General features: G+C 68.0%; 210 protein-coding genes, 1 tRNA gene and 1 riboswitch (2 of these 212 cut by a window edge). Of the genes, 91 read left to right on the top strand and 120 right to left on the bottom strand.

Translation table 11 applies throughout. From position 1 onward, the window contains the following. A protein-coding gene (locus tag RQG77_RS02370; RefSeq protein WP_311243268.1) for a LuxR C-terminal-related transcriptional regulator crosses the window boundary here: on the top strand, positions 1–90 show its end. Its footprint begins 747 nt before the window's first position; the window shows 90 of its 837 coding nt (coding positions 748–837); its start codon lies off the left edge, out of view; the stop codon is at positions 88–90. Here the strand turns inward: RQG77_RS02370 and RQG77_RS02365 are convergent. Next, entirely contained in the window at positions 76–1707 is a 1632-nt protein-coding gene (locus RQG77_RS02365; RefSeq protein WP_311243267.1) for an MFS transporter, read from the bottom strand. The genes RQG77_RS02370 and RQG77_RS02365 overlap by 15 nt on opposite strands. A 189-nt stretch (positions 1708–1896) precedes the next feature. Between RQG77_RS02365 and RQG77_RS02360 the strand changes: the two genes are divergently transcribed. Further along, a complete protein-coding gene (locus RQG77_RS02360; RefSeq protein WP_311243266.1) occupies positions 1897–3066 on the top strand; it encodes an AI-2E family transporter in 1170 nt (389 codons plus the stop codon). 60 nt (positions 3067–3126) lie between these two features. Here RQG77_RS02360 and RQG77_RS02355 read toward each other — a convergent pair whose 3' ends face one another. Continuing rightward, positions 3127–3753, bottom strand: a complete 627-nt coding sequence (locus RQG77_RS02355; protein WP_311243265.1) for a hypothetical protein — start codon at positions 3751–3753, stop codon at positions 3127–3129. A 147-nt stretch (positions 3754–3900) separates the two neighbouring features. Here RQG77_RS02355 and RQG77_RS02350 point away from each other — a divergent pair, with 147 nt between their 5' ends. The 4 genes from RQG77_RS02350 (at position 3901) to RQG77_RS02335 (ending at position 6329) form a co-directional block, all read left to right on the top strand. After that, positions 3901–4368 (top strand): MarR family transcriptional regulator, encoded by a 468-nt coding sequence (locus RQG77_RS02350; RefSeq protein WP_311243264.1) that lies wholly within the window; start codon positions 3901–3903, stop codon positions 4366–4368. Positions 4369–4394: 26 nt separating this feature from the next. Continuing rightward, positions 4395–4817, top strand: coding sequence for an organic hydroperoxide resistance protein (locus RQG77_RS02345; protein ID WP_311243263.1), 423 nt, complete (start codon positions 4395–4397; stop codon positions 4815–4817). 46 nt (positions 4818–4863) lie between these two features. Beyond that, complete coding sequence (locus tag RQG77_RS02340; protein ID WP_311243262.1) at positions 4864–5841, top strand: zinc-binding dehydrogenase; 978 nt, start codon at positions 4864–4866, stop codon at positions 5839–5841. 86 nt (positions 5842–5927) lie between these two features. After that, positions 5928–6329: a Rid family hydrolase gene (locus RQG77_RS02335; RefSeq protein WP_311243261.1), complete on the top strand. Its 402-nt coding sequence runs from the start codon at positions 5928–5930 to the stop codon at positions 6327–6329. Positions 6330–6346: 17 nt separating this feature from the next. Here the strand turns inward: RQG77_RS02335 and RQG77_RS02330 are convergent, their stop codons facing one another. The 5 genes from RQG77_RS02330 to RQG77_RS02310 all read right to left on the bottom strand — a co-directional run bounded on the left by RQG77_RS02330 (position 6347) and on the right by RQG77_RS02310 (position 10444). Continuing rightward, positions 6347–7429 carry a DNA polymerase IV gene (locus RQG77_RS02330; RefSeq protein WP_311243260.1) on the bottom strand — a complete coding sequence of 361 codons (1083 nt, stop codon included), beginning with the start codon at positions 7427–7429 and terminating at the stop codon, positions 6347–6349. A gap of 96 nt (positions 7430–7525) precedes the next feature. Further along, positions 7526–7918, bottom strand: a complete 393-nt coding sequence (locus RQG77_RS02325) for a DUF1304 domain-containing protein (protein WP_120493153.1) — start codon at positions 7916–7918, stop codon at positions 7526–7528. A gap of 27 nt (positions 7919–7945) precedes the next feature. Then, positions 7946–8839 (bottom strand): CPBP family intramembrane glutamic endopeptidase, encoded by an 894-nt coding sequence (locus RQG77_RS02320; protein WP_056308358.1) that lies wholly within the window; start codon positions 8837–8839, stop codon positions 7946–7948. Next, complete coding sequence (gene trmB, locus RQG77_RS02315; protein WP_311243259.1) at positions 8836–9561, bottom strand: tRNA (guanosine(46)-N7)-methyltransferase TrmB; 726 nt, start codon at positions 9559–9561, stop codon at positions 8836–8838. The genes RQG77_RS02320 and trmB overlap by 4 nt, the downstream gene beginning before the upstream one ends. A gap of 43 nt (positions 9562–9604) precedes the next feature. Beyond that, positions 9605–10444, bottom strand: a complete 840-nt coding sequence (locus RQG77_RS02310) for a DUF3097 domain-containing protein (protein ID WP_311243258.1) — start codon at positions 10442–10444, stop codon at positions 9605–9607. Between the two features lie 122 nt (positions 10445–10566). On the opposite strand from RQG77_RS02310, the gene RQG77_RS02305 reads away from it, so the two are divergent. The 4 genes from RQG77_RS02305 (at position 10567) to RQG77_RS02290 (ending at position 14763) form a co-directional block, all read left to right on the top strand. Next, positions 10567–12615 (top strand): TPM domain-containing protein, encoded by a 2049-nt coding sequence (locus RQG77_RS02305; RefSeq protein WP_311243257.1) that lies wholly within the window; start codon positions 10567–10569, stop codon positions 12613–12615. Positions 12616–12670: 55 nt separating this feature from the next. Beyond that, a complete protein-coding gene (locus tag RQG77_RS02300) occupies positions 12671–13414 on the top strand; it encodes a PspA/IM30 family protein (protein WP_053095704.1) in 744 nt (247 codons plus the stop codon). Between the two features lie 66 nt (positions 13415–13480). Then, positions 13481–14284, top strand: coding sequence for an arginase family protein (locus RQG77_RS02295; protein WP_311243256.1), 804 nt, complete (start codon positions 13481–13483; stop codon positions 14282–14284). Further along, positions 14281–14763: a Fe-S oxidoreductase gene (locus RQG77_RS02290; protein WP_311243255.1), complete on the top strand. Its 483-nt coding sequence runs from the start codon at positions 14281–14283 to the stop codon at positions 14761–14763. Before RQG77_RS02295 ends, RQG77_RS02290 begins: the two co-directional genes overlap by 4 nt. On the opposite strand, the gene RQG77_RS02285 is transcribed toward RQG77_RS02290, so the two are convergent. Genes RQG77_RS02285 through RQG77_RS02275 form a run of 3 tightly spaced genes read right to left on the bottom strand, consistent with a single transcriptional unit; the run spans position 14721 to position 16420 of the window. Beyond that, on the bottom strand, positions 14721–15191 hold the full coding sequence (locus RQG77_RS02285) for an SIP domain-containing protein (RefSeq protein ID WP_311243254.1): 471 nt from the start codon (positions 15189–15191) through the stop codon (positions 14721–14723). The two genes, RQG77_RS02290 and RQG77_RS02285, sit on opposite strands and share 43 nt — an antisense overlap. 33 nt (positions 15192–15224) lie before the next feature. After that, positions 15225–15947 carry a tyrosine-protein phosphatase gene (locus RQG77_RS02280; protein ID WP_311243253.1) on the bottom strand — a complete coding sequence of 241 codons (723 nt, stop codon included), beginning with the start codon at positions 15945–15947 and terminating at the stop codon, positions 15225–15227. Beyond that, complete coding sequence (locus tag RQG77_RS02275) at positions 15944–16420, bottom strand: carboxymuconolactone decarboxylase family protein (RefSeq protein WP_120493161.1); 477 nt, start codon at positions 16418–16420, stop codon at positions 15944–15946. Before RQG77_RS02275 ends, RQG77_RS02280 begins: the two co-directional genes overlap by 4 nt. 171 nt (positions 16421–16591) lie before the next feature. Between RQG77_RS02275 and RQG77_RS02270 the strand changes: the two genes are divergently transcribed. The 6 genes from RQG77_RS02270 to RQG77_RS02245 all read left to right on the top strand — a co-directional run bounded on the left by RQG77_RS02270 (position 16592) and on the right by RQG77_RS02245 (position 22532). Next, on the top strand, positions 16592–17518 hold the full coding sequence (locus RQG77_RS02270) for an alpha/beta hydrolase (protein ID WP_311243252.1): 927 nt from the start codon (positions 16592–16594) through the stop codon (positions 17516–17518). A 93-nt stretch (positions 17519–17611) separates the two neighbouring features. Continuing rightward, complete coding sequence (locus RQG77_RS02265; protein ID WP_311243251.1) at positions 17612–19126, top strand: ABC transporter substrate-binding protein; 1515 nt, start codon at positions 17612–17614, stop codon at positions 19124–19126. Between the two features lie 13 nt (positions 19127–19139). Beyond that, a complete protein-coding gene (locus RQG77_RS02260) occupies positions 19140–20087 on the top strand; it encodes an ABC transporter permease (protein ID WP_311243250.1) in 948 nt (315 codons plus the stop codon). Beyond that, the gene (locus RQG77_RS02255) at positions 20084–20953 is read left to right on the top strand and encodes an ABC transporter permease (RefSeq protein WP_311243249.1); all 870 of its coding nucleotides are present in this window, start codon (positions 20084–20086) and stop codon (positions 20951–20953) included. Before RQG77_RS02260 ends, RQG77_RS02255 begins: the two co-directional genes overlap by 4 nt. Beyond that, entirely contained in the window at positions 20950–21741 is a 792-nt protein-coding gene (locus RQG77_RS02250) for an ABC transporter ATP-binding protein (protein WP_311243248.1), read from the top strand. Before RQG77_RS02255 ends, RQG77_RS02250 begins: the two co-directional genes overlap by 4 nt. Next, entirely contained in the window at positions 21738–22532 is a 795-nt protein-coding gene (locus RQG77_RS02245; protein WP_311243247.1) for an ABC transporter ATP-binding protein, read from the top strand. Before RQG77_RS02250 ends, RQG77_RS02245 begins: the two co-directional genes overlap by 4 nt. 9 nt (positions 22533–22541) lie before the next feature. Here the strand turns inward: RQG77_RS02245 and RQG77_RS02240 are convergent, their stop codons facing one another. Genes RQG77_RS02240 through RQG77_RS02225 form a run of 4 tightly spaced genes read right to left on the bottom strand, consistent with a single transcriptional unit; the run spans position 22542 to position 25628 of the window. Beyond that, positions 22542–23159, bottom strand: a complete 618-nt coding sequence (locus RQG77_RS02240; protein WP_311243246.1) for an N-acetyltransferase family protein — start codon at positions 23157–23159, stop codon at positions 22542–22544. Between the two features lie 4 nt (positions 23160–23163). Continuing rightward, entirely contained in the window at positions 23164–23874 is a 711-nt protein-coding gene (locus RQG77_RS02235; protein ID WP_311243245.1) for a uracil-DNA glycosylase, read from the bottom strand. Between the two features lie 3 nt (positions 23875–23877). Then, the gene (locus RQG77_RS02230) at positions 23878–24660 is read right to left on the bottom strand and encodes an SDR family oxidoreductase (protein WP_311243244.1); all 783 of its coding nucleotides are present in this window, start codon (positions 24658–24660) and stop codon (positions 23878–23880) included. Continuing rightward, the gene (locus tag RQG77_RS02225) at positions 24654–25628 is read right to left on the bottom strand and encodes a DMT family transporter (protein ID WP_311243243.1); all 975 of its coding nucleotides are present in this window, start codon (positions 25626–25628) and stop codon (positions 24654–24656) included. Before RQG77_RS02225 ends, RQG77_RS02230 begins: the two co-directional genes overlap by 7 nt. Before the next feature lie 34 nt (positions 25629–25662). On the opposite strand from RQG77_RS02225, the gene RQG77_RS02220 reads away from it, so the two are divergent. From RQG77_RS02220 to RQG77_RS02205, 4 genes are all read left to right on the top strand, one after another. Continuing rightward, the gene (locus tag RQG77_RS02220) at positions 25663–26253 is read left to right on the top strand and encodes a TetR/AcrR family transcriptional regulator (RefSeq protein WP_311243242.1); all 591 of its coding nucleotides are present in this window, start codon (positions 25663–25665) and stop codon (positions 26251–26253) included. Between the two features lie 142 nt (positions 26254–26395). Further along, complete coding sequence (locus RQG77_RS02215; RefSeq protein ID WP_056308393.1) at positions 26396–27718, top strand: bifunctional o-acetylhomoserine/o-acetylserine sulfhydrylase; 1323 nt, start codon at positions 26396–26398, stop codon at positions 27716–27718. A gap of 149 nt (positions 27719–27867) precedes the next feature. Further along, positions 27868–28806 carry an endonuclease/exonuclease/phosphatase family protein gene (locus tag RQG77_RS02210; protein ID WP_311243241.1) on the top strand — a complete coding sequence of 313 codons (939 nt, stop codon included), beginning with the start codon at positions 27868–27870 and terminating at the stop codon, positions 28804–28806. Between the two features lie 86 nt (positions 28807–28892). Continuing rightward, on the top strand, positions 28893–30101 hold the full coding sequence (locus RQG77_RS02205) for a homoserine O-acetyltransferase (protein WP_311243240.1): 1209 nt from the start codon (positions 28893–28895) through the stop codon (positions 30099–30101). On the opposite strand, the gene RQG77_RS02200 is transcribed toward RQG77_RS02205, so the two are convergent. The 3 genes from RQG77_RS02200 to RQG77_RS02190 are packed head-to-tail and all read right to left on the bottom strand — an operon-like array spanning position 30098 to position 32749. After that, positions 30098–30715, bottom strand: a complete 618-nt coding sequence (locus tag RQG77_RS02200) for an NUDIX domain-containing protein (RefSeq protein WP_311243239.1) — start codon at positions 30713–30715, stop codon at positions 30098–30100. The two genes, RQG77_RS02205 and RQG77_RS02200, sit on opposite strands and share 4 nt — an antisense overlap. A gap of 28 nt (positions 30716–30743) precedes the next feature. Then, positions 30744–31964 (bottom strand): MFS transporter, encoded by a 1221-nt coding sequence (locus RQG77_RS02195; RefSeq protein ID WP_311243238.1) that lies wholly within the window; start codon positions 31962–31964, stop codon positions 30744–30746. After that, positions 31961–32749 carry an AraC family transcriptional regulator gene (locus tag RQG77_RS02190; protein WP_311243237.1) on the bottom strand — a complete coding sequence of 263 codons (789 nt, stop codon included), beginning with the start codon at positions 32747–32749 and terminating at the stop codon, positions 31961–31963. Before RQG77_RS02190 ends, RQG77_RS02195 begins: the two co-directional genes overlap by 4 nt. Before the next feature lie 48 nt (positions 32750–32797). On the opposite strand from RQG77_RS02190, the gene RQG77_RS02185 reads away from it, so the two are divergent. Then, positions 32798–33256 (top strand): DUF2000 domain-containing protein, encoded by a 459-nt coding sequence (locus RQG77_RS02185; RefSeq protein WP_311243236.1) that lies wholly within the window; start codon positions 32798–32800, stop codon positions 33254–33256. Between the two features lie 16 nt (positions 33257–33272). Here RQG77_RS02185 and RQG77_RS02180 read toward each other — a convergent pair whose 3' ends face one another. From RQG77_RS02180 to RQG77_RS02170, 3 genes are read right to left on the bottom strand one after another with little or no spacing between them, the layout of a single operon-like run. Then, positions 33273–33599, bottom strand: a complete 327-nt coding sequence (locus tag RQG77_RS02180; RefSeq protein ID WP_311243466.1) for a thiamine-binding protein — start codon at positions 33597–33599, stop codon at positions 33273–33275. A 5-nt stretch (positions 33600–33604) separates the two neighbouring features. Next, the gene (locus RQG77_RS02175; protein ID WP_311243235.1) at positions 33605–34843 is read right to left on the bottom strand and encodes a hypothetical protein; all 1239 of its coding nucleotides are present in this window, start codon (positions 34841–34843) and stop codon (positions 33605–33607) included. Further along, positions 34840–35676, bottom strand: coding sequence for an NAD(P)H-hydrate dehydratase (locus RQG77_RS02170; protein ID WP_311243234.1), 837 nt, complete (start codon positions 35674–35676; stop codon positions 34840–34842). The genes RQG77_RS02175 and RQG77_RS02170 overlap by 4 nt, the downstream gene beginning before the upstream one ends. A gap of 56 nt (positions 35677–35732) precedes the next feature. Between RQG77_RS02170 and RQG77_RS02165 the strand changes: the two genes are divergently transcribed. Then, positions 35733–36800 carry an NADH:flavin oxidoreductase/NADH oxidase gene (locus RQG77_RS02165; RefSeq protein ID WP_311243233.1) on the top strand — a complete coding sequence of 356 codons (1068 nt, stop codon included), beginning with the start codon at positions 35733–35735 and terminating at the stop codon, positions 36798–36800. 69 nt (positions 36801–36869) lie between these two features. Here the strand turns inward: RQG77_RS02165 and RQG77_RS02160 are convergent, their stop codons facing one another. The 3 genes from RQG77_RS02160 to RQG77_RS02150 all read right to left on the bottom strand — a co-directional run bounded on the left by RQG77_RS02160 (position 36870) and on the right by RQG77_RS02150 (position 40809). Then, positions 36870–37931 carry a hemolysin family protein gene (locus tag RQG77_RS02160; protein ID WP_311243232.1) on the bottom strand — a complete coding sequence of 354 codons (1062 nt, stop codon included), beginning with the start codon at positions 37929–37931 and terminating at the stop codon, positions 36870–36872. Next, entirely contained in the window at positions 37928–39244 is a 1317-nt protein-coding gene (locus tag RQG77_RS02155; protein ID WP_311243231.1) for a hemolysin family protein, read from the bottom strand. Before RQG77_RS02155 ends, RQG77_RS02160 begins: the two co-directional genes overlap by 4 nt. 110 nt (positions 39245–39354) lie before the next feature. Beyond that, positions 39355–40809, bottom strand: coding sequence for a GuaB1 family IMP dehydrogenase-related protein (locus tag RQG77_RS02150; protein WP_311243230.1), 1455 nt, complete (start codon positions 40807–40809; stop codon positions 39355–39357). A 158-nt stretch (positions 40810–40967) separates the two neighbouring features. Between RQG77_RS02150 and RQG77_RS02145 the strand changes: the two genes are divergently transcribed. Beyond that, positions 40968–44651 carry a multifunctional oxoglutarate decarboxylase/oxoglutarate dehydrogenase thiamine pyrophosphate-binding subunit/dihydrolipoyllysine-residue succinyltransferase subunit gene (locus tag RQG77_RS02145; RefSeq protein ID WP_311243229.1) on the top strand — a complete coding sequence of 1228 codons (3684 nt, stop codon included), beginning with the start codon at positions 40968–40970 and terminating at the stop codon, positions 44649–44651. Positions 44652–44754: 103 nt separating this feature from the next. On the opposite strand, the gene RQG77_RS02140 is transcribed toward RQG77_RS02145, so the two are convergent. The 3 genes from RQG77_RS02140 to RQG77_RS02130 are packed head-to-tail and all read right to left on the bottom strand — an operon-like array spanning position 44755 to position 47005. Beyond that, positions 44755–46059, bottom strand: coding sequence for a GNAT family N-acetyltransferase (locus RQG77_RS02140; protein ID WP_311243228.1), 1305 nt, complete (start codon positions 46057–46059; stop codon positions 44755–44757). Between the two features lie 41 nt (positions 46060–46100). Continuing rightward, a complete protein-coding gene (locus RQG77_RS02135) occupies positions 46101–46346 on the bottom strand; it encodes a zf-HC2 domain-containing protein (protein WP_053095677.1) in 246 nt (81 codons plus the stop codon). Continuing rightward, positions 46343–47005 carry a sigma-70 family RNA polymerase sigma factor gene (locus RQG77_RS02130; RefSeq protein WP_311243227.1) on the bottom strand — a complete coding sequence of 221 codons (663 nt, stop codon included), beginning with the start codon at positions 47003–47005 and terminating at the stop codon, positions 46343–46345. Before RQG77_RS02130 ends, RQG77_RS02135 begins: the two co-directional genes overlap by 4 nt. A gap of 70 nt (positions 47006–47075) precedes the next feature. Between RQG77_RS02130 and aroA the strand changes: the two genes are divergently transcribed. From aroA to bcp, 3 genes are read left to right on the top strand one after another with little or no spacing between them, the layout of a single operon-like run. Beyond that, a complete protein-coding gene (aroA, locus tag RQG77_RS02125) occupies positions 47076–48401 on the top strand; it encodes a 3-phosphoshikimate 1-carboxyvinyltransferase (protein WP_311243226.1) in 1326 nt (441 codons plus the stop codon). Further along, the gene (rsgA, locus tag RQG77_RS02120; RefSeq protein ID WP_311243225.1) at positions 48398–49468 is read left to right on the top strand and encodes a ribosome small subunit-dependent GTPase A; all 1071 of its coding nucleotides are present in this window, start codon (positions 48398–48400) and stop codon (positions 49466–49468) included. The genes aroA and rsgA overlap by 4 nt, the downstream gene beginning before the upstream one ends. A gap of 9 nt (positions 49469–49477) precedes the next feature. Next, entirely contained in the window at positions 49478–49951 is a 474-nt protein-coding gene (gene bcp / locus RQG77_RS02115; protein ID WP_056308432.1) for a thioredoxin-dependent thiol peroxidase, read from the top strand. 24 nt (positions 49952–49975) lie between these two features. Here bcp and RQG77_RS02110 read toward each other — a convergent pair whose 3' ends face one another. Next, entirely contained in the window at positions 49976–50359 is a 384-nt protein-coding gene (locus tag RQG77_RS02110) for a hypothetical protein (protein ID WP_311243224.1), read from the bottom strand. 235 nt (positions 50360–50594) lie between these two features. Here RQG77_RS02110 and RQG77_RS02105 point away from each other — a divergent pair, with 235 nt between their 5' ends. Next, the gene (locus RQG77_RS02105; protein ID WP_028503730.1) at positions 50595–50843 is read left to right on the top strand and encodes a WhiB family transcriptional regulator; all 249 of its coding nucleotides are present in this window, start codon (positions 50595–50597) and stop codon (positions 50841–50843) included. Positions 50844–50915: 72 nt separating this feature from the next. Here RQG77_RS02105 and RQG77_RS02100 read toward each other — a convergent pair whose 3' ends face one another. Next, positions 50916–52400: a histidine kinase N-terminal domain-containing protein gene (locus RQG77_RS02100; protein WP_311243223.1), complete on the bottom strand. Its 1485-nt coding sequence runs from the start codon at positions 52398–52400 to the stop codon at positions 50916–50918. 24 nt (positions 52401–52424) lie between these two features. Beyond that, a complete protein-coding gene (locus tag RQG77_RS02095) occupies positions 52425–52811 on the bottom strand; it encodes an Rv3235 family protein (RefSeq protein WP_311243222.1) in 387 nt (128 codons plus the stop codon). Positions 52812–52939: 128 nt separating this feature from the next. Here RQG77_RS02095 and RQG77_RS02090 point away from each other — a divergent pair, with 128 nt between their 5' ends. Beyond that, positions 52940–53551: a hypothetical protein gene (locus RQG77_RS02090; RefSeq protein WP_311243221.1), complete on the top strand. Its 612-nt coding sequence runs from the start codon at positions 52940–52942 to the stop codon at positions 53549–53551. On the opposite strand, the gene RQG77_RS02085 is transcribed toward RQG77_RS02090, so the two are convergent. Further along, positions 53539–53817: a helix-turn-helix domain-containing protein gene (locus RQG77_RS02085; protein WP_311243220.1), complete on the bottom strand. Its 279-nt coding sequence runs from the start codon at positions 53815–53817 to the stop codon at positions 53539–53541. The two genes, RQG77_RS02090 and RQG77_RS02085, sit on opposite strands and share 13 nt — an antisense overlap. A 97-nt stretch (positions 53818–53914) precedes the next feature. On the opposite strand from RQG77_RS02085, the gene RQG77_RS02080 reads away from it, so the two are divergent. Next, positions 53915–54538 (top strand): hypothetical protein, encoded by a 624-nt coding sequence (locus RQG77_RS02080; RefSeq protein ID WP_311243219.1) that lies wholly within the window; start codon positions 53915–53917, stop codon positions 54536–54538. After that, positions 54535–55773: a hypothetical protein gene (locus RQG77_RS02075; protein ID WP_311243218.1), complete on the top strand. Its 1239-nt coding sequence runs from the start codon at positions 54535–54537 to the stop codon at positions 55771–55773. The genes RQG77_RS02080 and RQG77_RS02075 overlap by 4 nt, the downstream gene beginning before the upstream one ends. Here RQG77_RS02075 and RQG77_RS02070 read toward each other — a convergent pair. Both RQG77_RS02070 and secA read right to left on the bottom strand, forming a co-directional pair. Continuing rightward, positions 55697–56923: a pyridoxal phosphate-dependent aminotransferase gene (locus RQG77_RS02070; protein WP_311243217.1), complete on the bottom strand. Its 1227-nt coding sequence runs from the start codon at positions 56921–56923 to the stop codon at positions 55697–55699. The two genes, RQG77_RS02075 and RQG77_RS02070, sit on opposite strands and share 77 nt — an antisense overlap. 70 nt (positions 56924–56993) lie before the next feature. Next, complete coding sequence (secA, locus tag RQG77_RS02065) at positions 56994–59801, bottom strand: preprotein translocase subunit SecA (RefSeq protein WP_311243465.1); 2808 nt, start codon at positions 59799–59801, stop codon at positions 56994–56996. 164 nt (positions 59802–59965) lie between these two features. Here secA and RQG77_RS02060 point away from each other — a divergent pair, with 164 nt between their 5' ends. After that, on the top strand, positions 59966–60568 hold the full coding sequence (locus tag RQG77_RS02060; protein ID WP_311243216.1) for a PadR family transcriptional regulator: 603 nt from the start codon (positions 59966–59968) through the stop codon (positions 60566–60568). A gap of 63 nt (positions 60569–60631) precedes the next feature. Beyond that, complete coding sequence (locus RQG77_RS02055) at positions 60632–61972, top strand: hypothetical protein (protein WP_311243215.1); 1341 nt, start codon at positions 60632–60634, stop codon at positions 61970–61972. A 65-nt stretch (positions 61973–62037) separates the two neighbouring features. Here the strand turns inward: RQG77_RS02055 and hpf are convergent, their stop codons facing one another. From hpf to mtrA, 5 genes are all read right to left on the bottom strand, one after another. Beyond that, a complete protein-coding gene (gene hpf, locus RQG77_RS02050; protein ID WP_311243214.1) occupies positions 62038–62694 on the bottom strand; it encodes a ribosome hibernation-promoting factor, HPF/YfiA family in 657 nt (218 codons plus the stop codon). 94 nt (positions 62695–62788) lie between these two features. Then, positions 62789–63475 (bottom strand): phosphoribosyltransferase family protein, encoded by a 687-nt coding sequence (locus RQG77_RS02045; RefSeq protein WP_311243213.1) that lies wholly within the window; start codon positions 63473–63475, stop codon positions 62789–62791. A 140-nt stretch (positions 63476–63615) separates the two neighbouring features. Further along, positions 63616–65334, bottom strand: a complete 1719-nt coding sequence (locus RQG77_RS02040; protein ID WP_311243212.1) for an LpqB family beta-propeller domain-containing protein — start codon at positions 65332–65334, stop codon at positions 63616–63618. After that, the gene (gene mtrB, locus RQG77_RS02035) at positions 65331–67010 is read right to left on the bottom strand and encodes an MtrAB system histidine kinase MtrB (RefSeq protein WP_311243211.1); all 1680 of its coding nucleotides are present in this window, start codon (positions 67008–67010) and stop codon (positions 65331–65333) included. The genes RQG77_RS02040 and mtrB overlap by 4 nt, the downstream gene beginning before the upstream one ends. 7 nt (positions 67011–67017) lie before the next feature. Further along, positions 67018–67698 carry an MtrAB system response regulator MtrA gene (gene mtrA, locus RQG77_RS02030; RefSeq protein WP_056308458.1) on the bottom strand — a complete coding sequence of 227 codons (681 nt, stop codon included), beginning with the start codon at positions 67696–67698 and terminating at the stop codon, positions 67018–67020. A gap of 96 nt (positions 67699–67794) precedes the next feature. Between mtrA and RQG77_RS02025 the strand changes: the two genes are divergently transcribed. The 6 genes from RQG77_RS02025 (at position 67795) to RQG77_RS02000 (ending at position 74276) form a co-directional block, all read left to right on the top strand. Then, complete coding sequence (locus RQG77_RS02025; RefSeq protein WP_311243210.1) at positions 67795–69294, top strand: hypothetical protein; 1500 nt, start codon at positions 67795–67797, stop codon at positions 69292–69294. After that, on the top strand, positions 69291–69932 hold the full coding sequence (locus RQG77_RS02020; protein ID WP_311243209.1) for a DUF4129 domain-containing protein: 642 nt from the start codon (positions 69291–69293) through the stop codon (positions 69930–69932). The genes RQG77_RS02025 and RQG77_RS02020 overlap by 4 nt, the downstream gene beginning before the upstream one ends. After that, positions 69929–71122, top strand: coding sequence for a DUF4350 domain-containing protein (locus RQG77_RS02015; protein ID WP_311243208.1), 1194 nt, complete (start codon positions 69929–69931; stop codon positions 71120–71122). Before RQG77_RS02020 ends, RQG77_RS02015 begins: the two co-directional genes overlap by 4 nt. A gap of 102 nt (positions 71123–71224) precedes the next feature. Beyond that, positions 71225–72148: a MoxR family ATPase gene (locus RQG77_RS02010; protein WP_311243464.1), complete on the top strand. Its 924-nt coding sequence runs from the start codon at positions 71225–71227 to the stop codon at positions 72146–72148. Next, the gene (locus RQG77_RS02005; RefSeq protein ID WP_311243207.1) at positions 72149–73456 is read left to right on the top strand and encodes a DUF58 domain-containing protein; all 1308 of its coding nucleotides are present in this window, start codon (positions 72149–72151) and stop codon (positions 73454–73456) included. It begins immediately after the preceding gene. A 34-nt stretch (positions 73457–73490) separates the two neighbouring features. Continuing rightward, entirely contained in the window at positions 73491–74276 is a 786-nt protein-coding gene (locus tag RQG77_RS02000; protein WP_311243206.1) for an aquaporin, read from the top strand. Between the two features lie 27 nt (positions 74277–74303). Here the strand turns inward: RQG77_RS02000 and RQG77_RS01995 are convergent, their stop codons facing one another. Further along, on the bottom strand, positions 74304–75296 hold the full coding sequence (locus RQG77_RS01995; protein WP_311243463.1) for a stage II sporulation protein M: 993 nt from the start codon (positions 75294–75296) through the stop codon (positions 74304–74306). Positions 75297–75312: 16 nt separating this feature from the next. On the opposite strand from RQG77_RS01995, the gene RQG77_RS01990 reads away from it, so the two are divergent. Next, positions 75313–76122: an RDD family protein gene (locus RQG77_RS01990; protein ID WP_311243205.1), complete on the top strand. Its 810-nt coding sequence runs from the start codon at positions 75313–75315 to the stop codon at positions 76120–76122. A 29-nt stretch (positions 76123–76151) separates the two neighbouring features. Here the strand turns inward: RQG77_RS01990 and RQG77_RS01985 are convergent, their stop codons facing one another. The 4 genes from RQG77_RS01985 to RQG77_RS01970 form a co-directional block, all read right to left on the bottom strand. Next, positions 76152–77366: an ABC transporter permease gene (locus RQG77_RS01985; RefSeq protein WP_311243204.1), complete on the bottom strand. Its 1215-nt coding sequence runs from the start codon at positions 77364–77366 to the stop codon at positions 76152–76154. Continuing rightward, positions 77363–78151 carry an ABC transporter ATP-binding protein gene (locus tag RQG77_RS01980; RefSeq protein WP_311243203.1) on the bottom strand — a complete coding sequence of 263 codons (789 nt, stop codon included), beginning with the start codon at positions 78149–78151 and terminating at the stop codon, positions 77363–77365. The genes RQG77_RS01985 and RQG77_RS01980 overlap by 4 nt, the downstream gene beginning before the upstream one ends. Beyond that, positions 78148–79107 carry an efflux RND transporter periplasmic adaptor subunit gene (locus RQG77_RS01975; RefSeq protein WP_311243202.1) on the bottom strand — a complete coding sequence of 320 codons (960 nt, stop codon included), beginning with the start codon at positions 79105–79107 and terminating at the stop codon, positions 78148–78150. The genes RQG77_RS01980 and RQG77_RS01975 overlap by 4 nt, the downstream gene beginning before the upstream one ends. Before the next feature lie 82 nt (positions 79108–79189). After that, positions 79190–79396, bottom strand: a complete 207-nt coding sequence (locus RQG77_RS01970) for a DUF3499 family protein (RefSeq protein ID WP_311243201.1) — start codon at positions 79394–79396, stop codon at positions 79190–79192. A 165-nt stretch (positions 79397–79561) separates the two neighbouring features. Here RQG77_RS01970 and RQG77_RS01965 point away from each other — a divergent pair, with 165 nt between their 5' ends. Beyond that, positions 79562–79903, top strand: a complete 342-nt coding sequence (locus RQG77_RS01965) for a metallopeptidase family protein (RefSeq protein WP_056308476.1) — start codon at positions 79562–79564, stop codon at positions 79901–79903. Between the two features lie 32 nt (positions 79904–79935). Here the strand turns inward: RQG77_RS01965 and RQG77_RS01960 are convergent, their stop codons facing one another. The 4 genes from RQG77_RS01960 to manA form a co-directional block, all read right to left on the bottom strand. Continuing rightward, entirely contained in the window at positions 79936–81318 is a 1383-nt protein-coding gene (locus RQG77_RS01960; protein ID WP_311243200.1) for a DUF5719 family protein, read from the bottom strand. Continuing rightward, on the bottom strand, positions 81315–84401 hold the full coding sequence (locus RQG77_RS01955; protein WP_311243199.1) for a glycosyltransferase: 3087 nt from the start codon (positions 84399–84401) through the stop codon (positions 81315–81317). The genes RQG77_RS01960 and RQG77_RS01955 overlap by 4 nt, the downstream gene beginning before the upstream one ends. Before the next feature lie 148 nt (positions 84402–84549). Next, positions 84550–84867 carry a WhiB family transcriptional regulator gene (locus RQG77_RS01950; RefSeq protein ID WP_311243198.1) on the bottom strand — a complete coding sequence of 106 codons (318 nt, stop codon included), beginning with the start codon at positions 84865–84867 and terminating at the stop codon, positions 84550–84552. A 157-nt stretch (positions 84868–85024) separates the two neighbouring features. Beyond that, a complete protein-coding gene (gene manA / locus RQG77_RS01945; protein WP_311243197.1) occupies positions 85025–86167 on the bottom strand; it encodes a mannose-6-phosphate isomerase, class I in 1143 nt (380 codons plus the stop codon). 86 nt (positions 86168–86253) lie between these two features. Here manA and RQG77_RS01940 point away from each other — a divergent pair, with 86 nt between their 5' ends. Both RQG77_RS01940 and RQG77_RS01935 read left to right on the top strand, forming a co-directional pair. Then, positions 86254–87669: an O-antigen ligase family protein gene (locus RQG77_RS01940; protein WP_311243196.1), complete on the top strand. Its 1416-nt coding sequence runs from the start codon at positions 86254–86256 to the stop codon at positions 87667–87669. After that, entirely contained in the window at positions 87666–88964 is a 1299-nt protein-coding gene (locus tag RQG77_RS01935) for an O-antigen ligase family protein (protein ID WP_311243195.1), read from the top strand. Before RQG77_RS01940 ends, RQG77_RS01935 begins: the two co-directional genes overlap by 4 nt. A 9-nt stretch (positions 88965–88973) precedes the next feature. Here RQG77_RS01935 and galE read toward each other — a convergent pair whose 3' ends face one another. Beyond that, positions 88974–89960 carry a UDP-glucose 4-epimerase GalE gene (gene galE / locus RQG77_RS01930; protein WP_311243194.1) on the bottom strand — a complete coding sequence of 329 codons (987 nt, stop codon included), beginning with the start codon at positions 89958–89960 and terminating at the stop codon, positions 88974–88976. A 148-nt stretch (positions 89961–90108) separates the two neighbouring features. Here galE and RQG77_RS01925 point away from each other — a divergent pair, with 148 nt between their 5' ends. From RQG77_RS01925 to RQG77_RS01915, 3 genes are read left to right on the top strand one after another with little or no spacing between them, the layout of a single operon-like run. Continuing rightward, a complete protein-coding gene (locus tag RQG77_RS01925; protein ID WP_311243193.1) occupies positions 90109–92019 on the top strand; it encodes a glycosyltransferase in 1911 nt (636 codons plus the stop codon). Continuing rightward, on the top strand, positions 92016–92978 hold the full coding sequence (locus RQG77_RS01920) for a glycosyltransferase family 2 protein (protein ID WP_311243192.1): 963 nt from the start codon (positions 92016–92018) through the stop codon (positions 92976–92978). The genes RQG77_RS01925 and RQG77_RS01920 overlap by 4 nt, the downstream gene beginning before the upstream one ends. A gap of 59 nt (positions 92979–93037) precedes the next feature. After that, entirely contained in the window at positions 93038–93592 is a 555-nt protein-coding gene (locus RQG77_RS01915) for a hypothetical protein (RefSeq protein ID WP_311243191.1), read from the top strand. A gap of 40 nt (positions 93593–93632) precedes the next feature. Here RQG77_RS01915 and RQG77_RS01910 read toward each other — a convergent pair whose 3' ends face one another. From RQG77_RS01910 to glf, 5 genes are read right to left on the bottom strand one after another with little or no spacing between them, the layout of a single operon-like run. Beyond that, a complete protein-coding gene (locus RQG77_RS01910) occupies positions 93633–94367 on the bottom strand; it encodes an ABC transporter ATP-binding protein (RefSeq protein ID WP_311243190.1) in 735 nt (244 codons plus the stop codon). Then, positions 94367–94903 carry an NUDIX hydrolase gene (locus tag RQG77_RS01905; protein WP_311243189.1) on the bottom strand — a complete coding sequence of 179 codons (537 nt, stop codon included), beginning with the start codon at positions 94901–94903 and terminating at the stop codon, positions 94367–94369. Before RQG77_RS01905 ends, RQG77_RS01910 begins: the two co-directional genes overlap by 1 nt. Next, a complete protein-coding gene (locus RQG77_RS01900; RefSeq protein ID WP_311243188.1) occupies positions 94900–96000 on the bottom strand; it encodes a hypothetical protein in 1101 nt (366 codons plus the stop codon). Before RQG77_RS01900 ends, RQG77_RS01905 begins: the two co-directional genes overlap by 4 nt. Beyond that, the gene (locus RQG77_RS01895) at positions 96000–96791 is read right to left on the bottom strand and encodes an ABC transporter permease (protein WP_311243187.1); all 792 of its coding nucleotides are present in this window, start codon (positions 96789–96791) and stop codon (positions 96000–96002) included. The genes RQG77_RS01900 and RQG77_RS01895 overlap by 1 nt, the downstream gene beginning before the upstream one ends. A gap of 10 nt (positions 96792–96801) precedes the next feature. Further along, positions 96802–97938, bottom strand: coding sequence for a UDP-galactopyranose mutase (gene glf / locus RQG77_RS01890; RefSeq protein ID WP_311243186.1), 1137 nt, complete (start codon positions 97936–97938; stop codon positions 96802–96804). A 61-nt stretch (positions 97939–97999) separates the two neighbouring features. Here glf and RQG77_RS01885 point away from each other — a divergent pair, with 61 nt between their 5' ends. Both RQG77_RS01885 and RQG77_RS01880 read left to right on the top strand, forming a co-directional pair. Beyond that, a complete protein-coding gene (locus RQG77_RS01885) occupies positions 98000–98428 on the top strand; it encodes a GtrA family protein (protein ID WP_311243185.1) in 429 nt (142 codons plus the stop codon). Then, positions 98421–99410 (top strand): glycosyltransferase family 2 protein, encoded by a 990-nt coding sequence (locus tag RQG77_RS01880; RefSeq protein WP_311243184.1) that lies wholly within the window; start codon positions 98421–98423, stop codon positions 99408–99410. Before RQG77_RS01885 ends, RQG77_RS01880 begins: the two co-directional genes overlap by 8 nt. Here RQG77_RS01880 and RQG77_RS01875 read toward each other — a convergent pair. From RQG77_RS01875 to RQG77_RS01860, 4 genes are all read right to left on the bottom strand, one after another. Beyond that, entirely contained in the window at positions 99386–101338 is a 1953-nt protein-coding gene (locus tag RQG77_RS01875) for a DUF6541 family protein (protein WP_311243183.1), read from the bottom strand. The two genes, RQG77_RS01880 and RQG77_RS01875, sit on opposite strands and share 25 nt — an antisense overlap. After that, a complete protein-coding gene (locus RQG77_RS01870) occupies positions 101338–102630 on the bottom strand; it encodes a nucleotide sugar dehydrogenase (RefSeq protein WP_311243182.1) in 1293 nt (430 codons plus the stop codon). Before RQG77_RS01870 ends, RQG77_RS01875 begins: the two co-directional genes overlap by 1 nt. Before the next feature lie 102 nt (positions 102631–102732). Continuing rightward, the gene (wecB, locus tag RQG77_RS01865) at positions 102733–103794 is read right to left on the bottom strand and encodes a non-hydrolyzing UDP-N-acetylglucosamine 2-epimerase (RefSeq protein ID WP_311243181.1); all 1062 of its coding nucleotides are present in this window, start codon (positions 103792–103794) and stop codon (positions 102733–102735) included. 44 nt (positions 103795–103838) lie between these two features. Further along, positions 103839–104291 carry a DapH/DapD/GlmU-related protein gene (locus RQG77_RS01860; RefSeq protein WP_311243180.1) on the bottom strand — a complete coding sequence of 151 codons (453 nt, stop codon included), beginning with the start codon at positions 104289–104291 and terminating at the stop codon, positions 103839–103841. 95 nt (positions 104292–104386) lie between these two features. Here RQG77_RS01860 and RQG77_RS01855 point away from each other — a divergent pair, with 95 nt between their 5' ends. From RQG77_RS01855 to RQG77_RS01830, 6 genes are all read left to right on the top strand, one after another. Next, positions 104387–105346 (top strand): NAD-dependent epimerase/dehydratase family protein, encoded by a 960-nt coding sequence (locus RQG77_RS01855; RefSeq protein WP_311243179.1) that lies wholly within the window; start codon positions 104387–104389, stop codon positions 105344–105346. Continuing rightward, on the top strand, positions 105343–106455 hold the full coding sequence (locus RQG77_RS01850) for a DegT/DnrJ/EryC1/StrS family aminotransferase (protein WP_311243178.1): 1113 nt from the start codon (positions 105343–105345) through the stop codon (positions 106453–106455). The genes RQG77_RS01855 and RQG77_RS01850 overlap by 4 nt, the downstream gene beginning before the upstream one ends. Continuing rightward, positions 106452–107084, top strand: a complete 633-nt coding sequence (hisH, locus tag RQG77_RS01845; protein ID WP_311243177.1) for an imidazole glycerol phosphate synthase subunit HisH — start codon at positions 106452–106454, stop codon at positions 107082–107084. Before RQG77_RS01850 ends, hisH begins: the two co-directional genes overlap by 4 nt. Beyond that, positions 107084–109069: a HisA/HisF-related TIM barrel protein gene (locus tag RQG77_RS01840; protein WP_311243176.1), complete on the top strand. Its 1986-nt coding sequence runs from the start codon at positions 107084–107086 to the stop codon at positions 109067–109069. Before hisH ends, RQG77_RS01840 begins: the two co-directional genes overlap by 1 nt. A 104-nt stretch (positions 109070–109173) precedes the next feature. Then, positions 109174–110247 carry a hypothetical protein gene (locus RQG77_RS01835; protein ID WP_311243175.1) on the top strand — a complete coding sequence of 358 codons (1074 nt, stop codon included), beginning with the start codon at positions 109174–109176 and terminating at the stop codon, positions 110245–110247. 122 nt (positions 110248–110369) lie between these two features. Beyond that, positions 110370–112058, top strand: a complete 1689-nt coding sequence (locus tag RQG77_RS01830; protein ID WP_311243174.1) for an asparagine synthase-related protein — start codon at positions 110370–110372, stop codon at positions 112056–112058. On the opposite strand, the gene RQG77_RS01825 is transcribed toward RQG77_RS01830, so the two are convergent. Then, positions 112055–113212 (bottom strand): glycosyltransferase family 1 protein, encoded by a 1158-nt coding sequence (locus tag RQG77_RS01825; protein ID WP_311243173.1) that lies wholly within the window; start codon positions 113210–113212, stop codon positions 112055–112057. The two genes, RQG77_RS01830 and RQG77_RS01825, sit on opposite strands and share 4 nt — an antisense overlap. 162 nt (positions 113213–113374) lie before the next feature. Here RQG77_RS01825 and RQG77_RS01820 point away from each other — a divergent pair, with 162 nt between their 5' ends. Genes RQG77_RS01820 through RQG77_RS01805 form a run of 4 tightly spaced genes read left to right on the top strand, consistent with a single transcriptional unit; the run spans position 113375 to position 118176 of the window. Beyond that, the gene (locus tag RQG77_RS01820; RefSeq protein WP_311243172.1) at positions 113375–114610 is read left to right on the top strand and encodes a hypothetical protein; all 1236 of its coding nucleotides are present in this window, start codon (positions 113375–113377) and stop codon (positions 114608–114610) included. Then, the gene (locus tag RQG77_RS01815) at positions 114594–115769 is read left to right on the top strand and encodes a hypothetical protein (protein ID WP_311243171.1); all 1176 of its coding nucleotides are present in this window, start codon (positions 114594–114596) and stop codon (positions 115767–115769) included. The genes RQG77_RS01820 and RQG77_RS01815 overlap by 17 nt, the downstream gene beginning before the upstream one ends. A gap of 3 nt (positions 115770–115772) precedes the next feature. Next, the gene (locus tag RQG77_RS01810; RefSeq protein ID WP_311243170.1) at positions 115773–116939 is read left to right on the top strand and encodes a glycosyltransferase family 4 protein; all 1167 of its coding nucleotides are present in this window, start codon (positions 115773–115775) and stop codon (positions 116937–116939) included. 1 nt (position 116940) lies between these two features. After that, positions 116941–118176 (top strand): hypothetical protein, encoded by a 1236-nt coding sequence (locus RQG77_RS01805; protein ID WP_311243169.1) that lies wholly within the window; start codon positions 116941–116943, stop codon positions 118174–118176. On the opposite strand, the gene RQG77_RS01800 is transcribed toward RQG77_RS01805, so the two are convergent. Next, positions 118150–119301 (bottom strand): acyltransferase, encoded by a 1152-nt coding sequence (locus RQG77_RS01800; protein WP_311243168.1) that lies wholly within the window; start codon positions 119299–119301, stop codon positions 118150–118152. The genes RQG77_RS01805 and RQG77_RS01800 overlap by 27 nt on opposite strands. A gap of 92 nt (positions 119302–119393) precedes the next feature. Between RQG77_RS01800 and RQG77_RS01795 the strand changes: the two genes are divergently transcribed. Continuing rightward, a complete protein-coding gene (locus RQG77_RS01795; protein ID WP_311243167.1) occupies positions 119394–120476 on the top strand; it encodes a glycosyltransferase in 1083 nt (360 codons plus the stop codon). Between the two features lie 46 nt (positions 120477–120522). Here the strand turns inward: RQG77_RS01795 and RQG77_RS01790 are convergent, their stop codons facing one another. Genes RQG77_RS01790 through RQG77_RS01775 form a run of 4 tightly spaced genes read right to left on the bottom strand, consistent with a single transcriptional unit; the run spans position 120523 to position 125018 of the window. Then, positions 120523–122316, bottom strand: a complete 1794-nt coding sequence (locus RQG77_RS01790) for an ABC transporter ATP-binding protein (protein ID WP_311243166.1) — start codon at positions 122314–122316, stop codon at positions 120523–120525. Positions 122317–122326: 10 nt separating this feature from the next. Next, the gene (locus tag RQG77_RS01785; protein ID WP_311243165.1) at positions 122327–123313 is read right to left on the bottom strand and encodes a Gfo/Idh/MocA family oxidoreductase; all 987 of its coding nucleotides are present in this window, start codon (positions 123311–123313) and stop codon (positions 122327–122329) included. After that, complete coding sequence (locus RQG77_RS01780) at positions 123313–124410, bottom strand: DegT/DnrJ/EryC1/StrS family aminotransferase (protein ID WP_311243164.1); 1098 nt, start codon at positions 124408–124410, stop codon at positions 123313–123315. The genes RQG77_RS01785 and RQG77_RS01780 overlap by 1 nt, the downstream gene beginning before the upstream one ends. Continuing rightward, on the bottom strand, positions 124407–125018 hold the full coding sequence (locus RQG77_RS01775; RefSeq protein ID WP_311243163.1) for an acyltransferase: 612 nt from the start codon (positions 125016–125018) through the stop codon (positions 124407–124409). The genes RQG77_RS01780 and RQG77_RS01775 overlap by 4 nt, the downstream gene beginning before the upstream one ends. 81 nt (positions 125019–125099) lie before the next feature. On the opposite strand from RQG77_RS01775, the gene RQG77_RS01770 reads away from it, so the two are divergent. Then, entirely contained in the window at positions 125100–125786 is a 687-nt protein-coding gene (locus RQG77_RS01770; RefSeq protein WP_311243162.1) for a glycosyltransferase family 2 protein, read from the top strand. Positions 125787–125791: 5 nt separating this feature from the next. Continuing rightward, positions 125792–126178 carry a DUF2304 domain-containing protein gene (locus tag RQG77_RS01765; protein ID WP_311243161.1) on the top strand — a complete coding sequence of 129 codons (387 nt, stop codon included), beginning with the start codon at positions 125792–125794 and terminating at the stop codon, positions 126176–126178. On the opposite strand, the gene RQG77_RS01760 is transcribed toward RQG77_RS01765, so the two are convergent. The 5 genes from RQG77_RS01760 to RQG77_RS01740 form a co-directional block, all read right to left on the bottom strand. Then, on the bottom strand, positions 126175–128130 hold the full coding sequence (locus RQG77_RS01760; RefSeq protein ID WP_311243160.1) for a DUF6541 family protein: 1956 nt from the start codon (positions 128128–128130) through the stop codon (positions 126175–126177). The two genes, RQG77_RS01765 and RQG77_RS01760, sit on opposite strands and share 4 nt — an antisense overlap. Beyond that, on the bottom strand, positions 128127–128864 hold the full coding sequence (locus RQG77_RS01755; RefSeq protein ID WP_311243159.1) for an ABC transporter ATP-binding protein: 738 nt from the start codon (positions 128862–128864) through the stop codon (positions 128127–128129). The genes RQG77_RS01760 and RQG77_RS01755 overlap by 4 nt, the downstream gene beginning before the upstream one ends. Next, positions 128861–129763: an ABC transporter permease gene (locus tag RQG77_RS01750; RefSeq protein ID WP_311243158.1), complete on the bottom strand. Its 903-nt coding sequence runs from the start codon at positions 129761–129763 to the stop codon at positions 128861–128863. The genes RQG77_RS01755 and RQG77_RS01750 overlap by 4 nt, the downstream gene beginning before the upstream one ends. 94 nt (positions 129764–129857) lie before the next feature. Next, a complete protein-coding gene (locus RQG77_RS01745) occupies positions 129858–132266 on the bottom strand; it encodes a VCBS repeat-containing protein (protein ID WP_311243157.1) in 2409 nt (802 codons plus the stop codon). A 140-nt stretch (positions 132267–132406) separates the two neighbouring features. After that, positions 132407–133480 (bottom strand): glycosyltransferase, encoded by a 1074-nt coding sequence (locus RQG77_RS01740; RefSeq protein ID WP_311243156.1) that lies wholly within the window; start codon positions 133478–133480, stop codon positions 132407–132409. 107 nt (positions 133481–133587) lie between these two features. On the opposite strand from RQG77_RS01740, the gene RQG77_RS01735 reads away from it, so the two are divergent. Next, positions 133588–135348, top strand: a complete 1761-nt coding sequence (locus RQG77_RS01735; protein WP_311243155.1) for a DUF4012 domain-containing protein — start codon at positions 133588–133590, stop codon at positions 135346–135348. A 143-nt stretch (positions 135349–135491) separates the two neighbouring features. Continuing rightward, positions 135492–136073, top strand: a complete 582-nt coding sequence (locus RQG77_RS01730; RefSeq protein ID WP_311243154.1) for a hypothetical protein — start codon at positions 135492–135494, stop codon at positions 136071–136073. A gap of 276 nt (positions 136074–136349) precedes the next feature. Here the strand turns inward: RQG77_RS01730 and RQG77_RS01725 are convergent, their stop codons facing one another. The 6 genes from RQG77_RS01725 to RQG77_RS01700 form a co-directional block, all read right to left on the bottom strand. Beyond that, the gene (locus RQG77_RS01725) at positions 136350–137804 is read right to left on the bottom strand and encodes an LCP family protein (RefSeq protein ID WP_311243153.1); all 1455 of its coding nucleotides are present in this window, start codon (positions 137802–137804) and stop codon (positions 136350–136352) included. Next, complete coding sequence (gene purE, locus RQG77_RS01720) at positions 137801–138268, bottom strand: 5-(carboxyamino)imidazole ribonucleotide mutase (protein ID WP_311243462.1); 468 nt, start codon at positions 138266–138268, stop codon at positions 137801–137803. The genes RQG77_RS01725 and purE overlap by 4 nt, the downstream gene beginning before the upstream one ends. A 108-nt stretch (positions 138269–138376) precedes the next feature. Continuing rightward, positions 138377–139501: a 5-(carboxyamino)imidazole ribonucleotide synthase gene (locus RQG77_RS01715; RefSeq protein ID WP_311243152.1), complete on the bottom strand. Its 1125-nt coding sequence runs from the start codon at positions 139499–139501 to the stop codon at positions 138377–138379. A gap of 119 nt (positions 139502–139620) precedes the next feature. Next, a complete protein-coding gene (locus tag RQG77_RS01710; protein WP_396653374.1) occupies positions 139621–140175 on the bottom strand; it encodes a PH domain-containing protein in 555 nt (184 codons plus the stop codon). A gap of 58 nt (positions 140176–140233) precedes the next feature. Next, complete coding sequence (locus RQG77_RS01705; protein ID WP_311243151.1) at positions 140234–140956, bottom strand: biotin--[acetyl-CoA-carboxylase] ligase; 723 nt, start codon at positions 140954–140956, stop codon at positions 140234–140236. 44 nt (positions 140957–141000) lie between these two features. Next, positions 141001–142284: a CDP-glycerol glycerophosphotransferase family protein gene (locus RQG77_RS01700; RefSeq protein ID WP_311243150.1), complete on the bottom strand. Its 1284-nt coding sequence runs from the start codon at positions 142282–142284 to the stop codon at positions 141001–141003. A 152-nt stretch (positions 142285–142436) separates the two neighbouring features. Here RQG77_RS01700 and RQG77_RS01695 point away from each other — a divergent pair, with 152 nt between their 5' ends. Then, positions 142437–143462, top strand: coding sequence for a glycosyltransferase family 2 protein (locus RQG77_RS01695; RefSeq protein WP_311243460.1), 1026 nt, complete (start codon positions 142437–142439; stop codon positions 143460–143462). 89 nt (positions 143463–143551) lie between these two features. Here the strand turns inward: RQG77_RS01695 and RQG77_RS01690 are convergent, their stop codons facing one another. From RQG77_RS01690 to RQG77_RS01680, 3 genes are read right to left on the bottom strand one after another with little or no spacing between them, the layout of a single operon-like run. Continuing rightward, positions 143552–144988, bottom strand: a complete 1437-nt coding sequence (locus RQG77_RS01690) for a CDP-glycerol glycerophosphotransferase family protein (protein ID WP_311243149.1) — start codon at positions 144986–144988, stop codon at positions 143552–143554. Then, the gene (locus RQG77_RS01685; protein WP_311243148.1) at positions 144985–146238 is read right to left on the bottom strand and encodes a CDP-glycerol glycerophosphotransferase family protein; all 1254 of its coding nucleotides are present in this window, start codon (positions 146236–146238) and stop codon (positions 144985–144987) included. Before RQG77_RS01685 ends, RQG77_RS01690 begins: the two co-directional genes overlap by 4 nt. Positions 146239–146291: 53 nt before the next feature. Further along, positions 146292–147926, bottom strand: a complete 1635-nt coding sequence (locus tag RQG77_RS01680) for a trypsin-like peptidase domain-containing protein (protein WP_311243147.1) — start codon at positions 147924–147926, stop codon at positions 146292–146294. 100 nt (positions 147927–148026) lie between these two features. On the opposite strand from RQG77_RS01680, the gene RQG77_RS01675 reads away from it, so the two are divergent. Then, positions 148027–149226, top strand: coding sequence for an aminotransferase class I/II-fold pyridoxal phosphate-dependent enzyme (locus tag RQG77_RS01675; protein ID WP_311243146.1), 1200 nt, complete (start codon positions 148027–148029; stop codon positions 149224–149226). Between the two features lie 27 nt (positions 149227–149253). Here RQG77_RS01675 and RQG77_RS01670 read toward each other — a convergent pair whose 3' ends face one another. After that, entirely contained in the window at positions 149254–150066 is an 813-nt protein-coding gene (locus RQG77_RS01670) for a carbon-nitrogen hydrolase family protein (protein WP_311243145.1), read from the bottom strand. 92 nt (positions 150067–150158) lie between these two features. Here RQG77_RS01670 and RQG77_RS01665 point away from each other — a divergent pair. Beyond that, positions 150159–150232 (top strand) — tRNA-Met (locus tag RQG77_RS01665). A gap of 66 nt (positions 150233–150298) precedes the next feature. On the opposite strand, the gene RQG77_RS01660 is transcribed toward RQG77_RS01665, so the two are convergent. The 3 genes from RQG77_RS01660 to RQG77_RS01650 form a co-directional block, all read right to left on the bottom strand. After that, complete coding sequence (locus tag RQG77_RS01660; RefSeq protein ID WP_311243144.1) at positions 150299–150556, bottom strand: hypothetical protein; 258 nt, start codon at positions 150554–150556, stop codon at positions 150299–150301. A 176-nt stretch (positions 150557–150732) separates the two neighbouring features. Further along, positions 150733–153627, bottom strand: a complete 2895-nt coding sequence (locus tag RQG77_RS01655; protein ID WP_311243143.1) for a UPF0182 family protein — start codon at positions 153625–153627, stop codon at positions 150733–150735. 46 nt (positions 153628–153673) lie between these two features. Continuing rightward, positions 153674–154768: a PDZ domain-containing protein gene (locus tag RQG77_RS01650; RefSeq protein ID WP_311243142.1), complete on the bottom strand. Its 1095-nt coding sequence runs from the start codon at positions 154766–154768 to the stop codon at positions 153674–153676. 117 nt (positions 154769–154885) lie between these two features. Here RQG77_RS01650 and RQG77_RS01645 point away from each other — a divergent pair, with 117 nt between their 5' ends. Then, the gene (locus RQG77_RS01645; RefSeq protein ID WP_311243141.1) at positions 154886–156334 is read left to right on the top strand and encodes a zinc-dependent metalloprotease; all 1449 of its coding nucleotides are present in this window, start codon (positions 154886–154888) and stop codon (positions 156332–156334) included. A gap of 854 nt (positions 156335–157188) precedes the next feature. Here the strand turns inward: RQG77_RS01645 and RQG77_RS01640 are convergent. Both RQG77_RS01640 and nudC read right to left on the bottom strand, forming a co-directional pair. Continuing rightward, on the bottom strand, positions 157189–158910 hold the full coding sequence (locus RQG77_RS01640) for an ATP-dependent helicase (protein WP_311243140.1): 1722 nt from the start codon (positions 158908–158910) through the stop codon (positions 157189–157191). Next, positions 158907–159803, bottom strand: coding sequence for an NAD(+) diphosphatase (gene nudC / locus RQG77_RS01635; RefSeq protein ID WP_311243139.1), 897 nt, complete (start codon positions 159801–159803; stop codon positions 158907–158909). The genes RQG77_RS01640 and nudC overlap by 4 nt, the downstream gene beginning before the upstream one ends. 64 nt (positions 159804–159867) lie before the next feature. Here nudC and RQG77_RS01630 point away from each other — a divergent pair, with 64 nt between their 5' ends. After that, positions 159868–161232, top strand: a complete 1365-nt coding sequence (locus tag RQG77_RS01630; protein ID WP_311243138.1) for a phosphotransferase — start codon at positions 159868–159870, stop codon at positions 161230–161232. Here RQG77_RS01630 and RQG77_RS01625 read toward each other — a convergent pair. Further along, positions 161178–164624: an ATP-dependent DNA helicase gene (locus RQG77_RS01625; protein WP_311243137.1), complete on the bottom strand. Its 3447-nt coding sequence runs from the start codon at positions 164622–164624 to the stop codon at positions 161178–161180. The two genes, RQG77_RS01630 and RQG77_RS01625, sit on opposite strands and share 55 nt — an antisense overlap. After that, positions 164621–167854 carry an ATP-dependent DNA helicase gene (locus RQG77_RS01620; protein WP_311243135.1) on the bottom strand — a complete coding sequence of 1078 codons (3234 nt, stop codon included), beginning with the start codon at positions 167852–167854 and terminating at the stop codon, positions 164621–164623. The genes RQG77_RS01625 and RQG77_RS01620 overlap by 4 nt, the downstream gene beginning before the upstream one ends. A gap of 185 nt (positions 167855–168039) precedes the next feature. Here RQG77_RS01620 and RQG77_RS01615 point away from each other — a divergent pair, with 185 nt between their 5' ends. The 3 genes from RQG77_RS01615 to RQG77_RS01605 are packed head-to-tail and all read left to right on the top strand — an operon-like array spanning position 168040 to position 169075. Continuing rightward, positions 168040–168264: a DUF3107 domain-containing protein gene (locus tag RQG77_RS01615; protein WP_311243134.1), complete on the top strand. Its 225-nt coding sequence runs from the start codon at positions 168040–168042 to the stop codon at positions 168262–168264. 7 nt (positions 168265–168271) lie between these two features. Next, the gene (locus RQG77_RS01610) at positions 168272–168559 is read left to right on the top strand and encodes a hypothetical protein (RefSeq protein ID WP_311243133.1); all 288 of its coding nucleotides are present in this window, start codon (positions 168272–168274) and stop codon (positions 168557–168559) included. Positions 168560–168565: 6 nt separating this feature from the next. Next, the gene (locus RQG77_RS01605) at positions 168566–169075 is read left to right on the top strand and encodes a hypothetical protein (protein WP_311243132.1); all 510 of its coding nucleotides are present in this window, start codon (positions 168566–168568) and stop codon (positions 169073–169075) included. On the opposite strand, the gene RQG77_RS01600 is transcribed toward RQG77_RS01605, so the two are convergent. After that, the gene (locus RQG77_RS01600) at positions 169072–169785 is read right to left on the bottom strand and encodes a ferritin-like fold-containing protein (protein ID WP_311243131.1); all 714 of its coding nucleotides are present in this window, start codon (positions 169783–169785) and stop codon (positions 169072–169074) included. The two genes, RQG77_RS01605 and RQG77_RS01600, sit on opposite strands and share 4 nt — an antisense overlap. A gap of 168 nt (positions 169786–169953) precedes the next feature. Here RQG77_RS01600 and RQG77_RS01595 point away from each other — a divergent pair, with 168 nt between their 5' ends. Next, positions 169954–171477, top strand: coding sequence for a DEAD/DEAH box helicase (locus tag RQG77_RS01595; RefSeq protein WP_311243130.1), 1524 nt, complete (start codon positions 169954–169956; stop codon positions 171475–171477). Between the two features lie 116 nt (positions 171478–171593). On the opposite strand, the gene RQG77_RS01590 is transcribed toward RQG77_RS01595, so the two are convergent. Further along, positions 171594–172469 (bottom strand): PHP domain-containing protein, encoded by an 876-nt coding sequence (locus RQG77_RS01590; protein ID WP_311243129.1) that lies wholly within the window; start codon positions 172467–172469, stop codon positions 171594–171596. An 87-nt stretch (positions 172470–172556) separates the two neighbouring features. Here RQG77_RS01590 and RQG77_RS01585 point away from each other — a divergent pair, with 87 nt between their 5' ends. Together RQG77_RS01585 and RQG77_RS01580 are read left to right on the top strand one after the other, a co-directional pair. Next, positions 172557–173585, top strand: coding sequence for an endonuclease/exonuclease/phosphatase family protein (locus RQG77_RS01585; protein WP_311243128.1), 1029 nt, complete (start codon positions 172557–172559; stop codon positions 173583–173585). Between the two features lie 37 nt (positions 173586–173622). Continuing rightward, positions 173623–175044, top strand: coding sequence for an aminopeptidase P family protein (locus RQG77_RS01580; protein WP_311243127.1), 1422 nt, complete (start codon positions 173623–173625; stop codon positions 175042–175044). 80 nt (positions 175045–175124) lie between these two features. Here RQG77_RS01580 and RQG77_RS01575 read toward each other — a convergent pair whose 3' ends face one another. The 5 genes from RQG77_RS01575 to RQG77_RS01555 are packed head-to-tail and all read right to left on the bottom strand — an operon-like array spanning position 175125 to position 178445. Beyond that, positions 175125–175553: a VOC family protein gene (locus RQG77_RS01575; protein WP_311243126.1), complete on the bottom strand. Its 429-nt coding sequence runs from the start codon at positions 175551–175553 to the stop codon at positions 175125–175127. Next, a complete protein-coding gene (locus RQG77_RS01570; RefSeq protein ID WP_311243125.1) occupies positions 175550–176287 on the bottom strand; it encodes a metallophosphoesterase family protein in 738 nt (245 codons plus the stop codon). The genes RQG77_RS01575 and RQG77_RS01570 overlap by 4 nt, the downstream gene beginning before the upstream one ends. Positions 176288–176299: 12 nt before the next feature. Then, positions 176300–176950, bottom strand: coding sequence for an alpha/beta family hydrolase (locus tag RQG77_RS01565; RefSeq protein WP_311243124.1), 651 nt, complete (start codon positions 176948–176950; stop codon positions 176300–176302). Further along, a complete protein-coding gene (locus RQG77_RS01560) occupies positions 176950–177693 on the bottom strand; it encodes a DUF4870 domain-containing protein (RefSeq protein WP_311243123.1) in 744 nt (247 codons plus the stop codon). The genes RQG77_RS01565 and RQG77_RS01560 overlap by 1 nt, the downstream gene beginning before the upstream one ends. After that, positions 177693–178445 (bottom strand): general stress protein, encoded by a 753-nt coding sequence (locus RQG77_RS01555; RefSeq protein WP_311243122.1) that lies wholly within the window; start codon positions 178443–178445, stop codon positions 177693–177695. Before RQG77_RS01555 ends, RQG77_RS01560 begins: the two co-directional genes overlap by 1 nt. Before the next feature lie 112 nt (positions 178446–178557). On the opposite strand from RQG77_RS01555, the gene RQG77_RS01550 reads away from it, so the two are divergent. From RQG77_RS01550 to RQG77_RS01535, 4 genes are read left to right on the top strand one after another with little or no spacing between them, the layout of a single operon-like run. Then, a complete protein-coding gene (locus tag RQG77_RS01550; protein ID WP_056308611.1) occupies positions 178558–179823 on the top strand; it encodes a magnesium transporter MgtE N-terminal domain-containing protein in 1266 nt (421 codons plus the stop codon). Then, positions 179823–180362 (top strand): DUF1003 domain-containing protein, encoded by a 540-nt coding sequence (locus RQG77_RS01545; RefSeq protein ID WP_311243121.1) that lies wholly within the window; start codon positions 179823–179825, stop codon positions 180360–180362. Before RQG77_RS01550 ends, RQG77_RS01545 begins: the two co-directional genes overlap by 1 nt. After that, complete coding sequence (locus tag RQG77_RS01540) at positions 180359–181477, top strand: Mrp/NBP35 family ATP-binding protein (RefSeq protein ID WP_311243120.1); 1119 nt, start codon at positions 180359–180361, stop codon at positions 181475–181477. Before RQG77_RS01545 ends, RQG77_RS01540 begins: the two co-directional genes overlap by 4 nt. Before the next feature lie 9 nt (positions 181478–181486). Then, positions 181487–181960, top strand: a complete 474-nt coding sequence (locus RQG77_RS01535) for a YcxB family protein (protein ID WP_311243119.1) — start codon at positions 181487–181489, stop codon at positions 181958–181960. A gap of 26 nt (positions 181961–181986) precedes the next feature. On the opposite strand, the gene RQG77_RS01530 is transcribed toward RQG77_RS01535, so the two are convergent. Continuing rightward, positions 181987–182373: a twin-arginine translocase TatA/TatE family subunit gene (locus RQG77_RS01530; RefSeq protein WP_056308620.1), complete on the bottom strand. Its 387-nt coding sequence runs from the start codon at positions 182371–182373 to the stop codon at positions 181987–181989. Between the two features lie 89 nt (positions 182374–182462). Here RQG77_RS01530 and RQG77_RS01525 point away from each other — a divergent pair, with 89 nt between their 5' ends. After that, positions 182463–183098 (top strand): class I SAM-dependent methyltransferase, encoded by a 636-nt coding sequence (locus RQG77_RS01525; protein WP_311243118.1) that lies wholly within the window; start codon positions 182463–182465, stop codon positions 183096–183098. 88 nt (positions 183099–183186) lie between these two features. On the opposite strand, the gene RQG77_RS01520 is transcribed toward RQG77_RS01525, so the two are convergent. From RQG77_RS01520 to dapE, 3 genes are all read right to left on the bottom strand, one after another. Further along, a complete protein-coding gene (locus RQG77_RS01520; RefSeq protein ID WP_017203323.1) occupies positions 183187–183360 on the bottom strand; it encodes a DUF3117 domain-containing protein in 174 nt (57 codons plus the stop codon). 96 nt (positions 183361–183456) lie between these two features. Further along, positions 183457–184674, bottom strand: a complete 1218-nt coding sequence (locus RQG77_RS01515; RefSeq protein ID WP_311243117.1) for a hypothetical protein — start codon at positions 184672–184674, stop codon at positions 183457–183459. Beyond that, positions 184656–185729 (bottom strand): succinyl-diaminopimelate desuccinylase, encoded by a 1074-nt coding sequence (dapE, locus tag RQG77_RS01510; protein ID WP_056508811.1) that lies wholly within the window; start codon positions 185727–185729, stop codon positions 184656–184658. The genes RQG77_RS01515 and dapE overlap by 19 nt, the downstream gene beginning before the upstream one ends. A gap of 65 nt (positions 185730–185794) precedes the next feature. Between dapE and dapD the strand changes: the two genes are divergently transcribed. Together dapD and RQG77_RS01500 are read left to right on the top strand one after the other, a co-directional pair. Then, positions 185795–186748, top strand: a complete 954-nt coding sequence (dapD, locus tag RQG77_RS01505; RefSeq protein WP_311243116.1) for a 2,3,4,5-tetrahydropyridine-2,6-dicarboxylate N-succinyltransferase — start codon at positions 185795–185797, stop codon at positions 186746–186748. Between the two features lie 225 nt (positions 186749–186973). Continuing rightward, positions 186974–188377 (top strand): DEAD/DEAH box helicase, encoded by a 1404-nt coding sequence (locus RQG77_RS01500; RefSeq protein ID WP_311243115.1) that lies wholly within the window; start codon positions 186974–186976, stop codon positions 188375–188377. Positions 188378–188482: 105 nt separating this feature from the next. Here the strand turns inward: RQG77_RS01500 and RQG77_RS01495 are convergent, their stop codons facing one another. The 7 genes from RQG77_RS01495 to RQG77_RS01465 form a co-directional block, all read right to left on the bottom strand. Beyond that, positions 188483–188953 (bottom strand): SRPBCC family protein, encoded by a 471-nt coding sequence (locus tag RQG77_RS01495; protein ID WP_311243114.1) that lies wholly within the window; start codon positions 188951–188953, stop codon positions 188483–188485. A gap of 11 nt (positions 188954–188964) precedes the next feature. After that, entirely contained in the window at positions 188965–190284 is a 1320-nt protein-coding gene (locus RQG77_RS01490; RefSeq protein WP_157534228.1) for a citrate synthase, read from the bottom strand. A gap of 144 nt (positions 190285–190428) precedes the next feature. After that, a complete protein-coding gene (dapC, locus tag RQG77_RS01485; RefSeq protein WP_311243113.1) occupies positions 190429–191541 on the bottom strand; it encodes a succinyldiaminopimelate transaminase in 1113 nt (370 codons plus the stop codon). 3 nt (positions 191542–191544) lie between these two features. Beyond that, a complete protein-coding gene (gene fdxA, locus RQG77_RS01480) occupies positions 191545–191865 on the bottom strand; it encodes a ferredoxin (RefSeq protein ID WP_042542002.1) in 321 nt (106 codons plus the stop codon). A 9-nt stretch (positions 191866–191874) separates the two neighbouring features. Beyond that, positions 191875–192351, bottom strand: a complete 477-nt coding sequence (locus RQG77_RS01475; protein ID WP_311243112.1) for a histidinol dehydrogenase — start codon at positions 192349–192351, stop codon at positions 191875–191877. A 53-nt stretch (positions 192352–192404) separates the two neighbouring features. Continuing rightward, positions 192405–192719 (bottom strand): AzlD domain-containing protein, encoded by a 315-nt coding sequence (locus RQG77_RS01470; RefSeq protein WP_311243111.1) that lies wholly within the window; start codon positions 192717–192719, stop codon positions 192405–192407. After that, positions 192716–193426, bottom strand: a complete 711-nt coding sequence (locus tag RQG77_RS01465) for an AzlC family ABC transporter permease (protein WP_311243459.1) — start codon at positions 193424–193426, stop codon at positions 192716–192718. The genes RQG77_RS01470 and RQG77_RS01465 overlap by 4 nt, the downstream gene beginning before the upstream one ends. Before the next feature lie 93 nt (positions 193427–193519). Here RQG77_RS01465 and RQG77_RS01460 point away from each other — a divergent pair, with 93 nt between their 5' ends. Next, positions 193520–194068 (top strand): XRE family transcriptional regulator, encoded by a 549-nt coding sequence (locus RQG77_RS01460; protein WP_311243110.1) that lies wholly within the window; start codon positions 193520–193522, stop codon positions 194066–194068. Between the two features lie 2 nt (positions 194069–194070). Here the strand turns inward: RQG77_RS01460 and RQG77_RS01455 are convergent, their stop codons facing one another. From RQG77_RS01455 to typA, 4 genes are all read right to left on the bottom strand, one after another. After that, positions 194071–195696 carry an MFS transporter gene (locus RQG77_RS01455; RefSeq protein WP_311243109.1) on the bottom strand — a complete coding sequence of 542 codons (1626 nt, stop codon included), beginning with the start codon at positions 195694–195696 and terminating at the stop codon, positions 194071–194073. A 31-nt stretch (positions 195697–195727) separates the two neighbouring features. Then, positions 195728–196741 (bottom strand): glutaminase A, encoded by a 1014-nt coding sequence (gene glsA, locus RQG77_RS01450; RefSeq protein WP_311243108.1) that lies wholly within the window; start codon positions 196739–196741, stop codon positions 195728–195730. 177 nt (positions 196742–196918) lie between these two features. Next, on the bottom strand, positions 196919–197812 hold the full coding sequence (locus tag RQG77_RS01445) for a phospholipase (protein WP_311243107.1): 894 nt from the start codon (positions 197810–197812) through the stop codon (positions 196919–196921). A gap of 164 nt (positions 197813–197976) precedes the next feature. Next, positions 197977–199890 (bottom strand): translational GTPase TypA, encoded by a 1914-nt coding sequence (gene typA / locus RQG77_RS01440; RefSeq protein ID WP_056508792.1) that lies wholly within the window; start codon positions 199888–199890, stop codon positions 197977–197979. A gap of 139 nt (positions 199891–200029) precedes the next feature. Between typA and RQG77_RS01435 the strand changes: the two genes are divergently transcribed. Beyond that, entirely contained in the window at positions 200030–201100 is a 1071-nt protein-coding gene (locus tag RQG77_RS01435; RefSeq protein WP_311243106.1) for a hypothetical protein, read from the top strand. A gap of 34 nt (positions 201101–201134) precedes the next feature. Next, positions 201135–201917, top strand: coding sequence for a type II CAAX endopeptidase family protein (locus RQG77_RS01430; protein WP_311243105.1), 783 nt, complete (start codon positions 201135–201137; stop codon positions 201915–201917). Positions 201918–201942: 25 nt separating this feature from the next. On the opposite strand, the gene RQG77_RS01425 is transcribed toward RQG77_RS01430, so the two are convergent. From RQG77_RS01425 to RQG77_RS01365, 13 genes are all read right to left on the bottom strand, one after another. Continuing rightward, positions 201943–202506: a PH domain-containing protein gene (locus RQG77_RS01425; RefSeq protein ID WP_311243104.1), complete on the bottom strand. Its 564-nt coding sequence runs from the start codon at positions 202504–202506 to the stop codon at positions 201943–201945. Positions 202507–202508: 2 nt separating this feature from the next. Then, on the bottom strand, positions 202509–204182 hold the full coding sequence (locus tag RQG77_RS01420) for an ABC transporter ATP-binding protein (RefSeq protein ID WP_311243103.1): 1674 nt from the start codon (positions 204180–204182) through the stop codon (positions 202509–202511). Then, positions 204179–205123 (bottom strand): ABC transporter permease, encoded by a 945-nt coding sequence (locus RQG77_RS01415; protein WP_311243102.1) that lies wholly within the window; start codon positions 205121–205123, stop codon positions 204179–204181. Before RQG77_RS01415 ends, RQG77_RS01420 begins: the two co-directional genes overlap by 4 nt. Further along, positions 205116–206042, bottom strand: coding sequence for an ABC transporter permease (locus tag RQG77_RS01410; protein ID WP_056508779.1), 927 nt, complete (start codon positions 206040–206042; stop codon positions 205116–205118). Before RQG77_RS01410 ends, RQG77_RS01415 begins: the two co-directional genes overlap by 8 nt. A 102-nt stretch (positions 206043–206144) precedes the next feature. Further along, positions 206145–207821: an ABC transporter substrate-binding protein gene (locus tag RQG77_RS01405; protein ID WP_311243101.1), complete on the bottom strand. Its 1677-nt coding sequence runs from the start codon at positions 207819–207821 to the stop codon at positions 206145–206147. A gap of 224 nt (positions 207822–208045) precedes the next feature. Continuing rightward, entirely contained in the window at positions 208046–210877 is a 2832-nt protein-coding gene (gene gcvP / locus RQG77_RS01400) for an aminomethyl-transferring glycine dehydrogenase (protein WP_396653380.1), read from the bottom strand. A gap of 61 nt (positions 210878–210938) precedes the next feature. After that, a complete protein-coding gene (gene gcvH, locus RQG77_RS01395; RefSeq protein WP_056508773.1) occupies positions 210939–211316 on the bottom strand; it encodes a glycine cleavage system protein GcvH in 378 nt (125 codons plus the stop codon). Next, entirely contained in the window at positions 211313–212497 is a 1185-nt protein-coding gene (locus RQG77_RS01390) for a glycine cleavage system aminomethyltransferase GcvT (RefSeq protein WP_311243099.1), read from the bottom strand. The genes gcvH and RQG77_RS01390 overlap by 4 nt, the downstream gene beginning before the upstream one ends. A 234-nt stretch (positions 212498–212731) precedes the next feature. After that, positions 212732–212826: riboswitch (glycine riboswitch) on the bottom strand. A gap of 126 nt (positions 212827–212952) precedes the next feature. Beyond that, complete coding sequence (locus tag RQG77_RS01385; RefSeq protein WP_311243098.1) at positions 212953–213789, bottom strand: ATP-binding cassette domain-containing protein; 837 nt, start codon at positions 213787–213789, stop codon at positions 212953–212955. Continuing rightward, positions 213786–214649: an ABC transporter ATP-binding protein gene (locus RQG77_RS01380; RefSeq protein ID WP_311243097.1), complete on the bottom strand. Its 864-nt coding sequence runs from the start codon at positions 214647–214649 to the stop codon at positions 213786–213788. Before RQG77_RS01380 ends, RQG77_RS01385 begins: the two co-directional genes overlap by 4 nt. Further along, positions 214646–215626, bottom strand: coding sequence for an ABC transporter permease (locus tag RQG77_RS01375; RefSeq protein ID WP_311243096.1), 981 nt, complete (start codon positions 215624–215626; stop codon positions 214646–214648). The genes RQG77_RS01380 and RQG77_RS01375 overlap by 4 nt, the downstream gene beginning before the upstream one ends. Further along, positions 215619–216614: an ABC transporter permease gene (locus RQG77_RS01370; RefSeq protein ID WP_311243095.1), complete on the bottom strand. Its 996-nt coding sequence runs from the start codon at positions 216612–216614 to the stop codon at positions 215619–215621. The genes RQG77_RS01375 and RQG77_RS01370 overlap by 8 nt, the downstream gene beginning before the upstream one ends. A gap of 39 nt (positions 216615–216653) precedes the next feature. Beyond that, positions 216654–218345, bottom strand: a complete 1692-nt coding sequence (locus tag RQG77_RS01365; protein ID WP_311243094.1) for an ABC transporter substrate-binding protein — start codon at positions 218343–218345, stop codon at positions 216654–216656. Between the two features lie 246 nt (positions 218346–218591). On the opposite strand from RQG77_RS01365, the gene RQG77_RS01360 reads away from it, so the two are divergent. From RQG77_RS01360 to RQG77_RS01330, 7 genes are read left to right on the top strand one after another with little or no spacing between them, the layout of a single operon-like run. After that, positions 218592–219308, top strand: a complete 717-nt coding sequence (locus tag RQG77_RS01360) for an NrtR DNA-binding winged helix domain-containing protein (RefSeq protein ID WP_311243093.1) — start codon at positions 218592–218594, stop codon at positions 219306–219308. After that, a complete protein-coding gene (nadA, locus tag RQG77_RS01355; RefSeq protein WP_311243092.1) occupies positions 219305–220642 on the top strand; it encodes a quinolinate synthase NadA in 1338 nt (445 codons plus the stop codon). The genes RQG77_RS01360 and nadA overlap by 4 nt, the downstream gene beginning before the upstream one ends. Next, the gene (nadB, locus tag RQG77_RS01350; RefSeq protein ID WP_311243091.1) at positions 220639–222147 is read left to right on the top strand and encodes an L-aspartate oxidase; all 1509 of its coding nucleotides are present in this window, start codon (positions 220639–220641) and stop codon (positions 222145–222147) included. Before nadA ends, nadB begins: the two co-directional genes overlap by 4 nt. Then, positions 222147–222998, top strand: a complete 852-nt coding sequence (gene nadC, locus RQG77_RS01345) for a carboxylating nicotinate-nucleotide diphosphorylase (RefSeq protein WP_311243090.1) — start codon at positions 222147–222149, stop codon at positions 222996–222998. The genes nadB and nadC overlap by 1 nt, the downstream gene beginning before the upstream one ends. A 5-nt stretch (positions 222999–223003) precedes the next feature. Further along, the gene (locus tag RQG77_RS01340) at positions 223004–224143 is read left to right on the top strand and encodes a cysteine desulfurase family protein (protein WP_311243089.1); all 1140 of its coding nucleotides are present in this window, start codon (positions 223004–223006) and stop codon (positions 224141–224143) included. A 52-nt stretch (positions 224144–224195) separates the two neighbouring features. Then, positions 224196–225143 (top strand): glycosyltransferase family 2 protein, encoded by a 948-nt coding sequence (locus RQG77_RS01335; protein ID WP_311243088.1) that lies wholly within the window; start codon positions 224196–224198, stop codon positions 225141–225143. A 20-nt stretch (positions 225144–225163) separates the two neighbouring features. Then, positions 225164–225937, top strand: coding sequence for an SDR family oxidoreductase (locus tag RQG77_RS01330; protein ID WP_311243087.1), 774 nt, complete (start codon positions 225164–225166; stop codon positions 225935–225937). An 83-nt stretch (positions 225938–226020) separates the two neighbouring features. Here the strand turns inward: RQG77_RS01330 and RQG77_RS01325 are convergent, their stop codons facing one another. Beyond that, complete coding sequence (locus tag RQG77_RS01325) at positions 226021–228066, bottom strand: ABC transporter ATP-binding protein (RefSeq protein ID WP_311243086.1); 2046 nt, start codon at positions 228064–228066, stop codon at positions 226021–226023. 170 nt (positions 228067–228236) lie between these two features. On the opposite strand from RQG77_RS01325, the gene RQG77_RS01320 reads away from it, so the two are divergent. Further along, positions 228237–228889 carry the 5' end (the start) of a DHA2 family efflux MFS transporter permease subunit gene (locus RQG77_RS01320; RefSeq protein WP_311243085.1) on the top strand. 826 nt of this gene lie beyond the right edge of the window, so 653 of the gene's 1479 nt are visible here — the first part of the coding sequence; the start codon lies at positions 228237–228239; its stop codon lies off the right edge, out of view.

The raw sequence follows: 228889 nt of genomic DNA, 5'->3' as shown, positions 1-228889 counted from the left end.
AGCGACAACACGGTCAAATTCCATGTGTCGAATCTGCTGCGCAAGACCGGATGCCGGACTCGCGGGGAGCTGGCGTCACTCGCCCGCTGACGCCTCGGGAACGGCATCGATCGCCGTCTCGTCGTCTTCATCGGAGCGAGAGCGGGTCGTCGATCCGAGAGAGATCGTCGAGAGCAGACCCAGCGTCAGGAAGCCGGCCGCCGTCCACGCGGCGAAGCGCGTGCCGTCGGAGAAGGCGGCCTTGGCATCCTCCGCGATGGCTGCGGTCTCGGGATTCGCCTCGAGTCCGCTGATCGCCGCGCCCGCACTGTCGACGACCGATGACACGACGTGGTCGCGCTGATCGGCCGAGAGCCCTCGGTCATCGAGCGAGGAGGCGAGGATCCCCGCCGTGCTCGTGAAGAGCACGGTGCCGAGCACGGCGACTCCGAGTGCCGCACCGAGCTGCCGGGACGTCGACTGGGTTCCGGATGCCGCACCGCTGTCGGCGACCGGAACGTCGGCGAGCACGACGCCCGTCAGCTGAGCGGTCGCGAGCCCCACGCCGAGTCCGTAGACGAACAGGAACGGGATGAGCGGCACCCACGAGGCATCGGGAGCGATGACGAACCCGACGCCCGCGACGCCGATGATCTCGGCGATGAGCCCCGCGCGCACGACCCACACCGGTGCGACCTTGCCGCTCGCCGCACCGGCTGCGCCACTTGCGACGAACGACCCGCCGGCCAGCGCCAGCAGCAGCAGGCCCGTCTGCAGCGCATCGAAGCCCAGCACGAACTGCAGCCAGAGCGGCAGAGCGAGGATGATGCCGAACTCACCGAGCGAGACCACGGTCGCTGCGATGTTGCCGTTGCGGAACGAGGGGATGGAGAACAGCGTGAGCGCCAGCAGAGTCGACTTCCCCCTGCGTTCACGATGCACACCCCAGGCGATGAAGGCGATCAGCGAGACGAGTGCGAGTGCGAAGGCCAACGGGATCGGAGACAGATCCAGCGGCCACGTCCACTCGCCGATCTGCGGGCGCTGATCCACGAGCCACCACCCGTAGGTTCGCCCCTCGATCAGCCCGAACACGAGGCTGGCCATCGTGACGACCGACAGGATCGCCCCGACGACGTCGATGCGGGAGGCGCGATCGCTGCGCGTCTCGGCCGCGGTCAGGAGCACCCCGACGACGATGATGATCCCGAGCGGGATGTTGATGCCGAAGGCCCAGCGCCACGAGAACGCGGTCGTCAGCCACCCGCCGAGCAACGGACCGACGGCCGCCATGCCACCGATCGTCGAGCCCCACACCGCGAAGGCGATGCCGCGTTCACGACCACGGAACGTGGCGTTGATGATCGACAGGGTCGTGGGCAGGATCATCGCTCCGCCGACGCCCTGGGCGAGGCGGGCGAGGATCAGCATCCCTCCGTCGGGGGCGAGTGCCGCGAGCACCGACGACGCCGCGAAGACCGCCACTCCGATGAGCATCACCCGGCGTCGGCCGAATCGATCGGCGAGGCTGCCGAACACGAGAAGCAGTGCGGCGAAGACCAGCGTGTAGGCCTCCTGCACCCACTGGACCTCGGTCGACGTGATGCCCAGGTCGTCGACGATCGCGGGGATCGCCACGTTGACGATCGTCGAGTCGACGATGATCAGCGAGACCGCGATGCTGATGAAGACCAGGCCCACCCACCGCAGCCGAAAGTATCGTTCCATGACTACTAGCTTAGCTAGCAATCGTGACGCGGCGCTGTCGTTGCCAGGGGACGCGCCTCGGATCGCCCGACAGGCCCTCGGATCGCCCGAAAAGGGTGACGAGGCCGCTCTCGCCGTGTCCGCTCAATGCCAGGATGATGCCGCGCGCGACGTGCACGGCGCATCCGGGGAGAGAGGATCGAGACCGCGATGGAAGAGTCGACAGAGTCGCGATCACGGCCTCACGGGCGAACTCGCGCCACCGGCGCGAGACTGCTCGTGGTGCTGGCCTGTGCCGCGATCACGCTGGTCGGCGTGTTCCTGCTTCGGGATGTGATCGCACCGCTCGCCGTCGCGCTGGTCATCGTCGTGATCTGCAGTCCGGCGAGCAACGCGCTCGTCCGACGAGGCTGGCCACGGAGCGTCGGCGTCGCGGCCATCATCGTGCTCGCGTACTCCGTGCTGCTCTCGATGGGCGTGTTGGTCTGGCTCGCCGGCGTGCAGTTCACCCGGCTTCTCAGAGACCTCTCCCCCGGCGGCGATCTGCCGCATGCCGCCGCGCAGCTCGACGACTGGGTCTCCGCGGCCTTCGGCTCACCGGCCGCTGACACGTCAGGCACTGCCGTGTCAGGGCTGCTCCGCCTTGTCGCGGGCGTGAGTTCGGCAGCGATCGGCATTGCCGTCGCGCTCTTCCTCGTCTGCGCCTACGTGGTCGTGATGGCGGTGGATGCCGGGCGGTACCAGCGCGCCTCGATCGCGTTCGGTGCCCGAAGGGTCGAGACGATCGAGCGGATCGCTCGCCTGAACTCCGACATCCGTCGCTACTACGTGGTCAACACCGTCTTCGGCGCTGTCGTCGCCACGGTCGACGGCCTGGCGCTGTGGTGGCTCGGGGTCCCCGCCCCCATCCTCTGGGCGGTGCTGGCCTTCGTGACGAACTTCATCCCGAACATCGGGTTCGTCATCGGACTCGTACCCCCCGCGATCCTCGCTCTCGCCGTCGGCGGGTGGCCTCTGCTGCTCGGGGTCGTGGCCGTCTACTGCCTCGTGAACGTCGTGCTGCAGGTGTTCGTCCAGCCCAAGTTCGTGAGCGATGCGGTCGGGCTGAGTCTGACTCTGAGCTTCTTCGCGGTCGTGTTCTGGACCGTGATCGTCGGACCGGTCGGCGCCCTGCTGGCGGTCCCCCTGACACTGCTCGCTCGCGCCGTACTGCTCGGCGGCAGCGACGACGACACCCTGTGGCTGCGTTGGGTGTCCGGCGACCACGGCGCCACCCCTGCTTCGCACGAGATCGCACGCCGGTCTCGACGCGAGAACACCCGCCGAGCGGTGCGACGCATCCCCTGGAATCAGCACGGGTTCGGGCGGCGACCGTCATGACCGACGACATGTCCTCGACCGCCCGAGGACTGCCGCGCTGGACCGTCCGCCGACTCGGGTTCAGATCTTGATGGGGAACGTCAGCAGGATCACGAAGCCGACCATGGCGATGGCCCCGCTCAGAGCGAGGAAGGTCCTGCGGCGCCAGGCCGCGCTCTGGTGCTGCGACAGTGCGGCGAAGAAGAGCACAAGGGCGAACAGCACCGTCAGCAGCGAGTAGTCGTCGCCCCGCTGGTTGTTGGCGAGAGCCTCGTCGAACTTGGCGTCGGCTCGGGCATTGAGCTCCTCCGCCTCCATCGACCCCGGTGGCACGTACTCCTCCATCGCGAAGGGGCCCTGGGATGCGCGGTCCTCCGCGTTCCAGGCGTCGAAGGCGAGCGCGAACTCGGGCGTGAACCGATCCTCGATGAACTGCACCAGCTCCTGCCTGCCGTCGACCTCCGCGAGCACCCATTCGGTGTAGATCGTGAGGTCGTACTGACGCGCGGCCTGCGCCGTCGACTCCGCCGACGCCGCTTGCACTCGCGCGCTCGACGCCTGACTGAAGGCGATCGACATCTCGCCGCCCCACTTCGACGCCTCGAAGCCGCACCAGGCGGTGATCACCGCGGTGATCGAGAGCAGGACGACCGTGAGGATGTCCAGGATTCGATCGACTCGGGGGCGATCGTGCGCGTGCTCGGCCATGCGCCCATTGTCGATGTGGAACCGGGAGCACGTGAGCGGTCACTCACCCGACAGGGGTGATCGGGCGATCGTCTTCGCGCGCTGTCTTCACGCTGTCTTGCACGCGATTAGATTGTGCACAATCTAATCGCGTGCAATACTTGATGGATGGCCGTGACCGATGAGATGGTGTGTTTCTCCCTGTATTCCGCCGCACGCGCGACGACGCAGGCCTACCGCTCGCTCCTGGCACCGTGGGGATTGACCTATCCCCAGTACCTGGTGCTCGCGATCCTCTGGATGGAGGGCGAGCAGACGGTCGGCTCACTCGGCGAGGCGATGCAGCTCGACTCGGGCACCCTCTCCCCTCTCGTCCGCCGCCTCGAGCAGGCGGGCTACGTCGCCCGCGCCCGAAGCTCTGCCGACGAACGTGTCGTCATGGTGGGGCTGACCGAAGCCGGCAGGGCGCTGCGCTCGGAGGTCGCCCCGGTCCACACCGCGATCGCCGCCCTCGCCGGCATGCAGGACGACGACCAGCGTCGCCGCCTGATCGCCGAGCTTCACGAACTCACCGCACGACTGCAGAGTTCCGCAGCCGTGCCGGCACTCTCTGCACGCACACCGCGCGCCGACTGACCCCAACCCCGGAAGGAATCCACACGATGGACGCTCTCTACACCGCCGAAGCACTCGCCACCGGAGCAGGACGAAACGGCCGCGTCGCGACCAGCGAAGGCCGCCTCGACCTCGACCTCGCAATCCCGAAGGAGATGGGCGGCAGCGGAGACGGCGCGAACCCCGAGCAGCTGTTCGCCGCCGGCTACGCCGCGTGCTTCCACTCCGCGCTGCAGACCGTCGCCCGCGCCCAGAAGGTGAAGATCACCGATTCCTCCGTCGGCGCTCGCGTGCAGATCGGCTCGAACGGCGAGGGCGGATTCGGCCTCGCCGTGCAGCTCGAGGTCGTCATCCCCGACCTCCCGCACGACCAGGCTCAGGCTCTCGCCGACGCCGCCCACCAGGTCTGCCCCTACTCGAACGCCACGCGGGGCAACATCGACGTCGCGATCACCGTCACCGACGACTGATCCGCTCGACACCATCCACCACGACCGATCCCACAAGGAGAACATCATGCGCGCCCTCACCCACGACACCTTCGGCGATCCCGAGCAGGTCCTGACCGTCACCGACCGCCCCACGCCCGAGCCCGGCCCCGGCCAGGTGCGGCTGCGGATCGTGCTCTCGCCGATCCACAACCACGACCTCTGGACGATCCGCGGCACCTACGGCTTCAAGCCCGAGCTGCCCGCGGCATCCGGCACTGAAGCCCTCGGCGTCGTGGATGCGCTGGGCGAGGGCGTCGAGAACCTGACCGTCGGCCAGCGGGTCGCCACGGGCGGGACGTTCGGCGCCTGGGCAGAGTACGTCGTCGCGAATGCCGCTGGGCTCATCCCCGTCCCCGAGTCGCTCAGCGACGAGGCCGCCGCGCAGCTGGTCTCGATGCCGTTCAGCACGATCAGCCTGCTGCAGTTCCTGCGCGCCGAGAAGGGCGACTGGATCGTCCAGAACGCGGCGAACGGCGCCGTGGGCCGCATGCTCGCGCAGCTGGGCGCCGCACGCGGCGTGAACGTGATCGGCCTCGTGCGCCGTGCGGCCGGCGTCGACGAGCTCCGCGAGCAAGGCATCGAGAACATCGTCTCGACCGATCAGGACGACTGGCGCGAGCAGGTCGCGACGCTGACCGGCGGAGCCCACATCGCGTTCGGTGTCGACTCGGTCGGCGGATCGTCCGCTGGCGACGTGCTGTCGCTCCTCGGCGAGGGCGGAACGCTCGTCGCCTTCGGTGCGATGAACTCCCCCACCATGGAGATCGCCTCCGGCGACGTCATCTTCAAGCAGGCCACGGTCAAAGGCTTCTGGGGCAGCAAGGTCATCCAGACCATGGATGCCGCCACGCGCGGAGCTTTGTTCGGCGAGCTGATCCAGCGCGTCACGGAAGGCACTCTCACGCTTCCTGTGGCCGGCGTCTTCGATGCGGCTGACGCGGCAGACGCCGTGCGTGCGAGCAACACGGCGGGCCGTGTCGGCAAGGTCCTGCTGAAGTTCTGAACGACGCGGGGCGGGCTCCTCGCCCGCCCCGCTCAGTGCTCGCCGAGTCCCTCGCGGATGTCCGCACCCGGGTGCAGAATCGGCGCATGGAGATCACACTCGCACAGCCGGCAGGACTCGTCGTGAGTCCTGCCTTCCGCCACGTCGCCGTCATCCCCCCAGGGGCGACGACGATCCTCGTCGGCGGTCAGAACGGCGTCGACGAGACCGGAGCGCTCGTCTCGGCCGATGCCGCCGAGCAGTCGCTCCGGGCCGTCCAGAACGCTCGCACCGCCCTGGAGTCCGCGGGCGCCGACCTCGATGACGTCGTCAGCTGGACCATCCTCATCCATCAGGATGCCGACCTCCGCGCCGCCTACGGTGCCGTCGCCTCGACGCTCGCGCGAGACGGCGCTCCTCCCCTGGTCACCGCCGCACTGGTCGCAGGGCTCGGTGTGCCGGGGGCTCTGATCGAGGTGAGCGCGATGGCAGCCGTCATCCGCGCCTGACAGCCACGGCGACCTGGTCAGATCCTGCCGCGCACCGGCGTGCGCTCGGTCGAGTCGCCGCCGTCAGGCATCGTCATCTCCGCGCGCACGCCGAGCAGTCTCACCTCTCGCTGCGGATCGAGCGTGGATCCGAGGGCGAGAGCCGCGGCGATCACGTCGTCACGCTCTGTGGTCGGTGCCGCGAGCTTGCGCCCGAAGGTCTTCGTCTCGAACGGCGCGTACCGCACCTTGAGATGCACCCGCACGACCGGTCGTCCCTCGGCGGCGCAGTCGTCGAACGCCTGCCCCGCCAGTTCCGTCAGGGCGGCCTCAACCTCAGCCGGCGTGGTGAGGTTCTGCTGATAGGTCGTCTCACGGCTGTGGCTCCGCGCCACCCACGGAGTCGGATCGACCACGGACGGACCGTGCCCTGATCCGAGTCCGTGATACCAGACGCCCATCCGCGGGCCGAACTCGGAGACGAGCTGATCCTCGTCAGCATCCGCGAGCTCTCGCACCGTCAGGATGCCGTGGGCCGCGAGCCTCTTCTGCACCTTCGGCCCGACTCCCCAGAGATCACGGGTCGGCCTGTCCCCCATCACCTCGAACCAGTTCTCGCGGGTGAGGCGGAACACCCCTCGCGGCTTGCCGAACTCCGTCGCGATCTTCGCGCGCACCTTGTTGTCGCCGACGCCGACGCCGACCGAGCAGTGGAGTCCTGTCGCCTCGAGCACGGCGGCCTGAGCCGAGCGTGCCACGCTCTCAGGGTCGTCGGTCTCGACCCCGAGGAAGCACTCGTCCCAGCCGATGACCTCGAGCACCACTCCGGGTACGGCACGCAGCGCTGACATCACATCAGCCGACGCCGATTCGTACGCCTCATGGTCGACGGGGAGGAACACGGCATCCTCCGGCGCCTTCCGCGCCGCGATCTTGAGCGGCATGCCCGACCCGATGCCGAACGCCCGTGCTTCATACGACGCCGTGGACACGACCGCGCGCTCGGTCGGATCGCCGCGCCCCCCGACGATCACGGGGAGACCGGCGAGCTCGGGCCTGCGCAGCACCTCGACCGCAGCGATGAACTGATCCATGTCCACGTGCAGCACCCAGTCAGCCATGCCTCGAGTGTGGCCCGACTCCGCCGGGTTGTCACCCCTCGAGAGCGCTCAGCTGAGCGCTCACCAGAGCAGTCTGCTGAGCAGCGACCCGAGCGGTCAGCCGACAGCGACCCCGATGGCCGTCGCGATCACGGCGAGCAGCGGCAGTGTGCCCTGCATCGCCGCCGCGCGCAGCTTCGACGGGTCGGAGAGCACGAGCACCAGCGCTGCTGCCAGCATCATGCCGGTACCCGCGAAGACCAGGGTCAGGCCGACGGTCGTGAATCCGATGATCACGAAGCCGACGCCGAGCAGCGCGGTCAGCGCCAGGAAGAGGTTGTAGAACCCCTGGTTGAAGGCGAGCGCCTTCATCGTGATGGCGTCAGCCTCGGTGGCGACACCGAAGATCTTCCTCGTCTCGGGCTCGGTCCACTTCAGCGACTCGAGCGCGAAGATGAAGACATGGAATGCGGCTGCGGCCGCGGCGAGGACGAGTCCGACGATGAGCATGAGTCGATCGTATCGACCCGCGGAACTCTAGAGCAGGAAGATCGGCAGGAGTCCGGGATTGTGCGCGTGCACGAGCACGGCGAACACGACCGCGTCGAAGAGCAGATGCACCGTCACCACGTAGGCGAGCGAGTGCGTGCGCATGAAGATGAACCCCTGCAGCAGCGCGAACGGGATCGTGAGCAGCGGTCCCCACTCGCGGTAGCCGAGCTCCCAGAGGAACGAGACGAACACGATCATCTGCAGCACGTTGGCAAGGGCGTCCGGAAAGTGGCGACGCAACAGGGCGAAGACCGTGCAGATGAAGAAGAGCTCGTCCCAGATGCCGACCGCGCCGACGCCGACGAAGAGCCGGGCGATGAGGTCGGGCGAATCGACGACCGGCCAGTTCTGATACACACCGCTGGTGATGAAGTAGAACGGCAGGATCAGCCAGCCCAGCACCAGCACCGCGACCAGCCATCCCCACTGCAGGCGGCCCCAGCGACGATGCGCACGCCAGGGAAAACTGATCGCGCGGTCGCGGAAGACGAAGCGCGACACCACGTACGGCACCGCGACCGCGCCACCGAGGGCGAGTGTGAAGCGCAGCATGGCGAGGTTGTCGAGCTCGGCGGCGAGCGGGATCACGCTCACGATGAGCATGCCCAGGGCGATCAGGGCGAGGTCGCGGGTGAGCGAGGGCTGACGGGCCACCCCGATGACGCGGGCCGTCTCGCGTCGGGATCCGACGCTCACGGTCTGGTCGGCGACGACGGGGCGTCCGCGTTCAACGAGCCACGCTCCCCCGACACCGAGCGCGAGCAGCGCCCAGCCGAGCCAGGCGGTCTCGAGGACGAAGAACGCCGGTGCCGCCGCGCAGACTAGAAGTGCGGGGATCACAGCGGGCCAGGTCGCAGACCTGCGCTGCACGTCGGTCACGCGCGCGACTTCCGCCGATACACGAGGTCGCGGATGTCGCGCCCCTTGGCGATCCCCTTGCGCTCGAAGGCGGTCATCACCCGTCCGTCGAACCGCTCGGCCCATTCGCCGTCGAAGGCGCGCTCGTACAGCGGATCGGCATCGAGCACCTCGCGCATCTGCAGCGCGTAGTCCTCCCAGTCCGTCGCGAGTCGCAGCAGTCCGCCGTCACGCAGCGCCCGTGCGGCCGTCTCGCCGAATCCCGATCGCACGAGCCGACGCTTGGTGTGCTTCTTCTTATGCCAGGGATCGGGGAAGAAGATCCAGACCTCGGCGGCCGCGGCCTCAGGCAGGTACGACGAGAGCACCTCCGGCGCGTTCGCCTCGACGACGCGCACATTGCGGGCACCCTCGCGATCCGCGTCCAGCATCGTGCGGGCAAGTCCCGCGCGGAAGACCTCGACGGCGAGGAAGTCGTCGTCCGGTCGGGATGATGCGGCAGCCACGATCGCGTGTCCCTGGCCGGATCCGATCTCGACGTACAGATCGGCATCTCGGCCGTACTCTACGCTCGGGTCGAGTCGCGCCTCGGGATGCACCGAGGTCCAGGCGACGTCGCGCGGCACGTCGAGCAGATAGTGCGGACCGAGCTCGTCGAAGGCTCGTTCCTGCGCGTCGGACATCCGCCCACTGCGGCGCACGAAGGACACCGGTTCGTCACGGAAGGTGCGGGGTTCGGGCATGCTTCCAGGGTAGTCGGCGGCGCCCGGCGTCACGGACCGGAGATCAGTCGGCCGGAGCCGTCACGAAGTCGATGAGCTCTTCCACCCGGCCCAACAGCGCGGGTTCGAGATCCCGATACGTGTGCACCTTCGACAGGATGTGTTGCCACGCACGACCCGTGTCGCCCTGTGTCTCGTACGGCCAGCCGAACGCCTTGCAGATCCCGGTCTTCCAGTCGGTGCCCCGCGGGATCTCCGGCCATTTCGCGATCCCCAGCGCACGCGGCGTCACACACTGCCAGACGTCGACGAAGGGGTGACCGACGATGCGCACGTGCCGGCCGTGCGGGCCGCGGGCGACCGCGTCGGCGACGCGTGACTCCTTCGAGCCGGGAACCAGATGATCGACGAGCACTCCGTACCGACGGGACGCGGTCGGCGGCTCCGCGGCGAGCAGATCGTCGAGCAGGTCGACTCCCTGCAGGAACTCGACGACGACGCCCTCGACGCGCAGGTCGGCTCCCCAGACCTTCTCCACCAGCTCGGCGTCGTGCTTTCCCTCGACGAGGATGCGGCTGGGCAGGGCGATCCGTGCACGCTGGTCGGCGACCACGAAGGATCCCGAGGCGGTGCGCCTGGCGCCCTGCTCCTTCGGGGCGGGGACGGTGAGCCGCACCGGCGCTCCGTCGATCAGGAATCCGCCGCCGAGAGGGAAGAGTCGCTTGCGCCCGAGCCGATCCTCGAGCTCGACGTTCCCTCCCTGCACGCGTGTGACCGCACCGCAGTAGCCGTCGTCCGCGACCTCGACGACGAGATCGACCTCGGCGGGCACCTGAGGCACCGGCTTCGCCGCGCGCTCCCGCCAACCAGCCGCGAGCACATCCGATCCGTACCTGTCGTCCATGCCCTCCAGCGTATGTGTCTCCGCTGAGGGCGAACGGCTATCGCCGCTCGGATGCTGTCGCGTGTCGGCCTGTGTGCATAGACTCGTGCCATGGGGCTCGGCTGCCGGTCGGAGGGAACACGATGAAGACACGGTGGCTCGCGCTGGCCGCACTCACTGCGGCTGCAGCGGCCGGAGCCTTCTCCGCATCCGCCGCGTCCGCGACCGATCCGCTCACACTCGATTCCGGGTACGTGACCGATGACGCCGGGGTCCTGTCTCCCAGCGAAGAGGATGCGCTCGAGGCGCGACTCCAGACTCTCAGTGACAACTCCTCCGCGGATCTCTTCGTGGTGCTCGTCGACGACTTCACCTCCCCCGCCGACAACGTCGAGTGGGCCGACACCGTCGCCGAGAACAACAACCTCGGCTCCGAGCAGTACCTGCTCGCCATCGCGGTCGAGGGCCGGAGCTACTACATCTCCGCAGCACCCGACGGTCCGCTCAGCGACAGCAAGCTCGACGATGTCGAGGACAAGATCCAGAGCCTGGCCGCGCAGAACGATTGGGACGGCGCGATCACGCTCGCGGCCGATGAGATCCAGGGCGACGGCGGAGCCGGGGCGATCCGCGCCACGCTCATAGTCGTCGGGATCATCGCTCTCGGTCTGATCCTCTGGCTGATCGTCGCGCTCATCCGCCGTTCTCGCCGCAACGCCGAGGTCCGACGGCGCGGCGCGATGCCCGAGAGGCCGGATCCGAACGATCCGTTCTCCACGCTGACCGACGAGCAGGTGCAGACCCAGGCGGGCGCTGCGCTCGTGCAGGCGGATGACGCCATCACGTCGAGCAGAGAGGAGCTCGGCTTCGCCGTGGCCCAGTTCGGCGAGGCGGCGACTTCGACCTTCAGCGGAGCCGTCGAGACCGCCAAGGCGAAGATGTCCGAGGCCTTCGACCTCAAGCAGAAGCTCGACGACGAGATCGAGGACACCGTCCACGACCGCCGCGCGTGGCACATCCGCATCATCCAGCTGTGCGACGAGATCGACGAGGTCCTCGACGACAACACCGAGGCGTTCGACGCGCTCCGCAAGCTCGAGCAGAACGCTCCGCAGGAGCTCGAGCGGGTCCGCGGTGAGCGGGCAGCACTCGGCACACTGCTCGCGAGCGCTGAGCCTGCTCTCGCGGCGCTCTCGAGCACGTTCGATCAGGCATCCCTCGTGACCGTCGCCGACAACCCGGCACAGGCCCACGAGCGCGCCGCGCTCGCCGACCGCTCCATCGAGGCTGCCGCCCAGGCGATCGGTGCAGGGCGCTCAGGAGAAGCGGCGTTCGCGATCCGCACCGCCGAGCAGTCCGTCGCACAGGCGGCCCAGCTGGTGAACGCGATCACGGCGCTGGGCGCCGAACTCGCCAGCATCGAGGCGCAGGCCCAGGCTCTGGTCGCCGAGCTGCAGGCCGACATCGCCACCGCGCAGCAGCTGCCCGACACGGGCGGCGTTCTGTCTGCGGCGGCCGCGGCCACCTCGCAGCAGCTGCAGCAGGCGCAGGCCGCTCTCGCCGGCAACTCACGCAGCCCTCAGCGGGTGCTCGAGGCGCTCACCGCGGCGAACGCCCAGATCGACGCGGCGATCGCGCAGGGAGCCCAGGCCGTCGAGCGAGCCCGACGAGCGCAGCAGATGCTCGAGCAGACGCTGACGCAGGCGGGGTCCGAGATCCGCGCCGCGCGCGAGTACATCGAGACGCGGCGCGGCTCCGTCGGATCCACCGCGCGCACCCGCCTCTCGCAGGCGGAGGCCACCCTCACGCAGGCACTGAACCTGCGTGCCACCGACCCCGAGGCGGCGCTCACGGAAGCGGGCCGTGCCCTCGACCTCGCCCGCCAGGCGACCTCTTCAGCGCAGGCCGATGTCGCGGCGATGAGCCCGAGCAGCTATCAGAACGGCTGGGGCGGCGGTGGCGGAAGCATCTTCGGCGGTGGTGGCGGTTCGGGAGGTTCCGGCCTCGGCGGCGACATCCTCGGCGGCATCATCGGCGGCCTCCTGTCCGGCGGCGGCGGAGGCGGCGGGTCCTCCCGGAGCAGCAGCTGGCGATCCAGCGGAGGCGGCGGGTTCCGCAGCTCCGGCTTTGGCGGAGGCGGCGGCAGCCGCTCCAGCGGCCGCAGCGGCCGTTCGGGAGGGCGACGCTTCTGAACCGCACACACCACGACCCCAGACATCGAGTCCGACCCTCTGAAAGGAACCACGCATGACCAAGCAGTCCATCTTCGGACGTATCTCGACCCTCGTCCGCGCGAACATCAACTCGCTCCTGGACTCTGCGGAAGACCCGCAGAAGATGATCGACCAGCTCGTCCGTGACTACACGAACAGCATCGCCGACGCCGAATCGGCGATCGCCGAGACCATCGGCAACCTTCGCCTCCTCGAGCGCGACCACGAAGAGGACGTCCAGGCGGCCACGGAGTGGGGCAACAAGGCACTGGCCGCGAGCCGCAAAGCCGACGAGATGCGCTCGACCGGCGATGCCGCAGATGCGGACAAGTTCGACAACCTCGCCAAGATCGCCCTCCAGCGTCAGATCAGCGCCGAGCGCGAGGCCACCGGCGCCGAGCCGCAGATCGCCGCTCAGACCGAGATCGTCGACAAGCTGAAGTCCGGCCTCAACGGCATGAAGGACAAGCTGGGCGAGCTGAAGAACAAGCGCAGCGAGCTCCTCGCCCGCGCCAAGGTCGCTGAGGCGCAGACCAAGGTGCAGGACGCGGTCTCGTCGATCAACGTGCTCGACCCGACCAGCGAGCTGGGCCGTTTCGAAGACAAGGTCCGTCGCCAGGAGGCTCTCGCTCAGGGCAAGATCGAGCTCGCAGCCTCCAGCCTCGACGCGCAGTTCGAGAGCCTCGAGGACCTCGGCGAGCTCACCGAGGTCGAGGCACGTCTCGCCGAGCTGAAGGCGGGCGGCTCCGCCCCCCGTCAGGCCATCGAAGGTTCCTGACACACCTCGCGGATGCCCCGGACCAGCGCGTCCGGGGCATCCGCTCTTTCATAGCTGGAGGCACCCATGGTGCGATTCCTCGTCGTCCCGCAGTGGCAGGGCTCCCCTGCACCGCGCGCGATGCTCCTCGTCGACGGCGCATCCGCGATCGCCGGTGATCTTCCGCGCGCGTCGACCACCGTGCTCGATGTGCCCGTCGAGGCCGGAGAGTCGCTCGGCACGGGCGTCCGCCGCCTCAGCGCCCTGTTGCGCACTCGCGAGCTCGTCGACGCGGCGATGACGACCGACACGGTCGTCGTGGGAGGAGACTGCAGCGTCACCGTCGCGGCCCTCGCCGCCCTTCCCGGCGGCACCGACGATCTCGCGGTGGTCTGGTGCGACGCGCACGCCGACATGAACACACCCGAGACGTCGCCGTCCGGTGCGTTCTCCGGCATGGCTCTCCGGGCGGTGCTCGGCGAGGGAGAGCCGCAGCTCGCGCTCTCCCCCGGCATCCCGCGCGACCGCGTGATCACCGTCGGGATGCGCGATCTCGACGACGCCGAGGTCGCTGCGCTCGACGGCCTCACCCCGCTCTCGGTGGCAGACCTCGACGATGCCGATGCTCTGGCCGCCGCCGTCGTGGCCACCGGCGCGAGCCGGGTCTGGGTGCACATCGACGTCGATGTGCTGGATCCGGCAGAGATAGCCGGCGTCTCCTCCGCGTCGCCGTTCGGACTCGCTCCCGCCACCCTGAGCGCGGCGATTCGCGCTCTCCGCACGCGCGTTCCGCTGGCGGGCGCGACGATCGCAGGATTCGCCCCGCGTTCACCGGCCGACGCGGTCGAGGATCTCGGGGCGTTGCTGCGCCTGGTCGGAGCGGTGGCATGACCGAAGGCTGGCGCCCAGCGGCGGAACGTGCCCTCGAGCGGGGTCGCCGATTCGACCGCCGCATCCCGTCGTTCCTGCTGCGATCGCCGATCAGTCGTATCGGGTACTGGTGGGGAACCGCGGTCGGCTGGGTGTGGGGATCGCTGTGGAGCACCGGTCCCGTCGAGCGCCGGGCGGACCTGTGGGTCTTCCGCGGTATGCCGAACTGGACCTTCAACCGTGGCGGGGTGTGCGTGGGCGGGTGCTTCCTCACCGGCGATGCTCGTCCGACCGATGCCGTGCTTCGCCATGAGGCAGTGCACAAGGCCCAGTGGCTCCGTTACGGCATCCTGCTGCCGGTGCTGTACCTGTTCGCCGGGCGGAATCCACTCCACAACCGCTTCGAGATCGAGGCGGGTCTGGAAGACGGCAATTACGTTCGCCGGGCGACCGCTCCTCAGCGCTCGGAGGGAAGCAGCCCGAAGCGCTCCGGCGCGTAGATCTGCGCGGGCTGGAGGTCGAGTGATCCTGTGAGGTGCTCGACGATGTCGGCGGTACCGAGGTATCCGCCCAGCAGCGTGACGTGGGTCTCGAGTTCGTCGTCGCAGAGCATCTCGTCGGCCCAGGCGCACGTCGCGCGAGCGAGCGCCTGTCCCGGTGCGCACGCACGGCCCGTTCCGGGGGCGCCGGAGCGTTCTGCCCGAGCCAGCCACGTCACGGTCATGCGGCCGGGCGCGTCGATCACGCCGATGTCCGAGGCCTCTGCGACCTCGATGAAGATCCGACCGGATGCACACAGCGGCAGAGTCGCGAGGAAGACCTCGAGTTCGGCGAGCGAGTGCTCGTCAGCCGTCACCAGGTGGTGTGCGCGACGACGCGCGGCGCGGCGCTCTGCGCGCGTGCTGCGGGTCTCGAGAAAGGTCTCCATGATGCTTCCATGGTACACCACGCGAAGGGTTGCCTAACCTTGGTCGGCGACCGATTCCACGAGAGCGGCGTGCAGCGCGTCCAGTTCGGCATCGGACATCCCGTTCGCTCGGAGGTAGCCTGCCGCTGACCCCCAGCGCGCGTCGACGCCGTCGAGCAGCGCCCGCATGACCGGCGCAGGCGACTGCGTGGCCAGCGCCACCGCGTGCACCGCTTCGGGATGCTGAGAGCGAAGGTAGGCGGCGATCCGCTGCGACCTCTCGGGAGGAAGCTGCGACTCCGTGAGTGCGTAGTCCTCGATGATCGCGTCGCGGTCGGCACCGACGGCTGCGAGAGCGAGGGCCACCGTCACCCCGGTGCGGTCCTTGCCCACCGTGCAGTGCACGAGCGTCGGCTCCCCCGCCGCGATGATGCGGATGGCAGCGACGAGCCTCTCACCGCTCTCCTCGAGAAGGTGCAGGTAGAGATCCTCCAGGCTGGTGTCCGTCTCGAAGAACGAACGCACCGACCCGAGGAACAGAGGAAGGTGTGTCGTGTCGGGCCCGTCGATCTCGGTCGGCTCGGCGGCGACCTCCTCGCCATCCCGCAGATCGACGATGTGGGCGATCCGCTCGCGGACCGCATCGGCGCCGGCGCCCGTCGCCCCGGACAGCTGACCGGAGCGAAGCAGGATGCCGGAGCGGATCCGTCCACCCTCGGCGGGCATCCCCCCGACGTCCCTGACGTTGTTGACGCCGTCGAAGTCGAGGACGGTCATGCCTGCGCCTGCGGGGCCCGGGGTGGAACCGGGTAACGGCCGGCGATGACGACGCGGTTGAACGCGTTGATCGACACGCAGGCCCAGCTCAGGGCGGCATACTCCTTCTCGGTGAAGACGGCACCGACGCGGTTGTACAGGTCATCCGAGATCCCGTCCTCCGAGATGAAGGTGAACGCCTCGGCCAGCTCGAGCGCCGCCTCCTCCCGTTCACTGAAGACGCCGCTCTCGCGCCAGGTGGCGATCTGCATGAGCGTGTCCGTGTCGATCCCCGCCTTTACCGCGCGATCGACATGGATTCGCGTGCAGTAGCCGCATCCGTTCAGCTGCGAGCAGTGGATCATCACGATCTCCTTGAGGCGATCGTCGATGCCGTTCGTCGCGCAGATCTCGCCCACCGTCCGAGAGAACGCATCGAGCGCCTGATAGGCGGCGGGCTCGGTCTTGGAGAGGTGCACTCGCGTCTCGCTCATACCTCAATGATATTCCGTTGTGCGGGTATCTCGGCGGGCTCACCGAGTGTGACCAGAATGCAGATTGCCAGGCGGAATGCATCCGCGAGCGATGTAATGCGCGCTCACAGCGTACAAACTCTTGGCATTCTGATCCCGCATTTCCCGCATATGCGTTCCTCAGAGCAGAATATGGAGGTGGCGATCGACATCACCGAGTTCAGCTATCTTCCCGCACAGGCCGAGGCGCTGGGCGTTCCCGTCCCTCCGAGCGAGCGGCTGACATTGCCGCTCCCGGACGGTCGCCGTGTGAGCGGTGTCCGCTACGGAAGCGGATCGCCGCAGATCACGCTCCTGCACGGGGCCGGCCTCAACGCGCACACCTGGGATACGACCGCTCTCTCGGTGCAGCAGTCCGTGCTGGCGATCGATCTCGCGGGGCACGGCGACTCCTCCTGGCGCGACGACGCCGATTACACCCCTCGAACGCTCGCCGTGGATGTCGCCGCGGCACTCGACGCCTGGACCGACCGGCCGCAGATCCTCGTCGGACAGTCCCTCGGCGGCCTCACCGGGGCGGCGGTGGCCGCGGCGCGCCCCGACCTCGTCGCCGCGCTGATCGTCGTGGACATCACCCCTGGCATCGACACCTCGGCCGGCCCGGCCGCTCTGCGTGAGTTCTACGCAGGCCCCACCGATTTCGCGACCCGCGGCGAGCTGGTCGATCGTGCGATCGCCTTCGGCTTCGGCGGCGCGCGCCCCGACACGGAACGTGGCGTCTTCCTCAACACGCGAGTGCGCCCGGACGGACGCGTGGAATGGAAGCACCATTTCGCTCACCTCGCCGCGCAGGCACTCGCCGCGCACGACCCCGGCGACGTCTCCACTCCCTCGGTCCTCAACGCCACGGGGTGGCAGGACCTCGATCAGGTGACGGCCCCGGTGACGCTCGTACGCGCGATCGACGGCTTCGTCAGCGCTGCCGACGCGGAAGATTTCGCCCGCCGTCTTCCCGACGCGAGCGTGGTCGCGATCCCGGCGACGCACAACGTGCAGGAGACCGCTCCCGTGCAACTCGCCGCACTGATCACGGACCGCGTCGCGACCACCGGATTGTGACGTTCCGTTCCACATCCCGCCCCACCTGCCCGACACATCCCTAGGCTCGTTCCACCGGCACACAGCAACTGCCGCACCGAGAGGAAACAACCCATGTTCCGACGTACGCGACGGCTCGCGCTCTTCTCCGCGATCGCGGCGAGCGCCGTCATCCTGAGCGCCTGCACGGGCACTGCGGCCCCCGAGACCACGGCGCCCACCGGCGAACCGGATCCCGATGCCACGCTGCAGGTGGGGCTCGTCCTCGAGCCCACGAACCTCGACATCCGTCATACGAGCGGTGCTGCTCTCGAGCAGATCCTCATCGACAACATCTACGAGGGTCTGATCAGCCGCACGCAGGAGAACGAGATCATCCCTCGGCTCGCTTCCGACTATGAGGTGTCCGACGACGGACTCACCTACACGTTCACACTGAACGACGGCATCACCTTCCACAGCGGCACCGCTCTCACCTCCGCCGACGTCGTGGCCTCGTACGAAGCGGTCCGCACGGACGCCACGCTGCAGGGCAACGCCGAGTTCGCCTCGGTGGCCTCGATCACCGCGCCCGACCCGACGACCGTGCAGATCGTGCTGACCGAGCCGAACCAGAACTTCCTCTTCTCCCTCACCGGGCCGGCGGGGCTCGTGTTCCAGGCGGGCGACACCACCGACCTCAAGACCGCGGAGAACGGCACCGGCCCCTTCACCCTGACCCGCTGGAACAAGGGCAGCACGATCACGTTCGCCCGCAACGACGCCTACTGGGGCGATCCTGCCGGAGTGGCCGAGGTCGAGTTCCAGTACATCCCCGACTTCACCGCCGGTGTGAACACGGCGCTCGACGGCGGCGTCCAGGTGCTCACCGCCGTGGATCCCAACCTCGCATCGCAGCTCGAGGGCGACTTCACCCTCACGACGGGCCGCACGACCGACAAGGCGACCCTCGCGTTCAACAACGCCAAGGCTCCCCTCGACGACGTCCGGGTCCGTGAGGCGCTGCGTCTCGCGATCGACCACGAGGGGCTCGTCGAGGCCGTCGGTGCGGGGTCGACGCTGTATGGCCCCATCCCCGAGCTCGACCCGGGCTATGAGGACCTCTCGGATGTCGTCTCGTACGATCCGGAGAAGGCGAAGGAGCTGCTCGCCGAGGCCGGCCAGGAGGATCTCGAGCTGACCCTCACGATCCCGAGCTTCTATGGCACGACCGTTCCGAAGGTCCTGATCTCCGATTTCCAGAAGGTGGGCGTGACACTCGACGTCGACTCGGTCGAGTTCCCCACCTGGCTGGAGGACGTCTACACGAACCACGACTACGACCTCAGCTTCGTGCTGCACGTCGAGCCGCGTGACTTCGGCAACTTCGCGAACCCCGACTACTACTTCGGCTACGACAACGCCGAGGTGCAGGGCCTCTACGCCGACGCACTCGCCGAGGTCGACCCCGACAAGTCGGCGGAGCTGCTGGCGAAGGCCGCACGTATAGTCTCCGAGGACCATGCGGCCGACTGGCTCTACAACGGGGCGACGATCACAGCGGTGAGCCCGCTCGTCTCCGGATTCCCCCAGGACTCGATCAACTCGCGCATCGACCTGGCAGGCGTCACCGTCGCCACCGAGAAGTGACGACGCTCACTTCGTGATCCGATATGCGCTCGTCCGAGGAGCCCTGCTCGTGGCAGGGCTCCTCGTGTCGAGCGCGTTGATCTTCCTGACCCTCCGTGTGTTCCCCGGCGACGTCGCTCAGCTCATCGCCGGCACGCAGGCCTCCCCCGCCGAGGTCGAGGCGCTCCGCGAATCCCTGGGCCTCAACCGTCCTCTGCCGACGCAGTACGCGGAGTGGATCGGGGGGATCTTCCGCGGCGATCTCGGCACCTCCCTGCTCTCCGGCGCATCCGTCGGGGAGGAGCTGCTGCTCAAGGCGCAGGTGACCGTGCCGCTCGGCATCATGTCACTGCTGATCGCCGTGCTCATCGCTGTGCCCTTCGGAATCCTCGCCGCTGTGCAGCGCGGCCGTCGCGGGGGCACCGCCCTCAGCGTCGGCGCACAGGCCCTCGCCGCCGTGCCCGTGGTCTGGGCGGGGATGATGCTGATCGTCGTCTTCTCGGTGTGGCTCGGGTGGCTCCCTCCGCAGGGATTCCCCCGTACGGGATGGAGCACGCCTCTCCAGGCGATCGAGTCACTGCTGCTCCCCGCTCTCACGATCGGCATCGTCGAGGGCGCCATGCTCATGCGCTTCGTGCGCAGCGCCACACTCCAGGCGGCGGGTCAGGATTTCGTCCGCACCGCTGCGGCCAAAGGACTCACCCGCACCCGAGCACTCATCTCGCACGGCATCCCCGCAGTGGGCCTGTCGATCATCACGGTCCTCGGGCTCCAGATCGCCGGGATCATCGTCGGCCTCGTCGTCATCGAACAGCTCTTCACCCTGCCGGGCATCGGACGGATGCTGGTCGCCGATGTCGGGACGCGTGACCTGATCAAGGTGCAGAGCGAGCTGCTGGTGCTCACCGGCTTCGTCCTCGTCGTCGGCTTCCTCGTCGACCTGATCCATCGGGCGATCGATCCCCGCCAGAGGGAGGCATGATGCCCGGTTGGCTCCCGAGGCTGTGGCGCACCTCCACAGGGCGCTTCGGACTGATCGTGGTCGCCGTCATCGCGGTCACCGCGCTCGTCGCGCTGTTGTGGACGCCGTTCGACCCGCAGGAGTCCGACGTCCGCAACCGCTGGGCGGTTCCCAGCTGGCCGCACCTGCTCGGCACCGACGACACCGGACGCGACATCCTCAGCCTCCTCATGGCGGGCGCGCGGACCACGGTGTTCGTCAGCGTCGGAGCCGGGATCATCGCGACTCTCGTCGGCATCGCCCTCGCCGGCCTCGGCGCGCTCACCGCCCGGTGGCTGCGCGAGACGGTCGCCGTGCTCGTCGACATCCTGATCGCGTTCCCCGTGCTGCTGATCGCCATGATGATCTCCTCCGTCTGGGGCGGTTCGCTCTGGGTCGTCATCTGGTCCGTCGGCATCGGCTTCGGTGTGAACATCGCGCGTGTCACCCGCCCCGAGCTGCGCCGGGTGCAGCAGAGCGACTTCCTGCTCGCCGCCCGGGCATCCGGACTCACGACCTCGCAGAGCCTCGTGCGCCACCTGCTGCCGAACGTCGCACCCGTGTTCATCGTGCAGCTGTCGTGGTCGATGGCGGTCGCCGTGCTGGCCGAGGCCGGACTCTCGTATCTCGGCTTCGGCGCCTCGGTCACCGAACCGAGCTGGGGGCTGCTCCTCGCCGACCTGCAGCGCTACATCGGCGTGCATCCGCTCTCGGTCATCTGGCCGGGGCTCGCCATCACGCTGACGGTGCTCGCGCTCAACCTCCTCGGCGACGGCCTGCGCGAGGCCACAGACCCGACGCTCCGGCACCGCGCGGCGGAGATACATACCCCGGCGGTGGTCGCATGAGTCTCGTCGTCGAAGACCTCGTCGTCCACATCGACGGTCGTCCCGTCGTCGACGGCATCTCGTTCGAGGTGCCGGACGGCGCCAGAGTCGGCCTGATCGGCGAATCGGGCTCCGGCAAGTCGCTCACAGCCCTCGCGGTGCTCGGACTCCTCCCCGACGGAGCGACGGCGAGCGGCAGCATCCGCTGGAACGGCACGGAGCTGATCGGCATGCCCGACCGAGAGCTCGCCGAGCTCCGGGGCGACGAGATCGGGATCGTGTTCCAGGAGCCGCGCACAGCGCTCAATCCCATCCGTACCGTCGGTCGGCAGATCGCCGAGTCGGTCCGCATCCACGAGGGCATCGGCCGGCGCGAGGCGCGAGCGCGCGCCATCCAGGAAGCCGCCCGTGTGCGGCTCCCCGACCCGGAATCGATCGTCGACCGGTACCCGCATCAGCTCTCGGGCGGTCAGCGGCAGCGCGTGGCGATCGCGATGGCTCTGGCCTGCCGCCCTCGACTGCTCATCGCGGATGAGCCGACGACCGCGCTCGACGTCACCATCCAGGCCGAGATCCTGTCGCTGCTGCTGACGCTCGTCGAGGAGCAGGGCATGTCGCTCGTGTTCATCACGCACGACCTCGCCGTGCTCGCACAGGTCGCGACCCGAGGCGTGGTGCTCGAAGACGGTCATGTGGTCGAGCAGGCGCCGGTGAGCACGCTGCTGAGCAGCCCCGCCTCTCCGGTGACTCAGGGTCTCCTCCGCGACGCGACCGCCACGCTCTGGCGCCCGGACGGGGGAATCCGATGAGCCTGATCGAGGCACGCTCCCTCCGTCGCGACTTCGTGGTGCCCAAGCGTTCGGCGTTCGAGCGCACCAGGACGCAGACCGCGCTGGCGCCCACAGACCTCGACATCGCCGAAGGCTCGTCGGTCGGCATCATCGGGGAATCCGGATCGGGCAAGTCCACACTCGTCCGGCTGCTGCTCGGACTGGATCGTCCGACCTCCGGCACGGTCGAGGTCGACGGCAGGGCCGTGGATGCCACGGCATCCGCGCGCTCGCTGCACTGGCTTCGACGTCAGACGGGTCTCGTTTTCCAGGATCCCTATGCCTCACTCGACCCGCGGATGACGGCCGCCCAGATCATCCGCGAGCCGCTGTGGGCCCTCGGCATCGACGGCGACCACCGAGCGCGTGTCCGGGAGGTGCTGCAGCAGGTGGGCCTCGAGCCCGACATGGCCGACCGCTATCCGCACGAGTTCTCCGGTGGGCAACGTCAGCGGATCGCCCTGGCGAGGGCTATCGTGCACGGGCCGCGCATCCTCGTCGGGGACGAGCCGCTGTCCGCCCTCGACGTCACGGTGCGCGCTCAGATCCTCGACCTGCTGCTCGAGCTGCGCCGCTCCTCGGACCTCACCCTGATCCTCGTCTCGCACGACATCGGAGTGGTGCAGAACCTGTGCGACACGGTCGTCGTGATGAAGGACGGGAGCATCGTCGAGCGGGGTTCCACCGAAGAGGTCCTGCTGCACCCGACGCACGACTACACGAAGACGCTGCTGGCCGCGATCCCGGTCATCCCCGCTCCCCCGGAGTGACCGCTGCGCTCACCGACCCGAGCTCGTGCTGAAGAACCTGCGGCGCCGGGTGGGGCGCAGCGCGCGGCGCATGTAGACGGTGCCGAGGTCGCGACCGAACTTGTGTCCGACCCGGCCCATGCGCCCGGCCTCGACGAAACCGAGCTTGGCGTGCAGCCGGATAGACGCATCGGCCTTCGTGTCGCTGATCACGGCGACCATCTCTCGGATGCCGAGCTGCTCGCATGCGTCGATGAGAGCCTGCAACAGAGCGGCTCCGAGTCCCTTGCCGCCGGCTCCCGGGCCCAGATAGATCGAATCCTCGACCGTGTAGCGGTAGGCGTTCTTCCCTGCCCACGGCTGGGCGAGCGCATAGCCGATCACGACGCCCGCCGGAGAGACGGCGACGAGGAAAGGCAGTCCGAGCCTGCTCAGCAGGGCGAACTTCTCCCGCCAGTACGGGATGCTGCTGCGCCTCTCGTCGAGCGTCACGACGGAGTTGCTCACGAAGTGGTTGTAGATCTCGCGCACGTACGGGAGGTCTCCGGCGCGCGCGGCGCGGATCGAGTACGAGAACACGTCGGGCTCGGGCTGCGGGCGCAGATGGCGCGGCAGCACACGGCGGCGATCACCGGGCTCGAACTGCATGCGATCAGCTTAGACGCGGCTCCCCGTCGACGCGCCAGTCGACAGGGGTCGCGCCCTGCCGTTCGAGCAGCTCGTTCGCACGCGAGAACGGCCTGGAACCGAAGAAGCCACGACGGGCCGACAGCGGCGAGGGATGCGCAGAGGCGATCACCGGCGTATCACCCAGCAGCGGCTGCAGGTTCTCGGCGTCCTTGCCCCACAGGATCGCAACGAGTGGCCTGTCGCGCGCGACGAGGCTCCGGATCGCCAGCTCTGTGACCGCCTCCCACCCCCACCGACGGTGCGAGCCCGCCTCACCGGGGCGCACGGTCAGCACCCTGTTCAGCAGCAGCACGCCCTGATCGCTCCACGCCGTGAGGTCACCGTGAGGCGCGGGAGGGATGCCGAGATCGGTTTCGCGCTCCTTGTAGATGTTGCCGAGGCTCCGAGGCAGCGGACGGACGTCGCGGTCGACCGCGAATGACAGCCCGATCGGATGACCGGGAGTCGGATACGGGTCCTGACCGGTGATCAGCACCTTGACCTCCGACATCGGGCGTCGGAACGCGCGCAGCACGTGGTCGCCCGCCGGAAGATAGCCGCGCCCCGAGTCCTGCTCCTCGCGGAGGCGCTCACCCAACGCCGTGATCGCGTCCTGCGCCGGAGCCAGAGCGCCAGCCCACTCGGGGTCGATCAGGTCGTCGGCAGCGAGTTCGGCGAGAGTGCGCGCAGCCATCGATCAGTCGATCGGGCGCACCCGCAGCGGGCCGCGGGCGAGCAGGTGGTTCGCGGACTGCGCGACGGGGCGCATCGTGATGAGGTCGAGGTTCACATGGCCCGGCGCATCCAGCGCGTACGCGATGACATCGGCCACGTCCTCGGCGCGCAGCGGCGCCTCGACACCCGAGTACACCGCCTCAGCGGCCACCGCGTCGCCACCGAGCCGGTTGAGCGTGAACTCCTCGGTGTGCACCATCCCCGGAGCGATCTCCGCGACGCGGATGGGCTCGCCGTTCAATTCGAGGCGCAGCGCGTGCACCAGCATCGACTGCGCGGCCTTCGCCGCGTTGTATCCGCCGCCTCCCGCATAGGCCACCTGCGCGGCGGTCGAGGTCACGAACACCGTGTCCGCGTGTCCGTCCGCCGCTGCCGCGCGGCGCAGGAGGGGCAGCATCCCCGCGACCAGCCGCTGGCTGGACAGGACATTGGCGTCGTACATCCACTGCCAGTCGTCCGTCGACGCGTTCTCGATGCGGTCGGTACCGCGTGCGCCACCGGCGACCTGCACGAGCGCGTGCACGGGACCGGAGGCCTCGAGCTCTCCGATCAGCGCCGCCACGGCATCCGGATCCGTCAGGTCGCAGGCGATCGTCGACGCTCCGGTCTCCTCCGAGAGCGCGGCCAGGCGGGATGCGCGCCTGGCGACCCCGACCACTCCCCAGCCGCGGGCGCGCAGAGCACGCACCGTCGCCTCCCCGATTCCGGAACTCGCACCGGTCACCACTGCACGCCTGTTCACCATGCCTCCACCGTACGATGTCCCGGCCGCGAACGCTGGTGCACGCCGCCGGGTCGCGGTTTCCGGTCATCGTCGTCGGGGCGGGGGTCGCCGATCAGGACGACGGCGACTCCGATTCCGCACAGAACGAATCCGATGACGGTGACGAGGGTGAGCGGCTCCCCGAGCAGCATGCCGCCGGCGAGCGAGGTGGCAGGCGCGATCAGGAACAGCAGCGCCTGAAGCGCGGTGATGCCCACCCGCCGCAGAAGCCACCAGTAGAGGCCGTACGCCGCCAGGGTCGGGAACACGGCGGTCAGGACGACCGCGAGCCAGAACGACGCCGACGACGGCGGGGTCAAGGCGCCTGCCACTGCCGCGATCACCAGCAGCAGCACCGCCGTCACCGTGACGTGGACCGTGAGAGTCAGGAGCACCCCGGTCTCCACCGACGACTTCCGCTGCAGCAGCGTTCCGACGATGAGGCACACCATCGCGACGGCAGGCAGTAGATAGGCGACCAGCGGGGCAGCCGAGGATCCGAACTGCGAGCGGACGACCAGGAGGACTCCGACCGCCCCGACCCCGAGTCCCACCCACTGCGAACCTCGCACGCGCAGACCGAGCACCGGACCGACGAGCACGGCGACCACGAGCGGCTGCACGGCGTCGATCAGAGCGACCGTTCCCGTCGCGATGCCCGCGGCGACGGACCCGTACACCGCGACGCAGTATCCGAACTGCGCGAAGAGTCCGATCGACGCCTGAGCGCGCAGATCACGACCGCTCACTCCCCTGCCCGCGCCGGTGATCAGGACGACGGCGAGGAGGACCACGGCGAGCGGCACGAAGCGCCAGACGAGGAGCGTCAGCGCGGAGACATCGACGGTGGCGAACGCCGGGATGATGAACCCCGAACTCCAGGTCACGACGAAGGCAGCCGAGGCGGCGACCGTCCCCACAGCACGAAGTACACCGATCTGTTTACTCATGGGAACGACTATACAGACGGGTATAGTCATTCCCATGACGCAGCCGGTTCCGGAACTCGTCCCCCTGACCCCGGGAGGACGGCGTGTCCTCGACGCCGCTTCGAAGCTCTTCTACGAGCGAGGCATCCATGCCGTGGGCGTCGACACGATCGCCGAGGCCGCCGGGGTCACGAAGAAGACGCTCTACGACCGGTTCGGGTCGAAGGAGGCCCTGGTCGTCTCCTATCTGCAGCACCGTGACGCCCGATGGCGCGACCACGTCGCGTCAGAGCTCGCCCGAGTGCCGGAACCCGGCCCCGAGCGCGTGCTCGCGATCTTCGATGCCGCGATCTCATGGTCGGACGAGAACAGCCCCAAGGGGTGCAGCGCCATCAACGCTCGCGCCGAGATCGGCGAGGGCAACGACGACCACCCCGTGTTCCCCGAGGTCTCCCGGCAGAAGATCTGGCTGCTCGACGTGTTCGAGGAACTCTGCGCCGAGGCCGGCGTGGGCGATCCCCGCGCGATGGCCCAGGCGATGATGCTGCTCTACGAAGGCGCGATCGTCACGGTGGGGATGGCGACGTTCGCCGAGCCGTTCGCGATCGCGCGCACCTGGGCGGCGGCACTGCTGGCGCAGGACTGAGCGCCCGACCGGCTCTGGCCGCGCGCGGGCCGTGTTCATTACGTCACATGTCCCACTCGCTGTTGACAGCTGCCGATATTCCGTACTGTCTCTTGCAACGACATCAGTCGAATCGACCTTCCAACAGTTCCAGGGGGAACACATGTCCGCACCCGAGACCTGGCGTTTCGAGACCAAGCAGATCCACTCCGGCGCTGCTCCCGACCCGGTGACCAAGGCCCGCGCCACGCCGATCTACCAGACCACGTCGTACGTGTTCGACAGCGCCGACCACGCGGCGAACCTGTTCGCCCTGGCCGAGTTCGGCAACATCTACACCCGCATCCAGAACCCGACCCAGGACGTCCTGGAGCAGCGCCTCGCCGCGCTGGAGGGGGGCACCGGCGCCCTCGTCCTCTCCAGCGGCCAGGCAGCGTCGACGTTCGCGGTCCTGAACATCGCGCAGGCCGGCGACCACATCGTGTCGTCGAGCTCGATCTACGGCGGCACGTACAACCTGTTCAAGTACACGCTCGCGAAGCTCGGCATCGAGGTCACGTTCGTCGAGAACCAGGACGACCCCGAAGAGTGGCGCCGCGCGATCCGCCCGAACACGAAGCTCTTCTTCGCCGAGACCATCGGCAACCCGCAGATCAACATCCTCGACATCCGCACCGTCGCCGACGTGGCGCACGAGGGCGGCGTGCCGCTGATCGTCGACAACACGATCGCGACCCCGTACCTGATCCGTCCGTTCGAGCACGGCGCCGACATCGTCGTGCACTCGGTCACGAAGTTCCTCGGCGGCCACGGAACCACCATCGGCGGCGCGATCATCGACGGCGGCACGTTCGAGTGGTCGAAGAACGTCGAGCGGTTCCCCGGCCTCACCGAGCCCGACCCCTCGTACCACGGCGCCAGCTACACCGCGGCGGTCGGCGACCCGCTCGCCTACATCATCAAGGCGCGCGTGCAGCTGCTCCGCGACCTCGGATCGGCCATCGCACCGCAGAGCGCCTGGAACCTCATCCAGGGCATCGAGACCCTGTCGCTGCGCATCGAGCGCCACGTGCAGAACGCCCAGGAGATCGCCGAGTGGCTCGACAGCCGCGACGACGTCGCCTCGGTCAACTACTCCGGCCTGCCCTCCTCCCCCTGGTACGCCAAGGCGAACCAGTACGCCCCCAAGGGCGTCGGAGCCGTGCTGTCGTTCGAGCTGAAGGGCGGCGTGGAGGCCGGTCGCGAGTTCGTCAACAGCCTCTCGCTGTTCAGCCACCTCGCCAACATCGGTGACGTGCGCTCGCTCGTGATCCACCCCGCGTCGACCACGCACGCGCAGCTCACGCCCGAGCAGCAGCTCACCGCCGGCGTCACGCCCGGCCTCGTGCGACTGTCGGTCGGCATCGAGAACATCGACGACCTCAAGGCAGACCTCGACGAGGCTCTCGCCGCGGCTCGCCGCGTGTCGGAGGCCGCTCGCGCCTGATCAGGCGCTCAGCTGTCAGGAGATGCCCCGGGCTGCGGCTCGGGGCATCTTCGCGTCCAGGGCCAAGCCATTCTGCGCCCGGCGAGCAGAGCGCTCGGCTGGCGCACAGACGTCTGCGTCGAGAATGGAAGGCCTGCCCGGAGGAGTCCATGATCGACGTCACCACGAAGCCGACCGCACGTCGACACGCGTCCCCGCGTGCCGGACGCGTCATCGCCGTCGTCGGGCTGGCGCTTCTCGTCGGGATCATCTGCACCTGGGTCCCCGGCGTCGTCGGCACCGCTGCAGCCGCTGCTCTGCCGTGGTGCGGGCTCGCCCTCGCCGTGCTCGTCGTCCTCGCGCTGGTCCTGGCGCGTCGCGTCACGCTGGTCCTGCTCGCGCCCGTCCTCGTCTGGACCCTCGCGATGCTCCCGTCGGCTCCCGGTCTCGCCGCGGCCGCGCCCCCGCAGAGCACGCCGATCGAGATCGTCAGCCAGAACGTGCGCGCCCACTCGGGAGGAGCGGCGGCATCGGCGGCCGAGCTCGCCGACATGTCCGCCGACGTGATCGCCCTCACCGAGCTCGACGGCGACAGCCTCGAATCCGCACGAGAGACCCTCGCCTCCGCCTATCCGCATTCGTACGCGATCGGCACGGTGGCCGTCTGGAGCCGCTATCCGATCGCGGACGCACAGCCGCTGACCCTCGGACTCGACTGGAAGCGCGCGCTCCGGGTCGTCGTGAACGCGCCGGAGGCCGACGTCGCCGTGTATGTCATGCACGCAGCGTCCGTGCGTCCCGGCGTGCAGCAGGAGCGCGACACGATGCTCTCGGGGATCGCCGACGCCGTCGCCTCCGACCCTGCGGAGTCGATCGTGGTCGTGGGCGACTTCAACGCCGCATCAGCCGACCCCGCTCTCAGCGCCGTCCGCGCGCAGCTGGACTGGGTCAGACCGACCGACGGCACCCTCGGCCTCACCTGGCCCGCAGCGCTTCCCCTCGCCCGCATCGATCATGTCTTCGTGCGAGGACTGACGGTGCTCGAATCGACGACGGCGCGCGTCGGGAACAGCGACCACCTCGCCACGGTCACGACCGTGGCCGGCTGAGAGCCATCCCGCCGCGGCCTCCGCACGACGCACCCGGGAACCGTAACGTTCGTCCGACGCATCGCCTGCCGGGCGAGAATGGAAGCATGGACTGGCAGACGACCTCTGAAGACACGGTGCCCTCGGCGCCCGTGACGGAGGCCGACGTACGTCTGCTCCGCGCGCGACCACCCGCGACCGGCGCCTGGCGCGACGGAGACCCCGCCGGCGGACGCCGATTCGCCTCCTTCGGCGCCTTCCCCACCGAGAGCGGCTCGGAGCTCCCCGGCATCCGCCTCGCCTACGAGACCTGGGGAGAACTGAATGCGGCGCGCGACAACGCGATCCTGATCCTGCACGCTCTCACCGGCGACAGCCACGTGCGCGGCGCCGCCGGCGCAGGGCACCCCACCACCGGCTGGTGGGACGACATCGTCGGCCCAGGTGCCCCGATCGACACGGACCGCTGGTTCGTCATCGCGTCGAACATGCTCGGAGGATGCCAGGGATCCACGGGCCCCGCGAGCATCGCGCCGTCCGGATACGAGTGGGCATCGCGCTTCCCGTACCTGACGATCCGCGACCAGGTCGCCGCCCAGGTGCGACTCGCCGACGTTCTCGGCATCGACGTCTGGGCAGCCGTCGTCGGCGGCTCGATGGGCGGCATGCATGCGCTCGAATGGGCGGTCTCGCATCCCGAGCGCGTCGAACGCCTCGCCGTGCTGTCGTCTCCCCCGGTGACGACCGCCGACCAGATCGCGCTCAATACGGTGCAGCTCGAGACGATCCGCATGGATCCGCGCTTCCAGGGCGGCGAGTACTACGACCTCGCCGACGGAGACGGTCCGCACCGTGGCCTCGCTCTCGCTCGCCGCATGGCGCTGCTGAGCTATCGCAGCCCCATCGAACTCAATCAGCGGTTCCAGCGCTCGTGGCAGTCAGGCGTGTCGCCTCTCGGGCACGGCGGACGATTCGCGGTCGAGTCGTACCTCGACTTCCACGGCAACAAGTTCACCCGGCGTTTCGACGCGAACAGCTACATCACCGTGGTCGAGGCGATGAACTCGCACGACGTCGGACGTGACCGCGGAGGGGTCGAGGAGGCGCTCCGCGCAGTGACCGCCACCACCCTCGTACTCGGGATCGACAGCGACCGGCTGTTCCCCGTCGATGGACAGCACCGCATCGCGCGGAGCATCCCGAACACCCTCGACGGCGACGAGGCGGTCGTCCTCAGCAGCGACTTCGGTCACGACGGTTTCCTCATCGAGACCGAAGCGGTCGGAAGGCATCTGCGCCGGCTGCTCGACAGCTAGCTCGAAACGATCCGCCACGGCAGCGAGCCGGTCTCGAGCCGCAGCCCCTCCCACTCGAAGGCGGTGCCCAGGTCCGACTCGACGATCCTCGTCGAGAAGTGGCGCGCGACGCCACCCGCAGAGAGCGCCTCCCCGGGGTTCCCGAACCGACTCAGCTGATGCAGCGTCACCCAGGTCGGGGGAAAGAGCATCCACTCCCCGGCGGCGTGCTTCCGCAGCGCGTCGGCGGGCGTGATCCAGGTCGCATCGACGACCTCGTCGGCAGAGACCTGCAGCGCGCCCTGCGGGGCGTCCAGGGCATTCGCCAGGAAGAACCAGGTTCTGATGCGGACCGGCGCCCCGACTGGCGGCTGCCATCGGGATACGACGACAGGGTCGGTGATGACGAGGCCGACCTCCTCGAACGTCTCGCGGACGGCGGCACGGCGGGCGTCGTCCTGCTCATCGTCGCCGTCGCGGCGATCGCGCTGCTCGACCTTGCCTCCCGGGAAGACCCAGGCGCCGGAAAAAGATCCGCGGTCAGGGCGGCGCATCAGCAGCACCTCGAAGCCCTGCGCAGTGGCTCGCAACAGCACAGCCGTGCCTGCGACGGGAAGGTCGTCCGGCTCGGTCACACGCTCACTCTACGACCGCAGCACCGGGTCAGGTCGAAGCGAACGCGGGCCTGCGGGCCTCCACCCGATACGACAGGAGTGCGATCAGCAGCCCTGCCACCGCGAGCGCCGCGCCGGTCCACGAGGGAGCCGTGAAGCCCCAGCCGCCGGCGATCACGACACCGCCGAGGAAAGCGCCGAGGCTGTTGCCGATGTTGAGCGCCGAGTGGTTCATGGCGGCCGCGATCGACTGATTGTCTCCCGCCACGTCCATCAGCCGGGTCTGGATGGTCGGCGACAGCACCGACGATACGAATCCGACGACGAACACGAGCAGCGCGAGCGTGATGATCCAGAACGAGAACACGGCGAGAAGCGCGAACACCACCGCCATGGCGGCGAGTCCGAACAGCAGCGTGCGGCGGAGGTCGATGTCCGCGAGATGCCCGCCCACGAGGTTCCCCACCGTCATCCCCAGCCCCATCAGGACCAGGATGATCGGAACCGCCCACTCAGGTGAGCCGGCGACATCCGTCACGAGCGGGGCGATGTAGCTGTAGACCGCGAAGAATCCGCCGAAGCCGATCGCCCCCACTCCGAGCGTGAACCAGACCTGCGGGATGCGGAAGACACCGAGCTCTTCACGCATCGTCCGCCCGGGTGAACCGGGGTGCTCCGGCACGAAGAAGACGATGCAGACCGTCGCGAGCGCGAACACGAGCGTGACGACGGCGAAGGCCGCCCGCCAGCCCCAGATCTGACCGAGGAAGGTTCCCAGCGGCACCCCGACGACGTTCGCCACGGTGAGACCCGTGAGGATGAAGGCGACGCCCTTGGCGCGATTGCCCGGCCCCATGACCTCGGCGGCGACGAGCGCCCCGATGCCGAAGTATGCTCCGTGCGGCAGACCCGCGAGGAAGCGCGACGCGCCGACGAGCTCGAACGTCGGCAGGAACACCGTGAGCGCGTTGAAGACGGTGAGTGCCACCGCGAGGCCGATCATCACGCGGTGCCGCGGGTAGCGCGCGACGAAGCCGGCGATGGTCGGCGCGCCGACCACGACACCGAGGGCGTAGAGCGAGATCAGCCAGCCGGCCTGGCTCAATGCGTCTTCGGGGCTGCTGGCCCACAGCGTGGGCAGGAGCTCGCTTGCGATGTTGGGCAGGAGGCCCATGACGACGAACTCGGTCATACCGATGCCGAAACTGCCGATGGCGAGGGAGAGGAGCGCCCACTTCGCCGCACCCCTCGATTCAGTCGAGGGATTCACCCGTCGATTCTACGGGTCGCGAACGCCCCCGGCGTCGTGCCGAGCACCCGTCGGAAGTGGCGCGTGAGGTGGGCCTGGTCATAGAACCCTGCGTGCGCCGCGGCCGACGCTGGCGAGACGCCGTCGACGAGCATCCGACGCGCGAGGTCGATCCGTCGGCTGAGCACGTACTGGTGCGGCGCGAGCCCGTATGTCTGGGAGAACACCCTCGAGAGGTGGCTGGGGTGCGCCCCGAACTCCGCCGCGACCTCGGCCAACGTGAACGACTCGGAGAACCGCTCGTCGAGGAGCGCGTGCACCCGGCGGGCGAGTGGTGCGTCATCGAGGCCGTTCCCCGCTGACCCGAGATGGGTGAGGATCGACTGTCGCAGCACGAGAGTCCAATGCTCCGCGGCGAGCAGGTCTCCGGGCTCGGCAAGGGCCGCATGAACCCGTCGGGCAGCCATCAGCGTTGTCGTGCTCGGCACAGTCGGGCGTGAGACCGACAGGCCCGAGGCGTGCGCGGGAAGCCAGGCGCTGTCGAGATACACCACGCGCTTGCGATAGATCCGACCGTCGACCGCGGACCGCCCGTTGTGCGAGATCCCAGGAGGCAGGACGGTCACTGCCCCGGGTGCCGCGATGTGTGCGGATCGCCCCAGATCATACGAGACGGCTCCCTCGTCCACGAGCATCACCGTCCACCCGTCATGCGCGTGCGGAGGATAGGCATGGCCGAACGCCGCGTGATAGACCTCGCGCACCGACGGCACCGCAGGGTGCCACGCTCGCAGAAGTTCCGGCATGCAAGAAACGTACAAGACGATCTTGTGCGTCGGCGCGATCGTGGAACCATGGCCACTGACTCACTGCCGACCGCTCTCCCGTCCGCCACGTCTCACCGATTCGACACGAAAGTCGTCGTGCTCCTGAGCGAAGGGCTCACCGCGTGGCAGGAGCTGAACATCACGTCGTTCCTGATGTCCGGCATCGCCGTCAGCACACCAGGTCTCACCGGCCAGCCGTACCGGGACGCCGACGACAACGTCTACCTCCCGATGCTCCGCCAGCCGGTCCTGGTGATGACGGCGGATGCCGCACTGCTGAGCGCCGCACGCGGCAAGGCCACAGCCCGTCCCGACGTGACGATCGCCGTGTACACGAGGGAGCTGTTCGCGACAGGGCACGATGACGCCAATCGAGCGGCCGTCGCCGCCGTCGCGGCCCACGACCTCGATCTCGTCGGCGTCGCACTGCGCGGTCCCCGCAACGCGATCGATCGGATGACCAAGGGAGCGCGCCTCCACGACTGAGGAGGGTGGTTCAGCCCTACTCGGACTCGTCGATCGCCGCTTCCAGTCGCTCGATCTTCGCCTCGAGCTCGCCGGAGTAGCCGGGGCGGATGTCGGCCTTCAGCACCAGCGACACCCGCGAGCCGAACGGCATCACGGCCTCCGTCGCGCGCTTGACCACGTCCATGACGCTGTCCCAGTCCGGTCCTTCGATCTCGGTGAACATACTGGTCGTGCGGTGCGGAAGGCCCGATTCCCTCACGACGCGGACGGCGGCGGCGACAGCGTCGTGCACGGAGGCGTCCGAGCGCTCCGATCCGTCGGAGGGTGCGCCGCTCGGGGCGACGGAGAAGGCGATCAGCATGGGTTTCACTCCCGGTTCGTTGAGGGTCGGTGTGCGGGCACTCGGACGACGGCGCGGATGCCGACGACCAAGGCCACGACGAGCAGGACGTTGCGCAGGCTGAGAATCGCGACGGGAAGCATCTCGGCGCGCAGCAGCGCGTCGTAGTTCAGCGGGTAGACGAAGCACGTGAGCGCGCAGAGCGCGAGCACGAGGACGGCAGGAACCGCGGCTCGCGCGCGATCGAGCACGAGCCAGAGGATCACCGGCGGGATCAGCCAGGTCTGGAACTGCGGCGAACCGACCTTGTTCAGGACGATCAGCGCGGTGACGAGCGACAGTGCGAGCGGCGGGAAGAGGCGAGGGAAGGATGCTCCCCGCATCGCCTTGACCGCGCCGATGACCGAGATGACGATGACGAGAACCGCCATCAGAGGAGTCAGCGCCGCACCGACGGCATCCGCCCCCTGTGCCTCGATCTGGAACGTGAGGATCTCGAAGCTGTACTCGATACGAGCGGATCCGGCCACCGCGAGCCACAGGAACGGCGTGGCGGCGACCGCCTCGATCTGCAGGCCGCGTCCGGTCTGCTGGGTCAGGAACCCCAGGATCTCGGTATCGGCTCCGAGCAGGAGCAGAAACGCGATGACGCCGGCCGTCACGGCCAGGGCGGTGAGCAGGATCCGCATTCTGCTTCTGGCCGCCACGACCGCCGCGAGCAGCAGTGCTCCGGGCCAGATCTTGATCCAGGCGCCGATCGTGAGCAGCGCGGCCGCCGTGGCCGGTCGACGGGTGAGCCAGAGCCCCGCGATCACCGCGAGGGGCACCGTGATCGCATCGATCCGGTAGAGCGCGATCGGCCCGAGGAGGAGCAGCGCGGCGGTCCAGAACCACGCGGCGGTTCGTCGTGGCTGCGAGGGCGAGCGGCCGAGAAGCACGCCGAATACGACCGCGTCGAGAACGGTGACGAGCACCGCCCAGGCGATCAGGTACGCCTCCGAGACGCCCAGCACCGCGATCAGGGGCACGGAAAGGACCTTCGCCACGAGCATCGGCACGAGCGCGAGCTGGGGGTACACCCACGTCTCGGTGATCCCGACGATCGGACCGCCCGAGAGCGCCGCCGATGACCAGGGCTCGTACACCAGCACGACATCGCCCATCGGCTGGCTCGGGTAGAGCCACCCCGTCACCGCGACGACGACGTGCACGAGCAGGAAGGCGCTCCAGAGCGCGAAGGTGCGCATGGTCGGGTTGCGTCTCACGCGAGGACGTCCGCGACCGCGCGAGGAAGCGCTTCCGCCACATCGAGGGCGACGATCGGATGCCCGTGCCCGCCGCTCTGTGCTCCGACGCCCGCCGCGATCCGCCCCGCATGTCCGTGCAGCCAGGCTCCGGACGCGGCGACCTCTGCGAGCGGCGCATCGGGATTCGCGGCGAGCAGCGCACCGAGCACGCCGCCGAGCACATCGCCGGTTCCCGCCGTCGCCAACCACCCGGTGCCCGCGTCCACGCGGATCACCGAGCCGTCGGGGTCCGCGATGAGCGTCTGCGCGCCCTTGAGAAGCACGACCGCGCCGAGCCGTGTCGCGACATCCGCCGCCGCGCGCGCACGGTCCTCGTGCGGAGCCGATCCGATTCGCTCCTGCAGCCGCGCGAACTCCCGCCCGTGCGGGGTCAGCAGCAGCGGCGCTCGCGATCCTGCGGCAAGGTCCAATGCGCCAGCATCGACCACCACCGACACCTCGCCGTCGAGGATCTCCCGCAGCTCGTGCTCGTCGTCCGCCGTGCGCATCGCCGGGTCCGTCCCCGACCCGATGACCCACGCTCCGACACGCGCGCAGGAAGCCTGGGGGCTGACGACGGTCTCGGGGCGCCGCGCCATCACGGCGTCCGCCGCGCGGCCGTCTCCGATGTACCGCACGAAGCCCGCGCCCGTGCGCCATGCAGCCTCGACGCCCAGCACCGCGGCGCCGGGGTAGGTCGCAGAGCCGGTTCGCAGTCCGACCACCCCGCGCGAGTATTTGTCGTCCTCAGCCCACGGAACCCGCAGGAACCGCGCGGCGTCGTGACGGGACCATTCGCGCACATCGGACATGACTCCACGTTAGTGCGACGACCCTCCCCACCTCACCTCGGCAGTAGCGTCGGAGGGTGAGCATTCTCTTCTCCCCCGTCAGCATCCGATCCGTCACGTTCCGCAACCGCCTCTGGGTATCCCCCATGTGCATGTACAGCGCCGTCGACGGCGTCGTGCAGGAGTGGCATCACACGCATCTCGCCCAGTTCGCCTCGGGCGGTGCCGGCCTCATCGTCGCCGAGGCGACCTCCGTGGTGCCGGAGGGCCGTATCTCGCCGCGCGACGTCGGGCTCTGGAACGACGAGCAGCGCGATGCGTGGACGCCGATCGTCGACGCGATCCACGCTCGCGGTGCGGCCGCCGGGATCCAGCTCGCGCATGCCGGACGCAAGGCGTCGACCTGGTGGCCGTGGGCCGACGAGCGAGGATCCGTGCCCGAGACCGAGGGAGGGTGGACCACGACCGCACCGTCCGCCGTCGCTTTCGAGGGCTTCGCCTCCCCCGTCGCGCTGGATGCCGACGGCATCGAGGCCGTGGTCGACGGCTTCGCCACTGCGTCGCGCAGGGCGTTGGACGCCGGCTTCGACGTCCTCGAGATCCACGGCGCGCACGGATACCTCCTTCACCAGTTCCTCTCCCCCCTGTCGAACCTGCGAGAGGACGAGTACGGCGGTTCTCTCGAGAACAGGGCGCGTCTCCTCCTGCGCGTCGTGGAGACCGTGCGCGGCGTCGCCGGCGACGACGTGCCCCTGTTCGTGCGCATCTCGGCGACCGATCACGCCGAGGGCGGTTTCACCCCCGATGAGGCCGCCATCGTCGGCGGGTGGGCGTCCGAGCGAGGGGCCGACCTGATCGACGTCTCCAGCGGAGGGCTGGTCGCGCATCAGCAGATCAGCGTGTTCCCCGGCTATCAGGTGCCGCTAGCCGAGACCGTGCGCCAGGGTGGACGCATCCCCGTGTCTGCGGTCGGCATGATCACGGCGGCGGAGCAGGCCGAGAAGGTCCTCGCCGACGGCGCGGCCGATGCGATCTTCGCCGGCCGGGAATGGCTGCGTGATCCGCACTTCGCATTGCGCGCGGCCCACGAGCTCGGCACCGACGTGTCGTGGCCTCCGCAGTACGAGCGCGCTCACTGGCGCTGACCCGCTCCGAGAATCCGGCGAAGCCCTCCGATCCGCACAGGACCGGAGGGCTTCGCCGTGATGCGGTGGCTAGTGACCGCGGATGCGACGGGTCGCGTCCTGCACCTCTCCGACGAGTTCCTCGAGGATGTCCTCGAGGAACAGCACGGCGGTCGTGCGGCCCTGGGAATCCCGCACCTTCGCCAGGTGTCGGCCCGCACGACGCATGACCGCCAGAGCATCCTCCAGATCGGTGTCCTCCTGCACGGGCACCATGTGGTGGATGCGCTTGGACGGCAGCGGCTCGACGAGCTTCTCGGCGGCATCGGGCCCGTCCGAGGCCCGCAGGATGTCTTTGAGGTGCACGTACCCGACGGGCACGTCCTCACCGTCGACGATCACATAGCGCGAGAACCCGTAGCGAGCGACGGCCTTCTCGATGTCATCCGGTGTGGTCGACTGCGGCAACGTCACGAGATCGCTCAGCGGGACGGCCACATCGCTGGCCTTCTTGTCGGTGAACTCCACCGCCGCCGCGACCGTGCCCGCCGTGTCGGTGAGCACACCCTCGCGGCGCGACTGATCCACGATCGTCGCCACCTCGTCGAGGGTGAACGTCGACGCAGCCTCGTTCTTGGGCTCGACCCGGAACAGCCGCAGCACGCCGTTGGCCGCCGCATTGAGCACCCAGATCACCGGCATGAAGATCTTCGACACCAGCACGAGCGGCGGCGCGAGGATCAGCACGGCCCGATCCGGGATCGAGAACGCGAGGTTCTTCGGCACCATCTCGCCGAACACCACGTGCAGGAACGACACGATCAGCAGTGCGATCGTGAACGACACGGCGTCGACGACACCGTCCGACCAGCCGATCGCGTGCAGCGGCACGGCGAGCAGGTGGTGGATCGCCGGCTCCGAGACGTTCAGGATCAGGAGCGAGCAGATCGTGATTCCGAGCTGCGAGGTCGCGAGCATCAGGGTCGCGTGCTCCATCGCGTACAGCGCGGTCTTCGCGGCGCGTGATCCTCGATCGGCCTTGGGCTCGATCTGCGAACGGCGCGCGGAGATCACCGCGAACTCGGCGCCGACGAAGAACGCGTTCGCGACGAGCAGCACGACCAGCCAGGCCAGTCCTCCCCAATCGTTCATCGGGAGACCACCTCTCCTGGATCGCCGGGACTCGGAACGTATCGGATGCGGTCGACGCGGCGTCCGTCCATGCGAACGACCTGCAGCTTTCCGGTGTCGAGGGCGACCTCGTCGCCGACCGACGGCACGCGCTCGAGCACGCTCATGACGTACCCGGCAACAGTGTCGTACACGTCGCCTTCCGGCACCTCGACGCCCGCACGATGACGCAGCTCGTCCGGCCGCAGCTCACCGGGGAAGGTGATGCCGTCGCGGCCGCGGATGACGCCGGCCCTGGTGCGGTCATGCTCATCGGACACCTCTCCCACCAGCTCTTCGACCAGGTCCTCGAGAGTCACGAGTCCGGCGGTGCCGCCATACTCGTCGACGACGACCGCCAGCTGGTATCCGCGTGCTCGGAGCTCCGAGATCAGAGCATCCACGTGCACGGTCTCGGGCACCCGCAGCGGATCCGTCGAGATGGCGCCGACCGGCACCTCGGCCCGTCGATCGCGGGGAACCGAGATCGCCGCCTTGAGGTGCACGACGCCCGTGATGTCGTCGAGATCGTCGTCGTAGACCGGGAAGCGGCTGTGCCCCGTTCGGCGGGCGAGCTGGATGACGTCGTCCGCCGAGTCGCCCGCGGCGAGCGCATGCATGCTGGGACGAGCGGTCATCACGTCGGCGGCCGTCAGCCGCGAGAACGTGAGCGTCCGGTCGAGGAGGCTCGCCGTGTCGGCCTCGAGCAATCCGGCGCTCGCGGAACGCCGCACCAGGGAGGACAGCTCCTCGGCGCTGCGGGCACCGGAGAGCTCTTCCTTCGGCTCGATCCCCATGCTCCGGAGCACTCCGTTGGCGCTGCCGTTGAGCACGACCACTGCCGGCTTGAAGATCGTCGTGAAGGCGACCTGGAACGGGATCACGAGCTTGGCCGTCGCGAGCGGAAGCGCGAGCGCGAAGTTCTTGGGCACCAGCTCGCCGAGGATCATCGAGAGCACGGTGGCGACCAGCATCGCGACGATCGTCGCGATCGGGCCGACGGCCGCCTCGGGGATGCTCCACGCGATGAGCGTCGGACCGAGAAGGTTCGAGAGCGCCGGTTCCATCGTGTAACCGGTCAGCAGCGTCGTCAGAGTGATGCCCAGCTGCGCCGACGACAGGTGGGTCGACGTGTGCTTGAGGGCGCTGATCGTCAGGGAGAGACGGGATTCGCCCCGGGCCTGACGGGCCTCGAGATCGGCACGGTCGAGATTGACCAGAGCGAACTCGCTCGCGACGAACAATCCGGTGCCGACAGTGAGCAGAAGCCCCACGCCCAGCAGGATGTAATCCATCAACGATTCCCCTCGCGGGCGAGGGGCGGGCAGTGGGGCGATGTACTACAACTGGGAGGGTCGTCCATGATGAGCACGATTCTACGGGATCGCTCTGCGTGCGCGGGCGGCTACCAGCTGACCGGCAGGGCCTTGCCCTCTTCGTACCCGGCGGCTGATTGCAGACCGACCAGCGCCCGCTCGTGGAACTGCGGAACGGACGACGCTCCGGCGTAGGTGAACGAGGAGCGCACGCCGGACGTGATCATGTCGAGCAGGTCTTCGAGGCCGGGGCGGAGCGGGTCGAGGTAGATCTTCGACGAGGAGATCCCCTCCGCGAAGAGCTCCTTGCGAGCCCGCTCGTACGCGTCCAGGCGTCCGAACCGCGCCTGCACGGCCTTCGTGGATGCCATGCCCCACGATTCCTTGAAGACACGACCCTCGGCATCGCTCTGCAGCTCGCCGGGCGCCTCGATCGTGCCCGCGAACCACGACCCGACCATGACGGATGCGGCACCCGCGGCGAGCGCGAGTGCGACGTCGCGCGGGTAACGCACCCCACCGTCGGCCCAGACATGCGCACCGAGCTCGCGAGCCGCCTCGGCGGTCTCGAGCACTGCGGAGAACTGCGGGCGTCCGACGGCCGTCATCATGCGGGTGGTGCACATCGCACCGGGACCCACGCCGACCTTGAGGATGGAGGCACCCGCCTCGACCAGGTCCTTGACCCCGTCGGCGGTGACGATGTTGCCCGCGACGATCGGGATGCCGAGTCCGAGCTCCGATACGGCGCTCAGAGCGCGGAGCATGCCCTCCTGGTGTCCGTGTGCGGTGTCGACCACGAGTACGTCGACGCCGGCGGCGGCGAGCGCCTTGGCCTTCGATGCCACGTCGCCGTTGATCCCCACCGCTGCGGCGACGGCGAGACGGCCGTCGCGGTCGACCGCCGGACGATACAGAGTCGAGCGCAGCGCACTGCGCGCACTGAGCGCGCCGACGAGGTGCCCGTGGTGCGCGATCGTCACCATCTCGACGCCCGCGTCGGTGATCACGTCGAAGGCGTGGCGCTCGGATCCGATGTCGTCCGCGTCGAGCGAGGGCGTTCCGGTGTGCACGAGGTCGCCCAGCTGCGCATCCGGCAGCGCCGTCGCGAGCCGTGTGGCGGGGAGCACTCCCAGGATCTGATCCACATGGTGCGGAGCCGGCCCCGACGCGACGACGATCCCGTGCCCGGCTGTCGGCGGCATCAGGCGAAGCGCATCCGACACCGACGCCTCAGGGGGCAGCACGAGAGGCGTGTCCCACAGCACCGGCTGCGCCTTGACGTCGCGGATCGCGGCGTCGAGATCCTGCAGCGGCATGTCCTGCGGCAGCACTCCGAGTCCACCCCGTCGTGCGAGGACGGCCGCGAGACGTGGACCGGTGACGGAGTTCATGTTGGACGCCACCAGCGGAAGCGTCGCAGGGGTTCCGTCCTGCGGAGCGAGGTCGACCTGCAGACGGCTGGTGACGGCCGATCGGCGCGGCACGAGGAACACGTCGGAATAGGTCAGATCGACTGTGGGTGACTCGCCGGAGAATTCCATATCCCCACGCTACTCAGATCGGGCGTCGAAGGCGCACGCCTTCGACGATTGCGTGTGGAAACACGTTAGGCTTGGAGATCGAGAGTGTGCGGGCCCGAACGCATCCTGCGTCGTGGCGTGCACATATGGGATTCAGCGATGAAAGAGGGCGATCCAGCGTGTCGAACCAGGTGACCGGCGTCGGGGGCGACGGGGGGTTCGGAGCCAATTCCTGGCTCGTCGAAGAGCTCTATGAGCAGTTCAAGGTGAACCGCGACTCCGTCGACAAGGAGTGGTGGCCGATCCTCGAGAAGTACCAGTCCGATGCCGCGACCGGTACCGCAGCTCCCGCACCCGCTGCCGAGCAGCCCGCGCACCCTGTGACCGCCCCGATCCCCGTCATCGGCGCACAGCCCGTCGCACGCACGACGACGAAGCCCGCCGCTGCGGCGCCGATCCCGGCGCAGGCCCCGAAGCCTGCTCCCAAGGCCGAGGCACCGGAGTCCGCCGAGCCCGTCGAAGAAGACAAGGTCACGCCTCTTCGCGGCCTCCCCAAGACTCTCGCGGCGAACATGGACGAGTCGCTGACCGTCCCGACCGCGACCAGTGTCCGCACCGTGCCCGCGAAGCTGATGATCGACAACCGCATCGTCATCAACAACCACATGGCGCGCACCCGCGGCGGCAAGATCAGCTTCACCCATCTGATCGGGTGGGCGCTGATCCGCACCCTCGACGAGTTCCGCAGCCAGAACGTCTTCTACGCCGAGATCGACGGCAAGCCCTCGGTGGTCGCGCCTGCGCACGTCAACCTCGGCATCGCGATCGATCTGCCCAAGCCCGACGGCACCCGTGCCCTCATGGTCCCGAGCATCAAGCGCGCTGACACCCTCTCGTTCAGCGAGTACCTCGTCGCGTACGAGGACCTGGTCACTCGCGCCCGCAACAACAAGCTCACCGCTGCCGACTTCCAGGGCACCACGGTCTCGCTGACCAACCCGGGCGGCATCGGCACCGTCCACTCCGTGCCGCGTCTCATGAAGGGCCAGGGCTGCATCATCGGCGCCGGCGCCCTCGAGTACCCGGCCGAGTTCCAGGGAGCGAGCGAGCGCACGCTCAACGAGCTCGCGATCGGCAAGACGATCACACTGACCAGCACCTACGACCACCGGGTCATCCAGGGCGCGGGCTCGGGCGAGTTCCTCAAGAAGGTGCACGAGCTGCTCATCGGCCAGCGAGGCTTCTACGACGACATCTTCGCGGCCCTCCGCATCCCGTACGCCCCGATCCGCTGGAACCCCGACATCGCGGTCGACCTCGCCGAGCGCGTCGACAAGCAGTCCCGCGTGCAGGAGCTCATCAACTCGTTCCGCGTCCGCGGCCACCTGATGGCCGACATCGACCCGCTGGAGTACGTGCAGCGCTCGCACCCGGACCTCGAGATCGAGAGCCACGGCCTCACCTTCTGGGACCTCGACCGCGAGTTCGTGACCGGTGGATTCGGCGGACGCCGCATCGCGAAACTCCGTGACATCCTCGGCGTCCTGCGCGACTCGTACTGCCGCACGCTCGGCATCGAGTACATGCACATCCAGGACCCCGAGCAGCGCCGCTGGTTCCAGGAGAAGGTCGAGGTCAAGTACCAGAAGCCCGGCCACGACGAGCAGCTGCGAGTCCTTCGCAAGCTGAACGAGGCCGAGGCCTTCGAGACCTTCCTGCAGACGAAGTTCGTCGGCCAGAAGCGCTTCTCGCTCGAGGGCGGCGAATCGCTCGTCCCCCTGCTCGACGAGATCCTCCAGGGTGCGGCCACCGCCGGCCTCGAGGGCGCGGCGATCGGCATGGCGCACCGGGGTCGTCTGAACGTCCTGACGAACATCGCCGGCAAGACCTACGGTCACGTCTTCCAGGAGTTCGAGGGCACGCAGACCCCGGGCAACCAGCGCGGATCCGGTGACGTGAAGTACCACCTCGGAACCGAGGGCACGTTCGTCGCCGACGACGGGTCCGAGCTGCCGGTGTACCTCGCTGCGAACCCGTCTCACCTCGAGACGGTCGACGGCGTGCTCGAAGGCATCGTCCGCGCGAAGCAGGACCGCAAGCCGATCGGCACCTTCGCCTGGCTGCCGATCCTCGTGCACGGCGACGCCGCCTTCGCAGGCCAGGGTGTGGTCGTCGAGACGCTGCAGATGTCGCAGCTTCGCGGATACCGCACGGGTGGCACGATCCACGTCGTCGTGAACAACCAGGTCGGCTTCACGACCCTCCCGAACGACTCTCGCACCTCGGTGTACTCCACCGATGTCGCCAAGACGATCCAGGCGCCCGTGTTCCATGTGAACGGCGACGACCCCGAAGCCGTCATCCACGTCGCGCAGCTCGCCTTCGAGTACCGCGAGCGCTTCCACCGCGACGTCGTCATCGACCTCGTCTGCTACCGCCGCCGCGGGCACAACGAGGGCGACGACCCCTCGATGACGCAACCGCTGATGACCGACCTCATCCAGGCGAAGCGGTCGGTGCGAAAGCTGTACACCGAGTCGCTCGTCGGTCGTGGTGACATCACCGAAGAGGAGTACGACGAGGCCAAGGCCGACTTCCAGAACCGACTGGAGATCGCCTTCGCCGAGACGCACGCCGCCGAGACCGGCGCGAACCCGGTCGCCAAGGAGCTCCCGCCCGTCGACGAGCAGGTCGGCGCCCCGGAGGTCACCGGGGTCTCGAACGAGGTCATCCAGCTCATCGGCGACGCGTTCGTCAACAAGCCCGAGGGCTTCACGGTGCACCCCAAGCTGCAGCAGCAGCTCGAGAAGCGCCTCGACATGAGCCGCAACGGCAACATCGACTGGGGCTTCGGCGAGCTTCTCGCATTCGGCTCGCTCCTCGTCGAGGGCACCCCCGTGCGTCTCGCCGGCCAGGACTCGCGCCGCGGCACGTTCGTGCAGCGTCACGCGACTCTGCACGACCGCGCGAACGGCCAGGAATGGCTGCCGCTGTCGAACCTCTCCGACTCACAGGGCCGTTTCTTCGTCTACGATTCGCTGCTCAGCGAGTATGCGGCGCTCGGATTCGAGTACGGCTATTCGGTCGAGGCTCCTGAAGCTCTTGTGCTGTGGGAGGCGCAGTTCGGCGACTTCGTCAACGGCGCGCAGTCGGTGATCGACGAGTACATCTCGGCAGCCGAGCAGAAGTGGGGACAGCAGTCCAGCGTCACCCTCCTCCTCCCCCACGGCTACGAGGGCCAGGGACCGGATCACTCGTCGTCGCGCATCGAACGCTTCCTGCAGATGTGCGCGCAGGACAACATGATCGTCTCGCGCCCGTCGACGCCCGCGTCGTACTTCCACCTGCTGCGTCGTCAGGCCTACGCCCGTCCGCGCAAGCCGCTGATCGTCTTCACTCCGAAGGCGATGCTGCGTCTGCGCGGCGCGACGAGCCCGGTCGAGGCCTTCACGCAGGGCCGGTTCGAGCCCGTCCTCGACGATTCCCGCGATCTCGACCGCAACGCCGTCAAGCGCGTGCTCGTGCACTCCGGCAAGGTGCATTGGGATCTCCGCGCCGAGCTCGAGAAGAATCCGAACCCCGAGGTCGCCCTCGTCCGGCTCGAGCAGCTGTACCCGACCCCGATCGAGGGTCTGAAGGCGATCACCGACTCCTACCCGAACGCGGAGCTGGTCTGGGTTCAGGAGGAGCCTGAGAACCAGGGCGCATGGCCGTTCCTCGCGCTCGCCTTCGCCGATGTCCCCGGCGACCGGACCTTCCGTCCGGTGTCGCGTCCGGCATCCGCCTCTCCTGCCACGGGATCGTCCAAGGTGCACGCCGCAGAGCAGGCGAAGCTGCTCCGCGACGCACTCACGCTCGGCTGAGCGACAACACGGTAAGAAGAAGGAGCCTCGACGATCTCGTCGAGGCTCCTTCTTCTTACGCGCGGCTCTCATGTGCGCGGCAGGATGCCGCTTCACATATTCGTCAGTACCAGATGTCGAGCGCCGGAGCGGGGAAGGAGACGAACGCGCGGTCCAGGGCCTCGACGACGTCCCGGTCGGCGACGATGCGCCTTGCGCCGTGCAGCGATGCGGCACGGACGCCTCCGGCGTACAGGATCGAGAGCGCCGAGATGTCGAGCTCGGCATCCACCGCGTCTGCGGCTTCGACCGGTTCGAGCGCCGGTGTACCCTCTGCATCCACGCGCAGGCGCCAGTCGCCGGAGGTGAAGCCGAGCGGGTCGCTGACGCGGAGCACAGCATCGAGCGGCGCGGAATACGTCCTCGCGGTGAGCGCGGTCGAAATGTCGAGGATCCGCAGCCAGCCGTGGTCGTGAACGGTCTGCGTCACACCGCGCGGGTCGCGCACGAGCCAGGGAAGAGCGTCGTCCAGCGGACGGAGATCCGCGGTGACCTCGTCGACGAGGTCGTGCTGCAGAGCGAACTGCCAGAGCGCGGCCGTCGCCTCGGGAGTCTCCGCGACGAGCAGCCGGACGTCGAGGCCGAAGCGGAAGGATCCGCTGCCGTCACGCAGGACGATCGCCATCGCTCCGCGCACCTCGCCGTCCCGATCGATGAAGCGGATGCCGCGCACCTTGGTGCCGTCGGTGTTGCCGGGCGCGAGCCCTGCGATACCCGTCCACCGCGACGGCCAGCCGGGGATCTGTCCGGAGCGCGCGCTCCGTGCACGGTCGTGCACGGCGCCGAGCGCCTCGGCGAGGGCTTCCCGATCGACGTACTCGACACGCCCCTCGACGACGGGCCCTGCCCAACCGGCGCGGCGCGTGTCCACGGTGAACTTCGCCATCGGCAGCGCCGAGCCGAAGCCGTACCTGCCGTAGATCGTCGCTTCTGAGACGGTGAGACCGGCGATCGGCACTCCCGCGGCCACTGCAGACCGCAGTTCGCCCTCGAGAAGAGCCCTGGCGATCCCCCGGCGTCGATGCGTGGCAGAGACGGTGACACCGCTGATCGCCCACATCGGTAGCTCTCCGCCGCCGGGGAGCGTCACCGGAGTCACCCACGAGTCGATGGTCGCGACCGGCATCGTGTCGGCCTCAGCGGTCTCGTAGACGCCCGTGTTGCGACGGGCGTCGAAGGTCTGCTGCCCGAAGGCCAGCTCCTCCGCCGACGGCTCAGCGCCGAGGAAGCCTCGCGTGGTCGCTCGCTGGAAGATGTCGGCCCGGGTCGCGTCTGACCCGTCGACGACGCGGTAAGTCAGCGCCCCGGCGGCGAGACGCTCGGTCGATTCCGGATCGGCAGGGATGTCGCGTGAGTCGATGACCGTCATGCATCCACCCTATGGGCAGCTGCGATCTGCGGAGGGCGCGCTCAGTGCTGAGCCGACTGAACCTCGCGAAGTCGCGCGAACACCTGGTCGCGCAGCTCCTCGGGGGCCGTCTCCTTGCATGCACGCGCCACGACTTCGGTGAGGGTCGTCGCGACGAGCGCCTCGTCCCTGCAGGACGGGCAGTTCTCGAGGTGCTCACGGATCTCGGTGTGCTCGGTGTTGCAGACCTCGTTGCGGAGGTACTCCTCGAGATCCTTGCGGGCTTTGTCGCAGCCGCAATCGGTCATTTCTTGCTCCTCGGGTCGGCCGCGGAGATTCCCCGCTCCGCAGCGTAGTCAGCCAGCAGCTCCCGCAGCATCCGCCTGCCTCGATGCAGGCGACTCATCACGGTGCCGATGGGCGTCTTCATGATGTCCGCGATCTCCTGGTAGGCGAAGCCCTCGACGTCAGCGAGGTACACCGCCAATCGGAAGTCCTCGGGAACGGCCTGCAACGCGTCCTTCACGACGGATGCCGGCATGTGGTCGATCGCCTCAGCCTCGGCCGATCGGCCGTGCGTCGCCGTGGTCGACTCCGCACCGCCCATCTGCCAGTCCTCGAGCTCGTCGATCGTGCCCTGGAACGGCTCGCGCTGCTTCTTGCGATAGATGTTGATGTACGTGTTCGTGAGGATCCGGTAGAGCCACGCCTTCAGGTTCGTGCCCTGCGAGAACGTCGCCCACGAGCCGTACGCCTTCACGAACGTCTCCTGCACGAGATCCGCCGCATCGGCGGGGTTCCTTGTCATGCGCATGGCCGCGGCGTAGAGCTGATCCATGAAAGGGATCGCCTGCTCCTCGAATTCGCGCCGAGGGTCGCTGACCGTTTCTGCGGTTGCCGTGTCATCCATCACCGGCCAGTCTAGGCGGCTGAGGTCCACGGACTCGCGTTCCAGCGTTGCGAGCATGCTCTCTCCTTCTCGTCGAGCGGACGCCATTCTCTCTGACGGACACTCGCGTTTACTAAGGTGGGAACCGATGAGCGCCAACAGGTATTCCCCCTCCCCTGTCCAGGGCGTCTATGTTGCGCCGTTCACCACCGCTGCGGTCCACGCCACCGTGACGATCCCCGGGTCGAAATCGCTCACGAATCGCGAGCTCATCATCGCCGCGATCGCCGACGGCCCCGGCCGCCTGATCGCGCCTCTGCACTCCGACGACTCCCGCCGCATGGTCGACGCGCTGCGTGCTCTCGGCGTGGGGATCGAGGAGGTCGAGGGCGGTGGGCAGTTCGGACCCGATCTCGTCATCACGCCCGCGAAGCTCGTCGGCGGTACGACGGTCGACTGCGGTCAGGCAGGCACGGTGATGCGGTTCATCGCCCCGCTGGCAGGGCTCGCGCAGCACGACGTGCATCTCACGGCTCACGAGACCGCTCTGCACCGACCCATGGGCGGACTGATCAGCGCTCTTCGCGACCTCGGTGTCGACATCGACGACGAGGGCACCTGGGCGCTGCCGTTCACCATCCGCGGCCACGGCCGCATCCGCGGCGGGCGCGTCGAGATCGACGCCTCAGCCTCGAGTCAGTTCGTCTCGGGGCTCCTGCTCGCCGCCCCGCGTTTCGATGTCGGACTCCATCTCGTGCACACGGGGTCGCACCTGCCGAGCCTCCCCCACATCGACATGACGATCGAGGCGCTCAGCCGCCGCGGCATCCGCATCGAACGTCCCGCGACCGGAGAATGGCTCGTCGAGGCCGGTGTCCCCCGCGCCAAGGAGATCGCGATCGAGCCCGATCTCTCGAACGCGGCGCCGTTCCTCGCCGCGGCGCTCATCACCGGGGGTTCGGTGTCGGTGCCGGGGTGGCCCGTGCACTCGACGCAACCCGGAGCGCTTCTTCCCGAGATCCTGCAGGCGATGGGCGCCCACGTCGGCCGCCACAGCGGCACGCTGACGGTCAAGGCCGGTTCCGAGATCCACGGACTCGACATGGACCTCTCTGCGGCGAGCGAACTGACCCCGACGCTGGTCGGACTGGCGGCCTTCGCCTCGAGCCCCACGACGATTCGCGGCATCGGTCACATCCGGATGCATGAGACCGATCGGATCGCCGCGCTCATCGGCAACCTCCGCGCCCTCGGCGGGGAGGCGGAAGAGCTCTCCGACGGCCTCCGCATCATTCCGCGCCCGCTGCACGGCGGCGGATGGGCCGCGCACCACGATCACCGGATGGCGACGACAGGAGCCCTCATCGGCCTCCGCGTGCCCGGTGTCGAGATCGACGACATCGGCACGACGTCGAAGACGCTTCCCGAGTTCACACTTCTCTGGGAGCGGATGCTGCGGGGCGTATCCGCGTGAGCTGGCTCGACGACTCCGACGACCTCGAGGACGGCTTCGAGGAGTACGACGAGAGCAACATCCGCACGCGCCCGAATCCCAAGGCGAACCGCCCTCGCACCAAGCGCCGCCCCGCGCACGACGACGCGCAGATCGGACGCGTTCTGGGCGTCGACCGGGGCCGATACTCCGTGCTGCTCGACGAGGACACCCCCGACGAGCGCATGATCACGGCGGCACGGGCGAGAGAGCTCCGTCGCAACCCGATCGTCACGGGAGATCAGGCGAAGGTCGTCGGAGACACGTCCGGCGAAGACGGGACGCTCGGGCGGATCATCGGCATCGTCGATCGCTCCTCTCTGCTGAGGCGCAGCGCCGACGACACCGACCAGGTCGAGCGGGTGATCGTCGCGAACGCCGATCAGATGCTGGTCGTGGTCGCGGCCGCGGACCCGGAGCCGAGAGCACGACTCGTCGACCGCTATCTCGTCGCTGCGCTGGACGCCGGCATCAGGCCCCTCCTGGTCGTCACCAAGACGGATCTCGCCGATCCCACCGCGTTCCTGTCGCACTTCGACGGACTCGATCTGCGGGTCTTCACCAGCGCGCAGGAGGAGATGCCCGTCGATGAGATCGGCGCGTCCCTGGTCGGTCACTCGACGGTGTTCGTCGGACACTCCGGTGTGGGCAAGTCCACGCTGGTGAACGCCCTCGTGCCGAGCGCGTTGCGCGCCACAGGCCACGTGAACCAGGTGACCGGGCGCGGTCGCCACACGTCGTCATCGACCGTCTCGCTGCGCTACGCGGGGCCGGAGGGCAGGGGATGGGTCATCGACACCCCCGGCGTCCGCTCCTTCGGTCTCGGACACGTCGATCCGGCCAACATCCTCGCCGCCTTCACGGAGCTCGCGGTCATCGCCCAGGACTGTCCTCGCGGCTGCACCCATCTCGCGGATGCTCCTGACTGCGCCCTCATCGAAGCGGCCGAGAGCGGTGAGCTGAACGAGACGGGGCGCGCGCGTCTCGACTCGTTGCAGCGGCTGCTGCAGACCTTCGCCGACAAGGCCGAGCAGGCACCCGGCCGCTAGGCTGGAGTGGTGACTGTGCGCCTCGAACCCGGAACCGCTGCCCCCGACTTCGCCCTCCTCGACCAGGACGGCGAGACCGTCCGACTCGAGGATCTGCGCGGACAGAAGACCGTGCTGTACTTCTACCCGGCCGCGATGACTCCCGGCTGCACGACTCAGGCCTGCGACTTCCGGGACAGCATCTCCTCGCTGCAGGGCGCCGGGTACCGAGTCGTCGGTGTGTCGCGCGACGAGCCGGCGAAGCTCGCGGAGTTCCGCGAGCGCGACGGACTCACCTTCACCCTGCTGAGCGACCCCGACCACGCCGTGCACGTGGCCTACGGCGCATGGGGCGAGAAGATGAACTACGGCAAGGTCGTCGAGGGCGTGCTGCGCTCGACCTTCGTCCTCGACGAAGAGGGAACGATCACTCTGGCCCAGTACAACGTCAAGGCCACCGGGCACGTCGCGCGTCTGCGCAAGCTGCTCGGCATCGACGCCTGAGCCCGGGTGGCAGCGAGCCGTCCGTCAGTCGACCGGAGGCTGGTTCTCGGCGCGCGTGCTCGCGATCAGAAGGATGAAGCACAGCAGCGCGGGGACTCCGACCGCGAAGGTGAAGACCCACGCGATCGGCTCGATGGTGAGCGAGGCGAGCGCCAGCGCCAGCGCCAGCGCCTGGAAGACGATGCCGCCCGAACGCGCCCACGAATGACCGGCTCGGGTGCCGATCGCGAATGCGATGAGAGCGCTGGCTCCGATCAGTGTCAGCACGATCAGCGCGAGCGCCGTCGGCAGGGATGCCGCGTCGCCGGCGCCGAGGCCGAAGAGCTCGATCAGCGCGAAGACGACGAGCGCTGCGCCTTCCGCCGCGAGGACTGCCGCAGCTGCCAGAGCGAGGCCGGGTGAGCGCACGATGTGTCTCCTGAGAATCGAATGAGAACCGGCGAAACCCTTGATTTCGCCGGTTTCATGTAACAGAATAGACAGCGTCATGTGCTCCCACAGCGGCGTGGGGCGGGCTTCGTGCTCGCATCACAGAATGCGGGCATCCGTCCGTATCTCATACAGGGTAGCCGAACCCGATCTGCACCCGAAATCCGAGTCGTCGCGTCGCGATGATCTACGCAATCCACACCGAGGAGCCCCCATGGACTGGCGCGACAAGGCCGCCTGCTTGACTGTCGACCCCGAGCTGTTCTTCCCCGTAGGGAACACCGGCCCGGCTGTCGACCAGATCGAGAAGGCGAAGACCGTCTGCGCCACCTGCACGGTGACCGAGATCTGCCTGCAGTACGCCCTCGAGTCCAGCCAGGATTCGGGCGTGTGGGGCGGCCTCTCCGAAGACGAGCGCCGCGCTCTCAAGCGCCGCGCCGCCCGCGCCCGCCGCGCCTCCTGATCATCGAAGAAGCGGCCCGAGACGATTCGTCTCGGGCCGCTTCTTCGTACCCGGCCGGTGTGGGCAGTTCGTCTACTTGGTCAGCCAGCGGAGCGGGATGTCGATGACGACCTCGGTGCCCCCGCCGTCACTCCCCCGCCACTCGATGGAGCCGCTGAGCTCGCCCTGGATGAGCGTCCGGATGATCTGCGTTCCCAGTCCCTGACCGATCCGTCCCTCGGGCAGACCCTTTCCGGTGTCCCGGACCGTGACCCGCAGGTTCTCCTCGGTGCGATGCGCATCGATCGTGACCATGCCCTCCTGCCCTGCGAGGCCATGCTCGACCGCATTCGTGACGACCTCCGTCAGCGCGAGCGCCAGCGGTGTCGCGTACTCGCTCGGCAGTACCCCGAAGCGACCGGTCGACTGCGTGCGTGCACGGGTGTTCGGCGCCGAGGCGACCTCGGCCACCAGCTTCAGCACGCGGTGGAAGACCTCGTCGAAGTCGACCTTCTGGGTCAGACCCTGCGCCAGGGTGTCGTGTACGACGGCGATCGAGTCGACGCGGCGCATCGCCTGGGTCAGAGCGTCGCGGGCCTCGTCGGAGTGCGTGCGCCGAGCTTGGATGCGCAGCAGCGATGCCACCGTCTGCAGATTGTTCTTGACGCGATGGTGGATCTCACGGATCGTCGCGTCCTTGGTGATGAGCTCCTGCTCCTGGTGGCGGAGCTCGGAGACGTCTCGGCACAGGACGATGGCGCCGATGCGCGTGCCGTGGTCCTTGAGCGGGATCGCCCGCAGCGACACCGTGACGCCTCGCGCCTCGATGTCGGTGCGCCACGGAGCACGTCCCGTCACGACCACCGGCAGCGACTCGTCCACCTGACGAGACGGCGGCACGAGCCGGGTGGTGACCTCGGCGAGGGACTCCCCCTCGAGCTCGTCGTCGAAGCCCATGCGATTGAAGGCAGAGAGGGCGTTGGGGCTCGCGAAGGTCGTGATGCCGTCGACATCGATGCGGATCAGTCCGTCCGATGCGCGTGGGGCGCCGCGTCGTGGCGAGGTCGGCGCCGCGGGGTCGGGGAAGCTGCCGTCGGCGATCATTCGGAAGATGTCGTTCGCGCATTCGTCGAAGGTGATCTGCTGTCGCGACGGCGTTCGGGCCTCGCCGAGGTTCGTGTGGCGCGTGACGACACCGATGACCGCGGCCGGGTGATCACGACCGTGACGCTCATTGACGATCGGCACGGCTCGCACACGCGTCGGCGTCTCCTCGAACCAGTCCGGAGACGAGGAGTCCACGATCTCCGCCGACTCGAACGCGCCCTGGACCTGCGTGCGCCACTGCGGGCGCACCCGCTCACCCACGATGTCGCGGTAGAACAGCGTCGCCGCGCCACTCGGACGAGCGTGCGCGACCGCGATGAAAGAGCCGTCTTCCGTCTGGATCCAGACGACGATGTCCGCCGAGGAGAGGTCAGCGAGGAGCTGACCGTCGCCGGCGAGACGATGCAGCCACTCGACGTCGTTGTCGGTCAGGCGACCCTGGGCATGGGCGAGATCACTGAGGGTTGACACCCCACCAGCCTAGAGTGCGTGTGCTCAGAGAACGGCCAACGACGTCGCCCGCCACCGGCGGTCCAGACCCTCGAGCCGTATCGCCACCGCCCGCGTGCGTCCGGGCCCGGCGACGACCACGACGGCCTCGACCTTGCCGTCCACCGGGTGCGTCACTCGGATGGAGAGTATCTCGAAGGACGGGCGCGCAGGCGAGACCCCCCTCGCGCTGCGCGCCCTTGCCGACAGATTCGCACGCGTCACCAGACTCCGGTATGCGTCCTCGTTGAACCAGCGTGCGAGCTGATCGACTTCTCTGACCCCGGCGAGGACCTCGAGCACACCCTGCGTGAGGCTCCGCAGCAGCGGCTGCGGATCCGGAAGCTCCGCGCTGGACGTGGGCTGGGGTGCGAAGTACTCGTGAAGCGTCATCTGTGGCACTCTCGATCGGGGAAGACTGCGGCAAGTAGAGCACGCACTCCCGGGCCGCTCGGACCGAATCCGACATCTATGTGGATAACTCGTACATGCTCGCGCCGAGATGACCTACGGTGGGGCGCGTGCACTGGGATCGACTGTTCGAAGACCTCGAAGGCCAGCTCGCTGCCGAGTGGGAGAGCGAACGCGCCGCGCTCGACGCAGAGTCGGAGCGATTGCGGGTGTCCCGCCTCGAGCTGCGAAGCCGTCTCAGAGTGCTGTGCGCGGCGACTGCGCCCGCGACCGTCGACCTGCCTGGAGGCACGCGCATCCGGGCACGTCTGCATTCTCTGGGTTCAGACTGGGTCGCCGCCACGATCGTCGAGGCGGACGAGACGAGCGCGGCCCGCTCGACACGCATCCTCCCGCTGCATGCCGTCCGGGGTCTCAGCGTCGATCACGGTCTACTCCTCGCCAGCCTGGATGACTCGGACGCCGCGGCCCCGGTGCTCCGCGAGCGGATGTCGCTGGGCTTCGTCCTGCGCGATCTCGGGCGTCGTCGAGTCCCGGTCCGTATCATCAGCGTCGACGGGTCCGACTTCCACGGCACCGTCGACAGGGCCGGGGCGGATCACCTGGACATCGCGCTGCACGACCCGGGCGAACCGCGCACGGCACAGGCAGTGCGCGGATTCCGCATCATTCCGTTCTCGGCGGTGACGTCAGTGCAGACCGTCGGCGATCACATGCCCTGACTGTGAGACGTGCCCCACACCTCAGGAAAGCTCGCCTCGTTCGCCTGGCGCCACAGCGCCATTCGCCGCGCCTCTTCGGACTGCTCCGCGAGATACTCCGAGAGGCTCGGCTCCTCTATGCGCCACCGCGCCGGCGAACCGAGCTGCGAACCGCGCAATCGCCCCTGATAGACGAGCTCGATCACCTCGTCGACGTCGATGCTCAGGAGCTCGGCCACCTGCGCAGGCGCGAGGTAGCGCTGCGCGGTCGGGGACGAGTCAGGCATCCTCCCATTGTCCCCCCACCGTACGGATCCGCCACCACCGGGTCGACGCTGTGGATAAGTCTCGAGCGGACTGACCGAATTCTGTGACCATGTCGACATGCACAAGTTCGCCCGTCCTCGTCGAGCCGTCTGGGGCGATGCCCGCTTCCTGATCGGCATCGCACTCGTCCTCCTGTCGACCGGCGGAGTGTGGGCCGTCGTCTCCTCAGCGGGCGTGACGACACCAGTTCTTCAGGCGAACCGGACGATAGTCCGGGGCGAGGCGCTCGTCTCCGGGGACTTCCGGATCGTCGAGGTCGGTCTCGGCGCGATCACTGATCGGTACCTCGCCCCGCAGGACCTCCATCCGGGGCAGGTCGCCTCGCGCACAGTCGCCGAAGGCGAGCTCATGCCCGACGATGCCGCGGAGGACGCCGACGCGAACAGGACCACCACGATCGTCGTCGAGAGCAGCACCGGCGTCCCCAGCGAGGTCGCCGCCGGAAGCGTCGTGGAACTGTGGCACGCACCTCCTCTCGACGGCGGGGTCGCGGCCCAGGACGTTCCTCGCATCCTCGTGTCCGAGGCCATAGTCGCATCGGTCACCCGGACCGACGGGATGCTCGCAACCGACGACACCACGGTGGAGATCGTCATCGATCGCACGGAGGTCGCAGAGGCGCTCGCAGCGATCACCGGGGGCTCCGTGCTGTCCGTGGTCCCGATAGGGGCGGGCTCGTGACCTCGGTCGTCGTGGCGATACCCGCGGCGCGGGCGGCAGACCTGGCCAGCGAGCTCGAGATGGAGGGCATCGACGTGGTCGCCGTCGTGCCGCCCAGCGGCATCCTGCCGCTTCCGAAGGGCGTTGATGCCGCGATCGTCGCCGCCACTCGTGCCGTTCTGACGCCGGACCTGGTCGCGGCGTGCGACCGGGCCGGTGTGAGGATCATTCCGGTGGGCGACTCGGACAGCAGAATGCTCGTCCGCTACGGCCTCGCTGCCGCGTTGCCGACAGAGGCGAGTGGCTGGGAGGTGGCCCGCGCCCTGGCTGCGGAGGTTCCGGATGCCGTCAGAGCGCACTCCACACCGAATCGCGTGTCCGTCGTCTGGGGTCCCTCCGGAGCCCCCGGGCGCTCGACCATAGCGATCCAGCTCGCCGTCGAACGCAGGCGGCTCGGCAGACAGACGGCGCTGGTCGATGCCGACACGGTGGCGCCGTCGCTCGCGCTGCTCCTGGGGCTCGGCGACGACGCACCCGGCGTCGCAGCCGCGTGCAGACGGGCGGATCTCGGCGCCCTGGACTCCGTGGAGCTCACCCGCCTGGCGAGCGTGATCTCCACGAGCGCGGGTGAGATCGAGGTTCTTGAAGGGATCAATCGCCCTGGGCGCTGGCAGGAGCTCGGCGCTCACCGCCTGCAAGCAGCACTCCGAGCCTGCCGCGTATGGGCCGAGGAGACCGTCGTCGACGTCTCCAGCGCGTTCGACGCCGATGACGAGGCCACGTACGACCTCTCCGGTCCACGCCGCCACGCCGCGACCGTCGCAGCGCTGCAGGAGGCCGACGAGATCATCGCCGTCGCGGCGGCGGATCCTCTCGGCATCAGTCGCTTCATCCGGGAGCATGCCGAGCTGCGACGGCTCACCGCGCCCGCGCCGGTACGGGTCCTGGTCAACCGGGTGCGCCCCGGCCCTCTCGGCATCGATGCCCGCGGACAGGTCCGACGCACCCTCGAGCGGTTCGCCGGGATCACCGACATCACCTTTCTGCCGTTCGATCAGCGCGCTGCCGATGCCGCCCTGCTCCATGCGCGACCGATGGCGGATCTCACCCCGCGTTCGTCCCTGGTAGCCGGAGTGCGCCGCTTCGCATCGGCGCACGCCCCGGCGACGACGGAGTCCGTTACTGCCGGTAGCTCGAGAGGAAGTTCCCGAGGCGCTCGACGGCTTCTGCGAGCACGCGCGGCTCGGGAAGGGTGACGAGTCTGAGGTGATCAGGGGTCGGCCAGTTGAAGCCCGTCCCCTGCACCAGGAGGATGTGCTCCGACACGAGCAGGTCGTAGACGAGCTTGGCATCGTCTCTGATCTCGTGGACGTTCGGATCGAGGCGTGGGAACGCGTAGAGGGCGCCCTCCGGCTTGACGCAGGACACACCGGGAATCGACTCGAGCCCCTCCCAGGCGATGTCGCGCTGCTCGTGCAGACGACCCGTCGGGGCGATGAGCGAGTCGATCGACTGCACGCCGCCGAGTGCCGCCTGCACCGCGTACTGAGCCGGGACATTGGGGCAGAGCCGTGTCGAGGCGAGCAGGTTGATCCCCTCGAGGAACCCCTTGGCGTGCGCCTGCGGCCCTGTGATGACGACCCAACCCGAGCGGTAGCCGGCGACGCGATAGGTCTTGGAGAGGCCGTTGAAGGTCAGGCACAGAAGGTCGGGGGCCAGGGTCGCCGTCGGGATGTGCACGGCGCCGTCGAACAGGATCCTGTCGTAGATCTCGTCGGAGAGCAGCAGAAGCTGATTCTCACGAGCGATCTGCACCATCCCCTCGAGCACCTCACGGGAGTAGACGACGCCCGTCGGGTTGTTGGGGTTGATGATCACGAGCGCCTTGGTGCGCGGGGTGATCTTGGACCGGATGTCCTCGAGATCGGGCTGCCAGCCGTTGTCCTCATCGCACAGATAGTGCACGGGGGTCCCGTCGGCGAGGCTCGTCATCGCCGTCCACAGCGGGTAGTCGGGTGCCGGAATGAGAACCTCGTCGCCCTCGTCGAGGAGCGCCTGCATCGTCATCGTGATGAGCTCGGACACGCCGTTTCCGAGGAAGACGTCCTCGGGATCGAATCGCGGGAACCCCTCGATCTCCTCGTACCTGCTGACGACAGCGCGACGAGCGGAGATGATGCCCTTGCTGTCGCTGTACCCGTGCGCCGTGGGAAGCGCTGCGAGCATGTCGTGCACGATCTGGTGGGGCGCCTCGAATCCGAAGATCGCGGGGTTCCCCGTGTTGAGCTTGAGGATCCGATGGCCTTCTGCCTCGAGCCGCGCCGCCTCGACGAGCGTGTTTCCACGGATCTCGTACAGGACGTTCTTGAGCTTCGACGACTGGTCGAAGTGGCGCGTTGGTGTCATCGGCCAAGCCTACAGCGACAGAAAGAGGGGTCGGATCCACTCGGATCCGACCCCTCTCGACGTGTCGCGCCTACTTCTTCTTCTTGCCCTGAGCGCGGCGTTGCTCACGGTTTCCCGCTGCCGACGCCGCCCCCTCGGTGCGCTGACCGAAGGCTCCGCGGGCAGCCTGCTCGGGTTCGGCCGCCTCGGCAGGCGCCTGCCGAGCCGCAGCCGCCTGGCGCAGCTTGTCGGTCGCCGCCTGCTGAACCTGGCCGCGATCGTTGCGGACCTCGACCTCGCCTGCATCGTTCGCTGCAGAGTACTCGAGGCGCTGCTCGCCGCCGCCGTCTGCCAGGCCCTTGGCCTCGACCTCGGCTGTCTGCGAGTCGCCTGCACGACGGACCTCGACCTCGAGGTTGTAGAGGTATCCGACGGACTCCTCCTTGATCTGGCCCATCATCGACTGGAACATCGCGTAGCCTTCGCGCTGGTACTCGATGAGCGGGTCGCGCTGCGCCATGGCACGCAGGCCGATGCCGTCCTTGAGGTAGTCCATCTCGTAGAGGTGGTCGCGCCAGCGACGGTCGAGGACCTGCAGCACGACTCGACGCTCGAGCTCGCGGGTGGCCGCGTCACCGAGCGACTCCTCGCGGGCCTCGTAGGCGATCTTCGCATCGGAGAGCAGCTCACGGGTCAGGCCGTCGGCGGTGATCCCGCCCTTGCGGCCCGCGGCTTCGGAGACGACCTCGTCGATCGTCACGCTCACCGGATAGAGGGTCTTGAGCTCGGTCCAGAGCGCGTCGAAGTCCCAGCTCTCGTTGTGGCCCTCACCCGTGTGGTCGCGCACGACGCCACTGATCGCGTCTTCGATGAAGTGCTGCACGCGGTCGGCGATGTCGTCGCCCTGGAGGATGTGACGGCGGTCGGCGTAGATCGCCTCACGCTGGCGGTTCAGGACGTCGTCGTATTTGAGGACGTTCTTGCGCATCTCCGCGTTGCGGGACTCGACCTGCGACTGCGCGCTGCGGATGGCGCGCGAGACGAGACCGGATTCGATCGGGACGTCGTCGGGGAAGTTGGTGCGCGCGAGGATCGCCTCGGCCGCTCCGGACTGGAACAGCCGCATCAGGTCGTCGGTCAGGCTCAGGTAGAAGCGGCTCTCACCGGGATCGCCCTGACGGCCCGAGCGACCGCGCAGCTGATTGTCGATACGACGGGACTCGTGGCGCTCGGTGCCGAGGACGTACAGACCGCCGGCCTCGATGACCTTCTCGGCCTCCTCGGAGACGACGGCCTTCATGGCCTCGTACGTCTCATCCCACGCGATCTCGTACTCTTCGGGCGTCTCGACCGGGTCGAGCCCCTTGCCCTTGAGCTCCTGCACGGCGAGGAACTCGGCGTTTCCGCCGAGCATGATGTCGGTTCCACGACCGGCCATGTTCGTCGCCACGGTCACGGCGCCGAGGCGACCGGCGCGAGCGACGATCTCTGCCTCGCGCGCGTGGTTCTTCGCGTTCAGGACCTCGTGCTTGACGCCCTTTTTGGCGAGGAGTCGCGAGAGGTACTCGCTCTTCTCGACGCTCACCGTGCCCACGAGCACCGGCTGGCCGTTCGAGTGGCGCTCGGCGATGTCCTCGACGACCTGCGCGAACTTGGCGGTCTCGTTCTTGTAGACGAGGTCGGACTGGTCCTTGCGGACCATCGGACGGTTCGTCGGGATCGGGATGACGCCGAGCTTGTAGGTCGACATGAACTCGGCCGCCTCGGTCTCGGCGGTGCCCGTCATGCCGGCGAGCTTGTCGTACAGACGGAAGTAGTTCTGCAGCGTGACGGTCGCGAGGGTCTGGTTCTCGGCCTTGACCGGCACTGCCTCCTTCGCCTCGATCGCCTGGTGGATGCCCTCGTTGTAGCGGCGCCCGACCAGGATGCGACCGGTGTGCTCGTCGACGATCATGACCTCGTCGTTCATGACGACGTAGTCCGTGTCCTTCTTGAACAGCGCGAGGGCCTTGATCGAGTTGTTGAGGAACGAGATCAGCGGGGTGTTCGCGGACTCGTAGAGGTTGTCGATGCCGAGGTAGTCCTCGACCTTCTCGATGCCGGGTTCGAGCACGCCGACGGTGCGCTTCTTCTCGTCGACCTCGTAGTCGACGCCCGCCTCGAGAGTGCGCGCGATCTTCGCGAACTCGGCGAACCAGCGGTTCGCCTCGCCCGACGACGGACCCGAGATGATCAGCGGCGTTCGGGCCTCGTCGATGAGGATCGAGTCGACCTCGTCGACGATGGCGAAGTAGTGCTCGCGCTGGACGAGGTCTTCCTTGCGCCACGCCATGTTGTCGCGGAGATAGTCGAAGCCGAACTCGTTGTTCGTGCCGTAGGTGATGTCGGATGCATACTGCTCGCGACGCACAGCCGGTGTCTGGCCGGAGACGATGATTCCCGTCGACATGCCCAGCGCGCGATACACGCGGCCCATGAGCTCAGCCTGGTAGCTGGCGAGGAAGTCGTTGACGGTGATCACGTGGACGCCCTCACCCGCAATCGCGTTGAGGTAGGCGGGGAAGGTCGCGACGAGCGTCTTTCCCTCACCGGTCTTCATCTCGGCGATGTTGCCGAGGTGGAGTGCTGCGCCACCCATGATCTGCACGTCGTAGGCGCGCATGCCGAGTGTGCGCTTCGCCGCCTCACGGACAGCGGCGAACGCCTCGGGCATCAGCTGATCGAGGGACTCACCCTTGGCGAAGCGCTCGCGCAGCTCGACGGTCTCGTTGCGCAGCTCATCGTCGGTGAGCTTGGAGATGTCCTCTTCCAGCGCGTTGACGGCCTTCACCACCTGGTTCAGGCGACGGATGACCCGCCCTTCACCCGCGCGCAGCAGCTTCTCAAGAGGATTGGCCACAGATGTCATCTCCCTGTCGATGGTTCCGGCGGCGCCGCTGGTCGGGCGCGTGCCAGGCATACCTTGCCATGTTACCGGTCCGTGACCTGCACGTCGTCTGCATGGCGCACCCGCTTCGCGTTTCCGAGTATGTATATATTGATCCACGACACCGGGAGGTACACATGTCGGTACGCCAGAGCCTGCTCGCGATTCTCGCGCAGGGTCCGTGTTACGGCTACCAGCTGCGTCATGAGTTCGACCGGCGCACGGGCTCGGTCTGGCCGCTGAACGTCGGCCAGATCTACAACACTCTCGAGCGCCTCGAACGAGACGGGCTCGTGGACCGCGGCGACGCTGATGCGCAGGGTCACGTCTACTGGGAGATCACCGAGGCCGGGATGACGGAGGTCGACCGCTGGCTCGCAGCGCCCGTGGAGCGGAATCCGGCGACCAGGGACGAGCTCGCGATCAAGCTGGCCGTCGCGGCGACGCTTCCCGGGGCGGACGCCACGGACGTGATCGCAACGCAGCGCGCGGCCTCTCGCCGTCATCTCGGGGCGCTCCGCGATGTCAGAGAATCACGGGAGGACGACACACCTGAAGGCCTCGCCTGGTCACTCGTCGTCGATTCGATGATCTTCGCGGCGGATGCCGAGCTGCGCTGGCTCGAGCATGTGCAGGGCCGCCTCGCCGAGCATCCGGAGCATGCGCTCGCGCTCGAACTGACGGCCGACCGCCCCAAGAGAGGGAGACCCGCTCGACCGCCCGTCGCCGCGCTCGTCTGATCGGCGTTCGCCTGGAGCGGATGCACAGCCAGCACTCTCGTTCGGGAAACTAGGATCAGTCCTATGGCTGGAATATGGGGCAGACGCAAGCGCGAGCAGGAAGAACTGGCCGCACAGGATGCCGATCTGGCACGCCGTGCCGAGCAGGCGCTCGTCGCCGCGGATGAGCGGATCCGAAGCACCTCCGACGAACTCGCGTTCGCTGAGGCCGAGCTCGGAGGGCAGCTCACCGGAGACCTGAAGAAGGCGCTGAGCGCGGTGCGCACGCATCTGCGCGAGGCGTTCCAGATGCACCAGCTCAATCACGACGAGATCCCCGACACCGCGGAAGAGCTGCGTACCCGCAACGCACGCATCGTCCAGCTCTGCGACTGGGCGCAGGATCTGCTCGACGAGAAGACGACCGACCTCGCCGCCTCCGTCGCGAAGGTCCGCCGTGCGCCGGAGGTCATCGCCCAGGTGCGCAAGGATGCCGCCGAGCTGAGCTCGCGCATCCCTCACACGAACGAGACGGTCGCCCGTCTCTCCGCACGCTACGCGGACTCGGCGATGCATCAGATCACCGCCAGCGCCGCCGAGGCAGAGCAGCTCATCGCCTTCGCCACCCACGGCGCCGCGGTCTCCGAGCGACGCCGCGCGGCCAAGCAGAACGAGGAGGCCAACCTCGCCCTCGAGACGGCGACCGAAGCGACGCGGCGCGCATCCGCCCTGCTCGACGCGGTCGAGGATTTCGAGATCGAGGCTCTGCGTGCGGAGTCGACACTCGCCGAGGTCGTCGCCGACTCACGCGGCGATCTGATCGCCGCGCGCACAGCGCCGCAGACTCCCGCCGTCGCGACGGCCGTGACCGCTCTGCAGGACGCTCTCAGCGCCCTCTCCCCCGCGGGCTCCCCCGGCGACCCGTTCGCCGAGCTGTCGCAGCTCCGCGAGGCGAACACCGCACTCGACGACGCGATCGCCACGGCTCGCCACCGCGCAGAGCACCCGCTCCCCAGCATCCAGCAGGTCCAGCACGCGATCGACGATGCTGACCGCCAGCTCGGCGTCGCCCGTGGGCTCATCGCCGGACACCGCGGCTGGATCGGGGCGGACGCCCGCACTCGACTCGCCGAGGCCGAGCGCCTCCGCGTGGATCTGTCCGATCTCCTCCCCGCCGAGGAGACCCGCGACCAAGCGCTCGCGAGCGCACGACGGGTGGCACACCTCGCCGCTGAGGCATTGCAGCTCGCCCAGCGCGACATCGATTCGTCCCGCCCGCAGGATCAGGGCTGGGGCGGCGGCGGCGACGGCTGGGGTGGCGGCGGCTGGAGCGGCGGCGGGCGACGAGGTGGTGGTGGAGACATCGCGTCCGGAATCCTCGGCGGCCTCGTGATCGGCAGCATCCTGGACGGCATCTTCGACTGACGCGCACGGCGCAGACGCGAGAACGGCCCGGCTCCTTCAGGCGCCGGGCCGTTCGCTTGTCAATCTCAGGAGGCGAGGGCCTCAGAGGGCGGCGCCGCCGTCTCGAGAGCGATCACGCCGTAGTCCCAACCCTTGCGTCGGTATACGACGCTCGGGTGATCGGTGCGCACGTCGACGAACAGGAAGAAGTCGTGTCCGACGAGCTCCATCCGGTCGACCGCCTCTTCGACGGTCATCCACTCGGCGCCGAAGTTCTTGGTGCGGATGACGACGGGCGAATAGACCTCGTCCTCGTCGTTCTGAATGGGCACTGCACCCGTCGCGACTGCGCGAAGCACGTCGACAGAGGCCGGCTGGACGTCGATGCCCTCCAGCGCTCCGCTCTCCTTCTCGAAGTGCGCCCCGCGGGGATGCTGTCGGCCGTCGACTCGCTTCTCCTTGGCCCTGCGCAGCTGCTCCGCCATCTTGTCGACCGCGAGGTCGAGGGCGACGAACTTGTCGCCGTCTGTGGCCTCTGCACGGACGACCGGCCCCTTGCTGACGAGCGTCAGCTCGACCGTTTCGTCGGGCACGTGCCCGTTTCGGTACACCCGATGGGTGACCTTGACATCCAGTCGTTGCGCCCGCGACGCGAACGTCTGGATCTTGGCGATCTTCTCCTCGACAACGGTGCGGAATCGGTCGGTGATACCCACCCCGACGCCAACGATGCTCGTTTCCATTGCTGCCTCCTTGTCCCGGTCCTCCCGGCCAAGGGCGGACCGTGGTCGCCTTGTGACCCCCAACGGTAGTCCGCCTGACCGCGGATGTCACGGGTCATTTCCTGCGTGTCCCCGATGCGTTCGCATTCCGTTCGCTGTGACGTGGTGTGGCGGCCAGTGCGAGCGCCGCGAGCACATGGAACCCGGCGGCGCGGAGCGCCCGCTCGGCCTCATCGAAGGTCGCACCCGTGGTGACCACGTCGTCGACGAGCACGACGGCATGCCCCTCACCAGGCCGCCGGGCGCGCATGGTGCCTCGCACGTTCTGCGCCCTGCCCTCAGCGTCGAGCCCTCGCTGGTCGGTGCTCCGGCCACGCGTGCTCAGCAGCCTGGATGGCGCAGCCCCCGCCCTCCGAACGAGGAGATCGGGCACTCGGTAGCCCCGTCGTCGGTATGCGGCCCTCGTCGTCGGAACGGGCACCACGAGGACGGTTTCTCCCGGTGACTCCGCCAGCACCTCGTGGAGCACCTCGCCGAGCGCCTCCCCCAGCGGACGGGCGAGCAAGGTCTCGCCCTCGTCCTTGACGCGGCGGATGCACCGGGCTGCGACCGACTCGAAGGACATCGCGGCGCACACACGCAGGCCGCCGGGCGAGGTCCACTCACGAGGCGCGGATCGAAGGCCCTCACGACACGACGCGCACAGCATCGTCTCGGGCTCACCGCAGCCCGCACACGACGCCGCGAGCAGCAGGGCGAGCATCTCCGTTCCGACAGCGCGGACGGCGGCGAGTGAGAGCATCCGTCGATCCTCGCCGAACGTCGTCGCCGGGGAGCACTCGGCCGGTCCGGCCCCCGGTCGTTGTCAACAGGTCCGCTCTTCGGACGACTCTGCAGAAGAAGACGATTCTGGAGAAGAAGACGATCCTGCGGAAGCGACGGTCAGTGTCCTGCTCTGGTTGCCAGCAGCGTGACTCCGTCGATCGACTCGCTCCACGCGGAACCGCTCCGTGCGAACACTCCGCCTTCAGCACCGAGCACCCGCACACCCGCCGGAGCACGGGACCCCGCGATCGAGACGGCCCCCGTCGGAGCGACCTCGGACGTGCCCGGTCCTCCCACGATCTGCGTGAGGACCATCCGGTCATCGGGGTCGGTCAGCAGCCCGAGGCGGTCGGCACCCAGCCAGACGAGCCCGCTGACCCCGCTGTCGAGCTGCGCCAACGGCTCAGCGGGACCGAGTTCGGTCGGCACGCCGGCCTCGTCGCGGACGATCGCGGAGACGACGACCCAGCGCTCACCGCCGATCACGACGACCGCTGCGATGCGAGCGCCGTCTGCGGAGACGCGCACGGCGGAGACCGACGAGGCATCCGGCCACGCTCCGGTGATCGCATGCGGAGAGACGTCACTGCCGATCGCCTGAAGCGCCGACGGCGCGTTCGAGGGCACGGACCAGGTGTAGTCGAAGGGATCCATCGAGGGTCGGATAAGCGACGCTCTGGCATCGAGCTCGTTGAAGCCGTCATCGCTCGTCACATACACATGCCCGTCCGCGAGCAGGACGGCCGCGTGCGAACCGTCGATCGCGACATCGATCGCGCTGATGGGCTGGGTGGCACTGAGGATCTCGTCCGACACTCCCGGGATCGGTGTGATCTCGCTGCCGACGAGTGCGCCGAACTCACCGTCCTTCAGGATGAGGCTGCCCGCGTCCGCAGGATCTTCGATGACTCTGACGACGCCGGCGTCGAGTGTGCGCCCGTCGACGCTGAACATGACCTGGTCGACCTGCACCCCTGCGGCGTTCAGCGTCGCCTGCAGCTGCGTGCGCATGCGTGCGAGCGTCGTCGCATCGAGGCCGAGGGCCGCGCGATTCAGCGCGACGTCGGCGACCTGGTCAGGACCGATGGGCACGGCGTCACGGGCGAGCTGCACGCCCTGCGGGAAAGCACTCTGGACCGCCGGGTCGAGCCACGGACTCGGCGCTCCACCGATCAGGGACTGCGCGATCGTGGTGGCGATCGTGGCGCGGCGCGGGAACCACCGCACGTCGGGAACCAGTCTCTCCCACGTCTGGTCGTAGTACTGCAGCGCGTAGTCGTCGTAGACCCGCGAGAACCGGGATTCATCGATCACGACGCCGTCGGGGGCCTCCGCGATACGCCACTGCCCATCCTCGAACACGACGACGAAGGCGGAGTTCGACGGCCCGAAGGCCTCGGAGTACGCTCCGGTCGCGTCGACACTCGCGACCTGATCGAACCTGACCCTCACCTCGGCGGAGTCCCCGTCACGGGCATCCACATCATCATCGACACTCGAGGTGAAGGAGCGCGTGGCCCCGCTGATGTCGATCGACACCCCGGTGTTCGGGCGCCAGGTCGATGCGAGATCGGGCGTGAGGAACTTGCGCGCGGTGTCCCAGTTGTCGGCCGGAGTGATCGCGGCCTCCATGAACCCCTCGACGATCGCCGCGGGTCCCGCCCCCTCAGCGGGGCCGGAGGCGAGTGGGAGGAAATCCTGATCTTCGGGCGATGCACCGAGCGCGAGCCCCGGCTGCACGTCCCCCGTCGTGGGAAGACCCGAGCAGGCGGAAAGGAGCAGAGCGGCCGTGACGACCGCCACCCCGCGCAGCACGCGTCGAGTCCGCGAGATCATTCGAGACTCCCTCGGTCGAAGAGCTCGGCCGGAAGATCGGCGAGCTGGATCGGCTGCGTGGCATCACCGATCTCGCCGAGCGAATCCTGGGGCTCGAGAGGGATCGGCGACGGCCCGTCCGGGGCGTCGCCTCGGCGCGGAAGGGTGAGCACGAAGTTGGTGCCGACGCCGAGCTCCGACCACACGCCGAGTGCGCCCCCATGCAGGGTCGCGTCGCCGAGGGCGATGGAGAGCCCGAGGCCCGTGCCTCCGATCGTGCGCTGACGTGACGGGTCGGCTCGCCAGAACCGGTCGAACACGCGCTCGGCATCCGCCGGGTCCATGCCCAATCCGAAGTCACGGACACCCGCAGCCACCGCATGCTGGTTGCTGTCCACCGTCACGATGATGGGACGCCCCTCGCCATGCTCGATCGCATTGCCGATCAGGTTGCGGAGCACTCGCCGCACGCGGCGCGGGTCCATGTCGACCGGAGAGTATCCGCCTGGCGCGACGAGGCGCAGTTCGCTGCCACGTCCGTCGGCGAGCGGCTGCATCTGCTCGATGATGTCCTCGGCGAGGTGCGCGAGGCTCGTCGCCTCGAGTTCGAGCTGCACGGACCCGGCGTCGTAGCGGCTGATCTCGAGCAGGTCGGACAGCAGCGTCTCGAATCTCTGCACCTGGGTGTGCAGGAGTTCTGTGGTCCGTGCCGTCGTCGGGTCGAACTCCGCGCGCTGATCGTTCAGCATGTCGGCCGCGAGCCGGATGGTCGTGAGAGGCGTCCTGAGTTCGTGCGACACGTCGGAGACGAACCTCTGCTGCACGAGGGAGAGCTCGCCGAGCTCCTTGATCTGGGACTCGATACTGTCGGCCATGGCGTTGAAGGAACGCCCGAGCGTCGCGATCTCGTCTTCGCCGTGCACGTCGATGCGCACGGCCAGATCACCCGACGCCAGTCGGGCACTTGTCTCGGCGGCCTCGACGATCGGGGTCGAGACGGTGCGCAGTACGACGAACGAGATCGCGGCAACGATCGCGATGAGCCCGATGCCGGCGATCCACAGTGTGCGCTGCACGAAGGTGAGGGTGTTGTCGGCGTCCGCGAGGTCGTAGGCGAAGTACACCTCGAACGGTCCGGCCTCGGGCACCTGGAGCTGCTGCCCCACGATGACGCCCGGCACGGCCCGACCGTCGACGTCGAGCGACGCGGACTGCCAGGACTGCCAGTCGTCGAACTTGACCACGCGGTTCCGGAGAGCCGGGCTGATGCTGTTGGCGCTCAGGCCGGCGGTGAAGCCGTTCAGAGAGACGGCGCCAGCGTCGCCGTCGACCCGGAATCCGGCGAGACCCTCCGCGGTCGAGTTGCGGCCGAGGTCCTCCTGCACGCTGTCCCACAGCTCCCGCAGCGCTGCGGGGTCATCGCCCAGTGCCGTGGCGTCCAGCGTCGTCTGCGCCTGGTTCACCGAACGAGCCGCATCTTCGAGCGCCTCGTTCTTGCGCGATTCGAACAGGTCGTTCTGGATCACGAGCGCCATGGTCACACAGGTGATCAGGATCGCGGTCGAGGTGAGGAGCAGCGTGATCGTCAGCGTCCGGAACCGCAGGGATCGTCGCCACAGAGCCCGGGTGACGGTGGGCCAACCGCGCCAGTCGCGGATGACAGCGACCGCCGTGGTGGTCGCTGCGGTGGCGGCCATGGTGCGCTTAGCCCGCGCTCCCGGCACGGTAGCCGACGCCACGCACCGTCATGACGATCTTGGGGTTGTCCGGGTCGAGCTCGACCTTCGCGCGGAGGCGCTGGACATGCACGTTCACGAGGCGAGTGTCTGCCTTGTAGTGGTAGCCCCAGACCTGCTCGAGCAGCATCTCTCGCGAGAACACCTGCTGCGGCTTCGAGGCGAGCGCGACGAGCAGCTGGAACTCGAGCGGCGTGAGAGCGATGGGAGCCGTGCCCCTTCGCACCTCATGTGCGTCGACGTCGACGGTGAGGTCGCCGACACGCAGCTGCTCCCCCACGGTCTGAGGCGAGGGGCGCAGACGAGTGCGGATGCGGGCGACGAGCTCCTTCGGGTTGAAGGGCTTGACGATGTAATCGTCCGCGCCGACCTCGAGGCCGCGGACGACATCGGCCGTGTCGCTGCGGGCAGTGAGCATGATGACGGGGACTCCGGACTCGGCGCGGATCCGTGCGCAGATCTCGATTCCGTCCATGCCGGGGAGCATCAGGTCGAGCAGCACGAGATCGGGACGCTGAGTGCGCCACTCCTCGACGGCCCGTGCACCGTCGGCGCAGAACACCGGCTCGAAGCCCTCCGTGCGCAGCACGATGCCGATCATCTCGGCGAGCGCGGTGTCGTCGTCGACCACAAGAATGCGTGAGGTCATAACTGTTACCTTATGGCACTCAGTACCACGACCCCCATGTCTACGCGCCCGAGCGGTGTTGTGACACGATGGGAGCGCACGACGGAGGGAGTGCCGGTGAGCGGCCAGACGTGGACCCCTGCCCCCAAGAAGGGCATCATCCCCCTGCATCCCATGACGTTCGGGATGCTGTTGACCAGGTCGTTCGCGGCGCTGCGTCACAACCCGAAGGTGCTCTTCGGCTTCGGCGTCGTGATCCAGCTCGCCGTGGTGGTGCTCAGCGCCACGGTCATGGGCTTCGTGTTCGTCACGACGTTCACACGACTCGAATCGCTGTCTGTCGCTTCACCCGACTTCGAGGCCGTGTTCGCCGGCACCATCGCGATGAACATCGTCGCCGGCATCGCCGTGGGTCTGGCGTCCATCGCCTTCACCGCGCTGATGCAGGGCGTCGTCGCGGCCGAGATCGGCTTCGCGGCGATCGGTGTGAAGGCGACCCTCGGGACTCTCTGGCGCAAGATGATCCCGTCGTTCTGGCGACTGGCGGGCTTCGCCTCCCTGTCCATCATCTTCGTCTTCGGCATCATCGTGATCGTCTTCCTCGTGATCGCCGGCTTCATCGCCGGCGGGCTCGGAGGCTCCGCCGAGGCCATCGGTGGGATCGTGATCCTCGTGGTGCTGCTCGTGCTGGCGACCATCCCGCTCGTCGTCTGGCTGACGACGAAGCTGCTCCTCGTTCCGTCGATCCTCGTTCTCGAGAGGGCGAAGTTCCGCGACGCGCTCGTGCGGTCATGGCGTCTGACGCGTGGTCGGTTCTGGGTCGCCTGGGGTGTCACGTTCCTGATCGGCGCCATCATGGGCGTCGCGATGCAGGTGGTGAACCTGCCCGTCTCGCTGGTCGGCTCGATGCTCGGTTCGGTGATCGCGCCGACGGGCTCGTCCGACACCGCGGGGATCATGGCGTTCGTCTTCGCCCTCCTCGCGCCACAGATCCTGCTTCTCGTGCTGCAGGCGATCACTCTCGTGGTGCAGAGCAGCGCAGGCACCCTCGTGTACCTCGACAGCCGGATGCGGTACGAGGGGCTCGACCAGGCCCTCATCAGCCACGTCGAGCGCCGCGATCTCGGATGGACGGATGAACAACTCGGTGACCCGTTCATCGTCGACCCCGAGCGGGCCGTGTCGAGCGCTCCGCCGCCGCAGCAGGTCCCGGAGTGGGCGATGATGACGACAGGCCATGAGATGCAGCCGTACCCGGTCCAGCAGTACGGCGGACAGCCGTATCCGGGACAGTACCCCGCGCAGCCGTATCCGGGACAGCACCCCGCGCAGCCGTACCAGGGACAGCCTTACCAGGGACAGCCGTACCAAGGGCAGCCGTACCAAGGGCAGCCGTACCAAGGGCAGCCACCTGCCGCGCCGCAGTACCCCGCTCAGCAGACTCCTTCCCTGCCGCCGTATGCCCAGCAGCCGGCAGCACCCCAGCCACCGGCAGCACCCCAGCCACCGGCGGCATCCACACCTCCGCCTGCATACTCGCCGCCCGCGTCACCTCCGGCCGAGTCCGCTGACTCGATCTGGGCCGCGCCCGGTGCGGGCGACGAAGGGTCGGCATGATCCGTCCTCTCGACGACGTGCTCATCCCCGACGGGGAGGAAGCACGGAAGTGGGCGGAGCAGGAGCTCGCCGACCCGCGTTACGCCGATGCGAAACCGACCTGGTTCGACATGCTCGCGCGCGACATCGGACGATTCCTCGCCGATCTGTTCAACTCCGACAACAGCGCGAACGTCGGTCCCTCCGCGTTGATCATCGTGAGCATCATCGTGTTCGGAGCGCTCCTCGCGGCGCTCATCATCTGGGGGCGCCCGCGTCGAGCCCAGGCCGTCCGGCGCGCACGAGGCGATCTCCTCGGAGCAGACGACGACCGATCCGCGACGCAGCTACGGGCAGATGCTGATCGATGCGCACGGGCAGGCGACTGGGACGAGGCCACGATCCTGCGGTTCCGCGCGCTCGCCAGAGGTCTTCTGGAGCGGGATCTCATCGATCCTTCCCCCGGGGCGACCGCGCAGGCGATCGCCCGAGAGGTGTCTGTCGTATTCCCTCTCGAGACGGCACCCGTCCGCGATGCGGCTGTCTCGTTCGACGACGTGCGCTATCTGCGGCATCCCGCCACAGAATCGAGCTATGCCGAGCTCGCCGCGACCGATGACCGCCTGAGTGCGCTGCGACCGGAGGCGGTGAACGCGTGACGGTCATCGGGCAGCGCGATGCGTCGGCATCCACCGCGGAACGCGCTCCGCGCGGTCGACGTCTGAAGTCTCTTCTCGGGTGGGCCATCGTGGTCGCGCTCGTGCTCGGAGGAGTCTTCGTCGCGACCCAGGTCGCCGTCCGCATGCCCGACCAGCGCGGCTCGCTCGATCCCGAAAGCGTCAGCGACTCCGGTGCGATGGCGCTCGCTCAGATCCTCGACGACCAGGGTGTCGAAGTCTCGGTCTTCCGCTCCCGCGCCGAGGCACGGGCAGCACTCGACGAGAACTCCACACTCGTGATGGCCAACCCGTACACGCTGTCCGACGACGGGATCACCGAGCTGATCGCCCCTGCCGAGAGAGTCGTCTTCCTCTCCAGCAGCACGCATCTGCTGAACCTCCTGCGCATGGGGGACAACGCCGCAGCGGACCCGAGCCCGGTGGATGCCGACTGCAGCATCCCCGAATTCGCCGACGTCGGCGACATCCGTCCCGACCGCATGTTCGCCCCGGGTGACGGCGTCGACGGATGCTTCGGCACTGACGACGCCTCGGCCGTCCTCGTCGACGAGGACGACGGCACGACGCGCATCGTCGTCGAAGGCGCACGTCTGTTCAGCAACGCCTATCTCGCGGACGACGGCAACGCCGCGCTCGGACTCGCTCTGCTCGGCCAGACGGACCGTGTCGTCTGGTACATCCCGAGCTTCAGCGACACGGACATCGAAGGCGAGATGCCCGACAGCCTCGGTTCGCTCACACCGGGCTGGGTGACGCCGGCGATCCTGCTGCTGATGATCGCCGGGCTCGCGGCCGCACTGTGGCGGGGCCAGCGCTTCGGCCCGCTCGTCGCCGAGACGCTGCCCGTGACCGTCCGCGCGTCGGAGACGATGCACGGACGTGCCCGTCTGACGGCGAAGGCGGGTGACGCCGCCCACGCGTCTGAAGCCATCCGCGACGGGAGCAGGCGCAGGCTGGCCCGCAGACTCGGGCTCGCCGTGAACGCGACGGCGGAGCAGATCGCGGATGCCGCCTCAGACCGCCTCCGGATCCCGCGCGGCACTCTGCACGACCTTCTCGCGGGTCCCTCCCCCACCGACGATCCGTCGCTGATCGACCTGGCGCGTCGGCTGCAGGAGCTCGAGAGCGCCGTCGACGACTCCACCACCATCGAGCGGAGACCGGAGTGATCCGCCGACCACCACGCCGAACCGCCGTCCATCCATCCGAACGGAAGCCGAGGACACCACGTGACCGCTGAGAACTTCAACGACGCCGAGCTGCGTCAGGCCATGCACCGCGTGCGCACCGAGGTCGATAAGGCCGTCGTCGGCCAGGCGGGCACGGTGACCGGTCTGCTGGTCTCGCTGCTCGCACGAGGGCATGTGCTGCTCGAGGGCGTACCCGGTGTCGCCAAGACCCTCGTGGTCCGCTCGTTCGCTCGAGCACTGGGCCTCGACACCAAGCGGGTGCAGTTCACTCCCGACCTGATGCCGGGCGATGTGACGGGGTCTCTCGTCTACGATGCGCGTACGGGCGAGTTCGACTTCCGTGCAGGCCCGGTGTTCACCAACATCCTGCTCGCCGACGAGATCAACCGCACACCACCGAAGACTCAGGCAGCTCTGCTGGAGGCCATGGAGGAGCGGCAGGTGTCGGCCGACGGCGTGAGCCGCGCCCTGCCCGATCCCTTCCTCGTCGCGGCCACGCAGAACCCGATCGAGCACGAGGGCACGTACTCGCTGCCCGAGGCGCAGCTCGATCGCTTCCTGATGAAGCTGGTGGTGGGCATGCCCGAGCGTGACGCGGAGGTGTCGGTGCTCCGCAAGCATGCGTCGGGCTTCTCGCCCCGCGAGCTCACGGGTGTCGAAGCCACGGTGACCGCGGACGAGATCCGTGCGGCTCAGGCCGCAGCCGGACGCGTGGACGTGACGGACGACGTGCTGGGCTACGTCGTCGATCTCGCCAGAGCCACGAGGCAATCGCCCTCCGTCGAGCTCGGCGCGAGCCCGCGAGCATCGACCGGCCTGCTCGCCGCGGCGAAGGCCTGGGCCTGGCTCAACGCGTCGTCGGCCGTCACTCCCGACCACGTGCAGACGATGCTCGTGCCGGTATGGCGCCACCGCCTGCAGCTGCGCCCCGATGCCCAGATGGAGGGCGTCTCGGCCGATGCGGTCCTGACCTCGGTCGTGCAGCAGACCAGGGTGCCGATCTAGGTGTTCGTCACCGGCCGTCTCGCGCTCGCCGTCGCCGTCGGCATCGTCCCGCTCGTCCTCGCAGGACTCGCGGGCTATCCGCCGTACGCCGCGCTCGGCGTCTGGGTGGGACTCTGCGTTGTCCTGATCGTGCTCGACGTGCTGCTGGCGCCCAGCCCGCGCTCGGTCGTCGTGACCAGGCGCGTGCCGACGCGCACCCGTCTGGGTGAGCTCGTACCGGTGAGCGTCGCGCTCCAGAACCAGGGCCCTCGCACGCTGCATGCGCTGATCCGCGACGCCTGGCAGCCGACGGCGGGGGCCGTCGAGGGCCGTCAGCATCTCAGCGTTCCGTCGGGTGAGCGCCGCCGCGTGTCCATCCCCCTTCTCCCTCGGCGCCGCGGCGAGCTGTCGAGTGAGTTCGTGATGATCCGCTCCCGGGGACCGCTCGGGATCGCCGGTAGGCAGGCACGTCACCGAGTGCGTGGAACCATCCGCGTGCTTCCCGCCTTCTCATCGCGCAAGCATCTGCCCTCCCGACTCGCACGCCTGCGTGAGCTCGACGGCAACACCAGCATCCAGGTCCGCGGCCAGGGCACGGAGTTCGACTCGCTCCGCGAGTACGTGCGAGGCGACGATGTCCGCTCGATCGACTGGCGCGCCACGGCTCGCGCCGGCACCACCATGCTTCGCACCTGGCGTCCTGAGCGCGACCGCCACGTCGTGATCATCATCGACACCGGCCGCACGGCAGCCGCACGCGTCGGCGACGGTACACGGGTCGACGCCGCACTCGAGGCATCTCTGCTGCTCGCCGCGCTCGCCGCGCGTGCGGGCGATCACGTGCATCTGCTGATGTACGACCGTGTCGTGCGCGCACGCGTCACCGGCGTCGAGGGCAACGCCCTCCTCCCCGCGCTGACCGACGCGATGGCTCCTGTGCATGCCCGTCTCGTCGACACCGACTGGCACGGCGCGTTCGCTGCCGTGCGAACACTCACGACGCGACCCGCGCTGATCGTCGTGCTGACCGCGCAGGATGCGGCGGAGTCCGCCCGGGGATTCCTCGGAGCCTTCCCGGACGCCTCGCGGGCGACATCGATCCTCGTGGGGTCGGTGACCGACGACGGCATCGCCGATCTCGCACGGCAGCGCGGATCACGCGAGGAGATCTATCTCGCGGCTGCTGCGGAACGGACGATGCGAGACGCCGAGAACGTGGCGGATGCCGTCCGACGTGCCGGCGGTGAGGCGATCGCAGCCGACCCCGAGACCCTGCCCCCGCGGATCGCCGACAGGTACCTCGAGTTGAAAGCCGCCGGGCGCCTGTGAGCACCCGGACCGGACGCAGGAAGTGACGAAGACCATGAGCGACGCGCGCAACCGATCCTCCACGATGACGGTCCGTCTGACCGCCGAGGCCTTCGGCTCGTCCGCACTCGTCCTCGCCATCGTCGGCTCCGCGATGTTCACCGCACGGTTCGGCGCGGGCACCGACACGAGCGACCAGGGCATCGGATTCGTCGGCATCGCCCTCGCGGCCGGATTCGCCCTCACCGCCGCGTTCTACGCGTTCGGACCGATCTCCGGTGGTCACTTCAACCCCGCAGTGACCGTCGGCGTCGCCGCTGCCGGTCGGATGCCGTGGCGCGAGGTGCCCGCGTACATCGTCGCCCAGTGCGTCGGGGGCCTGATCGCCTCGACCCTGGTATTCCTGATCGGCCTCTTCGGTCCCGACGGCTGGCTCGAGGCGCAGCGCGTCGAGGGTTTCGCCAGCAACGGTTTCGCCGCCGCCTCGCCCGCGGGGTTCGGGCTCGGCGCCGCGATCATCGTCGAGGCGCTCTTCGCCGCGGTCCTCGTCCTCGTGATCCTCGGGGTGACGCACCCGGTTCGCGGCACCCCCATCGGTGGTGTCGTCGCGGGCCTCACTCTCGCGGTCATCCACCTCGTGATCCTGCCGATCGACTACGCCTCGGTGAACCCCGCCCGATCCATCGCCACCGCCCTGTACGGGAACGCAGAGGCCCTCACCCAGCTGTGGGTGTTTCTCGTCTTCCCCGTCGTCGGCGCCCTGCTCGCAGGGTTCGCGTATCGAGGGCTGTTCGACGTACCGGACCGCGGCAGCGAGAGCGTGGCTGAACGCGCCCGCTGACAGGAGCAGAAGTCGGACGAACTCGGGTCAACCAGCCAGGAGTCGCGGCGTCCCCGCTTCGTACTCGACGAGATCTCCGGTCTCGCCTCGGCGGTATGCACGTCCGCCGATCACGAGCATGTAGATCAGGAAGGCGGCGAGCGCCGCCACTCCGATGCCGATCTTGACTGGCCAGGGCAGCGCCCAGCCGGTGACGAACCCCTCGATCAGTCCGGAGACGAACAGCGCGAAGACGAGTCCGATCGCCACGGTCGCGAGCGATCGGCCCTCGGCTGCGAGGGACTCCCCGCGTGATCTGTTGCCCGGGGCGACCCACGACCAGAACAGGTGCAGCCCGCCTGCGGCGGCGACGAAGATCGAGGTCATCTCGAGAAGACCGTGGGGAAGGATGTAGAGGATCATGACGTCGACCTGGTCGTGCGCCGTCATCACCGCGGCCGACACGCCCAGCCCCATCGCGTTCTGCACCAGCACGTTGATCGGCCACAGCCCCGTGATGCCGAACAGCACGCACTGCAGGGCGATCCAGGCGTTGTTCCACCAGACCATCCCCATGAACACCGCGGCGGGGTTCTCGGTGTAGTAGCCGGTGAAGCTCTCGTCCGCATACTGCTCGAGCGCATCCGGTGGCCCGAGGGTCGCGAGCAACGCGGGATCCGACGAGATCCAGGCGGCGGTCCCGACGACGATCGCGATGAACGAGACGGCGATGACGAGAGTCGTCCAGCGCAGCCGGTAGAGCGCGGCGGGCAGCTGCCGGGAGAAGAATCGCGCCGTCTGGGTGAGGATGCTGTCGGAGGCTCCCGTCAGCCGCAGTCGTGCGCGCACGAGGATCGTGGACAGATACGCACCCTGCGGTGATTCACCGACGGAGGTCTTGAGTTCGGCGAGATCGGCGGATGCCGCACGGTAGCGGACGATCATCTCGTCGACTCCCTCGCCGTCGAGCCGGGCGCGACTCAACTGCTCCAACCGCTCCCACTCGGCGCGGCGTGCATCTGTCAGCGCATCGGCATCCACCTGATTTACTGTACTCATGTCTGCGCCGCTCGATACATCCGACGAGGTGCTCTCCGGTGAAGCCGTGGCGATCGACGTGCAGCCGATCGGTTTCATACTTCGAGCCGCCGGCGCGATCATCGATCTCCTGGTCGGGTTCGCCGTCTTCCTCCTGACACTGTTCCTGCGGTTGTGGCTGCTGGACCTCGGTGTTCTCGACGAGGCCACCGACACGATCGCGACGATCGCGTCTATCGTGGTCAGCTTCGTCGTGCTCCCGATCACGATGGAGGTCGCGCTCAAGGGGCGAAGCCTCGGCAAACTCGCGGTCGGCGGACGCATCGTGCGCATCGACGGTGGCGCGACCGGGTTCCGTCATGCATTCATCCGCGCGCTTCTCGGTGTTCTGGAGATCTATATGACGCTCGGAAGCGTCGCCGTGCTCGCGGGCGCGTTCAGCGCCCGTTCTCAGCGCCTCGGAGACATGGTCGCCGGCACCTACAGTCAGCGTGTGCGGGCTCCGAAGCTGGTCCCCTCCGTCCCGATCCTCCCGCCCATGCTCGCCGGCTGGGCTCAGATCGCGGATGTCGCCCGTCTGCCCGATCGCCTCGCCCGCCGCATCTCCCAGTTCCTGCAGAGCGCACCGCGGATGGTGCCTGCCGCCCGTGCGCGGGTGGCGCAGGACCTGCTCACCGAGGCCTCCCCCTTCGTGTCGCCGCTGCCCGCGGCAGCGCCGGAGGTCGTGCTGGTCGGGATCACGGTCCTCCGCCGCGAGCGCGAGCGCCGGGCGCTGCAGAACGCAGACCGTCGCGCGGAGAAACTCACAGGGCGTCGCGTCGGGGTCTGACCTCCTCCCCCTTCGCCATCCTGTCCCCGTCAGAACCGGATCGCGTCGATGACCTTCACTCGCAGCGCGACGAGCGCGGGGATGAATCCGGAGACCGCGCCCACGATGATCGACGCCGCGAGACCGACGAACGCGGCCCGCATCGGGAAGGGCGGGATGTCTTGGATGCCGTAGAACATCGACGTCACCACCCACTCCGAGCGCAGCACGGCGACGACGATCGCGATGCCGACGAGCCCGGCGACCGTGGTCGCGACGAGGCTCTCGAGGAAGACCGAGAAGAAGACGCGACCGGATGTCGCCCCGAACGCGCGCCGGACCCCTATCTCACGCACCCGCTGACGCATCGCGACCAGCTGGATGTTGATCAGGCTCAGAGCTCCCAGCGCGAGGATGACCGCTGCGATGCCGCCCGTGACCATCTCGAACGTCGCCTGCGCGTCCAGGGCTCCCGGCTGCGCCGCCCAATCGGAGCGGCTGACCGATACTGTCTGTCCCTCAGGCAGCCCTGCCCGCAGGTCCATCGCGAGCACAGGGGCGACCGCATCGACTTCGGTCTGCCCGAGCCACACCTCGTACTGCGGCCAGGCTCCTTCGGGAAGGGCGTCGACCCGAGCGCGATACGCGTCGTAGAGGACGTCGACACGGAGCTCCTCGTCACCGAAACCCTGTCGGGGCACGACGCCTACCACCTGATAGGTGCCGCCAGCCGCTCCTGAGAGGGTGAGAGTCGGATGCTGCACCACCGGTACCCGACCGATCCGGTCCCAGAGCGCTTCGGTGATCACGACCGGGGGCGCGAGGGCATCGGCGTCGGAGTCTCGCAGCCAGCGGCCTTCGAGGAGCTGCTCGCGGTGGATCTGCGAGTACAGCGGATCGATCAGGCGTGCGTTGACGTCGACGATGCCATCCGGCAGCTGCACGGGGACGGTCATGCCCTGCGCGATCCGCGCGGTGTGACTGAATCCGAATCGCTCCGAGACCCGTGCGAACCGCTCGTCGAAGCCATCGACGTCGACGGGCAGACCGTCGGCCGTGCTGACACCGACGACGAGCGTCGCGGCCCGTCCGCCCCACCGGTCCGACTGCTCCGCCTGGAATTGCCGCTGGTACTCCGAGAGCGCGACGACACCCGTGAGCGCTGCCACCGAGACCGCGATGCCGATCAGACTGAGCAGCACCCGCAGCTTGTGCACCCGGATCTCCGCCCATGCGTCGGAGAGGGCGCCGAGTATCCCGGTCATGAGGCCGTCTCCCGGCGCGTGGCCGGCACTGATGCCGACGGTACCGCCGCCAGATTCGACGGCACCGAGGCCGCCAGCGTCGACGCTTCGAAGGCGCGGGTGAGGTCGGCCGTCTCGAGCACGCCGGCGTCGAGACGATAGTGTCTGCGCGCGCGAGCCGCGACATGCAGGTCGTGAGTGATCGTCACGAGCGCCGCATCCGTCTCGGTCGCGACTTCGTCGAGAAGCGACATGACGGTGGCTCCCGTGTCGATGTCCAGAGCGCCGGTGGGCTCGTCGGCGAGGATCAGCACCGGGCGACGCACGAGCGCCCTGGCGATCGCCACCCGCTGCTGCTCGCCGCCGGAGAGCCGGTCGGCGATCTGCTCGATGCGGTGGCCGAGGCCGACCCGCTCGAGCATGTCGGCGGCGATCTGTCGGCGGTTCCAGAAAAGTCTTCCCTTGGCATGACCGAGCGGCATCATGACGTTGTCGAGTGCGGTGCGCCCGGGGAGCAGGTTGAACTGCTGGAACACGAAACCGACGTTGTCGCCGCGCAGACGATCCAGTCGCCCCGACCGCATGCGCCGCACCTCACGCCCTTCGAACGCGACGGTGCCGCTGGTGGGGGCGTCCAGCATCCCGAGGATGTTCAGAAGGGTCGATTTGCCGGAGCCGGAGCGCCCGACGATCGAGACGTGATCGCCGGCGCTCACGTCCAGCGTGATGCCCCGGAGGATCTCCAGCTCCGAGTCATCGGGCAGTCGCACGCTCTTGGTCACATCGGCCAGAGCGACGAGCGTCACCAGCTCGTCCCGCTGTCGCACTGCTCGACGCCCGGTGCGACCTCATAGCAGAACTCCTCCACCGGAGCGACGAAGCCGGGGACGAACTGCCTGATCGACTCGCCCTCTTCGAGACCGGACACGACCTCGACCATGGTGCCGTCGTTGACTCCGAGTGTCACCGGTCGCTCCGCCGGTTCGCTTCCGTCACCCGCATCCACCCAGACGTTTCCCGTGCCCGCACCGCCCTGCACCGCGGTGACCGGCACGACCAGCGCATCGTCGACCTGACCGAGCGCGAGGTCCATCGTCGCAGGGAGCCCTGCGAACACGACCTGATCGGTCGGAACCGCACAGCGCACACTCGCGGTTCCCTCCGTGCTCACCTGCACGCGCACCCCCGTGCATGTGAACGGCGCAGGTCCCCCGGTGATGCTCACGGATGCCTCGGCGGGCGCATTCACCAGTCGATACAGCTGCGCGGGTTCGACCGTCGCGAGCAGGTGGTATCGCGCCGGGGTGAGGGTGTAGCTCTCTGTTCCAGCCGAGGTGACCTGTCCCTTCACGAGGGCGACCTCCGACACGTCGCCCGCTTCGGCGGCGACGACGTCGATGTCCTTCTTCGGTTCGTCTTGCCTGATCGTGAAGAGCTTCTGGCCGGCCGCGACGGATGCCCCCTCTGCGACGTGGACCGCGAGGACCGTTCCATTGATCTCGTTGCGCACAGGGAACGAATCGTCTCGAGCGACGTTGCCGCTCAGGGTGAGCGCGTTCACGACGGAGCCGCGTTCGACCGGGATGACCGGATCGCTGATCGACGACTCCGGGCTGACCATCGCCTCGGTGCGGTCGGGGAAGAACGCGATCTTCACGAGTGCCGCCGCACATGCCCCGAACACGAGCACGAGAAGAAGAGGGAAGATCCAGCGTCGCCAGACGATCACGGCTGCCTTTCCGGCCGCGCCGCCTTGGCGCATCCGCGGTCAGCGTAGCCGGGATGCCCGAGGGACCGGAGCCCGGCAGGCGGCGTGTCTCAGCCGCCGTTCCGGTCTGATCGGGTCAGGCGCGCAGCGCCTCGTGCCGTACCACGAGCCAACCGGCGGGTACCGACAGTCGATCCGCGTGCTGCGCGCAGAGATCGTGCGCGTGCGGATGATTCGCCAGGCCGAGTGGGCCCAGCGCAGCCATCTGATCGCCGTAGTCGTAGGTGAGCGTCGCCACGGCTTCACGCGCGCAGCCGACCTTCGAGCAGAGTCTTGCGTCCATTCACGCCAGGTTACGGGCCCCTTCCCACGAGGGACGGATGCCGCGCCGCCCGGGCCCGCAGACTCGGCCTAGACTTTCGCTATGCCTCGTCGTCCCCGCACCTCCGCCGCTCCGCGCCGCGGTGCTCGACACGGGCGCCATGGCCGTCTGGGACGCAGCGAGGTCGTGCGTCCTCCCCTGGCACCGCTCGACGGTCGTATCGACCGGTTCGACCTCACCGTGGGCACGGCCGTGGAGTTCCTCCGAGGCACCTGGCCGGAACTGCAGGAGGTGCGGTTCGAGATCGGCGCGATGCCGGCGTTCGAGGCGACGGACGAGGTTCCGCGATGGCACCTCGATCACGAGAAGCAGCGAATCGTGCTCTTCCGGCTCCCGATCGAGCGGCTGCTCCCCCCTGGTCACGACGACGGCGCCCACCGACGGATGGCCATCGAGAGCGCCGTGTTCCGGGCCGCTGCTGAGTACGTCGGACGCGAGCCCTGGGACCTCGGCGGCCACGACCACTGAGTTCGAGCCGTCGTCTCAGCGCTGCCCGCGCCTCAGGGATAGACGGTGATGCTCTGCTGGGCTCCCGCCGAGGGCCACACCGGCCAGACGGCGAGCGCCCCAGTGGCCGTCATCGCGACGGACGCGTGCACAGGACCCGAGGTCGACAGGGCGTACACCGTGCGCTCCGTCACCGGCACCGACGCGGACGACCCCGCAGGAACCGTCACCTCGATGGGCTCTCCGCCGTCTACAGGGGTCAGCTGCACGGTGGAATCGGAGTCCTCGTTGTTCACGAGCACGACCTGGGGCGACGGACCGGCCGGGATCGACACATAGACGTCGTCCTCGATCTCCGGCGCAGGCAACGCCCAGGCGAAGTCGGTCTGCGGCCCCGCCCCGTCCTGCTGCCGCACGGCGGCCAGCACAGGAGCATCGGACTCGATCCGCGCCGTGTACTCTCCAGGCGCGAGCGTCGAGAGCGAGAGCTCGGTCGGAACGTCGGCCGTGAGCGGCACTTCGAGTTCCGCAGCGGCAGCTGCGGAACCGAGCTTGCTCAGGGTCACCACCGCCTCGGCATCGACGTCCGGAGAGAGCAGCCGCACGACCGCCATGTCGGAGTTGTCGCCCTCGTTCTCGAACACCTGGATCCCCGGGATGACGGGATTGCGCTGCGGTGCAGCGACAGCATCCTGCAGATCGGCACCCGCAGGGTCGAGCGTCCGCGTGAGCGACGACTGCAGCACTGCGCGCACCGGCGAACCGGTGGCGGTCACCTTGACGATCGGATAATCGGACCCGACCGCGATCGAGGTCAGCGGAAGGGCGATCTGCGACTCGGCCGGAACGATCACGGTGCTCGATGCGCGGACCGACCCGTACAGGCCGAGAGCGACGGTCGAGGGCACGACGCCGGGGTTGGTGAGGACGATGAGGTCCTCCGTGCCGGTGGCGACGGTGCCGCCGACGAGCCAGGACTCGAGGCCGGCGGGTCGACACGGAGCGGCGGCGAGACCGAAGAGGTCGTCCTCGGCGAGCGAGAACGACTCGGTGGCGCCGAGCAGCGGCGCTTCTCGGTCTTCGACTGCTCCGACCAGACGCTGGGCCGAACCTCCGTCGGCGAGGTCCTTCGCCGGCAGAGGGCTCGATTCCGGACGCCCGGACGACCCCTGAGCGGTCAGGCGCGGCTCCGCCGCGGAAACCATCTCGAGCGACTTCGAGGGGTTGCGCCCGATCGCGCGGAAGTCGCCGTTGCAGACGAGCACCGTGTCCCCGGGAAGAGGCGTGACGTCGGCCTGCGCGGGCTCATGCGTGATGGCGGGCCACGGCGCCGTCACCGCGAGCACGGTCCCGATGACGCACGCCGCGGCGACGACCGCGCCGGTCAGGACTCGAGCGCCGGTGGCGGCCACCCGGAATGCGCGGTTGGTGCTCATCGTCGCGGCTCCTCGTCGTGGTGGGGTCCGTCATCGGGGTGAAGTCCTTCATCGGGCGTGCCCTCTGAGCCCTCCGCCGCGGGGTCCGCAGCCGACACCTCTGCAGTGGAGTCTCCGTCGACGGTCTCCGGGGAATCCGCGCCGGCAGGTTCGCCGACGGCCGAGTCGACGGCATCCGCTTCTTCATCCGGTTCGGCTGGAGTCTCCGGCACAGTGTCCGGGACCACCGACGAATCATGCTCGTCGCGGTCTTCCGGGTGCCTGGGCAGCACGAGGGGCTCCTCCGCCGCTCGCCCGACGATGCGCGACTTGGCGCGGGCCGCGCGTCGAGACGCACGCGTCGGCACCGACAGCAGGAGCGCGGCGAACACGAGAACCAGCTGGAGCGTGATCACCAGGCGCGCAGTCGCCTCCTGGGCTGCGGAGAGCGAAGCGCGCGGCGATGCCTCCGCTTCGAGCCGATAGAGGACGCCGCGATCCGTGGTCCCCGCCTGGACGAAGCCCGCGCGCTGATCGAGTGATGTCACAGCCACGGTGCGCAGCGTGCGCGCGCGGTCCGACTCGTCGTCGGACACCTTCGCCAGGAGCACGTACGAGATGCCCTGCTCCCCGAGTTCCGCCGCGGCATCGAAGTCGCGCGCCGAGAGCAGGTCGACCGCGAGGATCGTGAGGTCGGTGCCTCGCAGCTCGGTCGCCGTCGACAGGATCGTCGTCTGCGCGCTCAGTGTCTCGCTCCCACCCCACGCCACCTCGGTCGCGAGCCCACCGTCGTTCTGCGGTGTGAGTACCAACGTGCCGACGGGCCGATCTGCGCCCGCCTGTGCGGCGACGTACGCCGGCAGCGTCGAGGCGGGGCCGTCGCGGAGCGCCGAGGACTCGGAGTGGAACGCGGAGAGCGACGGGACGGCGCACACCGCGATCGCGAGGCCCGCGACGGCGGCACTCAGAACGCGCACGCGCGGGATCGTGAGCGCGGTGTCGAGAGTCACGAGCGCTGCCCCCGTCACGCCGATCCACGCGAGGCTCAAGCCGGTGCCCGGCCAGATCGCGACAGGCACGCCCTGGGCGAAGGAGACGGTCACGCCGACGGCGAGGAATGCGGTGGCGAGGCCGGAGAGGGCGACGACGAGGAGGGTGATGCCTGCCCGCCAGCGAGGCGCGACGGCCGAGACGAGAGCCAGCAGCGCCAGTGGTGCGAGCAGCAGCGCGACCCAGGGTGCCATCTCCAGCCCGAGCCAGGACGTCCAGCCCGCCATACCTTCCGAGGGGAAGCCTGAGGCCAGCGCGAGCCGACCGGCGGCATCCGCCGTCGCCTGAGGACCCGCCCAGATGTATCCGGGATCGGCGAGCACGGCGATGAGGCTGCCGTGACGCAATTGCCAGAGCACGAGAGGTGCGAAGAGAGCGATGGCGGGCACCGGCACCCACAGCAGGCGGATCGCTCCGCGGATGCGTGCACCGGCGAGCGTGATGCCGAGTGCGACGACCCAGAGCAGCAGGAGTGCGGGCGCGAGCGAAGGGGCGCACGCTGTCACGGCGGCGAACAGGAGCGATGCCGCCCCGGCCGCGCCCCATGAGCGATGCGCGACGACCGCAGCGTGGAAGAGCCATGGGAGGAGCAGGTGCACCAGCACGCCCGTGGGACGACCGTCGACCAGTGCGGTGAGGAAGGTGGGGGCGAGTGCCCACACGATTCCGGCGAAGATGCGGAGACCTGCTCGGTCGGTGACCCGAGTGGCGGCGAACCATCCGCCGAGCACGGCGAGCGGCAACGCGAGGACCCAGAGCAGCACGAGAGAGAAAGAGGGGGCTCCCGGCCATAGGGATCCGAGAACGGCGATCACCGCGGCGAAGGGATCGGCAGGACCCACCACCCCGGCGCCGAGTCCGCGCAGCCCCCAGGCCGCGTCGCTCCATAGCGCTTCGACGGTCGCCCGCAACGGCAGGAGCCCCCCGCCGCCCAGGACGGGCCACGCGAGGACGGTGGTGAACGTGGCGATGCTCACGACGAGCGCTGCGAGCACGGCCCAGGCACCCCCACCCGAGAAGAACCGGAGCTCGCTGACGGCTCCACCTTCACTGCCGTGCCCGTCGTCGAGGCGCCGGCGCAGGTCAGAGCTGCTCACGCGGAGCGGTGCGATGCTCGACCAGCTGGACGTGCGGAACGCGCGGATGCTGCCGCGTGAGCGGGCGATCGCCGCGAAGCGGAACATCGCGGTCACCGCGGCGCCCCATTCCGGAGCCACCGCCTCAGGGCGCTTGCCGACGAGGTGCGTCACCGATCGCCAGAGTGCGAGCGGGAGGAGTGTGAGCCAGTGCAGCGGCACGGCGACCGCGGGTGCGTAGGCGAGGCGACGATGCAGTTGGGCGAGCCTCGTCGCGAACGCGCGCTTGCTGCGACCATGCGGCAGAGCGCCGGGGCCGTCCGGTGAGACCGAGATCCGAGCCGAGGGCGCGAGCACCACGCGTCCGCCGCCGAGCCGAGCGCGAACGCCGAGGTCCAGTCCCAGGTCTGCTCCGGGAAGCGCAGGGTCCGGCCTGAGGGCATCGCGCACCTCGCCGCGGACCAGCATCCCTCGGATGTCCGCTCCGAGCGCGTCGTCGGTACCGTCGTGCTGTCCCTGGTCGAGCTCGCCCGCGGCGAGTTCGACCGTGCGGCCGAGGGTGGTCATGCTCACGCCCAAAGAGACGATCTCACGATCGTTGTCGGTCTGCACGAGCTTGGGGGCGACGATCGCGGCCGACGGGGAGCGCTCGAGGGTTCCCACGAGTCTTTCGAGTGCGCGCTCATGGGGCGCCGTGTCCTGCGCGAGCAGCCAGACCGCACTCCCCTCGAGGACGCGCGGGCGGGCGAGTTCGACAGCGTCGGCGAACGACGTGCCGCTGCGCGCCTGGATGATCCCCTCGACCGCTGCCGCCACCGTCTCGCTCTCACGTGCCGATGCGGCATCACCGCACATCACCAGCGTGATCGCCGCCGGCGGAGCGGTCTGGGATCGCAGAGCGTCCAGTGTGCGGAGCAGTTGCGCACGGGCGGAGGAACCGGGGCGCGCGACGATGATTGCATGAACTCGGGCTGGCATGACCTGGTCAGCCTATGCGCGCCGCGGTATTCCGCGGACCAGCGGCCCCGGCGTGGCCGCGAAGCCATGAGCGAAGCATGCATCCCGTCGGAGACGGCAACGGCGCCGCACCTCGACCGTGGTCAGGATGCGGCGCCGATGAAGATCGTCAGCTTGCGCGGCGCTTGAGCTTGCGGCGCTCGCGCTCCGACAGCCCGCCCCAGATTCCGAACCGCTCGTCGTTGTTGAGCGCATATTCGAGGCATTCACCGCGGACATCGCACGAGGTGCAGATGCGCTTGGCGTCGCGAGTCGAACCGCCCTTCTCCGGGAAGAACGCCTCGGGATCGGTCTGCGAGCAAAGCGCGTCGCTCTGCCAGGCAAGAGCGTTCTCGTCGTCGGCCTCGGCCTTCCGAACCCCGGGAACACCGAGGTTGATCGGATCGACGAACCAGTTCTCCGGTACGTCTGAACGGTAACCCGTCATCTCGCTCTCCAACCCCTGTATTCCGCCCCCTCGGCGGGCCGTGCTCAACTAATTACACCCGTGTCATTCCCATCGGTCAAGTCGCGGATCGTAAACCCTCAATCAGGTCTTGAAGGTTCTTGAGCCTCGTACGGCGTGTCGCGCCGGCGTCCGAGGCTCAGCCCACAGCGCCGGAATCAGCCGGAGATGCGATGAACGCCTCCCCCTGACCCGACAGGCTCAACTGCCCCTCGTCGGGCGTCGCGAAAGCCACCGTGCCGATCGGGACGATCAGCATGCCGCCGCCCGCGCCGCGGACCTCGACGCGGCCGGCCGTGGCGAGCACCATGGTCGGCCCGCTGACGTCGACCGACACCGCCTCGCCGTTCAGAGCGACGCGGCTCAGTGCGAAGTCCCTTACCGGCACCGGGTATTCGGTGATCGCACCGACCTCGGTCGGGCGGAGCACCGGCACTTCTCCGGTCGTCGTGTCGAGGATCGAGAGCAGTTCGGGCACATCGATCCGCTTCGGGGTCAGCCCGCCGCGCAGCACGTTGTCGCTCGCCGCCATGATCTCGACCCCGAGGCCCGAGATGTAGGCGTGCAGGAGACCCGCTCGGAGGAAGACCCCCTCACCACGGCGGAGCACCACGTGATTCATGAGCAGAGCGACCACGACGCCGGGGTCGCCCTGGTACGTATCCGCGATCTCGGCCACAGCCCGCAGCGTGGTGTCCCATTCCCCCGCATCCGAGTCGGCCGCGGCGCGTACCGAGGCGATGACGTCGTCGACCACGGCCTGCGCGTCACCGGACAGCAGCCAGCCGATCGTGTCGCGGAGCACGTCTCCGTCGGCGCCGAGTCGAGACGCGAGTTCTGCCACGCCCGCACTGTCACCCAGTGCCGTCAGCAGGCGCCGGGTATCGGCGAGGGGACGGAGTCCGCTCAGGGACTCGAAGCGCTCGCTCAGCGCGACGATCAACTCGGGCTTGTGGTTGTCGTCACGGTAGTTGCGGTTCGGGTCGTCGGCGCCGAGGTGGGCCTCTCGCGCCCATCCGGCCCTGGCCTGCTCGATGGTCGGGTGCACCTGGATCGACAACGGAGAGGCCGCAGCCAGCAGCTTGAGCAGGTAGGGCAGCGACCCGCCCGTGACGGCGTCGAGTGTTCCGCCGCCCTGCACGTCTGCCGGATCCCCCGGGTGGTCTCCGAACCAGACCTCGGCCTCAGGGCCGCCTGCGGGAACGCGACCTTCGAGGTCGGCGAGGAGCGTCGGCGATCCCCAGGCGTAGTCGCGGGGCACGTTGGAGAGACTGAGCAGCATGCCACCAGAGTATTGGCACCGGAACCCGCCGTGCCACGAGCGCACGATCAGGTGCTCTGCGAGCTGTGCGCTGTAGCCTGAACGCGATGGCGCACTACACGAAGCATCCGGTGGCCGCCCCGCCCACCGCGCCCGAGCGCGAGTCGACGGGGCATCTTCTGCTGCGCGGATACATCATCCTCGTCCTGTTCGTGACGTTCGCGCACTCGGCGGTGTACAACCTGCTGGGCGAGATCGGTGCAGCGATCACGCTGGTCGTGTTCCTGCTCTCCACGCTCGGCATCGGCGTCCCGATGATCGCCCGTAAGCGTCCGCACGCCTTCGCCTGGCGGCGCCTGCCCTGGGCAGCGACCGCATACACCGTCGTCGCACTGCTCTCGGTCGCCTGGTCGCAGTGGCCTGGGGCGACGATCATCACGTGGGTGCTGCTGGCGACCGTGACAGTGAACGCGTTGTTCATCGTGCACGTCCTCACCTGGCACGAGATCGTCCGAGCCCTCGCCTCGGCGTTCAAGTGGATCCTCGGCCTGTCGCTCGCGATCGAGCTGTGGGTGGCGCTCGTCGTGCACGGACCGATCCTGCCGAACTTCTTCGTGCGCCCCGAGGGCGAGACGAACGCGCACTGGTACTGGGTGCGCGGCAACCTCCTCGACGGTGGCCGCATCCAGGGCATCGTGGGCAACTCCAACCTGCTCGCGATCATCTGCCTGTTCGCGATCCTCACCTTCGGCGTGCTGTTCGCCGCGCGCACGCGCTGGCGGACGACTCTCGCGCTGTGGGCCCTGCTCGCCGCGTACTTCCTGCTCAGGGCCGGATCCGCGACGGCATACGCGTGCGCCGCGGCAGCGGCGGTGGTTCTCGTGGTCGCGCTGCTGATGCGCCGCACGAAGACCCCCGGAGCACGCACCAGGCTCTATGTGCTCTTCATCGGCGGGGCTGCGGTCATCGGCACAGCCGTCTGGCTGCTGCGCGAGCCGCTGTTCGCGCTGCTCGGCCGAAGTGCGGATCTGACGGGCCGATCCGACAAGATCTGGGACAAGGTCCTCGAGCGCGCGGCCGAGCATCCGCTCTTCGGCAACGGTTTCTCGAGCCCGTGGGTGCCCTTCGATCCCGCCTTCGCCGGATGGATCGAGGACCACGGGATCACGGTGTTCCATGCGCACAACATGTGGCTCGACGTGCTGATGCAGCTCGGCGCGCTCGGGGTGGTGCTGGTCGCACTCGCGTACCTCAGCCTGCTGTGGCGCTCTTGGTTCTTCGCCATCGACCGGCCTCGGTGGGATCTCCAGTCCGATCGCTCCTACTCGGCGATCACCCTGCTGCCGAGCCTGTTCACCATCGTCCTTCTCGTGCAGGGACTCACCGAGTCGACGCCCATCATGCTGTGGGGCTGGATGCTGCTGGTCCTGCTGTCGTTCAAGATCAAGGCCGTACCGCTCGTCGGAGTCGGTGAGCGCGAGCGCGTGATCGAGCGTGGCGAGAGAAGTCGGCGGGTTCCGTGACCTTCGGACGCCGTGTGGCGGATCTTCTCGGATCAGCCGAGTTCGCCCGCGCCTACACGATCGCCGTGCTGACGGCGGTCTTCGCGGCGTTCACGATCGAGCGCGCGGCGTCCCCGGTGACGCTCGCCACGGTCGTCGCGGCGCTCTGCGCGCTCGGCGCCTGCATCCTGTGGGTCAGACGCGAAGAGCTCTCCCTGCTGCGGATCGCCCCGTCGTCGCTGCTGGCATTCCTCGGCTGGGCGGCCGTCAGCGTCTTCTGGTCGACCGACAAGTCCGATACCGCTCTCGGATGGCTGGAGCTTTTCGGCTTCGCGTTCCTCGCCATCACCGTGGGACACATCCGCGACACTCTGCAGACGGTGCGGGCGCTGGGCGACACGCTGCGATTGCTCCTTATCGTCTCCCTCGCCCTCGAGATCCTCTCGGGTGTGCTTCTGGACACTCCGTTCACCTTCCTCGGGATCGAGGGGCAGCTGGCCGTCGGCGGCCCCGTGCAGGGCATCTTCGGCAGCCGCAACATGCTGGGCTTCGTCACCGTGATCGCCCTGATCACGTTCGTCGTCGAGTGGCGTTCGCAGTCCCTGACGGCACGCATCGCCATCCCGTCGATCGCGTTGGCGAGCCTCCTCGCGTTCTTCTCCTCCTCCCCCATGGTCCTGGTCCTCGCCGCGGCCGTCGGCGTCGTGGCCGTGGCCCTCACGATCGTGCGGCACGCGCCCGCCGAGCGACGGACGATCGTGCAAAGGGTGCTCGGAGTGCTCGTCGCGCTGGCGCTGGCCGCGGCATTCGCTCTTCGGCACGTCATCATCGCGCTGCTCGACGCAGGATCCGACTTCTCGGTCAGGGCGACCCTGTGGAACACGATCCTCGACTTCGTCGCCCTCAAGCCGGTCGAGGGGTGGGGCTGGTTCGGCTCCTGGGCGCGCGGCGAGTATCCCTTCACCTACATCAACTTCCTGCTCGACGACCACCATCAGAGCGCGCTCAACGCGTACTTCGACGTGCTTCTGCAGCTCGGCACAGCCGGACTCGTGCTCTTCCTGCTGTTCGGCGGCATCGCCACCATCCGCTCCTGGCTCGTCGCGAGCGTGCGGCGCTCCGTCGTGTACGCATGGACGCCGCTGATGCTGGTCACGCTCGCTGTGGAGTCGATGTTCGAGAGCTTCACCCTCGTGGGCGCCGGTTGGTTCATGCTGGTGCTCTGCGCCTTGCGAGCGGGCCAGACGCGGTCCTGGAGAGAGAGCATCGACGCGGCGCACACCGGGGCGATCCCGACCCTGCGGCCTCAGGCCTGAGGGGTGGGGTCAGAGGGACCGCAACTTGATCGCCCACGCGAGTGCGTCCCTGACACCGTCATCGACCGAACGCTGCGCCCTCCAGTCGAGGATCTGGTCGGCGAGGTCGACCACGGCGAAGGCACCTGCTTGGTCTCCCGGCCTGCGCGGAGACTCCTCGACCGACAGGACGCTCCCGGTGACACGCTCGAAGGACGCGACCAACTCGCGCACAGTCACCCCGTCACCCGTGCCGAGATTGATCACCCGGTACGGTTTGGCCTCCGTGACGACGTCGTCGAATCTCTCGAGCGCCGCGACATGCGCAAGTGCCAGATCCCAGACGTGAATGTAGTCACGCAGTCCCGAGCCGTCACGTGTGGGCCAATCGGTGCCCGTGATCGTAAATGCCGTGCCGTTCGCATGCGCTGTCAGGATCTTTCCCAGCGCATGACTCGGAACAGGGTTCTGAAGTCCGGTTCGCAGCCGGGGATCCGCGCCGATCGGGTTGAAATAACGCAGCGCGATAGCCCGCAGATCGCCGGCTTCCGCGGCGTCGCTGAGAATCTGCTCCACCATCGCTTTGGTCGTCGCATAGGGGCTCCCCGGCGCGACGGCAGCCGTCTCGTCCACTCCGCCACCGCCCTCCCCCGCGTAGACAGCGGCGGATGAGCTGAACACGACGCGGTCGATCCCAGCGTCGCACAGCTGCTGCAGCAATACGATCGTCTTGCCGACGTTCGCGTGATAGTACCCGAGAGGGTCGCTGACCGATTCGGGGACCACCGTGCGCGCAGCGCAATGGACGACCGCGTCGATGTCGGGGTGTCGCTCGAGCAGTCGTCCGAGCACATCCGGATCGGCGATGTCACCCTCGAAGAGGTTTCTGTCCGCTCCGAACGTGCGCAGTCCCGTCGAGAGATCGTCGAGGAGAACGACCTCGTGTCCGGCTTCGATGCAAGCCGTGCCGATCGTGGACCCGATGTATCCGGCTCCGCCGGTGATCAAAACCTTCATCGGCGTCAGTCTACAGATCGGGTCGCGCTTTTCCCGGGGCCCGCTCACGAGGTCCTTCAGGGTGCGGAGGGTAGGCTACTGACTGCTCGTACCGTCACGCGCACCCTCCGCCGGGAGGCTCGTGATACCAACATCGGAGAAACATCCCGTGGCTTTCGTCCTACAGAACGTCGTCTTCCCGCTCGATCGTGACCCCGACCTTCTGCCTCTGTACGCAGATCCCGAAACATGGTCGGTCATCGAGGACGAACCAGTGCGTGTGTCCAATCGCGCGCACCTGGGCAACATCCTCGGCCGACACCGCGCCCGTATCGTGGCAGGCCGTCGCGTGTCGCTCGGAACTTACTTCAACGCCTTCCCTGCCTCATACTGGCAGCACTGGACAAGTGTGCGCGATGTCCGTCTGACCGTGCACACCACAGGCCCCGCGACGATCCTGGTGTACCGCTCGAACGGCAGCGGCATCCGTCAGCGCGTGGCTACCCGAGAGGTGACGGGCGACGCGACCACCTCGTTCGATCTGGAGCTGACGCAGTACAGCGACGGCGGCTGGATCTGGTTCGACGTCGTGGCCGACGAGAAGAGTGCCGTGCTCGAGGGCGCACAATGGACGACCGATCAGGAGCCCGCGCGTGCCGGAAAGGCCTCCCTCGGGATCACGACCTACAACAAGCCCGACTACTGCGTCGAGACGCTCCGGGCCCTGGCCTCCTCTCCCGATGCCCTCGAGTTCGTCGATCGGATCTTCCTCATCGATCAGGGGACGAAGATCGTCGCCGACGAAGAGGGCTTCGATGATGTCGCGGAGCGTCTCGGCGACACTCTGCAAGTGATTCGCCAACCCAACCTCGGTGGTTCCGGAGGGTTCGCCCGTGCCATGCAGGAGACTCTGAAGCGTCCGGAGAGCGACTTCGTGCAGCTCCTCGACGATGACGTACGCCTTGAGCCCGAATCGCTCCGCCGATCGATCGTGTTCGGCCAGTTCGCCACATCACCGGTGCTGGTGGGCGGACACATGTTCGATCTTCTCGACCGTCCGAAGCTGCACGGTTGGGCCGAGGTCGTCGACGAAGCGCCGTTCATGTGGCGCAATCTCTATCAGGAGAAGATGCCGCACGATTTCGGCGTCGCCAACCTGCGGCAGTCGACGCTGCTCCACATGCGCATGGACTCGGACTACAACGGATGGTGGATGTGTCTCATCCCGGTCGATGCGATCCGCGAGGTCGGTCTCGCCCTGCCCGCCTTCATCAAGTGGGACGACGCGGAGTTCTGTCTCCGTGCCGGCGAGGCGGGCTTTCCGACGGTGTCGATGCCCGGCGTAGCGCTCTGGCACGTGTCGTGGGTCAACAAGGATGACACGATCGACTGGCAGGCGTACTTCCATGCGCGCAATCGCATCGTCGCCGGTCTGCTGCACTCCGGAGCTGCCCGCGGCGGACGCTTGCTGAAGCACAGCCGCCGCGTCGATCTCAAGCACCTGATGATGATGCAGTACTACCCTGTCGCGCTCCGCGCGAGGGCTCTGCACGACGTCCTGTCGGGACCTGCCCACATGAGACGAAACCTGGCGACCTCCATGCCGGCGGCGCGAGCGCTGGCGGCCGACTACCCGGAGACCGTGGTGCATCGCGATCCGTCGAGAGTGCTGCACGCACGTCGTGGACGACAGGTCTACAAGCAGCTCTCGAAGAACGACTTCGACAACCCTAAAGGCATGCGTCTGCGTTGGTTCACACTTTCGACGCTCGCCTCGCACTGGCTGCGTCGGCCAGATCACGCCAATGTGACCCAGCCCGAAGTCGAGTTCGGCAAGGAGGACGCACACTGGTGGCGGGTGCCTGCGTTCGACAGCGCGCTCGTTAGCGCCGCGGACGGATCGGGGAAGAACATCTACACTCGCGATCGCGTCAAGTTTCGACGCATGCTCCGCGAGTCGATCCGTCTTCACTCTCAGCTGAGACGACGGTGGCCGGAGTTGCAGCGTGAGTATCGCGAGGCTCTCCCGGAACTCGTCTCTCCCGCTTCCTGGCAGAAGATCTTCGAGGAGAAGGCATGACCGCGGCGCCCACTGCATTCGATCCGGCAACGGCGAGCATCGTGATCGTGACGTTCAACCGATCGCACCTGCTCACGGGACTCCTCGAAAGCATCACGTCCATGACGCCGAAGCCCGGTCGCGTCGTGATCATCGACAATGCGTCGGCGGACGACACGACCGAGGTGGTCGAGTCGTTCAGGTCACGACTCGGGACGGAGCTCGTCTATCGACGTCTGGAGACCAACACCGGAGGCTCCGGAGGCTTCAGCGAGGGCATGCGCACCGCGTACGAGCTCGGGTCCGAGTGGATCTGGATGATGGACGACGACGTCGAAGTGTTGCCGGACGGCCTCGCGAAGATGGGCAAGTGGGCTCCGCGCTTCAAGAGCATCCAGGGACGCCGCTACGACTACGACGGCAGTGAGTTCTACTGGCAGTACCGCATCGCCGAGCGAATGGGGATCCCGATCCCCTTCGCTCCGTCGGGTTTCGACGCCTCCGGCTACAAAGAGATGAACAGCGGGTGCTTCGAGGGCATGTTCATCCACCGTTCGATCGTCACGCAGATCGGTCTCCCCGACCACCGCTTCTTCATCTACTGGGATGACCAGATGTATGGGTGGCTCGCCTCCCGCAAGACCACCGCGGTGATCGTCGACGAGTTCGTTCTGCGACGCACTCGTGAGATCAAGCAGTGGGACATGGGCATCCGGCACATGAACGCGTCGAGCAACGCCTACCGCTTCTACATCATGCGGAACCGGGCGTACATCAAGCACTACTACCGCGTGCACGGCACCTACAACCCCGTGCTTTTCGGACTCGGAACTGGGATGACCTTCGCCAAGGAGATAATCCGCCTGTTCTTCGTCGAGCGGACCGTGCGAGGCACGAGCAACCTGTTCCGCGGGCTGAAGGAGGGTGGCAGGATCAGCCGCGACCGCTCCTGGCAGCCGATGGCACCCCTGGAGGCCTGAGCACTATGTCGGACGATGTACAGCGGTCCGAGTCGGGCTGGGCGCCACTGCCGCCGAACTTGAGTAACCGTGGACGCATCGGGCTCATCGTCGGTCTCATCGTCGCCGCTTTCGTCATCGCCGGTGTGCTGCTTTTCCTGCTCATCCCGCGCGGCGCTGCCCCCGACCCCGCAGCGAGCAGGACCCCCATTCCCACCGAATCGCCGATGGCCACATCGACACCGTCTCCGACAGCATCACCGAGCTCGACAGAAGAGCCGGCAGAACCTCCCGTGCAGACCGAGGCTCCCCCTGCCGTCGACCCGAGCGTGGAGACGTTCCGCGGACAGGTCAGCGGATGGCTCGGTGATGCGGGGCGCGGATTGGAGCTCCTCGCCGGGCTGAGCGGACAGGATGCCGCGTCCGTAGCGCTGACGCTCGAGGAGGACGCGCAGAGACTCTCGGACGTCCAGGCGCCCTCGTCGATCGCGGCACCGTGGCGCGACGGCGTGGGATCGTACGCGCAATCGCTCGCAGACCTCCGTTCGGCCATCGACCGAGGCGCCGACACCGCTGCTGCGCGGTCCACCGCGCAGTCAGCGCTGCAGAACGTGCGGGCGATCGTCGGACTGTGACACGACGCATCGGCCCCTCAGAAGGTCAGACCGCGCCGTTTCACTCGTTGTAGTCCTGATTGTACCGGTCGAGAACGTCGGCGATCGGTGCATCCAGAACGAGCGATCCCTTGTCGAGGTAGAGGCCTCGGGTGCAGAACCGCCGCAGGTCGCGTTCGTTGTGGCTGACGAAGAAAAGCGTCCTTCCCTCGGCGAGGAGTTCGTCGATGCGCTGGTAGCACTTGTTCCGGAACGCCTTGTCGCCGACCGCGAGCACTTCGTCGACCAGGAGGATCGGCTCGTCTAGCTGCGAGACCACCGAGAACGCGAGCCTCACCTTCATCCCGTTCGAGAGGTGCTTGTACGGAGTGTCTTCGAAGCCTGCCAGCTCCGCGAAGCCGATGATGCCGTCGTAGCGCCGCGAGACCTCATCGCGGGACATCCCGTGGAGCCCGGCGGTCAGACGGACGTTCTCGCGCACGGTGAGGTCTCCGACGAAACCTCCCGTGATCTCGATGAGGGGTGCGACGCCTCCGTTCACTGCGACCGTGCCCTCATCGGCGAGCAGCACTCCCGCGACGAGGCGGAGGAGGGTCGACTTCCCCTGGCCGTTGCGACCGACGACGCCGATCGACTCGCCCGCCTGAACCGAGAAGGTGACATCCCGCAGCGCCCAGAACTCGCCGGGACGAGACCGGCGAGAAGAACCCGCGAACAGGTCCTTGAAACTGCGCCGGCCCCTCCGGTTGCGTCGGAATCGGACTCCCAGTCCGGATACGTCGATTGCCGCGGACATCAGGGCTCCTCCCCCGTCGAATGGATGGCGATCGCTGCGAGCGAGAGAGCATCGCTCAGAGTGCCGTCGCGCACGAGTCCGGCGATGTCGACGACACGGACCCATCTCTGATCGCTGATCTCCCCGTCCGGGGCGGAGCGCCGTTCGCGATCGTCGACGGCGCAGGCGACGACGACCACTCGCTGAGGGAATACCGATGAGTCGGTGATGAAGCCACCGAGTTCCCTCGCCGAGGCCGCGTGCAGCCCCGTCTCCTCACGCAGTTCACGGAGGGCTGTCTCGGACGCCGTCTCGCCGGGCTCGCCCATGCCTCTGGGCAGCTCCCACAGCACGCGTTCCGCTGCTGGCCGCTCGCTCTGGACGAGAAGGATCTCATCACTGTGCACGGCGATGACGACAGCGCCCGCGCGCCCCTCGGCGACGACCAGTCGATGGTGACGATACGGGCTGCCGTCGCCGGCGAACCGTTCGACGACCTCAAGGGTGATCGGGACCCCGTGCTCGCTCGAATACACGGGCGTGAACCCCGCCGTCATGATCGTCCCTCACGGTGGAGCACGAGAATCACGCGACGGTCCGGCTTGATGAGCGCGATCAGTGCCTTGAGAGCATCGAACGGTACGGTCGTCGCGATGGCCGCGGCGAAGGCCACCCACGTCCAGGGGTTATCTGCGCCGCCGATCTGGAGCACGGGCAAGGCCAGCGCGACCACGGCTGCGGCGGCGAACAGCTTGAGAGCGGATCCCAAGAGAATTCCCGGGCGACTCGGCGCGGAGGACACCTGCGTGGCCGAGAAGGCAAGATTCCGCATACGCCACCGCGTGGGCTTCGCCTGCAGATCATCGCGCTGACGGGCGGTCGCGTCCCAGGCGACGGCGATCGTGGTGGGGTTGGACTCGCGCGCCCAGGTCATGAGAGCGGCGGAGACCTCCAGGTCGACATCGCCTGTGCGCCTGATCGGCGCATGCTTCGCACGGGATTCGAAGCTGACCCAGTCGGCGGCGGCGCTCTCCGCGATGAGGCGAAGATAGGCGTCGTTCCACCAGCGCCGAACTCCGTCGCGGTCGGCGTCGTTCCAGGGGAGCGCGTCGATCACGGCCAGCGCGGTGCTCCTGCGCCTTATCTCGCCGAGATTCGCGTCGCGCAGCTGTTGAAGATGGTCTGGGGTGGGCACCCGCGCCGCGCCGATCGGCATCGGAGCCAGTGGTCCGTCTTGCCGCTCATAGCGGATGAGCCCCTGGTCGACGTATCGAAGCCAGTCGTCCCACGTCTGTCGCACGTCGGCGGGGATATCATCGCCGGCGGGAGGCCGTCGAAGCGACCAGAGAAAATCGTGGTCGGCGAGCCGGGCATCCAATCCTGCCCTCAGAGAATCGTGGCGACCGGTGACGACCAGTGGATAGCGCGATTGTGACCCACCCAGCTCGCGGAGAACCCCTGCCGGCCCGAGCGTCATGAAGTACTCGCCGTCGAGGAGCATCGCATCCGTGACGAGCACCTCGCCGGAGATCAGCATCGCGATCCGCAGCATCCCCGTGAGCTCTGTGATCGCTTGACGCGCATCACCTGTGAAGCGGTCGCGCTGTGCGGGGGAATCCAGCTCCGAGATGAGCATGCGGGAGGCCGCCGACATCACAGCTCCTTCAGCACGGGGCGTTCGAGCGAACGGAACGTCCAGCTGCCGAGGGCGAGGATGCCGAAGCACATGATCGCACTGATGAGCACAGGGATCGGCTCCCACAGCTCGGGGAAGAACCCCACGCGGTACAGCGTGAAGATGCCGGCGAGCGGGTTGAACGCTCCGATCGTGTCGAACGGCGCCGGAAGGTCGTTGAAGCTGTAGATGATCGGTGATGCATAAAAGAGAGCGCGAAGGATGAGCGCTGTCGTGCGCTCGAGATCTGCGTAGAGGACGCACAGCGGGGCCACGAGCAGTCCGAGCCCGACCAGCAGCACGACCTGAAGCACGACAGCCACCGGGAACCACAGCAGCGACCAGCTCACCGTCGCCCCACTGAAGACCGCGAAGAGCACGAGGACAGGCATCGAGAACAGGAACTCGATCCCCTTGCTCAACACGATCCGGTTGACCCAGATCGAACGCGGGATCGCCGTCGATCGCACCAGCCGTGAGTCCTTGCGGAACGCTCTCGTGAAGTCGGAGACCGAGGTGTTGAACCACACCCACGGAAGCAGAGCGACGATCAGGAAGACGATGTACGGGTCCTCGCCGACGCTCCGGTGGAAGACCTGAGTGAAGACGAACCAGTAGATCGCACTCATCACCAACGGATCGAGCACCGACCAGAGGTACCCGAGGAAGCTCGTGGCGTAGCGGACCTTCAGGTCTCGGGCCGAGAGCAGCCACAGAGAATGCACATAGCGCCGGGGCGTCCCGGGCGCCCCGACAGCAGCGTGACTCACGATGTCGAGTCTACGAGAGCGAGTTGTTCCAGAGCGACAGCGCCGAGCCGATCGCCATGTGCATGTCGAGGTACTGGTATGTGCCCAGACGCCCCCCGAAGTGAACGTCCTTCTCGCCCTTCGCGAGATCGCGGTAGGCCAGCAGTCCCTCGCGGTCGGCGTCGGTGTTCACGGGGTAGTAAGGCTCGTCCTCGCGTGCGGCGAATCGCGAGAACTCGCGCATGATGACGGTCTTGTCAGACTCGTAGACGTCCTTGCGCTCCGGGTGGAAGTGCTTGAACTCGTGGATGCGCGTGTAAGGGGCATCCATGTCGGGGTAGTTCATCACGCTGGTGCCCTGGAAGTCGCGGACGTTCAGCACCTCCTGCTCGAAGTCGAGCGTGCGCCAGCTGAGCGCGCCTTCGTTGTAGTCGAAGTAGCGGTCGACCGGCCCCGTGTAGACGACGGGCACCTGGCCGACGGTCGCCTTCTTGTTGAGGGGCTGCGAGTCGTCGAAGTAGTCGACGTTCAGCTTCACGTCGATGTTGGGATGATCGGCCATGCGCTCGATCCAGGCTGTGTACCCGTCTGTCGGCAGACCTTCCCACGTGTCGTTGAAGTACCGGTTGTCGTAGGTGTAGCGCACAGGTAGACGGCTGATGATATCGCCGGAGAGCTTCTGCGGATCCGTCTGCCACTGCTTGGCCGTGTAGTCACGGAAGAACGCCTCGAAAAGCGGCCGTCCGACGAGCGCGATGCCCTTCTCCTCGAAGTTGGCCGCCGACTTCACGTCGAACTCGCCCGCCTGCTCGCGCACGAGGGCACGAGCCTGATCGGGCGTGTACGCGGACTGGAAGAACTGGTTGATCGTCCCGAGGTTGACCGGCATCGGGAACACGACACCCTTGTGCGTCGTGTAGACGCGGTGCACGTAGTTCGTGAAGGTCGTGAACCGGTTGACGTACTCCCATACGGTCGCGTTCGACGTGTGGAAGAGGTGTGCACCGTAGCGGTGGACTTCGATACCGGTCTCCGGTTCGGCTTCGCTGTACGCGTTGCCGCCGATGTGGTGGCGACGGTCGATGACCGTGACCTTGCGGCCGGCATTCGCGGCCCGTTCTGCGATGGTGAGGCCGAAGAAGCCCGAGCCGACGACGAGGAGATCCATGGCTCCATCGTATCGGCGGCTGCGTGCCGAACCTGCGCAGACGGTCTGAGAGACTTGTCCCATGCCCCAACCCGTCCGCGCCTCCGCGCAGCGCCTGTGGTCGAACAGTGCGGTCCGGTACCTCGTGGTCGGCGGATTCTGCTTCGTCGTCGATGTGGCGCTGCTCTGGCTCGCGCACGAGATCATCGGAATGCCGCTCGCCGTTGCGACGCCACTGTCGTTCCTCGCCTCGTTCGCCGTCACGTACACGCTCCAGCGCATCGTCGCTTTCGACTCCGACGCGAAGGTCGTGGCGAGCGTCGCCCGTTACACCGCACTCGTCATCTTCAACACCATCGCGACGACCGGGATCGTGTGGGTGATCGACGCGCTCGGCGGAGGGTGGCTGATCGGCAAGGTCGTCGCCGTCGTGGCTACCACGGTCTGGAATTTCTTCGCGTATCGTCACTGGGTGTTCGCCACCCGCAGCCCCCGGAGTACCGATGTATAAGAATGCCGTGATCGCTGCGGTCGTCCCCGCCTACAAAGAGGAGCGGATGATCTCGACGGTCGTCACGACGATGCCCGATTTCGTCGACCACATCGTCATCGTCGACGACTGCAGCCCGGATGCCACCAGCGAGGTCGTGGCCGCGCTCGACGACCCTCGCGTCACACTCATCCGGCACGAGGAGAATCAGGGCGTCGGCGGCGCGATCATCACGGCGCACCGTGCAGCCATGGACCTCGGTTCGGACGTCAACGTCGTGATGGCGGGTGACGCTCAGATGGACCCGGCCTACCTTCCCGCGCTGCTGGACCAGGTGACGGACGGCGGCTTCGGATTCGCCAAAGCCAATCGCTTCTACTCTCCGGAGTCGTTCCACGGCATGCCCGGGTATCGCGTGCTCGGCAACATCGTGCTCTCGTTCTTCACGAAGATGTCGTCCGGATACTGGAACCTCTTCGACCCGCAGAACGGCTACACCGCGGTTCGCACCGAAGTGCTCCGCCGGATCGCGCTCGAGCGTGTGGCCCGCAGGTACAGTTTCGAGAACGATCTGCTCATCAGGCTGAACATCGCTCAGGTCTCCGCCACCGACGTCCCGATCCCCGCCGTCTACGGCGAGGAGGTCTCCAGCATCCGTCTGAGGAAGGTCATCCCTGAACTTCTGCACCGGCTCACAGTGGGTTACTGGTCGCGCATCTGGTACCGCTACGTTCTCTGGTCGTTCTCCCCGATCGCACTGCTGCTGTTCGCGGGCCTCTTCTTCACGCTCTTCGGACTGGGGATCACCGTCTGGGTGATGTTCCAGATCGCAGCCTCCGTCGTCGCGACCGCAGCGACCGTGATGCTCGCGGCCGTGCCGTTGATGCTCGGATTCCAGATGCTGCTCACGGCACTGCAGCTCGACATCCAGGCCACCCCCGGCGCGCCCGATCGCACACCGTTCGCACCCGTCGCCGGTCAGGGGCAGGCGACGATCTCGTAGAGCCGCGCCTCTCCCTCGCTGTCGGCGAGCCGGACGACGTCGCCGACATCCGCGAGTCCGGGATACGAGTGATCGCCGTTGTGGATCTCTGCTGTACCGAAGTCGAGGACCCATCGTGTGCCTGTGCGCTCCAGCGCCGCACAGACCTCCGGGTCCTCCCCCGCCCGATCAAGCCGTTCCGTGATCACGATCATGTCGGGTGACAGCTCCTGGAAGATGTGCGGAACGAGTGCGCGGCGATCGGCCAGCGCGTAGCTCAGCGCGGTCCCCGTCCAGGGGTTGCCGACGATCACGTCGTCCTCAGGCACAGTATCGGGCAGCCGCTCGATCAGCGCGCGCTCGTCGTCCGTCAGCAGGGGCGACCACTGCTCCTGCGCGTACATCACCGCAGTGTTCGATGTCTCCTCCGCGAGGGCGGGACCGGTCTGGGTGACGGCGAGGGTCAGCAGACCCGCAGCTGCTCCCGCAGCGGTCGGCACCCAAGCGACGGATGTCCGCGAGTCGGTTCGCAGCACCCGCGATACGACGGCCACCAGTCCGACGACGCCCAGCGCTCCGAGCGGAACGATGAACGTCGGGAGGAGCGCGGCGATGCGGTAGATGTCCTGGTACCACGTGCCCGTGACCCCGTACCGGAACCAGCTCATCGGGAACGAGATGCAGATGAGGTACACCGCGATGATGGTCGCGGTCGACATCACGAGCCACCACTGGCGACGCCATGTCCGAGCGATGAGGACGGTCAGGATGCCGAGGGCGGCGAGTGCCGAGACGATCCACGACGGCGGGCGCCAGACCAGCCCTCCCGACACGATCTGCATCAGCGCGTCCTGCATGGTCGCCGACGGTGGCCAGAAGGCGAGCACCGTGTTCGGACGGGCGACCACGAACACCACCACCGAGATGATGAAAGCCCCGGCGAGAGCGACGAGCGACCACCATCGACTCGCCGACGGGCGTCCTGCTGCCGATTCGCGACGCCACCAGAGCGTGAAGCCGGTGAAGCCGATGAGGAAGGCGGGAAGGAAGAACGCCATGAGCGTGCTCGGATGGGCGAGCGCCACCGACGGCACGAGCGCAATGAGCAGGATCCAGCGCACGATCGCATCGGGACGATCTCCGCGTCCGATCCCCGCCACGAGTACGGTCGCGGCGATCGCCGACGGCAGGATCGCGATCGACAGCACGTTCGGGTAGAGCACCCCGAAGTCCAGCATGAGCAACGGGAACGCGGCCATTCCGATCGAGAGAGCGCCAGCGGTCACGGTGGCCCCGACGTGCCCGCCCGCGATCGTGCGCACGAGCCACACGCACGAGATCGGCCAGACCACCGCGCCGAGCACGACGCTCACGACGCTGACCGACGCGGCGACGCCCGCGCCGCTGAGCTGGGCGACGGTCGAGACCAGGATGTGCCACAAGTCGGGATAGAACCCGGGAAGCATCTGACGGGTCGGGGCGATGAGCCCGCCGTCCAGGATCTGCCGCACGGCGTTCAGATGATAGATGTTGTCGAAGGTCTGGGAGATGTTCGACGGCGAACCGATCGCCGACATCAGGCGCATCGCACTCAGCACCGCGACGACGACGATCACCGCGAACGGGATGATGCCGTGCAGCGTCTCGCGTTGCGGGGGCTCCGGTATCGGGATGCGGCCCGTCGAACGCAACCGCTCGATGAGCACCCGGACGCCGAAGGCCACCCCGACCAGCAGAACCGCGCTCACGGCCCACCCTGCGACTCCCCAGCGGAACGGGAGCAGCACGTTCACGAGTCCGGCCGCAGCGAGCATCGCAAGGGACAGCGGGGCCGCGGCCGCGAGCGCCGTGAACCCGCGCAGGCGTACCGTGATCGCGGCGAGCGCCCCCGGCGCGAGGATGACGATGAGCGCGAGGAGCAGCGTCCCCGACTGATCTGCCCAGGTCATCAGCCGCGACCGACGACCAGTCGGGGCACACCCGTCCAGCGCACCGCGTCGGTGGACGCGCGTCCGTCTACCAGCAGCTTGATACCCGGCAGCTGGTCCGGAGCCAGATCCCGGTACAACTCGTGGTCCGTCTGGAGCACCGCGACATCGACAGCCTCGCCGAGCCGATACGGCTCGAACCCGAGACCGCGCAGCTCGTCGTCGGTGTAGAGCGGGTCGTGGACGACGACGTCGGCACCGCGCGCACGAAGGGCGTCGACGGTCGGGAACACGCCCGAGAACGCTGTCTCCTTGACGCCCCCGCGGTACGCCGCTCCGAGTACCACGGCGCGTTGTCCGGCGAGCGATCCGAGCATGTCTGCCGCTCGCTCCACGAGACGCGACGGCATCGACTCATTCAGCTCGCGCGCAGTGCGCACGATGCGCGCGTCGGGGTCGGTCGACAGGTAGAGCTTCGGATACACGGGAATGCAGTGCCCTCCGACAGCGATGCCCGGACGGTGGATGTGGCTGAACACCTGAGAGTTGCACGCTTCGATGACCTGGTAGACGTCGATGCCGTTATCGGCCGCATACAGAGCGAACTGATTCGCGAGGCCGATGTTCACGTCGCGGTAGGTGGTCTCGGCGAGCTTCGCCATCTCGGCGGCCTCCGCGCTGCCGAGATCCCACACTCCGTTCGGGCGGGTGAGATCGGGACGATCATCGAACTCGAGAACGGCGTCGTAGAAGTCGCGCGCCAGACGGGCTCCCTCGTCGGACAGGGCGCCGATCAGCTTCGGATACTTGCGCAGGTCGGCGAAGATCCGACCCGAGTACACCCGCTCAGGTGAGAAGACGACATGGAAGTCGTGTCCCTCTCGCAGCCCGGAGAGCTTCTCGAGCAGCGGCGCGAAGCGGCCGCGTGTCGTGCCGACAGGCAGCGTGGTCTCGTACGAGATCAGGGTTCCCGGCGTGAGATGCGCGGCCAGCGAGGTCGTCGCCTGATCCATCCATTCGAACTTGGGCTCAGCGGTCTCCTCATCGACGAAGAGCGGGACGACGATGACGACCGCATCCGCTCCCGGGATCGCTTCCGCATAGTCCGTCGTCGCCCGCAGGCGATCGGCGGCGAGCGCCGAGGTCAGCTTGTCCTGCAGGTGGGCTTCTCCGGGGAACGGTTCGATGCCGGCGTTCACTGCGTCCACCAGTCCGGGGTTCACATCGACCCCGATCACGTCGTGCCCGCGATCCGCGAACTGCAGGGCGAGGGGGAGCCCGATCTTTCCGAGGGCCACGACGGCAATACGCATGAGAATCAGTCTATTGCGGACACGCGACTCCGACGTCGCGTCCCGCGCGCTCGACTGACCGAGCGCACGGGTCGGCCCCATGGCTCGTCGCAGATGTGCCCATCAACCTCGCGCATCGGCGAGAACTGCGATGACCCGCTCCGCCGCATGCCCATCACCGTATGGCGCCTCTTCGGACGCCGGCGGGATGGGGCGCATCGCGGCCGCCGCAATCTCCCCTGCAGTGTTCGCGAGGACGTTCCACCCGAGACGAACCGTCTCGACCCATTCCGTCTCGGTTCGAACCGTCGTGCACAGCACGCCGAGAAGGAAGGCCTCCTTCTGAAGTCCGCCGGAATCGGTGATCACCCCGGCGCTCGCGAGAGCCGCGGCGATCAGATCCGGATACGCGAGCGGGGCGTGGGCGATGAGCCCACCCCGCGTGAGGTCGATCCCGTACGCGGCGGCCTTCGCGACCACCCGCGGATGTGCCAGCAGCACGACAGGCCTGTCGAGCCCGGCCAGTCCCTCCACGAGCTCCTCGAGCCGCTGTGGATCGTCGGTGTTCTCGGCTCGATGGATGGTCGCGAGGTAGAACTCCCCTTGGGCGAGTCCGAGTTCGGCGAGCAGCACCGATGTCAACACTTCGGCACGGGTCGCGAGAAGCACGTCTGTCATGACGTCGCCCACCAGGATCGTGCGGTCCGCGAGCCCTTCCCTGGTGAGGTGGTCGACCGCGACCTGCGTGGGCGCGAGCAGCAGATCGGCGGCATGGTCTGTCATGACGCGGTTGTGCTCCTCGGGCATCCGGCGATTGAAGCTGCGCAGCCCCGCCTCGAGGTGGGCGAGAGGGATGTGCATCTTCACGGCGCTCAGTGCCGCGGCCACAGTCGAGTTCGTGTCTCCATAGACGAGCACCCAGTCAGGCCTATGTTCGTCGAATACCGCGTCCAGCGCCGCGAGCATCGCCCCGGTCTGCACGCCATGCGACCCGCTTCCCACACCGAGATGGACGTCCGGAGCACCGATCCCGAGGTCGTCGAAGAACACATCGGAGAGCATCGGGTCGTAGTGCTGGCCCGTGTGGACGATGACGTGATCGACTCCGGCCGCTTTGGCGGCATGGTGGATCGGAGCAAGTTTGACGAACTGGGGACGCGCGCCGACGACGCTGAGGATCTTCACCCCTCCACTCTAAGAGCGTCAGCCTCTTCCGCCGGCTGCGAGCATCAGCCCGCGAACTTGCGCGCGGCATCGGGATACACGCGTGCCGGCACGCCCCGCAGAACGCTGAATGCGGGCGCGACGGTACCCTCCGCGACGACGGCACCGGCGGCGACGACGCTGTGATCGCCGATGTCGACCCCCATCAGGATCACCGCGTTGGCACCGACATGCACGTTCCTGCCAAGGCGGGACGGAGCGCGGCGTATATCTCGAGCGCGATCGCTGACACACCGCTCCACGGTGGAGTGCGTGTAGATCTGCGCGCCCGCCGAAATGTCGCATCCGAATCCGATCGAGAGCCCGCCGCTGCCGTCTATGACGGTGAAGGCTCCGATCCAGACGTCGTCACCGATCTCCGGCTCACCCACGATCCAGGCGTGAGGATTGAACCGGTTGGCCGGAAGGCCATGCCAGTCGGGGTTCTGCGTCAACGCCGACTCGTCGGGTCTTGTCACGGTCGTCTGCACCTCCGTCCCATATGATACTTAGCAGTCTGCCCGCTCCCGTGATGCCACGGGCGCTCGAAACGAGAGAGCTCCAAGAGATGTCCGTGCGATCGAAATCCATCCTCATCACCGGCGGAGCCGGCTTCATCGGAAGCCACCTCGTCGACAGGCTCATCCGTGACGAACCGAGACGCATCACCGTCGTCGACAACTTCTTCCTCGGAAGCGCCGAGAATCTCTCCGATGCACTCAGAGCCCGGCCCGACATCGACGTCATCCGCCTCGACGCCTCGGATCTGGCGGCGATGCAGGATGTGGTGACGACGAACGAGATCGACACGGTCTTCGACATGGCGGTCATTCCGCTGCCGACGTCTCTCACCTACCCCGCGTGGACTGTACAGACCAACGTCGGGATCGCCACGACATTCTGTGAGATCGCGCGTCGCGGACTCATCGAGCGCCTCATCCACGTCTCGAGCTCTGAGGCGTACGGCTCCGCTCGCTACATCCCGATGGACGAGGGCCACCCGCATGACGCGATCACGCCCTATGCCGCGAGCAAGTCGGCGGCGGACCACATCATCGAGTCCTACGTGCAGACCTTCGGGATCGACGCCACCGTGATCCGTCCCTTCAACAACATCGGCCCCCGGCAGAATCCGGGTTCGTACGCGGGCATCGTGCCGATCATCGTGCGTCGCGTCCTCAATGGCGAGCCCATCGAGGTCTTCGGAGACGGCGAGCAGACCCGGGACTTCATCTTCGTGAAGGACAGCGCCGATCTGATCGCCCAGGTGCACGACAGCCCCGCATGCCACGGTCAGGTCCTGAACGTCGCCACCGGGGTCGAGACCTCGGTGAACGAGCTCATCGCACGTATCCTCAGGCTGATGGGTCGCCCCGAGCACCCCGTCTTCCACACGGAGGAGCGTCCCGGCGACGTCCGTCGTCATCTTGCCGACGTCTCGAAGCTCGAGGCGGCGCTCGGCCACCAGTCGCCGCGTCTGACCGATGACGCCCTCGGTCAGACCGTCGACTGGTACGCCTCGGTGCTGTCATGAGATTGAACATCCCGCTCACGGGTGAGCCGGAGGTCGAAGCGGTCCGCGAGGTCATCGAGTCCGGATACCTGACACAGGGCGCCAAGACGGCGGCGTTCGAGTCGACCGTCCGCGCCTACACCGGAGCACGACACGCGGCCGCTGTCAGCTCCGCCACCACGGGTCTGCACCTCGCCCTCGTCGCGCTGGGTGTGCAGCCCGGTGACGAAGTCGTCATACCCGGATTCAGCTTCCCCGCCACGGCCAACGCCGTGATCCAGCAGGGAGCGATACCCGTCTTCGTCGACATCGACGAATCGTCCTTCAATCTCGACCCCGCCCTGCTCGAGTCAGCGATCACCGAGCGGACCACCGCGATCATGCCGGTTCACGCCTTCGGACTCTGCGCCGACATGGATGCCATAAACGGCGTGGCCGCCCGACACGGACTGCCCGTTCTCGAAGACGCCGCGTGTGCCCTCGGCGGCACGTACGACGGCAGACATGCCGGCACGCTCGGCACTGCCGGCGTCTACTCCTTCCACCCACGCAAGATCATCACGACCGCGGAGGGCGGGATGATCACCACCAACGACGATGCACTTGCCGAACGCATCGGAGTACTGCGCGCCCACGGGGCTGTGCGTGGCGAGCTCTTCATGGAGTTCGTCGACGCGGGCTTCAATTACCGGCTCAGTGACGTCCACTCCGCGATCGGCCTCGCGCAGATGGCTCGAATCGATGACATCGTCGCGGGTCGTCGGCGCGCCGCATCCGAGCTCACGAGCCGTATCTCCGGCGTCGACGGCTTACGTGTGCCCTCCGAGCCCGCTGGGACAGCGCACACGTTCCAGTCGTACGTGGTGATGCTCGACGACGGGATCGACCGCGATCAGGTCATCCGTCACATGCGGACCCGGGACGTCGAGACGACTCTCGGAACCTACGGCATGCACCTCCAGCCTTACTTCCGCGAGCGGTTCGCGATCGCGGATGAGGACCTTCCTCGCACGACGCGAGCGCACCACCAGGCGCTGACCCTGCCGTTGTACCCGCAGCTCACGGGAGATGACATGGACGTGATCGCCGACGCCCTTCGGTGGAGCCTCCAGGAGAGCGCAAGACGATGACCGGTGCTGATGTCACGATCGTCGACTACGGCGTGGGAAATCTCGGCTCCTTGCGAAACGCACTGTCCAAGGTCGGCAAGACTGCAGAGGTGACCGGCGACCCCGACGCCATCCGCGAGGCGCGACGGATAATCCTCCCGGGCGTCGGCTCATTCGACCATGCGGTTGAACGTCTCCGCTCCACGGGGCTGTCCGAGGCGATCGAATCGGCGGCGCGCGAGCGGGGAATCCCTGTGGCCGGCGTATGCCTCGGCATGCAGTTGATCATGGACGGCAGTGAGGAGGGTGACCTGCCCGGCCTCGGGCTGATTCCCGGCCGAGCAGTGCGTTTCCCGGACACGATCGATGACTCGCGGCTGCTCGTGCCCCACATGGGCTGGAACTCCGCGACATCCGCGAAGCCCTCGCGCTTCGCCCCGTCGCTCGACCAGGGCGGGCGCTTCTATTTCGTGCACTCATACGCCGTGATGCCCGAAAACGAAGACGACGTCCTGACCTGGAGCGACTACGGCATCCGATATGCGTCCTCGGTCGAGCGCGACAACGTGCTCGGCATCCAGTTCCACCCTGAGAAGAGCCACCGATACGGGCTCACTCTCCTCGGCGAGTTCGCGGCAGCGGAGGTCTGATGCACGTCTATCCCCGGGTGATCCCCGTCCTGTTGCTCGAAGGCGAACGCCTCGTCAAGACGCGCGCGTTCGACGACGCGCGCTACGTCGGCGATCCCGTCAATGTCATCAGCATCTTCAACGACCTCGAAGTCGACGAGCTCGTCGTCCTCGACATCGGTGCCGCCCGCACGCGTAGTCCTGCATCTCTCGAGATCCTCGGCCGCATCGCGACCGAGGCGTTCATCCCGCTCGCATACGGCGGCGGGGTCGAGACCGAAGAGCAGGCGCAGCGGATCATATCGGCCGGATTCGAGAAGATCGTCGTCAACACGGCTCTCGTGACCTCCCCTGACGCCGTCAGAGCGATGGTGAAGGCACTGGGTTCGCAGGCGATCGTCGCTTCGGTCGACGTCCGTCTGACCGAGCGCGGATACGTCGTGCACACTGCCGGTGGCACCGAACCCGCTGAGATCTCGCTCGAGGACTGGGTGCAGTTGGCCACCGATGTAGGCGTCGGAGAGATCCTCGTCACGAACATCGACCATGAGGGCACCAGGAAGGGAATCGACCTGGATGCCGTCCGGCTGGTGTCCGGACTCGCCCACGTACCTGTCATCGCACACGGCGGCGCGGGCGGCCGTACCGACCTCGTTGCTCCGATCGAACATGCCGGAGCGTCCGCGGTCGCAGCCGGCACAGCATTCGTGATGCAATCCGGGCGAGAGAGCGTCCTCATCAACTATCCGACGCGTCCACAGATCGACGCTCTCTTCGGCCACCTGTTCGACGGCCGGGGCGACACCCTCGTGGTCGACGCGAGCGCGAGCGCCCTCGACATCGACGGCGCTCAACGGTTCCTGGCGTCGCCCGATGTCTGTGCCCGCTGCCTCATCACGTCCGACGTACCAGGCGCAGCGTTCGACGTCGACCGCGTCTGCTACTACTGCCACCTGCACGACTCTCTCGACCGGCAGTATCCGATCGGCCCGGAGAGTGAAGCCGCTCTCGATCGTTTCGTCGCCGAGCTCAAGGATGCGGGCCGCGGCAAGAAGTACGACTGCATCATGGGGGTGAGCGGCGGAACCGATTCGTCGTACCTCGCCCACCTGCTGGTGAAGAAGGGCGTGCGCCCGCTCGCCGTGCACTTCGACAACACCTGGAACTCCCCCACGGCGACGTCGAACATCTTCGCCGTGCTCGACAAGCTCGGGGTCGACCTAGAGACCTACGTCGTGGACAACGCGGAGTACGACGACATCTACCGTTCCTTCATGCTCGCGGGAGTGAAGGACATCGAGGCGCCGACCGACATCGGCTTCATGGGCGTGCTGTATCGCGCCGCCGAGAAGCACGGTATCCGACACATCGTCGAGGGCCACTCCTTCCGCACGGAGGGCATCTCCCCCATGGGCTGGCTCTACATGGACGGCGGCTACATCAAAGGCGTGCATAAGCAGTTCGGCCGCCTGCCGATGAAGACCTACCCGAACCTCGACTTCGCCAACTTCGTGAAGTGGTCCGCCTTCAGTCGCATCCAGCGAACCCGGCCGCTTTACTGGATCGACTACAACAAGGAGGATGCCAAGCGCTTCCTCGCGGACGAGTTCGGCTGGAAGTGGTACGGCGGCCACCATCTCGAGAACCGCTTCACGGCCTTCTACCACACGTACTTCCTGCCCACCCGGTTCGGGATCAACTTCCGACAGATCGAGTTGTCCGCTCTCGTCCGCTCGGGACAGATGGATCGCACCGTCGCGGCGGCGCAGTTCATCGAGCCTCGTCATGGCGATCCCGAACTCATCGCTATGGTCAAGAAACGCGTCGGTTTCGACGACGCCGGTTTCGACCACATCATGACCATGGAGAAGAAGGACTACACCGACTACCCCACGTACAAGCGTCGATTCGAGCTGCTTCGCCCGTTCTTCTGGCTGATGTGGAAGCTCAACCGCGTACCGAAGAGCTTCTATGTGAAGTTCTGCACACCGCGCCCGAAACGATGACGAGCGACGCGTCAACGGTGGTCTTCCGCCGTCAGAGGACTCTGCTGCGCACGCTGTACTGGGTCTTCAAACCTTTTGCGGCTCTCACGCGGCGAATCGATTGGGTGATCGGTCCGGAGGACATCGCGCTCATGGCGACCCACATCGCCGAAGCTCTGCCGAACAGCTACACCGCGATCCACGCTCGGAACCCGTTCTACTCGGTGAGCTATGACGCGGTGATCCAGACGACCTCGACGGCACTCGGCGGCCGCATCGCCACCTGGCGGCGTCTGTACGGGGGTCCGATCCTGCTCGCGTGGCTGCTCAACCGGAGCCGCGGCTTCATCTACGTCGGCGGCGGAGCATTCCTCGAGGGGCATCACGACGAGCGGGAGTTCGAGTTCTCGTTCATCCGTTCCCACTCGCGACGTCTCGTCTGCTACTTCACCGGGAACGACATCCGCTCGCCCCGGCTGTCGCAGCAGCGTGCGGAGGAGACCGGACGACCCAACATCGGGTCGATCCTCGCGACGATCGACCCGATCTTCGCCACGCCGGAGTACGACCTCGCCCGTCGCACCCGGGCGCAGGTGGCCGAGCGTCATGCGGAGGCGATCTTCAACGCGCGCAACGATCAGCTGTCGTACCTGGAGGGCCACACGCACCCCTTCCTGTACTTCTACCCCGACGCGCAATTCGTGGACACGACGGAGAAGTTCGACGACACTGAGCGGATCGTCGTCGTGCACGCCCCCTCGAACCCGCTGCTCAAGGGTACGGATGCCGTCCGCGAGGCCATGGCGAGGATCGCCGAGACGCACCCGAACGTCGAGTACCGCGAACTGATCGGCGTGCCGCACGAGCAGGTGCTCGCCGCTCTCGACGAGGCGCACATCGCCCTCAACGAGTTCTACGCTTCGGTACCCGGAGTCTTCGGTGTCGAGGCGCTCGCTCGTCGGTGCGTCCTTGTCACGAGCGCGCGGTCGCAGGACGAGCCCGACCTCGGAGCGGATGCAGACGACGCGTGGGTCATCGCAGACGTGCACACCCTGCACGAGAAACTCCTCGATGCCCTCGCCCATCCCGAGCGGATGCCGGCGCAGGCCGACCGCGGCTGGCGATGGGCCAGAGATCATGCATCGGCCACCGCCAGCGCCCGCGCACTCACTCGCGCACTGAGCGCGGACGGAATCTGACAGGACAGAGAGCGACGATGTTCTTCGCAGTGAGTCTTCACCCGGCCGAGGGATCGGGACGCATCGACCGGGCAGCAGAGATACACGCCCGCCACCTTGCCGAGACGGGACGATTCGGGAAGATGGCCCGAAGATCTTTCCCGGGAGGCTCCGCGTACTGGGACGAAGGGTCGTCGCACGCTGATATCTTCGACTGCCCTGGCGACGGCGGGTTCCTCCTGCGAGGTGGATACATCGCCGGTGAGGACGAATGGACCGCCGGAGTTCACACCACAGAGTCCATCGACACCTGGGGAGAGTTCGCAGCCGCGCGAGTCCGTCCGAGGGCCGATGCCTCTCAGGTCGAGGTCTGGGCGGATCGTGCAGGATCCTGGCCGCTGTACCACGGGTCCAACGGACGACACACCGTCATCTCCAACGACGCTCACTTCGTCGCCATCGCTCTCGGATTCATGACGATCAGCGAGCAGGGTGCGTATGAACTCCTCGCTTATCACCATACGGTCGGTCGTGAAACAACGTTGACAGGCGTCTTCGCACTCGTCTCCGGGGAGGCACTCCGTGCATCGAGCGGGACATCCGGCTCGGCAGGTCCTCGACGGTATAGGCGCTCAGTGGCCCGATACTCTCGACCGACCGCCACCCCGGACGCTGCGTACGAAGCACTCCGCGAGTCGATCGCGCAGATCGGCCCGCTCCATGATGCCGACCGTACGGTGACCCTGCAGATCTCCGGTGGTCTCGACAGCAGGCTGACTCTCGGCGTCCTGGCCGACGCAAGTGCCGAGCGACCGGAAGCCGTCACACTCGATCTGTCGACGCCGGACGAGCTCGAGATCGCCCGTCGTGTGGCGACCACGCTCGGGTTCCCCCACAGGACTGCGCGACTCGATGAGATGTCAGTCCACGCTGCGAAGTCCGGATGGTCTCTCACCGGCGGACAGGTGTCCGTGCATGCCGCTGCCGGCAACATCCTGTCCTACGAAGTTGCAAGACAGGGGGCCGACGGCGACGTGACTCTGGTGGGCGCATGGCCCGGAGACTGCCTCATCGGATCGTACGTTCCGATCATGCCCACGATGCTGTCGTCCGCGCTCCGAGGGTGGGCACTCAGGGATTGGGCGCGCAAGCGTGCGCCCCTGTGGCGCGCACGAGGAGTCCGCATCTCAGGGGCCCGGGCGAACGCCATCGCCAGGCGCGCCCATCGATCGCTGCGTCGGGGCGCTGTCCGCTCACCCGGGCGCTCTGCGGCGCAGTCGATCAGCGCATGGGCCATGTTCGAACGTCAGCCTCGATTCAGTTACATCAGCCCGGCGATCCTCTCGCACAACGTTCTCGCCGTCACACCGGTACTCGCCGGACCGTACGTCGACGCGCTTCTCACCCTGGCACCCGAAGACATCATCGCGAAGAACTTCTATCGCCGCATGATCCACGCGCGTCTCGTCTCGCTGCGCGACATCCCCAATGCGAACACCGGGACGCCCGTGAGTGCCGAAGCGGTGCTACCACCTCGCATTCCGCGCACGCGGCCCGAACTCTTCGACCTGATGCCGGCGTTCGCACAAGAACTCGTGCGGCGATTGCGTCCAGCGAACCACTACATCGGCAGGCCGGCACCGACCGCGGAGACCGAGTTCTGGAGCACCCTCTTCGCCTCCGAGGGTCTCGAGTCGCGAGTGAAGCTGGAGGGCGTGACCGTCGACGCTCGCGAATCCGGTGATCTACACGTGGGCAGTGTCGGGCTGGCGTTGGCGTGGTCGAAGAAGTACCTCGTCGATGCTTTCGCGGAGCTGAACTCCGCAGATTAGGCCGACCTGGCGATCTCGGCCACAGCAGACGCCCAGTTCTCGACCTGCGACTGGGCAGAAAGCGCCTCAGCATGCTCATGCGCCGCTGCCTTGAATCCATCGACCGACGTTGTCGTCAGCCGGTCCACGGCGGCGAGGATACCGGCTTCGGAGAAATCCTCCGTGACGATGCCGAGGCCACGTTCTGAGACGATGCCGGCCATCTCGATCGACGGTCCGACGATGATGCCGAGGCGCGCCTGGACGAAGTCGAAGAACTTGTTGGGCAGGGCGAGAGCGTTGTTCTCGCTCGTCGGCGGCAACACGTGGATGCCCACATCGTAGCCATGCAGCGTGTCGATCAGCTCCGCCTGCGACACCGGTTCGTGCACGGTGATGCGGGACCCCAAGCGCTCGGCGAGAGCAACCAGGTACTCGCGGTCCGTCGGCGGGTTGTACGTCAGGTAGAGGTCCAGGCTCACGTCAGTCGACGAGTCAGCGACGGCCTGCATGATCTCCGCCAGACCTCGCTCGCGGAAGGGGTTGCCGCTGTGAACCAGCCGGATCGGCCCCCCGGTGGCGCGGGGCGAGAAGTCACGGAACGGCGCGGCGTTGGTCACAACGCCGGGTTCGACCCCGTACTCGCGGTAGCGGCGAGCGATCTCCGCGCCGACAGTCGTGGAAGAGCGCACGCGCGACGCGAAGCGCCGGATCAGCCACGTCCAGTAGCGCCTCTGGCGGTATCCGAGCGGCGAGTCCTCGACGGGCAGTCCCGGATAGAACTCGTGGAGGTCGGCGTGCACCCGGTCGGCTCCTGCGACAGAGATCGCCGCACCGATGGTCTCGGCGTCGTTGGCCAGCACGGCGTCGAAGCGGCGACCGCGCAGGCGGGCGCGCGTCTGGACCACGAGGGGCAGATGGTCGTAGGTCCACCCGAACCACTCCCGCTCGCGGGCGATGTCGTCGAGGAGGTTCCCGACGCGCCCGCGGGGCCGCACATCGGCCGGGTCCAGAGCCACGTGCTCGACCCGCGGATCCGGGCTGGCGCCGGGCGAGCACGTCGTGACCTCGTAGTCGTCGGCCAGGCGGCGCATCTGCTTGAGGACGCGGGGATCGATGTCGATCGCGTCGTAGGAGAGGATGAGCACACGGGGGCGCGGCCCCGGCGTCACCACGCGGTCACACGCCCGTCGAACGTGAGGCGGACGTCATCAGCGGCTGTACGGGCACCCATGAGATCCAGTCTAGGACGGGGCAGCCCCCGCTCCGGGTCGGAACCGACGCACTCGATAGACTGGCGGGATGACCGCCATCCGTTCCGAGTCCGCTCCGCGCTCGTGAACCGCAATCGTCTGCCGCGCTGGGTCAACGCGCTGATCGACCGGATCGCCGACGCGCCGATGAGCCCGATCGGCCGCATCGCCGCTCGTCGTCTGGGCGTACCGGCGCCCGCGGGGACAGTCGCGGTCACGACCTTCGAGGACCGTCCGACCCGGGTGCTCATCGCGCCCGTGAACTACTCTGGCCAGGGGCGCGAGTGGGCGCGTGCACTCGAGGCCGCGGATCCGTCGATCTCCGCGCGCAACATGGCCGTCGACGTTCCCGGCGGCTTCTCGTTCGAGTCGGACCTCGTGGTGCCCGTGGGCACGTATCACAACGGCACAGAGTGGCAGCGCCGTCAGTTCGAGGCCGCCAGCCAGGCGACGCACGTGCTCATCGAGGCGGAGGAGCCGCCGTTCGGACGGATCCTTGGACGCTCCGTCGAGGCGCAGGTCGCCGCGCTGGTCGAACGCGGCGTGGACGTGGCATATCTGGCTCACGGCACCGACGTCCGGTTGCCGTCCCGGCACATGGCCGCCCATCCGTGGTCGCACTACGCCGATCCCGCTCTGTACACACCGCGGGCCGAGACGCTCGCCGCGCGAAACATCCGCCTCGTGACTGAAAGCCGGCGACCCGTCTTCGTCTCGACGCCCGACCTCCTCGATGACCTTCCCACGGCGCACTGGTGCCCCGTGGTCGTCGACCCCGCTCGCTGGGCCTCGAAGCGCCGACACGAGCGGAGCGGGCCGTTGCGCGTCGCGCACGCCCCCTCGGTGTCGACCGTGAAGGGCACGCAGCTCATCCTTCCCGCCCTCGAGGCGCTGGCCGCCGATGGCGTCATCGACCTGACTCTCATCCAGGGAGTGCCCAGCGCGGCGATGCCCGAGGCGTTCGCCGCCGCGGACGTCGTGATAGACCAGGTGCGCGTCGGCTCCTACGGCGTCGCCGCATGCGAGGCGATGGCCGCCGGATGCATCGTCGTCGGGCACGTCACCCCGCACGTCCGCGCGGCCGTCTTCGCACGCGCGGGGATGACGCTCCCCGTCGTCGAGAGCGACCCGCAGGCGATCGACGGCGTGCTGCGGGATCTCGCGAGCGTGTCCGACCGCTCCGAGCTCCGTCGCGCCGGTATCGACTTCGTCCACCACGTCCACGACGGCCGGATGGCCGCACAGGTGCTGCGGGATGCGTGGATCTCCCCGGCCGTCGACACGATCGAGGAGGGCATCGAGGATGCATCCCGCAGCTGAGTCTCTCTGGAAGCGGCTCCCCAAGCCCGTGCAGGACGGCATCGCTTCCGGTGTCGACCGGCTTCGCGGCGTCACTCCCCCGCCCCCTCCTCACCCCGATCGCTCGCGGGGCATCCGGCTCCTCATCGGGCCGGTCAATTACGCCGGCCAGGGCTATCGCTGGGCGCGGGCTCTCGAGGAGACCGGGGAGGTCTCAGCGCGCAACTTCGTGCACGCCGAGAACAACGTTCTCCGCTACGCCGCCGACTACACGGTGCCGTGGCGCACGTCCGAACACTCCCGCGCGTGGCAGCGGGCGATGACCGAGACGATCACCTCGGACTACACCCACGTGCTCATCGAGGCGAACGTCCCCGTTCTCGGCGGGCTCTTCGACGGCGACCTCCCGAGGCAGATCGCGCTGATGCAGGCAGGCGGCGCGAAGGTCGGGTTCATCGGGCACGGCACCGAGGTGCGGCTGCCGTCGACGCATCTGACCTCCACGCCCTGGTCTCATTTCACCGACAGCGACGAGTGGGTCGCGGCCGAGAAGGTCGAGGCGGTGGTCGAGAAGAACCTCGAGGTCATCGCCCGGATGGGTCTGCCCACGTTCGTCTCCACGGCCGGGCTCCTCATCGACCTCCCCGACGCGCACTTCCTCGGTGTCGTCATCGACCCGAGCCGCTGGGCCAACGACGCTCCGGTACTCGAGGGTCCGCGTCCGCGCGTCGTGCACGCTCCGACGAATCCGCACGTCAAGGGGACGCCGCTGATCGTCCCGGCCGCTCGCCGGCTCCACGAGCAAGGGGTCATCGAATTCACCCAGCTCGACCGGATCCCCAACGAGGAGATGCCCGCGGTGCTGGTATCCACTGACATCGTGCTCGATCAGTTCCGGGTGGGAGACTACGGCGTCGCCGCCTGTGAGACCATGGCCGGCGGCCGCCTCGTGCTGGCGCACGTCACTGACCAGGTCCGCCGGGAGGTGGAGCGCCACGCGGGCATGCCGCTCCCCGTCATCGAGGCTACGCCGGATACGCTCGAGGATGTGCTCCGAGACATCGCCGCCCGCCCTGATCACTACCGTGCGGTGGCCGCCGACGGACCGAAGTTCGTCCGGCGCCTCCACGACGGCACCTTCTCCCGCCGGGTCCTCATGGACCGCTTCCTCACGGACTGATCCATGCGTGTAGCCATCACCTCCCGGATCTATCGGCCGGAGCCGTCCGCCGCCTCGCTGTTCCTCGGCGCGGTGGCCGACGACCTGACCGCGCGCGGCGACGAGGTCGTGGTGCTCACCGCCCGCCTCCCGCGCGGCGTGAAACCGCTCGATTCCGTCGAGGAGGTCCGCACCTTCCCCGCCGTCCGCGACCGCCAGGGCTACATCCGCGGCTACGTCCCCTACCTGAGCTTCGACATCCCGCTCGCGTTCCGCCTGCTGTTCCTCCGGCGCCCGGACGTCGTCTTCTTGGAGCCGCCGCCCACCACCGGCGTCGTCGTGCGCGTCATCTGCGCCCTCCGGCGCATCCCCTATGTGTACGACGCGGCGGACATCTGGTCCGATGCCGCCGACCAGGCGACCGGATCGCGCCTCGTCATCCGGGTGCTGCGCGCCATGGAGCGATTCGGGATGCGCGGTGCCCGGCGACTCGTCGCGATCTCGCAAGGGGTCGTGTACCGCGCCCGCGCGCTGGGGGTCGAACGCCCGATCGAGGTTACCGGCTTCGGCGCCGACACGAGCGCCTTCACGCCTGACGCCAGTGTCCCTGTGGAACCGGTCTTCGTCTACGCCGGCAGCTATTCGCCGTGGCACGGCGCCGATGCCCTCGCCGAGGCCTTCGCGATCTTCTCCCGCGACCACCCGGGATATCGATTGCGCTTCATCGGCAACGGGAGCGAGCGCGAGGTCATTGAGCAGCGCGCCGCCGAGGCGGGCGTCGCCGATTCGGTGGACTTCGTCGCCGCGGTTCCCGCCGAGGACCTTCTTCCCCACCTCAACGGCGCCGTGGCGACCCTCGCGACGCTCCGCCCGAATACGGCGTACGAATACGCGTTCACGACCAAGGCCTACTCGTCGCTCGCCGCGGGCTGCCCGGTGCTGTTCGCAGGCCCGGGTCCGACCTCGCGGTTCATCGCCGAGGCGAACACGCACGTGCGGGCCGGGATCGCCTGCGACTACGACGTCACCCAGATCGCCGCTGCGATGAGCCGCCTGGCCGAAGAGCGTCTCTCCTCGGAGGAGCGGGACGATCTCGGCAGGTGGACGGCCGCCGAGCATTCACTGGCCGTCGTCGCCTCGCGCGTCTCCGACACCATCGCCGAGGTGGCAGCAGAGGCCGGGGGGCGCTGACATGGCAGGTGTCCACGATCTCGCGGGGTGGCTGGTCCGCCGCCGCTCGTCCATGCCCGCCTGGGTCAACCGCATCATCGAGGCCCCCGCCCGCAATCCCGACGGCCTGATCGGGCGGATGGCGTACGCGGTGCTGGGCAGCGGAACCGCGCCGACGACGTCGGTCCCCGACTCGGAGCTCCGCGTCTACATCGCGCCGACGAACTATTCCGGCCAGGGCCACCTGTGGGCACGAGCGATCGAGCGGGCCGACGAGCGGATCGGCGCGCGCAACATGGCCATCGAGATCCCCGGCGGGTTCGCCTTCCCCGCCGACACCCCAGTGCCGATCGCCGTCAACAGTGCATCCGCGAAGTGGCAGCGCCAAGAGTGGGCGGCGGTGCGCCACTTCACGCACGTGCTCATCGAGGCCGAGCGGCCGATCTTCGGCGGTCTGTTCGACCGCCGGGTCGCCGCCGAGGTGGCGGCGATGGAAGAGGCCGGCCTTTCCGTCGCCTTCATCTCGCACGGCACCGACATCCGGAGCCCCGCCGCGCATCAGGAGCGGACAGTCTGGTCACCGTACCCGGAGGACCCGCGCACACCGGTGCTCCAAGAGGATGCCGACGCCAACATCGCCCTCCTGGACGAGCTGCGGCGACCCGTGTTCGTCTCGACCCCCGATCTCCTGCTCGATGTCCCCTGGGCCCGCTGGTGCCCCGTGGTGGTCGATGGGCCGCGCTTCGCCACCGACCGGCCGGTCCTGTCCTCCGCGCGTGCCCGGATCGTGCACGCGTCCAGCTCGGCCGTGCAGAAAGGCAGCCAGCACATCGAGCCGGCGTTGCGGGCGCTGATCGATGCGGGCGCTGTCGACTACGAGCTGATCTCGGGCATCAGCTCTGAGCGCATGCCCGAGGTCGTCGCCGGGGCGGACATAGTGCTCGACCAGTTCCGCCTGGGTTCATACGGCGTCGCCGCCTGCGAGGCGATGGCCGCGGGCCGCATCGTCGTGGGGCACGTGCTGCCCTCGGTGCGCGAGCGCGTGGAAACGGAGACCGGTCTCGCGCTCCCGATCGTCGAGGCGACGCCCGACACTCTCGGTGCCGTCGTCGAAGGGCTTCTCGCCGACCGCGCGGCTGGGCGACGTGCAGCCGCAGCGGGACCGGACTACGTCGCCGCCGTCCACTCGGGAGCGCGCAGCGCTGCAGTCCTCATCGAGGACTGGATCGACTCAGGAGGCCACGGCCGCCGGGACTGAACGGGCGGTATCCCTGCGGTCCTTCCAACGGCGCATGCGACGCTCGACCGGGCGCTCCACGAAAGCGTGCAGCGCCCAGGCCGCGACGATGCACACGGCCAGCAGAGCGACGTACCACAGGAGGTTCGCCCAGGAGGGCGGCTGCAGGCCGAAGATGCGCAGCGCCGTGTAGATCACGGTGGCGTGAACGAGGTAGAACGCGAACGACCATTCGCCGAGCTTCACCTGCAGTCGGGTGGCGAAGTAAACCCGCTTGCCGTTGAGTGACGCGGAGGCCAGGGCCACGATCGCGATCGCGCAGCCGACGGTGAAGAGCTCGTTGGCGAAGGTGCTGACGTGACCGATCAGCGGGACGATGCCGTTCAGGCGCGTGCTCAACACGATGGCGAGAATCACGACGGCCATGGCGCCCACGCCGACGAACGGGTGGATGCGCGGTCGCCAGCCGTTGCGCATAGCCCAGGCGAGCGCCATCCCGAGGACGAATTCGGGGAGTCGCTGCACGGGAAGCGGCACCAGCGGGAGCCAGGAGTCGGGCGCGATCGCGACACCCGCGCGGTACACGAAGGCGTAGACGACGACGCCGGCGGCGAGCAGTAGCGCACCGCGCTTCGCCATGGGTATCAGTACCCGCGAGATCCACGGGTGCAGCGCATAGAAGAACGCCTCGCACGTGAGGGTCCACGCTGCCGGGTTTCCCGAGAACAGGATGACCGGATTCGACCACCACGCCTGTAGGAGCACTACGGAGAGAGCCAGGATGCCGAGGTCGAAGGGCTTGAGGAAGCTCCCCTCGGGGATGACCGCGAACGTGTAGAAGACCGGGACGGCGAGCACGAGTGCGACCATGTGCGACGGCCAGATCCGCGCGAACCGTCGCCAGTAGAAAGTGGTGGTCGACACCGCAGGTCTGGCGGACCAGGTGAGCACGAAGCCGGACAGCACGAAGAAGAACGTAACCCCGAAGTACCCGTAGGAGAACACCTGAGCGAGGACGCCGGGCACCGGGGCGAACACGAGCATGTGGTAGAAGAAGACCAGGAACGCGGCCCACCACCGGAGTCCGGTGAGGGCGTCGAGCCGCTGCGTCGGTTCGGCGAGGACGTTACGTGGGGGGGACGACATGCATTCTCGGTTCGCGGATCGGTGGACGGAGTGCGACAACTCAGGATACCCGCCGCACCGTCCGAACCCTGCTTCGCCATAGAATCACAGTGATGGATATCCCACTGATCGACGTCATCATCCCCGTGCACTCCGCGACTCGACCGGTGCGGCGTGCTGCGGCATCGGTGCTCGACGGCACCCGCGCGGCGGTACGCGTGAACGTGGTGGCACACAACATCGACCCCGAGGTCATCGAGTCCAACCTGGGTGATCTACTCACCGACGAGCGGCTACGGCTCTTGCCCTTCCACGACGGAATCGCTTCCCCCGCCGGCCCCATGAACCACGGCATCGACAACGCGACCGCGCGTTTCATCTCCGTGATGGGGTCTGATGACGAACTCGCAGCGGGGGCGATCGACTCATGGCTGGCCCTCCAACGCGATACGGGCGCGTCCACGGTTCTGGCTCGCATCCGCATCTCAGGTCGGGGCTCCGACCCGTACCCACCAGTGCGCAATGGCCGCCGCCAGCGCCGGCTCGACGCACGGAAGGATCGCCTTGCGTACCGCAGCGCACCGCTCGGAATCGTCGATCGGGAGAGATTCCAGGATCTGAGATTCACCGAGGGACTGCCTTCCGGTGAAGACCTCGCCTATTCAGCGACCCTTTGGTTCACCGGCGAGCAGATCGCCTACGATCTCCACGGACCGGCGTACCTCGTCAACGACGACGCTGACGACCGTGTGACTTTCTCCGGTCGTTCGGTCGCCGAAGACTTCGCTTTCCTCGACGCCATAGAGGCGATGCAGTGGTATCCCTCGCTCGGTGCTCGGGAGCGCCAGGCGCTTGCCGTCAAAATCCTCCGAGTGCACTTCTTCGACGCCGTACTCGCACGCGTAAATGCCCCAGACGGCTTGTCCGCCCAGCGGGATGATCTGACAGACGTCCTCGGCCGTGTCGAGCGGATGGCCCCCGGCGTACTCTCACTGCTCGCGCGGGTAGACCGCCTCGTCATCGATGAGGTCCGTGCCGCCGCCCCGAACGCTGCTCGAGTTCTGCATCTGCTCGACGCGCGCTGGAACTATCGCACGATCGGCGCTCTCCTCCCCCGCAACCCGTTCCTCGTTCTGCATCGGCAGGCGCCGTTCCGCACGCTCTACGCCGGGCTGCGGGCATCGACCACCGCCTGACACTCCGCCGCTCGGCCCTGACCTCGCCGGACGGGATGCGGGTGGATCAGGCGAGATCCTTCGCGAGCCCCGCGAGTACCACCTGCTCGGCGAAGGCGGGGAGGTTGGACGCGACCTCGAGGAACGTTCCCGACGCGGCGATCACGCCGTCGTCGACGTAGCAGATCCGGTCGTAGTCCTTGATCGTCGAGAGCCGGTGAGCGACGGAGATGAGGGTGACCTCACCCTGCAGCGCTCGGATCGACTTGGTGACCTCATCCTCGGTCTTGGTGTCGAGCGAGCTCGTCGCCTCATCGAGGACCAGCACAAGCGGATCCGTGTACAACGCGCGGGCGATTCCCAGACGCTGCTGCTGACCGCCTGACAGAGAGACACCCCGCTCACCGATTCTCTCGTGCATGCCTCCTGCGCGCGACCGGATGAGCGATCCGAGCTGTGCGCGGTCCAGAGCCTGCATCACCCGCTCTTCGTCGACCTCGTCGGTCCACGTGAGCGCCACGTTCTGCGCGATGCTGCCGTCGAAGAGGGCGACGCGCTGCGGCACGTAGCCGACGCGTCCGCGCCACTGCTTCAGCACGGAGTTGAGAGGTGCACCGTCGATGGTGATCGCACCGCGCGAGGTCTGGCTGAGACCGAGCAGGAGGTCGATCAGCGTCGACTTCCCGGCCCCGGACGGTCCGACGATGCCGAGCGAGCTGCCCAGCGGGATATCGAGAGACATCCCGCGGATGACGTCCTCTTCAGCGCTCGGGTAACGGAATCGCACGTCGGTCAGGCGAAGCTCTCTCGGGGTCTCCGCGAGCTTCGCAGTGTCGTCGGGCGCCTGCGAGGTCTTCATGTCGCGCTCTGCCGACGTGAGATCGCCGATCACGTCGAGTGCCGACGGTGTGCTCGCCACTGCCTGAACGATGCCGCCCTGGATGCCCGTGATCGCGGGGATGAGTCGGAATCCGGTCGCTGCGAAAAGCGCGACCGAGGAGAGAGCCGACGTGAGCCCCCCCTGCCAGAAGGAGAATCCTCCGATGAGGATCACCCCTCCGATCAGGGCCGCCTCGAAGGCGAAGCCGGGGATGATTCCCAGGAACCCACCGTTTGCGCGAGCTCGAACCGAACGGCTTCGGTTGTTCGATACCAGTTCGGCGACCTCAGACAGCCTGTTGCGCAGACTCAGTTCCTTGAGCGCCTCCATCATCTCCGTCATCAGGATGGCGACCCTGTAGCTGTATGTCAGGTTGACCTGAGCAGCTTCCAGAGACCGCTTGGTGACGACCTGATGGACAACCAGTGCCACGACCCCGAGGTAGACGAAAGCGATGATCGCGGTCCAGGGGTCGGCGAAGAGCAGAACCGCGATGATCAGCACGAAAGTGAAGATCATGCTCGGTACGCGCATCAACGGGAGCAGGAAACCTGCCATTGTGTTCGCGATTCCAGCATCGGCAATCCTGGTGATCTCGGCGACGGAGCGCTTGGAGCGTTCCTCCCAGCTGGAGTTGATGTATGCCTTGAACATCCTGTCACCGATCTCGAGTTCGTACTTGGCGAACCGCCGAGTCGCGAACCAGTGCAGTGTGACCGAGAGCACGGACTTCAGGATGATGAGAACGCAGGCACCGAGCGCGAGGAGCGGCATCATCTCCGGCGACACCTCGCCGATGACAGGGAGGGAGAGCGTCCCACCTGACAGTGCCGGACCGATGATCAGCGCGAGCAGCGACATCGCAATGACGTCGAGCGCGGTGATCAGGGTCGTCGCGACCATGTATCCCGCGAAGTAGCGTCGCGCTCCTTCAGGCAGAAGTGGAAGGAGATCCCGCAGTACGGGCCAGATGCGTTTCATGTTCTCGCGATCAGAAGGTGATGGAGGTGCCGGATGCCGCTGAGGCGACAGCACCTTCGACGACCTCAAGCGTGTGCAGACCCTGCTCCATGGTCACGAGATCACTCGGCTCACCGAGGACCGCATCGCGGAACGCCTCGTGCTCGACCTTGAGCGGTTCTCGCTTCGCGTAGGAGTAACGCGTGATGTCGCCCTCGGAGACGCCGCGGAACGACGAGATCGAATCCCACTCGAGCGGGATCGTGCCGTTCGCGTAGAACGTGAGGTCGCCGGTCGCGGTGTCAGCGATGAACGTGCCGCGTTCGCCGGTGACGACGGTGATGCGCTCCTTCATCGGCGAGAGCCAGTTGACGAGATGATTCACGATGACGCCGTTCGCCAGACGACCGGTGACCGTGATCATGTCCTCGAACTCACGACCGCTGCGGTGAGCGGTCTGCGCGAACACCGTCCGATACTCGCTCTGAGCGACCCAGCTCGTCAGATCGATGTCGTGAGACGCGAGATCCTTCGCCACCCCGACATCGGCGATACGCGCGGGGAACGTGCTCTGGCGACGGGTTGCGATCTGGAACACATCGCCCAGTTCTCCGCCTTCGAGACGCCGACGCATCTCCTGCAGCGCAGGGTTGAAACGCTCCACGTGGCCCACCGCGCCGACAAGGCCGCGAGATGCGAAAGCATCGGTCATGCGTCGCCCCGCCTCGACGTTGTGGGCGATCGGCTTCTCGACGAGAGTGTGCACGCCCGCCTCGGCCAGCTTGAGAGCAGCATCTTCATGGAACCTGGTCGGAACTGCGACAACCGCGATGTCGATTCCGGTGGCGATCAGGCTCTCGATGTCCGGAAGGACCTCGAGTCCTCCGGCGACACCATGAGGGTCGCCCCCCGGGTCCGCGATGGCGACGAGATCGATGCCTTCCACGTCGCGCAGGACACGCGCGTGATGGCGCCCCATCATGCCGACGCCGAGCAGTCCTGCCCTCAGATTCGCCATCAGGCACCTGCTCCGGCGACCGTGTTCACGGCCGCGACGATGCGCTCGAGGTCGTCCTGGCTGAGCGACGGGTGCACCGGCAGCGAGACGACCTCACGTGCGGCGCGCTCGGTTTCAGGAAGATCAAGACCCGGCGCGAAGTGGGTCAGCGAAGGCAGCCGGTGGTTCGGGATCGGGTAGTAGACACCCGCACCCACATTGTGCTCGTTCTTGAGGGCGGCGACGAATCCGTCGCGGTCCTCGGGAACGCGGATCGTGTACTGGTGGTACACGTGCACGGCACCGTCGGCGACCGGAGGAACGACGACGCCCTCGAGATTCGCATCCAGGAAGGCGGCGTTCGACTGACGGGTTTTCGTCCACGCGCCGACCTTGGTCAGCTGGACTCGACCGATCGCGGCGTGGATGTCGGTCATCCGGGCGTTGAAGCCGATGACCTCGTTCTCGTACTGCCGCTCCATGCCCTGATTGCGCAGCAGCTTGACCTGCCGGGCGATCTCGTCGGTGGCGGTGGTGACCATTCCGCCCTCACCGCTCGTCATGTTCTTGGTCGGGTAGAGGCTGAACATGGCGAACTCGCCGAAGGAGCCGACGGGTCGCCCATCGAGCGACGCTCCGTGCGCCTGTGCCGCATCCTCGTACAGCGCGACGCCTCGCTCGGCAGCGAGGGCCTCGAGCTCGCGCATGCGGGCAGGGTGACCGTAGAGGTGGACGGGGAGGATGCCCTTGGTCCGCGGGGTGATGGCCGCTGCCACCGCCTCGGGGTCGAGGGTGAAGGTCTCGGGCTCGATGTCGACGAAGACCGGAGTCCCGCCGGTGAGGGCGACGGAGTTGCCGGTCGCCGCGAACGTGAAGGACGGCACGATGACCTCGTCACCGGCGCCGACACCTGCGGCGAGGAGGCCGAGGTGCAGACCGGCGGTGCCGGAGTTGACCGCGACGGAGGGACGTCCGGGCACGAAGTGCGCCGAGAATTCCTGCTCGAATGCGGCGACCTCGGGGCCCTGCGCGACCATGCCGCTGCGCATCACGCGGTCGACCGCTGCGCGCTCCTCGTCGCCGATGATGGGCTTTGCGGGGGGAATGAAGTCGCTCACACGCTCTCCTTGGTCAGAATTCCGTCGTTTTCGGTGTAGCGGGCGCCCGTCGTCGGGCATACCCAGGTCTTGTCGTCGTGCCCGGCCGTCAGCGGCACACCGGACTCCCCCACCCAGCCGATGCGGCGAGCCGGGACCCCGGCGACCAACGCATAAGCGGGAACGTCCTTCACGACCACGGCGCCTGCTGCGACCGTCGCCCAGGCCCCAATGGTCACGGGCGCCACGCAGGTGGCTCGTGCGCCGATCGCGGCCCCGCGCTCGATGGTCACGCCGACGGGTTCCCAGTCGTGCGCGCTCTTGAGCGTGCCGTCTTCGTTGATCGCTCGGGGATAGGTGTCGTTCGTGAGGACGACGGCCGGTCCGATGAAGACGCCGTCGCCGAGCTTGGCCGGCTCGTAGACCAGGGCGTAGTTCTGCACCTTGCAGTTATCACCCATCTCCACGCCCGTCCCGACATAGGCGCCACGGCCGATGATGCAGTTCTCACCGAGTCTGGCCTGTTCGCGCACCTGCGCCAGATGCCAGATCGAGCTACCGGAGCCGATCGTCGCCTCGGGTGATACATCTGCGGAATCGACGATTCGCACACCGGTCGGTGAGCCCATACGGGTATCTCCTCGGAACAGGGAAATGGGGTCGACCTCATCCTATCTGCTCCCTCTCACGATTCCTGAGAGGATAGACACGTGACCTCTCCTCGCATCCCCGACTCGCACACCTGGGTCGTCGTCCCGCTGTACAACGAGGCCTCCGTCATCGGCGGCGTGATCGAAGGACTACTTCCGTCCTTCCCGCACATCGTTTGCGTCGACGACGGGTCGACGGACGGATCCGCAGACGCAGCACGTCGTGCAGGCGCACAGGTGGTCGAGCACCCCATCAACCTCGGTCAAGGGGCTGCCCTGCAGACCGGCATCGACTACGCCCTGTCGCACCCCGGCTGCGAGTTCATCGTCACCTTCGACGCCGACGGACAGCATCGCGTCGAGGATGCACGCGACATGGTCGCCGCCGCGCGCGAGGCTGGCGCGGCGATCGTCTTCGGCTCCCGCTTCCTGGATGACCGGACGAAACCGGGCTGGATGAAGCGCGCCATCCTCAAGACCGCAGTGTGGGTGACGAACCTCACCACCAGCGTCAAGCTCACCGACGCCCACAACGGACTCCGCGTGATCCGCCGGGATGCCGCCTCGCAGATCCAGCTGAGGCAGGATCGAATGGCCCATGCCACGGAGATCGTCCTCCAGCTCGGGCACACCGGTCTCCCGTGGATCGAGCATCCCGTCGAACTGCTCTACACCGACTACTCGAAATCGAAGGGCCAGTCCGTGCTCAACTCCGTCAACATCCTTGTCGACCTGGTCGTGCGGTGAACGACATGTGGATTCAGATCCTCCTCATCGCGGGTGTCGTCGCCATCGGCACGTTCTTCATGCGACGCACCGGCGCAGACAGTCATCTCGCCATCCGCAGGTTGCTCTTCGGCGTGTTCGTGCTGGCGGCGATCCTCTCAATCCTGTTTCCGCAGTGGCTCACCTTCGTCGCGAACCTCATCGGAGTCGGTCGTGGCACCGATCTGCTGCTGTACGCGCTGATCCTGATGTTCCTGGCTTTCGTCTACACGCAGTCGCGGCGAAATGCCGAGCAGCAGCGGCGACTCACGCTGCTCGCGAGGAAGCTCGCGCTCCTGCAGGGCACCGAGCCGAAGACTCCGGAGCCGGTCGACTCGGACATCGACAGCCCGAACGACCGCCCTCGACTCTAGTCGCAGGCGTCGATCCTCCAGAGGCTGACTTCGCCCTCTCGGGCGACCTCCTCGAAGCCGGCCTGACCGTCGAAGTCCGTCATCCCCGGCATCAGGTACTCGCCCGGCCCCGTGCCACCGATCCCGAAGTCGAGCACGTACGACGGACTCCCGTACGCGACGAGTGCATCGCACACGGCCGGGTCTTCTCCGGCGCTACGAAGATGCAGGGCGATGACGTCCCACGCTGTCGACTGCGGCGGCGACCAGGTGCGCGGGATGATCTCGCGCTCCCCGAGCACGTACGCGAACGCTGCACCTGTCGAGGGATTCGCGATGATGAGGGCATCGGAGGGCACCAGGTCGGGGACCCTGCGCAGGAGCTCGTACTCGTCTTCGGAGAGGTAGCTGCGATCGTTGAGCGTGTACCGTGACTGCTCGTCCGTCTCGGCGGCGACGCGGAGGAGCACTACCGGGGCGAGCGCCACAGCGACCGATCCTGCCACCGCGACGGCGGCGATCGCGGCGAGAGCGAGCTCACGAGTCCGGCCCGCCGTGACCCGCCAGGGCCTGTCGGCGGCCCAGCGGATCACTCCATGCAGCCCGATGGCCGCCAGTGGGACCACGATCAGCGGGACGACGGCTGCGAGCCGGAAGGAGTCTCCGTACCAGGGCCCGGTGAGGACGCGTTTGATGACCGGGAGGTCCGTGCCGACGCTCACGACGTAGAGAACGGAGATGGCCACCCAAGCCGCGGCCAACCACAGCATTCGTCGGTCGCGCAAGGCCACGATGAGCCCGAGGATCAGAAGCGCGGACACGACAGGCGCAGCAGGCAGCTGGGAGTGACTGTTCAGAACGACGTCCGCGGCCGCACCCGCGACACTCCGGTAGGGCTTCCACAGCACCGGTCCCGCGAGGTACGCGAGTGCGATCCAGGCGATGGCGAGCACCGACCAGCCCCCGATCAGAGCGATGATCGACCACGCTGCGCGGCGTTCGCGTGGGTGCTCAGGTAAGAGCACGGTCCCCGTCGCCCACAGCATCACCAGGAGCGCCCAGATCAGGATCGAAGACGGCTGCGAGAGTGTGATGGCGACGACGCCGGCTCCGGATGCGAGTATCAGCGCGACGCTCGACCGCGCGCCGTCGCCGAGAACCGACCGCCTCCAGGTGCGGAAGATCAGGATCGTGCACGCGACAGTCGCCGGAAGGACGGCGATCGAGACGGCGTACGGGTACAGGACACCCCATTCGAACATCAGTTGCGGGAATGCCATCAGACCGGCAGACAGTGCTGCGGCGAGAGCGGCGATTCGCACGCCACCGCGCGCCGCGATCCGGGTGAGGAAGGCGATCCCGACCGGCCACACGAGCGCGGCGAACACCAGCGCCACCATATTCGCCGCCGTGGGTATGACGTCTACGTCCACCGCGACGAGCGAGGTCACCGCGTGCCACGCGGCCGGATAGAACGAGTCGGCTCCGATGAGCCCGGAGATGTCGAGCGATGACGCGGATCCGGTCTCGCCGATCCACCGCAACGCGTTGAGATGGAAAACGGCGTCGTTCGTCTGGGAGATGGCGTCGGGCCGACCGACGTACGTCATGAGCCTCGCGGCATTCAGGCCGCCACCGACCACCAGACCCGCCGCGAGGAGCAGCAAGGAGCCCCGCGACAGCTCCCGTGGGGGCGTCGAGGGCGAGTTCGGGCGAAGGGTCCGCGTCACGAGCCAGGCGACTGCCGCGACGACCGACACACCGGCACCGGCACTCAGCAGTCCCCATCTCACCGAGGCGAACGGGAACAGCAGAGCGAACCCTGCGAGCACTCCGACCGAAATCGCCGGAGCCGTTGCCCAGAGCGTCATTCCGCGCAGGCGCAGCGCCGCGCCGATCAGAAGCCCGGGGACGAAGACGACCGCTGCGGCGAGAGCGAAGAGCCCCGACTGCGCTACCCAGTCCAGGATCACTCGTCCACCAAAGCGATCGCGCCCTCGATGGGCCCGTCGTAGATGAGCTCGCCCTTGTTGATCACCACGCCTCGGGTGCAGAGCTCGCGCACCATCTCCATGTCGTGACTGACGACGACGAGAGTCTTCTTCTTCTCGATGAGCTCGGCGAACTTCAGACGGCACTTCTCGCGGAAGGGCGCATCGCCGACGGAGAGGATCTCGTCGACGAGCAGGACGTCGAGCTTCACATGGATCGCGACGGAGAATGCCAGACGCATGAACATGCCCGAGGAGTAGTGCTTGACCTCCTGATCGATGAACTGCTCGATCTCACTGAAAGCGACGATCTCGTCGTAACGCTCCTCGACCTCCTTGCGCTGCATACCGAGGATCGCCGCATTGAGGAAGACGTTCTCGCGCCCCGACAGCTCTGGGTGGAATCCGGCGCCGACCTCGATGAGGCCCGCCACTCGCCCACGGGTGAGGACCTGCCCGGCGTCGGGCTCCATCACACCTGAGATGAGCTTGAGGAGGGTCGACTTTCCCGAGCCGTTGAGGCCCAGGATCGCGACCGACTCGCCCTCATTGATCACGAGATCCAGGCCCTTGAGAGCCTCGAAGGTGCTGCTCGTCTTACGACGCCGTATCCAGGACACCACGGTGTCCTTCAGCGACAGTGCGTGATTGAGGGTGAAGTTCTTGCGCACGCCGTCGACGATGATGCTCGGGCGTTCAGCTGTCACGGTGCTCATAGGTCTTGCGCGAACCTTCCCTCGAGACGTCGGAAGACGAACTGCCCCACGAGCAGCGTGCCGACGGCGATCAGCGACGCCCAGAGCGTGTTCCACCCCAGGTTGGGCGGCAGTTCCATGGTCACCGCGGTGACCGGGCGCCAGAAGGCGTAGTGGAAGAGCTCCACGCCCTGGGTGATCGGGTTGAGCAGGTAAAGCTCGACGACCCAGTCGGGCCACCCCAGCTTCTCCGCCGCGTCCCGAACCATCGTCCACGCGTAGAGCACCGGCGATGCCCAGGTCGCCAGCAGGAGCAGCAGCTCCACGATGTTCTCCGCGTCGCGGAATCGGACATTCACAGCACCGAAGAGCAGCCCGAGCCCGAGCGCGAACAGGGTGACGATGATCATCCCCGCGAGCGCCGCGCCCACGCCGAGCAGGGTGACGCCCGGGATCCACCCCAGGAAGAGGCACACGATCAGCAGCAGCGCGAGTTGCGGCAGGAAGTGGATGAACGCCACGCACACAGCCGACACGGCGAAGAGCTGCCGCGGCAGGAAGACCTTGCGGACGAGGGGGGCGTTGTTCACGATCGAGGTCGTCGCGTTCTTGAACGCCTCCGAGAACAGGTTGATGACGACGATGCCCGAGAAAAGGTAGATCGGGTAGTTCTGGATGTCCCTGTTGAGGCTCAGGAAGAGCCCGAGCACGACCCAGAACACGAGGAACTGGGCACCGGGACGAACGTATGACCAGGTCCATCCCAACACCGAGTTGCGATATCGGGTCGTGACTCCGGTCTGCACCAGAAGGTAGAGCAGATAGCGCCAGCGCACGACGTCGATGAGGCCCCGGCTCTTGCCGGGCACTTCGAAGTCGGAACGCGGGACGACGGCGAAAAGATCTCGGGTATCTGTCACTGGCCCACTCATTCAGATGCGGTGGCGGTCACCACGACGCACCTCAGTATCCTACGCCGACCTGACGGATCGCCGAAGACACGCAACCCCGAGCTCAGCCGAGAGCCACGAAGCCGCCCCACCCCTGACCGATGCCGACGCTGTTGATCCATCCTCCGCGTCCGTCGCCGCGGAAGAGCAGCAGGTCCCCGGCTGCGGAGCGCGTGATGACGTCGGGAGTGCCGTTTCCGTCGAAGTCTCCCGTGCCGACGATCGACGTGAAGCCTGCCCAGCCATAACCGATCTGCCTGCCGTTGCCCCAACTGCCCGTCCCGGTCGTCGGATAGAGCCAGAGGCTCCCGTCGGCCGCGCGCGCGATCATGTCAGCTCGACCGTCACCGTCGAAGTCGCCCGCATGCAGAGCGATGTCGAAACCGTTCCATCCGTTTCCGATGACCGTCGGTCCACTGGCGAATCCGCCCCGGCCGTCTCCCCGGTAGAGCACCAGGCGGCCCGCGGAGTCACGCCCGATGATGTCCGTCGCCCGGTCTCCGTCGAAGTCGATCCCGCCGACGGCGAGGCCGACGGTCTGCCATCCTTGGCCGATCCTCACCGCCGAGCCGTATCCTCCTCCGGCAAGCCCCGGGAAGAGCATGAAGTCGCCTCCGGCGGTGATACGTCCGACATCCTTGACACCGTCCCCGTTGAAGTCGCCCAGTGTGACCAATCGGTCGTCGGACGCCCAGCCGTTCCCGATCTGCTGCGATCCACGCCAGGAACCTGCGGCGTTGCCACGGTAGAGGGTGAGCAGTCCCTGGCCGGACAGCGCCAGAACATCTGGGGCGTTGTCACGATCGACGTCTCCGGCACCGGCGGGCAGCGCTCGGACCGAAGTGACCGGATCGCCGACACCGGCCATCGAACTCATGCCGTGCCAGCCGTTTCCGATGCGACCGGCGGATGTGATCCCCCCCGCGCCGTTCCCGGGGTAGAGATACAGATCACCCGATGCCGTACGAGCTGCGATGTCCTGGACGCCGTCGCCGGTGAAGTCGCCCGGAGCGAAGATCGAGGTCATCCCCGACCATCCTTGTCCGAGCTGCGCCTGACCGACGAATCCGCCCTTGCCGCTTCCGTAGTAGATCCAGAGTCGACCCGCTCCGTCGCGGGCGATCAGGTCTGCGTTCCCGTCGCCGCTCAGGTCGACGTTCCCCACGAGGGCGTCGAATCCACCCCAGCCCCACCCCACACGAACGCCTGGAAGGAGTCCTCCACGGTCGTCACCACGCCAGAGAAGAAGGTCTCCTGACAGATTCGTGGTGAGCACATCGGGGACGCCGTCGCCGTCGAAGTCTCCCGCCGCAGTGGACAGCGCAGTGGCGCTCCAATCGAGGTCGAGGCTCCGGCCGTTTGCGAACGAGGCTCCGTCACCAGGAAGCAGCATCACTTTCGAGCCTTGACGGAACAGCATGTCCTTCGAGCCGTCACCGTTGAGATCGCCGGGCACGATGAGCGTGCTCGTCGCACCGACTCCGATAGCCAGCTGCTTGCGGTCACCCCACAGACCCTTCGCGAACGGGTAGCCCCACAGAGTCCCGGCGGAGTCGATCGTCGCGACGTACGAGGAGGTGCTCACCGAAGACAGAATCGGAACCGAAGGCATCTGGGTGGATCCGAACCAGTCGGTGAAGTAGTTGTAGAAGTTGCGGTTGCCATAGGCCGAGCAGCCGTCGCCCATGCCGTAGCCAGCCGCGAGCGCCGCCGCATTGGGCTGATATGGCGTGTAGTAGTAGAGCGCAGCTGTCGCCTTGTTCGCGACATAGACCGGTCCACTGCCGCACGGGTACGACCAGACGCCGTTCACCAGGCTGGGCGCCTGCCAGTAGATGTTCCAGGTGCGACCCGGTGCGTAGTAGGTGAAGTAGCGGCCTTCCATGTAGATCTGCATCTGCCGCGCGGCACCGTAGATCTGGTGGAAGAAACCCACGTACTTGGGGTCGCAGGCGACTCCGGCATCTGGGCAGCCCTGCCCGAGAGCCGCAGAGTAACGATTCCCGCTGGGCCAGGTGTGGGTGACGAGACTCTGCTCCTTCTGCAGCATGACGATGAGCACCTGCGGGTTGATGCCGCATGACTGCGCGACCCGGTAGATGATCGTCGCGGCGGTCTCGTTGGGCGCCCCCGTATACCCGTTGCAGTACCTGTCGGCGGGGCGATCGACCGAGGTGATGCGGTAGTCCTTCAGGCAGACGATCGGTCCGTACTGGTCGGATCCGCCGAGGCACCGGGAGACCTTGCTGTTGAAGAAGGCCTGGATCTGCCCTTCGGTCATCGAGTTGCTCGCGGTGAACACCGCGTCGCTCATCATGTTGCCGGCGTTGAAGCCGACGAGCGATGTCTTGACATCCCTCGACTGCACGACGGTCGACGACGACACGGATGCGGCCGAAGCCGTCCCGGAGGGAGCGATCACACCGACCACGAGCGCCGTCACGGCGATTAACGTGGCGAGGACTCGGGTCATCCTCATGGTGTTTCGAGAGCGTGGGGCACGTCGAGACATGTGATCAGTGTGACGGAAGTTGACGGATGATGCCACTGTTACTCAAAAACGTATGTCGCTCACCGGCGTGTCGCTCCAAGACACAGCCCGCATTCAGCCGGTCAAAGATCGGCGTGCAGGCCCCACACGCGCTCGGCAGCGCCGAGCCACGAGAACGATCTCGAACGATCCGCACCCAGCACACTGAGGCGTCTGGCCCCGTCGCCGACGGCATCCTCGACTGCCGAAGGGACATCGGAAGGGTCCACGACCACGCCGCCGTCCGCGATCACGTCTCGGTGCACTCCGCTCTCGACGGCGACCACCGGCACACCGAGGGTCATGGCCTCGATCACACGCCATGGCCAGGCCGCGAGCGCGCTCGTCGCCACCAGCGCCGATGCACCCGCGAACACCGCTGCCCGGTCGTCCGCCGAAAGCGGGCCGCGCACGTGCGCACGTGATTCGGGCAGCCCGGCGGCCGCTGCGATCTCTGCGAACCGCGGCTCGGCTCCCTCCGGCGCATCGAGGACGACCGCCTCCTTGCCGGATGCGACAGCGGCGCGGAATCCGGCATCCAGCGACTCCGCAGTACCGGTCAGCACCACATAGCCGGAGGGCAGCGACAGTGAGGCGCGACGCGCGACCGCATCGAGCGGGACGACGAAGCCCGTGGGAGCAGCACCCGAGATGACCCGGATGCGCCCCTTGAGCTTGACGATCTCGGCGAGCCGCTCCCCCACGGCGTGCGATGGCACGACGACCGCATCCGCGTGCTTGACCGCGCGCTTCAACATCGCGCGCTGCCAGGTGACAGCGGCCTTAGGCAGCGCATTGGGCGACTCCCACGCGTGCAGATCCCACAGGGTGACCGTCGTCTGGTCATGATCGTGCACCCGATCATGTCGCACGAGAGGCGCCATCAAGGTCGCGGAGTGGATGAGGCCACCCCCGACTCCCGGAACGATCCCTAGCTGCCAGGACGCGGCGAGCTCGCGTCGCGCGAGAGAGAGCCTGCGCACGTCGGCGAGGCCGGGGATGCGCACCTCGGAGCCTGCCGGGATGATCGCCTCCACAGCGCAACCGGACGGGGCCGTCGACACGAGGGCCGTCGCGAGATCCGATGCCGCCGACGCGTGATCCGGATCGACCACATGCGTCAGTTGATCCAGTACAACACGCAGCCGAGCACCCATGCGACAACAGTAGTCGTCAGAGGCTGAACAACCCGGGAGCGTGACCGTGCATGACCCGGGTAGACCCCGCTCACCCTCGATATGCCGCTTCATGCTTGAATGCAGGAGTGAGTGACGGACGCCTACCTGTACGTCGTCGGTGGTTGCGGTGGACCATCGGCGTGATCGTGACGTTCCTCGTGCTCGCGATCGGGTGGGTGACGATCCGCGGCATCGGCGCGGTGAACGATCTGCAGCAGGTAGCGACGTCATCGTCCACGCTCAAGGAAGCCATAGGCCAGGGAGACCTCGACAAGGCCGCCTCGCTGTCGAAGAGAATCGCGCACCACGCGGGATCGGCGCACGACCTCACATCGGATCCGATCTGGACCGCGTTCGGATACATACCCTGGATCGGCCCGAACTTCACGGCGGTGAGCGACGTCGCCGAGATAGCCGACGATATCGCCGCCGACGCACTGATCCCCGTGCTCGAGGTGGCCGGCGAACTCGATCTGGCCAGCCTGGGGTTCTCAGGGGGTGTCGTCGACCTCGCGCCGTTCACGCTCATCGAGCCGCCTCTGGCCGAGGCGAGCACGACGTTGAGCGGCGCAGAGGACAGAGCACTCGAGATCGACGCGGATGCCACGCTGCCGCCCCTCGCCGAGGCGGTTCGGGAGATGCAGTCCACCGTCACGCAGGCGGCGACCGTCGTGGGCTCACTGCACGGTGCCGCTGCGCTGCTTCCGACGATGCTCGGAGCGGAGGGCCCGCGGAACTACGTCATCGCCATGCAGAACAACGCCGAACTGCGCTCCTCCGGAGGGATCATCGGGGCCATAGCCCTGATCCATGCCGAGAACGGGCGCATCAGCCTCGTCCAGCAGGCGTCCACGCTGGACTTCCCCGCTCTCGAGACCGCCCTGCCTCTCAGCGATTCGACCATCGCGCTCTTCGAGGACAGGCCGGGGCGGTACCTGCAGAACATCACCAACATCCCCGACTTCTCGGAGGCCGGTCCTGCCATCGCCAGCCGCTGGCAGCTGCGCTACGGCACGCCGATCGACGGAGTGATCGCGGTGGACGCCGTGATGACCAAACATCTTCTCGCGGCCACGGGGCCGCTTCCGTTCGGACCGTTCACCGTCGACAAGAACAACGTCGTGCCCCTGCTCCTCTCCGAGATCTACGCCGCCGTCCCCGACCCCGCCGCGCAGGACCAGATCTTCGCTCAGGCGGCCGGAGCGATGTTCGGAGCCGCACTGTCGGGGACGGACCCCCAGAACCTCGTCGCCGCCCTCGCGACGTCGGCGGACGAAGACCGCATCCGCATCTGGAGCGCGCACGAGGACGAGCAGCAGATGCTCGCGTCCACGTCCCTCGGAGGGGCGCTCCCGGCCGACGACACCGAGACCCACGTCGGCGTGCTGTTCAACGACACCACGGGCGGGAAGATGGACTACTACGCAGGCGCGACGATCACGACCGCAGTGGGCACCTGCGACGGCGAGCCGACGACGCAGGTCAGGGTGACGTGGACCAACGACGCTCCCGCGGATGCCGCGACGTCGCTGCCGCCCTACGTCACCGCAGACGGGATGTACGGAGTGCCGGCGGGATCGACGCGCACTCTCGTGACCGTGTACGGGCCCGAAGGCGCGACCCCTTCGCACATCGACCGTGACGGGACCGAGGAGAGCGTGCAGACCGCCCTCCTGGGCGAGCGTTCCGCCGTGCAGCACGAGGTCCTGTTGGCACCGGGAGAGTCATCGACGATCACCGTCGAATATCAAGGGACAGGGGCCGGAGAGCGCCTCACGGTCGTCGACCACACCCCGATGACTAGCACCCCCGACATCTCTCGGGAACAACTGCGTTGCGCATCGTGACTTTCCCGATCCGATGATGTAGGGTCAATTCCACTGGGGAATATCTGAGTTCTGCAATTCTGTCGTGGGGACAGGATGAGCTCACGCAGTCGGATGCAGGGGTGTATCCGAAGGCGATTCCGCGTGTATTTCTGGGGAGAATCATGCTGAAGAAACTGGCTGCAATCAGCCTTACCGCTGGCGCGCTCGTGCTCATGGCACCGGCTGTCGCCTCTGCCGCACCGGCCGTTCCGGCCGAGTCCGACTCATACTCGGGCACACCTCGGGTGGGCGTCGATGACCCGATCATCGACATCTGCGACGTGTCGACCGTCGCCTTCGGCGCAGGATACTTCCTGCCGTCTGAGAACGTCGGCGTGTCCGTCTCGGGATTCAACGCCGGCGACTCCGCGGTATCGGGTAACACGGCGGCTGCCGATGGCAGCCTCCTCGTCACCTTCCGCCCGCCGTCCGACGGCGAGGGCTCGTACTCGCTCGCCTTCACCGGCTCGCGTTCGTACACAGCGACCATCACGGTCACGGACGGACACGATGCCGCGATGAGCTGCGACCACGACCCCGGGGTCGCGGCTGCAGGAACAGAGATGCCGCTCACCGGTGGCGGGCTCGAGCTCGCACTCACCGGTGGCAGCGTATCGCCATGGGTTCTCGGCGGTGGAGCCGCTGCGCTGGTCGCAGGCGGAGCGCTCATCGCCACAGGAGCTGCGCGCCGCAAGCGCGCCTAGGTCAGATCCCCGCTTGCGGGGGTCGACTGGACGACGGTGGTCCCTCCCCCTCCGATCACCGTCGTCTGGCGAATCCGGTATCGCACCGGAGGCCCACGGCAGCCCCCTTCACTCTCAGGTGGCGGCCGTGGGCTTGTTCATGCCACCTGGGCGAGACCGTCACTCCGACCCGGGATGCGGTGCTGATCCGCGCCCACCAGGTCCACCGGCATCAAAGACCGCGCCTACGCAGCGGAGCCTCGCGCTCATCCCCTGCACCCGTCAGCGCCGGCCTGTTCAGGGCGTCGGGGTCGGGGTCTCCGTCGGCGGGTGCAGCGTCTGCTGCATCAGGTCGTGGATATACGCGTAATCAGGTGTGTGCTCGTCCACGCCGTTCTCGGGGGTGAGCTCGATCGACGTGATCGTCTGCTCCTTGGCCTTCGTCATCAGATCGAAGAACTCGGGCAGCTTGTCCTGAGGCAGGTCGGTGCTGATGAGTGCGGTCCCCGCGGCGGCAACCTCGTTGAAGCGAGTGAGCACCGTCTGCGGCGTGAACTGCGCGAGGATCGCCTCCTGCAGCTCGCGCTGGCGCTTCATGCGGTCCCAGTCGCTCGTCGTGTACCGCGAGCGCGCGTACCACTGTGCGGTGTCACCGTTCATGTGCTGCTGGCCCACCTCGATCCACCCGATCGCCCAGGCATCGACATCGTATGGATCCGTGCCCTCCGGCGGGCCGCCCATCGGCAGTCGCTCCGTGACGTTGATGTCCACACCGCCGAGCGCATCCACGAGGGCCGCGAAGCCGTGCATGTCGACGAAGACGTAATACGGGATCTCGATGCCGAGAACACCCTCTGCAGCATCCTTCGTCGCCTCGATACCCGGATCGGAGCCTTGCGCCAGCGCATCGGGATAGAGCCCTTGGCCCTCGTCCTCTCGGCAGATCTCCGCGGCGTTGCGCACGTGGTTCATCCAGCCGTTCCATCCACAGGAACTCGAGCCGTGCCCCTCGAAGCCGTTCGGATACAGCGCCTGCATAGGGCTGCCCTCGCTGAACGGCGCGTTCGGGAGCTCGCGCGGGATGCCCGTGATGGTGACGGCGCCGGTCGTCGCGTTCACCGACACGACCGAGATGCTGTCGAACCGCATGGAGTCGCGGCCGTCTCCGCTGTCGGCGCCGAGCAGGAGGATGTTGTAGTAGCCCTCGCTCGGCGGCAGGCTGGGCCCGCTCTGGCCGAAGATCGTGCTGATCGTGCCGCGCGCGGTACCGACGTACGACGCCGCATAGCCCATGCCCGTGCCGACGAGACCCAGCAGCAGCAGGGCGACGATCGGAATCGCGAACTTCGACGGTGCCGGGATCCTGACGATCCGTACGAGCCGGAGCACGTCGAAGGTGAGGACGAGCCACAGCACGATATAGGCGATGATCAGCACCTGCACCAGCGTGAGGATCACGGCCGAGAACCAGCCGCCGCCTACCGTGAGCCACAGCAGCACCGGGCGTGCGAACAGAGCGAGGCCCGCCCCGACGATCGCCAGGAACCACGCCAGCAGCGTAGCTCCCAGACCGACGCGCCCGAGCCTGCGGTTGCCCGCGAGCACCTGAGCGGACCCCGGCACGAGCACGTTCAGCAGCACCAGCCACCAGCCGCGCTTCGTCATCGTCCCGGCATCGGTCGGATCCGGATTCCGCAGCGGGCGCGTCTCGATCAGCGGCCGCGCCGACCCGCGCGGCGGCGCAAGGGTCACAGTGACCCCTTCAGCCGTTCGTTCTTCTCCTCGACCTGAGCTTCGAGGTCGAGCGCATAGGCTTCGACGCGGTCGGCGAGGTCATCGTCGGACGTACCCAGGATTCGCGCGGCGAGGATGCCGGCGTTGCGCGCTCCCCCGATCGACACGGTGGCGACCGGGATCCCGGCGGGCATCTGGACGATCGACAGGAGAGAGTCCATGCCGTCGAGGTAGGCCAGCGGCACCGGGACGCCGATGACGGGCAACGCCGTCATCGATGCGAGCATGCCCGGAAGATGTGCGGCACCACCGGCACCGGCGATGACCACCCGGATGCCACGGCCACGCGCTTCCCGCGCGTACTTCATCAGCTTGTCGGGCGTGCGGTGCGCCGAGACGACCTCCACCTCGTGCGGGATCCCGAAGTCGGTCAGCGACTGAGAGGCATCGCTCATCACGCGCCAGTCGGAGTCGGAACCCATGACGACACCGACGAGGGGCGCTGCGGAGGAGTGCAATGGCTCAGTCACCCCCTCAGGCTACGGTCTACTGCTGGGAGAAACCCCGAACGGCACACCTCTGGAACAGCCTCAGTCGAAGTGAGCCGCTGCCGCCCTGGCGACGTACACGGCGTCATCGAGATCATCGCCTGCCACGTTCACGTGGCCGACCTTGCGACCGGGACGCGGAGCCTTGCCGTAGGTGTGGATCTTGGCGGTCGGGTGCTCTCTCATCGCACCGGCGAAGCGGTCGCCGAGCGAGCCCTCCTTCGGTCCTCCGAGGATGTTCACCATGACCGACCATGCGGCACGCGGAGCCGTGTCCCCCAGGGGCAGATCTGCCACAGCGCGCAGGTGCTGCTCGAACTGTCCGGTCACGGCACCGTCCTGGCTCCAATGGCCGCTGTTGTGAGGACGCATCGCCAGCTCGTTCACGAGGATCCGCTCGTCATCGGTCTCGAACAGCTCGACAGCGAGCATGCCGGTGACGCCGAGCCCCTCGGCGATCGAGCGGCCGATCTCGCCGGCCACCTGGACCAGACGCTCGGCGGCCTGCGGGGCGGGAGCGATGACCTCGGCGCACACACCGTCACGCTGCACAGTCTCGACGACCGGGTAGGCGACGATCTGACCACTGGGACGCCGGGCGACCTGCTGTGCGAGCTCCCGCACGAAGCCGACGAGCTCCTCGACCAACAGCGCCTCACCGTCGGCGAGACCGTCGAACCAGTCCTGAACCTCTGCGGCGCCACGGACGACGCGGACGCCCTTGCCGTCATATCCGCCGCGCGGAGTCTTGACGACGCCCTGGCCCCCGTGCTCGTCGAGGAAGGCCTGCAGCTCTGCGACATCGCGCACCGGCGCCCAGTCGGGCTGCGGCACTCCGAGTTCGGCGAGGCGAGCACGCATGACGAGCTTGTCCTGAGCGAACTGCAGCGCATCAGGGCCCGGATGCACGGCGACGCCGTCGGCGACAAGGGCTCGCAGGATCTCCTGTGGGACGTGCTCGTGATCGAAGGTGACGACGTCGACGCCCTTCACGAACGCGCGCACGACCTCGAGATCGTGGTAGTCGCCGACCGCGGTCGCGGCGAGCTGCGCCGACATGCCCTCGTCTTCAGCGAGCACCCGCAGATCGAGTCCGAGCTCGACCGCCGGGGCGATCATCATCCTGGCCAGCTGGCCTCCACCGATCACGCCAACACGCAGCGCCATGTGCCGCCTCCATTCGTCCTGACCATTCTCGCGCATCGGCGCGCGCACGGATCACACGTCTCGCGCTGATCCCTGATGGCTGATCCCTGAGCGCCGAGCCCTGAGGTGATCGTCGCCGATCAGGATCCGGGGTATCCGTCCGGCCCCGACTGCGCGTCGCGGTGCGCGAGGATCTGACTCACTTCGATCTGGTCGGCCAGCGCCTCGTGCACGAGCGTGACGTTGGGCACGTTCGCGAGCCGCAGAGGCGCGTCGACCCCGTTCGACAGCGTGATGGTCCCGACACCCCACATTCGCTGGAGCACGCCGCGGCGCACGCCGATCGTGTAGCCACGGGCGTGAGACATCTCCTGCCGGTTGCGCGCGCCGATGCCGTGATTGACGATGACCCGGCGCGTGGTGACCGTCACCGATCGCGAATACCAGACGACATAGGGCACGATCACGAGCAGCAGCACGAGGGCCCCGGCCGCAGCGAGCAGCATCCAGTTCTCGAAGGGCGACGGCAGGTTGTCGTAGAAGTACGCGGTGGCGCCGAACGCCGCGATCAGGACGAGCGCCGACCAGGACAGCCGACGCGCATGGGCCCTGAACCGCGCGATGAGCAGTTCTTCTGTGGGCACGCCTGGCGGTGGCATCGTCGGCCTTCCGCCGAGAGTCACGGGCTGGGTCACCCCTCCATTGTGCCCGCAACTGCAGACATCGGCGTCTGCACGCCCGGGCGTGTCAGAGTCACGCGGGTCGGACGTGCACCACGTCGCCCGCCGACACGGCGGTTTCGATGCCGTCGCGGCGCACGAGAAGCCGCCCATCCGGATCCAGCGCCGTGGCCGTCCCGACGAGGACTCGGCCGCCGGGAAGCGACACCCGCACCTCGAGGCCGATGGTCGCGCATCGATCGGATGCCGCCTGATGCAGTCCGCTCGACACCGCGTCTCCCGCCGCGGCGAGCGCCGCGACCAGGGTGTCGAGTTCACGCAGATACACCGAGAGCAGGCGATCGGCATCGGCCTTTGCGCCCAGGACAGCGAAGGACGTCGCGGTGGGAACCGGCAGGTCGGATGCCGTCATCGCTGTGTTCACACCGGTGCCGACGATCACCGCATCGTGCGTGGCCTCGGCGAGGATGCCGCAGATCTTGCGACCGTCGACCAGCACGTCGTTCGGCCATTTGAGCGCCACCTCGTGCTCGGGAAGCTGCTCGGCGATGGCGTCGCCCATCGCGACCCCGGCGGCGAGAGGGATCCATCCTCGGGCGTCGACAACGGACGGGAGCCGCCGCAGCAGCACCGACACAGCAAGAGAGGCCCCGGCCGGCGCCGTCCACGTTCGATCGAGTCGTCCGCGGCCCGCCGTCTGATTGTCGGTGAGCAGCACGGAGAGGTGCGGCCACGCCTGCACGTCCACAGCCCGCTCGCGCAGAACCGCGTTCGTCGAGCCAGCTTCGGAGAGCACGTCGAGACGCGAGGCGACCGAACGAGAGAGGGGAAGGTCCACCGTCAGACCTCTTCCTCGTCGGCCTCTTCGTCGTCGTCGTCCTCGTCGGTGCGCACAGAGCCGATCTCGTGCGCCTGCCAGTGATCCCACTTCTGCATGAGCTGCTCGATCGCGGCATGGAACTTCTCGGTGGCGACGCCGGGCGTCGTGTCGCCGAAATAGTGCTGCACCCACATGCGGAGCCGGGCGATGGCCGCCTCGTCGGCGCGGACACGCTCGACCTCCGCCACGATGTCCGACGCGGCGTCGGCGCTCAGCCACTCGCAGTCCGAAAGATATCCGTTGGTGTCGATCGACGCGCGCTCATCGGCGGGACGTGTGATCATCAACGGCTTCCCCACGGCCAGACGGTCGTAGACCATGGCCGAGATGTCGACGATCGCGACATCGGCCGCAGCGAGCTGCCACCCGAGGTCCGCACCGTCGTCGTACACGTGCTGCGCCGTCGGATCGGCGGTGTTGGCCGCGGCGATGTCGGCGATGATCCGTCGATGCGCTGCGCCGTACGCGTCGTCGACCACACCGCTGCGCGGATGCGGGCGATAGATCACGCGGTGGCTGCCCGAGGCGAGCAACGCCGTCACCAGCGCCTCGCCGTGCGTCGCGATCGAGCCGTAGTGGGCGCTCGGGCGATCGCCCTCCCAGGTCGGTGCGTACAGCACGACGGTGCGAGAGTCGGGGGTGTAGGGCAATGTGCCGGAGTAATGATCAGCCTGGGGCCGACCGATCTCGATCGTACGGTGGTCGATGTCCCAGTCCCACAGCGTGCGGGACAGACGATCACGCGCGGCCTGGCCTGCGACGAGGGCGTAGTCGTACGCCTTGTACTGGTTCGTGGTCATGTACATCTTGTCGGACTCGCCGTGGTTGATGAACACGTGCCAGCGCCGCCCATAGCGGAACATCTGGAAATTGCGGGTGTTCTGGTTCACGTAGAGCACGATCCGGATGTCCTGCGCGGTGATGAACCGTTCGAGGTCGCGCACGGTCGGGACGAACGCCACAGGCGGACCGTCCTCGTCGAGAAGCTTGTCGGCTCCGGTGGCGGAGCGCGACAGCACCACCACGGGCCAGCGCTTCGCGAGCTCTTTCAGCGGGCGGTACCACTGCCGCATCTGATACATGTTGACCGCGCCGTCCGCGAAGTAGACCGCGACCTTGTAATGCTCGGTCGGGTGCGGCTCCTGGTCGGCCAGGCGACGCCTGACCCGCTGCACCGCCTTACGCGAGGCGAGCGCCCGCTTCAGCAGACGGTAGGCCTTCTTCGCATCGGACACTGCACCCATCCCTCCAGGATACCGAGTGCGGGCACCGCGCCCGACGGATGGCGTCGCAGCGCACGGCGTCGCGAATCAGCGAACGTCCGAGAAGCGCATGCCATGATCGTCATGTGCCTGACATTGACATCGACGTTCCCGAGACCGGGGTGTCGTTCGTCATGCCCGTGCTCAACGAGCGCGCCTATCTGGAGCACGCGATCCGCTCGGTGCTCACACAGGAGCTGACGGTGCCGGCTGAGCTCGTGCTCGCACTCGGCCCCTCCACGGATGGCACGACCGAACTCGCGCAGCGTCTCGCCGCGGCGGACGACAGGATCCGCCTCGTCGACAACCCGGCGGCGCACATCCCGGTCGGGTTGAACGCGGCGATCCGCGCCAGTCGCTACGACACGATCGTCCGCGTCGATGCGCACTCGGAGCTCTCACCGGGATATGCGGCGCGTGCGTTGGACACACTCGAGCGCACCGGAGCCGCCAACGTCGGAGGCGTCATGCACGCCGACGGACGGACACCCTTTCAGAAGGCGGTCGCACGCCTGTACAACTCCCCCGTCGGACTCGGCGGCGGCGCGTATCACGGCGGCACCCAGGAGGGCGAGGCGGAGTCCGCCTATCTCGGCGTGATGCGCCGCACCGTGATCGAGGAGGTCGGGCTCTTCGACGAGTCGATCCGCCGCGGCGAGGATTGGGAGCTCAATCTGCGCATCCGCCAGGCCGGTCACCTCGTCTGGTTCGATCCGAGCCTCTCCGTCACCTACTGGCCCCGCGAGAGCTGGCTGCGCCTGGCGCGGCAGTTCCGGGCCACCGGCGCCTGGCGCGGAGAGCTCGTGCGCCGCTATGGCCGCCGCAACGGCATCCGCTTCTTCGCTCCCCCCGCTCTCGTGGTCCTCGTCGCGCTGACCGTGAGCGTCGGAGTCCTGCAGCTGACCGGCGCGATCACCGGGCTGATCTCCACGATCGTCTCGGCCGTCGTCTACCTGCCGCTCCTCGCTTACGCGCTGCTGGTGATCGCCGTCGCGTCGCTGCCTGGCGGCGGACGGTTCCGTCAGCGGGTGTGGACGCTGGCGGTGCTGCCGACCATGCACCTCTCCTGGGGGCTGGGCTTCCTCGGTGGAGTGCTGCGCGGCGCCGGCGACACTGTCGACGCCTCGAGGCTGGGCACGCGCAACACGCCCCTCCCCTGATCCGGATCCGGATCCGGATCCGGATCCGGATCAGGATCAGGATTCGGCTCCGGCTCCGGCTCCGGCTAGGTCCGCATGACCGGGCGGGCTCAGCGGGTGATGTACCCCTGGTCGAGGATGCGCGCGACGACCCGCTCGGCCGCATGACCGTCGTCCCTGGCGTTGAACTGAGCCTTCCACGCGGCATAGCGCTCCGCGAAGGCACCCTCGTGCCCGTGGTCGGCGAGAGCTGCGACGAGTTCGTCCTGCGTGTGCACGAGCGGTCCCGGTGCCCGTGTCTCGAGATCGAAGTAGAACCCGCGGAGCTTGCCGCGGTAGTGATCCAGGTCGGGCACGAGGAAGTACATCGGCTTGCCCGTGACGCTGAAGTCGAACATCACCGACGAGTAATCGGTGATCAGGGCGTCCGCAGCGAGCAGCAGCTGAGAGGTCTGGGGGTACCCTGTGACGTCGATCACCCGCGCGCCGGCACGGTCGCGGTCGGTTTCGATCGTCCGAGAATGCCCCCGCACGAGCACCACCGAGTCGGTCTTCCTGGCGAGCTCTTCGGGGTCGATGAAGTCGACCATCTCCGTGCGGTCGTCACGCCATGTCGGCGCGTACAGCAGCACGCGCTCGCCCTCGCCGATGCCGAGGGCAGCACGGATCGCGGTGGGATCCCCCGTCACCAGGGCGTCGTTGCGCGGATACCCCTCGACCCAGACGGGCCGCCCGAGGAACGCGTATGCCTTGCGGAGAATACGCTCGGAATACGTGTTCTGCGCGAGCAGCACGTCCCAGCGACGGGACTCCTTGACGACGGCGGCCATGCGACGGAGATCGAATCCGGGCCGATGCAGCGCCAGACGCTTGAGCGGTGTTCCGTGCCAGGTCTGCAGCACTCGCTGCCCGGGCTTGCGCGCGAACCGACGTCGCAGCCAGTCGTTCACGATCAGCAGTCGCGCCGCTGCGCGGGCGCGCCACCATTCGGGGCTCCCCTCGACCACGGCGATCGCGCCGTCCGGGACAGCGACAGACAGGTCGACGACGCTCCAGTAGCGGACGACGTCGGGTGCCTGCGCCGAGAGCGCCCGGTCGATCGCCTGGGGGTTGCAGCCGACGCTGCGCCCGTAGAAGCTCTCGAAGAAGACCGCGTTCTCGGTCGCGCCCTGATGCGCGAGGTAGCGCCCTTCGAGCGTGGCCTGCCCCTCCGGCGACTCGTACGCGGGGTCGACCGGTGCGGCGATACGGGCGGTCGCACCGTCGACGGCCACGCGGACGCCGGTCAGCACCTCGGGACCGATGTGCAGACCGTCGAGGTCGACGTCGGGGATGCGGATCTCGTAGTCGCCCGCCGGCAGAGGAAGCTCAGGACCGCCCCATCGCGCTGCACGCAGCGGGAACGTGGCCTTCCACGTCTTGCCACCACCGGTGATGCGAGCATCGACTCGGGCACGCGGCCCGATCAGCTGCGCGGTGGCGGGACGGTGACCTGCCCCTGCGATGACCAGCGACTCTGCCGTCTCATCGATGCGGGCCGTCGTCATGCTGCTCCCTTCGGCGCGGGGATGCCTCGCGCACGGATCGTCTCGTACACGCGCCGGGTGTTGCGTCCATCACGGAACGCGTGCATCTCCGCGCTGAGCGTAGCGGAACGCTGCGACCTCGCAGCGAACACGCCGTCATCGTCCAGCAATGCCGACAGCTGCACGAGGAGAGAATCCCAGCCGGTCGCGGCGTCATCACCGGCCATATCCTGGAAGCGACCGTAGAAGCCTCGCGTGCGGGCGTACTGCTGGGCGTCTGGTGCCAGGTAGAGCACCGGCATCCCGAGCAGTCCCACGTCGTAGGCGAGCGAGGAGTAGTCCGTGATCAGGACGTCGATCGCCGGGAGCGCGGGCGTGATGTCGGGCAGGACGCCGGCCCCGAGCATCCGCACCCGTCTGCTCGGCAACGACGGCGCGTAGCCGCCCTCGCCGAGGGGGTGGGAGCGCACCAGCAGCACCGCGTCATGCTCTTCCAGCACACGGATGATCTGCACCCACTGCGCGGCATCCGGAACAGCAGGGTCGACCGCGCCGTCACGCCAGGTCGGGGCGTACAGGATCGTGCGCGAACCCGGTGGCAGATCGCCCAGCACGCGGCCGAGCAGCGCGGATGCGGCGGCTCGCCGCTCGTGCGGTTCGCCGGTGGACAAGACGTCGACGCGGGGTTCTCCGGTGACGACGACGCGCGCGTCGCCGAGCGCGAATGCGGACTCCAGGCGCCCCCTCGAGCGGTGCGAGGCCGCAGGCAGCACCCGGATCCGCTGAGCGGCACGGCGATACAGGATGCCGATCAGACGTCGGAGCACCGGCGCGCCCGGAACGTCGGGAACCTGGGTCGTGGCCGGCGAATCGAGTCCGATCCGCTTGAGCGGGATGCCGTGCCACAGCTGCACGACGAAGGCGCCGGAGATCGCATAGCGATTCACGTCGCCGAGACCGTGGGTCACCACGACGACGCCGGCACGCGCCGTGGCCCACCAGCCGCGCAGACCACCCTTGCGAACGGCCCGCAGGCCCAGGTCCGCAGCGTCGCGGTCCTCGCGGTCCGATGAGGTCAGCCACAGCGTCTCGTGACCCTCTGCCGCAGCGTGACGCTGCAGCGCCAATGCACCGTCGCCTACGCCCGCACCGCAGCCGAAGACCCAGCGGCTGCCCCGAGGCACGAGGAGCGTGCCGATGCGCCCGGCGAGGTAGAGAGGGATCCGAAGCAGCTTGGCCGCATTGCCGGAGCCGAAAGAGAAGGACGCCACCCCGCGAGCCTATCGCGGGGTGGCGTCCTTCTCTGTGAGCGGGGTGCCGAGGGTCAGCCTGCGAGCTCTCCGAGCGTCACATCGATTTCGTACTCCTTGCCACCGCGGATGTAGGTGACCTTCGCCTCGCTGCCGGCGGCGGCAGCGCGAACCTGAGCGGTCAGGTCGCTGGCGCTCGTGATCGGCACACCGTTGAAGGCGGTGACGATGTCATCGGCCTTGAGACCGCCGGCTGCGGCGGCGCCACCGTCGGTGACATCGGCGATGTACGCACCCGCGACCTCGGCGTTCTCGACCGAGGCCGCGTCGCGGACCGACGCACCCAGCAGACCATGGGTGGCCACGCCACCGGCGATGATCTCCTCCGAGACGCGCTGGGCGATGTTCGCCGGGATCGCGAATCCGATGCCGATGGATCCGGACTCCTCCGAGCTCCCCGAGCTGGCGATCGCCACGTTGATGCCGATCAGCTCGCCCTTGCTGTTCACGAGGGCACCGCCGGAGTTGCCGTGGTTGATGGCCGCATCGGTCTGGATCACGGCGATCGAGATGGACTCCGAGCTCTGCTGCGAGGTGTTGCCAGGCAGATCGAACTGGAACGGGCCCTCGCTCTGCCCGTCTTCCGGCGTCTGCTCCTCCTGCGGAGCGTCCTCGGACGACGAGTCGGGAAGTGCGGACGACGCGATCTGGATGCTGCGGTTCAGCGCGCTGACGATACCCGTCGTGACCGAGTTCGAGAGTCCGAGCGGAGCACCGAGCGCCACGGCAGTGTCGCCGACGTTGAGCTTCGACGAATCGGCGAAGTCGATGGGGGTCAGATCCGACGCACCCTCGAGCTTGATGACCGCGAGGTCGTAGATCGGGTCCGTACCCACGACGGTGGCTGTGAAGATGCGCCCGTCCGAGGTCGTGACACGGATCGTCGGGTCGGCGACGGCCCCGCCGAGGGTCACCACGTGAGTGTTCGTCAGCACGTAGCCGTCGTCGCTGATGATGACGCCGGAGCCGCTGCCGGCCTGGTCCGAACCCGCCACCTCGATGGTGACGACCGACGGCAGCGCCGCGGTCGCGACCGCGGTGGTCTCGTTGACCGAGCCGGGGTTGTTCACGGTGACCGTGTCTGGGCCCTGGGCGACCCCTGTCGAGCTCTGGTTCGAGATGCCGTTGAGGAGCGCTCCTCCGCCGAAGCCGGCGACGCCGCCGACGAGGGCTGCGGCGACCACGATCGCGGCGAACTTGACGCCGGTCCGAGGCTTCTGGCCCTTGACCTTGGTCACGCCGTCGACGGTCTGCTCCGGCTGAGCGGTGTGGATGCCGAAAGCCGCTCCGGGAGCCGCGGCCGTGGCAGCTCCGGGGTGACTGGGCGCCTGACCGGGTGAATGCTGACCTGGAGCACCGAAGTACGGCTGCGGAACCGTCTGCGCTGCCGGCGACACAGGGGCCGCGGGGGCCTCGAACACCGGCGTGGGAATCTGCGGGGCTGCGGCGGCGGACGCCTGGGGCGCGGGCGTCGACGCGAACGTCTGCGGAACCTCGTGTCCCTGGTTCGGAATCGACGCGGCTGCGATGCCGGGGGTCTCAGCGGCGGCATCCGTCGTCGAACGGTCGACGACCTCTGCTGCCTCGGTGGACGGCACCGCGTCGTTCGACGCGGGTACCGAGTGGTCCTGGGTGTTGTCTTCGTTCATGGTGTGTGCTCCTTCAACGACGCTCCTTCAGAATGGCGCGTGTATCTGTGCGTTTCGTATGGCGAAGATGAGTTTCACCTATGCCCTTAGCCTGTTCTTCATGAGTGTCATCGCAGGCGCATGGCGGCGCACAGCAGCGGGAGCCGGTCTGCTCGCCCCCGACGGAAGCGTCGCGCCCACCATCTTCGCAGAGATGTCCGCTGCCGCGGCCCGAACCGGAGCGATCAATCTCGGCCAGGGCTTTCCCGATGAGGACGGCCCCTCCGAGGTGCTCGACGCCGCCCGTGAGGCCATCGCCCGCGGGGCCAACCAGTATCCGCCGGGGCGAGGAATCCCCGATCTGCTCGAGGCGATCAGCGAGCACCAGCGACGTTTCTACGGACTCGAGGTGGATCCGGCACGCGAGGTGATCGTGACCGCCGGTGCCACCGAGGCGCTGACGGCGACGCTGCTCGCTCTGATCGACGGCCCGGACGACGAGGTCGTCGTGTTCGAGCCCTACTACGACTCATACGCCGCGGCAGTCGCCCTGGCGGGCGCTCGGCTGCGCACCGTGCCCCTGCGCGCCCCCGACTTCCAGCCGGACCTCGATCAGCTCGCCGAGGCCGTCACGGATCGCACCAGGATCATCCTGATCAACGATCCGCACAATCCGACCGGGGCGGTCTTCGACCGTGCGGTGCTCACCGAGGTGGTCCGGCTCGCCGAACTGCACGACGCGATCATCGTCACGGACGAGGTCTACGAGCACCTCGCCTTCCGCGCTCCGCACACGCCGGTGGCGACGCTCCCCGGGGGCGCCGAGCGCACGCTGACGATCTCATCGGCGGGAAAGACATTCTCGGCGACCGGCTGGAAGATCGGCTGGGTGCACGGCCCCGCGGATCTCATAACCGCCGTGCTCACGGTGAAGCAGTATCTGACGTATGTGAACGGCTCGCCGTTCCAGCCGGCGATCGCGGTGGGGCTGCGTCTGCCCGACGAGTACTTCACCGGGGCCGCCGCGACGCTGGAGGCGAAGCACGGGATCCTGGGATCGGGCCTCCGTGCCGCAGGCTTCACGGTGCACCCGCCGCAGGGCGGCTACTTCACCGTGGCCGACGCGTCCACCCTCGGAGGGACGGACGCGGCACAGTTCTGTCGTGAGCTCCCTGAGCGCGCCGGAGTCGTGGCGATCCCGCTCACGGCCTTCGTCTCCGAGGACCGGCGCGGTGACTATGCGGGTCTGGTGCGCTTCGCCGCGTGCAAGCAGGTCGCAGTGCTCGAAGAGGCTGCCTCACGCCTCGCTTCGAGCTTCTGAGCAGCCGTCGAACCGTGCGCTGGCTGATCAGCGCGGAGCGACCGAGTAACGGCGCACACGCAGCGACGGATTGACCGCGCGGACCCGATCGATCGCTTTTCGCTCGACGGCGGCGACCGCGATGCCCTCCGCCGTTCCGACCCCTGCCAGCACGACGCCCTGAGGATCCACGATCTGTGAATGTCCGACGCCGATCGGCGTCGGGTGGTCGGCGGCGATCACGTAGGCGGTGTTCTCGATCGCCCGTGCGGCGAGAAGGGTCGTCCAGTGGTGCTCCTTGAGCGGGCCGCGCACCCATTCGGCAGGCACGACGAGGGCGTCCGCGCCGGCGTCGATGAGCGTGCGCGAGACCTCGGGGAACCGCAGGTCGTAGCAGGTCATCAGACCGAACCGGATGCCGGCGAGCTCGAACGTGGCCGCGACGCCGGTCGCCCCCGCCTCGACCCAGTCGGACTCGGTCTGACCGAACGCGTCGTACAGATGCTGCTTGCGATAGGTCGCGAGGATCCCGTCACCGCGCACCGCCACGACCGTGTTGCGCACATGCGTCGAGTCGGAGGCGCGCTCGGCGAGTCCCGCCACGATCACGACGCCGTAGTCAGCGGCCAGCGCCGTCAGCGTCGACACGAACTCGCCGTCCAACGTCTCGGCATTCTGCGCGAGGGTCACATCCATCGGATCCACGAAGTAGCTCGAGTACTCGGGGAACACGATCAGCGTGGCGCCCCGCGACGCCGCATCCGCCGTCAGCTGCGCGATGCGTTCGCGGTTGTCCGCGCGCGACGCCGTCGGCGCGAACTGGCAGACGGCGACGGGCATGGCGGCAGAGGTCTCTGGCATGCTCCCCATCCTCCCGCATCGCGTCGACCCGGGCACCGTTCCCGGCGTCGATTCGCGCGCTCTCAGAATCCGTGATAAGTTTCTTCTTGTGCCGCGGGGTGGAGCAGTTCGGTAGCTCGCCGGGCTCATAACCCGGAGGTCGCAGGTTCAAATCCTGTCCCCGCAACAAATGAAAGGCCCTCTGACTCGGAGAAATCCAGGTCAGAGGGCCTTTCGCTTTCCTCGGCGAGGGTCAGCAGTCCCACTCGAGTGACGGATCCGCAGGCACGAGGGGCCGATCATCCCGCTCCTGGCGCGGCTCCACGGTGACCTTGACCCGGGTGGCGGCGCAGACCAGAACGCTCATCATGCCGGCGCGGGTGGAGAAGCCGACGAACGTGGGGCGCGTGCGGGCAGCCGTCTCGATCTTCCCCATGAGGTCGACCAGATCCTGCTCAGCGGTGAGCACGAACTCCTCGTCGTCGAACACTATGCGAGTGATGGTGCCCATCTGCTCCCCTTCGATCGGGAGACGCGAGATCGCCTCTTCTCTCGACGCTAGACAGACTCGGCGCTCACGGCGCGGGGGTTGCGTGGAATGCCCGAGCGTGCACCTCTCCGGCGAGAAGCCTCGGAAACGCGAATGGACGCCCTCTCGGGCGCCCATTCGACGATGTCACTGCGGGTTCACTCCCCCGACGAGCTCTCCAGCCCGAGAAGCGTGTTCACCGCGTCGGTGAGCCGCTTGTCCGCCTCGGCGAACTTCGTCAGGTCGCCCTCCTTGAGAGCAGCCTCACGATCGGTGAGCGCCTGCTGCGCCGCGGCGAGAGCCTCGGCCTCGGCGTCGGTCGGCGTGGTCGGCTCGGTGGGAACCTCGCCGGTGTCCGGATCCGGCTCGGTGGGCTCGACCTGATCGTCGCCACCCGTCGCACCGGCGTCACCGCCGAACAGCGTGTCGAGCGCCGCGGTCAGGGTGTCCTCGAACGCGACCTTGTCACCGAAGGCCACGAGGACCTTCTGCAGTCGAGGCAGCTTCGTGCCCTCGGACGACTGCACGTAGACCGGCTGCACGTAGAGCAGACCGCCACCGACGGGCAGAGTGAGCAGGTTTCCGTACAGGACCTCGGACTCTCCCTGCTGCAGCAGGTTGAGCTGCGGCACCACGGCCGTGTCCGAGTTGTAGGTGTTCTGCACCTGTCCGGGGCCGGGCACCGTCGTATCGGTGTCGATCTCGAGCATCCGAAGCTGCCCGTAGCCCTCAGCCTTCACGCCGGCCTCGGATCCGGCGTCCGAGTCGACGGCCAGATAGCCCATCAGGACGTCACGGTTGCTTCCACCCTGTGCGGACGGGATGAACGTCGAGAACATCGAGAACCGCGGCGACTCCTGCCCCGGCATCTGCATCGTCAGGTAGTACGGCGGCTGCAGGACCGAGTCGCTGCGCGGATCGTTCGGCGTCTGCCAGCGGTTGTCCTGCTGAGCGAACGAGCCCGCGGTGTCGATGTGGTACGTGCCGAGGATGTCGCGCTGCACCTTGAACAGGTCGGTCGGGTAGCGGACGTGGCTCATCAGGTCGGCCGACATGTCGCTGACGGACTTCAGCGTCGACGGGTAGATGTTCTGCCACGTCTGCAGCACCGGGTCCTGATCATCCCAGGCGTACAGGGTGACCGAACCGTCGTAGGCGTCGACCGTGGCCTTGACCGAGTTGCGGATGTAGTTGATCTCGTCGATCGCGAGTGTCGGCGACGGGAGGTTCGAGTCGGCGATCGCATCCGACAGGCTCACGTTCGTCGAGTACGGGTACGTGGAACTCGTCGTGTACCCGTCGATGATCCAGACGATCTTGCCGTCCACGACGCTCGGGTACGGGTCGCTGTCGAGTTCGAGGTACGGTGCGACCTTCTGCACGCGCGTCTTGGGATCGCGGTCGTACAGAATCTGCGAGTCGTCGTTCACGAGGTTCGAGAAGAGGATCTGCTCCGACTGGAACTTGAGCGCGTACAGGAGCTTCGTGAAGGTGTTGCCGATCTGCGGCCCGCCATCGCCCTCGAACGTCGTCTTCGTCTCGCTCGCGCCGTCCTTGCCTCGCGGGTAATCGATCTCGACGGGATCGGTTCCGTCGGGAGCGCCGACGATCGAGTACTCGGGAGAGTTCTCACCGAAGTAGACACGGGGCTCGAAGTTCTCCTGGTCGGTGAGGAAGCCCGACGAAGGGATGCCTCGTTCGAGGAACACAGGCTCTCCGTCGCTGGTGCGCTGGTTGCCTGCGGCTGCCACGAGTCCGTAGCCGTGGGTGTAGACCGCGGCACGGTTGTTCCAGTTCGTGACGTCGACGCCGTTCATGTCGAGGTCTCGGACCGACACGACCGTGTCCTGCATCTCGCCGTCGATCTCGTAGCGATCGACGTCGAGCTTCTCCTGGAACTGGTAGTACCCGCGGTACTGCTCGAGCTGACGCACGGCCGGGCTGATCACGTTCGGGTCCACGATGCGGATGGATGCCGTGGTCTCGGCGTCCTCGCGCAGCTGACCGGCTTCGGCATCGGTCTCTGCCTCGAAGGGGGTGGTCTCGAGGTCGGCGACCCCGTACGCCTCCTTCGTTCCGTCGATGTTCCGCTGGTAGAACTCCGCCTGATAGGCGTTCTGGTTCGGGCGCACCTGGAAGGTGGTCACGGCCCACGGGAAGCCGACGCCGACGACGAGCGAGGCGACGATGAGCAGCGCGGTCGCGGCGAGCGGGAAGCGCCAGCGGCCGATCACAGCCGTGACGAAGAAGAGGATGGCCACGATCGCGGCGATGATCGTGAGGATCGCGAGCCCGGGGATGGTCGCATTGACGCCCGTGTACGCGGGGCCGACGATGCGGTCGTCCTGGGCGACGAGCGTCTTGTAACGGTCGAGCCACAGGCTGGCGGCCTGCACCAGCAGGTAGAGGCCGGCGATGATCGCGAGCTGGATGCGGGCGGGCTTCGAGATCCGCAGCTCGCCCTGGCCGATCCGAACCGAACCGTAGAGGTACGACACGAGCGCCGTCACGATGAGCGTGAGCAGCAGGACTGCCGACACGAAGGCCAGCAGGATCGAGTAGAACGGCATCGCGAACATGTAGAAGCCCGTGTCCACGCCGAACTGCGGGTCGGTCGTATCGGTGGCGACGCCGTTGGCCCAGAGCCACACGGTCTTCCACTGGCTCGCGGCCGAGAAGCCGGCGAACAGGCCGAAGAAGATCGGCATGCCCCACATCGCGAGGCGGCGCAGCGGCTCGATGACCTCCTGGTACCGGTCGAGCTGCGAGCTGAGCCGCACGTAGACGGGGCGCAGTCGGTACGCGAGCTGGATGGCGACGAACAGCGGTACGGCCATGCCGAGGAATCCGACGACGAACATCACCGCCGTGGCGAACCATTGGGTGGTGAGCACTCCCGCGAAGCCCACCTGGTCGAACCAGAGGAATTCGGTGTAGAGCGACGCGAAGACGAAGAAGACGGCGATCAGCGCGGCGATGATCGCCAACGAGATACCGAAGATTCTTCGCGAGGTTCGGGGAGTGGCCGGGTTCGGTGCAGAAGTCGAGGTCACCCTCCCATCCTAGGCACGCCTTACTGTGCTGCGGCTGTCATACCTATCACGGGGAGGTCACGACGTCGCACGTCGGGAGCGATCCCACGTCGCCGCCGTTCGCGATCACCTCGAGTGCATCGAGCGATTCCTCCAGAGTCGAGGTGCTGATCACGGTGAGGCCGTCCGGCACGTGGCCGGTGACCTCGTCGCAGTTCGTGCTGGGTGCGAGGAAGTAGTCGGCTCCCGCGTCGCGAGCACCGTAGAGCTTCTGGCGGATGCCGCCGATCGGCCCGACTGTGCCGTCGGCCTCGATCGTGCCGGTGCCCGCGATGTTCTCGCCGCCGTTGAGCTCGCCCTCGGTGAGGGTGTCGATGATCCCGAGCGCGAACATCATCCCCGCGCTCGGGCCGCCGACGTTGTCGAGCTGCAGGGTGACGTCGATCTCGAAGTCGTAGTCGGTGCGCAGGGTGACACCGATCAGCCAGGTGGTCACGCCTGCGTCGACCTGCTTCTCGGGCGTCACCTCGACGACCGCCTCTTCGCCCCCGCGCTGCACGGTGAGCTCGACGGGGTCTCCCCCGGCATCCTGGATCGCCTGTCGCAGCTGCTTCGCCGACGTCACCGCCGTGCCGTCGATCGCGGTGATGACATCCTCGGGCTCGAGGCTCCCCTCGGCGGGTGCGCCGTCGACGACGTCGACCACCGCCACCTCGGCGCCGGTGTCGTAACCGAGTTCGTTCAGTGCCGCCGCGGTCGCCTCGTGCTGAGAATCGACCATCAGGGTCGCGTTGCGCTCGTCCCGCTGCTCGGTGGTGACTCCCTCAGGGAAGACGGAATCGAGCGGCACGACGGCGCGGGATGAGTCCGTCCAGGCGAGTGCCAGCTCGAACCAGCTCGGCGTGCGCTCGCGGTTGCCGACGACCTGGACGGTCGTGAGGTCGAGCGTGCCCGCGGTCTCGAAGGTCTCGGCGCCCTCGATCTGGATGAGAGGCACCTGCTCGCCGTCCGCGCCCGCAGCTGTGCCGAGGGTGTCGTAGACGGGGCCCGGTCGCTGGATGACGTAGGGGGTGGGGAGGAAGGTCAGCACGACGAGCGCGATCAACGCGACGATCAGCGCCCAGACTCCGAGCCCGAGCTTCACAGACCGTGTTCGATCCACAGTGTTCCTCCGTCGTTCGCGGGCGGCGTACAGCGATCTGCCCGCTTCGGGGTCTCGCGGCCGATCCTGTGACTAGCGTAGATGCCACGGCTTTAGGCGTGCTGAGAGGCGAGCGACATGTCAGACAACGACCCGACCCCCGAGGACTTCCAGGAATTCCTCCGACGAATGATGTCCGGCCAGGGCGCCGGCGACATCGACCCCGAAGCGCTGCAGAACGCGTTCGCGGGCATGGAGGGCATCCAGCTGGACCCGGCGATGATGCAGACGATCATGTCGCAGCTCCAGGGCGCCTTCGGCGGCGACGCGTGGGAGAACGCGCTCCGTCAGGCGTTGCACATCGCGAACCGTGACGGGCTCGGGATCACCGAAGGCTCGCGCACATCGCTGGTCGACTCGTTCGCCCTCGCCGACCTCTGGCTCGGCGAGGCCACGACCATCTCCGAGCTCGCCGAGGCTCCTCGTGCGATGACCAGGGGCGAATGGGTCGAAGCGACCCTGCCCGTGTGGAAGGAGATCGCCGATCCCGTGTCCACGAGCATCGCCGACGCACTCACCAGCGCGCTCGACACCCAGGTGCCCGAAGACATGCGCGAGGTCGTGCAGGGAGCCGGAAAGCTCATGCGCGGGCTCGGCGGCTCGGTGTTCGCCGCACAGTTCGGCCAGGTGCTCGGCAACCTCTCGCTCGAGGTCGTGTCGGGTGGAGACGTCGGCATCCCCGTTCTCCCCGCCGGCACCGCTGCCGTGATCCCGCAGAACCTCACCGCCTTCGGCGAGGGGCTCGAGATCCCCGAAGACCAGATCACCCTGTACCTCGCGACCCGCGAGCTGGCGTACGCACGCCTGTATCGCCACGCCAAGTGGCTGCACCTGCACGTCATGGCGCAGATCACCGACTTCGCGCGCGGAGTCACGGTCGACGTCGATGCCCTCGAAGACGTCGCCAGCCGACTCGACCCCTCGAACCCCGAGGAGCTCCGCGCGGCGATCGAAGGCGGAGCCCTGCTCCCCACTCAGACAGACGCCCAGCGCGAGGCGCTGGCACGTCTCGAGAACCTCGTCGCCACGATCGACGGATGGGTCGATGTGGTCACCGCGCAGGCGACCTCCCGGCTTCCCGACGGCGCCCGGATCGCCGAGGCGGCGCGCCGCCGCCGCGCGGTGGGCGGGCCTGCAGAGGATGCGCTCGGTGCGCTCGTCGGCCTGAAGCTGCGTCCGCGACGCCTCCGCGAGGCCTCGGCCATGTGGCAGGCGGTCACCGACGCCGTGGGCATCGCCGGACGCGATGCGCTCTGGGACTACCCCGACCTCATGCCGACATCCGACGACATCGACGACCCCTCGAAGCTCGTCGCGCGACTCCAGGCGACAGCGCGTGGCGAGCAGCCCGTCGCCGACGAGTTCGACGAAGCACTCGCCCGCCTGCTCGACGGCGACGATTTCTCGGGCGAGAAGCGCGAGACGGATGACTCCGCGGATCCGGATGCTCCGGAATCCGACGGCCCGACCCCTGATGGCGAGAAGCCCGACGGCGACGACGGTCCGGGCGGCGACCGCCCTGTGTGATCGACCTGGGTGATGGACCGGTGTGATCGACCGGTGTGATCGACGGTGTTCTGCTCGCCGGTTTCCCTTCGAGGAGCAGAACACCCGACGACTTGTCCACGGATGCCGCTGACGGCCACATCGGGAGCTGCGGAGTCCGCAGAATCGAGGGATGTCTCCGCTGACTCCTCAGATCACCACTCGTCTGGATCCCGCCGTGCCGTTGCTCTGGCGCGACGGAGACACCCTGCAGATCGGGATCGAGGGCACCCTCCGCATCTCGGCGGCGGAGCCGTGGGTCGAGCGCCTTGTCGCGCGGATGGCCGCCGGGTTCCGACGCTCGGCCTTCGACGTCATCGCACACGCGTCGGGTGCGCCCCGTGCCGACGCGCGGATGCTCCTCGCCCGCCTCGAGCCGCTGCTCGTCGAGGACTCCGCCGCACCCCGCGCGGCCTGGGTCGAGAGCATCGACGTCCTCGACGGACGTTGCGAGTATCGGATGCGCGACGCACTGCTCGACGAGGGCGTGGCCTCAGGCGTGCGTGAGGAACCGGGCGACATCGGTGTCGTACTCGTCGAAGGGGCCGCCGCGGCCCTGCATTTCGCGCGCTACCTCCGCGAGGACATCGCCCATCTGCCCGTGTCGCTGGAGCGCGGTCGCACGACGATCGGGCCATTGATCTCTCCCGGCGACTCGCCCTGTCTGACGTGTCGGGATGCGCACGAGCGCGACCGCGACTCGGCGTGGCCGCGGATGCACGCGCAGCTCATCGGCAAGAAAGCAGGTCCGATCAGCGTCGCCCGGATCGCGGAGGCTGCGACCCTGGTCGCGCGTCTGCTCGCGACGACGACCTCACGCGGGTCCTTCGTCGAGGTCAGCGGCGACGGTCGGCGCGCGTGGCGTTCGCTGACGTTTCACGAAGAATGCCGGTGCCGCGAGCAGTCGTTCCTATCTCTGCCAGGAACCGCGACGGTGCCCGCTCTCCTCGTCCCGCCGAGCGAGACCACGACAGCGAGAGCGTACGCGCGGCGCGCGTGACACCCACGTAGGCGAGACGGCGCTCCTCGTCGATCGCCTCGAAACCGGTGGCGTACGAGATCGGCAGCGCACCCTCCGCCCATCCCGCGAGGTACACGTGCGGCCACTCGAGACCCTTCGCCGCATGGAGCGTCGACAGGGTGACGGTGCGCATCGTGGGCTCGTGCTGATCTTTGGCGCGCGCCATGAGCGCGTCGCTGAAGGTGCGAAGGTTCTCGTCAGGACCTGCTTCCTCCGCAAGCCGGAGGATCGCCCGCCTCGCCTCCCACCCGTCGCGCTGGGCTCCGCCGGCTTCCGGCGGCTCCTCGGTGAGTCCGAGTTCTCGTAACACCCGCTGCACACCGGGGAGGAATCCGTGCTCGGTCGGCGCCACGGCGGCCGCCCGGAGCGCGAGGATCGCCTGCCGAACCTCGGGCATGGCGAAGAACCGCGTGCCGCCCAGCACCGATGTCGCGATGCCCTCGGCGGCGAGCGCCTGCTGCAGCACGGCGGACTGGGCATGGGCGCGGTACAGCAGTGCGATGTCTGCGGGCGACGCTCCGGCTTCGATCCGCGCCGATACTGCGGCGGCGATGCCCTCCGCCTCGTCCCGCTCGGTGTCGTAGGCCGTCACGGTCGGCGAATCCGCGTTGAAGGTCTCCCGCGCGGGGACGAGTTCCAGCGCACCCGGCCGCCCCTTCATGAGAGCGTTGGCCGCTTCGAGGATCGGAGCCTGCGAGCGATAGTTGGTCTCGAGTCGCACCACCGTCGCCTCCGGATGACGTCGTTCGAACTCGAGAAGGAAGCGCTGCTCCGCACCGGCGAACGAGTAGATGGTCTGGCTCGCGTCACCGACGACGCAGATGTCCTTGCGATCCCCGAGCCAGAGCTCGAGCAGCCGGTTCTGCAGGGGCGAGACGTCCTGGTACTCGTCGACCGTGAAGTGCCGGTACTGCTCGTGCACGGACGCGGCGACCCGAGGCTCCGCCTCGAGCATGCCTGCACACGCCAGCAGCACGTCTTCGAAGTCGAGCTGACGACGCTCATCTTTCAAGGCCTCATAGCGCTGCTGCAGCTCCATGAGCTGCGCCGTGTCGATGCCGCTCATGGAACGGCCGAGTGACGCGTGCTGCTCGACCGAGAGCATCGAGACCTTGCGCCATTCGATCTCGGAGGCGATGTCGCGAAGCGTGGCGGTGCTCGGCCGCAGACGCATCGCGTCGGCGGCCTGACCGAGCATCCGCACCTTGTTGTCGATGATCGACGGTGCCGGGGAACCGGCGAGAGTCGGCCAGAAGAAGTTCAGTTGTGCCAATGCCGCCGCATGGAAGGTTCGCGCGGCGACGCCTTCGACTCCGAGCGCACGCAGGCGGCCTCGGAGTTCACCCGCGGCCTTGGCCGTGAAGGTCACGGCCATGACCCGCGACGGCGAGTACGCGCCGGTGTCCACGCCGTGCGCGATGCGGTGGGTGATCACCCTCGTCTTGCCGGTGCCGGCGCCGGCGAGAACGGCGACGGGTCCTCGGAGGACGGATGCCGCTTCGCGCTGTCGATCGTCGAGGGCTTCGAGCGCGCTCACGCGCGCTCCTCGAACCACGACATGATGAGGGCACGGGCGATGGATGCAGGTCCCGGCAGGCCGACGGGACCGTCTCCGGCGAGGGCGGACCCGATCTCGTCTCGGGTGAACCAGCGCACGTCGATGATCTCCTCACCGTCCGGGCGCAGCTCGTGGTCGTCGACGGCCACCGCGCGGAAGCCGAGCATCAGCGACCGCGGGAAGGGCCAGGGCTGCGATGACACGTACCGGAGAGACGCCAACCGGACTCCGGACTCCTCCTCGAGTTCACGGTGGACCGTGGACTCGAGAGACTCCCCCGCCTCGGTGAAACCGGCGAAGCAGGAGTACATCCGCCCACCCCAGTTCGCGTTCGCCCCGAGCAGCAGTCGTTCGCCGTCGGAGCTCTCGACCGCCACGATCACCGCGGGGTCGGTGCGCGGGAAGTGCTCGCGCCCGCAGACGAGACAGTGCCTGGACCATCCGGCCTGGCGAAGCTCCGTCGCTCCACCGCAGGTGGGACAGAACGGCGCATCGCGCAGCCAGCCCCCGAGAGCCAGCGCTTCGATGAGGAGCTCGGTGTCTTCGGCCTTCAGACGCGCGCCGAGGTCGCGGAGCCCGAGCCAGGTCTCGTCCGGAGTCGTGTCGACGGTGTCGCCTTCGGGGGGCAGCACGGCGAGCAGGACGGCGACACCGCTGGCGTCGCGTCCGAGAAGCGCCCAGACGGCGTCCGTGATCTCGGACGGCGAGACCCTGAGCAGAGTGGCCCCGTCGAGGTCATCACCGGTGATGCGCACCCGCCCGTCCCGCACCGCGACGACCTGCGTGGCCTCGTCGAAGCGGAGCCGGTCGATGACCCCAGGCTCGGTCCTGAGGTCTGCGGCTCGGTCGAGGGACGTGTTCTTCGCGGTCATCGGCTCCCTCTCTCACGGGCGTGGCGGAAGCGGGACCGCCCCCGCGTCCACCTACCCTGGGGGTATGGGACGCTCTCCATTCACTCTAGCCGCGGCGGTGACTGCCGCACTGCCCGGCGCGGAGGTCACCGGAGCCCGCATCCTCAGCGCCGACGGCGACGGACGCTTCGACTCCGCCGTGGCCTCGCTCGCCGACGGACGCGAACTCGCGATCCGAGTGGCCGACGACGACGAGACCGCACGTGAACTCGCCGGCGAGGCTCTCGCTCTCCGCGCCCTCACGGCCGGAGCACGGGCGATGCTCCCCTTCCGAGCCCCTGAGTACATCGGCGAGACACGGCTGGGCGACGCACGCGCACTGGTGACCGAACTGCTGCCCGGATTCCAGATCGAGGCGGCGATGGTTCCCGGCGGCCGCGGCGCCGCAGAGTCGATGGGCGCGGCGATCGCCGCCGTGCATTCCCTCCCCACGTCGGTCGTCCGCGGCGCCGGTCTGATCACGCGATCGGCGCAGGAGAGCCGCGACGAACTCGCCCGACTCGTGGATTCCGCCGCATCGACCGGACGAGTGCCCGCGAGGCTCACGGTGCGATGGCGTGAGGCCGTCGCCGACGACGATCTCTGGCGTTTCGAATCCACTGTCGTGCTGGGCGGCGTGCAGGCCACGTCGTTCATCTTCCGCGACGACCCCGAACTCGGGCCGGAGGTCACGGGCCTCATCGGATGGCACTCCCTGGCCGTCGGCGACCCCGCGGTCGATCTCTCCTGGCTCTCCGCCGCCCCGGATGCATCTGCTGATGTGCATGCGTCGTACGCGCGTGCCTCGGATCGCGTTCCCGACCCTGCACTCGAGGTGCGTGCCCGGCTGCTCGCGGAGCTCGAGTTCGCGCGCTGGCTGGTGCACGGCGATTCGCTGCGCCGACCCGACATCGTCGATGACGCCGCAGCTCTGCTCGAGGCACTCGCCGATGGACTGCACGACGATGACCTGGGAGTCATCGCCTCGCGCAGCGAAGGAGTCGATTCGGCCCTGGATGCTCTCGACCGCGTGCCCGCGAGCACGCTCTCGGGCGTCGACACGTCGATGCAGACCGACGCATACAACCCCAACGAGCTGTGGCGCGATGAGGATGCCGACGGCGACAGCACGAGCGATCTCAGTGACGCCGCCGTGGATGCCGCGCATCGACTGCAGGTGGGTGGGCTCGAGACGGAGGATCTCACGTCGGTGCGCTCGGCAGTCTCAGCCGACCGCTCGTCAGCCGACCGCTCGTCAGCCGACCGTGCGACGGATGGACGTGACGACGACCGCGACCGGGATCGCGACGCGCAGCGCGCAGGAACGACCGACGGCGGCTCGCCGGAGGACGAGGCTCAGCGCGCAGCGCGGGCGGCGCTCCAGCGCTGGAAGAGCTCCGACTCGGAGTAGACCCGGTCACCTCGGATGACGAGGTCGTCCGCGACGTAGTACAGCGCGACGTCGATGTCGTCGAGCGGCACTCCGAAACGTCGGTGATACGCGAGGCGGTAGAGCGCGAGCTGCAGCATCCGCTCTTCTCGCTCCTGCGCCGTGCGGGGAGCCTTGCCCGTCTTCCAGTCGACGATCTCGATGCGACCGCCTCGGTCTTCTCGCCGGTACACCGCATCGAGCTTGCAGATGACGATGTGCCCCTCGCCCGAACTCGTGCCGCCGCCCAGGGCGAAGTCGATCTCGATCTCGACCGCGATCGGCTTCAGTCCACCCCATTCGCTGCGCTCGAAGATCTGCTGGAGACCGCCGAGATCTTCGGCGTCAGCCGGGGAGACCTCCGCGCCGCTGCCCTCCGCTCCGAACGCGGGGTCGTCCTCATCGATCTCCCAGAGGGCCTCATCGACGCGATGCCCGACACCCACGAGTTCACTGCGCCGCTCCACCCAGGCATGGAACAGTGTGCCCAGTCGGGTCTGGCGATACGGCCGCTCGGGCATCGGTCGCACGATCGATGACAGCGTGCCGCCGAAGTCCGTGACGTAGTCCTTGAAACGGGAGGCGGGCACGCGAGTGGGGGGCGATGCGTCCGTCCCCCGCAACCTCGCCGCCCGTTCTGCCAGCAACCGAGTCAACTCGGGAGAAGCCACCGGGTCACTCTCGGCAGCTGCACGAACCGATTCTGCGGCCTTCTCGACCACCGCTCGTCGCGCACCGAGCGGATCGATGGGCCAGGAGAGGGTCGCGCCGGGGCCGTCGTAGGGATTGAGGTCAGGGTCGACGTCGTCGATCGTCCGCGCGCCGCTCGCCTCGATCGCCTCGAGCAGGTACGGACTCGGCGCCTTCGGCTGCTTCTGCCCCGCCCAGTGAGCGCCGGTCAGGAGCAGATCGCTGCGTGCTCTGGTGACGGCGACGTAGGCGAGCCGCCGCTCCTCTTCTTGCTGGTACTCGCGGTACGAGTCCTTGAACACCGTGAGTGCGCCCGGCGCCGTCTTGCTCTTGCTCGTGAGCGATGCGATCCCGGCCTTCAGCCGCTTGGCCGGGTCGAGCTCCTCATCGGAGGGCGGGATCCAGGTGAAGGTCGGCAGCGCCGCGCTGTCACCGCGCAGAGCGAACGGCAGCACCCCGAAGCCGAACCAGCCCGCCGTGTCGGTCGGACGCGACGGCAGCTCACCCTCGACCAAGCGGACGACAGCGACGGCATCCCATTCGAGGCCCTTGGATCCGTGGATCGTGAGCAGCTGGACCACGCCGGGCTCGGGCGGCTCGGGTCGCGGCACCAGTTCATCGGTGCTCTCGGCCTTGTCGAGCCACGCCAGGAGGCTGGAGATCGTTCCCCGCTCGTCGGCTGCGAGGAAGGTACGCACCTCGTCGGTGAACGCCCGCAGCTGAGTCGCCGCGATCCGCGCGGGGCCCCTCGTCTCGTTCGCGGCGAGCTCGATGTCGAGACGCAGCTCGAGTTCGATGAGTCTCAGGACGTCGGGAAGCGGAAGCGACGAGGCTCGACGGAGGCGTTCGAGCATCTCCCCCGCCGCGCGTATCCGGGCCCGGCCCTCGGGAGTGATCCGTGCCAGAAGGCGGTAGTCATCGCTGAGACCGCGGAGCACGTCGACGGCGTCGACGATCGAGAGCGCCTCGTCGGCACCGCGTGAGGCGCGAATGCGCTGCCGGAGCTCATCGTCCAGAGGCAGCAGCCCGCTGTCCCGCCTCGACAGTTCGGCAGCGAGGTCTTGGAGGGCGGCCATGTCGGCGATCCCGACCGCGAATCGGGGCCCGACGAGGAGTCTGATCAGCGCAGAGCCGGCGGTGGGGTCGTGAAGCACCCGCAGCGTCGAGACGACGTCGACGACCTCGGGGGTCGCGAGAAGTCCGCCGAGCCCGAGAATCCGGTGCGGGATCCCCTGCGCGGCGAGCGCCGCCGCGAACGTCTGCATGTGTCGCTTCGATCGGAACAGGATGGCTCCGGTGTGTGGCTTCGCACCGTCGCCATGCGCCGCGCGACGCGCTGCGAACCACTCGGCGACCTCACGTGCCTCGTCGTCGACCGTGAGCGGGAACCGGATCTCCACCGCACCCTCACCCGCGCCTGGGCGAGCCTCGAGCGGTGGCACGTCCAGTCCAGGCCGGCGCAGCGGACCGAGGATCCGATTCGCGATCCCGAGGATGCTCCGGTCATTGCGCCAGCTCGTCATCAGGCTGTAGTTCCCGACCGACTCCTTCTCAGAGAACGTCCGCGCGAAGGCGTGCAGGTTGTCTGCACTGGCACCTCGCCATCCGTAGATCGACTGGTGTGGGTCGCCCACAGCCATCACGGCGGAGTCGCGGAACAGTCGGGCGAGGAACTGCGTCTGGATCACCGAGGTGTCCTGGTACTCGTCCAGGAGCACCACACGATGCTGCTGTCGCAGTTCGTCGCGCACATCGGGCGATGATTCGACGATGTCGTAGGCGCCGCTGACCTGATCGGCGAAGTCCAGCACGCCGCGGCGCTCCTTCTCGGCGATGTACTCGCGCACCAGGACCGAGAGCGCGGGAAGGGCGCGCAGGTTCGCCGTGACGGTCGAGATGTCGGCGTTGCTCCGGTACGGGTCGAACGCGTCGGCCTGACGCAGCGCGATGCGATCCGCACGATCCAGGTCCGCTCGGTGGTCGAGAGAGTCGCCGGCCAGCCGCTGGACCGCGTCGACGACGCCGGCCACCGATCGGTCGATCTCTTCGAGCTCTGGCAGGTCGGCGCGGAGAACGATGTCCCGTGCCAGCATCCACGACGCGGCTTGGCTGAGCATGGCGACGTCGGAGTCGCGGCCGATCCGTGCCGCATGCTCCCGAACGATGCCGTCCGCGAAAGCGTTGTACGTCGAGACCTTGGGGCGGATCAGCAGATCCTCGACCGCGGGCGGGGTCACGTCTCCCGCGGTCCCGTAGCGTTCTGCGAGCTCGTCGAGCACCTGCGATCTGACGACCTCCCGCTGACGGACGTTCGCCGCTCTGGACACACGATCGAGCGCGCCGCTCGCCACGATCTCCGGCAGATGCGGCAGGAGCCCTCGCCTGCCGTACTCGTCGATGAGGGCGAGCCTGGCACCGATCCGCTCCGCGAGCTCGCCGGCGGCCTTGCGGGTGAAGGTCAGCCCGAGGATCTCATCGCGCCGCACGTGTCCGTTCGCCACGAGCCAGACGACTCGTCCGGACATGGTCTCGGTCTTGCCGCTCCCCGCCCCTGCGACGACGAGCGCGGGCGCGGGCGGTGATTCGATCACCCGCTGCTGCGCCTCGGTCGGCGCCGGGAGCCCGAGTGCTGCGGCGACGTCGAGGGCGGAGATGCCGTTCCCCGCCCCGGTCCACGCGGTCATGCGCTCACCGCGGCGACGGTGTGGATACGGCACGGCTGGACACGCCATTGCGTGTCTGCGCAGTGCGACTCGACGTGTGCGGTGAAGCTCGACGCGGACATGCCTCGAGCAGCCTCCGCGATCCGGCCGAGGAACTGCACCCGTTCCTCTCCGGCGAGAGTGTGCTGGTGCGCGACGCGGAAGTCGCTGCCTGCCAGTGTCTTGGCCACGAGGACGAGGCGCGCTCCGACGAGCGCCGCCGGGTCCGCGCCTGCGATGAGTCCCTCCTGCACGGCCACCTGGTAGGCCGCGAGCTGGGCATGGTCTGCGACCTTCTGCTCGCTCTCAGGCTCGTACTTGCCCGTCTTCAGATCGACGACCACGACGCGCTCTCCGTTCTGAGCGTCCGCCATGCGCGTCCACTTCTGGCCTCGGGCCTTCGCGTGCTCGCCGCCGCCGGGCGGGTATGCCTCGACTCTGTCGATGAAGCCGTGCACGATCGCTTCGTGAGGGTGGGTCTCCGCCTCGGTGCTCGCCGCGCGCGCGGTGGGCACCGCGCCAGATTGCTCGGGGATGTCGACGGCGAAGCGGAACTCGACCTCACCGGCGATCACGCGGCCCCCGTCCGCTGCGACGTCCGAGAGGTAGCTGTGCAGCCGATCGATGTAGAGATCGGCCCGGCGGCGCTCTTTTCGTCCGATCCACGCCGTCTCGAAGTCGAGCTCCGGCCAATGCTCGGCGAGGACGTCGCGCAGGCGCTCCAGTTCACCGTCGGGCACTTGCTCCATCGCCTCGTGGATGATCGTTCCGATACCCGCAGAGGGCGGCATCACCGTGTCGCCCCCGAGTGCGGACACGGCCCAGTTCAGCTCGCACTCCTCGAAGGACTCCATCCGCGAGGGTGACACCCGCGCGGCTTCGACGGCGAGATCATGCAGGGGTGCATCCGTCGACGGCGGTGTCACGCCGTACCACTCGGCAGGATTCGCACCGGGCACGCGCTCGTTCGCGAGCACTGCCAGCTGGGAGGCCGCATGCTCTCGCGCGGTCGCGGAGGTCGACGACGTCAGCACGCGACGGTGGCGGGCGACGAGCCCGCGCAGAGTGAGGGGATGTTCGGCCGATGCGTGCATCTCGGGCGGATCAGGCACCGGGAGGAAGGCGAAGAACGGGCTCGGCGTCATGTCGTCGTCGTCGACGGCGGTGATCAGAAGTCGACGACGAGCCCGCGAGATCGCTCGTACGAAGAGTCGCAGCTCGTCGTGCAGCGCGCCTCGACGACGATCGAGCACATCGGGAGGCTGCTCGGCCGTTCCCGTGCGGGTCGCGAGCAGTGCGTCAGCAAGCCTCCAGGTCTGCAGCATTCCTCCGCGGAGCCGGACGTTGGGCCAGACGCCGTCCTGCATCCCTGCGACCACCACTGCGTCGAACTCGGTGCCGAGAGCCGTCGCCGGAGTGAGCAGAGTTACCCGTCCCGGTCGATCGGGGCTTGAGAGGGAGTCCTCAGGCACCTCGCTGTCGAGGATGTCGCGGACGAACACCTCCGGCTTCTCGTTCGGGGTCCGCTCGACGAACCGCTTCGCGGCGCCGAACAGGGATACCAGCGCGTCGAGCGCCCTCGCGGTCTCGGACCCGCTCGCCTGCAGCGACATCTCCCGCCAGGCGACCTGCAGCTTTCGGCCGTCGACCGCACGGGACTGATCCCACACTCGCCAGAGGAGGTCGTGGATCGTCTCGCCCGCTGTGGCCCCATCGGCCACCTCGGCGACCGTCTGCGCGAAGCGCGCAGCCCTGCGGGACTCCTGCGAGTCGATCAGGTCGAGGTGGGCGGGCGAGGTCAGCGCTTGACGCAGCAGCTCTCGCGCCGGGGTGGAGCCGCCGTGCTCGAGCTCGATGTGGCGCAGGCGTGCCCGGAGCCGGCGCAGTCCGATGGCATCCATCCCGCCGAACGGAGTGCGCAGCGACTCCTCCCAGTCCTGAGAGGAGCGCTCGTCGGGTGTGGTGAGGGCCAGCCGCACGATGCCGACTATGTCGCGAACGATCGACTCGCTGCCGAGCGGGCGCTGCACACCGGCGGCGCGCGTCGGGATCTCGCGGGCCGCCAGCTCGGTCTCGAGCTGGGTCACCTGGCGGGTGTCGTGTGCGATGACCGCCATCCTGTCCCACGGGACATCGTGCGTCAGGTGCCATTCGCGCATCACGCCCGCTATGCGATCGAGCTCCTCATGGGGCGACGGCGCCACGAAGGTGCTCACGGCGGCTGTCGCTCCGCGCTCCTCCGCCTCGGCAGGGACCGGGGCACGCCGATGGTCGACACGACCGGATACGCCGATCGCCTGCGTGACCGTCCGCGTCAGTGCGGTGAGTGCTGCGGCCTGCCTGTGCGGACCGTCGAGGACGTGCACGTCGCCGAGCTCGGTCGCGAGCCGGGCGAACAGTTCTGGGCTCGCCCCTCGGAAGGCACCGGACGAGATGTCGGGATCACCGAAGGCGAGAACGGCGATACCGCGGGCCCGGAGGGATTCGACCACCGCGATGCCGCCCCTGGTGAGCTCCTGGGCATCGTCGATCAGGACGGCTCTGAGGTGCGCGAGAGGGCCGAGGTCCGCAGCATCCGCCGTACGCAGGACCGCACTGGCCTCGGCGAGCAGGTCGGCGGCGTCCCGATGCGATGCGCGCGCCAGATCGAGAACCGCCCGGTACTCGACGAGGAAGTCGGCGACCGCAGCCCACGCGGGATCGCCCGCCGCCCGGAGCTCGGACGGCTGTGCGCCGAGTTCGACGCACTCCGCGAGGAAGGCCCGGAGCTCGGAGCGGAACCCCTTGGAGGCGCGGACCGACGGACTGAGTGCCTCCGGCCAGGCGATGCCCTCGTCTTCGGCATCGCCCGCGAGCAGCTCGGCGATGATGCGGTCCTGATCGGCACCGGTCAGCAGCGCCGGAGGTTCGGCTCCTGCACGGACCATCGCTCCACGCACGACCTGGAAGGCGAACGACCCGAGGGAGCGGGCGAGCGGGCCGGGGGTCGCCTGACCGATCCGTACGCCGATCCGGTCGCGCAGAGCCGTCGCGGCCTGCCTGCTGGGCGTGAGCACGAGGAGCTCTTCGGGACGGACCCCGCGGGAGTCGAGCAGATGCACGACGTGCTCGGTGAGGGTGCGGGTCTTGCCCGTTCCCGGTGCGCCGATGATGACCCCGGATGCCGTGACGTCAGCGCCGATCACGGCGTTCTGCGCGGCATCCTCTGTCATGTCCTCCACGCTACTGGGGCGCACGGACATCATCGGCCGGGCGGTGCCGCGCGTGCTGTGCGCTCACGGCGAAACCGGCCGCTCGGCCGATCCGAGGGCGTCGCCGCCCGGTAGAGTTGGGCGCAGTCGTCGACCTCCGTGGTCGACTCGACCACAGCATCGTCGACTGGAAAACAGGAGTACGCGTGGAAATCCGCATCGGCATCATCAACACCGGCCGCGAGCTCAGCTTCGAGACCGCATCGAGCACGGACGAGGTCCGCACGCAGGTCGCCTCGGCCCTCGAGCAGAGCACCTCGCACCTGAACTTCTCGGATGTCAAGGGGAACTCGTACCTGGTTCCCACCGCGAACCTCGCGTACATCGAGCTGGGCACCGAGGAGTCCCGTCGCGTCGGATTCTTCGCCTGACACCGCGATGTACATCCTTCTCGCACTCATCGGGGCGTGCGCGCTCGGCATCGCCGCCCACTTCATGATCGGTGGCCGAGAACTGCGCGGAGTCGCACTGACGCCCGCGATCGCCACGGCTCTGGCCGCCGTCGTCTACACCGGGCTGCAGTGGCTGGGTGTCGGCGAGGACAGCGTCTGGCTCTGGCTCGCCAGCGTTCTGGGCGCGGCCGTCGTGGCCGCTGCGCTGACCGTCGCGATCGTCGCGTTCCGTCGCCGCTCGGACGCCACGGCCAAGGCCGCACTCGGCATCTGACAGCTCGTGGACGAGCGTCGCACTCTGCGGTGGATCCGCATCAGCATCGTCGTGCTCATGATCGGTCTCCTGGTGAGCGGCGTCACGGCCTTTCCGCTGCGCCTCGAGCTCGGCTTTGCGTCGAACCTCCTGCACGACAGTCCCGTCGCAACCTGGTTCCCTGACGCGGTCGGCTGGGTCGACCGCGTGGCGGATGCTCTGACCGATGTGGACGCCCGATACCCGTTCATCGCCTACGGCACGGACTGGCTCGCCTTCGCGCACCTGGTGATCGCCGTCGTGTTCATCGGCCCGCTGGTCGATCCGGTGCGCAACATCTGGGTGATCCAGTTCGGGGTGATCGCCTGTATCGGGATCGTCCCGCTCGCCCTCATCGCCGGCAGCATCCGCGGCATTCCGCTCGGCTGGCAGCTGATCGACATCTCGTTCGGCGTGATCGGAGCGATCCCGGCTGTAATCGCCTGGCGCCTGACGCGGCGCCTCGAGCGGATGCGTGCGCAGGAGGCCGTGGTCTAAGAGGCCAGGCCCATCGCGTCCATGCGGCGGGCATGGGCGCCCATGAGCTCGGTGTAGACCAGCTCGACGCGGTCTTCGCTCATGGCGGCGAGCTCGGGCTGACGCAGAGCCGACCGACAGACGAGGATCGTGTCGCCGACCAGACGACGAGCCCACATCGAGAGCAGCGAGCGCCACTCTCCGTCACCGTCGATCGTCTCCTGGATGATCGCGACGATCTCGTGTCGAGCATCGTCCTCGCTGAGGATCTCCGCCACCCGTTCGCCCGTGTCGCCATAGCTCGACGCGAGCGCGAAGTAGAAGTCGTCGAGCATCCCCGCCGTGATGTAGACGGCGAGGAGGGTCTCGCGCGGGCGGGCGCCTATCGTCTTTCGGCGGAACGCGTCGAGGTTCTCCCGGAACGGGAGCATCAGCTGCGTGGGATCGTCCCCGCGCTCGGCGATCAGATCGACGATCGCCCTGTGCTTCGTCAGCGCCGCGCCGGCGGCGCGGGACAGCGACTCCTTCTCGGACAGCTCCGGGGTCGCTCTGATCAGACGGGTCAGCGTCTCGAAGTAGCCGAGCTGCAGATACGCCGCCTGTCCGAGGAACCGGGTGAGCTCAGGGGCGAGTTCGGCGAAGTCGACGCGCGTCGATGCGCTCTGCTCGCCGCGACTGCGCAACGTCATCGTGCGCCGGGGCGTCCTACGCTTCCAGAACCAGTTCACCACGGGGTTCACAATACTCGGGCGACGCGGTACTTCCGGGCGCCACCACCCCCTCGGGTAGGCTGGTGCTGTCCCCGCCGTCGGAGCGGGGCCCGCGCCTGTGGCACATGAGACGGCGTGGATCCGTGAAACATGGCGATCCTCGCAGGTCGCCGGACAGGCATCTGAACATTGACAACCTTCGCTGATCTCGGAATCGATCAGGACATCGTCGACGCACTCGCCTCCAAGGGCATCGTCGACGCGTTCCCGATCCAGGAGCAGACCATCCCCCTCGGTCTTCCCGGCCAGGACATCATCGGCCAGGCCAAGACCGGAACCGGAAAGACCTTCGGCTTCGGCATCCCCGTCGTGCAGCGACTGGGCCTCAACCCCGAGCACGGCGTCAAGGCGCTGATCGTGGTTCCCACTCGCGAGCTCGCGGTGCAGGTGTACGAGGACATCGACCTGCTCACCAGCAACCGCTCGACCAGCGTGGTCGCGATCTACGGCGGCAAGGCCTATGAGGGTCAGATCGACCAGCTCAAGGCCGGAGCCCAGATCGTCGTCGGCACGCCCGGTCGTCTCATCGACCTCGCGGGCCAGCGCCTGCTCGACCTCTCGAACGCGACCGAGGTCGTGCTCGACGAGGCAGACAAGATGCTCGACCTCGGCTTCCTGGCCGACATCGAGAAGATCTTCCAGCGCGTGCCCGCCGTGCGGCACACGCAGCTCTTCTCGGCGACCATGCCCGGCCCGATCGTCGCGCTCGCCCGCCGATTCATGTCGAACCCGATCCACATCCGGGCCAACGACCCCGACGAGGGCCTCACGCAGGCCAACATCAAGCACCTCGTCTACCGCGCGCACTCGCTCGACAAGGACGAGATCATCGCCCGCATCCTGCAGGCAGAGGGCCGCGGCAAGACCGTGATCTTCACCCGCACCAAGCGTGCGGCGCAGCGTCTCGTCGACGAGCTCGGCGATCGCGGCTTCAACGTCGGCGGTGTTCACGGCGACATGGGCCAGGACCAGCGCGAGCGCTCGATGGCCGCGTTCAAGGCGGGAAAGCGCGATGTTCTCGTCGCGACCGATGTCGCCGCACGAGGCATCGACGTCGACGACGTCACGCACGTGATCAACCACACCATCCCGGATGAGGACAAGACGTACCTGCACCGCGCCGGTCGTACCGGCCGCGCGGGCAAGACCGGCATCGCCGTGACCTTCGTCGACTGGGAAGATCTGCACAAGTGGGCGCTGATCAACCGCGCCCTCGAGTTCGGACAGCCCGACCCCGTCGAGACCTACTCGTCGAGCCCGCACCTGTTCGAGGACCTCGATATCCCGGCCGGCACCAAGGGCCGCCTCGTCTCGGCCCCGAAGACGCAGTCGGTGAAGACCGAGCGCACGCCTCGTCCCGAGCGCGCGGCGGATGCCGCCGCCGAGGGAACGGAAGAGGGCGGCACCCGTCGTCGCCGCCGCCGCCGCGGAGGCTCGAACCCGGTGGGTTCGACGTTCGCAGAGGGCACCACCGACTCGGCGTCTGGCGACTCGCAGTCCGCTGCGTCGGGTGACCGCAGCGCCGAAGGCGCCGGCACCCACGACGGCGCAGGCAAGGAGCACCACGACGGCAAGCCCGCCCCGGCACGTCGTCGCCGCCGTCGCCGCGGCGGCTCGGGCGGCGCGGGTGCAGCCCCGGTCGTCGGAGCCTGATCGTCTCGACCTGATCGACCTCAGAGGGGGGCGGATGCCGCATCAGCGGCGTCCGCCCCCTCTGTCGTCTCTCTGAGAGTCGTCTCCCCGAGGTCGCGGCACCGCGCCCTTCGTGCTCAGGCGTAGCGCGGCGCAGTACCCGTCGCTCGATCGATGAGCCGGGCCACCATCTCGTCCGATGTCGTGTTCTCCCCCGGCAGGTTGGGTTTGCCTGTGCCGTGGTAGTCGCTCGAACCTGTCACGATCAGATCGTGCTTCTCGACGATCGCGCGCAACGTCTTCTTGCCGGATTCGGTGTTCTCACGGTGGTCGATCTCGAAGCCACCGAGGCCAGCGGCGATCAGCTTCTCGATGAACGGCACCGGCATCATCCGATCGCGTCCGACCGTGACGGGGTGCGCGATGATCGCGACTCCCCCGGCATCCGTGATGAGACGCACCGCCGTGAGCGGGTCGGGAGCGTAGTGAGGCTCGTAGTAGCCCTCGCGCGGGTGCAGGATGCCGTCGAAGGCCTCCGTGCGGTCTCTGACGATGCCGCGCGCGACCAGGGCGTCTGCGATGTGCGGGCGTCCGACGGTCGCGTCGAGGGTGGTCTGCGCGAGGACGTCTTCCCAGCTGAGGTCGTAGTCACGGCCGATGCTGCGGACGATCCGCTCGGCGCGCCCGATCCGGTCGCCGCGGATCCGGTCGGTCTCTGCCCTGAGTGCTTCGTCGAGCGGGTCGAAGAGGTACCCGAGCACGTGGACGCTGCGCCACTCGTGCTTCGCCGACAGCTCCATGCCGGGGATGAACGTCATTCCGAGTTCGGCAGTGGTCGCCGCCGCTTCATCCCACCCGGTCGTCCGATCATGATCGGTCAACGCCATCGTGCGCACCCCGAACCTCTGCGCCTGGCGCACCACCTCAGCCGGCGACTCGGTGCCGTCGGACTGGTTGGAGTGCATGTGCAGGTCGGCGGGACCTGCGAAGCGAGGGGAACGAGCGGTGGCCATCCTCCGAGCGTACCGACGACGGGCTATGCCGGACGCGCAGCCCGTCGCGGCAGGGACTTCACAGAGACGCCTTCTAGGCTGGATGGGATGTTTCGACTACTGGGGATCCTCGTCACCGTGCTGTTCGCGATCGCGACGGCTGTGGTGGTGTGGCCGCAGTTCTTCCATCTCGAGCAGACGTATCCGTTCGCGCAGGTCGTCGCAGCCCGTGGGGTCGTGCTCGCCGCATTCCTCGTCGTCGCCGCTCTCGCACTGCTGCTCCTCCTCGCCAGGCCGCTGCGCGGCTTCGCCGCATCCGTCCTGATCGTCGCCCTGCTCGGCGCCGGGGCGACCGGTGCCATCGGATTCCAGCGCGGGTTCGGTGGAGACACCCTTCCTGCGGCGACGGATTCCAGCATCCGCGTCCTGACATGGAACACGGCCGGCGACGAGGTCTCGGCCGAAGAGATCGCAAAGCAGATCCTCGATCGGGGTGCAGACATCGTCGCGCTCCCGGAGACGACCGAGGAGGTCGGCGAGCAGATCGCGGTGCTGCTGCGCGAGCAGGATCACCCGATGTGGGTGCACCACGTGCAGTTCAAGCCGGATGTCGTCGACGGTCCGAAGTCCTGGCACACGACGGTCCTCGTCTCTCCCGATCTCGGGGAATACTCGGTCATCGAGTCCTCGGAGGACGGCACGAGCAACACGGGATCCGTGCCGAGCGTCGTGCTGATGCCGGTCGGCGGGAACGCCGGCGGCCCGGCGATCGTGGCCGTGCACGCCGTCGCACCCCGCATGGAGGACATGGCGCAATGGCAGAGCGATCTGCGCTGGATCGCCGACCAGTGCCCCCAAGGGAACTTCATCCTCGCCGGCGACTTCAACGCGACGATCGACCACATGGCCGGCCTCGGTGTCGACGGCGGCGACATGGGGTACTGCCGAGATGCCGCGACGCGCACCGGCAACGGCTACAGCGGCACCTGGCCGAGCTCCCTTCCGGCCCTGCTCAGCACTCCGATCGACCACGTCATGGCATCCCCGAGCTGGACCGCCACCGGGTCCGTCGTCATCGACGACGCCACCGGCAGCGATCACCGCGGCCTCGTGGTGCAGCTCGAGCCCGCAGGCTGACATCCCGCGTCCGTCGCGCAGGTGACAGACTGGAGGGATGAGCACCGCAGAGCGCGACACGATCGCAGAGCCCACCACAGAGACCCCCGTCGAGGCGACGACGACGAACCGCAAGCAGCCCTTCCCCCGCGGCTTCCTCGACACGATCTCGACAGGTTGGGCGGAGCGACCCGAATCGATTCCCGCACCTCGCGCACAGGCCTCGTATGCGGCGACCCGTCGGGCGGCCGTCTCGGCCGCGTTCCCCGGCAAGCGCCTCGTCATCCCCGCCGGTTCGCTGAAGCAGCGCAGCAACGACACCGACTACCCGTACCGCGCGCATTCGGCGTTCGCGCACCTCACCGGGTGGGCCTCGGATTCCGAGCCCGATTCGATCCTCGTCTTCGACCCCACCGACGCCGGTCACGACGTCACCCTCTACTTCCGCGAGCGGGCAGACCGCACGACGACCGAGTTCTATGCGGATGCCACGGTCGGCGAGTTCTGGATCGGTCCCCGCCCCTCGCTCGCAGGGGTCGCCACCGACCTCGCGGTCGCGACCCAGCACCTCGACCGGTTCGCAGCCGCCGAGGGCGAGCTGGTGCTCGACGAGGACGACGACCTCACCCGCTTCGTCTCCGAGCTGCGTCTGGTCAAAGACGAGTTCGAGATCACCGAGATGCGCCGTGCGGTCGACATCACCGCTCAGGGCTTCGAGGACGTGATCCGCTCGCTTCCCGAGGCGATCGCGCACGCACGCGGCGAGCGCGTCGTCGAGGGCGTGTTCCACCGCCGCGCCCGCGAAGACGGCAACGGCGAGGGCTACGACACGATCGCCGCCTCCGGACCTCACGCGTGCTACCTGCACTGGACGCGCAACGACGGCACCGTCGTCCCCGGGGATCTGATCCTCGTCGATGCCGGGGTCGAGGCCGACAGCCTCTATACCGCCGACATCACGCGCACTCTGCCGGTCTCCGGCACCTTCACCGAGGTCCAGCGCCGCGTCTACGAGACCGTGCGCGAGGCTGCGGACGCCGCCTTCGCCGCAGCACGGATCGGAGTGCGCTTCCGCGAGGTGCACGAGGCAGCCATGCGGGTGATCGCCGCACGGGTCGCCGAATGGGGCCTGCTCCCTGTGACTGCCCAGGAGGCCCTCGACGGAGACGCCGGAGGACAGCACCGCCGCTACATGGTGCACGGCACATCGCACCACCTCGGCATCGACGTCCACGACTGCGCTCAGGCTCGCCGCGAGATGTACTACGACGGCATCCTGGCCCCGGGCATGGTGTTCACGATCGAGCCCGGCCTGTACTTCCAGATCGACGACCTCACCGTGCCCGCGGAATACCGCGGCATCGGAGTGCGTATCGAAGACGACATCCTGATGACGGAGGATGGCCCGGTCAACCTGTCGGCCGACATCCCCCGTACGGCCGACGAGGTCGAGGCGTGGATCGCTCGGGTCCAGGGCTGAATCCCGAGCCTCCTGTCGCCGTTTACAGGATCTGAGCGCGCCTGCAGGACGAGAACCGTGTTCTCATCCTGCAGGCGTGCTCATCCGGCGGGCGCCCCCTGCTCGGGTGATGCCTGGGCGTGTGGCTCCGCGACGATCTCGACCTTGAATCCCTGCGCGTTCTCCACCCAGCCCGCATAGTGGTCCGGTCCGCCGGCGTGCGGATACCTCTCCTGATACAGCGGATGCCATCCGTGCGCCTCCGCGTCCGCCAGCACGGCATCGACCTCCTCGCGGGTCCCGCCCCAGAAGGCCAGGTGGTTCACGCCCGCGCGACGCCGGTCATGTGCGGCAGACGTGAGGTTCGGTGACGTCGTGAGCGTCACATAGGCGCTCCCGGAATCCCACGTGCGGCCGTCCGCCCACTCACCCGTGAGCTCGAGGCCCAGTCGCGCGAGCAGCCACCCCCAGCTGCTCGCTGCCTCATCGATGTCGGGCACCCAGATCTCGACGTGATGCAGCCCCTTCACGACTGCCGCCCACGGTATACGGCGGTGCGGAGCTCGACCGACCAGACATCGGCGGTGGGCATGTCGAGCGCCTCGGCCACCGCGATCTCGGCCTCGACGTCGTACGGCACCCGCACGAACTGCACGCCGAAGGGATCATCGGACGAGGCCCCGCCTTCGAGGATCACGTACGACGGAACCGGAGTGTCGAGCGGGTTCCCTACGCTGCCAACGTTGAACAGCGTGCGTCCGTCATTCGATTCGATGTACGCGTCGTGGATGTCGGCATAGCCCACGACGTCGGGGAGAGGGCCGTCGCCGGTCATCTCGGTCGCCTCGAACATCGCGGAGAACTGCTCAGGTGTGTGGTGGAAGTGCACCCGGACATGCGGGCTCTGCGCCGATGCGTGGAACAGCCGGATCCGACGACCGCTGAGCATGAGATCCGCGCTCAGCGGAAGCGCCGCCAGCCAGTCCCTGCTCGACGACGACAGCTCGTCGCGCCACCACACCATCTCGTGCGGTCCGTCGTCGGGGATCGTGGGAAGGAAGTCGTCCCAGTTGCCGCGGATGTTCAGCTCGCACACGGCGCGGCAGCGCTGCACGGCATCCTCACCTCGCGGGCCTTTGCCCGCCGTGTCGCCGAGATTGACGATGCGGGTGATCCCGCGACGCCCGATGTCGGCGAGCACCGCCTCGAGAGCGGTCAGGTTGCCGTGCACATCCGAGATCAGGGCGATACGTTCGAGGCTCACCCTGCCATGCTGTCAGGGCCGGGCGAACTCCGCGACGAAAGGTGCGAGCGACGCGCCGATGTCGGATGCCGGGCGCTTGCGGCCCTTCACCTCGAAGGTGTGGCCGCCGCCCTCGATCCAGACGACGCGCGCGTTCTGGCAGGTGGCGACGACGTCGTCGAACTGCGCCACCGGCTGGATGAACGGATCGTTCGTGCCTTCGATGAAGAGCTGCGGAACGGCGATCGGCGGCAGGTGCTCCGCGCGCGGCTTCTCTGGCTTGCCCGGGGCGTGCAGGGGATAGCCGAGGTAGGCGAGGCCGTCGACGGTGAGCCCCTCGGACACCGCCATGGAGGCCATGCGCCCGCCGTAGGACTTGCCGGTCGCCCAGATCGTCGCTGCCGGATCCTGTTCGCGGGCGAATGCCACGACCGCGTTCCACGTCGCGATCGCGTGCGCCGCCGGCCCCGGCATCCTGCGACCCTGCTCGACGTAGGGGAAGTTGAACCGCAACGTCGAAAATCCGAGCGCCCCGAGCGCGTCGGCGAAGCCCGTGAGGAACGGGTGGTCCTTGCCCGTGCCCGCGCCGTGCGCGATGACGACGGTCGCACCGTTGGTTCCGGGCTCCCAGTCCGTCGAGACGGTCGTAGCCCCTGCGGGCAGCTCGACGGAGATGTCCGTCATCAGCCGCGAAGGTACGGGATCGCGAACGGCACCCGCATGACCTTGCCGCCCGCTGCACGGACCATGCCCACGATCACGAGAACCAGGTGCAGCACCGAGAGCGCGAAGTAGATCGTGATCGGGATGCCGATCGGGTAGAAGCCCGAAGTCGGAGAGTCAGCCGTCAACGAGAACAGCAGAACGAAGTGCGAGACCAGGAGCACAGTCGAGACGAGCAGGTACGTCAGTCCCCAGTTCAGCGCAGCGCGTGCGTTCTCGCGTGCCACTCCGCCGAATCGCCGAGAGGCTCCACCGCTGACCGCCATCGCGATCCCGGACGCGAGTCCGCCCAGGAACGGGAAGGGGATGAGGATCAGAAGACCCAGCGCCCACGGCAGCAGACCACGCGGCGGGACGGCGGCAGGATAGGAGCCGACCGGGTAGCCGCCCGCGGGATACCCGGAAGCGGGGTGACCGGGGTGCTGCTGCGGGTACCCGTACGCGGGCGCCTGGGGCTGGGGCTGGGCGTAGGCGGACGCCTGCGGCTGGGCGTATCCGGACGCCTGCGGCGGTGCGTATCCGGGCGCCAGCGGTGGGGTATCGCCGTAGACCGGCGTCTGCGGAGGAACGGGAGTCTGCGGGCCTGCTGTCGGCGCAGCAGGCGGAACAGGAGGCATAGGCGGTACGGACTCGTACGGCGACGGCGACTGCTCCGGTGCCATGCCGTCCATGGGAGTGCGACTGTCGCGGTTCGTGTCCGACATCAGGCGGGCTCCGCCGACTTCGGCGGGATGCCGGCCGCGCCGGGGTCCGGAGTCTCGGTGGGCGGTGAGGCCGGATCGGCCGGGCGCGGCGGGATCGCCGGTTCCGCCGGCGGCGTCTGTCCGCCGCCGAGGGGCGGTGTCGGCTCCGAGCCCGGGACCTGATCGGGGCCGGGAGTCAGCTCGACCGGAGTGGCGGGAGGAGTCGGTGCCGTGTGGCCTCCGGGGGTGATGCGCTCGCCGTAGCGGGGCGGCTCGTCGAGGTCCACAGGTGCGCGCACCGGGGCGGGCTTGGCTGCGCCGAGGGCCAGACGTGCCTTCGCCAGCGACGCTGCCTGCACGCGGACCTCGTAGTGGTCGGCGGCGAACTGCGTCACGCTCGCGAAATCGCGGCGGCGCCGAACGATGGCATAGGTGACCAGGCTCAGCAGCATGCCGAGGGCGACACCGATGAACACGAACCCGACGAACAGCTGGATCGGCACCTCCGGGTTGCCGATCACGAGGATCGCCGAGAGGAAGAGACCGATGAGCACGCCGTTGATGGCACCCGACCGAGCCGCGGCCGCGTAGCCGAGGCGACCGGTGATGCGCTCGACCGTGCGGACGCTCTGCCCGATGATCGCGATGTCTCTGGCTGGCACCTCCTGGGCGATCAGTTTCGACACCGTCTTCTGGGCGCCTTCGTAATCGCGGGTGGAGGCGACGATCTCGCCTTCATCGCGGCTGTCAGCTGGACGGTTCAGCATGCTCATCCCGCCATTGTTCCATGCCTGCCGATGCCCGGGCCGGGCGCATGTCGGGCAGAGGCGTCGGTGCGGCGTTCCGGGCAGGACCCGGACAGGCCCCGCGCACTACGCTGGATGAGTGAGCACACAACGGGTATTCGCCGCGCGCCTTGCAGGCTGCGCCGTCTTCGACCCCGTGGGCGACCGGCTCGGCAAAGTCCGTGATGTCGTCATCGTGTACCGAAGTACGGCGGCCCCGCGCGTGATCGGCCTCGTGGTCGAGATCCCCGGGCGCCGACACGTCTTCCTCTCGATCGGCCGTGTGACATCGATCCGCGCCGGCCAGGTCATCAGCACAGGTCTCATCAACGTGCGGCGGTTCTCGCCGCGCGCCGGCGAGGTGCGCGTCCTGGCCGAGCTGCTCGGCCGGCGGGTGAGCCTCGTCGACGGCAGCGGCACCGCCGTGATCGAAGACGTGGCGATCGAACCCAACCGCCTCGGCGAGTGGGCCGTCAGCCAGCTCTTCCTCCGCCGTCCGAAGACCAGCGCGTCGCCGTTCGCGAAGGGCCCGACCACGTTCGCCGCCTGGAGCGAGGTCGCGGAGCAGCACTCGCCCGGCGAGGCGCAGTCGGCAGAGCAGCTCGTGGCGTCCTACTCCGAGCTGCACGCCGCCGACCTCGCGAACACCCTGCTCGATCTGCCGCAGCAGCGCATGATCGAGGTCGCCGAGGAGCTCTCCGACGACCGCCTCGCCGACGCCCTCGAGGAGATGCCCGAGGACGAGCAGGTGCACATCCTCGATCGCCTGGGCGACGAACGCGCCGCCGACATCCTCGACCAGATGGAGCCCGACGACGCGGCCGACCTCCTCGCCCAGCTCCCACCCAACCGACTCGAGCAGCTGCTCGAGCTGATGGAGCCGGAAGAGGCCGAGGACGTCAGGATGCTGCTGCGTTACGGCCCTGACACGGCCGGTGGCCTCATGACACCCGAGCCGATCATCCTCTCCGCCGATGCCACGGTGGCCGAGGCGCTGGCACTCATCCGCAGGCACGAGCTGCACCCCGCCCTCGCGGCGGCGGTCTTCGTGACGCTGCCGCCCTTCGAGACCCCGACGGGCCGTCTTCTCGGCATGGTGCACTTCCAGCGGATGCTGCGCTACCCCCCTCATGAGCGACTCGGCGCGATCATGGACGACAGCCTCGAGCCGGTGCACGTCACGGCCTCGGCGGCTGAGGTCGCCCGCATGCTCGCGAGCTACGACCTGGTCTCGCTGCCGGTGATCGATACCGCGCACCGCCTGGTCGGCGCGATCAGCATCGACGACGTCCTCGACTATCTGCTCCCCGACGACTGGCGCACGCACGACAGCGACGAGCCGACTGTCCCGAAGGAGGTGCGCTGATGGCACGCTCCCGCTCGCCCCAGCTCGACGCTCCTCTGGGCCGTGGCACGTCTCGCCAGCGGTCGACGTCGCGCGACCGATTCGGGCGCTTCACCGAATGGGTCGCCCGCGCCATGGGCACCCCTGCGTTCCTGCTGATCCTCACGCTGTTCTGCGTGCTCTGGATCTGCTGGAACACGCTGCTGCCCGATCACCTGCGATTCGATGACGCGGCGCTCGGATTCACGGCCCTCACCCTGATGCTCTCACTGCAGGCGTCGTACGCCGCTCCCCTGATCCTGCTCGCGCAGAACCGCCAGGACGACCGCGACCGGGTGCAGATCGAGCAGGATCGCCAGCGCGCCGAGCGCAACCTCGCCGACACCGAGTATCTCGCCCGTGAGATCGTCGCTCTGCGCATGGCGCTCGAGGAGCGCACCAACCAGGTCGTGACGCGCGATGTCCTCCGCCAGGAGCTCAAGGCACTGCTGGCCGACCTCGGCGAGAGCGACGACGCGCCGGCCGCCGAACGCCGGTCCGGCGGGCGATCCGCATCATGAGTTCCGCCGAGTCCGTCCGCGCGGCGGTCGCAGCCGTCAGCGACCCTGAGCTCCGGAGGCCGATCGGCGACCTCGACATGGTGCGGGAGATCGCGGTCGACGACGGCCGCGCGCGCGTCTCCATCGTGCTCACGATCGTCGGATGCCCCGCGGCGGCACGCATCGAGTCCGACGTGCGCGCGGCCGCGGCATCCGTGCCCGGTGTCACCGAGGTCGACGTCGAGGTCGGCGTGATGACCCCGGCCGAGCGCAAGGCCCTGACCGAGAAGCTCCGCGACGGACGCCCCGCTCGCCAGATGCCGTTCGGCCCGGATTCGCTCACGCGCGTGATCCTCGTCTCCAGCGGCAAGGGCGGAGTGGGAAAGTCCACTGTGACCGCGAACCTCGCGGCCGCCCTCGCCGATCAGGGGCTGGCCGTCGGCCTGGTGGACGCCGACGTGCACGGGTTCTCGATCCCTGGCCTGCTCGGCATCCCGGCCGGGACTCAGCCGACCCGCATCGACGACCTCATGCTTCCGCCCGTGGCACACGGGGTGAAGACCATCTCGATCGGTATGTTCCTCCGCGACGGCGAGGCCGTCGTCGCGTGGCGCGGACCGATGCTGCACCGCACGGTGCAGCAGTTCCTGACGGATGTCTTCTTCGGCGACCTCGACATCCTGCTGATCGACATGCCCCCAGGCACCGGCGACATCGCGATCTCGATCGGCCAGCTGCTTCCGCACGCCGAGGTCCTGGTCGTCACGACGCCGCAGGCCGCCGCATCCGATGTGGCGATCCGCAGCGGACTCGTCGCCCGCCAGACCGGTCAGCGGGTCATCGGCGTTGTCGAGAACATGGGCGCCTTCGCCCTGCCGGACGGCACGGTGCTCGACCTGTTCGGCTCTGGTGGAGGTGCGGCCGTGGCCGAGGCCCTGTCGGAGACTGAACCCATTCCGCTGCTCGCCTCGATCCCGCTCAGCCCCACCCTGCGCACGGGAGGAGACATCGGCGTCCCGATCGTCCTCAGCGACAGCACGGATGCCGCGGCGACGGCGATCCGCGACCTCGCCCGCACCCTCGCCGCCCAGGGACGCGGACTCGCAGGCCGCTCGCTCCCGATGACTCTCGGATAGGAGCGGCAGATGGCACTCACCGTCGATGAGCGGCTGCTTCGAGGGATGGCCCGCGACGCCGCGGTCTACGCTCTCACCCGCCCTGCGGCGATCGTCATGTGGATAGCCCTCGCCGCGGCGCTCGCTCTGAGCATCCTGAACCTGAGCGCGGCCGGAGGCAGCGCCGGGCTCTCGGGGCTGCTTCCCGTCGCGAGCATCGCCCTCATGGTCTACGCCGTCGTGATGACGATCGTCGGAGCTCGACGCGCTGTGCGAGCCGCCACTCCGCCGGGCACCGTGGTCTGGGTGCGGCTCGGCGAGAGCGCTCTGCACATCGGCTCAGGCAGCCGCTCGTCCGACATCGAGTACCGCACCTTCCAGAGCATGCGCGCAGGCACGGATGCCGTGCTGCTCAAGCTGCGTGGCGCATCGGCGATCACCGCGATCCCGCGGGCGCTGCTGAGTGATGCCGACATCGCGCAGCTGCGCGCGCGGATCGGCTGACCGCAGCTCGCAGGTCAGGGCACGGTTCAGGTGGATTCCGGGTCGTACGGCGGAGGGCTCGAGTGCGAGAACTCCGGTCGCACCCTGGGCGTGTGCACGGGCTTCACTGCGGGCTCCGCGACGACGGTCTCCGCGCGAGCCTGTCCCGGTGCGGGGTCGTCCTCGAAGAGTGCATCCCGGATGATCCGCCGCGGGTCGTACTGCCGTGGGTCGAGCTTGCGCCAGTCGACGTCGTCGATCTCGGGGCCCATCTCGTCACGGACGCGCGATTTGGTGTCCCGCAGGAACTCGCCGGCACGCCGAGCGAGCTTGGCGACGCTCTCGGCGTAGCGCGGCAGCCGCTCCGGTCCGATGAGCAGCACAGCGATCAGACCGATAAGCAGCAGCTTTTCGAAGGTGATCCCGAACTGCATCTGTCCAGGCTACCGCCGCGCCTGCCCGTGCGCCGCGCACCGAGCGCATACCCTGGGAGAACACACATCTCAGTCGGGAGAATCAGGCAATGAGCGAGAACGATGCGAACGCACGTTTCATCCGCGAATCCATCGTGGAGCCGTCGCCGATCGCCCGCGCCCGCGCGCACGCCGTCGAGCTCGGCGCATCGCCGATCAGCGCGGCCGTCGGCTCGCAGATCTCCGTGCTGGCCGCCGCGACAGGCGCTCGGTCGATCGTCGAGATCGGCACCGGAGCGGGCGTCTCAGGGCTCTGGCTGCTGCGCGGTGCGCCGCAGGCCGTCCTGACCTCGATCGACAACGAGCCTGAGCACCTGGCCGCCGCTCGTCAGGCGTTCGCGGATGCGCGCATCCCGGCGACGAAGGCGCGATTCATCACCGGACGCGCCGCCGACGTGCTGCCGCGCATGAACGAGGCGTCGTATGACATCGTGCTCGTCGACGCAGACCCCGAGAACGTCATCGACTACGTCGAGCACGGGCTGCGGCTCGTGCGCACCGGCGGTATGGTCCTGGTCCCCCGCGTTCTCGGTGGAGGCCGCGTCGCCGACCCCGTGCAGCGGGACGAGGTCACCTCGGCCTATCGCTCGCTCATCCAGGAGACGCAGGAGTCGTCTGCGGTGCTCGCCACCGTCTCGACGACCGGCGAGGGACTGCTGCAGCTGATCAGCGTCGGAGAGTCCTGAGCGATCGGACCACCACGACAGAAAGAGGGCGACGGATCATCGATCCGTCGCCCTCTTCGTGAATCCGCGTGCGCGAATTCGAGTTCGATCAGGCGGGCGCCACGACGGCTGCCAGCACGTCGTGAAGTTCCTTCGCCTCTGCGTCGTTCACGGAGACGACCAGACGGCCGCCTCCTTCGAGCGGGACGCGCACGATGATGAGTCGCCCTTCTTTCACGGCCTCCATGGGTCCGTCTCCGGTCCTCGGCTTCATCGCTGCCATCGTGGGCTCCTTTTCCTCCGGTGGTATGCGACCAGTTTATCGGGTGTTACCCGAACCTGGATGTCCCCTATGAAGAAATGCATCAAGCCTTAACATTCACGGCACCTGCCAGAAGGTGTTCCCGAGGGCGAAGACGTGATAGATCCAGAGCCACTGGCCCACCAGACAGGCGGCCAGGACGCCCACTCGCCAGAGGCGCGATCGCGGCACCGCGAACGCTCCCCAGGCAGGGCTCAGAGGAAGCAGCAGCCGGAACGTGCTGGACTGCGGGAAGAAGACCGCGAGCAGGTAGAGCAGGTAGCTCGCGCTCCACAGACGCAGATCCGGGCCGAGTGCGCGCACCTGCGGCAGGTAGATCAGGGCGGCGCCGGCCGCCACCACGAGGAGTGCGAGCACGACCGGCCCCCACGATGTCGGCAGTCCCCACTGACCGAACCAGAACTGGGATGCCTGTATCCATCCCTCGAAGGGGATGAAGCCCTCCACCCCGCCGACGAGCCAGTTCCGGCGCCAGGACAGCTCGGTGGCGAGGTACGCTCCCGGGTCTCCGGTGACGACGCCGGCGATCACCTGCCACGAGAATCCGGCGACCGTGGCCAGAGCGCCGAGGGCGACGATGTGCACCACCTCTCGGGTCGCAAGCGGGTCCTCGCGCCGGTGCCACCAGCGGAGGATGCCGTGCAGGCCCAGATAGAGCGCGAAAGCCAGGATGCCCGGACGGGTGAACGCCATGATCGGGATCAGGAGGTACAGCCACGTGTATCGACGGCGGATCGTGGCGTCGAGAGCGAGGAAGAGCAGGAGGAGGAAGAGCGTCTCGGCGTAGCCGACCTGGAACATCGCAGCGATCGGCCCCGACGCGAAGAACACGACCGACCACATCGCGGCATGCTGCCCGAGGCGATCGCGCAGCAGGCGGTGCAGTGCGACGCACGCGAAGTATCCGGCGACGAAGGACAGCAGGAAGGCCCCCATCCCCCACGACCCCAACAGGAAGCCGATGCCCTTGGCCGCGAACGCGAACACGGGCATGAACGCCCAGGCGTTCTCGGCGACGTCGCCGGACTCGGTGAGCGGCAGCTCGGACGGATATCCCTCCTCCGCCACGAGCCAGTACCACTGCGCGTCCCAGGCGACGACGAAGTCGGCGAGGCCGGGATCTGCGCCGAATCGCGACAGCGACGTCGACTGCAGCGCCGCGGCGATCAGGAGAGCGGTGGTCACCGCACGAGCGGTCAGGTAGACGAGTGCGATCCGCAGCGGGAGCGGAGCACTCGCCCAACGACGAGTGGCGGTCAGCGCGAGCTGAGCCACGTGCGCAGTCCTCGCTCGACCGCGTCGATCTGCGCGAGCGGCACCCGCTCCTCGTCGTGGTGCGCGAGATGGGGGTCGCCCGGGCCGTAGTTGACGGCGGGGATGCCGAGGGCCGAGAAGCGCGCCACGTCGGTCCAGCCGTACTTCGGTCGGGGTTCGGCGCCGACGGCGGTCACGAACTCCTGCGCGATGGGGGCGTCGAGCCCCGGGCGGGCGCCCTCTGCGGCATCCGTGATCTCGACGTCGAACCCGGCGAGGAGGTTGCGGATGTGGGCCTCGGCGTCGGCGGCGGATTTGCTCGGCGCGAACCGGTAGTTGACTTCGACCTCGCACGCGTCGGGGATCACGTTGCCCGCGACTCCCCCCGCGATGCGCACGGCACTCATGCTCTCTCGGTAGAGCAGCCCGTCGACCGGGATCTCCCTGGAGCGGTACTCGGCGAGACGAGCGAGGATCGGGGCGGCGCGATGGATCGCGTTCTCGCCGATCCAGGCGCGCGCCGCGTGGGCGCGGACTCCGGTGGTGCGCACGATTGCGCGCATCGTGCCGTTGCAGCCGCCCTCGACCTCGCCGTTCGACGGCTCGCCGAGGATCGCGAAGTCGGCCTGGAAGAGATCCGGGCGCACTGCAGCGAGAAGCGCCAGGCCGTTCTTCGACGCCTCGACCTCCTCGTTGTCGTACCACATCCAGGTGATGTCGACCGAGGGCTCGGTGAGCTCGGCGGCGAGCTTGAGCTGCACGGCGGTGCCGCTCTTCATGTCGACGGTTCCGCGCCCCCAGAGGTAGGCGACACCGTCGATCTCGATGTCCTTCGTCGGCACGTTGTCGTTGATCGGCACGGTGTCGATGTGGCCGGCGATCGCGACCCGCTGGGCGCGTCCCAGGTTCGTGCGGGCGACGATCGTGTTGCCGTGGCGGAGCACCTCGAGATGCGCATACGCGGAGATCGCCTGCTCGATGGCATCCGCGAGCGTCTTCTCGTCGCCCGACACGCTCGGGATGTCGCAGATCGCACGGGTCAGGTCGACGGAGGACGCGGTCAGATCGAGCATCATTCCCCCAGCCTACTTACCTCGACATCTGGACGATCGCCCGGCTCGGGTCGCGATACCGTGGAGGCATGACTGAAGCGCGCACCGTGTGGGGTATCGGACTTTCGACGATCGCCGGCGACGGCACCGTGCTGGACGCATGGTTCCCCGAGGTGCGCACCGAAGCGCCGTCGGCAGAGGACGCGGCGGCCGCGCTCGTCACCCTCGAGGCCCTGGCAGGAACCGACGAGCGCCGCAACGTCACGATGGAGACCGTCCAACTGCAGATCGACCTGGATGCCGCACCGGCATCGACCGTCGACGCCTACCTGCGTCTGCACGCGCTGTCGCACCTGGTCGTGCGCCCGAACCACCTGAATCTCGACGGCATCTTCAGCCACCTGCCGAACGTTGCCTGGACGAACGCCGGCCCCGTGCACCCCGATGACGCGGCACGGCTGCGTCCGCTGCTGCAGCGTGCAGGCATCCAGGTGCAGGGGCTAGACAAGTTCCCTCGACTCACCGACTACGTGCAGCCCTCCGGCGTGCGGATCGCCGACGCCTCGCGCGTCCGTCTCGGTGCCCATCTCTCCCCTGGCACGACTGTCATGCACGAGGGCTTCGTGAACTTCAACGCCGGCACGCTCGGACCGGTCATGGTGGAAGGAAGAATCTCGCAGGGTGTCGTCGTCGGTGCGAACAGCGACATCGGCGCGGGCGCCTCCATCATGGGCACCCTGTCAGGCGGCGGCAGCGTGCGTGTGTCCATCGGCGAGCGTTCACTTCTCGGTGCGAATGCGGGCATCGGAATCGCGCTCGGTGATGACTGCGTCGTAGAAGCCGGTCTCTACGTGACCGCCGGTTCGAAGGTCGTGGTCGCAGACGGGCCCGACACGTCTCAGGGCGGAAAGCGAACGGTCAAGGCGTCGGAGCTCAGCGGGCAGAACGGCCTGCTGTTCTGGCGCAACTCGGTGAGCGGCGCCATCGAGGTCAAACACCGCGCCGGAGTCGGCGTGACCCTCAACGAGGCGCTGCACGCCTGACCCCGACTCGCTGGGGCGGCATCGTCCCAGGCTTCTTCTCCTGACGCGTGATAGTGTCGAGGCGACGCTCCTCGCAATGCGAGACGTCTGCGTCGTCGACACGCTCCCGCGCCACTTGCCTGGTTCTGGCCATTTCGAACGGCGAAACGATGCGCGATCCCGCGCCGTCGCCCACCTTCCCGCACCCGGCCCGATGGTTCGTGCGTGCATTCTCGGAGATACTTCATGACTTCCTTCCTCGATCTCGGCGTGCCCGCCGACCTCGCCGCCGTCCTCTCGAAGGACGGCAAGACCGAGGCGTTCGCGATTCAGCGCGACACGCTTCCCGACTCTCTCGCGGGCCGCGACCTCCTCGGCCGTGGGCGCACCGGCAGCGGAAAGACGATCGCATTCGCGCTTCCCCTCGTCTCCCGCCTCACGGCCTCTTCACGCAAGAGCCGCCCCGGACACCCCCGAGGACTCGTCCTCGCTCCGACCCGTGAGCTCGCGACCCAGATCGCCGCGACCATCGCGCCGCTCGCCGAGGCCAAGGGCCTGCGCGTCACCACCGTCTTCGGCGGCGTGAGCCAGCGCCCGCAGGAGCAGGCGATGCGCAGCGGCGTCGACATCGTGGTCGCCTGCCCCGGCCGCCTGGAAGACCTTATGAAGCAGCGGGTCGTGCAGCTCGACGCCGTCGAGGTCACTGTCCTCGACGAGGCCGATCACATGGCGGACCTCGGTTTCCTGCCCGGCGTCACCCGCATCCTCACCGCGACCCCCGCGGGTGGCCAGCGCCTGCTGTTCAGCGCGACCCTCGACCGCGGCATCGACACGCTCGCGCGTCGCTTCCTCTCGAACGCCGTGAGCCACGAGGTCGACGAAGAGAGCGTTCCGGTCGGCGAGATGACCCACCGGGTGCTCGTGGTCGACTCGACCGACAACAAGACCACCCTCGTGCGCGACCTCGCCTCGGGCACCGGCCGCCGAATCCTCTTCACCCGCACCAAGCACCAGGCCAAGAAGCTCGCGAAGCAGCTCACCGCCGCCGGCATCCCGGCCGTCGACCTGCACGGCAACCTGTCGCAGAACGCTCGTGAGCGCAACCTCGGCGCGTTCTCCTCCGACCCCGCAGACGGCGGAGTGCGCGTTCTCGTCGCGACCGACGTCGCCGCCCGTGGCGTGCACGTCGACAACGTCGACCTGGTCGTCCACGTCGACCCGCCCATGGAGCACAAGGCGTACCTGCACCGCTCCGGTCGCACCGCTCGTGCGGGAGCCGCCGGAACGGTCGTCACGGTCGTGCTGCCCGAGCAGCGTCGCGATGTGAAGGACCTCCTGCGCAAGGCAGCCATCACAGCTGCCCTCGAGCCTGTCACCTCTGACGCCGTCACCGAGCTCGTGCCCGAGCGCGCGCCGCACGTGCGTCCGGCGCCCGTGCAGCCGCAGCAGCAGCAGCGTCCGTCGTCGAAGCAGCGTCCGGCCGGTGGCGAGCGCAACTCCGCCGCCAACCCGCCGTCGCGCCGCAGCCGTCGTCCCCGCTCGGGCGGTCAGGGCGCGCAGGGCGCAACGGCCGGATCCCGTCAGGGCGGCCAGGGCGGATCCCGCTCAGGTAGTCAGGGCGGCCGCGGTCGCGGTTCACAGGGTCGCTGACCCTCAGACATGTCAAGGCGGGTGCGCCGATGTTCAGGCATCGGGGGCACCCGCCTTTTCGTGCCCTGTTCCCGAGGCTCGGACGAGGCGTGACCTCGTCGCTCGTCAGCGACGAACGGCGTCCAGCACCTGCGGGTCGGAGCACCCTCGAACGAAGCCTGCCAGACGGCGCCTGATCTCGAAGCCGAGCACGCGCATGCCGATCCATTCGGCGATCGGAGCGATCCACGCCGGGCGGCACGAGAAGTTGTACTTCCAGACGGCGAGCGTGCCCTCGGGCACCTCGGTGAATCGCCAGCCGCCGCCGAGCTTGGTGAAGAACCACGGTCCGGTCTCCATGACCATGCCGACGTTCCGCGGCGGGGCGTAGGACACGTACCGGCTCACCATCGAGAAGCCGAAGCGCTGGCGTGTGTAGGTGCGCACGTCTCTGGCCGCGACATCCGCACCATCGAGAAAGTGCTGCTCGCTGATGAACGGGTCCCAGCGCCTGCGCACGGCTCCGGTCGTCTGGGACACCGCGAAGGCCGTCGCCGGATCGACCGGAACGACGGCCTCAGCGGTGACGACGGGCATCGCGCCTCGGATCAGCGGGTCTGGAACGTGCGCTCGGGGGACCCCGTGTAGAGCTGCTGCGGACGGCCGATCTTGGTCTGCGGGTCGAGCTGCAGCTCACGCCACTGCGCGAGCCAGCCCGGCAGGCGGCCGATCGCGAACAGCACGGTGAACATGCGCGTCGGGAAGCCCATCGCCTTGTAGATCACGCCGGTGTAGAAGTCGACGTTCGGGTACAGACGACGCTCCTTGAAGTAGTCGTCGGCGAGGGCGAGCTCCTCGAGCTCCTGCGCGAGGTCGAGAAGCGGGTCGGTGACACCGAGCTCTGCGAGGACCTCGCCGGCCGCTTCCTTGACGAGCTTGGCGCGGGGGTCGTAGTTCTTGTAGACCCGGTGCCCGAAGCCCATCAGCTTCACGCCCTCTTCCTTGTTCTTCACCCGCTCGACGAAACGCGACACGCTCTGACCGGAGTCGCGGATCTGACCGAGCATGGTGAGGACGGCCTCGTTCGCCCCGCCGTGCAGGGGGCCGGAGAGCGCCTGGATGCCCGCGGAGATCGAGGCGAACTGGTTCGCACCGGTCGATCCGACGAGGCGCACGGTCGACGTCGAGGCGTTCTGCTCGTGGTCCTCGTGCAGGATCAGCAGGAGCTCGAGAGCCTTCGACATGACCGGGTTGACCTGGTACTCCTCGGAGTGGACACCGAAGTTGAGCTTGAGGAAGTTCTCGACGAACCCGAGAGAGTTGTCCGGGTAGAGGAACGCCTGACCGACGCTCTTCTTGTGCGCGTACGCCGCGATGACCGGGAGCTTCGCCAGCATGCGGATCATGTTGAGCTCGACGTGCTCGGGGTTGTGCGGGTCGGTCTGACCCTCGTAGTAGGTCGACAGCGCCGCGACCGCGGAGGAGAGCACCGACATCGGGTGCGCCGTGTGCGGCAGAGCCGAGAAGAAGCGCTTGAGGTCTTCGTGCAGCAGCGTGTGCCGACGGATCTTCTCGTCGAACTCCGCGAGCTCGGCAGCGGAGGGCAGCTCACCGTAGATCAGGAGCCAGGCGACCTCGAGGTAGCTCGTCGAGCCCGCGAGCTGCTCGATCGGGTACCCGCGGTAGCGCAGGATCCCCTTGTCACCGTCGATGAACGTGATCGCGGACTTCGTCGACGCCGTGTTGACGAAGCCGTAGTCGAGTCCCGTGTACCCGGTCTGGCGGGTCAGCGTCGAGAAGTCGATGCTGTCGGTTCCTGCCGTACCGCGCACGAGCGGGAACTCCGCGGTGGTCTCGCCGATCGTCAGCTTCGCCGTCGCCTGCTGCTCTGCCGCTGCGCTCACGCGGGCCTCCTCATGGATCTTCATCAAGTCGGATGTGGCGATGTCACGGCGCTGTGCACCAGGTCGGATCGAGATCATCGATACATGACCGAATCGCCTTTACAGCCTAGTAGGCACACCGGCCTACTGTGACATCGGACAAAAGAAAGGCGATGGTAGGGAGGGAAGCTACAGAGCCTGCGCGTGCAGGCGCCGCGCACCCTCGGCGATCCGCTCGGACGGAGCCGTCAGAGCGAGACGCACGTGCTGCGTGGAGTGCGGGCCGTAGAAGGGGCCGGGGCCTGCGAGGATGCCGAGGTCGGCGAGTCTCGCGATGCTGACCCAGGCGTCCTGCCCCTCGGTCGCCCAGAGGTACAGCCCCGCCTCCGAGCCGTCGATGCGGAACCCCGCAGCCTCGAGCGCGGGGCGCAAGGTGTCGCGCCGGTGCCGGTACAGCTCCTTCTGCGCCGCGACATGCTCGTCGTCGCCGAGTGCGACGACCATCGCATGCTGCACGGGCTCGGGCGGCATCAGACCGAGATGCTTGCGTGCTGTGAGCAGCTCGCCGACGATGCGCGCGCATCCGGCCACGAACGCCGCTCGGTAGCCGGCGAGGTTGGACTGCTTGCTCAGCGAGTACACGCTGAGCAGGTTCGCCCTGCTGCCGTCCGTCACGCGGGGATCGAGGATCGATGGAATGGACTCGCTCGCCCAGCGACCGTCCCAGCCGAGCTCCGCGTAGCACTCGTCGCTGGCGAGTACGGCGCCGATCTCACGCGCGCGGCGCACCGCCGCCGAGAGCTCGTCGACGGTCCACGTGCGTCCGTCGGGGTTTCCCGGGGTGTTGATCCAGATCAACTTCGCACCCTCGGGCCATTCGGCGGGGTCATCGGCGGCCAGAGGCGTGGCACCGACGACGCGGGCGCCGACCTCGTAGGTCGGGTAGGCGATGCGCGGGTGCACAACGATGTCACCCTCACCGAGACCCAGGAGGGTCGGCAGCAGCGCGACGAGCTCCTTCGAGCCGATCGTCGGAAGGACGTTGGCCACGGTGAGGTCGGGCACTCCCCTGCGCCGCGCGTACCAGTCGACGATCGCCTCGCGGAGCGCCGGAGTGCCGACCGTCTGCGGGTAGGCGTGCGCGTCGGTTGCGTCGGACAGAGCCCGGCGGACCAGCTCGGGCGTCGGATCGACGGGCGATCCGACGGAGAGATCGACGATGCCCTGGGGATGCAGGGCTGCGCGCTCACGGTACGGGACGACGGCATCCCAGGGGTAGTCTGCGAGGTCGCGGACGCTCACTGACTACTCGCCCTGGGGAGGGAGGGCTGCGATGATCGGGTGGTCGTGCGCGATGACGCCGACCTTCGCCGCGCCGCCAGGCGAGCCGACCTCGTCGAAGAATTCGACGTTGGCCTTGTAGTAGTCCTGCCACTCGTCGGGCAGGTCATCCTCGTAGTAGATCGCCTCGACGGGGCAGACAGGTTCGCACGCGCCGCAGTCGACGCATTCGTCGGGGTGGATGTACAGCGAGCGTTCGCCCTCGTAGATACAGTCAACGGGGCATTCGTCGATGCAGGCGCGATCCTTGACATCGACGCACGGAAGGGCGATCACATACGTCACCCCCTCAGTCTACGACTCGCGACCTGTCCGATCGCCCAGCGCGGGGCCTCGAGTGGACGAGGACGCATCGTCGCCGTGCGGTCCGGCCTGCGGTGCCGCGGGTTCCGCCACGGCATCCGTGCGGACAGGCAGCCGAGAGAACGACGGCCACGCGACAGCGAGCAGTACGAGACCGGCGACCAGATACGTCCAGATCCGACCACTGAGCGTGTCCTCGACCACGACGGATCCGCCGGGGCCGACGCCGGAGATGAGGACGAGCATCCCCACCATCCCGAGACCGGCGGCGAGGGTCGCACCCCGATCGTGCGTGAGCGCCCGGATCGCCACGAGGATCGCGCCGCAGGCGATGGCGCCGACGATGAGCCCCACGGGGATCGGCCCCCACATCAGACTGTGGCCGATCGTTCCGGCGACGCCGAACACGCCGCCGACGAGGGCAGCCGCGATCCAGGAGAGCACCCGGGAGATCCATCCGATACGCACGAGACGATCCTACGCGCGGTCGCCGTGCGCCCGGATCATGCCGCGTTCTGGCGTCACGTCGCGAGACCGAGCAGACGCAGCAGAGCGGCCACCGCGGCCGCAGCGAAGACCACGACCAGGAACGACTGCCGCAGCCACAGCAACCCCGCCGCGACGAGCAGCGCGGGCACCCGCGCATCCACCACGACGGCGTGCCCCGCCCCCAGGGTCTGCACCGCCACGAGCGCGGCGAGCAGGGCGACGGTGAGCAGATCCGAGATGCGCGCTGGGCGAGGAGCTTCCAGCGCCTTCGGCGGCACCAGGTATCCGACGGCCTTGAGCGCGAGGCAGACCACCGCGGCCAGCAGGATCGCACTCCAGACGCTCATCTCTGCGCCTCCGGATCATCGGGGGCGACCAGGGCGTCCCGACCGAGCCAGTTGACCCATCCGACGATGATCGCCACGACCGCAGCGACCAGCACGGGGAGCCCCGGCATGAGGAACGGCGTGAGGGCCGCCGCCACGACCGCTGCCGCGACGCCGACGGCGATCGCCTGACGCCGCTTGAGCCGTGGCCAGAGCAGAGCGAGGAAGGCCGCAGCCGCGGCGGCGTCCAGCCCCCATGTCTTCGGATCGCCGAGCACGTCGCCGAGCAGCGCGCCGATCAGGGTCGTGGCGTTCCATCCCACGAAGATGCCGATGCCCGTGACCCAGAAGCCCACCTGGCGGAGCCGCGGGTCGCCCTGAGAGATCGCGACCGCCGTCGACTCGTCGATCGTGAAGTGCGCCGCGGCGATCCGCCGCGCAGGGGTCGTGCCGACGATCGGCGACATCCGCATGCCGTAGGCGACGTTGCGCACCCCGAGCAGCGCGGCCGAGGCGATGGCCGACGGGAGCGCGGAGACTCCCCCGGCGGCGAAGACCCCGACGAAGGCGAACTGCGACCCGCCGGTGAACATCAGCAGGCTCAGGACGCAGGACTGCCAGACATCGAGACCGGATGCCACGGCGAGCGCTCCGAACGAGATGCCGTACGCGCTGGTGGCGAGCACGACTCCGAGCGCTTCACGCCAGACCTCGCGTTCGGCGTTCACGAGAGGGCCGTTCGATTCAGTGAACACACGATCATCATTCTGAACATTGCGCGATGGATAGTCAAGCGAACGATCGTTTGACATGATGAACACATGGAGGATCTCCGCACCCGCATCGCCCGTACCCTGCGCCGAGAGCGAGAGGCCGCCGGATTGTCCGTGTCCGAGCTCGCCCGTCGCGCGGGGATCTCGAAGGCCACCGTCTCGCAGCTCGAGTCAGGTTCGGGCAACCCCAGCGTAGAGACCCTCTGGGCGCTGGGCGTCGCGCTGGGCGTGCCGTTCGCTGTCCTCGTCGATCAGCAGACCAACGCCCCCACGCTGATCCGCGCCGACGATCTCGCCGGTGTGCCTTCCTCTGCAGCGGCGTACAGCGCGACGCTGCTCTCCGCCAGCCCGCCCGGGGCGCGTCGGGACGTCTACCTGATCCAGGCGGAACCCGGAGATCCGCGGCGCTCGGACCCGCATCATGCCGGGACGACGGAGCACGTGGTCCTCATCTCCGGGCAGGCGCAGATCGGACCGGCCGGCGACCCCGTGCTGCTGAATCCTGGCGACTACCTCTCCTATGCCGGCGACGCACAGCACGTGTTCGAGGCCATGGTGCCCGGAACGAGCGCCGTGCTCATCTCGGAGCTCCGCTGAGGTCAGTCCGAACCCGCGACCGGTGACGGATCGGGGATCTCGTCGGGCTTGTACTTCGGCAGACGAGACGCCGGAAGGATCGCCACGGCGCTGAGACCCGCGAGCAGCAGCAGTCCGAGGCGGAGGGTGCCCAGGCGCGACTCCTCGTTGACAGCCACCGCCGCGTCGATCTGGTCGGGGGTCGCATCCGTCTGCTCGAGAGCTGCGCGGAGATCGTCGTTGCTGACGAAGTTCAGGTTGTCCATGTCGACCTGCGCCACGAGCGTGGGCGGCAGCTCGGGATGCTCCACCACCGCGCGACCGATGCTCAGGCCGAGCAGAGAGACGAGCAGCGCCCCCGCCAGGGCGGTTCCGACCGCCGACGCGAGGTTCTGGGTCGTCCCACGGAGCGAGCCGACGTCGCCCGCGAGCTCCGCGGGGGCTGCCGTGACCAGGACGTTGAAGACCAGGGTCACGAGCGCACCCTGTCCGATGCCGAACACGATCAGACCGAGGATCGTCGGGAGGGTCTCCCAGTTGTTGTTCACCACGAACGAGAGCCAGACGAGCGCGACCGTCGTCAGGATGAACCCGAAGACGCCGATCACACGGGGCGGGTACTTCTTGTAGAAGCGCACCACGAGCGTCGCGGTGATGAAGACGGTGAGGTTGAACGGCATCATCGCGAGCGAGGTGTCGAACGGCGTGCGTCCCTGCACGATCTGGATGTACAGCGGGATGGTGAAGTTCACGCACGCTTCGAGGGCGACGACGATGAACATCGCGTACACCGCTGCCCGTTCTTTCGAGGAACCCAGCACGCTGAGATCGATCAACGGCACCTTGCCCTCGGCCATCCGCTTGCGCGTCCAGACGAAGAACGCCTGGCCGAGCACGATTCCCACCACGATGAACGCCGGCGCGGGCGAAAGCCCGAGGATGCTGAACGGCGCAGCCTCGGTGGCCGCCACCGCGCCCCACCCGTTCAGGTTGTTGAAACCGAGGGTGAGCAGCACGATCGCCGCACCGATCAACAGCGAGGCGACGAGGTCGATTCGGATGGAGGCGTCGCCTCGGTCACCGCGAAGGGTGAAGCTGAAGGCGAAGACGACGACCGCGATACCGAAGACGATGAAGAACATCGGACGCCACCCGACGAGCGTGCCCAGTGTGCCGCCGATCAGGAACGCCGTCACACCCGAGATCGCGCGCGCAGAGCCGATGGCACCGATCGCGGTGGCCTGCTGGGCGCCTCGATAGTTCTCGGCGATCAGCGCCACGATCGAGGGCACGATGATCGCCGCTGCCGCCCCCGCGACCGCCTGCCCCGCGATGGCCCATCCCACGGTCGGAGACATGATCATCAGCACGGACGACGCGGCGAACAACGCGATCACGACGCGGAAGATGAGCACCCACCCGACGCGCTGCCCCAGCTTCGCGCCGGTCATCACCAGCGCGGCGACGGCGAGTCCGTACATCACGATGGTCGTGCTGGCGACGGTGGGTGGCACGCCGAACTCGCTCACCATGCCACCCAGCGAGATCGGCAGAGCCGCCACGTTGAACGACATGAGCACCTGGGCGAGGAAGAGGCTGACCAGCGGCATCCACGATGTCTTGGTGGACGCCGGTGCGGTGTGTGTCATGGGAGTGTCCTCTGAACGGTGGATGAAGGAGTCAGTCCGTCGACCGAGCGGTCGCCGAGGGGGCGGAGGCGAACAGGTTCAATCCGAGCGCGCGGGAGAGATGACCGATCGCGAGCTGCGACCGCACCGAGTTTCCCGCCCGATCGAGACGCGGCGAGAATCCTGCCACGGCGCCCTTACCCGGGGCGACAGCGACGATGCCACCGGCAACGCCCGATTTGGCAGGAAGACCGATCTCGAACAGCCACTCCCCCGACGCCTCGTAGAGTCCCGTCGAGGCTGTCACGGCGAGCGTGTCGCGGCAGACGTCCGCGGAGACCACGCGCTCGCCAGTGACCGGGTTCACGCCGCCGTCGGCGAGCGTCGCCCCCATGACGGCCAGATCGTGCGCCGTCACGCTCAGCGCGCACTGACGGGTATACACGTCGACTACCTCGTCGGGATTACCGTCGAGTCGCCCGTAGCTGCGCAGCAGCCAGCCCATCGCCCGGTTGCGCTCGTTCGTCTCCGCCTCGGACGCGTACACCACACCGTCGAGACTCAGCGGGCGACCGGCGAACGCCGACAACCCCTCGCGCACGCGCTCCCACTGCTCCACGGCGGTCGCTCCCGGCATGAGCGCCGTCGTCGCGATCGCGCCGGCGTTGACCATGGGATTCATGGGGTGTCCGCCGTTGAGCTCGAGGGCCATCAGGGAGTTGAAGGCGAGACCTGTGTTGTTGACCCCGACGATCTCGCGTACGCGCTCGTGGCCGTGCTCCTGGATGGCCAGGGCGTAGACGAACATCTTCGAGATCGACTGGATCGAGAACGGATGCAGGGCATCACCCGCATCGTGCAGACCTCCGTCGACCTCGATCACGGCGAGACCGAAGAGCTCCGGGTCGGCCTCGGCGAGCACCGGGATGTAGTCGGCCACCGCTCCGTGGCGGTCTTCGGAATAGCGACGGTGGGCTTCGTGCACGAGCTCATCGACGCTGTCCCAGCCTGGGAGCCGGCCTGTCGACACCTTCTGGGGAATGTCGGATAGCGCCTCGACGTCCATTGGTCCTCCTCCGGATCCACGACCCCCCAGCCGTCACCGCTCACGGTAGTGCCATCGCGCCCGCGCTGCCTAGAGATTTCAGTGACCGTTTCAGATCGTCACAAACGCCGAGACCCACCCGCCGCGACTGTCGCGGGGGTGGGTCTCGGTGGGTGCAGTCGCTCGTGGCGCGAGGCGTCAGTACCAGTTTGACGCCTGCGAGTGACCCCAAGCGCTGCACGGCGCTCCGTACACGGCGTCGATGTAGCCCAGACCCCAGGCGATCTGGGTGGCCGCGTTGGTCTGCCAGTCGCTTCCGGCGGAGGCCATCTTGCTTCCGGGAAGCGCCTGCGGGATGCCGGTGGCTCCCCCCGACGAGTTGTAAGCCTGGTAGTTCCAGCCCGACTCCTTGGTCCACAGCGAGTTCAGGCAGGAGAACTGGTCCTCTCCCCACCCGTACTTGTCGGCCATCATCTGGCGAGCGGTGGCCTTCGCGCCCTCGGGAGTGTTCGCCTGCGCCAAGGCGGCAGCCTCCGCCGCCGCCTGCTCGGCCGCAGCCCGGGCCGCGTCGTCGGCCGCCTTCTTCTCCTGGGCTGCCGTGAACGAGGCCTGCAGCGCGGCCGTGCCGGCGATGACCTCGTCCGTGCCGGTGGACGTCTCGAGGGTCACGGAGGAGAGCAGGAGGGCGGACATCGAGTCGCGATCGCCACTGAGGCGATCGATGTCGGCGGCAAGCCCGTCGGTTGCGACCGACGAGGGGTCGGCGCCGAGGTCGAGGCCCGAGGCCGCCACCTCCGCGTTCAGGGCCTCTGCTGCGGCCGCGGCGTCCTCTGCCAGAGCGATCGTGATCGCCGAGTCGTCGGCGATCTTGGCCAGAGGCTCGCCACCGGTGACGAACGAGGCCACCTGGGCCACAGCATCCGGCATCTCCGCCCCGGCAGCCGGACCCGCAGCCATACCGACGGTGACCGCGAGTCCGAGGACTGCACCGGCCACCGTTCCGAAGATCATCTTGGGACGGCGTGCGGTCACCGCGTCACGGGCGGACGCCGCTGCATGGGCGCGCCGAAGCGCACGGGATGAATGAAGCATGGGTTCGACTTTCGGGTCGTCGTACGCCCGTCACAGGACACTCATCGGGAGATCGCCCCAGGCGCAAGGTAACGATTCTGCAACGGCCCGCCTGGACGTTTCGTGAGAAAGGGGCCCTGCGCCGCCGTTTCCGGCAATGCAGGGCCCCTTCTCTTAGACGATTCTCAGACGTTGGCGTCCTGGCGCTTCAGTCGAGCGGTCTCACGCGCACGGGTGTTCGCGTCGAGGTTGACCTTGCGGATGCGGACGACCTCGGGCGTGACCTCGACGCATTCGTCGTCACGAGCGAACTCGAGGCTCTCCTCGAGCGTCAGCTGGCGCGGGGGCGTCATCGACTCGAAGGTGTCGGAGCTCGCCGCACGCATGTTGGTGAGCTTCTTCTCCTTGGTGATGTTCACGTCCATGTCGTCGGCGCGCGAGTTCTCGCCGATGACCATGCCCTCGTAGACCTCCTGCGTGGGCTGCACGAAGAAGGACATGCGCTCCTGCAGGGCGATCATCGCGAACGGGGTGACGACACCCTGGCGGTCGGCGACGATCGAGCCGTTCTGACGGGTCGTGATGGAACCGGCCCACGGCTCGTAGCCGTGGGAGATCGCGTTGGCGATACCCGTGCCGCGCGTCGTCGTGAGGAACTCGCTGCGGAAGCCGATCAGACCGCGCGAGGGGACGATGAACTCCATGCGCACCCAGCCGGTGCCGTGGTTGGTCATGTTCTCCATGCGGCCCTTGCGGTTCGCGAGAAGCTGAGTGATCGCGCCGAGGTGCTCCTCCGGCGTGTCGATCGTGAGGTGCTCGAAGGGCTCGTAGGTCTTGCCGTCGATCTTCTTCGTGACCACCTGCGGCTTGCCGACGGTGAGCTCGAAACCCTCACGGCGCATGTTCTCGACGAGGATCGCCAGAGCCAGCTCGCCGCGACCCTGCACCTCCCACGCGTCGGGGCGCCCGATGTCGACGACCTTGAGCGAGACGTTACCGATCAGCTCCTTGTCGAGACGGTCCTTGACCATGCGAGCGGTGAGCTTGTGGCCCTTGACCTTGCCCATGAGCGGCGAGGTGTTCGTACCGATCGTCATCGAGATGGCGGGGTCGTCGACCGTGATCGCGGGGAGCGGGCGGACATCCTCGGGGTCGGCGATGGTCTCGCCGATCGTGATGTTCTCGAATCCGGCGATGGCGACGATGTCGCCGGGGCCTGCCGACTCGGCGGGGTAGCGCTCGAGCGCACGGGTCTTGAGCAGCTCGGTGATGCGTGCGTTCTGGTGCGTGCCGTCTGCACGGACCCAAGCGACGGTCTGGCCCTTCTTGAGCGTGCCGTTGAAGACGCGGAGAAGCGCGAGGCGGCCGAGGAACGGGCTGGAGTCGAGGTTGGTGACCCAGGCCTGCAGCGGAGCCTCGTCGTCGTACGCCGGAGCCGGGACGTGCTCGAGGATCGCCTCGAAGAGCGGCTCGAGGTCGTCGTTGTCGGGCAGCGAACCGTCGGCGGGACGGTTCTGCGATGCGGCGCCCGCACGACCGGAGGCGTAGACCACCGGCACGTCGAGCAGCGCGTCGACGTCGAGGTCGGGCACGTCGTCGACGAGGTCGGATGCGAGGCCCAGAAGCAGGTCGTGGGCTTCTTCCTCGACCTCGGCGATGCGAGCATCGGGACGGTCGGTCTTGTTGACCAGCAGGATGACGGGCAGCTTCGACTCGAGAGCCTTGCGCAGCACGAAGCGGGTCTGCGGAAGCGGGCCCTCGCTCGCGTCGACGAGCAGGACGACACCGTCGACCATCGACAGGCCGCGCTCGACCTCACCGCCGAAGTCGGCGTGGCCGGGGGTGTCGATCACGTTGATCGTGATCTCCTTGCCCTGAGCGTGCTTTCCCTTGTAGGTGATCGCCGTGTTCTTGGCGAGGATCGTGATGCCCTTTTCACGCTCGAGGTCGTTCGAGTCCATGGCGCGCTCATCGACGTGGGCGTGTTCGCCGAACGAGCCCGTCTGACGCAGCATGGCGTCGACGAGAGTGGTCTTGCCGTGGTCGACGTGCGCGACGATTGCGACGTTGCGGAGGTCAGAGCGAAGGGCGTGCGCCATGCATATGTCCTAAAGAGTGTGGGGTTTTGCCGAGAAGCCGACGTTCCAGACTATCGTATTCGGGCGAGTCGTTCCTGAGCGTCGAAGTACGACCTCGAGCGTCGCGCCGACCCAAGGGGCTGTGCGATACCGTGACCGCATGAGCGGCCACATGTACGACACCGACCTGGCCGCTGTGCAGAATCCGTGGACGGCACCGGCTCAGCTCGCAGAGATAGCCGCACGCCGGGGAGATCTGCACCCGCTCGTGCTACGTCACCCCGCGTGTTACCCGCAGCTGCGCGACTGGATACTCGCAGTGAATCCCGCGATGCGAGCGGTGGCGGCTGCTCCGGCTCCAGCCCCTGTTCCGCGGCGCGGAAGGGGCGGGCTGTGCGCACTTCTCGGATGCGGTGGAATCGCCCTGATGGGCTTCGCATTCGTCGTGGTTCTCGTCGTCGCAGGGCTGTTCACGTCCTCTTCGTCGCCCGAGCAGCCGACAGCACAGGGAACCGACTCCCGCTCCGAGTCGCTGGCGGCGTTCGATGCGGAGCGTAGCAGGTACTACGACCTCTACGCCCAGATCGAGACGAACCCGGTCGCTCCCCTCGTCGCGGACCTCATGACGTTCCGACGTCTGGAGGCGTCGATCTCGCAGCCCCCTGTCACCGACGCGTCGGTCGCTGACCATGCGAGCGAAGCCAAGGCCATCCGGCAGAGCCTCGAGCAGCGGATCGCCGACGCCGCCGCGCGACGAGCGAACGTCTCCGGTTCGGTCAGCGAGGCGATCGTCGACGAAGCCGGCCAGGGATTCATCGACATCGCATGGAACGCGGACACCGAGTGCGGGACCCCCGGAGAACCGGATGACGGACGTGTGACGATCGGCTGCATCTCCGAGGAAACGCTGACGGTTCACCTTCTGCCTGAAGACCAGCTCGGCGGCGACACCGCCATCCGTCTGGTCGTTCTGCACGAGCTCTCGCACCTCTACATGCGAGCCGACAGCGATGCGAACGGGGCCGAGCTGGGGTCATCTGGCGTCCTCGTCGAGCAGGGGCACTTTCAGGGGAACAGCGAGGTGTTCGCCGACTGCTACGCATTGACCTATCTGGATCTGTGGACCCTGACCTTCGACGGTCGCGACTACGGCTACGACTACATCTGCACCGCCGAAGAGCGACAGCTCATGCGCACGTGGGCTGTCGAAGTGCACGCGCCCATGCCATAGCAGTGCCAGCCGCGCGAGTACGATCGGTGATGCCATGAGCCTCCCCTCGAACGCCCCATCCCCGAGAGCACGCCTGTGGTGGGAGATCGCGATCGTGCTGGCCCTCGGCCTCGGCAAGTCCGCGGTCTACGCGATCGTCGAGCTGGCGGACCTCGTCACCCGCGACGTGCCTCTCGCCGATCAGACCGCCACGCTCAATCCCTCGCGAAGCGATCGGGAGGTCTTCGACCTGATCTATCAGATCCTGTCGATCGGGTTCTCGATCGTCCCGGTGCTGCTGGTCTGCTATCTGCTCTGGCAGCCCTCGAGGCCTCATCTGGGAAGACTCGGCCTCGACGGCACGAAGACGGCATCCGACATCGGGCGGGGAGTACTGCTCGTCGCTGCGATCGGCATCCCTGGCATCGGGCTCTATCTGGCCGGAAGAGCCCTAGGGATCTTCGTCGCGGTAGACCCCTCAGGCCAGGGCGCGCACTGGTGGACCGTGCCCGTCCTGCTTCTCGCGGCGGCCCGTGCATCGCTGCAGGAGGAGTTCGTGGTGCTGGGTTATCTGTTCGCCCGCCTGAAGCAGCTCGGGTGGGGTCCGTGGACCATCATCCTGACGACCTCACTGCTGCGCGCGAGCTACCACCTCTATCAGGGACCGGGCGCCTTCATCGGAAACCTCGCGATGGGCCTGCTGTTCGGTTGGCTGTTCCAGCGCAGCGGCCGGCTCATGCCGTTCCTGGTCGCGCACTTCCTGATCGATGCGACCGTGTTCGTCGGCTACCCCTGGGCCGCGAGCGCCTTCCCCGCGCTGTTCGGCCTGCCGAGCTGACAAGACCCGGAGCGCACGCAGGCGTTCACGCGTTGGCGATGAAGACCGACACGACGGCCCAGAGCACGATCGCACCGAGCGCGATGAGCGCCCGTGAATCCCAGGTGCGTCGGAGAGGAGCGTCCGCTGTCGCGGGTGCATCCTGCCAGCGATCACGGATCTCGGTCAGGTCGCGAAGACCGGCCGGAGCCTTGGCCTCGTCATCGCCGCTCGTCGGGCGGCGGACGGGACGCGCACGAGCCGGGCCGCCGTAGCACGAGAGGTCGGTGCCGTCATCGAGGGAGAACACCAGCTGCCAGCGCAGGTCGATGTCGCGCACCCGACTCCAGCCGAATGACGTGCGGCGGAGCATGTTCTGCACGACAGCGCCCTGGGCGTCGACACGAACGACCGACACGAAGGCGATCTCGTAGACCACCCAGAGCCCGAGCAGCACCCACGGGGCGAGCAGGAGCATCTGCCCCCAGCCGGCGCGGACGACGGCGTCGCCCAGCAGGAAGAGCGCGAGCAACGAGCACAGCACGAGGGAGACAGGCCCGGAGGCCGCACGGAATGTCCGTGCGGCCTCCGGTCGAGGTTCGGTGCTCACTCTCAGTGACCGCCGAGGGTGATCGATGCGCCGGGGATCGCCTTCAGCAGACGATCCGTGTATTCCTGTTGCGGATTCGCGAAGATCTCGTCGACAGTGCCCTGCTCGACGATCCTGCCCTTCTCCATGACGCACACGAGATCGCTCGAGACGCGGACGACTGCGAGGTCGTGCGTGATGAACAGATACGTGAGTCCGAGTTCCGACTGGAGCTCGGCCAGCAGCTGCAGCACCTGATCCTGCACCAGCACGTCGAGCGCCGACACGGCCTCGTCGAGCACGATGATGTCGGGCTTGAGCGCGAGAGCGCGCGCGATCGCGACACGCTGCCGCTGTCCTCCCGAGAGCTCGTTCGGATACCGTGTGGCGAGCACCCGCGGCAGCGAGACCTGATCGAGGAGCTCCTCGACCCGCTCCCGCTGTGACGTGCGGTCGCCGACACCGTGGATCTGCAGCGGCTCGGCGATGGTGTTGCCGATGTTGCGCAGCGGGTCGAGCGAGCCGTACGGGTCCTGGAACACCGGCTGCATGCGCCGACGCAGACCGAACGCCTGAGCGTTCGAGAGCCTCGACACGTCCTGGCCGTCGATCTCGATGGTGCCGCTGGTCGGCTCCTCGAGCTTCAGCACCATCTTCGCCACCGTGGACTTGCCGGAGCCCGACTCCCCCACGAGCGCGAGCGTCTTGCCCCGAGGGATCTCGAACGAGACATCTTCGACCGCTCGGAACGCTTCGCTGCGGAAGTTCCCCTGACGGATCCGATAGTCCTTCGTGAGCCCGGCGACACGCACGGTCGGCGGGATGGCGGCGAGGTCTTCGAGCGTCTCGATCCCTCTGTCCTCCACCACCGCCTGGATGCGCTGCGACGCGACGCTGGGCGCCGCGGCGACCAGACGCTTGGTGTACGGGTGCTGCGGGTTCTCGAGGATCTCGCGGCTGGGACCCGCCTCGACGATGTTGCCGCCGTTCATCACGATGATCTTGTCCGCACGCTCAGCCGCGAGGCCCAGGTCGTGCGTGATCAGGAGCACCGAGGTGCCCTTGTCGCGAGTGAGCGAGGCCATGTGATCGAGGATCACGCGCTGCACCGTCACGTCGAGAGCCGAGGTCGGCTCGTCGGCGATGAGCAGCTTCGGGTCGGCCGCGAGGCCCATCCCGATCAGCGCGCGCTGGCGCATTCCACCCGAGAACTGGTGCGGGAACTGGTGCAGACGCTTCTCGGCGTCTGCGAGCCCCGCCTGCTTCAGCACCTCGACAGTGCGTGCCTTCGCGGCGTCGCGCCCCTGGGCGATTCCGTTCGCACGGATCGCCTCCTTCACCTGGAAGCCGATGCTCCAGACCGGGTTGAGGTTCGACATCGGGTCCTGCGGCACGAAGCCGATGTCCCGACCGCGGACGGCCTCGATCTCGCGACGGTTGAGTGTCGTGAGCTCGCGCCCCTCCAGCGTGATCGATCCTGCGGTGACCTGGCCGGTGCCGGGCAGCAGGTTCACGATGGCCGTGGCCGTCGTCGACTTTCCCGAGCCCGACTCGCCCACGATCGCGACCGTCTCTCCGGGCATGACGTCGAAGCTGACTCCGTGGAGCACTTCGCGCAGGCCCTCCTGCGTGCGGAACGCGACGGTGAGGTCGCGGATGCTCAGCAGCGGGACCTGTTCGGTGATTCGCTCGCTCATCGGCGTGCCCTCGCCTTCGGGTCGAGGGCGTCTCGGATGAGCTCGCCCAGGGTGACGAACGCCAGCACCGCGAGGGTGAGTGCGATCGACGGATAGATGAGCGCCATCGGCGCGACACGCAGCGATGCCTGCGCCTTGGCGATGTCGTTACCCCACGACATCACGTCGCTGCCGAGACCGACCCCGAGGAACGAGAGCGTCGCCTCGGCGACGATCGCCGCCGCGAGTCCGAGCGTCGACACCACGAGCAGCGGTGCGATCGCATTCGGGACGACATGGTTCAGGAGGATCTTGAACTTCGACTGGCCCAGTGCCTGCGACGCCATGACGAAATCGGCCTGACGGACCCTGAGCACCTCGGCGCGCACGACTCTGGCTGTGGAGGCCCACGCGAACGCACCGATGGCGAAGGCGAGGGTCCATACCGAACGTGCATCCCGGAAGACGGTCATCACGACCACGGCCGCGAGGATGTACGGGATCGCGAAGAAGATGTCACCGATGCGCGACAGCAGGCCGTCGAGCCATCCTCCGTAGAAGCCCGCGAGTGCCCCCATGATCAGGCCGAGGACCGACGAGATCACCGTGGCGATCAGGCCGACCGCCAACGAGGTCTGGGATCCCCAGACGATGCGCGCGTAGATGTCGCACCCCTGGAACGTGAACCCGAGCGGGTGCCCGTCGGTCGGGCCGCCATTGCTGTTGGACAGCTGGCAGTCGTCGTTCGGCGGGGTGGCGGTGAACAGCGTGGGCCACAGCGCCATCACGAGGAAGAAGAGCGCGAGCACGATCGAGAACCAGAACAGCGGACGACGCCGGAGGTCGAACCAGGCGTCGCGCCACAGATTGCTGGGCTTGTCAGAGATGCGGACGGCGTCGACCGCGATCGACTCCGTCTCGATCGGAGCGACGTAGTGCTTCTGAGATGTGGGATCAGGCATAGCGAATCCTCGGGTCGAGCAGACCGTAGAGCAGGTCGATGAGAAGGTTCACCAACACGTACAGGATGACGAACACGGTCACGAACGAGACGACCGTGGGGCCCTCGCCGCGCTGGATCGCCTGGAACAGCGTGTTGCCGACACCGGGCACGTTGAAGATGCCCTCGGTGACGGTCGCGCCGACGAGCAGCACACCGAAGTTCGTCGCGGAGTTGGTGATCACGGGGATCAGCGAGTTGCGCAGCACGTGCACGGGGAGCACGCGGTTGCGCGAGAGCCCCTTGCTGTAGGCGGTGCGCACCCAGTCCTGGTTCAGTGTCTCGATGACGGAGCTGCGCATCAGACGCATGCTCACGGCGTAGAGGCTGAAGCCGAGCACGATGGCCGGAAGCCAGAGCCCACCCCAGTCGTTGTCCGCGCCCACCGTGGGTTTGAACCATCCGAGTTGGATCGCCAGGAAGTACTGCGCGAGGAACGCCACGACGAAGATCGGGATCGCGATCGCGACGAGCGCCACGATCAGAGACACGTTGTCGAACAGCTTGCCCTTGCGCAGCGCCGAGATCGTTCCGATGATGATCGCCAGCACGAACTCGATGGCGATCGCCATCACGGCCAGGCGTCCTGTGACGGGAAGCGTGGCGGCGAGGACCGCCGACACGGGTCGACCGGAATACGTGGTGCCCAGGTCGCCCTGGAACACACCGGTGATGTAGTACCAGTACTGCACGATGAACGGGTCGTTCAGGTGGTACTGCTCTCGCAGCTGGTTGACGACCGCCGGACTCGGCGTCTTGTCGCCGAACAGGGCGAGGATCGGGTCGCCGGGCATGGCGAACACCAGGAAGTAAATGAGCAGGGTGGCTCCGAAGAAGACCGGGATCACCTGCAGAAGACGCCTCAGAATATAACCGAGCATCCGCTAGTCCCTTCTTAGAGGGGAAAGAAAGCTACGTGAACACAAGCCTGTGAGGCGGTGACGAAGAATCGTCACCGCCTCACAGGTGAAGTGCCGTCAGACTTACTCGCCGGCCTTCGTGATCTCGTAGTACAGCGGAACCGAGTTCCAGCCGAACGTGACGTTGTCGACGTTCTCGCTGAAGCCACCGGTCACGTTCGAGTACCACAGCGGGATCGCGGGAAGATCCTGGAACAGGACCTCCTGCGCCTTGGTGAAGTCCTCGAGCTGCGCGTCGGCGTCGGGGTTGCTGATACCTGCGGAGATGAGGTCGTCGAACTCGGGGTTCGAGTAGTCACCGTCGTTGGAACCGGCACCCGTGGCGTAGAGCGGTCCGAGGAAGTTGTACAGACCCGGGTAGTCGGCCTGCCAGCCGGAGCGCGCAGCCGTGGTGATGGAGCGGTCGTTGATCTTCGTGCGAAGGTCCTGGAAGGTCGGGTACGGGTCGCCCGATGCCTCGATGCCCAGCGTGTTCTTGATGCTGTTGCTCACCGCGTCGACCCAGGCGTCGTGTCCGCCGTCGGAGTTGTACGCGATCTTGAACTCGCCGTCCCACGGCGAGATGGCGTCGGCCTCGGCCCACAGCTCCTTCGCCTTCTCGGGATCGAAGTCGAGGACCTCGCTACCGGGAACCGAGTCGGACCAGCCGTCGATGACCGGCGACGTGAAGTCGGCGGCCGGGGTGCGGGTGCCCGAGAAGATGGTCTCGGTGATCTCTTCGCGGTTGATCGCCATCGACAGCGCCTGACGACGCAGCTGGCCCTCTTCGCCGCTGAAGTGCGGGAGGAACTGGCCGATGGTGAACGACTGGAACACAGCCGAGGGCTGGTTCACGGCACGGTCACCGAGCTCGTCGGCGAAGACGGGGAGCGAGTTCGTCGGGATCGCGTCGATGACGTCGACCTCGTTCGACAGCAGGTCTGCGTATGCCGCTTCCTGCGTGGCGTAGAACTTGATCGTCAGACCGCCGTTGGCCGCCTTGCGGGGGCCGTCGTAATCGTCGTTGCGCACGAGGTCGATCTGCACGTCGTGCTGCCACGCGTCTTCGCCGTCGATCATGTACGGGCCGTTGCCGATCGGGAACTGGCCGAAGGCCTCCATGTCCTCGAAGGCCGCGTCGGGCAGCGGGTAGAACGCCGAGTATCCGAGACGCAGTGCGAAGTCGGAGGCCGGCTTGTTCAGCGCGATCGTGAAGGTGTAGTCGTCGACCTGCTGGAGACCAGCCATGTCGCCCTGCGCACCGAAGACGTCGTCATCGGGGTTGGCCGGGTCGCCCGGGTCGTTGATGAAGCCCTCGATGTCCTCGAAGAAGTAGCCCGAGAGCTGTGCGTTCTCGGCCTGTGCGCCGTAGTTCCACGCCTTGATGAAGTTGTCGGCGGTGACTTCTTCACCGTCGGTGAAGGTCAGGCCTTCCTTGATCTTGACGGTGATGTTCTGCGGGTCTTCCGTGGTGATCTCCTCAGCCACGTCGTTGACCGGGGCGCCTTCGGCGTCGTAGTAGATCAGACCGGCGAAGATCTCGTCGAGGATCTTTCCGCCACCCACCTCGTTGGTGTTGGTGGGGATCAGCGGGTTCTCGGGCTCCGAGCCGTTCGTGGTGATGATGGCATCTGCGTCGACGTTCGCGCCGGAGCCGCCGTCACCTTCGTTGCCGTTTCCACCGCTCGCGCAGCCCGCGAGCGCCAGGGCGCCGATCGCGAACAGCGCGGTGCCCGCAAGGGCGATCTTGTTGCGCTTCACTTGTGTCCTCCTGTGGACGGGAATTCATCAGACTGCGCGCTCAGAATCGAGCGCGTAGGGATAGTTGACTGTAACCCGGCATACTGCGGACATCGCACTCGGCTAATGAACTGTTACTGAGTGGTGATCATCCGTAATCTCGCGGAAACATGCGGAAATGCACGGAAACGAGAGGCGGCGCCGCATCCGGAAGGACGCGACGCCGCACCAGGGCGCTCATCCGCTCAGGCGAAGGCTTCGATCGGCGGGCAGGCGCAGACCAGGTTGCGATCGCCGTACGCCTGGTCGATGCGGCGCACCGGCGGCCAGTACTTGCCGGCGACCAGGGCGTGCACCGGGTAGGCGGCGTCTTCACGGGTGTACGCGTGGTTCCACTCCCCCGCGATCAGTGAGACCGCGGTGTGCGGTGCGTGGACCAGCGGGTTGTCGTCCGCAGGCCAGCGGCCGGAGGCGACGGCATCCGCTTCAGCCTTGATCATGATCATGGCCTCGATGAAGCGCTCGATCTCGCCGAGATCCTCCGATTCCGTGGGCTCGACCATCAGCGTGCCCGCGACGGGGAACGACATCGTCGGGGCGTGGAAGCCGTAGTCGATGAGGCGCTTGGCGACGTCGTCGACCGTGATCCCGGTCGCGTCCTTCAGCGGACGCAGGTCGAGGATGCACTCGTGCGCGACGCGGCCGTTCTCGCCCGCGTACAGCACCGGGTAGTGCTCTCCGAGGCGCGCGGCGATGTAGTTCGCCGAGAGCACGGCTGCGGCCGTCGCATTGCGGAGGCCGTCGGCCCCCATCATCCGCACGTACGACCACGAGATCGGGAGGATGCCCGCCGAGCCGTATGGTGCCGCCGACACGGCGCCGCCCTCGAAGACGAATCCGCCCGCGTGCTCCGCCCGCTGCGCGAGCGGGTGCGACGGCAGGTACGGCGCGAGGTGCGCCTTGGCCGCGACGGGGCCCACACCGGGGCCACCGCCGCCGTGCGGGATGGCGAACGTCTTGTGCAGGTTGAGGTGCGAGACGTCGCCGCCCAGGTCTCCGAAGCGGGCGTAGCCGAGCAGCGCGTTGAGGTTCGCACCGTCGACGTAGACCTGTCCACCCGCGTCGTGCACGGCGGTCGTGATCTCCACCACGTCCTGCTCGTACACACCGTGGGTCGACGGGTAGGTGATCATCAGCGCGGAGAGCTCCTCGGCGTGCGCCGCGATCTTGGCCCGCAGGTCGTCGAGGTCGACGTTGCCGAGCTCATCGCAGGCGACGACGACGACCTTCATGCCGGCGAGCACCGCCGAGGCTGCGTTCGTCCCGTGGGCGGACGACGGGATCAGGCACACCGTGCGCTGCGTGTCGCCGTTCGCCAGGTGGTAGCCGCGGATCGCGAGCAGCCCGGCGAGCTCGCCCTGCGAACCCGCGTTCGGCTGCAGCGACACCGCGTCGTACCCGGTGACCTCGGCGAGCCACGCCTCGAGCTGAGTGATCATGTCGAGGTACCCCTCGACGTCGGATGCCGGGGCGAACGGGTGGATGCCCGCGAACTCCGGCCACGTGATCGATGCCATCTCGGTGGCGGCGTTGAGCTTCATCGTGCACGAGCCGAGCGGGATCATGCCGCGGTCGAGCGCGTAGTCGCGATCGGCGAGGCTCTTCAGGTAGCGCATCATGGCGGTCTCGCTGCGGTGCGCGTGGAACACGGGATGCGTGAGGTACTCGTCCTGTCGGAGCAGATCAGCGGGAAGTGCGCCGTGCGACCCCGAGCCGTAGAACCCGAAGGCGCGCTCCTGCGCCCCACCGAACACACGGGCGACCTGGTGGAGCTCGCCGACCGTGGTGGTCTCGTCGACCGAGATGCCGATCGTGTCGACATCGGCGGCGTGCAGCAGAATGCCGAAGCCGTGATGGGCCTGCTCCACGAACTCGGCCGCACGCCCCGGAACCCGCACCTGGAGGGTGTCGAAGAACGAGTCGTGCACGACGTCCGCGCCCGCATCGGCGAGCCAGTCGCGCAGCATGGTGGTCTTGGCCGCGACCTCTGCGGCGATCGCACGCAGTCCGTCCGGACCGTGGTAGACCGCGTACATCGACGCCATCACCGCGAGCAGCACCTGCGCGGTGCAGATGTTGCTGGTCGCCTTCTCGCGGCGGATGTGCTGCTCGCGGGTCTGCAGGGACAGCCGGTACGCCGGCCTGCCGTCCGCATCGACCGAGACGCCGACGAGGCGCCCCGGCAGCTGCCGCTCGAGTCCTGCGCGCACCGCCATGTAGCCGGCGTGCGGGCCTCCGAAGCCGATCGGCACGCCGAAGCGCTGCGTGGTGCCGACCGCGACATCCGCGCCGAGCGAACCGGGCGAGGCGATCAGGGTGAGCGCGAGCAGATCGGCCGCGACGACCGCGAGTCCGCCGGCGAGGTGCGCGGCGTCGATCACGGCGCTGGGGTTCCACACGCGACCGGAGGCACCCGGATACTGCACGAAGACGCCGAACAGCTCTGCGGGGAGCTGCTCGCCGGCGGCGAAGTCGACCGTCACGAGCTCGATACCCACCGCCTCGGCGCGGGTCTCGAGCAACGCCCTCGTCTGCGGGAAGGCGTCGGCGTCGACGGCGAACACGTTCGATGCCTTCTTCGACGCGCGGCGCGCCAGCAGCATCCCCTCGACGACCGCGGTCGACTCGTCGAGCATCGACGCGTTGGCCGTGGTGAGACCGGTGAGCTCGGCCACCATCGTCTGGAAGTTGATCAGCGCCTCGAGGCGCCCCTGCGAGATCTCGGGCTGGTACGGCGTGTAGGCCGTGTACCAGGAGGGGTTCTCGAGCACGTTGCGCTGGATCACCTGCGGGGTGATCGTGCCGTAGTACCCGAGGCCGATCATCGGCCGGTTCACCGTGTTGCGAGCGGCGATCGCCCGGAGCTCGGCGAGAGCCTCGGTCTCGCTCGCCGCGCGAGGGATGACCGAGTCCGTGGAGGCTGCGGTGAAGATCGAGGACGGCACGGCCTGGCGCATCAGCGCCTCGACCGGGCTCCAGTCCTCGAGCGCGGACTCGACGCCCAGCGCGTCGAGCATCTGGCGCTGAGTGGATTCGGTGGTTCCGATGTGACGATCGGCGAAGGAGACCACTGGTCGATCAGCCCTCCGTCAGAGCGACGTACGCGTCGCGGTCCATCAGACCCTCGAGCGCCCCCGCGGCCACGGCGACCTTGATGAGCCAGCCTCCGGCGAACGGCTCCGCGTTCACGAGCGAGGGGTCGTCGACCACGGTGTCGTTGATCTCGACGACCGTGCCGGTGACCGGTGCGTAGAGCTCGCCGACCGACTTGGTCGACTCGATCTCGCCGACGACGGAGCCTGCGGCGATCTCGGTGCCGACGGCGGGAAGCTCGACGAACACGACGTCGCCGAGCTTGTCGGCCGCGTAATCGGTGATGCCGATCGTCACGGTGTCGCCGTCAGCGGCGATCCACTCGTGCTCGTCGGTGTAGCTGAGGGCGTTGAGGTCGGTCATTTGGTCCTCCGGTAGAAAGGCAGGGCGGTCACGGTCGCGGGGATCCTGGTCCCCCGCACATCAAGGAATACTGCGGTTCCCTCCGCAGCGGAAGACGATTCGACGTAGGCCATCGCGATCGGGTGGCCGAGTGTCGGGCTGAGCGCACCGCTGGTGATCTCGCCGAGCACGCCGCCGTCCTGATCGACGACGGGGTATCCAGCACGGCCGGCGCGCTTGCCCTCGGCCACGAGGCCCACCAGCACCGGGGCGTCGGATGCGGCATCCACCGCTCCCTTGCCGATGAAGCTCTCTTTGTCGCTCACGACGACCCGACCGAGACCGGCCTGCGACGGCTTGGTCTCACGGGAGAGTTCATGGCCGTAGAGGGGCATGCCCGCCTCGAGGCGGAGCGTGTCGCGCGCGGCGAGACCGGCGGGGACGAGACCGTGCGCCTGACCGGCCTCGACGAGCGCGTCCCAGAGGGCCGGGGCGTCGGCGACGCGGACGAGGAGCTCGAAGCCGTCCTCCCCCGTGTACCCGGTGCGGGCGAGGAGCAGCGGGCCGCCGAGGAACGAGGCGTCGGCCCAGGCGTAGTACTTCTGCTCAGACCAGGGCGTTCCGAGGTCGGTGATGCCCGTCGTCGAGGAGAGGATGGCCTCAGAGGCCGGGCCCTGAACAGCGAGCAGCGCATAGTCGTCGGAGACGTCCTCGACGTCGACTCCACGGTCTCCGAGGAAGCCCTCGAAGGTGCGCTCCTCGCCGTCGGCGAGCGCCGGCCGTTCACGCTCGATCCGCGAAGGAAACGAACGGATCCGCGATGCGAACGCCCCGTCGACGAATCCGCGGTTGCCGGCGTTCGCGATCACCAGGAACCGATCCTCGGCGAGGCGGTAGACGATGACATCATCGATGATCCCGCCGTCGTCGGCCAGCATCAGCGAGTACTTCGCCTTGCCGACGGACATCGCCGACAGGCGACCGGCCAGAGAGTAGTCGAGGAAGGCCCCTGCGAAGTCTCCGGTGATCATGAACTCCGCCATGTGCGAGATGTCGAAGATCCCGGCAGCCTGACGCACGGCGTGGTGCTCGGCGAGGTCGGAGGTGTAGCGCACCGGCATCTGCCAGCCGCCGAAGTCGGTGAACGAGGCGCCGAGCGCCTCATGGCGCTCGCGGAGCGGGGTGTAGCGAGGGTCGGACATGGAGTTCTCCCGGGCTGGGTCGGGCGGAACAGCGGTGTCGCCGTTCCTCGGAACTCCCCCTCTGTCATGGGCCTGAGAGCTTCACCCAGAGACTGGGCTTTCACCGTCGGCGGACCACCGGCGAAGAGACGGAGACGCGCGGAATGCATGTCGCCAGGGTTTCGACTCGGGCGCCTCCGGCGGCCTCGCTCAACCCGATTTCTCGCTTCGCTGGAAATCGCTTTTCAGAGTGGCCGGAACCGCGCGGTACGCGTACCTGAGAGATTGGCGGGGAGGCTTGCTCCTTCGGTGCCCGGCTGCGTTCGCCGGGGCTCTCCCGCGTGGGTCATTCGGCCTGTCTTCACTTGTGCGTTCAGTCTAGCGGGTCGCCCCCGACGAGACAGGTGGTCCTCCGGTCGCGCTTCGCTCCGCGCGCCATGCGTCGCGGTGGAGGGGAAGCGCGACCGGAGGGATGCTCAGCGGCCGGCGAGCTCTGCCCGAACCTCGTCACGGAGGCGACCGAGGTTCTCGGGCTCCGGCGCTGCGCCCAGCAGGGTCTTCGTGTACTCGTGCTGAGGGTTGAGGATGACGTCGTCGGCAGGGCCGCGCTCCACGACATCGCCCTTGTAGAGGACCATGATCTCGTCACTGAAGTGGCGAGCCGTCGCGAGATCGTGCGTGATGTACAGCACGCCGAGATTCTCTTCCCGCTGCAGATCGGCCAGCAGGTTGAGCACCCCCAGCCTGATCGAGACATCGAGCATCGAGACCGGCTCATCCGCGACGATGAACCGCGCTCCCGGGGCGAGCGCCCGCGCGATGGCCACGCGCTGACGCTGACCACCGGACAGCTCATGCGGGCGGCGCTCGGCGAAGCTCTCGCCCGGTGACAGCCTCACGCGCTCGAGCAGCTCGATCGCGCGCGACCGCACTTCGGCGCCCGAGAGCTTCGGATGGTGGAGCCTGATCGGGCGCTCCAGGTGGTGGATGATCGTGTGGAACGGGTTCAGCGAGGCGAACGGATCCTGGAACACCATCTGCACCTGCGAGCGGTAGTCCTCGACCGCCCGGCCGCGCATCCCTGCATCTTTGCCGTCGAGCAGGATCTGCCCGCTGGTCGGAATCTCGAGCTTCATCAGCATCCGGGCGATCGTCGACTTGCCCGACCCCGATTCGCCGACGAGGGCGACCGTCTTGCCCGCTTCGATCGTGAACGAGACGTCCTTGACCGCATGCAGGATCGACGTCTTGAGCCCTGATCGCAGGGTGAAGTCCTTCACCAGGTTGCGGGCTTCGAGGGTGGGAGCGCTCATCGGATCTCCTCCTGACTGGGCTGGCTGCCGGTGCGGACGAAGTCTCCGCGCTCGCCGGTCAGGCTCGGGAAGCTCGACAGCAGCTTCTTGGTGTACTCGTGCTGGGGCGTGCGGTAGATCTCCTCCGCCGTGCCCTCCTCGACGATCTGCCCCTGCAGCATGACGGCGATGCGGTCGCTGATCTCGATCAGCATCGGCAGGTCGTGTGTGATGAAGATCACCGCGAAGCCGAGCCGCTCGCGCAGCCGCATGATCTCGCGGATGATCCCCCGCTGCACGACCACATCGAGCGCGGTGGTGGGCTCGTCCATGATCATGACCTGCGGATCCAGTGCGAGCGCCATCGCGATCATCATGCGCTGCCGCATACCGCCGGAAAGCTCGTGCGGGAAGCTCGTCAGCCGCGACGGGTCCACCCCGACGAGAGTCAGCAGCTCCTCGGCTCTGGCCTGTTTGTCCTTCTTGGACATGCCGGGCCGATGGGTGTCGAAGATGTCGAAGATCTGCGCCTTGACGCTGATCACCGGGTTGAGCGAGTTCATCGCTCCCTGGAACACCATCGAGATCTTGTCCCAGCGGAACGCGCGCAGGCCGTCACCGTCGAGTGCGACGATGTCGATGTCGTGACCGTCACGGTCGTGGAAGACGATCTCGCCGCTCGTCATGAGCGCCGGCGCCTTGAGCAGCCGGTTCATGCCGTAGGCGAGGGTGGTCTTGCCGCATCCCGATTCTCCCGCGAGTCCCAGGATCTCTCCTCGGTTGAGGGTGAGGGACACATTGCGGACCGCCTTGACGGGCGGGTCCACTTCGTACTCGATCGACACGTCGCGTGCGGTGAGCACGGCATCCGGAGCGCTCATGCGGCGACCCCCTTCGTCTTGGCCGCCTTGCGCACACGCCGAGCGGCGTCCGGCGCATTGCGCAGCTTGGGGTTGATGACCTCGTCGATCGCGAAGTTGATGAGTGAGAGTCCCGCTCCGAGCATGGCGATCATGATTCCCGGTGGCACGAACCACCACCACGCGCCTCGTCCGAGAGCCTGACCGGACTGCGCATCGTTCAGGATGGTGCCCCAGGTGATCGAGGAGTTCGGGCCGAGGCCGAGGTAGGAGAGTCCGGCCTCACCGAGGATCGCGAAGATGATCGCGAAGAGGAACTGCGCAGTGAGCAGCGGCAGCAGGTTCGGCATGATCTCGACCAGGATGACGCGGAAGGATCGCTCCCCCGCGACTTTGGATGCGTAGACGTAGTCGCGGGTGCGCAGCGATCGTGTCTGCAGGCGCAGCACGTAGGCCGCGCCGGCCCACGACGTGATTCCGAGCACGAACGCGACGAGCTGCCAGCTGCGCTGCGGGACGAAGGAGGAGATCACCATCACCAGAGGCAGGCCGGGGATCACGATCATCACGTTCGTCAGCAGCGCGAGAGTGTCCTCGCGCCAGCCGCCGAGGTACCCCGCGAGGACACCGAACAGCAGCGACAGGATGATGGCGATGCCGCCCGCGACCACACCGACCAGGAGCGACCCCTGGGCGCCGATCGCGAGCTGGGCGAACATGTCGTTGCCGAGCTTGGTGGTGCCGAGCCAGTGCTCCGGCGAGGGCGGGAGCAGTGCGGGGTTGTCGGTGCTCCGAGGATCCTGCGAGAAGATCGGCGCGATGATCGCGAAGAGCACGATCGACAGGACGATGACAGCGCCGACGACGAACTTCGGCGAGGTGATCGGGAGCACGCGGCGGCGCTTGCGCCCCCGCTGGGTCGCCAGCGAGATGGTGCTCGCGGGCTGGGTCGTCGGCTGATCCTTGGGGGTCAGCACTGCGTTCTCGGTGTCAGACATTCTGGCGAGCCCTCGGGTCGATGAAGCCATAGACGAGGTCCATGATGAAGTTGGCGGCGAGCACCGTGATCGTGATGACGAGGAAGAGTCCCTGCATCAGCGCGTAGTCGTTGTTCGTGACCGCCTGGAACATCAGCTTTCCGATGCCCGGGTAGGTGAACACCTGCTCCATGACGATGGAGCCGGCCACCACGAAGCCCAGGGTGATCGAGAAGCCTGCGATCGACGGGATGGCGGCGTTGCGGGCCGCGTACGTCGTCATGATCCGACGAGGACGGAGCCCCTTGGCCTCGGCCGTGAGCACGTAGTCCTCGGCCATGGTCTGCACCATCATGTTGCGCATCCCGAACATCCACCCGCCGACCGACGAGATCACGATGGTCACCGCGGGAAGGATCGCGTGCGAGAGCGCATCCACGAAGAACGCCCAGGTCGGCTCTGGGCCGTCAGGGAAGTCGAAGACGTCGTAGCCGCCGAAGATCGGGAACCAGCCGAGTCCGACCGCGAACACCGAGACGAGGAGCAGCGCCATCCAGAAATACGGAATGGACTGCAGCACGGTGGTCGCCGGGATCAGGTGGTCGACCCAGGTGCCTCGCTTCCACCCTGCCCAGGCGCCGAGTGCGACGCCGAGGATGAAGGAGATCACGGTCACCGTGCCGACGAGGATGAGCGTCCAGGGCAACGCCTGCGCGATCAGCTCGCTCACCGGTGCCGGGAACTTGGTGACGGAGATACCCAGATCGCCCTGGAACATGCGCCCCCAGTACGCGATGTACTGATCCCAGAGGGAGGAGTCATCACCGCCGAGCAGCAGCTTGATGTTGCGGATCGTGGTCTCGGAGACCTCGCCACCCGCACGCTGCATCTTGGCGATCATGATGTCCGCCGGGTTCCCCGGCATGAGCCGGGGAAGCAGGAAGTTGAGTGAGATCGCGGCCCACAGCGTGAACGCGTAGAACCCGATTCTTCGTGCATAGAACTTCATGTCACTGACCTTGCTTCCTGCTCCCCCGACCTCATTTCGTTACTTGACCGGCTCGAGCTGCGTCAGGACATAGCCTGCCGCGATCGCGCCCCAGGACGGCGGGAAGGCGTAGAGGTCCTCCTCCGTCGGCCAACCCGTGAAGTCCTTCGTATTGTAGAAGGTCTGCGTCGCATTGATCACGAGCGGGATGTAGGGCAGGTCGCGGACGATCTCGGTCTGGATCGTGCCGTACAGCTCCTTCTTCTCTGCCTCGTCGTTCGTGCTGATCGCGGCCTGGACCGCCTCGTCGACGACGGGGTTGCTGTAGCGGCTGAAGTTCCAGCGTCCGGCCGGGACCTCCGAACCCACGGCTGCGGTGGAGCCGACGGTGGTGCCGCCGAACCAGTCACGGTAGATCTGGAACGGGTCGGCCACCGACGTGCCGATGACACCGCCGACGATCAGCTGGAAGTCACCGCCCTGACGGGCGTCGGAGAACTCCTGCCACTGCACTGTCGATGCGGTGACCTTGATGCCGGCAGCCTCGGCCTGCTCGGCGATCAGCTTCGCGGCGTCGTTGTAGTCGGTCCACCCGTCGACCGAGATCAGGCTGAGCTCGAGCGGCTTTCCGTCCTTGGAGTAGAAGTCGCCGTCCTTGGTGTAGCCGGCAGCCTCGAGGATCTCGCCCGCCTCTGCGGCGTTCGCCTCCTGCGGGCTGACCTCGTTGGCGGGGTCCGCCACCCACTTCTCGTCGCGGGGCAGCAGCGCGAAGGTCGGCGAGATGTCGCCGGTCAGCCCGACGAACGCCTTGTCCTTGATCGCGGCGCGGTCGATCGCGACGTCGAGCGCCTGACGCACGGCGACATCGGTCTGCGGACCGGTGCAGCCGAGCTCGGCGTTCGAGCAGGTGTAGAGCACGGTCGGATCCTGCGGGGTGTTGATCCAGTCGATCGCGCCGTTGCCCGTGACGTCATCCGGATTCGGGATGAACATACCCGTCCAGTCGAGCTTGCCGGCGGCGAGCAGGTCCTGAGCCGTCTGGTTGTTGTCGACCGCGATGTACTGGACCTTCTTGACGCCGAGGTCGTCGGCATCACGGAAGTTCTCGTTGGCGACGAGCGTGTACGACTCGCTCGTCGTCTTGTCGACGATGTAGGCGCCGGAGCCGACCGGCTCCTCGTTGGCGAAGTTCGCGAAGTCCGCGACCTCCGACCAGACGTGCTCGGGAAGGATGTAGGTCGACCCCAGACGCTGGAACTCGGTCGTGTACTGCGCGGTCGTGTAGGTGAGGACGACGGTGGTGTCATCGGTCGCCTCGGCTGAGACGAGACCGTTGCCTTCGGGGTTGTTGGCCTCGTAGGTGAAGGAGAACGCCACGTCGGCAGCCGTGAGGGGCTCGCCGTCGCTCCACTTGAGGTCGGGCTTGATGGCGATCGTGATCACCGTGCCGTCCTCGTTGTACTCGAAGGAGTCGCCGATCAGGCCGACCGGGTCGGCGTCGGCCGTCTTGTTGTAGAAGAACAACGGCTCGTAGATGGGGCCGAGCGCGCCATGGAGCACGGTCGGTGCGAACGGGTTGTAGTTCGCGGTGATGGGGGTCTGGCTGCCGGCCCACACGCGAAGAGCCCGGTCGCCGTCGCCACCGCTCCCCTCGTTGCCGCCGCCTGCGCCACAGGCCGTCAAACCCAGGGCGAGGACGGATGCCCCCGCCACAGCGGTGAGCGCGATCTTGCGCCTTCCGTTACGGATCATTCTGTATTTCCTCTCGGTGCTGCACTGCAGGAGGGATCTCCGGGATGGAGCCGAGTCCCGGATCGGAACTCGCGACAGATCCCCGTGAAAGGGATTTGTTAGGACAGTAACCTAACAAATAGCCATCCGGGCAACAAGAGGCCAGAACGCTGGTATATAACGTTTCGGCCTCAGGGGCTCGTCTGTCACACAGGTGCACTAAGAGTCGCGATGACACTAAGATCGGTCTCGGAGGTTAAGGTACTCATGACTCAAACCAGGGGCATCGATGTCGCCGTGTCGACGGTGATCCTCACGCTGCGTCGCACCGAGGACGGCGCCGCTGTGCTCGCGCTCCCGCTGGTCCTCCGCACCCGCGAGCCGTTCGCCGATCAGTGGGCACTTCCGGGTGGTTGGCTGACTCCTGCCGAATCACCGGTGGACGCCGCCGCCCGCACACTCGCAGAGACCACGGGTCTCACGCCCAGCTACCTCGAGCAGCTCTACGCCTTCGGAGCCGTCGACCGCTCCCCCACCCGCGTCGTGTCCATCGTCTACTGGGCGCTGCTCCGGCAGGACGAGGTCGACGCGCAGAGCGCCGCGCATCGGGCATCCGGTCTCGCTCCCGAGAACGTGCGCTGGTTCGATGTCGGCGACCTGCCGCCGCTCGCCTTCGATCACCGCAAGATCGTCGACTACGCGCTCTGGCGCCTGCGAAGCAAAGTCGGCTACAGCCGCGTCGCGCACGGCTTCCTGCCGGCCGAGTTCACTCTGGCCGACCTCCGAGAGGCTTACGAGGCGATCCTCGGCAAGCATCTCGACCCGGCCAACTTCCGCCGACAGGTCGAGTCCGCCGGCAACCTCCTCCCCACCGACCAGTTCCGCACCGGCAGTCACCGCCCCGCCCGCCTGTACCGCTACAACACCGATGTCGAGCTGGCCGATCACGGCCCCCTCGGCCCCGAGGAAACGAGCACCCGATGAGCATCACCTTCGTTCCGACCCCGGCAGTCCAGCCCCTCGACGCGTCCGTCGACCACGCGATCCAGTCGATCGTGACGGGCGCTTCGACCGATGAGACCTGTACGACCGACCTCGCCGTCGGCCCCTGGGACTTCGACACGCGCCCCGGCTACGGGCCCGGGTCGTCGATGGGCGACGTCATCCCGACCGGATCTCCGCGCCAGGGCGAGCTCCCGGCCGCGTATCGCGAGGCGAGCGAAGACGAGCTCGACGAGCGCATCCGTGCGGCGAAGGCAGCTCTCGGCGACCGGGCCGTCGTGCTCGGACACTTCTACCAGCGCGAGGAGGTCGTGCGTCACGCCGACTACGTGGGCGACTCGTTCCAGCTCGCGACCGCGGCGAAGGAGCGACCCGATGCCGAGGCCATCGTGTTCTGCGGCGTGCACTTCATGGCAGAGACCGCCGACCTGCTCTCCGGCCCCGACCAGGCCGTGATCCTGCCGAACCTCGCAGCCGGATGCTCGATGGCAGACATGGCCGACATCGATCAGGTCGAGGACTGCTGGGAGCAGCTCGCCGATGTCCTCGGCGATCTCGACGCTCAGGACGAACACGGCCGAGTCCCGGTGATCCCCGTCACGTACATGAACTCCTCTGCCGCGATCAAGGGCTTCGTCGGCAGGCACGGCGGGATCGTGTGCACCTCCTCGAACGCGCAGACCGTGCTCGAGTGGGCGTTCGAGCGCGGTCGACGGGTGCTGTTCTTCCCCGATCAGCACCTGGGCCGCAACACCGCGAAGGCGATGGGCGTGCCCCTCGAGCAGATGCCGATGTGGAACCCGCGCAAGGCGCTCGGCGGATCCACGGCATCCGATCTGCTCGATTCGCGCGTCATCCTGTGGCACGGGTTCTGCTCGGTGCACCGCCGGTTCACGGTGGCCCAGATCGACCAGGCGAGGGCGGAGCACCCTGACGTTCGTGTCATCGTGCACCCCGAGTGCCCGATGGACGTCGTGGACGCTGCAGACGAGGCGGGCTCCACGGATTACATCCGCCGGGCGATCGCCGCCGCGACCGAGCCCACGACCTTCGCGATCGGCACCGAGATCAACCTCGTACGCCGACTGGCCGCGCAGTTCCCGCAGCACGAGATCTTCTGCCTCGACCCTGTGGTGTGCCCGTGCTCGACGATGTACCGCATCCACCCCGGATACCTGGCGTGGGTGCTCGAAGAACTCGTGGCAGGGCGCACTCCCAACCGGATCACGGTCACGCCGGACGTGGCCGACCCCGCGCGGGTCGCCCTCGAGCGGATGCTGGCGGCGAAGCCGCCGGTGGTGGCGAGCGCCCGATGAACGTCGTCGTCGTCGGCTCGGGCATCGCCGGCCTCACCGCCGCGCTGCATGCCCACGAGGCGGGGCACGCGGTGACGGTCGTCACGAAGGGTGCACTCGGCGACGGATGCACCGGATTCGCCCAGGGCGGCGTCGCCGGAATGTACGGCCCGGCGGACTCGGCGGCTCAGCACGCCGCGGACACGATCGATGCGGGTGCCGGGTTGTCCGACGCCGCCGCGGTCGACGTGCTCGTGCAGGACGCCGCCGAGCGGATCGCCGAACTGATCGCGCGAGGAGTCGCCTTCGACCGCAGCCCGGACGGCGAGCTGCTGCTCGGGCGCGAGGCAGCGCACAGCCACGCCCGCATCGTGCATGCCGGAGGTGATGCGACCGGCGCCGCGATCGCGGACGCGCTGGTCGCCGCCACCCGGCGTGCGCCCATCACCGTGGTCGAGGCCGCGTTCCTCGCCGACCTCGTGATCGAGGACGGCGTCGCGCGCGGCATCCGCGTTCTCGTCGACGGCGCCCTCTCAGACCTCGGGGCCGACGCGGTGATCCTCGCCACCGGCGGCGCAGGCCACCTCTACGCGCACACGACGAATCCGGTGGGAACCACGGGCGACGGCATCGCCGCGGCCCTGCGTGCCGGTGCGGCGGTCGCGGATCTGGAGTTCATGCAGTTCCATCCGACGATCCTCGCCGAGGGCCCGGCGTTCCTGGTCTCCGAGGCCGTGCGCGGCGAGGGCGCGACACTCATCGATGTCGACGGTCGGCGCTTCGTGTTCGACTCCCACCCCGACGGCGAGTTGGCTCCTCGTGACGTCGTGTCCCGCGCGATCGCGCGCCAGGCCGCAACTCAGGGTTCCCCGGTCCGTCTCGACGCCACGATGCTGGGCGCACCCGTGCTGGCGCATCGCTTCCCGACGATCGACAGGGTGACGCGCGAGCGCGGTTTCGACTGGGCCACGCATCCCATCCCCGTGACTCCCGCCGCGCACTACCTGATGGGCGGAGTCGTCACCGATCTCGACGGACGCACGTCGGTCCCCGGGCTCTTCGCCGTCGGCGAGGTCGCCCGCACCGGCGTCCACGGTGCGAACCGCCTCGCCTCGAACTCACTGCTGGAGGGCGCCGTCTTCGGCGCACGCGCGGCCACCGCCGTGGGCATGCCCTGGAGGTCGTCCCCCGCACCCCTGCCCGCGGACACTCGCAGCGCCACGAACGGCGGTACCGCCGGCGCTCGACCGCACCCGGATGGCAGACCGTTCAGTCGCCCCGCGCTGCAGCGGCTGATGTGGGATGACGTCGGGCTCCTCCGCACGGACGAGGGGCTCGAGCGGGCTCTCGAGGCCGTCATCGGCTGGCGGTCCACCGCGCCCGCACCCGCCACGGTCGCCGAGCGCGAGGACGCGAATCTGCTCCTTCTCGCCGAGGCCACGGCATCCGCCGCACTCGCCCGCACCGAATCGGTCGGCGCCCACTACCGCGAACCCGTCGCCTCGCCCCTCCTGGAGACCGTCTGATGCTCACTCACGCACTCATCACCCGCGTCGTCGGGGCAGCCCTCGAGGAAGACGCGCCGTGGGGCGACCTCACCAGCACGACGCTGCTTCCCGCAGACGCCACCGCCGCCGCCGACCTGGTCGCCAGAGAATCCGGGATCTTCAGCGGCGGTGAGGTCTTCTCCGCCGCCTTCGCTCTCACGGATCCGTCGATCACGATCGACGTGCATGTCGGCGACGGCGATCGCTTCGCCCCCGGCGACGTGCTGGCCTCGGTGTCGGGTTCGGCCCGCGGCATCCTCACCGCGGAGCGCATCGCGCTGAACTTCGCACAGCGGATGAGCGGCATCGCGACCCTGACCGATGCCTATGTGCGGGCGATCGAGGGATCCTCGGCTCGCATCGCCGACACCCGCAAGACCACCCCGGGTCTGCGCGCCTTCGAGCGTCACGCCGTGGTCTCCGGCCGCGGGCACAACCACCGCTACTCGCTGTCGGACGCTGTGATGGCCAAGGACAACCATCTCGCCGTGCTGCAGCGCTCCGGTGCCGACCTGGCCACAGCCCTGCGCGAGGCGTTCTCCCGCCTGCCCCACACGACCCACGTGGTCGTCGAGGTCGACCGGCTCGATCAGATCCCGGCCGTGCTCGACGGCGGAGCGCACACCGTGCTGCTCGACAACTTCTCGCTCGAGGATCTCCGGGCGGGTGTGGCGTTGATCGGCGATCGCGCGCAGGTCGAGGCCTCCGGCGGGGTGAGCCTCGACACGGTCGGCGACATCGCGAGGACCGGGGTGGACGTGATCTCGGTCGGTGCGCTGACCCATTCGGCACGCGCGCTCGATCTCGGCCTGGACGTGCGGATCGACTGATCCCGATGCTCTATCTCGATCACGCTGCGACGTCTCCGGTCCGTCCTGAGGTGCTCGATGCGATGCGTCCGTACCTCACCGGCATGTTCGGCAATCCCTCCAGCCACCACACCTACGGTGAGGCCGCGGCGAGCGCGCTCGACGACGCGAGATCACGGGTCGCGCGGGTGCTGGGGATGCGCGCCGGCGATGTCGTGTTCACGGCGGGCGGCACCGAGGCGAACAACCTCGCGGTCAAGGGGATCATGCTCGCCGCTCTCGCGGACGGCCGCCGTCATCTGGTGATCTCGCCGATCGAGCACCAGTCGATCCTGGAGTCCGCGGACTACCTGCGGCGCTTCCACGATGTCCAGGTGTCGACGGCGGCTGTGGACTCGCAAGGACGGATCTCCGCGGCATCCCTGCGACAGGAGATCCGCCGGGACACCGCGCTGGTCGCCCTCGGGCACGCCAACAACGAGATCGGCACGATCCAGGATGTGGCCTCGCTCGCGGAGGCGACCCGCGCAGCCGGTGTTCCGCTGCATGTCGACGCGGTGCAGTCCGCGGGGTGGCTGCCGCTCTCAGGAGTCGGAGCGGATGCGATCGCGATCGCCGGGCACAAGCTCGGAGCGCCCAAGGGGATCGGCGCCCTCGCCGTGCGGGGCCGAGTCCCCCTCGAACCTCTCCTGCACGGGGGCGGTCAGGAGCGCGGGCGTCGGTCGGGGACGGAGAACGTCGCCGGGGCGGTCGGTCTCGCCGTGGCGTTGGAGCTCGCCGAGGCGGAACGCGACGCCGTCGGCCCGCGGGTCGGAGCGGCGACGCAGCGTCTCATCGCCGCCGTCCTCGCAGCAGTTCCTCAGGCCGCGCTCACGGGAGATCCGGTCCGTCGGCTCCCCGGTACCGCGAGCTTCACCTTCGCAGGAGTGAGCGGCGAGGCCGTGCTGCTCGAGCTGGAGCGCCGGGGCGTGGTGTCGTCGAGCGGGTCGGCGTGCGCCGCCGGGAGCGACGAGCCGTCGCACGTCCTGCTCGCCTGCGGCGTCGATCCCTCCGTCGCGCAGAGCTCCGTGCGGTTCACCTTCGGTCATGCACCGCTCCCCGACGATATGCCCGACCGACTCGCAGCCCTCGTGGCAGAATCCGTGCGCGCCGTCATGGATGTCTGAGAGCGAGACGCCTGAGAGGCGAGACCTCCGTAGGCGGCCATAGAATCGGCTGGTGACCGCCCCCGCCCCGATCGTGACCCTGATCGTCCCCGGCCGCGACATCGCCGGCTTCGCCCCGGCCGCACTCGATTCGCTGCGTGCGCAGACCGAGAATCGGTGGCACGCGATCCTCATCGACGACGGCTCTACCGACGACACCGCCGAGATCTTCGCTGCGGCTGCGGCATCCGATCCGCGCTTCCGTGCCGTGCGACATGAGGCGTCGCGCGGGCTCGGCGCCGCGCGGAACGTGGGGATCGACCTCGTCGACACCCCGCTCGTGGGGTTCCTCGACGCCGACGATGAATTGACCCCCACCGCGCTCGACCGTCTCATCGGAACCCTCACCGAGACGGGGAGCGACTTCGTGGCCGGTGCCTACGTGCGCTCGCGCTTCGACGGCGAACGCTACGTCCCTGGACGCGTGCAGCCCTGGGTCGAGGCCGCCACGTCGCCGGCACGACTCGGCACCACGATCGTCGAGCACCCCCGGGCCAGTGCCAACATCGTCGCCTGGTCGAAGATCAGCCGCACCGAGCTCTGGAGCGACCTGCGATTCCCCGAGGGAGTCGCCTACGAGGATCAGGTGGTCGCTCAGCTCATGTACTCGCGAGCACGCGCTTTCGACGTGATCCCCGACACGGTCGTCCGGTGGCGCCTGCGGGCCGACGGCACCTCGATCACGCAGGGCCGCGCACAGCTTCCCGTGCTCCGCGACTACCTCCGGGCCCTGCGGGGAGGCATCCGCGTGCTGCACGACGCCGGTGCGCACGCAGCCGTCGCCGCGCGCCTCGAGCTGATCCTGGCGATGGACCTGCCGCCGCTCCTCGAGATCGCCGCCACCCACCCCGACCCCCGCTACGCCGAGGACGTGGCGTCGTTCGCCGCCGAGATCCAGGCGCTGCCCGAATACGCCGATGCCCGCCCCGATCCCGCTCTCACCGCTGCCCTGGCGTGGTGAGCGCACTCCCCAGGAGACACATGAACGGCTACCTCGCCGACCTCTTCTCGCTCGACGGTCGCACGGCGGTCGTGACCGGAGGCAGCTCCGGCATCGGTCGCGGCATCGCCACGGCACTCGCGAAGGCGGGCGCCTCGACCGTGATCGTCGCTCGCGGCGAGACCAGGGTCGAGGAGACCGTCGCCGAACTCTCGGATGCCGGATGCCGTGCGGCGGGTGTCGTCGGCGATCTCAGCACTCGGGAGGGGATCCGTGCCGTGGCGGAAGCGGCCACCGTTCCCTTCGGGGAGCCGGACATCCTGGTGAACTCCGCCGGCATCAACATCCGTCCACCTTTCGCCGAGATCACCGAGGACGACTGGGACGCGACGATGACCGTCAATGCACTCGCACCGTTCCTGCTCGGGCAGCGTTACGGCGTCGGCATGGCCGAACGCGGATACGGCAGGCTGATCCACATCAGCTCGCAGCAGGCGCACCGTGCCTTCGTCGGCAGCGGGATCTACGGGGTGTCGAAGGGCGCGGTGGAATCGCTGATGCGGTCAGAGGCCGAGGCCTGGGGCGGCACCGGCGTCACGAGCAACACGCTCGTCCCCGGGTTCGTGCTCACGCCGCTGAACGCCCGCCTGCAGGAGGACCCCGCCCAGATCGCCGCCCTCGCCGCCCGTACGATGATCGGTCGCAACGGCCTGCCTTCGGACTTCGCCGCAGCCGCAGTCTTCCTGGCTGGTGCGGGATCGAGCTACGTCACCGGTCAGTCGCTGTTCATCGACGGCGGCCTCTCAGTGCACTGACACCAGCTCGGTGCACTGACACCAGCTCGGTGCACTGACACCAGCTCGGTGCACCGACACCAGCTCAGCGCACTGAGAGCGGCTCAGCCCTCGGCCGGGTACACTCTCTCGTCGGCGCGTGGAGCGTCGAGCAGCGGCACCGACGCGGTCAGGGTCGCGACCGCATCCGCTCCGGCAGAGTCCGCCGGGGCGCGATCGGCCCGCCGGTCGGCGAGCGCTGCACTCACTCCCCCGGCCACCGCCTCCTCGATGACGGCCTCGGTCTCGATCACCCGAGACGCCGCGACCTGCTGTGCGGCGAGCTCGGCATAGAGTCCGCCACGAGCGATGAGCTCGGCATGGGTGCCGGACTCGACGATCTGCCCCGCCTCGAGCACGTGGATGACGTCCGCGCCGATCACCGTCGACAGTCGGTGCGCGATCGTCAGGGTCGTGCGGCCCTTGGCCGCCTCGTCCAACGCCTCCTGCACGACGCGCTCGGAGACGGTGTCGAGAGCCGATGTGGCCTCATCGAGCAGCAGCACCGGCGGATCCTTGAGCAGTACCCTGGCGATCGCGATGCGCTGCTTCTCGCCACCCGAGAGCCGGTAGCCGCGCTCTCCGACGACCGTGTCGTAGCCGTCTTCGAATCCGGCGATGATGTGATGGATGTTCGCCGCGACGCAGGCGGCGATCACCTCGTCCTCCGTCGCACCCGGCTTCGCGTACAGGAGGTTCTCGCGGATCGTCGCGTGGAAGAGGTAGGTCTCCTGCGACACGATCCCGACCTGATCGATGATCGACTCCTGCGTGAGCGTGCGGACATCGGCCCCCGCGAACAGCACGGCGCCGCCGTGAGCCTCGTACAGGCGCGGAGCGAGGTAGAGCACGGTCGTCTTGCCCGCTCCCGAAGGACCCACGAACGCCACGTGCTTCCCCGGCTCCGCGACGAACGAGACACCCTGGAGTGTGGGGCGCGCGTCCGGCGCGGCATCGGGATAGCGGAAGACGACGTCGTCGAACTCGATCCGCCCACGCGGCCCTGGCGCCTCGGTGACCGTGATCGCATCCGGTGCGTCCTGGATCTCGGGGACGAGGTCGAGGTACTCGAAGATGCGCGCGAACAACGCCGACGAGGTCTGCAGATCAAGAGACACCCGCATGAGGCCCATCAACGGCTGGAGCAGACGAGCCTGGACCGTGGTGAACGCGACGACGGTGCCGGCGGTGATCGCTCCGGTGCCGCCCGCGATCAGGTATCCCGAGACGAGGTAGATGACGGCCGGCACGCTCGCCATGAGCACCTGGACGACGGCGAAGAAGCCCTGCCCGCTCATCGCCCTCCGCACCTGCAGCTTCACCTGGTTGCGGTTCTCCGCCTGGTACCGCTGGGATTCGGTGCGCTGCCGGTTGAACGCCTTGGACAGCAGCATCCCGGACACGCTCAGCGTCTCCTGCGTGATCGAGGTGAGCTCAGACAGCGACTCCTGTGTCTCGCCCGCAATGCGCGCACGGACCTGGCCGACACGTCGCTGCACGATGATCAGGAAAGGCATCAGCACGACAGCGATCAGGGTCAGCCGCCAATCGATCAGGATCATCGCGACCAGCGAGGCGATCACCGTGACGACGTTGCCCAGGATGCTGGTGACCGTGTTCGTCAGCACGCCCGATACGCCGCCGACGTCGTTCTGCAGCCTCGACTGGATCACCCCGGTCTTCGTGCGCGTGAAGAAGCCGAGCTCCATCGCCTGCAGGTGCTCGAAGAGCCGTACTCGCAGATCGCCGGTGACGCTGTTGCCCACCGTCGAGGTGAGCCAGGTCTGGGCGACGCCGAGAACGGCGGAGACCAGGAACAGCCCGACCATCGCCGACACGAGCCAGATGAGCAGCTGCAGCTGCGGACCGCCGCCGTCGACGGGGAACAGCGCGTCATCGAAGATGCGCTGCACGATCAGCGGCGGGATGACCGCGATGGCCGCGCCTATGACGACCAGCACGCCCGTCCAGAAGATGCGCCACCGGTACGGCCGGAACAGGGTGATGACCCTGGCTCCGAGTCCGCTGATCCGCGGCGCCTCGGCATTGAGCCGACGCTGTGCACTCTCGTCAACGCCGCGGAATCCGCCGCGACCGCCACCCATGCTCATGTCGCCAGCGTAGTCAGGGTGGCGGACGCCGGGCCGCCCGCGGCATCCCGAAGCACCGCTGAGAGCGGATCCAGACGGATCCGGAATGAAATGTCCGAAGCTGTGGTTACGCTGAATGGTCCCCGCGCACTCGCGCGATCTCCCCCCTCTCTCAGTGCCTAGGAGGCCGTATGTCTGCCGTCGACACCGGGTCGATCACCACGCCCCCTGCCGTAGGCGGAGGCGAGATCTCACGCAGTGACATGCGTGTGATCTGGCTCCTGCTGGTCGCAGCGTTCGTCGCCATCCTCAACGAGACGACGATGGGGATCGCGATCCCGCACCTGAATGCGGATCTCGGCATCCCGCCCGAGCTCGGTCAGTGGTTGACGAGCGCGTTCATGCTCACCATGGCCGTGGTCATTCCGACGACCGGTTTCATCCTGCAGCGCTTCACGACGCGCCAGGTCTTCATCGCCGCGATGATCTCGTTCTCGCTCGGAACCCTGGTCGCGCTGGTCGCGCCCGGCTTCGAGGTGCTGCTCGCCGGCCGCGTCATCCAGGCCGCCGGCACCGGGATCATGATGCCGCTGCTCATGACGACGATCATGAACGTGGTGCCGCCGCAGTCGCGCGGTCGCATGATGGGCCGTGTCGGTCTCGTCATCTCCCTCGCTCCCGCCATCGGTCCGACGATCGCCGGCGCGGTGCTCGAGACCCTCCACTGGCGCGCGCTGTTCGCGATCATCCTGCCGATCGCGCTGATCTCGCTGCTCATCGGCGCCAAGTGGATGACGAACCTCGGCGAGACCCGCGAGGTCCCTCTCGACGTGCTCTCCATCCC

The sequence above is a fragment of the Microbacterium sp. WCS2018Hpa-23 genome, from assembly GCF_031843845.1.
Lineage (GTDB): Bacteria > Actinomycetota > Actinomycetes > Actinomycetales > Microbacteriaceae > Microbacterium.
The sequence above is the reverse complement of the archived record's forward strand: the minus strand, read 5'-3'. Positions and strand labels throughout refer to the sequence as shown.

Coding starts and splice junctions, on each gene's coding strand:
- RQG77_RS02365 (WP_311243267.1), bottom strand. CDS start 1,707: ATGGAACGATACTTTCGGCTGCGGTGGGTGGGCCTGGTCTTCATCAGC.
- RQG77_RS02360 (WP_311243266.1), top strand. CDS start 1,897: ATGGAAGAGTCGACAGAGTCGCGATCACGGCCTCACGGGCGAACTCGC.
- RQG77_RS02355 (WP_311243265.1), bottom strand. CDS start 3,753: ATGGCCGAGCACGCGCACGATCGCCCCCGAGTCGATCGAATCCTGGAC.
- RQG77_RS02350 (WP_311243264.1), top strand. CDS start 3,901: ATGGCCGTGACCGATGAGATGGTGTGTTTCTCCCTGTATTCCGCCGCA.
- RQG77_RS02345 (WP_311243263.1), top strand. CDS start 4,395: ATGGACGCTCTCTACACCGCCGAAGCACTCGCCACCGGAGCAGGACGA.
- RQG77_RS02340 (WP_311243262.1), top strand. CDS start 4,864: ATGCGCGCCCTCACCCACGACACCTTCGGCGATCCCGAGCAGGTCCTG.
- RQG77_RS02335 (WP_311243261.1), top strand. CDS start 5,928: ATGGAGATCACACTCGCACAGCCGGCAGGACTCGTCGTGAGTCCTGCC.
- RQG77_RS02330 (WP_311243260.1), bottom strand. CDS start 7,429: ATGGCTGACTGGGTGCTGCACGTGGACATGGATCAGTTCATCGCTGCG.
- RQG77_RS02325 (WP_120493153.1), bottom strand. CDS start 7,918: ATGCTCATCGTCGGACTCGTCCTCGCCGCGGCCGCAGCCGCATTCCAT.
- trmB (WP_311243259.1), bottom strand. CDS start 9,561: ATGCCCGAACCCCGCACCTTCCGTGACGAACCGGTGTCCTTCGTGCGC.
- RQG77_RS02310 (WP_311243258.1), bottom strand. CDS start 10,444: ATGGACGACAGGTACGGATCGGATGTGCTCGCGGCTGGTTGGCGGGAG.
- RQG77_RS02305 (WP_311243257.1), top strand. CDS start 10,567: ATGAAGACACGGTGGCTCGCGCTGGCCGCACTCACTGCGGCTGCAGCG.
- RQG77_RS02300 (WP_053095704.1), top strand. CDS start 12,671: ATGACCAAGCAGTCCATCTTCGGACGTATCTCGACCCTCGTCCGCGCG.
- RQG77_RS02295 (WP_311243256.1), top strand. CDS start 13,481: ATGGTGCGATTCCTCGTCGTCCCGCAGTGGCAGGGCTCCCCTGCACCG.
- RQG77_RS02290 (WP_311243255.1), top strand. CDS start 14,281: ATGACCGAAGGCTGGCGCCCAGCGGCGGAACGTGCCCTCGAGCGGGGT.
- RQG77_RS02285 (WP_311243254.1), bottom strand. CDS start 15,191: ATGGAGACCTTTCTCGAGACCCGCAGCACGCGCGCAGAGCGCCGCGCC.
- RQG77_RS02280 (WP_311243253.1), bottom strand. CDS start 15,947: ATGACCGTCCTCGACTTCGACGGCGTCAACAACGTCAGGGACGTCGGG.
- RQG77_RS02275 (WP_120493161.1), bottom strand. CDS start 16,420: ATGAGCGAGACGCGAGTGCACCTCTCCAAGACCGAGCCCGCCGCCTAT.
- RQG77_RS02270 (WP_311243252.1), top strand. CDS start 16,592: ATGGAGGTGGCGATCGACATCACCGAGTTCAGCTATCTTCCCGCACAG.
- RQG77_RS02265 (WP_311243251.1), top strand. CDS start 17,612: ATGTTCCGACGTACGCGACGGCTCGCGCTCTTCTCCGCGATCGCGGCG.
- RQG77_RS02255 (WP_311243249.1), top strand. CDS start 20,084: ATGATGCCCGGTTGGCTCCCGAGGCTGTGGCGCACCTCCACAGGGCGC.
- RQG77_RS02250 (WP_311243248.1), top strand. CDS start 20,950: ATGAGTCTCGTCGTCGAAGACCTCGTCGTCCACATCGACGGTCGTCCC.
- RQG77_RS02245 (WP_311243247.1), top strand. CDS start 21,738: ATGAGCCTGATCGAGGCACGCTCCCTCCGTCGCGACTTCGTGGTGCCC.
- RQG77_RS02240 (WP_311243246.1), bottom strand. CDS start 23,159: ATGCAGTTCGAGCCCGGTGATCGCCGCCGTGTGCTGCCGCGCCATCTG.
- RQG77_RS02235 (WP_311243245.1), bottom strand. CDS start 23,874: ATGGCTGCGCGCACTCTCGCCGAACTCGCTGCCGACGACCTGATCGAC.
- RQG77_RS02230 (WP_311243244.1), bottom strand. CDS start 24,660: ATGGTGAACAGGCGTGCAGTGGTGACCGGTGCGAGTTCCGGAATCGGG.
- RQG77_RS02225 (WP_311243243.1), bottom strand. CDS start 25,628: ATGAGTAAACAGATCGGTGTACTTCGTGCTGTGGGGACGGTCGCCGCC.
- RQG77_RS02220 (WP_311243242.1), top strand. CDS start 25,663: ATGACGCAGCCGGTTCCGGAACTCGTCCCCCTGACCCCGGGAGGACGG.
- RQG77_RS02215 (WP_056308393.1), top strand. CDS start 26,396: ATGTCCGCACCCGAGACCTGGCGTTTCGAGACCAAGCAGATCCACTCC.
- RQG77_RS02210 (WP_311243241.1), top strand. CDS start 27,868: ATGATCGACGTCACCACGAAGCCGACCGCACGTCGACACGCGTCCCCG.
- RQG77_RS02205 (WP_311243240.1), top strand. CDS start 28,893: ATGGACTGGCAGACGACCTCTGAAGACACGGTGCCCTCGGCGCCCGTG.
- RQG77_RS02190 (WP_311243237.1), bottom strand. CDS start 32,749: ATGCCGGAACTTCTGCGAGCGTGGCACCCTGCGGTGCCGTCGGTGCGC.
- RQG77_RS02185 (WP_311243236.1), top strand. CDS start 32,798: ATGGCCACTGACTCACTGCCGACCGCTCTCCCGTCCGCCACGTCTCAC.
- RQG77_RS02180 (WP_311243466.1), bottom strand. CDS start 33,599: ATGCTGATCGCCTTCTCCGTCGCCCCGAGCGGCGCACCCTCCGACGGA.
- RQG77_RS02170 (WP_311243234.1), bottom strand. CDS start 35,676: ATGTCCGATGTGCGCGAATGGTCCCGTCACGACGCCGCGCGGTTCCTG.
- RQG77_RS02160 (WP_311243232.1), bottom strand. CDS start 37,931: ATGAACGATTGGGGAGGACTGGCCTGGCTGGTCGTGCTGCTCGTCGCG.
- RQG77_RS02155 (WP_311243231.1), bottom strand. CDS start 39,244: ATGGATTACATCCTGCTGGGCGTGGGGCTTCTGCTCACTGTCGGCACC.
- RQG77_RS02150 (WP_311243230.1), bottom strand. CDS start 40,809: ATGGAATTCTCCGGCGAGTCACCCACAGTCGATCTGACCTATTCCGAC.
- RQG77_RS02140 (WP_311243228.1), bottom strand. CDS start 46,059: ATGACGGTCATCGACTCACGCGACATCCCTGCCGATCCGGAATCGACC.
- RQG77_RS02135 (WP_053095677.1), bottom strand. CDS start 46,346: ATGACCGATTGCGGCTGCGACAAAGCCCGCAAGGATCTCGAGGAGTAC.
- RQG77_RS02130 (WP_311243227.1), bottom strand. CDS start 47,005: ATGCTCGCAACGCTGGAACGCGAGTCCGTGGACCTCAGCCGCCTAGAC.
- aroA (WP_311243226.1), top strand. CDS start 47,076: ATGAGCGCCAACAGGTATTCCCCCTCCCCTGTCCAGGGCGTCTATGTT.
- RQG77_RS02105 (WP_028503730.1), top strand. CDS start 50,595: ATGGACTGGCGCGACAAGGCCGCCTGCTTGACTGTCGACCCCGAGCTG.
- RQG77_RS02095 (WP_311243222.1), bottom strand. CDS start 52,811: ATGACGCTTCACGAGTACTTCGCACCCCAGCCCACGTCCAGCGCGGAG.
- RQG77_RS02085 (WP_311243220.1), bottom strand. CDS start 53,817: ATGCCTGACTCGTCCCCGACCGCGCAGCGCTACCTCGCGCCTGCGCAG.
- RQG77_RS02080 (WP_311243219.1), top strand. CDS start 53,915: ATGCACAAGTTCGCCCGTCCTCGTCGAGCCGTCTGGGGCGATGCCCGC.
- RQG77_RS02070 (WP_311243217.1), bottom strand. CDS start 56,923: ATGACACCAACGCGCCACTTCGACCAGTCGTCGAAGCTCAAGAACGTC.
- RQG77_RS02060 (WP_311243216.1), top strand. CDS start 59,966: ATGTCGGTACGCCAGAGCCTGCTCGCGATTCTCGCGCAGGGTCCGTGT.
- RQG77_RS02055 (WP_311243215.1), top strand. CDS start 60,632: ATGGCTGGAATATGGGGCAGACGCAAGCGCGAGCAGGAAGAACTGGCC.
- hpf (WP_311243214.1), bottom strand. CDS start 62,694: ATGGAAACGAGCATCGTTGGCGTCGGGGTGGGTATCACCGACCGATTC.
- RQG77_RS02045 (WP_311243213.1), bottom strand. CDS start 63,475: ATGCTCTCACTCGCCGCCGTCCGCGCTGTCGGAACGGAGATGCTCGCC.
- RQG77_RS02040 (WP_311243212.1), bottom strand. CDS start 65,334: ATGATCTCGCGGACTCGACGCGTGCTGCGCGGGGTGGCGGTCGTCACG.
- mtrB (WP_311243211.1), bottom strand. CDS start 67,010: ATGGCCGCCACCGCAGCGACCACCACGGCGGTCGCTGTCATCCGCGAC.
- mtrA (WP_056308458.1), bottom strand. CDS start 67,698: ATGACCTCACGCATTCTTGTGGTCGACGACGACACCGCGCTCGCCGAG.
- RQG77_RS02020 (WP_311243209.1), top strand. CDS start 69,291: ATGATCCGTCCTCTCGACGACGTGCTCATCCCCGACGGGGAGGAAGCA.
- RQG77_RS02010 (WP_311243464.1), top strand. CDS start 71,225: ATGCACCGCGTGCGCACCGAGGTCGATAAGGCCGTCGTCGGCCAGGCG.
- RQG77_RS02000 (WP_311243206.1), top strand. CDS start 73,491: ATGAGCGACGCGCGCAACCGATCCTCCACGATGACGGTCCGTCTGACC.
- RQG77_RS01990 (WP_311243205.1), top strand. CDS start 75,313: ATGTCTGCGCCGCTCGATACATCCGACGAGGTGCTCTCCGGTGAAGCC.
- RQG77_RS01985 (WP_311243204.1), bottom strand. CDS start 77,366: ATGACCGGGATACTCGGCGCCCTCTCCGACGCATGGGCGGAGATCCGG.
- RQG77_RS01975 (WP_311243202.1), bottom strand. CDS start 79,107: ATGCGCCAAGGCGGCGCGGCCGGAAAGGCAGCCGTGATCGTCTGGCGA.
- RQG77_RS01970 (WP_311243201.1), bottom strand. CDS start 79,396: ATGGACGCAAGACTCTGCTCGAAGGTCGGCTGCGCGCGTGAAGCCGTG.
- RQG77_RS01960 (WP_311243200.1), bottom strand. CDS start 81,318: ATGAGCACCAACCGCGCATTCCGGGTGGCCGCCACCGGCGCTCGAGTC.
- RQG77_RS01955 (WP_311243199.1), bottom strand. CDS start 84,401: ATGCCAGCCCGAGTTCATGCAATCATCGTCGCGCGCCCCGGTTCCTCC.
- RQG77_RS01950 (WP_311243198.1), bottom strand. CDS start 84,867: ATGACGGGTTACCGTTCAGACGTACCGGAGAACTGGTTCGTCGATCCG.
- manA (WP_311243197.1), bottom strand. CDS start 86,167: ATGCTGCTCAGTCTCTCCAACGTGCCCCGCGACTACGCCTGGGGATCG.
- RQG77_RS01940 (WP_311243196.1), top strand. CDS start 86,254: ATGGCGCACTACACGAAGCATCCGGTGGCCGCCCCGCCCACCGCGCCC.
- galE (WP_311243194.1), bottom strand. CDS start 89,960: ATGAAGGTTTTGATCACCGGCGGAGCCGGATACATCGGGTCCACGATC.
- RQG77_RS01920 (WP_311243192.1), top strand. CDS start 92,016: ATGACCGCGGCGCCCACTGCATTCGATCCGGCAACGGCGAGCATCGTG.
- RQG77_RS01910 (WP_311243190.1), bottom strand. CDS start 94,367: ATGTCCGCGGCAATCGACGTATCCGGACTGGGAGTCCGATTCCGACGC.
- RQG77_RS01905 (WP_311243189.1), bottom strand. CDS start 94,903: ATGACGGCGGGGTTCACGCCCGTGTATTCGAGCGAGCACGGGGTCCCG.
- RQG77_RS01900 (WP_311243188.1), bottom strand. CDS start 96,000: ATGTCGGCGGCCTCCCGCATGCTCATCTCGGAGCTGGATTCCCCCGCA.
- glf (WP_311243186.1), bottom strand. CDS start 97,938: ATGGATCTCCTCGTCGTCGGCTCGGGCTTCTTCGGCCTCACCATCGCA.
- RQG77_RS01885 (WP_311243185.1), top strand. CDS start 98,000: ATGCCCCAACCCGTCCGCGCCTCCGCGCAGCGCCTGTGGTCGAACAGT.
- RQG77_RS01880 (WP_311243184.1), top strand. CDS start 98,421: ATGTATAAGAATGCCGTGATCGCTGCGGTCGTCCCCGCCTACAAAGAG.
- RQG77_RS01875 (WP_311243183.1), bottom strand. CDS start 101,338: ATGACCTGGGCAGATCAGTCGGGGACGCTGCTCCTCGCGCTCATCGTC.
- RQG77_RS01870 (WP_311243182.1), bottom strand. CDS start 102,630: ATGCGTATTGCCGTCGTGGCCCTCGGAAAGATCGGGCTCCCCCTCGCC.
- RQG77_RS01850 (WP_311243178.1), top strand. CDS start 105,343: ATGAGATTGAACATCCCGCTCACGGGTGAGCCGGAGGTCGAAGCGGTC.
- hisH (WP_311243177.1), top strand. CDS start 106,452: ATGACCGGTGCTGATGTCACGATCGTCGACTACGGCGTGGGAAATCTC.
- RQG77_RS01840 (WP_311243176.1), top strand. CDS start 107,084: ATGCACGTCTATCCCCGGGTGATCCCCGTCCTGTTGCTCGAAGGCGAA.
- RQG77_RS01830 (WP_311243174.1), top strand. CDS start 110,370: ATGGCCCGAAGATCTTTCCCGGGAGGCTCCGCGTACTGGGACGAAGGG.
- RQG77_RS01815 (WP_311243171.1), top strand. CDS start 114,594: ATGCATCCCGCAGCTGAGTCTCTCTGGAAGCGGCTCCCCAAGCCCGTG.
- RQG77_RS01810 (WP_311243170.1), top strand. CDS start 115,773: ATGCGTGTAGCCATCACCTCCCGGATCTATCGGCCGGAGCCGTCCGCC.
- RQG77_RS01805 (WP_311243169.1), top strand. CDS start 116,941: ATGGCAGGTGTCCACGATCTCGCGGGGTGGCTGGTCCGCCGCCGCTCG.
- RQG77_RS01800 (WP_311243168.1), bottom strand. CDS start 119,301: ATGTCGTCCCCCCCACGTAACGTCCTCGCCGAACCGACGCAGCGGCTC.
- RQG77_RS01795 (WP_311243167.1), top strand. CDS start 119,394: ATGGATATCCCACTGATCGACGTCATCATCCCCGTGCACTCCGCGACT.
- RQG77_RS01790 (WP_311243166.1), bottom strand. CDS start 122,316: ATGAAACGCATCTGGCCCGTACTGCGGGATCTCCTTCCACTTCTGCCT.
- RQG77_RS01785 (WP_311243165.1), bottom strand. CDS start 123,313: ATGGCGAATCTGAGGGCAGGACTGCTCGGCGTCGGCATGATGGGGCGC.
- RQG77_RS01775 (WP_311243163.1), bottom strand. CDS start 125,018: ATGGGCTCACCGACCGGTGTGCGAATCGTCGATTCCGCAGATGTATCA.
- RQG77_RS01765 (WP_311243161.1), top strand. CDS start 125,792: ATGTGGATTCAGATCCTCCTCATCGCGGGTGTCGTCGCCATCGGCACG.
- RQG77_RS01755 (WP_311243159.1), bottom strand. CDS start 128,864: ATGAGCACCGTGACAGCTGAACGCCCGAGCATCATCGTCGACGGCGTG.
- RQG77_RS01745 (WP_311243157.1), bottom strand. CDS start 132,266: ATGACCCGAGTCCTCGCCACGTTAATCGCCGTGACGGCGCTCGTGGTC.
- RQG77_RS01740 (WP_311243156.1), bottom strand. CDS start 133,480: ATGGGTGCTCGGCTGCGTGTTGTACTGGATCAACTGACGCATGTGGTC.
- RQG77_RS01730 (WP_311243154.1), top strand. CDS start 135,492: ATGCTGAAGAAACTGGCTGCAATCAGCCTTACCGCTGGCGCGCTCGTG.
- purE (WP_311243462.1), bottom strand. CDS start 138,268: ATGGGTTCCGACTCCGACTGGCGCGTGATGAGCGATGCCTCTCAGTCG.
- RQG77_RS01715 (WP_311243152.1), bottom strand. CDS start 139,501: ATGGCGCTGCGTGTTGGCGTGATCGGTGGAGGCCAGCTGGCCAGGATG.
- RQG77_RS01700 (WP_311243150.1), bottom strand. CDS start 142,284: ATGGGTGCAGTGTCCGATGCGAAGAAGGCCTACCGTCTGCTGAAGCGG.
- RQG77_RS01695 (WP_311243460.1), top strand. CDS start 142,437: ATGCCCGTGCTCAACGAGCGCGCCTATCTGGAGCACGCGATCCGCTCG.
- RQG77_RS01690 (WP_311243149.1), bottom strand. CDS start 144,988: ATGACGACGGCCCGCATCGATGAGACGGCAGAGTCGCTGGTCATCGCA.
- RQG77_RS01680 (WP_311243147.1), bottom strand. CDS start 147,926: ATGAACGAAGACAACACCCAGGACCACTCGGTACCCGCGTCGAACGAC.
- RQG77_RS01675 (WP_311243146.1), top strand. CDS start 148,027: ATGAGTGTCATCGCAGGCGCATGGCGGCGCACAGCAGCGGGAGCCGGT.
- RQG77_RS01670 (WP_311243145.1), bottom strand. CDS start 150,066: ATGCCAGAGACCTCTGCCGCCATGCCCGTCGCCGTCTGCCAGTTCGCG.
- RQG77_RS01660 (WP_311243144.1), bottom strand. CDS start 150,556: ATGGGCACCATCACTCGCATAGTGTTCGACGACGAGGAGTTCGTGCTC.
- RQG77_RS01645 (WP_311243141.1), top strand. CDS start 154,886: ATGTCAGACAACGACCCGACCCCCGAGGACTTCCAGGAATTCCTCCGA.
- nudC (WP_311243139.1), bottom strand. CDS start 159,803: ATGACCGCGAAGAACACGTCCCTCGACCGAGCCGCAGACCTCAGGACC.
- RQG77_RS01630 (WP_311243138.1), top strand. CDS start 159,868: ATGGGACGCTCTCCATTCACTCTAGCCGCGGCGGTGACTGCCGCACTG.
- RQG77_RS01625 (WP_311243137.1), bottom strand. CDS start 164,624: ATGACCGCGTGGACCGGGGCGGGGAACGGCATCTCCGCCCTCGACGTC.
- RQG77_RS01620 (WP_311243135.1), bottom strand. CDS start 167,854: ATGACAGAGGATGCCGCGCAGAACGCCGTGATCGGCGCTGACGTCACG.
- RQG77_RS01610 (WP_311243133.1), top strand. CDS start 168,272: ATGTACATCCTTCTCGCACTCATCGGGGCGTGCGCGCTCGGCATCGCC.
- RQG77_RS01590 (WP_311243129.1), bottom strand. CDS start 172,469: ATGGCCACCGCTCGTTCCCCTCGCTTCGCAGGTCCCGCCGACCTGCAC.
- RQG77_RS01585 (WP_311243128.1), top strand. CDS start 172,557: ATGTTTCGACTACTGGGGATCCTCGTCACCGTGCTGTTCGCGATCGCG.
- RQG77_RS01580 (WP_311243127.1), top strand. CDS start 173,623: ATGAGCACCGCAGAGCGCGACACGATCGCAGAGCCCACCACAGAGACC.
- RQG77_RS01565 (WP_311243124.1), bottom strand. CDS start 176,950: ATGACGGACATCTCCGTCGAGCTGCCCGCAGGGGCTACGACCGTCTCG.
- RQG77_RS01560 (WP_311243123.1), bottom strand. CDS start 177,693: ATGTCGGACACGAACCGCGACAGTCGCACTCCCATGGACGGCATGGCA.
- RQG77_RS01555 (WP_311243122.1), bottom strand. CDS start 178,445: ATGAGCATGCTGAACCGTCCAGCTGACAGCCGCGATGAAGGCGAGATC.
- RQG77_RS01545 (WP_311243121.1), top strand. CDS start 179,823: ATGGCACGCTCCCGCTCGCCCCAGCTCGACGCTCCTCTGGGCCGTGGC.
- RQG77_RS01540 (WP_311243120.1), top strand. CDS start 180,359: ATGAGTTCCGCCGAGTCCGTCCGCGCGGCGGTCGCAGCCGTCAGCGAC.
- RQG77_RS01535 (WP_311243119.1), top strand. CDS start 181,487: ATGGCACTCACCGTCGATGAGCGGCTGCTTCGAGGGATGGCCCGCGAC.
- RQG77_RS01530 (WP_056308620.1), bottom strand. CDS start 182,373: ATGCAGTTCGGGATCACCTTCGAAAAGCTGCTGCTTATCGGTCTGATC.
- RQG77_RS01525 (WP_311243118.1), top strand. CDS start 182,463: ATGAGCGAGAACGATGCGAACGCACGTTTCATCCGCGAATCCATCGTG.
- RQG77_RS01520 (WP_017203323.1), bottom strand. CDS start 183,360: ATGGCAGCGATGAAGCCGAGGACCGGAGACGGACCCATGGAGGCCGTG.
- dapE (WP_056508811.1), bottom strand. CDS start 185,729: ATGATGCTCGATCTGACCGCGTCCTCCGTCGACCTGACCCGTGCGATC.
- dapD (WP_311243116.1), top strand. CDS start 185,795: ATGACTGAAGCGCGCACCGTGTGGGGTATCGGACTTTCGACGATCGCC.
- RQG77_RS01500 (WP_311243115.1), top strand. CDS start 186,974: ATGACTTCCTTCCTCGATCTCGGCGTGCCCGCCGACCTCGCCGCCGTC.
- RQG77_RS01495 (WP_311243114.1), bottom strand. CDS start 188,953: ATGCCCGTCGTCACCGCTGAGGCCGTCGTTCCGGTCGATCCGGCGACG.
- RQG77_RS01490 (WP_157534228.1), bottom strand. CDS start 190,284: ATGAAGATCCATGAGGAGGCCCGCGTGAGCGCAGCGGCAGAGCAGCAG.
- RQG77_RS01470 (WP_311243111.1), bottom strand. CDS start 192,719: ATGAGCGTCTGGAGTGCGATCCTGCTGGCCGCGGTGGTCTGCCTCGCG.
- RQG77_RS01460 (WP_311243110.1), top strand. CDS start 193,520: ATGGAGGATCTCCGCACCCGCATCGCCCGTACCCTGCGCCGAGAGCGA.
- RQG77_RS01455 (WP_311243109.1), bottom strand. CDS start 195,696: ATGACACACACCGCACCGGCGTCCACCAAGACATCGTGGATGCCGCTG.
- glsA (WP_311243108.1), bottom strand. CDS start 196,741: ATGGACGTCGAGGCGCTATCCGACATTCCCCAGAAGGTGTCGACAGGC.
- RQG77_RS01445 (WP_311243107.1), bottom strand. CDS start 197,812: ATGCTTCATTCATCCCGTGCGCTTCGGCGCGCCCATGCAGCGGCGTCC.
- typA (WP_056508792.1), bottom strand. CDS start 199,890: ATGGCGCACGCCCTTCGCTCTGACCTCCGCAACGTCGCAATCGTCGCG.
- RQG77_RS01435 (WP_311243106.1), top strand. CDS start 200,030: ATGAGCGGCCACATGTACGACACCGACCTGGCCGCTGTGCAGAATCCG.
- RQG77_RS01430 (WP_311243105.1), top strand. CDS start 201,135: ATGAGCCTCCCCTCGAACGCCCCATCCCCGAGAGCACGCCTGTGGTGG.
- RQG77_RS01420 (WP_311243103.1), bottom strand. CDS start 204,182: ATGAGCGAGCGAATCACCGAACAGGTCCCGCTGCTGAGCATCCGCGAC.
- RQG77_RS01415 (WP_311243102.1), bottom strand. CDS start 205,123: ATGCCTGATCCCACATCTCAGAAGCACTACGTCGCTCCGATCGAGACG.
- RQG77_RS01410 (WP_056508779.1), bottom strand. CDS start 206,042: ATGCTCGGTTATATTCTGAGGCGTCTTCTGCAGGTGATCCCGGTCTTC.
- gcvP (WP_396653380.1), bottom strand. CDS start 210,877: ATGCTCGACGCGCTGGGCGTCGAGTCCGCGCTCGAGGACTGGAGCCCG.
- gcvH (WP_056508773.1), bottom strand. CDS start 211,316: ATGACCGACCTCAACGCCCTCAGCTACACCGACGAGCACGAGTGGATC.
- RQG77_RS01390 (WP_311243099.1), bottom strand. CDS start 212,497: ATGTCCGACCCTCGCTACACCCCGCTCCGCGAGCGCCATGAGGCGCTC.
- RQG77_RS01385 (WP_311243098.1), bottom strand. CDS start 213,789: ATGAGCGCTCCCACCCTCGAAGCCCGCAACCTGGTGAAGGACTTCACC.
- RQG77_RS01380 (WP_311243097.1), bottom strand. CDS start 214,649: ATGAGCGCTCCGGATGCCGTGCTCACCGCACGCGACGTGTCGATCGAG.
- RQG77_RS01375 (WP_311243096.1), bottom strand. CDS start 215,626: ATGTCTGACACCGAGAACGCAGTGCTGACCCCCAAGGATCAGCCGACG.
- RQG77_RS01370 (WP_311243095.1), bottom strand. CDS start 216,614: ATGAAGTTCTATGCACGAAGAATCGGGTTCTACGCGTTCACGCTGTGG.
- RQG77_RS01365 (WP_311243094.1), bottom strand. CDS start 218,345: ATGATCCGTAACGGAAGGCGCAAGATCGCGCTCACCGCTGTGGCGGGG.
- RQG77_RS01360 (WP_311243093.1), top strand. CDS start 218,592: ATGACTCAAACCAGGGGCATCGATGTCGCCGTGTCGACGGTGATCCTC.
- nadA (WP_311243092.1), top strand. CDS start 219,305: ATGAGCATCACCTTCGTTCCGACCCCGGCAGTCCAGCCCCTCGACGCG.
- nadB (WP_311243091.1), top strand. CDS start 220,639: ATGAACGTCGTCGTCGTCGGCTCGGGCATCGCCGGCCTCACCGCCGCG.
- nadC (WP_311243090.1), top strand. CDS start 222,147: ATGCTCACTCACGCACTCATCACCCGCGTCGTCGGGGCAGCCCTCGAG.
- RQG77_RS01340 (WP_311243089.1), top strand. CDS start 223,004: ATGCTCTATCTCGATCACGCTGCGACGTCTCCGGTCCGTCCTGAGGTG.
- RQG77_RS01330 (WP_311243087.1), top strand. CDS start 225,164: ATGAACGGCTACCTCGCCGACCTCTTCTCGCTCGACGGTCGCACGGCG.
- RQG77_RS01325 (WP_311243086.1), bottom strand. CDS start 228,066: ATGAGCATGGGTGGCGGTCGCGGCGGATTCCGCGGCGTTGACGAGAGT.